164 protein-coding genes, 1 tRNA gene, 1 riboswitch and 1 other annotated feature (1 of these 167 only partly in view) are annotated in these 186,745 nt (G+C 56.9%); of the genes, 42 read left to right on the forward strand and 123 right to left on the reverse strand.

Annotation, left to right across the window (positions count from 1 at the left end):
• Positions 1-137 carry the final stretch of a winged helix-turn-helix domain-containing protein gene (locus ELR57_RS13120; protein ID WP_126959534.1) on the forward strand. It extends 2,440 nt beyond the left edge of the window, so the window shows 137 of its 2,577 coding nt (coding positions 2,441-2,577); its start codon lies off the left edge, out of view; the stop codon is at positions 135-137.
• Positions 138-229: 92 nt separating this feature from the next.
• Here the strand turns inward: ELR57_RS13120 and ELR57_RS13125 are convergent, their stop codons facing one another.
• Positions 230-1,153 carry a helix-turn-helix domain-containing protein gene (locus tag ELR57_RS13125; RefSeq protein WP_126959535.1) on the reverse strand — a complete coding sequence of 308 codons (924 nt, stop codon included), beginning with the start codon at positions 1,151-1,153 and terminating at the stop codon, positions 230-232.
• A 218-nt stretch (positions 1,154-1,371) separates the two neighbouring features.
• Between ELR57_RS13125 and arfA the strand changes: the two genes are divergently transcribed.
• Both arfA and ELR57_RS13135 read left to right on the forward strand, forming a co-directional pair.
• The gene (gene arfA, locus ELR57_RS13130) at positions 1,372-2,880 is read left to right on the forward strand and encodes an arabinosylfuranosidase ArfA (RefSeq protein ID WP_126959536.1); all 1,509 of its coding nucleotides are present in this window, start codon (positions 1,372-1,374) and stop codon (positions 2,878-2,880) included.
• A 617-nt stretch (positions 2,881-3,497) separates the two neighbouring features.
• On the forward strand, positions 3,498-3,677 hold the full coding sequence (locus tag ELR57_RS13135; RefSeq protein ID WP_126959537.1) for a hypothetical protein: 180 nt from the start codon (positions 3,498-3,500) through the stop codon (positions 3,675-3,677).
• Positions 3,678-3,765: 88 nt separating this feature from the next.
• Here ELR57_RS13135 and ELR57_RS13140 read toward each other — a convergent pair whose 3' ends face one another.
• Positions 3,766-4,296 carry a chromate transporter gene (locus tag ELR57_RS13140; protein ID WP_126959538.1) on the reverse strand — a complete coding sequence of 177 codons (531 nt, stop codon included), beginning with the start codon at positions 4,294-4,296 and terminating at the stop codon, positions 3,766-3,768.
• A 14-nt stretch (positions 4,297-4,310) separates the two neighbouring features.
• A complete protein-coding gene (locus ELR57_RS13145) occupies positions 4,311-4,949 on the reverse strand; it encodes a chromate transporter (protein ID WP_126959539.1) in 639 nt (212 codons plus the stop codon).
• A 278-nt stretch (positions 4,950-5,227) separates the two neighbouring features.
• On the opposite strand from ELR57_RS13145, the gene ELR57_RS13150 reads away from it, so the two are divergent.
• The gene (locus ELR57_RS13150; RefSeq protein WP_126959540.1) at positions 5,228-6,427 is read left to right on the forward strand and encodes an ROK family protein; all 1,200 of its coding nucleotides are present in this window, start codon (positions 5,228-5,230) and stop codon (positions 6,425-6,427) included.
• A gap of 67 nt (positions 6,428-6,494) precedes the next feature.
• Here the strand turns inward: ELR57_RS13150 and lspA are convergent, their stop codons facing one another.
• The 16 genes from lspA to ELR57_RS13230 form a co-directional block, all read right to left on the reverse strand.
• Positions 6,495-6,962, reverse strand: coding sequence for a signal peptidase II (lspA, locus tag ELR57_RS13155; RefSeq protein WP_126959541.1), 468 nt, complete (start codon positions 6,960-6,962; stop codon positions 6,495-6,497).
• 134 nt (positions 6,963-7,096) lie between these two features.
• Positions 7,097-7,423 carry a hypothetical protein gene (locus ELR57_RS13160; protein WP_126959542.1) on the reverse strand — a complete coding sequence of 109 codons (327 nt, stop codon included), beginning with the start codon at positions 7,421-7,423 and terminating at the stop codon, positions 7,097-7,099.
• A gap of 29 nt (positions 7,424-7,452) precedes the next feature.
• Complete coding sequence (locus tag ELR57_RS13165; protein WP_158630024.1) at positions 7,453-8,019, reverse strand: GNAT family N-acetyltransferase; 567 nt, start codon at positions 8,017-8,019, stop codon at positions 7,453-7,455.
• Between the two features lie 207 nt (positions 8,020-8,226).
• A complete protein-coding gene (locus tag ELR57_RS13170; RefSeq protein ID WP_126959544.1) occupies positions 8,227-9,300 on the reverse strand; it encodes an ABC transporter substrate-binding protein in 1,074 nt (357 codons plus the stop codon).
• Entirely contained in the window at positions 9,297-10,106 is an 810-nt protein-coding gene (locus ELR57_RS13175; RefSeq protein ID WP_126959545.1) for an ABC transporter permease, read from the reverse strand. The genes ELR57_RS13170 and ELR57_RS13175 overlap by 4 nt, the downstream gene beginning before the upstream one ends.
• Positions 10,103-10,906 carry an ABC transporter permease gene (locus ELR57_RS13180; protein WP_126959546.1) on the reverse strand — a complete coding sequence of 268 codons (804 nt, stop codon included), beginning with the start codon at positions 10,904-10,906 and terminating at the stop codon, positions 10,103-10,105. Before ELR57_RS13180 ends, ELR57_RS13175 begins: the two co-directional genes overlap by 4 nt.
• The gene (locus ELR57_RS13185) at positions 10,896-12,005 is read right to left on the reverse strand and encodes an ABC transporter ATP-binding protein (RefSeq protein ID WP_126959547.1); all 1,110 of its coding nucleotides are present in this window, start codon (positions 12,003-12,005) and stop codon (positions 10,896-10,898) included. Before ELR57_RS13185 ends, ELR57_RS13180 begins: the two co-directional genes overlap by 11 nt.
• Before the next feature lie 830 nt (positions 12,006-12,835).
• On the reverse strand, positions 12,836-13,714 hold the full coding sequence (locus ELR57_RS13190; protein WP_126959548.1) for an ROK family protein: 879 nt from the start codon (positions 13,712-13,714) through the stop codon (positions 12,836-12,838).
• A gap of 55 nt (positions 13,715-13,769) precedes the next feature.
• Positions 13,770-14,465 carry an LrgB family protein gene (locus ELR57_RS13195; RefSeq protein ID WP_126959549.1) on the reverse strand — a complete coding sequence of 232 codons (696 nt, stop codon included), beginning with the start codon at positions 14,463-14,465 and terminating at the stop codon, positions 13,770-13,772.
• Positions 14,458-14,817 (reverse strand): CidA/LrgA family protein, encoded by a 360-nt coding sequence (locus ELR57_RS13200; protein WP_126959550.1) that lies wholly within the window; start codon positions 14,815-14,817, stop codon positions 14,458-14,460. Before ELR57_RS13200 ends, ELR57_RS13195 begins: the two co-directional genes overlap by 8 nt.
• Positions 14,818-14,989: 172 nt before the next feature.
• Complete coding sequence (locus tag ELR57_RS13205) at positions 14,990-15,436, reverse strand: C40 family peptidase (protein WP_126959551.1); 447 nt, start codon at positions 15,434-15,436, stop codon at positions 14,990-14,992.
• A 238-nt stretch (positions 15,437-15,674) separates the two neighbouring features.
• Complete coding sequence (locus ELR57_RS13210) at positions 15,675-16,643, reverse strand: helix-turn-helix domain-containing protein (protein ID WP_238162515.1); 969 nt, start codon at positions 16,641-16,643, stop codon at positions 15,675-15,677.
• A gap of 48 nt (positions 16,644-16,691) precedes the next feature.
• Positions 16,692-17,801 (reverse strand): Gfo/Idh/MocA family protein, encoded by a 1,110-nt coding sequence (locus tag ELR57_RS13215; protein ID WP_126959552.1) that lies wholly within the window; start codon positions 17,799-17,801, stop codon positions 16,692-16,694.
• 22 nt (positions 17,802-17,823) lie between these two features.
• Positions 17,824-18,990: a Gfo/Idh/MocA family protein gene (locus ELR57_RS13220; protein ID WP_126959553.1), complete on the reverse strand. Its 1,167-nt coding sequence runs from the start codon at positions 18,988-18,990 to the stop codon at positions 17,824-17,826.
• A 759-nt stretch (positions 18,991-19,749) separates the two neighbouring features.
• Positions 19,750-21,249 carry a UxaA family hydrolase gene (locus ELR57_RS13225; protein ID WP_126959554.1) on the reverse strand — a complete coding sequence of 500 codons (1,500 nt, stop codon included), beginning with the start codon at positions 21,247-21,249 and terminating at the stop codon, positions 19,750-19,752.
• Positions 21,246-22,745 (reverse strand): tagaturonate reductase, encoded by a 1,500-nt coding sequence (locus tag ELR57_RS13230; protein WP_126959555.1) that lies wholly within the window; start codon positions 22,743-22,745, stop codon positions 21,246-21,248. The genes ELR57_RS13225 and ELR57_RS13230 overlap by 4 nt, the downstream gene beginning before the upstream one ends.
• Before the next feature lie 151 nt (positions 22,746-22,896).
• On the opposite strand from ELR57_RS13230, the gene ELR57_RS13235 reads away from it, so the two are divergent.
• Positions 22,897-23,769 carry a helix-turn-helix domain-containing protein gene (locus tag ELR57_RS13235; RefSeq protein ID WP_126959556.1) on the forward strand — a complete coding sequence of 291 codons (873 nt, stop codon included), beginning with the start codon at positions 22,897-22,899 and terminating at the stop codon, positions 23,767-23,769.
• 76 nt (positions 23,770-23,845) lie between these two features.
• On the opposite strand, the gene ELR57_RS13240 is transcribed toward ELR57_RS13235, so the two are convergent.
• Entirely contained in the window at positions 23,846-24,430 is a 585-nt protein-coding gene (locus ELR57_RS13240; protein ID WP_126959557.1) for a TetR/AcrR family transcriptional regulator, read from the reverse strand.
• A gap of 112 nt (positions 24,431-24,542) precedes the next feature.
• Between ELR57_RS13240 and ELR57_RS13245 the strand changes: the two genes are divergently transcribed.
• On the forward strand, positions 24,543-25,268 hold the full coding sequence (locus ELR57_RS13245) for an SDR family oxidoreductase (RefSeq protein WP_126959558.1): 726 nt from the start codon (positions 24,543-24,545) through the stop codon (positions 25,266-25,268).
• A 53-nt stretch (positions 25,269-25,321) separates the two neighbouring features.
• Here ELR57_RS13245 and ELR57_RS13250 read toward each other — a convergent pair whose 3' ends face one another.
• The 6 genes from ELR57_RS13250 to ELR57_RS28615 all read right to left on the reverse strand — a co-directional run bounded on the left by ELR57_RS13250 (position 25,322) and on the right by ELR57_RS28615 (position 29,892).
• Positions 25,322-25,825 carry an SRPBCC family protein gene (locus ELR57_RS13250; protein ID WP_126959559.1) on the reverse strand — a complete coding sequence of 168 codons (504 nt, stop codon included), beginning with the start codon at positions 25,823-25,825 and terminating at the stop codon, positions 25,322-25,324.
• A 236-nt stretch (positions 25,826-26,061) separates the two neighbouring features.
• The gene (locus ELR57_RS13255) at positions 26,062-26,655 is read right to left on the reverse strand and encodes a response regulator transcription factor (protein ID WP_126959560.1); all 594 of its coding nucleotides are present in this window, start codon (positions 26,653-26,655) and stop codon (positions 26,062-26,064) included.
• Positions 26,627-27,868: a sensor histidine kinase gene (locus ELR57_RS13260; RefSeq protein WP_126959561.1), complete on the reverse strand. Its 1,242-nt coding sequence runs from the start codon at positions 27,866-27,868 to the stop codon at positions 26,627-26,629. Before ELR57_RS13260 ends, ELR57_RS13255 begins: the two co-directional genes overlap by 29 nt.
• Before the next feature lie 102 nt (positions 27,869-27,970).
• Entirely contained in the window at positions 27,971-28,375 is a 405-nt protein-coding gene (locus ELR57_RS13265; RefSeq protein ID WP_126959562.1) for a VOC family protein, read from the reverse strand.
• An 87-nt stretch (positions 28,376-28,462) separates the two neighbouring features.
• Positions 28,463-29,410 (reverse strand): helix-turn-helix transcriptional regulator, encoded by a 948-nt coding sequence (locus ELR57_RS13270; RefSeq protein WP_126959563.1) that lies wholly within the window; start codon positions 29,408-29,410, stop codon positions 28,463-28,465.
• A 107-nt stretch (positions 29,411-29,517) separates the two neighbouring features.
• A complete protein-coding gene (locus tag ELR57_RS28615) occupies positions 29,518-29,892 on the reverse strand; it encodes a winged helix-turn-helix transcriptional regulator (RefSeq protein ID WP_370452268.1) in 375 nt (124 codons plus the stop codon).
• Between the two features lie 92 nt (positions 29,893-29,984).
• Between ELR57_RS28615 and ELR57_RS13280 the strand changes: the two genes are divergently transcribed.
• On the forward strand, positions 29,985-30,623 hold the full coding sequence (locus tag ELR57_RS13280) for an NADPH-dependent F420 reductase (RefSeq protein ID WP_158630025.1): 639 nt from the start codon (positions 29,985-29,987) through the stop codon (positions 30,621-30,623).
• Positions 30,624-30,625: 2 nt separating this feature from the next.
• On the opposite strand, the gene ELR57_RS13285 is transcribed toward ELR57_RS13280, so the two are convergent.
• The 20 genes from ELR57_RS13285 to ELR57_RS13380 form a co-directional block, all read right to left on the reverse strand.
• Entirely contained in the window at positions 30,626-30,865 is a 240-nt protein-coding gene (locus tag ELR57_RS13285) for a hypothetical protein (protein WP_126959566.1), read from the reverse strand.
• Between the two features lie 114 nt (positions 30,866-30,979).
• Positions 30,980-31,960 (reverse strand): Gfo/Idh/MocA family protein, encoded by a 981-nt coding sequence (locus ELR57_RS13290; protein ID WP_126959567.1) that lies wholly within the window; start codon positions 31,958-31,960, stop codon positions 30,980-30,982.
• Positions 31,961-32,080: 120 nt separating this feature from the next.
• Complete coding sequence (locus ELR57_RS13295; protein WP_126959568.1) at positions 32,081-33,010, reverse strand: 5,10-methylenetetrahydrofolate reductase; 930 nt, start codon at positions 33,008-33,010, stop codon at positions 32,081-32,083.
• A 164-nt stretch (positions 33,011-33,174) separates the two neighbouring features.
• Positions 33,175-34,077: a LysR family transcriptional regulator gene (locus ELR57_RS13300; RefSeq protein ID WP_126959569.1), complete on the reverse strand. Its 903-nt coding sequence runs from the start codon at positions 34,075-34,077 to the stop codon at positions 33,175-33,177.
• Between the two features lie 412 nt (positions 34,078-34,489).
• On the reverse strand, positions 34,490-35,911 hold the full coding sequence (locus ELR57_RS13305) for an MATE family efflux transporter (protein ID WP_126959570.1): 1,422 nt from the start codon (positions 35,909-35,911) through the stop codon (positions 34,490-34,492).
• Between the two features lie 6 nt (positions 35,912-35,917).
• Entirely contained in the window at positions 35,918-38,278 is a 2,361-nt protein-coding gene (locus ELR57_RS13310) for a beta-galactosidase (protein ID WP_126959571.1), read from the reverse strand.
• Between the two features lie 102 nt (positions 38,279-38,380).
• Positions 38,381-39,328, reverse strand: coding sequence for an LLM class flavin-dependent oxidoreductase (locus ELR57_RS13315; RefSeq protein ID WP_126959572.1), 948 nt, complete (start codon positions 39,326-39,328; stop codon positions 38,381-38,383).
• Positions 39,329-39,506: 178 nt separating this feature from the next.
• Positions 39,507-41,669: an alpha-L-rhamnosidase C-terminal domain-containing protein gene (locus ELR57_RS13320; RefSeq protein ID WP_126959573.1), complete on the reverse strand. Its 2,163-nt coding sequence runs from the start codon at positions 41,667-41,669 to the stop codon at positions 39,507-39,509.
• A 22-nt stretch (positions 41,670-41,691) separates the two neighbouring features.
• Positions 41,692-42,525 (reverse strand): carbohydrate ABC transporter permease, encoded by an 834-nt coding sequence (locus ELR57_RS13325; RefSeq protein ID WP_126959574.1) that lies wholly within the window; start codon positions 42,523-42,525, stop codon positions 41,692-41,694.
• Between the two features lie 12 nt (positions 42,526-42,537).
• On the reverse strand, positions 42,538-44,454 hold the full coding sequence (locus ELR57_RS13330) for an outer membrane protein assembly factor BamB family protein (protein ID WP_126959575.1): 1,917 nt from the start codon (positions 44,452-44,454) through the stop codon (positions 42,538-42,540).
• Between the two features lie 114 nt (positions 44,455-44,568).
• Positions 44,569-46,242 carry an ABC transporter substrate-binding protein gene (locus ELR57_RS13335; protein ID WP_126959576.1) on the reverse strand — a complete coding sequence of 558 codons (1,674 nt, stop codon included), beginning with the start codon at positions 46,240-46,242 and terminating at the stop codon, positions 44,569-44,571.
• Positions 46,243-46,476: 234 nt separating this feature from the next.
• Positions 46,477-47,601, reverse strand: a complete 1,125-nt coding sequence (locus tag ELR57_RS13340; RefSeq protein WP_126959577.1) for a GntR family transcriptional regulator — start codon at positions 47,599-47,601, stop codon at positions 46,477-46,479.
• Between the two features lie 113 nt (positions 47,602-47,714).
• Positions 47,715-50,108, reverse strand: coding sequence for an alpha-L-rhamnosidase-related protein (locus ELR57_RS13345; protein ID WP_126959578.1), 2,394 nt, complete (start codon positions 50,106-50,108; stop codon positions 47,715-47,717).
• A 27-nt stretch (positions 50,109-50,135) separates the two neighbouring features.
• Positions 50,136-51,869: a hypothetical protein gene (locus ELR57_RS13350; RefSeq protein WP_126959579.1), complete on the reverse strand. Its 1,734-nt coding sequence runs from the start codon at positions 51,867-51,869 to the stop codon at positions 50,136-50,138.
• Between the two features lie 118 nt (positions 51,870-51,987).
• Positions 51,988-53,706, reverse strand: a complete 1,719-nt coding sequence (locus ELR57_RS13355; RefSeq protein WP_126959580.1) for an ABC transporter ATP-binding protein — start codon at positions 53,704-53,706, stop codon at positions 51,988-51,990.
• Positions 53,703-55,502, reverse strand: coding sequence for an ABC transporter ATP-binding protein (locus ELR57_RS13360; protein ID WP_126959581.1), 1,800 nt, complete (start codon positions 55,500-55,502; stop codon positions 53,703-53,705). The genes ELR57_RS13355 and ELR57_RS13360 overlap by 4 nt, the downstream gene beginning before the upstream one ends.
• A gap of 110 nt (positions 55,503-55,612) precedes the next feature.
• Complete coding sequence (locus tag ELR57_RS13365; protein ID WP_126959582.1) at positions 55,613-59,590, reverse strand: DUF5722 domain-containing protein; 3,978 nt, start codon at positions 59,588-59,590, stop codon at positions 55,613-55,615.
• A gap of 303 nt (positions 59,591-59,893) precedes the next feature.
• The gene (locus tag ELR57_RS13370; RefSeq protein WP_126959583.1) at positions 59,894-60,718 is read right to left on the reverse strand and encodes a carbohydrate ABC transporter permease; all 825 of its coding nucleotides are present in this window, start codon (positions 60,716-60,718) and stop codon (positions 59,894-59,896) included.
• Positions 60,719-60,728: 10 nt separating this feature from the next.
• The gene (locus ELR57_RS13375) at positions 60,729-61,625 is read right to left on the reverse strand and encodes a carbohydrate ABC transporter permease (RefSeq protein WP_126959584.1); all 897 of its coding nucleotides are present in this window, start codon (positions 61,623-61,625) and stop codon (positions 60,729-60,731) included.
• A gap of 79 nt (positions 61,626-61,704) precedes the next feature.
• Complete coding sequence (locus ELR57_RS13380) at positions 61,705-63,114, reverse strand: ABC transporter substrate-binding protein (RefSeq protein ID WP_126959585.1); 1,410 nt, start codon at positions 63,112-63,114, stop codon at positions 61,705-61,707.
• Between the two features lie 218 nt (positions 63,115-63,332).
• Here ELR57_RS13380 and ELR57_RS13385 point away from each other — a divergent pair, with 218 nt between their 5' ends.
• Both ELR57_RS13385 and ELR57_RS13390 read left to right on the forward strand, forming a co-directional pair.
• Positions 63,333-64,991, forward strand: coding sequence for a response regulator (locus ELR57_RS13385; RefSeq protein WP_126959586.1), 1,659 nt, complete (start codon positions 63,333-63,335; stop codon positions 64,989-64,991).
• 4 nt (positions 64,992-64,995) lie between these two features.
• Entirely contained in the window at positions 64,996-66,801 is a 1,806-nt protein-coding gene (locus ELR57_RS13390; protein ID WP_126959587.1) for a cache domain-containing sensor histidine kinase, read from the forward strand.
• 73 nt (positions 66,802-66,874) lie between these two features.
• On the opposite strand, the gene ELR57_RS13395 is transcribed toward ELR57_RS13390, so the two are convergent.
• The 9 genes from ELR57_RS13395 to ELR57_RS13435 form a co-directional block, all read right to left on the reverse strand.
• The gene (locus tag ELR57_RS13395; protein WP_126959588.1) at positions 66,875-67,552 is read right to left on the reverse strand and encodes an N-acetylmannosamine-6-phosphate 2-epimerase; all 678 of its coding nucleotides are present in this window, start codon (positions 67,550-67,552) and stop codon (positions 66,875-66,877) included.
• 14 nt (positions 67,553-67,566) lie between these two features.
• Positions 67,567-68,487 (reverse strand): dihydrodipicolinate synthase family protein, encoded by a 921-nt coding sequence (locus ELR57_RS13400; protein WP_126959589.1) that lies wholly within the window; start codon positions 68,485-68,487, stop codon positions 67,567-67,569.
• Positions 68,468-69,385, reverse strand: a complete 918-nt coding sequence (locus tag ELR57_RS13405; protein ID WP_158630026.1) for an ROK family protein — start codon at positions 69,383-69,385, stop codon at positions 68,468-68,470. Before ELR57_RS13405 ends, ELR57_RS13400 begins: the two co-directional genes overlap by 20 nt.
• A 20-nt stretch (positions 69,386-69,405) precedes the next feature.
• Positions 69,406-70,248 (reverse strand): carbohydrate ABC transporter permease, encoded by an 843-nt coding sequence (locus ELR57_RS13410; protein ID WP_126959591.1) that lies wholly within the window; start codon positions 70,246-70,248, stop codon positions 69,406-69,408.
• 11 nt (positions 70,249-70,259) lie between these two features.
• Complete coding sequence (locus ELR57_RS13415) at positions 70,260-71,135, reverse strand: carbohydrate ABC transporter permease (protein WP_126959592.1); 876 nt, start codon at positions 71,133-71,135, stop codon at positions 70,260-70,262.
• Between the two features lie 95 nt (positions 71,136-71,230).
• A complete protein-coding gene (locus ELR57_RS13420) occupies positions 71,231-72,643 on the reverse strand; it encodes an ABC transporter substrate-binding protein (RefSeq protein ID WP_126959593.1) in 1,413 nt (470 codons plus the stop codon).
• A gap of 56 nt (positions 72,644-72,699) precedes the next feature.
• The gene (locus ELR57_RS13425; RefSeq protein ID WP_126959594.1) at positions 72,700-73,170 is read right to left on the reverse strand and encodes a NanQ anomerase/TabA/YiaL family protein; all 471 of its coding nucleotides are present in this window, start codon (positions 73,168-73,170) and stop codon (positions 72,700-72,702) included.
• Positions 73,171-73,302: 132 nt separating this feature from the next.
• Positions 73,303-74,541, reverse strand: coding sequence for a response regulator transcription factor (locus ELR57_RS13430; protein WP_126959595.1), 1,239 nt, complete (start codon positions 74,539-74,541; stop codon positions 73,303-73,305).
• Positions 74,516-76,327 (reverse strand): sensor histidine kinase, encoded by a 1,812-nt coding sequence (locus ELR57_RS13435; RefSeq protein ID WP_238162517.1) that lies wholly within the window; start codon positions 76,325-76,327, stop codon positions 74,516-74,518. The genes ELR57_RS13430 and ELR57_RS13435 overlap by 26 nt, the downstream gene beginning before the upstream one ends.
• 271 nt (positions 76,328-76,598) lie before the next feature.
• On the opposite strand from ELR57_RS13435, the gene ELR57_RS13440 reads away from it, so the two are divergent.
• Positions 76,599-77,261: an SGNH/GDSL hydrolase family protein gene (locus ELR57_RS13440; RefSeq protein ID WP_126959596.1), complete on the forward strand. Its 663-nt coding sequence runs from the start codon at positions 76,599-76,601 to the stop codon at positions 77,259-77,261.
• A 90-nt stretch (positions 77,262-77,351) separates the two neighbouring features.
• On the opposite strand, the gene ELR57_RS13445 is transcribed toward ELR57_RS13440, so the two are convergent.
• From ELR57_RS13445 to ELR57_RS13480, 8 genes are all read right to left on the reverse strand, one after another.
• Positions 77,352-79,184 (reverse strand): alpha-amylase family glycosyl hydrolase, encoded by a 1,833-nt coding sequence (locus ELR57_RS13445; RefSeq protein ID WP_126959597.1) that lies wholly within the window; start codon positions 79,182-79,184, stop codon positions 77,352-77,354.
• A gap of 22 nt (positions 79,185-79,206) precedes the next feature.
• On the reverse strand, positions 79,207-80,058 hold the full coding sequence (locus ELR57_RS13450) for a carbohydrate ABC transporter permease (RefSeq protein ID WP_126959598.1): 852 nt from the start codon (positions 80,056-80,058) through the stop codon (positions 79,207-79,209).
• A 28-nt stretch (positions 80,059-80,086) separates the two neighbouring features.
• Positions 80,087-80,989, reverse strand: a complete 903-nt coding sequence (locus ELR57_RS13455; protein WP_202866412.1) for a carbohydrate ABC transporter permease — start codon at positions 80,987-80,989, stop codon at positions 80,087-80,089.
• A 34-nt stretch (positions 80,990-81,023) separates the two neighbouring features.
• On the reverse strand, positions 81,024-82,280 hold the full coding sequence (locus ELR57_RS13460) for an extracellular solute-binding protein (protein WP_126959599.1): 1,257 nt from the start codon (positions 82,278-82,280) through the stop codon (positions 81,024-81,026).
• 5 nt (positions 82,281-82,285) lie between these two features.
• Positions 82,286-84,058, reverse strand: a complete 1,773-nt coding sequence (locus ELR57_RS13465; protein ID WP_126959600.1) for a glycoside hydrolase family 13 protein — start codon at positions 84,056-84,058, stop codon at positions 82,286-82,288.
• Between the two features lie 3 nt (positions 84,059-84,061).
• Complete coding sequence (locus tag ELR57_RS13470; RefSeq protein WP_126959601.1) at positions 84,062-85,084, reverse strand: LacI family DNA-binding transcriptional regulator; 1,023 nt, start codon at positions 85,082-85,084, stop codon at positions 84,062-84,064.
• A 262-nt stretch (positions 85,085-85,346) separates the two neighbouring features.
• A complete protein-coding gene (locus tag ELR57_RS13475; protein ID WP_126959602.1) occupies positions 85,347-86,630 on the reverse strand; it encodes an ABC transporter permease in 1,284 nt (427 codons plus the stop codon).
• A complete protein-coding gene (locus tag ELR57_RS13480) occupies positions 86,623-87,525 on the reverse strand; it encodes an ABC transporter ATP-binding protein (RefSeq protein WP_126959603.1) in 903 nt (300 codons plus the stop codon). The genes ELR57_RS13475 and ELR57_RS13480 overlap by 8 nt, the downstream gene beginning before the upstream one ends.
• Before the next feature lie 177 nt (positions 87,526-87,702).
• Here ELR57_RS13480 and ELR57_RS13485 point away from each other — a divergent pair, with 177 nt between their 5' ends.
• From ELR57_RS13485 to ELR57_RS13510, 6 genes are all read left to right on the forward strand, one after another.
• Positions 87,703-89,223, forward strand: a complete 1,521-nt coding sequence (locus ELR57_RS13485) for a spore germination protein (RefSeq protein WP_126959604.1) — start codon at positions 87,703-87,705, stop codon at positions 89,221-89,223.
• A gap of 6 nt (positions 89,224-89,229) precedes the next feature.
• Complete coding sequence (locus ELR57_RS13490) at positions 89,230-90,468, forward strand: Ger(x)C family spore germination protein (protein ID WP_126959605.1); 1,239 nt, start codon at positions 89,230-89,232, stop codon at positions 90,466-90,468.
• Between the two features lie 5 nt (positions 90,469-90,473).
• A complete protein-coding gene (locus ELR57_RS13495; RefSeq protein ID WP_126959606.1) occupies positions 90,474-90,716 on the forward strand; it encodes a hypothetical protein in 243 nt (80 codons plus the stop codon).
• Positions 90,713-91,825: a GerAB/ArcD/ProY family transporter gene (locus ELR57_RS13500; protein WP_158630027.1), complete on the forward strand. Its 1,113-nt coding sequence runs from the start codon at positions 90,713-90,715 to the stop codon at positions 91,823-91,825. Before ELR57_RS13495 ends, ELR57_RS13500 begins: the two co-directional genes overlap by 4 nt.
• Positions 91,826-91,923: 98 nt before the next feature.
• Complete coding sequence (locus tag ELR57_RS13505) at positions 91,924-92,868, forward strand: RluA family pseudouridine synthase (RefSeq protein WP_126959608.1); 945 nt, start codon at positions 91,924-91,926, stop codon at positions 92,866-92,868.
• 139 nt (positions 92,869-93,007) lie between these two features.
• Complete coding sequence (locus tag ELR57_RS13510; RefSeq protein WP_158630028.1) at positions 93,008-95,017, forward strand: putative bifunctional diguanylate cyclase/phosphodiesterase; 2,010 nt, start codon at positions 93,008-93,010, stop codon at positions 95,015-95,017.
• Between the two features lie 84 nt (positions 95,018-95,101).
• On the opposite strand, the gene ELR57_RS13515 is transcribed toward ELR57_RS13510, so the two are convergent.
• The 6 genes from ELR57_RS13515 to coxB all read right to left on the reverse strand — a co-directional run bounded on the left by ELR57_RS13515 (position 95,102) and on the right by coxB (position 100,515).
• Entirely contained in the window at positions 95,102-95,566 is a 465-nt protein-coding gene (locus ELR57_RS13515) for a DUF420 domain-containing protein (protein ID WP_126959610.1), read from the reverse strand.
• 89 nt (positions 95,567-95,655) lie between these two features.
• Positions 95,656-96,567 (reverse strand): cytochrome c oxidase assembly factor CtaG, encoded by a 912-nt coding sequence (ctaG, locus tag ELR57_RS13520; protein WP_126959611.1) that lies wholly within the window; start codon positions 96,565-96,567, stop codon positions 95,656-95,658.
• Positions 96,568-96,679: 112 nt separating this feature from the next.
• Positions 96,680-96,994: a cytochrome o ubiquinol oxidase subunit IV gene (locus tag ELR57_RS13525; RefSeq protein ID WP_126959612.1), complete on the reverse strand. Its 315-nt coding sequence runs from the start codon at positions 96,992-96,994 to the stop codon at positions 96,680-96,682.
• A gap of 3 nt (positions 96,995-96,997) precedes the next feature.
• Positions 96,998-97,612, reverse strand: coding sequence for a cytochrome (ubi)quinol oxidase subunit III (locus tag ELR57_RS13530; RefSeq protein WP_126959613.1), 615 nt, complete (start codon positions 97,610-97,612; stop codon positions 96,998-97,000).
• Positions 97,609-99,414 carry a cytochrome c oxidase subunit I gene (gene ctaD, locus ELR57_RS13535; protein WP_126959702.1) on the reverse strand — a complete coding sequence of 602 codons (1,806 nt, stop codon included), beginning with the start codon at positions 99,412-99,414 and terminating at the stop codon, positions 97,609-97,611. Before ctaD ends, ELR57_RS13530 begins: the two co-directional genes overlap by 4 nt.
• A gap of 87 nt (positions 99,415-99,501) precedes the next feature.
• Positions 99,502-100,515 (reverse strand): cytochrome c oxidase subunit II, encoded by a 1,014-nt coding sequence (gene coxB, locus ELR57_RS13540; RefSeq protein WP_126959614.1) that lies wholly within the window; start codon positions 100,513-100,515, stop codon positions 99,502-99,504.
• A 463-nt stretch (positions 100,516-100,978) separates the two neighbouring features.
• Between coxB and ELR57_RS13545 the strand changes: the two genes are divergently transcribed.
• Positions 100,979-101,704 carry a hypothetical protein gene (locus ELR57_RS13545; RefSeq protein ID WP_126959615.1) on the forward strand — a complete coding sequence of 242 codons (726 nt, stop codon included), beginning with the start codon at positions 100,979-100,981 and terminating at the stop codon, positions 101,702-101,704.
• A 70-nt stretch (positions 101,705-101,774) separates the two neighbouring features.
• Here the strand turns inward: ELR57_RS13545 and ELR57_RS13550 are convergent, their stop codons facing one another.
• The 5 genes from ELR57_RS13550 to ELR57_RS13570 form a co-directional block, all read right to left on the reverse strand.
• Positions 101,775-101,966, reverse strand: coding sequence for a hypothetical protein (locus tag ELR57_RS13550; RefSeq protein WP_126959616.1), 192 nt, complete (start codon positions 101,964-101,966; stop codon positions 101,775-101,777).
• 198 nt (positions 101,967-102,164) lie between these two features.
• Entirely contained in the window at positions 102,165-102,626 is a 462-nt protein-coding gene (locus ELR57_RS13555) for a hypothetical protein (protein WP_126959617.1), read from the reverse strand.
• A gap of 202 nt (positions 102,627-102,828) precedes the next feature.
• Entirely contained in the window at positions 102,829-104,343 is a 1,515-nt protein-coding gene (locus ELR57_RS13560) for an AMP-binding protein (protein ID WP_126959618.1), read from the reverse strand.
• Between the two features lie 109 nt (positions 104,344-104,452).
• Positions 104,453-105,658: a copper amine oxidase N-terminal domain-containing protein gene (locus ELR57_RS13565; RefSeq protein WP_126959619.1), complete on the reverse strand. Its 1,206-nt coding sequence runs from the start codon at positions 105,656-105,658 to the stop codon at positions 104,453-104,455.
• A 122-nt stretch (positions 105,659-105,780) separates the two neighbouring features.
• Positions 105,781-106,344, reverse strand: a complete 564-nt coding sequence (locus tag ELR57_RS13570) for a hypothetical protein (protein ID WP_126959620.1) — start codon at positions 106,342-106,344, stop codon at positions 105,781-105,783.
• Between the two features lie 75 nt (positions 106,345-106,419).
• Positions 106,420-106,680: a binding site (T-box leader), on the forward strand.
• Between the two features lie 65 nt (positions 106,681-106,745).
• Here ELR57_RS13570 and ilvA point away from each other — a divergent pair.
• From ilvA to ELR57_RS13590, 4 genes are all read left to right on the forward strand, one after another.
• Complete coding sequence (ilvA, locus tag ELR57_RS13575) at positions 106,746-108,008, forward strand: threonine ammonia-lyase IlvA (protein ID WP_126959621.1); 1,263 nt, start codon at positions 106,746-106,748, stop codon at positions 108,006-108,008.
• Positions 108,009-108,470: 462 nt separating this feature from the next.
• Positions 108,471-109,670, forward strand: a complete 1,200-nt coding sequence (locus tag ELR57_RS13580) for an MFS transporter (RefSeq protein ID WP_238162518.1) — start codon at positions 108,471-108,473, stop codon at positions 109,668-109,670.
• A gap of 3 nt (positions 109,671-109,673) precedes the next feature.
• Positions 109,674-110,303, forward strand: a complete 630-nt coding sequence (locus ELR57_RS13585; RefSeq protein ID WP_238162519.1) for a TVP38/TMEM64 family protein — start codon at positions 109,674-109,676, stop codon at positions 110,301-110,303.
• A gap of 370 nt (positions 110,304-110,673) precedes the next feature.
• On the forward strand, positions 110,674-110,955 hold the full coding sequence (locus ELR57_RS13590; RefSeq protein WP_126959623.1) for a transposase: 282 nt from the start codon (positions 110,674-110,676) through the stop codon (positions 110,953-110,955).
• 385 nt (positions 110,956-111,340) lie between these two features.
• Here the strand turns inward: ELR57_RS13590 and ELR57_RS13595 are convergent, their stop codons facing one another.
• Together ELR57_RS13595 and ELR57_RS13600 are read right to left on the reverse strand one after the other, a co-directional pair.
• Positions 111,341-112,408 carry an FUSC family protein gene (locus tag ELR57_RS13595; protein WP_126959624.1) on the reverse strand — a complete coding sequence of 356 codons (1,068 nt, stop codon included), beginning with the start codon at positions 112,406-112,408 and terminating at the stop codon, positions 111,341-111,343.
• Positions 112,405-113,508, reverse strand: coding sequence for a DNA alkylation repair protein (locus ELR57_RS13600; protein WP_126959625.1), 1,104 nt, complete (start codon positions 113,506-113,508; stop codon positions 112,405-112,407). The genes ELR57_RS13595 and ELR57_RS13600 overlap by 4 nt, the downstream gene beginning before the upstream one ends.
• A gap of 215 nt (positions 113,509-113,723) precedes the next feature.
• On the opposite strand from ELR57_RS13600, the gene ELR57_RS13605 reads away from it, so the two are divergent.
• A complete protein-coding gene (locus tag ELR57_RS13605) occupies positions 113,724-114,644 on the forward strand; it encodes a diacylglycerol/lipid kinase family protein (RefSeq protein WP_126959626.1) in 921 nt (306 codons plus the stop codon).
• Here ELR57_RS13605 and ELR57_RS13610 read toward each other — a convergent pair.
• Positions 114,608-116,365 carry an ATP-binding protein gene (locus ELR57_RS13610; RefSeq protein WP_126959627.1) on the reverse strand — a complete coding sequence of 586 codons (1,758 nt, stop codon included), beginning with the start codon at positions 116,363-116,365 and terminating at the stop codon, positions 114,608-114,610. The genes ELR57_RS13605 and ELR57_RS13610 overlap by 37 nt on opposite strands.
• Positions 116,366-116,471: 106 nt before the next feature.
• Between ELR57_RS13610 and mscL the strand changes: the two genes are divergently transcribed.
• Complete coding sequence (gene mscL / locus ELR57_RS13615; RefSeq protein WP_126959628.1) at positions 116,472-116,984, forward strand: large conductance mechanosensitive channel protein MscL; 513 nt, start codon at positions 116,472-116,474, stop codon at positions 116,982-116,984.
• Positions 116,985-116,997: 13 nt separating this feature from the next.
• On the forward strand, positions 116,998-117,672 hold the full coding sequence (locus tag ELR57_RS13620) for an NUDIX hydrolase (protein WP_126959629.1): 675 nt from the start codon (positions 116,998-117,000) through the stop codon (positions 117,670-117,672).
• On the opposite strand, the gene ELR57_RS13625 is transcribed toward ELR57_RS13620, so the two are convergent.
• From ELR57_RS13625 to ELR57_RS28620, 3 genes are all read right to left on the reverse strand, one after another.
• A complete protein-coding gene (locus ELR57_RS13625) occupies positions 117,615-118,472 on the reverse strand; it encodes a hypothetical protein (protein WP_126959630.1) in 858 nt (285 codons plus the stop codon). The two genes, ELR57_RS13620 and ELR57_RS13625, sit on opposite strands and share 58 nt — an antisense overlap.
• A gap of 108 nt (positions 118,473-118,580) precedes the next feature.
• Entirely contained in the window at positions 118,581-119,675 is a 1,095-nt protein-coding gene (locus ELR57_RS13630; protein ID WP_158630029.1) for an AI-2E family transporter, read from the reverse strand.
• Between the two features lie 95 nt (positions 119,676-119,770).
• A complete protein-coding gene (locus tag ELR57_RS28620; RefSeq protein ID WP_370452271.1) occupies positions 119,771-121,000 on the reverse strand; it encodes a glucosaminidase domain-containing protein in 1,230 nt (409 codons plus the stop codon).
• A 589-nt stretch (positions 121,001-121,589) separates the two neighbouring features.
• On the opposite strand from ELR57_RS28620, the gene ELR57_RS13645 reads away from it, so the two are divergent.
• Positions 121,590-122,276, forward strand: a complete 687-nt coding sequence (locus tag ELR57_RS13645) for a hypothetical protein (RefSeq protein ID WP_126959632.1) — start codon at positions 121,590-121,592, stop codon at positions 122,274-122,276.
• Positions 122,277-122,624: 348 nt separating this feature from the next.
• On the opposite strand, the gene ELR57_RS13650 is transcribed toward ELR57_RS13645, so the two are convergent.
• From ELR57_RS13650 to ELR57_RS13675, 6 genes are all read right to left on the reverse strand, one after another.
• Entirely contained in the window at positions 122,625-123,236 is a 612-nt protein-coding gene (locus ELR57_RS13650; RefSeq protein WP_126959633.1) for a hypothetical protein, read from the reverse strand.
• Positions 123,237-123,350: 114 nt separating this feature from the next.
• Positions 123,351-124,043 carry a putative periplasmic lipoprotein gene (locus ELR57_RS13655; RefSeq protein ID WP_126959634.1) on the reverse strand — a complete coding sequence of 231 codons (693 nt, stop codon included), beginning with the start codon at positions 124,041-124,043 and terminating at the stop codon, positions 123,351-123,353.
• 129 nt (positions 124,044-124,172) lie between these two features.
• Positions 124,173-124,415: a helix-turn-helix domain-containing protein gene (locus tag ELR57_RS13660; protein ID WP_126959635.1), complete on the reverse strand. Its 243-nt coding sequence runs from the start codon at positions 124,413-124,415 to the stop codon at positions 124,173-124,175.
• Positions 124,405-124,587, reverse strand: a complete 183-nt coding sequence (locus ELR57_RS13665) for a YvrJ family protein (RefSeq protein WP_126959636.1) — start codon at positions 124,585-124,587, stop codon at positions 124,405-124,407. Before ELR57_RS13665 ends, ELR57_RS13660 begins: the two co-directional genes overlap by 11 nt.
• A gap of 5 nt (positions 124,588-124,592) precedes the next feature.
• A complete protein-coding gene (locus tag ELR57_RS13670; RefSeq protein ID WP_126959637.1) occupies positions 124,593-125,198 on the reverse strand; it encodes a sigma-70 family RNA polymerase sigma factor in 606 nt (201 codons plus the stop codon).
• Positions 125,199-125,439: 241 nt separating this feature from the next.
• On the reverse strand, positions 125,440-126,258 hold the full coding sequence (locus ELR57_RS13675; protein WP_126959638.1) for a copper amine oxidase N-terminal domain-containing protein: 819 nt from the start codon (positions 126,256-126,258) through the stop codon (positions 125,440-125,442).
• Positions 126,259-126,400: 142 nt separating this feature from the next.
• Here ELR57_RS13675 and ELR57_RS13680 point away from each other — a divergent pair, with 142 nt between their 5' ends.
• The 3 genes from ELR57_RS13680 to ELR57_RS13690 all read left to right on the forward strand — a co-directional run bounded on the left by ELR57_RS13680 (position 126,401) and on the right by ELR57_RS13690 (position 128,380).
• Positions 126,401-126,793, forward strand: a complete 393-nt coding sequence (locus ELR57_RS13680) for a helix-turn-helix domain-containing protein (RefSeq protein ID WP_126959639.1) — start codon at positions 126,401-126,403, stop codon at positions 126,791-126,793.
• A gap of 103 nt (positions 126,794-126,896) precedes the next feature.
• Positions 126,897-127,487, forward strand: coding sequence for an ImmA/IrrE family metallo-endopeptidase (locus ELR57_RS13685; RefSeq protein WP_126959640.1), 591 nt, complete (start codon positions 126,897-126,899; stop codon positions 127,485-127,487).
• A gap of 80 nt (positions 127,488-127,567) precedes the next feature.
• A complete protein-coding gene (locus ELR57_RS13690; RefSeq protein ID WP_126959641.1) occupies positions 127,568-128,380 on the forward strand; it encodes a beta propeller repeat protein in 813 nt (270 codons plus the stop codon).
• A 62-nt stretch (positions 128,381-128,442) separates the two neighbouring features.
• Here the strand turns inward: ELR57_RS13690 and ELR57_RS13695 are convergent, their stop codons facing one another.
• Positions 128,443-128,976 carry a type 1 glutamine amidotransferase domain-containing protein gene (locus tag ELR57_RS13695; protein ID WP_126959642.1) on the reverse strand — a complete coding sequence of 178 codons (534 nt, stop codon included), beginning with the start codon at positions 128,974-128,976 and terminating at the stop codon, positions 128,443-128,445.
• 200 nt (positions 128,977-129,176) lie between these two features.
• Positions 129,177-129,252: transfer RNA gene (locus tag ELR57_RS13700), tRNA-Thr, on the reverse strand.
• 162 nt (positions 129,253-129,414) lie between these two features.
• On the opposite strand from ELR57_RS13700, the gene ELR57_RS13705 reads away from it, so the two are divergent.
• On the forward strand, positions 129,415-130,023 hold the full coding sequence (locus tag ELR57_RS13705) for a DUF3298 and DUF4163 domain-containing protein (protein WP_126959643.1): 609 nt from the start codon (positions 129,415-129,417) through the stop codon (positions 130,021-130,023).
• 331 nt (positions 130,024-130,354) lie between these two features.
• On the opposite strand, the gene ELR57_RS13710 is transcribed toward ELR57_RS13705, so the two are convergent.
• Together ELR57_RS13710 and ELR57_RS13715 are read right to left on the reverse strand one after the other, a co-directional pair.
• Positions 130,355-130,711, reverse strand: a complete 357-nt coding sequence (locus tag ELR57_RS13710) for a DUF3889 domain-containing protein (RefSeq protein ID WP_238162520.1) — start codon at positions 130,709-130,711, stop codon at positions 130,355-130,357.
• 137 nt (positions 130,712-130,848) lie between these two features.
• Complete coding sequence (locus ELR57_RS13715; protein WP_126959644.1) at positions 130,849-132,024, reverse strand: phosphodiester glycosidase family protein; 1,176 nt, start codon at positions 132,022-132,024, stop codon at positions 130,849-130,851.
• A gap of 209 nt (positions 132,025-132,233) precedes the next feature.
• Between ELR57_RS13715 and ELR57_RS13720 the strand changes: the two genes are divergently transcribed.
• The 4 genes from ELR57_RS13720 (at position 132,234) to ELR57_RS13735 (ending at position 134,610) form a co-directional block, all read left to right on the forward strand.
• Positions 132,234-133,112, forward strand: coding sequence for an aldose epimerase family protein (locus ELR57_RS13720; RefSeq protein ID WP_238162521.1), 879 nt, complete (start codon positions 132,234-132,236; stop codon positions 133,110-133,112).
• A gap of 179 nt (positions 133,113-133,291) precedes the next feature.
• Positions 133,292-133,735 carry an SRPBCC family protein gene (locus ELR57_RS13725; RefSeq protein WP_126959646.1) on the forward strand — a complete coding sequence of 148 codons (444 nt, stop codon included), beginning with the start codon at positions 133,292-133,294 and terminating at the stop codon, positions 133,733-133,735.
• Positions 133,725-134,198: an EVE domain-containing protein gene (locus ELR57_RS13730; protein ID WP_126959647.1), complete on the forward strand. Its 474-nt coding sequence runs from the start codon at positions 133,725-133,727 to the stop codon at positions 134,196-134,198. Before ELR57_RS13725 ends, ELR57_RS13730 begins: the two co-directional genes overlap by 11 nt.
• Positions 134,170-134,610 (forward strand): MarR family winged helix-turn-helix transcriptional regulator, encoded by a 441-nt coding sequence (locus ELR57_RS13735; RefSeq protein WP_126959648.1) that lies wholly within the window; start codon positions 134,170-134,172, stop codon positions 134,608-134,610. Before ELR57_RS13730 ends, ELR57_RS13735 begins: the two co-directional genes overlap by 29 nt.
• A gap of 114 nt (positions 134,611-134,724) precedes the next feature.
• Here ELR57_RS13735 and ELR57_RS13740 read toward each other — a convergent pair whose 3' ends face one another.
• The 5 genes from ELR57_RS13740 to ELR57_RS13760 form a co-directional block, all read right to left on the reverse strand.
• On the reverse strand, positions 134,725-135,627 hold the full coding sequence (locus ELR57_RS13740; protein ID WP_126959649.1) for a TetR/AcrR family transcriptional regulator: 903 nt from the start codon (positions 135,625-135,627) through the stop codon (positions 134,725-134,727).
• A gap of 41 nt (positions 135,628-135,668) precedes the next feature.
• Entirely contained in the window at positions 135,669-138,728 is a 3,060-nt protein-coding gene (locus tag ELR57_RS13745; RefSeq protein ID WP_126959650.1) for an efflux RND transporter permease subunit, read from the reverse strand.
• 301 nt (positions 138,729-139,029) lie between these two features.
• The gene (locus tag ELR57_RS13750) at positions 139,030-139,731 is read right to left on the reverse strand and encodes an SDR family NAD(P)-dependent oxidoreductase (protein ID WP_126959651.1); all 702 of its coding nucleotides are present in this window, start codon (positions 139,729-139,731) and stop codon (positions 139,030-139,032) included.
• A 12-nt stretch (positions 139,732-139,743) separates the two neighbouring features.
• Positions 139,744-140,784 carry a LacI family DNA-binding transcriptional regulator gene (locus tag ELR57_RS13755; protein WP_126959652.1) on the reverse strand — a complete coding sequence of 347 codons (1,041 nt, stop codon included), beginning with the start codon at positions 140,782-140,784 and terminating at the stop codon, positions 139,744-139,746.
• 227 nt (positions 140,785-141,011) lie between these two features.
• Positions 141,012-141,575, reverse strand: coding sequence for a DoxX family membrane protein (locus ELR57_RS13760; protein WP_192896571.1), 564 nt, complete (start codon positions 141,573-141,575; stop codon positions 141,012-141,014).
• Between the two features lie 215 nt (positions 141,576-141,790).
• Between ELR57_RS13760 and ELR57_RS13765 the strand changes: the two genes are divergently transcribed.
• From ELR57_RS13765 to ELR57_RS13775, 3 genes are read left to right on the forward strand one after another with little or no spacing between them, the layout of a single operon-like run.
• The gene (locus tag ELR57_RS13765) at positions 141,791-142,276 is read left to right on the forward strand and encodes a GAF domain-containing protein (RefSeq protein ID WP_158630030.1); all 486 of its coding nucleotides are present in this window, start codon (positions 141,791-141,793) and stop codon (positions 142,274-142,276) included.
• A gap of 47 nt (positions 142,277-142,323) precedes the next feature.
• Positions 142,324-142,980, forward strand: coding sequence for a response regulator transcription factor (locus tag ELR57_RS13770; RefSeq protein ID WP_126959654.1), 657 nt, complete (start codon positions 142,324-142,326; stop codon positions 142,978-142,980).
• 37 nt (positions 142,981-143,017) lie between these two features.
• The gene (locus ELR57_RS13775) at positions 143,018-144,079 is read left to right on the forward strand and encodes a PAS domain-containing sensor histidine kinase (RefSeq protein ID WP_370452273.1); all 1,062 of its coding nucleotides are present in this window, start codon (positions 143,018-143,020) and stop codon (positions 144,077-144,079) included.
• Between the two features lie 325 nt (positions 144,080-144,404).
• Here ELR57_RS13775 and ELR57_RS13780 read toward each other — a convergent pair whose 3' ends face one another.
• The gene (locus ELR57_RS13780) at positions 144,405-145,874 is read right to left on the reverse strand and encodes a DHA2 family efflux MFS transporter permease subunit (RefSeq protein ID WP_126959655.1); all 1,470 of its coding nucleotides are present in this window, start codon (positions 145,872-145,874) and stop codon (positions 144,405-144,407) included.
• 228 nt (positions 145,875-146,102) lie between these two features.
• Here ELR57_RS13780 and ELR57_RS13785 point away from each other — a divergent pair, with 228 nt between their 5' ends.
• Positions 146,103-146,690 (forward strand): TetR/AcrR family transcriptional regulator, encoded by a 588-nt coding sequence (locus ELR57_RS13785; protein ID WP_126959656.1) that lies wholly within the window; start codon positions 146,103-146,105, stop codon positions 146,688-146,690.
• A 423-nt stretch (positions 146,691-147,113) separates the two neighbouring features.
• On the opposite strand, the gene ELR57_RS13790 is transcribed toward ELR57_RS13785, so the two are convergent.
• Complete coding sequence (locus ELR57_RS13790; protein ID WP_126959657.1) at positions 147,114-148,982, reverse strand: LTA synthase family protein; 1,869 nt, start codon at positions 148,980-148,982, stop codon at positions 147,114-147,116.
• Between the two features lie 162 nt (positions 148,983-149,144).
• On the opposite strand from ELR57_RS13790, the gene ELR57_RS13795 reads away from it, so the two are divergent.
• Complete coding sequence (locus ELR57_RS13795) at positions 149,145-149,438, forward strand: hypothetical protein (protein WP_126959658.1); 294 nt, start codon at positions 149,145-149,147, stop codon at positions 149,436-149,438.
• Positions 149,439-149,448: 10 nt separating this feature from the next.
• On the opposite strand, the gene ELR57_RS13800 is transcribed toward ELR57_RS13795, so the two are convergent.
• From ELR57_RS13800 to ELR57_RS28300, 10 genes are all read right to left on the reverse strand, one after another.
• A complete protein-coding gene (locus ELR57_RS13800) occupies positions 149,449-149,700 on the reverse strand; it encodes a hypothetical protein (RefSeq protein ID WP_126959659.1) in 252 nt (83 codons plus the stop codon).
• A complete protein-coding gene (locus tag ELR57_RS13805) occupies positions 149,700-150,920 on the reverse strand; it encodes a Ger(x)C family spore germination protein (RefSeq protein ID WP_158630031.1) in 1,221 nt (406 codons plus the stop codon). Before ELR57_RS13805 ends, ELR57_RS13800 begins: the two co-directional genes overlap by 1 nt.
• Positions 150,917-152,026, reverse strand: a complete 1,110-nt coding sequence (locus ELR57_RS13810; protein ID WP_126959661.1) for a GerAB/ArcD/ProY family transporter — start codon at positions 152,024-152,026, stop codon at positions 150,917-150,919. The genes ELR57_RS13805 and ELR57_RS13810 overlap by 4 nt, the downstream gene beginning before the upstream one ends.
• Positions 152,023-153,657, reverse strand: a complete 1,635-nt coding sequence (locus ELR57_RS13815; protein WP_126959662.1) for a spore germination protein — start codon at positions 153,655-153,657, stop codon at positions 152,023-152,025. Before ELR57_RS13815 ends, ELR57_RS13810 begins: the two co-directional genes overlap by 4 nt.
• 4 nt (positions 153,658-153,661) lie before the next feature.
• Positions 153,662-154,756, reverse strand: coding sequence for a GerAB/ArcD/ProY family transporter (locus ELR57_RS13820; RefSeq protein WP_126959663.1), 1,095 nt, complete (start codon positions 154,754-154,756; stop codon positions 153,662-153,664).
• A 240-nt stretch (positions 154,757-154,996) separates the two neighbouring features.
• Positions 154,997-155,362 carry a response regulator gene (locus ELR57_RS13825; protein ID WP_126959664.1) on the reverse strand — a complete coding sequence of 122 codons (366 nt, stop codon included), beginning with the start codon at positions 155,360-155,362 and terminating at the stop codon, positions 154,997-154,999.
• Positions 155,347-155,787, reverse strand: a complete 441-nt coding sequence (locus ELR57_RS13830) for a chemotaxis protein CheW (RefSeq protein ID WP_126959665.1) — start codon at positions 155,785-155,787, stop codon at positions 155,347-155,349. Before ELR57_RS13830 ends, ELR57_RS13825 begins: the two co-directional genes overlap by 16 nt.
• A gap of 21 nt (positions 155,788-155,808) precedes the next feature.
• Positions 155,809-157,383: a methyl-accepting chemotaxis protein gene (locus ELR57_RS13835; RefSeq protein WP_126959666.1), complete on the reverse strand. Its 1,575-nt coding sequence runs from the start codon at positions 157,381-157,383 to the stop codon at positions 155,809-155,811.
• A 66-nt stretch (positions 157,384-157,449) separates the two neighbouring features.
• A complete protein-coding gene (locus tag ELR57_RS13840) occupies positions 157,450-160,014 on the reverse strand; it encodes a chemotaxis protein CheW (RefSeq protein ID WP_126959667.1) in 2,565 nt (854 codons plus the stop codon).
• Positions 160,015-160,311: 297 nt separating this feature from the next.
• On the reverse strand, positions 160,312-162,474 hold the full coding sequence (locus ELR57_RS28300) for a LuxR C-terminal-related transcriptional regulator (protein WP_126959668.1): 2,163 nt from the start codon (positions 162,472-162,474) through the stop codon (positions 160,312-160,314).
• 287 nt (positions 162,475-162,761) lie between these two features.
• On the opposite strand from ELR57_RS28300, the gene ELR57_RS13850 reads away from it, so the two are divergent.
• Entirely contained in the window at positions 162,762-166,025 is a 3,264-nt protein-coding gene (locus ELR57_RS13850; RefSeq protein ID WP_126959669.1) for a DEAD/DEAH box helicase, read from the forward strand.
• Between the two features lie 1,299 nt (positions 166,026-167,324).
• Here ELR57_RS13850 and ELR57_RS13855 read toward each other — a convergent pair.
• Positions 167,325-168,740 carry a WG repeat-containing protein gene (locus ELR57_RS13855; protein WP_126959670.1) on the reverse strand — a complete coding sequence of 472 codons (1,416 nt, stop codon included), beginning with the start codon at positions 168,738-168,740 and terminating at the stop codon, positions 167,325-167,327.
• 58 nt (positions 168,741-168,798) lie between these two features.
• On the reverse strand, positions 168,799-169,824 hold the full coding sequence (locus ELR57_RS13860) for a sulfate ABC transporter substrate-binding protein (RefSeq protein WP_126959671.1): 1,026 nt from the start codon (positions 169,822-169,824) through the stop codon (positions 168,799-168,801).
• Between the two features lie 310 nt (positions 169,825-170,134).
• Here ELR57_RS13860 and ELR57_RS13865 point away from each other — a divergent pair, with 310 nt between their 5' ends.
• A complete protein-coding gene (locus tag ELR57_RS13865; protein ID WP_126959672.1) occupies positions 170,135-171,253 on the forward strand; it encodes a sulfate ABC transporter substrate-binding protein in 1,119 nt (372 codons plus the stop codon).
• Between the two features lie 369 nt (positions 171,254-171,622).
• Positions 171,623-172,891 carry an S-layer homology domain-containing protein gene (locus ELR57_RS13870; protein WP_126959673.1) on the forward strand — a complete coding sequence of 423 codons (1,269 nt, stop codon included), beginning with the start codon at positions 171,623-171,625 and terminating at the stop codon, positions 172,889-172,891.
• A gap of 65 nt (positions 172,892-172,956) precedes the next feature.
• Here ELR57_RS13870 and ELR57_RS13875 read toward each other — a convergent pair whose 3' ends face one another.
• The 14 genes from ELR57_RS13875 to ELR57_RS13940 all read right to left on the reverse strand — a co-directional run bounded on the left by ELR57_RS13875 (position 172,957) and on the right by ELR57_RS13940 (position 186,306).
• The gene (locus ELR57_RS13875; protein ID WP_126959674.1) at positions 172,957-174,024 is read right to left on the reverse strand and encodes an acyl-CoA dehydrogenase family protein; all 1,068 of its coding nucleotides are present in this window, start codon (positions 174,022-174,024) and stop codon (positions 172,957-172,959) included.
• A gap of 88 nt (positions 174,025-174,112) precedes the next feature.
• Entirely contained in the window at positions 174,113-175,282 is a 1,170-nt protein-coding gene (locus tag ELR57_RS13880) for a mannitol-1-phosphate 5-dehydrogenase (protein WP_126959675.1), read from the reverse strand.
• A 183-nt stretch (positions 175,283-175,465) separates the two neighbouring features.
• Positions 175,466-176,131 carry an HAD family hydrolase gene (locus ELR57_RS13885; RefSeq protein ID WP_126959676.1) on the reverse strand — a complete coding sequence of 222 codons (666 nt, stop codon included), beginning with the start codon at positions 176,129-176,131 and terminating at the stop codon, positions 175,466-175,468.
• A 157-nt stretch (positions 176,132-176,288) separates the two neighbouring features.
• A riboswitch (cyclic di-AMP (ydaO/yuaA leader) is annotated at positions 176,289-176,441 on the reverse strand.
• A 108-nt stretch (positions 176,442-176,549) separates the two neighbouring features.
• Complete coding sequence (infC, locus tag ELR57_RS13890; protein ID WP_126959677.1) at positions 176,550-177,041, reverse strand: translation initiation factor IF-3; 492 nt, start codon at positions 177,039-177,041, stop codon at positions 176,550-176,552.
• Between the two features lie 116 nt (positions 177,042-177,157).
• Complete coding sequence (locus tag ELR57_RS13895) at positions 177,158-178,243, reverse strand: polysaccharide pyruvyl transferase family protein (RefSeq protein ID WP_126959678.1); 1,086 nt, start codon at positions 178,241-178,243, stop codon at positions 177,158-177,160.
• Positions 178,203-179,399 (reverse strand): glycosyltransferase, encoded by a 1,197-nt coding sequence (locus tag ELR57_RS13900; RefSeq protein ID WP_126959679.1) that lies wholly within the window; start codon positions 179,397-179,399, stop codon positions 178,203-178,205. The genes ELR57_RS13895 and ELR57_RS13900 overlap by 41 nt, the downstream gene beginning before the upstream one ends.
• Positions 179,396-180,109 carry a glycosyltransferase family 2 protein gene (locus tag ELR57_RS13905; protein WP_126959680.1) on the reverse strand — a complete coding sequence of 238 codons (714 nt, stop codon included), beginning with the start codon at positions 180,107-180,109 and terminating at the stop codon, positions 179,396-179,398. The genes ELR57_RS13900 and ELR57_RS13905 overlap by 4 nt, the downstream gene beginning before the upstream one ends.
• A gap of 18 nt (positions 180,110-180,127) precedes the next feature.
• On the reverse strand, positions 180,128-180,322 hold the full coding sequence (locus tag ELR57_RS13910) for a hypothetical protein (RefSeq protein WP_126959681.1): 195 nt from the start codon (positions 180,320-180,322) through the stop codon (positions 180,128-180,130).
• On the reverse strand, positions 180,319-180,717 hold the full coding sequence (locus tag ELR57_RS13915; RefSeq protein ID WP_126959682.1) for a hypothetical protein: 399 nt from the start codon (positions 180,715-180,717) through the stop codon (positions 180,319-180,321). The genes ELR57_RS13910 and ELR57_RS13915 overlap by 4 nt, the downstream gene beginning before the upstream one ends.
• A gap of 157 nt (positions 180,718-180,874) precedes the next feature.
• Entirely contained in the window at positions 180,875-182,122 is a 1,248-nt protein-coding gene (locus ELR57_RS13920) for a DUF445 domain-containing protein (RefSeq protein WP_126959683.1), read from the reverse strand.
• Between the two features lie 253 nt (positions 182,123-182,375).
• Positions 182,376-183,098, reverse strand: coding sequence for an amino acid ABC transporter ATP-binding protein (locus tag ELR57_RS13925; RefSeq protein WP_126959708.1), 723 nt, complete (start codon positions 183,096-183,098; stop codon positions 182,376-182,378).
• A gap of 16 nt (positions 183,099-183,114) precedes the next feature.
• A complete protein-coding gene (locus ELR57_RS13930) occupies positions 183,115-183,762 on the reverse strand; it encodes an amino acid ABC transporter permease (RefSeq protein ID WP_126959684.1) in 648 nt (215 codons plus the stop codon).
• 86 nt (positions 183,763-183,848) lie between these two features.
• Entirely contained in the window at positions 183,849-184,688 is an 840-nt protein-coding gene (locus tag ELR57_RS13935) for a basic amino acid ABC transporter substrate-binding protein (protein WP_126959685.1), read from the reverse strand.
• Positions 184,689-184,908: 220 nt separating this feature from the next.
• Positions 184,909-186,306, reverse strand: coding sequence for a hypothetical protein (locus ELR57_RS13940; protein WP_126959686.1), 1,398 nt, complete (start codon positions 186,304-186,306; stop codon positions 184,909-184,911).
• Between the two features lie 150 nt (positions 186,307-186,456).
• Between ELR57_RS13940 and ELR57_RS13945 the strand changes: the two genes are divergently transcribed.
• On the forward strand, positions 186,457-186,672 hold the full coding sequence (locus ELR57_RS13945; protein ID WP_126959687.1) for a hypothetical protein: 216 nt from the start codon (positions 186,457-186,459) through the stop codon (positions 186,670-186,672).
• The last annotated feature ends 73 nt before the right edge of the window (positions 186,673-186,745 follow it).

Raw genomic sequence — 186,745 nt, forward strand, 5'->3', positions numbered from 1 at the left:
ACCGGGAGATCGCCGATAGGCTGCATCTGACGGAAGGAACCGTCAAGGTTTACCTGAGCCGGATCTACGGGAAGCTCGGCGTGTCGTCCCGGATCCAGGCGCTTCGCAGGGCAGAAGAGCTGCAGTTGTTCGAATAAGGGCGCTCCGTAACCTGACTTTATCGGGTTGCGGCTCCATCACGAAAGGCGGCATCGGGAACATTCCCGAATGCCGCCTTATTGCGTTCTGATTACGCATAGACCCGGAACAAAATATCCTGGGCATAGTTGCCGAACGCTTCGCCGTAGATCGTCAAGCCGCCGACATGCTCGGCGGTGTCGGGCACCTCGAAGCGGATCGTCCAATCGTTCCGCGACATCGGCACGTCCGCGAGCGTCACCTCCGACAGCTTCTGCCCATCCACGTACGTTCCGTCCTCGCCGATCCGAATCATTTTGAGCCAGCCGTATTGGTTCAATTCGTTCTTCCACCATGCGGGCGTGAGCAGCCCGCGGCCGTCTCCGCTGTCGCCGGGACTCGTCCAGATGCCCAGGCATACCCCGTTAAGATAGAAATGGATATCCGACGGCCAATTCTTGTTGATCTGGGGAGCCTCCGAACCGATCTCCACCGAGAGCTCGATCTCCTTCGCTCCCTGCCCGGCCACCAGGTAATTCGGAATCTGGTACTCGACGAAGCCCTTGCCGAACCAGAGAATCTGCGCGTTCATCCGCTCCGGCTCCAGAAAGTAGCGAGGATCGTCGAACTGGCCGATCAGCTTGTCCCGCGAGGCTAGCCCGCAGGTCGGGTGTATCTCGTAGCGCGTGTAATGGCCGACGGGAATCGATACCTCTTGAATGATTCTCCGCTCCGCCGATACGGCGGGAAGAGGAAAAGTCACCTCTACTCCGTCCGTCGCCAGGGAACACATTTTGTGCGTTCCGCCTTCCTTGCGCACCATCTGCGTCCGGATCAGCCCGCCTTCCTCCAGCTTGCGGATGTGCATCGTCATGATCGGAGCGCTGAGCTTCATCGCTTGAGCCAGCTCCTTCACGTTCATCTCCCGGACGGCCAGCAGCTCGAGAACGCCCAAGCGGACCTCGCTGGCCAACGCTTCATATGTAGGAAGCCACTTGCGCTCCGTATTGGCTTGTAGAATCGCCGATCCCTCCATCTCGCATGCCCGCCGAATTATTGCACCCAGTACCACACTTCAGCTCGTTCCCCCGCTTCGGAGCCGAGCAGATGCTTTGCGTTGGTATCAGATGGGATGAGTCATTTCGGCAACCTTAAAAAAACGTTTACAGAATTGCGAGTAGCGTGTTATTAATATAATAGATAATATTTCTATAATCCGATTAATATTTATATTATTTCACAGAGGTGATTGTCGTGTCAAGCAACGCTAGAATCAAGGTGGAAAAGGAATTTCGTGTAGGCGAGGTCGATCCTCGACTGTACGGTTCGTTCATCGAGCATCTGGGCCGCGCGGTTTATGGGGGAATCTACGAGCCGGGGCATCCGTCCGCTGACGAGGAAGGCTTCCGGACCGACGTCCTCGAGCTCGTGCGAGGGCTGCAGGTTCCGATTGTCCGTTACCCGGGAGGCAACTTCGTATCGGGCTTCCGTTGGGAGGACAGCGTCGGTCCGGTCGCGGAGCGCAAGAAGCGCCTTGAGCTTGCTTGGCGTACGATCGAGCCGAATACGTTCGGCTTGAACGAGTTCATGTCCTGGTGCAAGAAGGCGAATACGACGGCGATGATGGCGGTCAATCTCGGCACGCGCGGACCGGATGAAGCCCGCGACCTGGTGGAGTATGCCAACCATCCGTCCGGTTCTTACCTGAGCGATCTGCGGATTCAGCACGGTTACCGCGAGCCCCACAATATCAAGACATGGTGCCTCGGCAACGAGATGGACGGCCCTTGGCAGATCGGCGGCAAGACGGCGGCCGAATACGGTCGCGTCGCTCTGGAGACCGCGAAGGTCATGAAGTGGGTCGACCCGACGATCGAGCTCGTCGCCTGCGGAAGCTCCGGCACGTTCATGCCGACGTATCCGGAATGGGAAGCGACCGTTCTCGACCACACCTACGAGCATGTCGAGTACATCTCCCTTCACCGCTATTACAACAATACGAAGAGAGACAGCGCCTCCTTCCTCGCGAACTCGCTCGACATGGACGACTTTATCAACACGGTCATCGCGACCTGCGATTATATCAAGGGCAAGAAGCGCAGCAAGAAGACGATCAACCTCAGCTTCGACGAGTGGAACGTCTGGTATCATTCCAACGAATCGGACAAGAAGCTGGAGCCTTGGCAGATCGCGCCTCCGCAGCTCGAGGACGTATACAATCACCAGGACGCTCTGGTCGTCGGCTGTATGCTCATCAGCATGCTTAAGCGCGCGGACCGGGTGAAGATGGCCTGCATGGCTCAGCTCGTCAACGTCATCGCTCCGATCATGACCGAGAACGGCGGACGCGCGTGGAAGCAGACGATCTACTACCCTTACATGCATGCAAGCGTGCTCGGGCGCGGAACCGTGCTTCAGCCTCTGGTCTCGTCGCCTAAGTACGATTGCGCGGACTTTACGGACGTGCCGTATGTCGAGACGGTCGCGGTTCACAACGAGGAAGCCGGCGAGCTCACCGTGTTCGCCGTGAACCGCCATCTTACCGATGCGCTGCCGTTCGACATCGACCTGCGCAGCTTCGGCTCCGCGAGCTTGATCGAGCATATCCTTATGGAATGCGACGACGTCTACGCCGCCAACACGGCGGAGCAGCCGGACCGCGTGGCGCCGCGCAACGGCGCGGGCACGGTCGCTTCGGAAGGCGCGGTGTTCACCGCGCAGCTGCCGAAGGCTTCTTGGAACGTGCTTCGCTTCAAGGTGTAAACGCGCAAGCAAGATCAGCCCTGGGATCGTCCGGAAGAGTCCGGACGTTTCCCGGGGTTTTTTCATCTTATAACCAGTCGCTGCTAGGCCTCGCTGTTCCATTGCTCCGAGATTTGACCGTGGATGTTGCTCTACATATCCAGCTTCAGCTCGAGATGCCGTACAGCACTATTGTCCTCTTCAGCCTGTAGAGAAACTGATAGTCTCGGATGAGACTATCTCGGCGGGTTGAACGGTGTTTGTTCCGGAGATAGTCTCGGATGAGACTATCTCGGCGGGTTGAACGGTGTTTGTTCCGGAGATAGTCTCGGATGAGACTATCTCGGCCGCCACAGTGCCAATTCCCTCGCCAGATGTTGCCGTACGACACTATCTCAACCGCAGCCAGTTAAGCTCCCAACTCTTATGCGAATTAAGGTCAACGACACGGGACATACTTCCCAAGGAAGCAATTGGTTATGGCTGCGATGCAGATGCTTACGGAAAGGAGCACATTCATGTCTCGCCAATCGAAGAAGAACAACAACGGAAGACGAACCCCCGGAAATAATCAGGACTCCGAAGTTGCGGGTTCCAACAAAAAATAAGCTCACGGAATTTTAGGGGAGGGAAACGCGATGTCATCAAGCCGGAATCACCAAGGCGCGTTGGGAAGCGGACAAATTGAAGAACAATTGCAAGAGCAGGCCGATGCGGCACAGGCCATCCAAGGCGGAAGCGAAGTAGACCGCGAAATCATGGAGGCCGCTAACCGCGATCCGCATACCTCGTTGGACGAGCTCGTGGAAAGCGAATAACGGGATAAGAATACAGGCTGCCGGATTATCGGCAGCCTGTATGGTTATTTTCATACCTTCGTTCCTGAACCGAACCCGAGGCCCTCCCTCAGAACAAAATAATCCCCGTCAGCCCGGAAGCGACGATAATGAGCACCGGATGCAGCTTGCTGCGCAGCATGGCGTAAACCGAACCTCCGATGATCAAGACGGTGGCGATCGCGGTCCAGTCGGTGATGGAAGCGGAGTTCACCCCGAGCAGCTTGATCGCCGCATATAGAATCAGCATCGTGATGATGGGACGAAGGCTGTACAGTACGTATCTCATCCACTTGCTCTCCCGCATCCGGTAGAAAAAAATCGCGATCAAGATGGTAATGGCGACCGAAGGCAGAATAATGCTGACCGTAGACAGGAGCGCCCCGGGAACCCCATCGATCCGGTAGCCGATCAAGGAGGCGATATTGGTCGCAATGGAACCGGGGGACATCGCGGCGATGGATACCGTGTGGGCGAGAGCCGATTCGTCGAGCCACCCATGGCCCTCCGCCTCCGAGTGAATAGCCGGGATAACCGCATACCCTCCGCCGAAAGAGAGCAGCCCGATTTTCAGAAAGGTTAGAATCAATGATTCCAGCATGCGCAACCGCTCCTCTAGATGTAATATTCCGGATAGTAGACCTCAGGCTTCCTCTTCGCCTTCCGTCGGCTCTCCGTCGCGATGCGGCGGCCCAGCTTCTCTTCGATGAAGAGGTAGGCCACTCCAATGACCGTTCCGCAGACGATGACCAGCAGGGGGTTCAGATGAAGGATCGTTAGGCCCAGCAGCGACACGCAAGCGAGACCGATCGTCATTTTATCGAAAATGGCCGTCTTGGACATGCGGTATGCGGTCGTCAGCATAAGGCCGATGACCGCCCCGTGAATGCCTTTGAGCGCGGCTTGCACCTTGACGTTGTCTTCCAGCAGCGAATAGAACACGTAGAACAGCAAGCCCATGATCAGCGTCGGAATCGTGATGCCGACCACGGCCGCTATCGCCCCGAGCACTCCCGCTCTCCGGTAGCCGACGAACGCCGCCGCGTTCACTCCGACTCCGCCTGGAGCGGAACTCGCGATGGAGAGCATGTCGTCCATCTCTTTGGCATCCAGCCACGCCCGCTTGGTCACGACCTCTTCGGTGATCAACGGAATCATGGCGAAGCCTCCCCCGAAGGTCATCGGGCCGATCCGGGCAAAGATAAGCAATAGCTCCGCCAACTCGCTCGTTTTTCCTCTGTTGTTCTTCAGCATAGCTATTTCCCCCCTAAAGCAAATCCTATCTCTACTATATCACCTTTATTCCATTTTGGAATTAAGTTGTGAGCAAAACGATCATAAGACTTTGTTATTCGAAGAAAATCTTTTGTTTATACCGGCGAATCCGAGCGGAATCATGCGGTATGGGGGGGGGAATGGGGTGGAACGGCGGCACCAAGAGGGGTGGACTAGCCATATGATGGCATGTCCTCTATAATAAGAATCGGCTGTTAAACCCTATCATTTTGATCGGCTTAAAGGAGGGAACACGCATGAGTCCTCTGTCCGTCACGCCTGCTCCTACTGCTAAGAAAAGAGTCTTCGATCGGGTTCTGGATAAGGGAATCGTCTCCAAAGGGGAGCTCATGGACGCGTTATCCCTCACGAGCACCAGCATGACCCGGCTGTTGGAGGAGATGATCTCGGAGAACGTGCTTCAGCTTAGCGGGCACGGCGACTCCACCGGAGGCCGGAGGCCGCTCCTGTATCGGTTGAATCCCGAATACGGTTACGCCGTCGGACTGGAGATCTCTCGGATCTTCTCCTCCATCGCCTTATTCGATATGAATATGAACAAGCTTGTTTCCGAACGCTGGAGAATGGACGACCGAATGACCCCTGAAGCGTTGATCGATCGGGTCGAAGCCTTCCTCGATCGCGCTCGTAAGGAACGGGCCATCCCACCGGAGAGGATCATCGGCATCGGAATCGGCGCCGTCGGCCCGCTACTTCCGGGCGAGGGCCTGATTCAAAAGCCGCTGTACTTCCCGTCGCCGGGTTGGACGAACGTGCCGATCACTCGTCTTCTTGAAGAACGGATCGGCATTCCGTGCACGCTGGAGAACGGCGCGAACATGGCTCTGCTCGGCGAACATTGGGCGATGCGGGACGAGAACATCCGGCATATGCTCTATGTCAGCGTCGGCTACGGCCTCCGCTCGGCGGTCATGTCCGGCGGCCAGATCGTCTACGGCGCCACCGATATGGAAGGCTCCATCGGCCAGATGATCATACAGGTCGACGGCCCAAGGCTTCAAGGCAGAGGCAATCCCGGGGCGTTGGAAGCCTTCGCTTCCATTCAAGCCCTGGAGACGCAGTCCCGGGCTCTATTGAAGAGCGGAAGTTCCTCTATTCTGAGCGAGCTCTCCAACCCGGAAGACCTCGATTTCGACGACCTGCTCGAAGCAATGGCGAAGGGGGATCCCCTCGTTCAAGAGCTGTTCGACCGCTCCGCCTCTTACCTGGGAGTCGGCCTTGCGAATCTGGTCAACGCTCTGCACCCGGAGAAGGTCATTCTTGGCGGCGCCTTATTGTCGGCTTATGAAGGTGCCTTCTCCATTGCCGCCGATGCCGCCTTGCGCAACGTGTACCACTCGGATGAATACCGGCCGGCATTCAGCAAGGGAGCCTTGCAGGAGGACGCCGTCGCCTTCGGCGCCGCGCTCCTGATCTACCGCCGGATGATCGTCTAAAGATTCAAACAAGAAGAGGCAGCTCCCAAGGGTCGATGACCCCGAGGCTGCCTCTTCGGGCTTCCGCTCATGGCAAATGCTTGGCTGGTGCGCGGTGTTTCTTCCGGCCGACGAACATCGCGATCAGAAGCACGATCAAGCCGATGTTGAGGCAGATGTCCGCGACGTTCATGACCCCGCCTTCGCCCTTCAGCTTGATGAAGTCCGTGACTCCGGAGTAAAGCACGCGATCGATCGCGTTGCCTACGGCCCCGGCGACGAACAATCCCGTTCCGACCTGCATCCACGTCGACTTCAATCTTCCCTGGTAACGGCTGTACAGCACGAACGCGAGGACGACCACGGCAACCGGGACGAACCACACTCCATAGCCCTGGAACGAGCTGCCCGCCGCTCCCGTGTTGTTCAGATGGACGAGATGAACCGTGCCGCCCCAGACCGTCGTCGCTTCGCCGGGATCCAGGTTCGACCTCACCCATATCTTGGACAGCTGATCGGCTGCCAGCATAACTGCCGCGATTAGATAGAATAGCACGTTTGAGAGCCCTCCCGACAAAAAGTTCCAGACTCTTGATTCTATATGATTTTATACGATTTCGCCGCGGATTACCAAGCGAATGATAGGGAATAAGGTCGTAAGCGTCGATCTAGCCTGGGCAAGCCCCTCCCTTACGATGTGACCACATAAACGAGAAGCGCGATTAACGGAAGCAGCCAGAGAAGCGGAATCTGGTTCACCCACACGGCCGCCTTGAATTTCTTAAGATGGTAAAGTGCCCAGCTTACCCCGCAAGCAACAAGAAGAGCGATCGGATAAAGCCAGTTGACGATATATAGCGACATAAACCAGAAATAAGAAGCCGATTCCGTATCGGGATTGTCGAAGCCCATCGTCGCCATGACGGCGACGAACAGCCAGGGAATTCCCATCAAGACATAAACGATCTGCGAGATCAATAGATAGGCATTCGCTTTGCCGTTCTTAACTCTGCTCATAAACGTCGGACTCCTCCGCAGCTTCAGCTCTAGCCTTTGTCGGTATACCCCCGATAGGCACGAGAGTGAAACTTCGATATGTGTTTAAACAGCTTTTTGCCGTCCGCGGGAAGAGGCTTCGCCGGATCGAACGACAAGATCATGGCCCGGTAAGGCTCCGGAACCCAGGTGTACGCATGAACGTACTCCGTCAGCTCGAAGCCGCAGCTTAACCAGAAGCGGATGCGGGCAAGATTATCCGGCGTCTCCTCGGCCTCTACCTCGATCAGCAGTCCGTCCAGCTTCCTCCGCCGCGCTTCTTCTTCGATCTCTTCCATCAGCTTACCGCCGAGTCCGCGCCTTCTCTCGGAAGCCCGGACGGCGATGTAGTCGATCAGCAGCACGTTCGCTTCGGGCAGCACGCCGGCGAATGCGAAAGCGGAGACGCCGCCGCTCTCTTCGGCTAACGCGAACAGCAATCCTTGTCCTTCGCCGAACATCCGCTCGATAACCCGGTCCGGCTTCCTTCCCTTCGGGTCGGGGAAAGCCTCATGGTAGATCTCCAAAGCCGCAGGCCACGCTGCGCGGTCCGGATGATCCAATGCTAGAAATCTCATGCTGTCGTTCGCCTCCCCTGATGCGTGCATCTTCCCATTGGAGCCTTTTCCCACTTAACGGAACCGATGTCCCGCCCCTTGCAACATTCATTCGCACATTCGCGCATTCGCACAATCGCTTTATTCGCGTTCTCGCTTCCTTCGCAGGAAGGCCGCCGTCCAACCTGCATGATCGGAAAGCGGCCCTGCCATCTGCGCCTATCGGTCTTACTTGCTGTGCATCTTGAATTCCAGGAAAAGCTCGTTGTAGTGAACGAGCATCTTCTTGCCGAGGTTGTCGTAAACTTCGAGCTTGCTTGTAAGCTCGTCGTTCGGGTAGAAGCGTTCGTCTTCCGAGATCTCGGCCGGAAGCAGCTTGAGCGCCTCCCGGTTAGGAGTCGAATAGCCGACATACTCCGCGTTCCGCTCCGCGACCTCCGGATCGAGCATGAAGTTGATGAACTGATGGGCAGCGTCCAGGTTCTTGGCCGTTTTCGGGATGACCATGTTGTCGAACCACAGGTTGGAGCCTTCCTTCGGCACGACGTAATCGAGCTTGTCGTTCTCGCTCAGAATCTCCGAAGCGTCGCCCGACCAGACAAGGCCGACCGCCGCTTCCTCGTTCGCGAGCAGCATCTTGATCTCGTCGCCGACAAGCGCCTTCACGTTGGGCGTCAGCGTCTTCAGCTTCTTGAGCGCTTCCTGGAGGTGATCCTCGTTCTTGTCGTTGAGCGAATAGCCCAGGCTGTTAAGCCCCATGCCCATCACCTCGCGAGCGCTGTCCACGAGAAGGATTTGATTGCGAAGCTCCGGACTCCATAGATCGTTCCAGCTGTCGAACGTCAGGTCTCCCACGAGCTCCGGATTATAGACGACGCCTACCGTGCCCCAGAAATAAGGGACGGAATACACGTTGCCCGGATCGAAGCTGAGGTCCATGAATCGCGGATCAATGTTCTTCAGGTTCGGAACCTTGGAATGATCGATCGGGAGCAGCAGGTTATCTTCCATCATCTTGCTGATCGCATAGTCGGACGGAACCGCGACGTCGAAGGTCGTGCCGCCTTGCTGGATCTTCGTCATCATGGCTTCGTTGGAATCGAAGGTCTGGTAGATGACCTTGACTCCCGTCTGTTCTTCGAATTCCGCGATCAGGTCGGGGTCGATATAGTCTCCCCAGTTATAGACGGTGAGCGTATTCCCGCCGGAATAGCCCTGCTCGGAATTCAGGTACTTGGTCAGGTACATCAAGGCGAAGGCGACGACCAGAATCCCGATGCCCAGCCTTACGAGCTGCTTCATAGACGCGCACCCGCTTCCTGAATGCGACCGCTGCGCCGGTTGATGAAGTAGTAGCCCACGACGAGCAGGATCGTGAACAGGAAGAGCAGCGTGGACAAGGCGTTGATGCTGAGCGCGACTCCTTGGCGGGCGCGGGAGTAGATCTCGACGGACAAGGTCGAGAATCCGTTGCCGGTCACGAAGAACGTCACGGCGAAGTCGTCAAGCGAATAGGTCAGCGCCATGAAGAAGCCCGCGAAGACCCCCGACTTGATGTACGGAAGGATGACCTTCGTCAGCACGTTCCAGCCGTTCGCTCCGAGGTCCCGGGCCGCGTCCACAAGGGAGGCGTTCATCTCCTGCAGCTTGGGCAGGATCATGATAACGACGATCGGAACGCTGAAGGCGATGTGCGAGATCAACACGGAACCGAAGCCAAGCTTCAAACCGATCATCGTAAAAAGAATAAGGAACGACGCGCCGATGACCACATCCGGATTCACGATAAGCACGTTGTTGAGGGACAGCAGCGCGTTCTTGGTCCGCTGCTTGCGCACCCGGTGAATCGCGATCGCTCCGATAATGCCCAGAATCGTCGAGATGAGCGAAGAGAACAACGCGATAACGAACGTGTTCAGCACGATGATCAGAAGCCGGGTATCGGAGAACACCTCTCCGTACCATTCCAACGTAAAGCCGTCATACCCGTGCATCGTTCCCCCGCTGTTGAAGGAGTAGGCGACCAGATAAAATATCGGAGCATACAGCACGACGAAGACGAGGATCAGGTACAGATGCGACCACTTCCAGCCTTGGCTGCTTTTCATCGCGTCCCCCTCCTTTTGCGGCCGGTAATGACCATGATGATCGCCATCACGATGACGAGGAACACCGCGATGGTTGCGCCCATGCCCCAGTCCTGCGTGACGAGGAAGTGCTGCTCGATCGCCGTGCCCAGCGTGATGACGCGGTTACCCGCGATCAGACGGGTGATCATGAAGAGCGACAGAGCCGGAATGAATACCGCTTGGCAGCCGGACTTCACGCCATCGATCGTCAGCGGAATAACGACTCTGCGAATGGTCGTCCAGGCGGACGCTCCCAGATCGCGCGCCGCGTGAATCAGCGACGGATTAAGCTCTTCCAGCGAGTTGTAGATCGGCAGCAGCATAAACGGGATAAAAATATAGACCGATACGAACACGAAGCTGAAGTCGGTGAACAGGATCTGTTGGCGCCCGATTCCGACCGCCTCGAGCAGCTCGTTCGTCAGCCCGTAGGTGCCGAACAGCCCGATGAAGGCATACGTCTTGAGCAGCAGGTTCACCCAGCTCGGCACGATGATCAGCAGGAGCCAGAGCTGCTTGTGCTTCGTCTTCGTTAATAAATAAGCGGTAGGATACGCGATAACGAGCGAGAAGAACGTGATCAGCAGCGCGTACCAGAACGAGCTGATCGTCATCTTCAGATAGACGGAGGTGAAGAAGTTGGCGTAGTTGCTCAGCGTCCAACCGCCTTCGACATCCTGGAATGAGTAATACACGATCAGCAGGATCGGAGCCGCCACGAACAGGATGATCCAGAGCAGATAAGGCGCCAGGTAATAGTTGCGCGACCTAGTCCTCATCGCCGCTCACCTCGGTGAATTCTTCGATCCGCCGGTCGAACTCTTCTTCCGTCTCGTTGAACCTCATGATATGTATCGCCTCGGGATCGAAGTCCAGCCCGATCTCTTCGCCGACGGCCGCTTTGCGCGTCGAATGGACCAGCCACCGGCTGCCCGATTCGTCGATGCCGACGATCTCGTAGTGAACGCCGCGGAACAGCTGCGAATCGACGCGGATCTTCAGCTTGCCTTTCTCGGGAGACGTGATCTCCAGGTCCTCCGGGCGAATTACGACCTCGACCGGCTCCCCGTCGTGGAAGCCGCCGTCCACGCAATCGAACGACTTGCCGGCGAATTGCACCAGGTAATCGCGAACCATCGTGCCGGGAAGAATGTTGGACTCCCCGATGAAGTCCGCGACGAAACGGTTGATCGGCTCGTCGTAAATATCCGTCGGCGTGCCGCTCTGCTGGATGGTTCCCTTGTTGAGCACGAAGATCTCGTCCGACATCGCGAGAGCTTCCTCTTGGTCATGCGTGACGAAAATAAACGTAATGCCGAGCCTCCGCTGCAGCTCGCGAAGCTCCGACTGCATCTCGGTACGCAGCTTCAGGTCAAGCGCCGACAGGGGCTCGTCCAGCAGCAGCACCGCCGGCTCGTTCACGATCGCCCGCGCGATGGCCACCCGCTGGCGCTGGCCGCCGGACATCTCGCCTATCTCCCTGCGCTCGTAGCCGGACAAGTTGACGAAGCGCAGCGCTTCCGTCACCTTCTTCTCGATCTCGGCTTGCTTCAGCTTCTTGATGCGAAGACCGAACGCCACGTTCTCGAACACGTTCAGATGAGGGAACAACGCGTAATCCTGGAACACCGTGTTCACCTGGCGCTTGTTCGCCGGAACGTCGTTGATCCGAACGCCGTTCAGGTAGATATCGCCCTCCGAAGGCGTGAGGAAGCCCGCGATCAGCCTTAGGATCGTCGTTTTGCCGCAGCCCGAAGGACCGAGGAGAGTGTAGAACTTCCCCGGCTCGAGCTCGAAGCTCACGTCTTTAAGGATCGCGTCGTCGCTGTCATACTTCATGGTCACGTTATTAAACTGAATAATGGTCTTGGTCGACATATCCGTCCTCCCTTGTCAAAAGCTTCCGTATCGCGTTATTCGTCTAGCTTGAATCCACTTCCGTTCTTCTATACCCCTAACCGTCCGAAACGAAGAAGTCGGTATTAGTTTAAACACGCTAACCCGAGCTTTCAACAGAAATTTGTTAATTTCCCTCGGTTTTTCGGCGGAAAATGATGATTTGCGGCGAAATGCGGCGTAAGAGTGCGATCAGGGGGGGCTATAGGCGTATAGGAGCTTTGGGCGAATAGTTGGGTCTATTGATCACATTGGCCATCCCTCGCGCACCGCACGCTGAACCCTCTCTCTCACCGAGTTATTGCCATTTGTTCAATAACTCCGCACGCTGATCCCTCTCTCTCACCGAGTTATTGCCATTTGTTCAACAACTCCGCACGCTGACCCCTCTCTCTCATCGAGTTATTGCCATTTGTTCAATAACTCCGCACGCTGATCCCTCTCTCTCACCGAGTTATTGCCATTTGTTCAATAACTCCGCACGCTGATCCCTCTCTCTCACCGAGTTATTGCCATTTGTTCAATAACTCCGCACTCGCGCAGCTTTACCTGCTTCCTCCGGCCAGTCTGTCACGCTCTGTTAGTCGATTTCTTCGACTATCTCGCTTCTCCGGCCCGGCTATCACGCTCCGTTAGTCGATTTCTTCGACTATCTCGCTTCCCCGGCCCGGCTATCACGCTCCGTTAGTCGATTTCTTCGACTATCTCGCTTCCCCAACTCTGTCTCGCTGCCCCGCTTCCCCAACGCCGCACTTTCCCCCGCAAAGCAAACAATCCGCCCCCGGCAAGAAGGGCGGATCTCCAACAAACGATTATTTGTTCTTCCAAGCCTGAAGCCCAAGGGCGATCGAGCCGCACAGGCCCGCGTTGTCGCCGAGTCCCGGCGGCACGATGTAGTCGGCGATGCCTTCCGCGATCGCCTTGGCGCTCACGTAGCCGTTCAGGTTCTTGCGAACCTCCGCGTGGATGAGCGGGAACAGCTGCATCTGGTGCATGACGCCTCCGCCGAGGATGATCTTCTTCGGAGAGAGCGTCAGGATGGCGTTGCCCAACGCTTGGCCGATATAGAACGCCTCCATCTCCCAAGCCGGATGGTCGACCGGCAGCTCGCTGCCCTTCACTTTCCAGCGGCGCTCGATGGCCGGACCCGCCGCGATGCCTTCCAAGCAGTCGCCGTGGTACGGGCAGAAGCCTTCATAGGTATCCTCCGGATGGCGCCGGGTAAGCACGTGCCCTCCTTCCGGATGCACGAGTCCGTGAACCATTTTCCCCTCGGCATAAACGCCGACGCCCACGCCCGTTCCGATCGTATAGTACAGGACGCTGTCGAGACCCTTCGCCGCGCCCCAAGTCGCTTCTCCGAAGGCAGCCGCGTTCACGTCTGTATCCCAGCCGAACGGCACGCCGAACTCCTTCTTGAGCGTGTCCAGGAACGGATAGTTCGCCCAGCCCGGCTTCGGAGTCGTCGTCACGTACCCGTAGGTCGGGCTCGACGGATCGATATCGATAGGACCGAAGGTTCCCACCCCGATCGCTTCTACCTGCTTATCTTTAAAGTACGAAATGACTTGTCCCAGCGTCTTCTCCGGCTGCTCCGTCGGGAAGCTGACCCGATCCAGTACCGTGCCGTTCTCGTCGCCGACGCCGCAGACGAACTTCGTTCCCCCGGCTTCAATCGCTCCAATCCTCATTGCCCTACCTCCACTTTCCATCATCTAGTCCACGTTCTATTGTACTGGCAATCGCTCACGATAACCAGATAGCGAGCGGAATCCCCAGGATGCTCATGATCATTCCCGCCAAGCTCATCGCGAACCCGCTTATGCCGGCTTGCGCTTCGGATTCCCTCGCCAGCCTTCCGGTGCCGATGCCATGCGCCGACGTGCCCACCGCCGCCCCGATCGCCAGATCGCTCCGAATGCGGAACAGCTTCAGCAGCGCGGGACCGAACATGCTTCCCAGCAGGCCGGTCAGCACGGTAAAGACGCCGGTAAGCTGCGGACTGCCTCCCAACTGCCTCGACAGCTCGATCGCGATCGGGGTCGTGACCGACTTCGGGAGCAGCGTGACGAGCAGCTCCTTCGAGCCTCCGAAAGCCATGACGATCAGCGAGGAGACGCACAGCCCGGCCACGGACCCGAGCGTCACCCCGATGGCGACCGCCTTCAGGTGCTTCCTCATCGACAGAAGCGACTTATAAAGCGGCACCGCCAAGGCCACCGTCGTCGGCCCGAGGAAGAAGGTGATCAGGTCCCCGCCTTCCGAGTAGCTCTCATAGGGAATATCCGCAGCCAGCAGCAGAACGATCAGAACCCCCGTGCAGGCAAAGAGAGGATGCAGCCACTTCCATCGCCGATTCAAGCGGAGAGCCAGCACGTACGCGCCTAGCGTGAGCGAGATTCCGAAGATCGGCTCGCCCGTCAGATCGCTCCAATTAGACATGTTCCGCCTCCTCCGCGTCGTCCCGTCGGGCCAGCTTCCCCGTCGCCCAGCCGGTAACGAGAAGCACCGAGGCCATGCTGACGATCAGATTGATCGCGAGGAGCGGCCAGCGCCCCCCGATCTCGGAGAAATAAGCGATAACCCCGACAATCGTCGGAGCAAAAAAGAGCATCATATGCTTAAGCAGGAACTGAGCGGATTCCTCCAGCCATCTCAGCTTTACCCAACCCAGCAGGAGCGATAGGGTCAGCAGCAGCATCCCGAGCACGTTGCCCGGAAGCGGAACATGCAGAAGCTCATGCAACGCCGTTCCGATCAAGTTATAAAGAAGTAAGATTGCGATCCCGGCCATTCCGATTCCCCCTAACAACGCTAACCCAAACATCATACCTCAAATCGGCCGTTTGCGGGCCGCTAATCTGAGGCAAAACGGGCAAACAAAAAAACGGATTCCCTCTCGGCAAGCTGCCTGGAGAATCCGCTTCTATTGCTTCGCGTTCGCTTTTGCGCCGAGCCCGGCTTCCTTACAGAATCCGCCTCGCCGTCACGTAGCTGTTTTTCCAATAGGTGCTGTTCAGGTTCGAGATCGTCACTCCCGAGCTGCTCGCCGCGTGGAGGATCTTGCCATCGCCTGCGTAGATCGCCACGTGAGAGATCCAACCGCCGCCCGTCCGGAAGAAGACGAGGTCGCCTACGCTCAGGTAAGCCTTCGAGACCGGCTCGCCCATGTAAGCCTGCTCGACCGAGGTTCTCGGGAGCGAGATGCCCAACTGGCGGAAAACGAATTGCGTGTAAGAGGAACAGTCGAACGAAGTGCCGTTAATGCCCGAAGCTCCGTAAACATAAGGGGTTCCTATGTAATCCTTGCCGAAGGAGAGCAGCTCCAGCGATTCGGCCGTAGCCGCGCTTGTCGTGGACGAGTGGCTGGCCGCCATTCCGAACCAACCGATCCCCGTCAATAGTCCAACCATAAGTAGCTTTTTCCTGATGCCGCCGAATTTCACTGTGTGCCCTCCCAACGTCCCTCTGCGATAGAGCGAACCGTGTCGTTGTCGTTGGGTAAACTATAGCACACCTGCAATGCCCTATTTTTTTCCAAGGTGAAGCGGAATCCCCATGACCCAACGGATCGAGACGCTTTCTTAGAAAAGAATGAGAAAATACTCATGTTTGCAACCTTGACTTCTCATAAATCGTTGCCTAGGTATTTTAGCGTTCATTTTGCTCCTCTTCCGCGGGCTTTTCTCCCGAATTCTCGCTCATTTGCCGTCTATATTGCTGCGGGCTCATCCCGACGGTCGCCTTGAAGAGTCGGCTGAAGTGCGCCAGATGGCCGAACCCGACTTCCCTGGAGACGGCCGAGACCGAGCGGAACGGCTCGAAGCGGAACAGGATCTTCGCTTGGTTGATTCGTCGATTGTACAGGTACTTGAACACGGTCGTCCCGGTCACCCTTCGGAACAGGTTGGACAGGTACGGCTTGGTCAGATGGAGCGCGTCGGCAATCCGATCCAGCGTCAGGTCTTCCTTATAATGCTCTTCCAAGTAAGAGATTACCCCTTGGACATGCTCCTCTTGCTGCGGACGCTGGCGGCTCTCTCCGGTCGGCTTGTCCAGCCACTTGCGAATAAGCACGAGAAGCTCCAGGAACACCACGTCCAGCCGGTCGATCGGGGAAGCCGCTCCTCCTTCCCGCTTCCTGGCGTCGAACAGCATGGCCAGCTCCTTGTACCGGCTGTCGATCTCCGCCTGCTCCTCGGGTCCGAGCGCCAGCCTGACGTTTCGCAATCGTTCGAAAGGCCTCAGCAGATTGGCGGCTGGCTCCGGCCGCAGCAGCTTATGCACGTATGCCGGGTCGAAATGCAGGATCGAACGCACATACGGGACATGCGGCGAGGGATTCGGGCAATGCAGCGTCATTCCGTGCATCAGGATGAGGTCGCCGGGCTGGAGCATCATCAGCTGGTCGCCGATCAGGTACGTGCACTCGCCCTCCTGAAAATAATAGATCTCATAGTAGGCATGCGAATGGAACGGCGCCCCGTGGATCGGGGAGTCGCTCCGGTAAATGCATTCGATCGGCTGTTCCATCTGCGAATATCGGGCGTGCGGCAAGGACGGGTTGGAAGGCATGGAAGGCTTGAAAGGCTTAATCGACATGGATGGCTTAGGCGGCAAGGTTCTCCCCTCCGGAGCGCTTGATAGGGACATTGTAGCACGCCTAACCTATCCGTTCACCCGCACCGCTTGCTCCTGGGCGATCAGGCACAGCTCCGCCGCCTTGAACGCATGCTCCTGGGTCATCGCATTCTCCGTCCGATGGATGCAGTCGAGGATCAATTCCCCGAAGAACGGATAACCGACCTGCCCGGCCACGGAGAAATGGTATTGTCCGCTCTGGTTCACCAGATAGACATGATCCCCCGTATTCTCGCGCCCGACGTCGATGTATTTGCGCAGCTCGATATAGCCTTCCGTCCCGAGGATCAGCGTGCGGCCGTCGCCCCAGGTCGCGAGACCGTCCGGCGTAAACCAATCCACGCGGAAGTAGTTCGTCGCCCCGTTGTCTCCGATCAGCGTCGCGTCCCCGAAATCTTCCAGCTCCGGCTTGTCGGGATTGGCGTAATTGGCCACTTTGCTGTGCTGGACCGTCGCGTCCTTGCACCCTGCGTAGTAGAGGAACTGCTCGATCTGATGGCTTCCGATATCGCAGAGAATGCCCCCGTAATACTCTTTGCGGAAAAACCAGTCCGGCCGAGCGTTCTTGTTCAAGCGGTGCGGACCCATGCCGATGACTTGAAGGACCCTGCCGATCGCTCCTTCGCGAATGAGCTGTCCGGCATAAACGGCGCTCTCGACGTGCAATCTCTCGCTGTAGTAAACCATGTATTTCCGCCCGGTGCGCGCGGCCGCCGCTTTGGCTTGTGCCAACTGCTCCAACGTCGTGAACGGGCTCTTGTCCGTGAAGTAGTCCTTGCCGCTCTCCATCGCGCGGATGCCGAGCGCTGCGCGCTCCGAAGGAATGGCGGCTCCCGCTACCAGCTTGACTTCGGGATCTTGGAGGATTTGCTCCAGGGAGGCCGCTGGCTGGGCTTGCGGATAAACGCGTTGGAAGGCTTCGACCTTGGCCGGGTCGGGATCGTACACCCACTTCAGCGTCGCTCCCGCTTCGAGCAGGCCGTTGGTCTGGCCGTATATATGGCCGTGATCGAGCGCCGCCGCGGCGAAGACGAATTCGCCCGGGGCGACGACCGGCTTCGGCTTGACCGCCGACACCGGAGCGTAGTTCATTCCGTCGGCGCGGTTCGTTTCGCTAGGAGGTTGATTGTTGGTCATCGAGTCTGATCTCCCTTGTCTATTAGAATGTCCGGCTGAGGTCGACCGGCGCCGAAGGAGCGACCGTCTCGTTCTTGCGGAAGGTTGAGGAGGAGATGCGCTTGTTCAGCTCCTCGTAATGCAGTTCCTCGTCGAACGGGAGCTCGACCCAGCCGTCCGTCCATGTCGACAGGTGGATCGCGTTGGAGATAATCAGGCCGTTGATGCCTTCTTCTCCCGGGGCGACAAGCTCGGCGCCGTTCAGGATGGCATCCGTGAAGTTCTGCATGATTCCCGCATGCTCGGGGCTTGGTCCCTGGTCCGGGATCTCCACCTTCCACGCTTCGGGCGTACCGAAAGGAGCCTTATTCGTCGCATTGAATTCCGACTCCGGCTGGCGCAGGCGCCAGAACGTCATTTTGCCGTCTTCGATGACGATTTTGCCGCGGTCGCCGGTCACCTCGAGGCGATTCGTGCCCGGGGCGTCCGACGTGGAGGTAATGAACACGCCGGTCGCCCCGTTCGCGTACTCGGCATAAGCGGTCACGTCGTTCTCCACCTCGATGTTCCGGTGCTTGCCGAACTGGCAGAACGCGCGGATGCGGACCGGCATCATGCCGATCGTCCACGGCCACAGGTCGAGCTGGTGCGGGCACTGGTTGATCAGGACGCCTCCGCCTTCGCCGGCCCAAGTCGCCCGCCACGAGCCCGAGTCGTAGTAGGCCTGAGACCGGTACCAGTTCGTGATGATCCAATTCGTGCGGCGGATCTCGCCGAGCTCGCCCGATCGGACCAGCTCGCGAAGCTTGCGGTAGAGCGGGTTCATTCTCTGGTTGTACATGATGCCGAACGTCTTGCCGCTCTTCGCGGCCGCTTCGTTCATCTCGCGAACCTGCTTCGCGTAGACGCCGGCGGGCTTCTCCACCAGCACGTGCACCCCGGCGGCGAACGCCTGGATCGCCTCGGCCGGATGGCTATAGTGGGGGCTCGCGATAATAACCGCGTCCACAAGCCCCGAAGCCAGCATCGCTTCCGAGCTGTCGAAGACGGCGACGCCCGGCCATTGCTCCCGCGCCCATTCGCGCTTGGCCGGCACCTCGTCGCACACGGCGGCCAGCTCCGCTCCCTTGATGCCGCCTTTATGGATGACGCCCGCGTGAGCGCTGCCCATGTTGCCTACCCCGACGATGCCGTATCTTACTTTGCTCATTCGTGTTCCCCCTGTTGGTCGGATAAGTTCGCAGCTTTGGCCCGTTTTACGCTTGCTCACACCGTCCGGGGCATGCTGCTTGAGAGTGCGATAAACTTGACTGAAATTAAGCTGGATTCGCCAAATTTGCAAGGTAATCAAGATAAAATCCGAAGGCAGGATCAAGGATAGATTCGTAGTATCGCGCCTATTGTAGCATAGGAATCTGGCGTTCAAGGCACTATTCTTGCCTTAGCATAATCACAGTCAAATGGATCCAGATAGTCCGAAACGCGAGTTAAAAGGGGAACGGACGGGAGGCGGGGCGACTTAGCCGAGAAGGCGGGTAACGGAAAGTTGAGTAACTGTTCCCCATTTGGTGTGAGGCTGCCGGTTTTGATGCGCGAGTCGAGTAGCTGTTACCCACTTGGAGTGGATCTGCCGAATTCGGTGCGTGAGTTGAGTAGCTGTTACGCATTTGGAGTGGGGCTGCCGGATTCAGTGCGCGAGTTGGGTAACTGTTACCCATTCGGCAACCCCTAGTTAAGACAAAGAGCCATCCATACCCATGGATGGCTCAACAATATTGGGGCAGCACTCGCTTCCTACAGCTCAAGAGTCGCCTTAATCACCTTGGACTCGGGCTTCAGCCAGCTGTCGAAGCGGTCGATCATTTCGGTGAACGGGGTTCGGCGGGTACATGCCGGGATTGAGATCGGTCGCATCCGCTCGGATCTCCGTTACCCGATCGCCTCCAGCACCCGAGCGGGGTCCTCCATCTCAGAGGATAACCCCGTCTTTGAAAATCGCGATCTCGCGGAAGCCGTTCGTCTCGTTATGAGTCCGGTTGTCGCCGGATGCGAGCCCGATGAGGTAGGCCCACAGCTCGTCCGTCAATTCGCCCATCGTCTTGCCTTCGAGCAGTTGTCCCGCGTTGTAGTCGATCCAGTTCTTCTTGCGGGCGGCCAACTCGGAGTTCGTGGACAGCTTCACCGTCGGCACCGGGCCGCCGAACGGCGTGCCGCGTCCCGTCGTAAACAGCACGATATGGGCGCCGCTTGCCGAGAGCGCGGTTACGGACACCAGGTCGTTGCCCGGCGCCTCGAGCAGATTGAGACCCGGCTTCGAGACTCTCTCGCCGTAAGGGAGCACGCCGGTGACGATGGCGTGGCCGCCCTTCTGCGTGCAGCCGAGAGACTTCTCCTCCAGCGTCGTGATGCCGCCCGCCTTGTTGCCCGGCGACGGGTTCTCGTAGATCTCCTGATCGTGCCGGAGGAAGTAGCGCTTGAAGTCGTTGATCAGGCTGACGATCTGCCCGAATACTTCCTCGTTCTCGGCTCGATTCATCAGAATCGTCTCGGCCCCGAACATCTCCGGCACCTCCGTCAGAACGGCGGTTCCGCCGTAACCGATCAGCCGGTCGGAGATCGAGCCGACGAGCGGATTCGCCGTGATGCCCGACAGCCCGTCGGAGCCGCCGCACTTCAGGCCGATGCGAAGCTTCGAGACGGGTACCGGCTCGCGCTTGAACGTCCCGGCATACTTGATCAGCTCTTCGATCAGCTCGAGCCCCCGCTCCAGCTCGTCGTCTTCCTCCTGCGACTTCATGAACTTCACGCGGCGCGGATCGAACTCTCCGATCGCTTCCTTAAACGAGTCGATCTGATTGTTCTCGCAGCCGAGTCCGACAACGAGCACGCCTGCCGCGTTCGGGTGGTTGACGAGCGAAGCAAGCAGCTTCTGCGTATGCCGCAGGTCGTCTCCCAACTGCGAGCAGCCGAACGGATGGGCGAAGTGATGAACGCCGTCTAACCGGTCGCCGGCCAACGCTTTGCCGCGATTCGCGAGAATCTCGCACGTCTTGTTGATGCAGCCGACCGTGTTGATGATCCAGATCTCGTTGCGAATGCCGACGTCCCCATTTTCCCGATAGTATCCTTGGAAAAACGGAACTTCCGACGAAGCGGCCGCTGCCTTCGCTTCGGCGGCCGTCGGCTCGTACTCGTAGTCGAGAATGCCGCTCAGCCCCGTGGACAGATTATGCGTGTGCACCCAAGCGCCCGGCTTGAGGTCCTCCTTCGCCTTGCCGATCGAATAGCCGAATTTGAACACGTCGGCTCCTTGCTCTACGGGGGCGGTCAGGATTTTGTGCCCCTTCGGGACGGCGTCGAGCAGAGCGACGGTCTCCCCGTTCTCCAGCGCTACAGATTCCCCCGCCTCATAGGGCCGAAGCGCGATAATGACCTGATCCTTCGGCGATAAACGAATCCAGTCGCTCATTGTTGTCCTGCCTCCTTGTTCTCCCAAGCTTGCAGCCATGCGCCGACCGAAGCCGCGAGTCCCGGCCATTCCGATAGATCGGCGCCCCAGATCGACGTCTGGGCCAGCAGCTTCCCGACGGTTCGTTCCGGCGATTCGCCGCTAAGCCGAGCGTCCTCCCAGATGCCGGCGATAAGCTCCAGCAAGGCCTGGTCGTCGCGAACAACGTAACGCTCGCCTGCCAGCGTCGTCCCCTCGAAGGAGCCGTCCGCGCTTCGGCGAATCCGATAATAGCGAAGCAAGCTCGCCAAGCCGAGAGCCAAGCGCTCCGGAGCCGCCTCTCCCTCGTCGGCGTAGACCCTAATGGTCGGGAGCAGCCGAGTCTTGAACTTGCTGAGGCTGTTCATCGCGATATCCGCCAGGCGATGGCGAATGTACGGATTGCCGAAACGCTCGAACACGGTATCCGCATAAGCTTTGAGCTCCTCCGCGGAATAAGGCAAGGAAGGCACGATGTCGGCGTACACCGTCTCGCGCACAAGCTTGCCCAGAACGTCGTGCTCCAGCAGCTCCCGCACATGCTCCACTCCATGGAGCAGGCCGAGCGGAGCCATCCAGGTATGCGCTCCGTTGAGGATGCGCACCTTGCGCGTCGAGAACGGCCTCAGGTCCGTCGTCCAATGGACGTTCAATCCCGCTTGCCGCAAAGGCAGCAGCTCATCCAGCTCCGGCTCGGCTTCGATCGCCCATAGATGATAAGGCTCGGCGGTCGTCAGCATCGGGTCGCGATAGCCCCACTCCTCGAACCAGGCCTCCGCTTGCTGATCACCCGGATAGCCGGTTACGATGCGGTCGACAAGCGAATTGAGAAAGCGATTGTGCTCAAGAACCCATCGTTTGAATGCTTCCGGGAAGCGCCAGTCCTCCGCATATCGAAGCACGACGTCGCGAAGAGCGTCCCCGTTGCGGTCGAGCAGCTCGCAGGGCAGAAAGATCAGTCCCTTGTCGGCTTCGCCCTCGTATTTGAGGTAACGCTGGTAGAGCAGGAAAGCCAGCTTGCCCGGGAACGACTGGATCGGGCCTTCGCTAAGCGGCTCCGGACGGTAAGCGATTCCCGCTTCCGTCGTATTGGAGACGACGAAGCGCAGCTCCGGACTCAGCGCCAGCTCCATCAGCCTCGTCCAATTCGAATACGGATCGAACGCTTCCGCGAAGACGGAGATTAACTCCTTGCGCTCAACCGCTTCGCCATTCTCAAGTCCTCGAATAACCAATGTATAAAGTCCGTCCTGGGCGGCCAATTCCTCGATTTTCGGCTTGCCGGCGGGACGCGGCTGGGTTACCGCGATGCTTCCGCGGAATAACCCTTGGTCCCGGCAGGTCTGAATCATCCAATCGAAGAACCCCCGCAGGAAGTTGCCTTCGCCGACTTGTAGAATCGTAATCGGAGCCGTCTTGGCCGCCGCGATTCGCTCCCTGTCCGTATCGTTCGCCCATTGTTGGTTTAATCGATTCATCGTTTATCAAGCTCCTTCGCATGGCCGCCTGTTAACCTTCCTATATTCATTTTACTAGCGCAAATATGTTTCTTTATAGTGCTTGAAATTGCAAGTTTGTAACTTTTTTTGATATCCTAATGAGGAAAACGGGACGAAGGAGAGATGCCGCATGAATCCGTATCGCAAGCCGTTCTTCGGGGACCCCCTCTTCCCCTTCGAATTGGTCTACCACGACAAAAAGAACCCCGCCGGGGAGCTTCCCGACCATCTGCATGACCGGTACGAGCTCGTCTACGTGCATAAGGGCTGCGGAACGTTCTTTATCGATAAAACCTTCTATGAGAAAAAACCAGGCGATCTGTTCATCATCCCAGGCAATACGATCCACCGTTCCGCTCCCGACGAAGCGAATCCTTACGTCACGAGCGCGGCGTTCTTCTCGCCGGCCTTCGCCAAGACGGAATCGCTGGACGATTCGTATTCGCCGCTGCGTTCCTTCGATTCCTCCCGGAAGCACAAGAGCTACAAGCTGGAGCTGCCCGAACCGCTTCAAGCTGAATTCGAGGAGCTTCTTAAGCGGATGGATCTGGAGCTGCGCGAGCGCCGGCTCGGCTACCGGGAGGCGGTTCGCCTGCAGCTCGGGGAGCTGCTTCTGCGCTTGAATCGATATGCCGCCACCCTATCTCCCGAGGATTCTTCCATCGATCACGGCGTCGGGCCGGCCTGGATGAAGGAAGCGCTGCGGGCGATCGATGAGCACCCTGAGCAGGATGCGAGCCTCGCGGAGATGTCGCGCCGGTCGGCGGTAACCCCGCCTCACTTCTCCCGGGTGTTCAAGCAGCTGACCGGCATGAACCTGACCGACTACGTCAACGCCAAGCGAATCATCCTCGCCAAGGAGCTGCTCGCGAACAGCGACGACAGCGTCGGGCTTATCGCCGAACGTTGCGGCTTCAACAGCCTGCCTCACTTCCACCGGGTGTTCAAAGCGTTCACCGGAATGTCACCCGCCGCGTACAAGAAGAGCTCGCATCTATCTTAAACAGCCGAAGCGGACGAGCCGTTCACTCGCTGCGCACGATGTCGGAAGCAGTCCCGCCAGACGATAGGCATATCCATCAGCATCGCCTAATAATATGAGCCGTAATGGCCTGCACGAACGGCTCGTCGAGTGACCCATGGCCGTTCAACAGCCGGTACCAGATCGGCCCGTAACAGAGGTCGGCAAGCAGCTCCAGATCGGCGTCCTTCGGCAGCTCGCCTCTTGCGGCTCCGCGCTGCAGAAGAGCGATGAGCATTGCCCTACGAGAGGAAATGAATGACTCGCGGAATATCTGAGCGAAGCCGTCGTCGAACTGGGCTTCCGCCATCAAACTGCGCATGATCCCACCCGCGCCCTGTGTCAACGAACGGCAAGTATCGCCGATGTAGAGGAGCAAGTCCGATTCAAGCGAGCCTGTATCCGGAACCCCAATGTCATGAAGGGCTTGCTGCTTCATCACGTCCATGACGATGGAGGCGATGTTTGGCCACCATCGGTACAAAGTGGGCTTGCCAACGCCCGCCGCCTTGGCGATGCCTTCCATTGTAAGCTCCTTGTAGGTCGACGTCTGCAACAGCTGGCGTACTGCCGTTAACACCGCCTCCATCGCCTGTTGGCTTCTTGGGCGGCCGGGTGCCGGTTTGACTTGATGTCTATCCATAAATAACTCCTCCAGGTAAATATTTCAAAATCCCTATTTACATTACGTTACGTTACGTATTATAATCCGAACAAGAAAACAAATCAATCGGTACGTATAGGAGGAACTGAACATGGGATTAGGAATTCAAGGGCAACGCATTATTATTATGGGCGGCACATCCGGTATGGGGCTCGCATCCGCACAGATGCTTTCGGCAGGAGGGGCCGAGGTCGTCATTACAGGGCGGGACAGCGCCAAGCTTGAAGAAGCACTTCGGCAGCTCGGTGGCAACGCTTCGGGCGAGCGTCTCGATGCGAGCTCCCCGGAAGCGGTCAAATCATTCTACGAACGCCAAGGCGCATTCGATCATCTCATTATATCCGTGTCCGGTGCCAAGGGAGCTGGGAATTTCCGCGAGCTCGCACTGGATGATCTGCGCGGCGGCTTCGAGGCCAAGTTCTGGCCGCAGCTCACGGCAGCCCAGCTGAGCTTGAACACGATCAGCGCGAACGGCTCCATCACGTTCATTACGGCCATCTCCGCCCGTCGCGTTTCTCCGGGGACTTCCGGCCTAGCCGCCATCAACGCAGCGCTGGAAGCGATGGTACCCAATCTTGCGCTCGAGCTTGCGCCGCTGCGTATCAATGCCGTTTCACCAGGTGTCGTCAACACAGCCTGGTGGAATTGGCTGCCGGCTGAGCAGCGCGAGGCAGCGTTTAGCAACTATGCCGAAAATACGCCGGTCGGTCGGGTAGGCGCACCCGATGATATTGCCAAGGCCATCGCCTATCTGGTCGACAATACCTTTGTCACCGGAACGGTTCTCGAAGTGGACGGCGGCTTGCGGCTGAAATAAATCGATTAGAGAAATCGAAAGGCACCCGCTTGGGTGCCTTTACCTTTAGAAATTTAATGATTCCGAATGCCATCGTGCCGGACCATAGCCTCGCGCCTTCGCATCAGTTCCTTCTCCAGACTCTCTCTCCCCTTAGTCATTGCCCAGTGATGGTTCGAGATGAAGAACGGCTTCAAGATCGGCGAGAACAGCTTGAGCAGGAGCTTCTCGGCGTTCACGTACCAATCGAATTGTACATTCACGTATTCCCCGTCCTGCTCGAACCGCCACGTTCCGTGACCGACCAAGTCCCCGGAGGACTTCAAGGAGATGGAATGCGGCGCTTGTTCGGCTGTCTTGCATGACCTCCAGCGAAGCTTGTACGGCAGCTTGCCCCTTGAAAGAATCTCATAGACTTCGTTGCCAGTCTCCTTGTCCGTGCCTCCGGTTTGAATCTTCAGGTACACTTCGGGCCACCAGCGTTGATAGTCTAAGAAGTCGGAGCATACTTCATAGATCTCCCAGATGTTTCCCTTCACCCGCCAATGGGTCGGCATATAATATTCGTTCGCAGCCATGGCTTATTTCATCCCCTTTAATAGCTGTTCGATTTCAGGACTTAACGATATCGCCCGCAAGAGGACGACCAAGCTGACGCTGAGCAGCATACAAGCGATTAGGAATGTCCAAATTCGACGCAAGGTTCGCATAATTCTCCTCCAAATAGCAAATGAATCATTGTCTATTAATGTAGAATATTTGGGTATAATAAAAAATCCCCCGAATGGGGGGGATTGGATAGAGAGCCTATCGGCTATTGAACGATCTTCAATTCCTTGGCGCGCTGCAGCGCCCTCACGCGATTATTGACGTCCAGCTTCCGGAAGACGTTCTTCAAATGAGACTTAACCGTTTCCGAAGTGATGTGCAAAGCCTCCGCGATTTGCCTATTGGATAACCCCTCGGCCATATATTGGACGATTCGGGTCTCCTGTCCGGTCAGCAAGCCGGTTGCTGCAGCCGGTTCCCCCTCGAAAGCGTAATCGCGATACTTCTCCTTGATCTTCGCCCACGTCCGGGCGAGCCGTTGTTCCTTCACCGGCTTCATTAAGTAGTCTAACGCGTTCACTTCGAACGCCTGTACCGCATAATCGTCAAAGCCCGTGACGAAAATGACGGATAGGAAAGGATCACGCTCTAGCAATAATCGGGACAACGACATCCCGTCAACCTCCGGCATGGAGATATCGAGGAACGCCACCTGAAAGGAATTGGCTCGCGCATACTCAAACGCCTCTCGCGGGGTCAGAAACGCGCCGCATACTTCGAGTTCCTCATATCCGGCAAGCAGATTCTTCAGCCGTCGCATCGACAAAGGTTCATCGTCCACGATAATAGCTCTTATCATCCAACTTCCTCCCGTCTGACGGATAGGGGAGCTCGAAAAGCACCTTCGTTCCGATTCCGACCGTACTTTTGACTTGCAGGCTTGCGTCGTATAACAGCTTGATCCGTCGCGCTATATTTCTCAGCCCTATTCCGCTGTGCTTCGAATCCGGACCAAAGACTTCTTGCCGCTTCGCCTCGCTCATTCCGCATCCGTTATCCTCGACGGCGAACCGAAGCTTCCCGTCCAGCTCCCGAATCGAGATTTTGACGGTACCGCCTCTTACGCTAGACATCAGACCGTGCTTGATCGCATTCTCGACCAATGGCTGCAAGATAAGCGGCGGAATCAGGCGATTCGGGTCGGCCTCGATGTCGTACTCGATGACTAACCGGTCGGCGAAGCGTACTTTTTCGATATTAAGGTAAGCTTGGATCAATTCCAATTCGTTCTCCAATGTCGTGAAGGTGGCCATTTGCTTGAAGTTGAGCCCGCTTCTGAGATATTGGGAGAGGTCCAGCGTAAGCTGTTCCGCCTGGCGGGGGTCCTCGGCGCAGAGGGCGGCTATCGAATTCAGAGCATTGTATAGAAAATGCGGTTGAATCTGCGAACGTAAAAAAGCGATCTCCGCATCTTTGGCTTCTGCCACTCGCTGCTGATTTTTCTCGAGCGTATCCTTAATGGTCTCATTCATCGCAACGAAGATCAGCACGACGGCCATCATCACCAAGGTGTACAGAAGAATAGCGCCCAAGAAAGTTCTGGACAAGCCGATAAAGATGGCCATAGACACAAAACTGCTAACGCAATAGCCAACCGTGAGACCTATCGCTATCCGCAGCCTTTGGTTCTTATTCCCTTGCAGGAATCGGGACTGGAAGAACATGAATATCGGGATGCACATGAACACCGCCAGCGTCGTCGCATAGAAACCTCCATCCATCCCAAGGTAGGAGCGGTAAAGCAGAATAAGCAAGGATAGAAAAAGCGTCGTCTCGAACCCGCCGTAGAAAGTTCCCAGAAGCATCGGAACGATGCGGATATCGACGCTTAATTGATCGGTAACATGGACGGGAAAGGTCATGCACAACACAAGTGCGACTCCGAATAGAACAGCCTGGGTCAGCCTGAAATACTTAAATCTCCCGAAGCCGATCGAATAAAACAATTGGAAAGCGAAAATCAACGTAACGACGAACGCCACTTGCAGCAATAATTCTTCGAGGATATTCATAATGACAGCCCTATATCCTTCCCACCCGTTCTATTATGAATATTGTAAATACTTTCTGGCTGTTTTGTCTAACGGGGATGTCGGGCCCTCATTGCGAAGAATTCAATGCCTACCTCTAAACCGTTTAATCGCCTCCTCGGTCACCGGCTCGAAGAGGTTAAGAAGGTTGCCGTCGGGATCGCGGAACAGCATGGAACGGTTCCCCCAGGGCATCGTGGTCGGTTCCATAACCCAATTATCGACATAAGGCTTCAAGCGTTCATATTCGGCCTCGACATCGTCCACGCGGAACTCCATCATGACAGTGCGATTACTGGCCGCCACTGCGGAATCGGCGCCGAATAGCTGCGTCGTCTGGGAGTGGCCGATTGCAAGGGTGAACGACGGCGCGACGAGTTCGGCAAATACCAGCGCGGGTCGTTCCGCCGAAACCCCCATGACTTTCTCATAGAACTCGACGAGACGATCCACGTCGTCCGTAATGATCCGTACAGAAGCGAAATTCACAAATATCATCCTTCCTGTCTTTTTTACTTCTCTATCGCCTTTACATTTACATATCCCATTATAAAAAACGCTACTGACAACGTTATGTCAGTAGCGTTTTAGAATTTTCTGGGCTTCCTCACGAACCCGATTCCGAAACGATTCGGGTTCCAACACGATTACGCCCGCTCCCCAGCCAAGCACCCATTGCAGCACTTCATCCGGCAAACGAACGCGTAAGACCACATCCAATCCATCTTGATGCTCTTTCATATCCTCTATGTAAGGATAGTTCGATTCCTTCACTTTATCTGCAATGTCATGGTTAAATCGAAGGCATACTCGCAAGCGGCGATCGTCTAAAGGGGTATACTCCTTTAAGTCAAAATGCGCCGGGAGTTCGAATGATTCGTCTAGTTCGATAAGTTCAGTCATTCGGGACAACCGGAAATGGCGGATGTCTTGGCGCAGATCGCACCGGGCCACAAGCATCCAAGACCCTTCAACGAGTACAAGGCCATATGGAGCGGCGGTACGTTCGCTATGGCGGCCCTCCGTGGAATCCGCAATTCTTTTGGAATAATGAAATCCGATCTTTCGCCCATCCAATAGAGCTCGGCGGATCTTATCGAGATTCTCCCTTTCGTTCGACTCAGCTGCCTGTTTGCCAGGAGCAAGCAATCGCAGCGACTTGCGTATACGGGAGGTCTCACGGCGGACCGTGTCTGATAGAGTGGCCTCGATTTTCCTCCTCGCAGCATTAGCTCTTTCCCGATAATCATCATCGAATCGTTGCTCGATAAAGTCCGTTCCGATAAGCAAGGTCACGGCTTCCTCTATCGTGAAACGAATCGGCGGCAGAAAATACCCCTCCATTAAGGAATACCCTTTGCCAGTAGTACCTGTAATCGGCACGCCCGCTTCGCTTAGAGCTTGAATGTCGCGATAGACGGTCCTCACACTGATTTCAAATCGTGCAGCCAAATCTTCGGCACGTACCGCATGCCTGCCTTGCAGCTCTAGCACGATGGCCAACAAACGATCGGTTTTGTTCATTGACTGCCCCCTTGAAACGTGATCCTGCTCGTCCCTTAATGCCAAAAGACACCGTCTATCGGCGAAATTTGAAAGGCACCCATTTGGGGGTGCCTCGATATATTTGATTATTGACGTATTTCCTTTATTTTTGGCAGGATATTCTTTTCGCCCCAATCGCTCATCTGATCAAGAAATACAATCATTGATCGTCCTGACAAAGTCAGTGTATATTCTACTCTTGGTCGAGGCTCCGGATAGGATTCCCTTTCAATAATTCCGTCACACTCAAGCTCGCGAAGCTGTTCTGTTAGCATTTTTTTCGAAATGGATGGAAGATGCCTAAGCAATTCGCTATAACGTATTGGCTTTTCATTATTATATAAATACCGATAAATGGGGATTTTCCATCTGCCGCTTAATATCGATAACACGATCTCTGCCGGACACTCATTTCGCTGGACAGGCATTCTCTCACCTCGCTTACAAACATTATATCCCATTGCATATAAAAACGGTTTGGATACTAAAAAGTGCCTAATTACTCACAAGACTTAATGTTCATATAATTGCCCGTAGAAGGGAGAGGATGAGCATGAACATTGGTATTCTCGGGGCGGGGAATGTAGGCAAAATTTTAGGCAAAGGATTAGTTACGGCAGGTTATCAAGTATTAATCAGCAGCCGTGAGCCCCACGATCCAAAGCATTTTACCTGGAAGCAAGAAGTAGGTAAATCAGGGGATATCGCATCATTTAATGAAGCCGCGCTGTTTGGTGAGATCATTATTGTGGCTCTTCCGTGGTCCTGCCTAAAAGAAGTGGTTGAAGCTATTGATCCTGTCTATTTGCAAAATAAGACGGTCATTGATGTAAGCAACGCCGTACATTTTGACAATGGGCCACGTTTACAGCTTGTCGATAGATCAGTTGCGGAAATTATCCAACAGTTGTTGCCAGAAAGCCATGTTGTTAAAACACTCAACACCGTCAGCGATAAGATCATGATTTATCCGAAATTCAGGGAAGGCTCACCTATCATGTTTATATCCGGAAACAATACTTCATCCAAGAATCAGGTCAATTCTCTGCTCAAGGACCTTGGTTGGCCCTTGATCGTTGACTTAGGCGACATTAGACAAAGCCGACTGCAAGAATCAATTATGCTCGCATGTGTGATTAGTGAAAATCAATTACAGTCGCCAGGATCCGCATTTGCCTTGCTAAGACATTAATATTATTCAATCACATCGAAAGATTGCTGCAGGTACGTTATTCGGCCAAATACCTCAATGGAGCTGCCGGCATCGTTCCGTGGTTTGACACCATTCGTGTCAAACTTTTCGCCATCACTTATGGTAAGGTTCAGGGCGAATAATCTTAAACTATACTTCTCGCTCTCCATAAGGAACTCAAAAGGTTTACCAGAGCCTAATAAAAAGAGAAGGCTGTCCCGCAGCCTGATCCATTGGATCACGGCGGACAGCCTTCCCATCTTGCTCACCCTGTTCACATGCTCAACCAGCACTGCTGCATCGCTGGAAAACTGCGTTAGAGCTAGCACTCAGCCGCCTTAGGCACTATGCCGCCCTCAGTAAGTCAACCCCCATTGCGCGCGGATCTCGTCCAGCGTCTCCATCAGCCCGACCGTCTCGTCAACCGGCATCTCCGCGCTCTCCTTGCGCCCTTCTCGCAGGCAGTCCATCGCTTCGATCGCCTGGAACGCGTGCCCGACGAACTCGCGGTCGTCCGTAACGACAACGGGCTCTTCTCCGTTCGCGTACAGGATCGCTTTCTTCGCGGCGAGGAAGTTCTCCACGTAGATTTTGCCCTTCGTGCCATAGATCCAGGCTTCGTTGTTCATGCCGAGACGAACCGCGCTGTGCAGGGCGGCGGTACGGCCTCCGTCATACTCGAACAGCAGCGAGAACCGCTCGTCCACGCCGGTCTCGCCGATGTGAACCGTGCTCTGAATTCGCCGCGGACGCTCCCCGTAGACGAACGACGCGAACGAGACCGGATAGATTCCGGCATCCAGCAGCGTGCCGCCGCCCTTCTCCTTGCTCAGCAGGCGGCCTTCCGGATCCCATCCGGCGTCGAAGCCGAATTCGGCCTTCAGCAGTTGAACCTCGCCGATCGTTCCATCGCGCAGCCACTGCTTGACCTGGCGGATGACCGGCAGATAGCGGGTCCACATCGCCTCCATTACGAAGAGGCCGCGCTCCTTCGCTACCTTCACGATCTCCTTGGCTTCCGCCGCATCCATCGTGAACGGCTTCTCGCACAGGATGGACTTGCCGCCGCGCAGCAGCGCGATCGCATTCTCCTTGTGAACCGGATGAAGCGTGCCGATGTAGACGATCTCGACATCCGGATCGGCGGCCAGCTCTTCGCAGCTTCCGTACGAACGAGGCACGCCATGCTTGGACGCGAACGCCTCCGCCTTCTCCTTCGATCTTCCCGCTACGGCGACGAGCTCCGCTCCCGGAGCGTGCTTGAGCTCGGAGGCGAAGTTCCCCGAGATGCCTCCCGGACCCATGATGCCCCACTTGACGATGCGCTTATCTGCCATGAATGATTGCCCCTTTCCGACTATTCTTTCTTTACGATACCGCGGCCAAGCCCCGAATGCAAAAGAAAGAAGCGGCCTGCAGCCGCTTCTCATCCATGTCCGCTCGATAAAATTCTCTTGTTATCCGTTCAGCCTGTTCTCCATGAACCGCTTGATGTCCTTCGCCAGCTCGACCGCCGCTTCGATCTCCACCTTGCGAGTCGAGACGCTCTCCACGCTGCACCCGATCGGAATGCCCTTGCGGATGCCGAAGTCGAACAACTGCTCGAACACCTCGCGCGAGGAACGCAGCGAATTTTCCAGAATGTCGTGGCTATGAAGAAGGTCGTTCTCCAGCCATCTCGGAATGCTGATCCCGAGCCACTTCATGAACTCCAACGTCTTCTGCGAGCCGCAAGGCGCCAGGTTAAACAGGATGGGAACCGGACGAAGGTCGTTCTCCTTGCAGTGATAATAATAGTCCGAGAGGAAATTCTTCGACGCTTCCACGTCATAGGTCGCCTGCGAGATGAAGAACGAGCATCCGCTCAGCTGCTTGCCCGCCACCCTCAGGTGCTCGTCCCCCTTGGCCTTATGCCGTTCGGGAATGACAACGCCGCCGAAGTGGAGGCGCGGATTGCGCTTCGCGCTAATCTCGTAAGCGTCCGGCAGCCTCATCGTCACCGCCTGCTTGCTCGAAGAGGACCCGACGAACACCGAGAAGCGATCCTCCGAAGAATTCGCTTCGATCCACTTGGCGAGCTCTTCCGGCGATTCCTTGCCTACTACCTTGTAGATTATCTTAGGCACGTCATAGGATTGCAGGTATTGCTTGCTGTATTCCGTCGGATCCATCGTGGACAGATAAGGAAAAGGCCGATCCTGGTCGTTGCGGTCCGCTTCGTCCTGCACGTCGTAAAGCACCAGGCCGTCGAGGCCGATATCCTGAATCCGTTCGATCTGCTTCCGGGCGATCTCGGCGATCTTGGCCGGCTCGTGGTTGGTCTTCGGAGGCGTCAGGCCGTAGGTCAGAATGCCCGCCTCTCTATTCTGAATTTTATGATTAAGCATGGTGCCAATCTCCCTTGTCGTTTCTTCTCCCAAGTTTAGCACCTCGTTAAGCGGTCTTGAAGCTCTTTTTTGTCCCTTGCGGGAATCCAATATCCTATAGCTGGATATAGCTTGAGACTATAACAAGATTCAAACCACGAAGAGAGAGAATCCTTGCCGCCGAATCACTCCTGAATCGCCGCCTTCAGCGCTTCGACGTAAGCCGCCCCCAGCTTGGTCAGAGAGGCGTTCTTATGCCCGATCCAGCCGACATGAATCGTCTCGTCGATGCTCAGCGGCACGGGGATGATGTCGTTGCCGTTCAGGTCCGCGCTCAGCACCCCGGTCGAGATCGTATACCCGTTCAAGCCGATCAGCAGGTTAAAAAGCGTGGCCCGATCGTTCACCCGAATGCTTTTCTTATGGGACAGCGTGCTGAGGATCTCCTCGGAGAAGTGGAACGAATTGTACTCCCCTTGGTCGAACGAGAGATAAGGGTAATCATCCAGTTGGTCGATGGTCACGCTCTTCTGCTTCGCGAGCGGATTGTGGACGCTGATAAAAATATGCGGCTTCGCGACGAACAAGCTGTTGAACTGGAGATTGGCCGACTTGAGCATCTTGTTGATGACCTTGGCATTGAACTCGTTAAGGTAGAGGATGCCGATCTCGCTTCTCATGTTCTTGACGTCCTCGATAATCTCGTAGGTCTTCGTCTCGCGCAGCGCCATCTCGTATTCCTCTAGGCCGTGCTCGCGCACGAGGCTGACGAAGGCATTCACCGCGAACGCATAGTGCTGGGTCGACACGGAGAAGTGCTGCGGCGACGGCTTGCCTCCCATGTAGCGGTTCTCCAGCAGGTCCGCCTGCTCCACGACCTGCCTGGCATAGGAGAGAAACTCGGTTCCTTCCTTGGTCAGCGTGATCCCCTTGTTCGTCCGCTCGAAGATCGTTACTCCGACTTCTTCTTCCAGCTCGCGGATAGCGTTGGACAAGCTCGGCTGAGAGATAAACAGGCGCTTCGCGGCCTCGTTCATCGACCCCCGGCTCGCCACCTCGATCACGTACTTCAACTGCTGCAGCGTCACTGGACACGTCCACTCCGTTCTATGATGGATGTTCCTATTATAGCTCATCCGGGCGGGCGGAATGGAATGATTGCGGAAAAAAGGGGGGCTCGGCGGGGGGCAGGGGGGGGGGCGAGGCGGGGATCCGTTTCTTAGACACAATAGGAAACGCTGCAACCCGACTTTATCGGGCTGCAGCGCCTCAGTCTGCTTGCTCGCATTCTCCAACTTGATTTCTACTCAGCTGAGTTCCTTCTCGCTCCTATCGCCGCTCCAGTTGAGTCGCGGTTGCTCACCTGCACCCGCCATCCGTCTGCGAACGCACCCACTTGAGTAATTTCTACTCAACTGAGGAGCCTGATGCGGCTAGCAGCAGGCTAGCGACAGTCAAGTGGACTAACATCGGCTTACGATATCTGAAGCCCGAACACGATCAACCGGATTGCGAAGCGTGATCCGCGTTCCCGCTGCTCGATACCCGAGCCTTGCCGTCCGGCTTAAACGCAATCCAACGCCAGGCGAAATAGCTTCCCCGCATCGCTTCATCGAGAATCGCCGCGACGTAGACGCCGATGACGCCCCAGCCGGCAAGCGCGCCGAAGGCGTAGGCTCCTCCCGTCGCGACCAGCCACATGCCGATGACCGACAGGACGGCGACCGCGCGCGCACCTCCCGTGATATTGAGCGAGTTGGACAAGCAGAAAGGCACGATCCGCATCGGCTGCCACAGGATGCAGATGGCCAGAAGCGGCAAGGCCGCGGAGACGACCTCCCGATCCTCCGTGAAGAGGCTCAGCAGCGGCTCGCCCGCCGCCCAGATGGCGGCGCTGGCCGTCAGCGCCAGGCTCACGCCGGCAACGATCGCCCGGATCGGCCCCCGGTAGACCTGCCCAAGGAACCCCGCTCCGAACCACTGCCCGATCTGGATTCCCAAGGCGCTGCCGATGGCGGACGCGATCATCCAAGGGAATTGCTGAATGGTTTGGACATAAGTATATGCAGCCAGAGGCTTCGGACCGAACGAAGAAATAATCGAGATCAGCACGATCTGCGAGAAGCCCCAGGACATCGCCGTCACCGATACCGGAATGCCGATTCCGACGATATCCTTGAGCAGGCCGCGATCCGTTCTCATCCAGTCGCCGAGCGTCATGCGCGGAACGAACATTCTCCACAGCAGCCAGAAGGACAGGGCAAGGCCGAACGAACGGCTGATTACCGTCGAGATGGCGGTTCCTTGGACTCCCAGCTCCGGGAACCAGCCGATGCCGAAGATCAGCAGGTAATTCAGAACCAAATGAAGCAGGTTCATGCCGAGCGTCGCGAGCATCGGCCCTTTGGTGTTGCCGATGTTCCGAATCAGCGCGTTGACCGCGAGGTGCAGCGTCATCACGCCGATTCCGCCGCCGACGATCGAGAGGTACTCGACTCCATACCCGCGAACCTGCGCCGGAACCCCCATCAGTCCGACGACCGCCCCGGACCCGAAAGCAAGAACCAAGCCTCCGGCAACCCCGAAGATCAGGTTGGCCTTGATCGCGATAGCAGCCGTCTGCCTTGCCTTCGCTTGCTCGCCCGCCCCCCACATTCGGGCGATGATCGCCCCGGCTCCCGCATTGATGACGGCGAACAGCGTCATCGCGGTCTGAATGACTTGATTGGACACGCCTACCGCCGATGCGGCATTGTCGCCGATCCGGCTCACCATGAGCGTATCGACCGTTCCCATGAGGAACTGCAGCAGCAGCTCCATGCCGATCGGCCAGCTCAGGCTCCAGAGGCCTAGGCGGCTCCGCTTCCGTTCCCCGGCGCGGGAAGGGCGATTGTCCCCGACCGGGGCCGTCTCCGACTTCATCGCAGCCTATCCCTTCTTCAGCACGAGCTCATAGACGGGTACGATCGAGACATTCGACAGCTCGGCGATGAGTTCCGCCGCGTTCGAGCTCCAGCCGGCCATGGTCGTGTTGCTGTTCACCATGCTTCCCTTGCGGATCGGCGAGACGTACAGGTACATCCCCTCCCGAACGAGCCTCTCCTCGAAGCGCTTCAGGCCGATCTCCCACGTCTTGCCGTTGCTGAAGTTGTCGTTGATCAGGTCCCCGTCAATGAACGCGTAGCCGATGTCGCCCGCGTAATCGACGCGAAGCAGCGCTTCCTTCACTCCGGCGAAGGAGCCGGCGGCAAACTCCAAGGCAGCCTTGTCTTCGCCGACCCGTTCCAGGCCGAACGCGATCTCCCGGCGAGGGATTCGGAACCGGTATGCCGAGAACAGACCTTCATCCGTGCGTTCCAGCAATTCGCCGCCGATCACCGAGCCAAGCTCTTCGAAGTCGGGGAACACCTTCAGCTCCACCTCATCGGCGTCCGTGGATTCCAGCTTCACCTCTCCGTCGCCGACCAGAAGGGTCGCGGAAGTCAGAAACACTCGCTCTTTCCCCCATACTTCCGCTTTCCAGAAGCCTAAGCTTTCCGCCTCTGTCAAAGTCCGGATCGAGACGATGGTTCCTCCGGGAGCCATCAGCACGATGGGCTCGGAGCTTCCTTCCGCGGGCCGTACGATCGTCCATTCTCCCGAGCGAGCCGTCTCGGCGGAGCCCGCTTCCAGCCGATGCAGCGCAGCCGTCTCGAACGCGTACTCCGTCGGCATGCCCGGCACCGCCGCGAAGAAGCAGAGCAGCTCGCCGTCGGTCTCCAGCGTCGTGATCGGCTGCGCCATCGCGTACTTCAGGCGAATGCCGCCCAAGTCGAGGTTATAAGGCAGCATGGCGTACCCGTCCTTGCCGAGCTGGAGAGCCCCTTCCGCCGGGAATCGGATCTCCTCGGAAGCCGTCTTGACCGTGACCCCTCCCGGTACGAACAAATCATGGGTCTCTACATGATCCTGATAATTGTTCAGGAACAGCAGGCCGGAGCCGTCGGCGGCGCGTACCGCATAACGCAGGGTATCGACGTCATAGGGGTCCATCGTCGACGTATCTCCGGGGAGAATCGTCTTCGTCCGGCACATCCATTCCTCGAACGTCCGGTAGAAATAGTGCTGCAGGCGCGTCCGGTGGTACGATTCCCTCACTTGCCCGAACTCTCCGATGCACGCGTTGAAGTCGTAGGAGATTTTCGGCGTGGCCATGTCGTTCAAGAACGGATCTCTCTGCCCGCTCGGGTTGGAGCCGCCGTGATACATGTAATACCCGATCAGGTTGCAGCCTTCCGCGACCTTCATCCCGGTCATCGCCGGTACGCTGATATACGGGAAGTCGAACCGGTACCGGTAGAACGGCGTCATTCCCCCGCCCATCTCGCAGCAGGCATAGGGATAATCCTCGGGGACGTACGTCGGCTCGAAGTTATAGCTGACGGGAAGGGAATTGTTGTGCTTGTCGCGGAAAATATACTCCGGCGTCGCGGGATGCTCCTTCATATCCCCGAAGCGGTCATGCTCGTAATAGATCCACGGCCAATGCGAATAGCCTCCCCAGAGGGGAAGCATCTCTTCGGCAGGGGTGGACGCTCCTCCCCAAGCCGTGCACGTATAGAACGGCGTATCGATGCCCGCTTCGATCGCCATCCGCTTAAGCCGCAGCATATGCTCTTCGCCGTCTTCGCCGCGGGTCATCCACTCGTTGCTGATGCCCGTCGTCAGCGCCCATTGCGCCGCGGAATGATTATGCTCGTTCTCGATCTGCGTTCCGATGATAGGACCGCCTTGCTTGTAGAGCAGCCCTTGAACCTGCAGGCTGATCTGCTCGTACAGCGGCTTTACGAAGGCCAGATAGCCTTCGTCGTTGGAACGGATCCGGATCGGCCGGCCGAACAGCCAATCGGGCAGGCCGCCGTTGCGGACCTCGCCATGGTCGAACGGGCCGATCCGAATGATGACATACAGATCATGCTTGGCGCACAGCTCGATGAAGCGGCGAAGATTCCGACGCCCGTCCCAGCGGAAGACGCCTCGGATCTCCTCATGGAAATTCCAGAAGATATAAGTCGAGACGATGTTGATTCCGCCCATCTTCATTTTCACGATCTCGTCTTCCCAGAGGCTCTCGTCGTAACGGGCGTAATGGAATTCGCCGCAGATTCCGAAGTAAGGCTTGCCGTTTCTCTCCATATAATAATTGCTGAAGCTCAGGCTCTCTCCCGAAGGGTGAATCCCCTTCATCTTGCTCGCGCCCGAGCGGATATTCTTGCGGTCGTCTCTTGCGTCGATCGCGTAATCGGTCAAAGTCATGCCCTCCCGTCGATGTTATCGCTTACATTCTAGCACGGGCGATTCTGCGGGCAAGGCCGTAAAGCTATGATTTCCTTCGAAAAGCTAAGGTGGCTCTTATCCGATCTCCCGAGCGAGAAGCTCATACGAACGCAAGCGCTTGGCATAGTCCGGAATCGACGTCACGATCATGAACTCGTCAACGCCGTAGACGATCGCCAGCTCCTCCAATTGGTGGGCGAGCTGCTTCGGCGTGCCGAACAGAAGCTTGCTGTTGCCTCCCGAACCTCCGGTCGCCTCTCCGCCGGGAACGGCTTGGCGGAACAGGATCGACGAGTCCGCGGCCAGGCGGACCGCCTCTTCTTCCGTTTCGGCGCAGACGACTCCTATCGTCACGATGGCCTTGGCTTCCTGATGCAGCGGCGAAGGAATGAACGCCTCCCGGTAAGACCTCAGGACGGCGGCGCCGTTCGTCTCGCTCATGAACTGACCGAACACGTATCCTATGCCGTATACCGCCGCGAATTCCGCGCTTTTCTTGTTCGTTCCCAGCATCCACGCCTCGGGCTGCTCGGGAGGCTGCGGGCGCGCCCCTACCTTCTCGCCATCATAGCGATAGGTATCCTGAAGAAGCGCGGACAGGTCCCGCAGCTTCTCCGGCACCTTGCTCACGTTCTCGATAAAGTTGCCGCTGAGCGCCATGCTCACGTGCGCATTGCCGCCCGGCGCCCGCCCCAAGCCGAGATCGATCCGGCCGGGATACAGGCTTGCCAGCATCCGGTAGGTCTCCGCTACCTTCAGAGGCGAATAGTGCGGGAGCAGCAGCGCTCCCGATCCGAGCCGAATCCGTTTCGTCCGCGCCCCGACATGCGCGAGGAGCACGTCCGGCGTCGGACAGGCCAGGTGCTTCATGTCATGATGCTCCGCTACCCAATAACGCTCATAGCCCCACCGCTCCGCCGCGACGGCTAGCTCCGCCGCTTGGCCTAGAGCGTAGGAGTCGTCTTTATTTTCCAATACCGGCACCAGGTCCAGTACGCTGAGTTTGATTCGTCCCGCCGACATTCTCGATCATCCTTGTGCCAGATAGGCATGGTTTCTTTTTACTATACTCATGAATGGTTTCATCTAGCAACGACTTCCTAACTTTATGTACTTTTTACCTATTTGCATGGAAACTAATGTTAAATTATCTGAGTCTAATTATTCATGGCAAAGGAAAAAGAAAGACACTGACGCAAGGTCAGTGTCTCGCTTCGATCCCTTTCGCCGCGATCCCATCCGGCAGACGAAGCACGAGCGTCTCCTCGTTCCCGCGGTCCCATCCGGCTGTAATCGCTCCGAACGGGGTCGGAATCGTGCCCACGCAGCTTTCGATACCGGAGATGAGCCGAGGGTTGAAGGCTATCGAACTGTATCCCGGCTCCAAAGGCTCCACGCCAAGAACGCGCGCGACGATCCAATGCACGGGAGTGCCCGCCCAGCTGTGGCAGAGGCTGATCCGATAGGAGTCGTACGCCGTGTAGGTCGTAAGCGCATCATGGAAGTCTCCGTCATGCTTCAGCTTCACGCTCTCCCAACAGGTCGTGGCTCCTTCCGCCAGCATTTTGCCCCAGACCTGCGATATGGCTTCCCATGCCTTCTCCTGCAGCCCGAGCATCGAGCAGCAATCCGCCAGCCAATACGCGGACAGCGGCGTGATCGGGTCTCGGACCTCGTAGCTTCGAAGAAACGCTTCGCCCTGCTCGTTGCCGACATAGCCGGACAGAATGCCGAGAAGCCGGGTGATGAGCTGCTCTCCCTCCAAGAACCGCTCGGGTTCGATCTCGGGATAGGACCAATCCGGCAATCCGTTCAGCTCCGGAATATACCCGCCGAGCCGGCGCAAACGGTCGCCCGTGAGACGAAGGAGAGCCTGCATGCCGAGCCGTCCTTCCTCCTCGCCCATCGGCACCCACTCGATCAAGGTCGGAGTGACGTTAATCAGCTCGTTCGTCGTCGGATCGATGTTCCGGCTCACTTGGTCGCAGTGTCTCGCTATCTCCTCTTCCAACGAAAGGACGAACTCCTTGTCTCCCGTATGCAAATAGTACTCCCAGATGTTGTTGAGCCACCACAGCGTGTATGCGGGAATCGCATTCATCCAGTAGCCGCCGGGCGTTCCTCGGCCTAACTCCTCGATCGACCTCTTAAGCACGGATAGATCGTCCCATAGGGCGTAGTCCGCTTTCGCCGCGAGGTAGAAATCGTAAGTCCAATTAAGCCGGTCCCTCTTGATGCCGTCCCACAGCCCGATCTGATGGCAGATCCGGTTCGTGTGGACGGAGATATCGTAAATATCCTTTAGCAGCTTCGAATCCGTCCGCAGCGTGCCCGCCTCCCTGATCGGAACGCCGACCTCCTCGGCCTGCCACTCCAATTCGAAGGGAATTCCGTCTTCCGCCATGACGTACAACCGGAAGTAACGAAGTCCTTGCGGAAGGGTGAATGGCGTCTCTCCCGCTTCCAGACGAACGACTTCCGTGATAAGCCCCTCGTAATTCGCCAGCTCCGGCAGCGATTCCGCCCCATTCCAGATGAGGGCGACCGAAGACGCCGAGACATTGCGAAGACGGAACCGGACGTTGTATTCCCGCCCCAGATCCAGCGTGCAGAAGGGCAGCGCCGCGGCGTTCGAATCCCGAAGCGCCTCGTTCCTCTCGCGCCACTCCGTCTGCTTGCGCACATGATAGAAGATGTGCAGATCGCGCCTCGACGGCTCCGGCAGCGTAACGAAGCCTTGCCCGCTCCCGCGAAGCAACGCCGACATCGACGTTGCGCTGACGTTTAGCCCCGAAGCCTCGAGAACCGAGAAGCCGACAAGCGGCCGAACCTCGATATCTCCGAAGCCTCCGGCGACGAACCATTCCGGCCCGTCCTCCAGGTCGCCGAACGGTTCTTCTCCGAGCAAGCAGACGACGGCCGCCGATTGCTCCCCGCCCGCGCTCCATTCGTCGTCCGTCGCAAGCCAGAACGACTCCCCGGACAGATAACCGATACATCCGACGCTCCGCTCATGCAGATGGATGTTGATCGGAACGATCGGCATGAACGCCTCGCACCGGACGCTCAGGCGAAGCTTATGGTTACCTGCCTCTAAGCGGGTCGGGAAGCCTTCGATCCGGCGGAAGGAGCACACGTTGGCCGCGCTCTCCTCCAGCCTTCCGACAGAAGAGCCGTCTAGCTCGACTTCGACGCCCCCGGTCAGGGCCACGCGAAGCTCTACCCCGTCGACCGCCTGGTCGAGAGAGAATTCCCTGATCAATTCGATCGCTTGCCGTTTCTCCCGCTCTTGGTGCCAGATCCACTTGGGGATCTCTCCGCGCGGGCTTCTTTTGCCACTTTGAATATCGATTTGGGCTGCCATTCGATCTACCGCCTTTGCTTGGTTACATCTTCAGCGCGCCTTGCGTCATGCCCTGGATGTAATATTTCATGCCGAAGGAGAAAATGAGCAGCAGCGGCACGGACGAGATCGCGTAAGCCGCGAACCGAGTTCCGAGATCGGTCACCCCGAACTGCTTCGTGAAGATCGTCAGGCCGACCGCGATGACTTGCAGATTGCTGTCCTGAATCGTGAGCAGCGGCCAGATGTAATCGTTGTAGACGCCGACCGACTGCATGATGAACAACGTTGCCAGAATCGGCAGCGAGAGCGGAATGACGATGCGGAAGAACACGCGCAGCTCCGCCGCACCGTCCATTCTTGCCGCTTCGAACAGTTCGCCCGGCAAGCCGGACATATACGTGCGGCATAGGAACGTTCCGAAGATCTGACCGCCAGCCGCGCTGGAGACGATGATGACCCAGGGAGTGTTCGTGAGCCCCATGTTCTCGTACAGCACGTAAGAAGGAATGAGCGTCAGAATGCCCGGAATCATCATGATCGCGAGCATCATCATGAAGAGGACTTCCTTGCCCGGGAACGATTTCTTGGCGAAAATGTACCCGGATACGGCCGACAGCAGCATGACGCAGACGCTTCCCGATACCGCGTAGCCGACCGTGTTGATGATATAGCGCCAGATGGCGTGCAAGGCTTCGGAATAATTGCCCCATCTCGCCGGAGCCGGAAGTCCCCAGAAGTTGCCGAGAATCTGCGCGTTGCTCTTGAGCGAGCTCACGAGCATGAACAGGATCGGCACTAGGGTGAGGAAGACCAGCAATGCCAGAATCGCGACGATGCCGATTTGCCTTGCGTTAAGATTCTCACGAATATTCATGGTCGCCCCTCCTTAATCGTCCGCCGACTTGATGAATTTCATATTAATGACGGTAATGACCAGAATGACCGCGAACATGCTGACGCCAAGCGCCGAGGCGTAACCGAGATCGCTGAATTTCGTCGCGGCGTAATACATCTGCAAGGCGGGCACGTAGGTCGAATCCATCGGACCGCCGCCGGTTACGATCATGATGCCGTTGAAATCCTGAATGATGCCGATGAGGCCGAGTATGATCAGGAACTTGAATTGGCCGGACAGCATCGGCAGGTGAATGGACCGGATAATTCTCCCCAGCCCCGCTCCGTCCATCTTCGCCGATTCGGTCAACTCTCCCGGGATGGCCAGCAAGCCCGCATACAGAACAAGCAGCTGCAGGATCCCGATGAACGGAAAGCCGATGAAGATGAGAGCCCAGAGCGCCGTCTTCGGATCGCCAAGCCAACCGTGCGCCCAGGAGCCGAGTCCGATCAATTGAAGGAAGTTGTTGAACAGACCCATGTTCGGATCATAGAAGTTCTGCCATATGAGCAACCCCGCCACCGCCGGAATGACCATTGAAGCCGTGAATGCCGTCCGGAAGCCGTACTGCAGCTTCTTGCTGCGCAGGTGGTAGATCAGTTCGGCGACGATAAGCGGAGGGATGATCGTCTTGATAAGTCCGGTCACGATGAGAATAAGCAGGTTGCCGAAGCCTTTCGTGACGTAAGGATCGTGGATCATGCGCTTGAAGTTGTCCAAGCCGATGAAGGTCGTCGTTCCGCCGGGCTGCCATTTGTACAAGGAATGGACCAGTCCCGAGAACGCAGGGTAGTACAAGAACACGAAGATGAGCAGGAAGCTCGGAGCGAGCCCGAGGTAAACCCATTTGGCCTTCCAGATCTCTCTGAAAATGCCCAGCTTGTTGCGTTTCTTCATATAAAGCAGGAGCAGCACGATGACCGCGACGGCTGCCGCCGCCAAGGCCGACCACAGGACCGTCTTCCACTTCGCCGCTTTCTCCGCGCTCTTCACGGCGCTGCCGATATCCAGCTTCAGAATACGCCCGTCATCCGTTCCCGCGTAGAGGGTTTTGCTGTCCGACGCGAATTCAACCGCGCGCCCCGCCTGTCCTTCCTTCTCTTCCCACAGCTTCTTGCCGCCCCGATCGAAGATATAGAAGTTCCCCGACAGATCCGCGACGCCCAGCAGCTTGCCGTCTGTCGAGAACGCGACGGCCGAGACGCTGTCCCGGGTGCCGTAGGCCGTGATCCTCTTGCCTTGGGAATCGAACAGTTCGACCTGATTGGCGTTCGTGCCGACGGCCGTTTCGCCGTCGTTCGTCACGGCGATCGAGGAGATTTGCCCCCTGGCTCCGAACTTATGAAGGACCTGGCCGTCTTTGCCGACCAGATGCAAGAACTGGTCCGCCGTCGCGGCGACGATCCATTCCCCGTTCCCGGATACCCGAACCGACTTCATCACCGTTCCGATGGATGCCGTTCCGGTCTGCTCCCCGGTCTGTCCGTTCACGAACAGGAGCTCGTTGCTCCGCTGAATGACGACCGCGATCGCCGAGCCGTCGTTCGAAGCGGACACGCTCTTGACCTGCCGCTTCATATCGGTGTCCCAGCGCGTGTTGCCCGCGGAGTCGTAAGCGTAGAGATGCCGGTCGTCCGAGGCGACGAGCATCGTCCCGTCATCCAGAAGCACGACGTCGGTAATGACGTTCTTCGCTTGCTTCTCGTACAGGAGCTGCCCTTCTTGATCGAAGACGACCGCCTTGGAGCCATGAGTTCCGACCGCAAGACGGGTGCCGTCCTCCGAAGCGTTGATGGAGGTAATGTCTCCGGCGCCTTCGATCGCCCACTCCTTGCTTGCCGAAGCGGCATTCGGTACGAGTCCCAGCAGGAGCAATAATGTTATCAGGATCCAAGGGGTTCTTCTCATCATGCTCCTCCTTGCTTTTGCTTGATCTTCCATATCCATGGTTGCCCGACTCCTTCGTTAAGCCTGAAGGCCGACTGCACAGGCCGCTCGAGCCTGTGCAGTCGGACAGCTTGCTTACTTGCGTTCCGGCGGTCTGCTCTCCGGCGTATCCAGGTCGGACAGCTCCTTCTTGCCTTGCTTGAGCATCGGCTCGAGATACTTGTCGACGTTGGCTTGAAGCTCGTTCAGATACTGCTCCGTCGTGATCTTGCCTGCGAAGAAGCGCTGTACGCTGCCTACCCAATCCTGAACGGACGGCTGATAATCATTCAGGCCGCGTGCCAGCTTGTTGCCTGCGCTCTCGTAGCCCTCCGTGTTGCCGATCGGCGTAAAGTCTGCGAATGCGGCCGTCATATCAGCCGGCAGGGTGATGTCCTTAAGCGCAGGCGCTCCCGACAGGGATGCATCCTTGCTGTTCTGAATCGCCTCGGCGTATACCTTATAGCCTTCCGGACTGGTCACATACATCATGAAGTTCATGGAAAGCGCGTTTTGCTCGGCGTTCTTGCTGACGATGCCATAGAAGCCGATCGGAATCTGGATCGTGCGTGCCGGAGCCTTCACTTCCGGTCCTTGCATCGAAGGCATGTTGAAGAATCCATATTCGAACGCCTTCACGCCTCCCTGAGCGCCCGTCTTGGTCTCATCGGCGAAGTCCTTCGGCAGCTGCCAGTACGAAGCCGGGGTGGAGACCATCGTCGCCGCCTTGCCCGTAAGGAACAGCTGGTAAGCTTGGTCGTCCTTCACTCCGAAGAATCCGTCCGGCGTATAAGAGAACAGCTTCTTCAGATTGTCCGCATAAGCGGCCCAAGCCGGGTTGCCCGCGATCTTGTAAGGACCTTCCTTGTCCCTAACGGCCTTCCATTGGCGAATCTCGTTCTTGGTGACGTTGCTGTTCGAGTCGTTGTACGGATCCGTCGGGTCGTACTTCCATATATCGTCGACGCCCGGCAGGAACGTATAATCCTGTTCTTGGGAACGAATGACATTAATATAATCGCGGAGGTATTGGTCGGCATAGATCCGCACCAGCCAGCCGGCTTGGTTGCTCCACATCGAGTTCGCGTCTCCGGCGAGCGCCAGCGGCGTGAAGCCGGCTGCCTTAATCTTGTCGAAGTCGGCGGTCAGTTCGTCAAATGTCTTAGGCGTCTCCGTGATGCCGACCTTATTGAAGATCTCCTTGTTGTACATCCAGACGATTTGAACGGATTCGAAATTCAGATTGTACAGGTGGTCTTCCGTGCCGACTCCGTCCAGGTTGATGCCCATCGCCGCCAGATCGAGCGAATCCTTCCACGGCTTGCCGGTGTACGGATTCACTTGGTCGAAATAAGGGTAGTAGTCGACGAACTTCTTATCCGACATCAGGTTCGCCACTTCGTTGTTGACGATCAGGTCGGCGTCAGGCGTTCCCGCCGCGAATTGAGCCGTCAGCCATTCCTTATAGCCTTCCAGCGGCTTATTGTCTACGTTGACCTTTACGCCGGGGTTCCTCTTCATGTACGCGTCCGCTACCGAATTCCAGACGGAAGACGAAGCGTTCGGCAACGAGATGTTGATGGTCCCCTTCAGTTCGGGCGCGGCCGATTCGGATGGGCTCGCGGAAGGGCTTGCGGATTCGCTCGGCGTGCCGGAAGCCGAATTCGAAGCGCTCGGCTCGGCCGTGTTATTGTTGTTGCTGCACGCCGCAAGTACGGACGTGGCCATCAGAGCGCTAAAGAGCAATGCCGATCTTTTTCTGATTGTCATGTCGATCTCCTCTCGTTCTTTAGGACATTTTTAAAGCGCTTACTTTCCCCCGCTAAAAAAAACCGCTTATTGCGCTACGGTAAAGTATGCTTCATATATATTCGTATACTTTACTGTTTAAAGTATACTGTATAGGCAACGATCACGCAATAGCTTTTTCCAATGTCGAGAAGAGACAAGAAAAGCTGTCGCCTTATTGCTCGACAGCCTTCTATCCGATTACGGGCTATTTAGTTATTTGCTGCCGCGCGGCGCCTTCTTCGGCGCCGGGCCGGTGCTGTCCCTCTGTACGAGAGTAGGAACGATCTCATCCTTGATCAGTTGGACCTGATCCCCCTTCATCTCGAACAAAAGAATCTCGGCAGCCCGCTGCCCCAGCTTCTTGGTATTCTGGTTTACCGTTGAAAGAGCAGGATAAGTATACTTGCTGACCTTAATATCGTCGTATCCCATGATACTGATCTCTTCCGGAACCTTCAGTCCCATCTCTCGGGCCGCTTCCATCGCGCCGAACGCCTTGTAGTCGCTGGTGGCGAAGATCGCGGTCGGCGGCTGTTCCAGCTTCATTAAACGTCCGAAGCCCTCGGCCCCCATCTCCAGCCGCTCCTTGCCGCCGCTCATGAACGCGACAAGCTCCGGATCGAACGCGATCTGGTGCTGCGACAAGGCCAAACGATACCCTTGCAGGCGGAGCGAGAACTCTTGGTTAACATCGAGAATGGAATCGCCGGTCAGGATGACCCCGATCCTCTTATGACCCAGAGAGAGCAGATGCTGGGTCGCCAAGTACCCTCCGGTCAGGTTGTCTACGATAACGTAAGGGATTCCGAGATGCGGGTAGTAGAAATGGACGGTCGCGATGCGCCGGTTCTCTTGCTGCCACGCGGTCAGGCGGGACAGATCGAAGTCATCCTTGGTCGTCAGCAGGATAATGCCCGCGTTCGGATCGTCCGGCAGCACGTAATCGCTCCCGATATTCCACAGATGGAATTCGACCCCGTTCTCTTCGCAAGTCTCCTTGATTCCTTCGAACATGTCGTTGAAGAAAGGATGGTCGAAGCTGTCGAGCTGATTCCGGTGGGCGAAATAAATCGTGCGGATCGGCTTGCTGCCGGCGCCGGCGGTCGGATTCTCCTGGATGAAGCTGCCTTTGCCGCGGATCCGGTAGACATAGCCTTCCTGCACCAGATCCGACAGCGCCCGCCGGGATGTAATCTCGCTCGTGTTGTATTCCTTGGCCAGGTCGATCTGGGTAGGCAGAGGATCGTGCGGCTTCAGCTCGCCGGATTCTATCTTCTGTTTAATATCGTTCATGATATATTGATACATCGGAGTCTTGTCCATTTTCTCCGTATCCATGCGAATCCACTCCTCCCGAGTTGGGTTAAGTATACTTTAGGTCGCAGATTTTCGCAAGACAAACAGGCAGCCTGAGCCCTTAGCCCCAAGCCGCCTATAAGAATAGAATAGATTCAAGAGTTGGGCAACGCGCACTCCGCTTCCGCCAGCATTCCGCTTCCGCCGCGTCTTGGAACCTTGCCCTCGACGCGGATAAACTCTCCGTTCTCCGAAGCGGTCGCCTCCTCTACACCAGGAGCCGACCAAGCCAGCTCTCTCGGAATGTCGGCCCGGTAGCGGACATCCTCTTCCGTCACCCGCTCCCATCGGACGCGAATCTCGCCAAGCTTCGTCGGGACGACGCCTTCCGCCCAGCCGATTCCTTCCACCGCAAGAGGCCGAAGGACGACATCCTCGACGCTCTCTTCCGACACTTGAACGCCGAGCAGCCCTCTGCTTAACAGATAAGTCGGGGATGCTCCCCAGCCATGCGACAGGCTGACCGGGATCGAGTCTTGCAGATAGGTCGGCGTATGGCCCAAGTACGGGCTCGGAATCGTCGGGAAAGGCAGCGAAGGATCGAACGTCTCCCACCAGGTCGTCGCCCCGCGATCCAGCATGGCTCCCCAATACTCCCGGATGATACGGACGGCATCCTCCGCGTAGCCGTGCCGGAATAACGTTTCAAGCACGATATGGTAGAAGAACGCGCCTCGAATCGGAGGCAAATTGCCCTTTAGGAACTCCCCTTCGACGAAGGAGGCAACCTCCGAGTCTTCCATGAGGCCCGACCAAGCCGCGGCGAAGTTCGTCTGCGCGGTCACGCTGGCGGACAGCCCTTCGCCGGTCAAGCAATCGGCGTAGATGGCCGTCCCCGGAATCCGGAGCAGGCTTCGAACGGAGCCGCGAACCTTCTCCGCTTTCGCGGACAGCTCTTCCGAGAACGACGTCTCTCCGACCTCCTCGGCCATTCGGGCGGCCGTCTCGAGGAACTTGTAATAGAAGCAGGAGATGGCGGTCACTCGATCCTTGCGTTCAATGTCGTCCGTCCAGTCGATGAAGCACCACCAGCCCTCGCGGTCCGCCTTCGCGAACAGGCCCGATTCATCCTCCTGATCCGCGAACCACTTCGCGAGCCGCGGAATCGTCGGCCATACTTCCTTAAGGAACGCCTCGTCCTTGCTGTACAAGTAATACTCCCACACGCCGAAGAGCCAGTGGGCGCAGAAATCCGGCAGCATAAACGTATTGCGAACGGGCCCGTTGCCCGGAATCGAGCCGTCCTCGTTCTGTATTCTCGCTCCTTGAAGAAGGGACTTGCGCACAAGGGCCGCATCGTCGGAGATTTGATAGACGACCTTGGCCATGACCACCGCATCGGCTACCCACAAGGCCGCTTCGCGATGAGGGCAGTCCTCGAAGTGGTTCTGGCTGTTCACGATCGTCGTGTAACGCCCCGTCTCCCAGATCCGGTTCAGCTTCTCGTCGCTGCAGCGGAACGCCCCTTCGCCGGTAAACGGATAATGAACGAATTCCACCTGCAGCCTCTCGATCCGAATCGGAGCCGGAGTAGCCATTGCCGCCAGCTTCAGATAGCGGAACGCGCGCCTTCCGAACGGCTCCAGCACGTTCTCCCCTTGGCGCAGAAGGAACGTATCCGTCAAAGACACCTCCAGCGATTCTCCATAGAAGAGCTGAAGAACGCCCCCCTCCTTCGCGTATACCTTAAGCTTCGGATAGCCGACGACCTCCGCGCCGAAGTCGTACGTAATCTGCGGCAGGCTTCCCGGTACCGACGCGTCCATTGTCAGCCCCGGCAAGCCCGATAATGCAGCTTCGGGCGATGAGATCGCGCCGCGGAACGGCTCCGCGGAGACGACCGTGACCGGGCGGACGAGCGTGCTCTTCAGGAACGGAATCTCGCGCGGCAGCAGCCGCGGCCATGGAGAATCCGCCTGCTCCGCCCGCGCGACGACCTCGGCGTTCGGCCAAGACGAATCGTCGTAGTCCGCTCGTTCCCAGCCGTCCTCCTTCGAGGCGTCGAAGATCTCCCGATAGCCTCCCCAATAGTGGAGCCGGCTCGTTCCTTGTTTCCAGCGCGGAGAGCGCCGGCACTTCCAGTTCGCGCCGCTCGCGATCGTCTGCAGCGGCGCGGCCGCTTCCTCCTCCGAGCCGTACAAGTCCAATTGGCAGATCAGGCCGCCCGGCCCTTGCAATTGCTTCGTCACGATCATCTCGTTGCCGAAGTTGTTCGCCACGATAGCCAAAGAGTTAACGCCGCCAACGAGACGGTCCGCAACCTCGTACGTATCGTAAGACATCCAGTCCAAGTCGGCAGGGGTCGGCCCTCTGCCCAGCTCTTCTCCGTTCAGGAAGAGCTTATAGGCTTGGTTCGCGGAGATGCGAATTCTCGCCCGCTTGATCCCCGCTTCCGGTTCGAAGACGGCCCTCGCCTCCGCGAAGACGTCGTTTAACCCTGCCGTCCCCGGAACCCATATCCACTTCGCCTTCCAACGTTCTGCTCCCATGTCCCTCTCCCCCACACTCTGCTTGGATCATTCTAATCTGTCGTCCGGGTTCTCTTCGTCCCGGATCGTATAAACATAGTTCAATCGCCCTTCCGGAGCGGTATCCCCGTATTGATAGAAATCCATGACGTCCCCTTCCGCCAGCAACTGATCCCCCCACTTGAATTCCAGCCTTTGCTCCCGCCCGGAAGCCTCCAGCCCCAGCAGTTTGCGAGGAATCGCCAGATGCAGCTCGTTCCCGGCGGCTGCGAAGCGAATCTCCCCGACGGGCGTCCAATTCCAGCCTCCTTCGCTTCTCTCCAACAGCGTCGACGAACCGTCCTTTACGATGCGGTTCACGATATAAGAGTAACCCTCCCAGCCTTCGTCCTGCCCTTCGGTTCGAAGGAGCAGCAGCATCCAGTTCGTGTCTGCGCTAGAGGTAAGCGGTTCACGGGTTCTTGCGTAGAAGAAGATGTCCTCGGCGGTATGCGCGACCTTGAAAAGCAGCAGTTCGTTGCGCCCGGTTTCGTTCTTATAATGCAGCTCGCCGTATCCCTTATGGTCCCGGGGAATCGTATCCCCGTCGCAGTCCCGATACTCCGCTCTTACCCGCTCCCAATCTCCGAATTCCGCTGCGATCGGGATGGGGCGCTCGAGATGATGGCCTTGGGCACCCGGATCGTCCATTCCTTTGAAGCGACGGATATACGAGATCAGCTGCATGTAATAGTTGTCGTTGTAGCCGCCCTTCATCGGCTCGATATCCCGGCTGAAGTTCAGCGTCGCCTGATCGACGAACAGCACCGGCCTCTCCGGCGGCCCCGACAGCCTCATGGCGATCCATTCGTTCCAGCCCGTCACGAACACGATTCGCGGATCCTCGGAGAGCGCGAACTCCCATTGCTCCGCCACGTTGGTCCCTCGGAGAATGTCCTCCGGCAAGTCCCCTCGCGCGTTCGCGGCGTCCGAGCGATAGCCGCGCCCCCAGTTATCGCCGTATCCATAGAACGGCGTATCGCTCATCGCGATGCTAGGGTGCTGGGCGACCGACACGCTGATAATCTCCTTCTCGCCCTCGTCGTTATAGAAGACGCGCTGCGGGCGCTGGAATTCGATCCAAGGGAACCCGTTCGTCTTGGCGGCTTCGTTAGGCCACTGATTGAGCCGGAACGTGAAGAATTCCCTCTGCTCCTCGGTGCATTCGGCCGGATCGCCGATGATGAGGGGCTTGCCGCGCCAACGGAACCAGAGATGCTCGTAACGCCCGGGCTTGTAAAGGTCTTCGTAGAGCTCGCCGATCGTCTTGCCGGATTCGGTATTGGTATAGAAGACGAATCGCGGAACGCGGAAGCCCTGCGCATCGATCTCGTCCATGATCGCGAACAGCTTGTCGTAGACATTCTTGTAAATAACGGCGTTGGTCGTATCGAACACGAGAAAGTCGACTCCGGCCGCGGTCAGAAGCCGAACGTGCCTGCGCAGCACCCACTCGTCGTCGTTCCGATAATAGCCATGCAGGGGCTCTCCCCAGAAATGAAAGGCTTCCGCCGGTCCCCACGCTTCATGCCCAGGGTCTAAAGCCGCTTCCGGCCAATTCGACAGGATCCGCGTATTGTCGTAAGGCCCGCCCGTTCCGTGCTGGCCTAGCCAAAGGAAATAGAAGAGTCCGACATGGCGATCCGGGCGAGCCGGCCCGGCTTCCTCTCTCGTCGGCAGCATTCGCCCAAGGCCATCCACGCCGCCATATGATTCATTCCGATATAGGCGTTCTTTCCGCATTGGCCTTCCCCTTTGGATAATGAATGATTGAAATCGAAACTAAAGTATTCTTTGATTAATTAAATAATATACTTAATTGACGAATAACACAACTAAATATACGCTGAAAATAAAAATACTAAGCAGATTCGACCTGCTGGAGCATCTCCTTATAAACCGTCGCGGAAGCCATCAGGCTGTCATGATCCCCTTGCTCCACCAAGCGGCCTTGCCGAAACACGCAGATCATATCCGAGTTGCGGATCGTGGATAAGCGGTGAGCGATCACGATGGTTGTCTTGCCCTTGCGAATCTCGTCGAAATGGCGCTGCACTCTGCGCTCCGTCTCCAGATCGAGAGCGGACGTCGCCTCGTCGAGAATGAGGAGTTCCGGATTGTCGAGCACGGCTCTCGCCAGCGCGATCCGTTGGCGTTGCCCGCCGGACAGGGCGATGCCCCGCTCGCCGATCTCCGTGTCATACCCTTTCTCAAGGGAGACGATGAAGTCGTGAATATCGGTGAGCCTGCAGGCGGCCTCGATCTCCTCTTGGGTCCGTTCCTCCGAGCCCAGATTCAGGTTGCTGCGGATCGTATCCGGGAACAGGAAGGGATTCTGGAAGACGATCGACAGCTTGCTCCCCCAATCCTCTCTCTTGTACTCTCGCAGATCCCTGCCGTTAACCGCGATTTGACCGGCATCCGGATCGTAGAATCGGACGAGCAGCTGGGCGATGGTCGATTTGCCGCTGCCGCTCGGTCCGACGAACGCGACTTTGCCTCCGATCGGAATGGTCATGCCGACGTCTCGCAGGATAGGCTCCGGCTGTCCCTTGTAGCGATAGGTTACGTTCGCCAGCTCCAGGGAGCGAATCGGTTCTCTCAGCTCCGTATCCCCGTCTTCGATCGTCTCCTGCTCCAGATAACCCCGAAGCGCTTCGATCTTGGCCATGTACATCGAGTAGCTAAGGGCGAATAAGTAGAGTTGCTCGTATTTGTCCATCAGTTGGCGGGAGAACTGGAAGACGACGACGAACGCCCCGAGCGTCAACGACCCTTGCAGCGCGCAATACCCTCCGTACAGCAGGATGAACAGGTTCATTCCCCACTTCAGCGGGTGGCTGACGACCATCTGGCGGTTGAGCAGTTGCCCTTCCTCCAGCACGTTGCGAAAATACTTATCGAACAGCGATCGGTACGTCGAGGTCTCGTAATCCAAGCGATGATAAGCGAGAACTTCCCGAGTGGAAGATACTCCCTCCTCGAGGAAGACGCCGACTTCCCGCCGGGTGTCGTTGACCCGGTGCGCGGCCCGCTTCAGCTTCTTGCCGTAGCGGTAGCCGAGGATCAGGTAGCAGCAGCTGAACAGGACGACGAAGAGCAGGATGACCGGGCTGTACCAGCCGACAACAGCCATCAGGGCAATCGCTGGAACGATCTGGAAGAAGCCGTTCGGCAGTTGAAGGCCGATGCCGATCGCGGACAGGAAGACGTAATCGTTCATCACGTCCACGTACTTGGACGTTCTCTCGTTCTGAATGGAGGAGGCGGGAATCCGCTGCAGGAACCGGGCGGCTCTCTCGAACAAGGAATAGCGAATCCGGAACAGGATCACGTGGAACAGATAGCCGATTCCGGTTAGCGTCGCGGATTGAAGCAGCGCCGCGGCGAGGAAGATAACGAGCAGCAGGGCAAGCCGACCTCCTTCCCCGTGGAGGAAGACGTTATCGATCAACCGCTGCTGCACGCCCGTGGAAACAAGCTGAGCGGCGAGCTGGACGATCAGCATCAGCAAGCAGACAAGATATAAGGCGTAATGAGGCCTCGCCACGCTGCGAATGAACTTGAAGTTGTCTCTCATCGGATAGCCTCCTCTCCGAGCGGGGGCTCGCCCATGGCTAACCGGTAGAAAAGCCCCTGCCGATTCATTAGCTCCTCATAGGTGCCCTCTTCCCGGATGCGCCCTTCATGAATGAATAGAATGCGATCGTAATTGCGGATCGTGGAGAGACGATGGGCGACCGTTACCGTCGTTCGTCCTTCCAGCAGGCGGTCGAGCGCCTCCTGCACCGCCCGTTCGCTGACGTTGTCGAGCGCCGAGGTCGCCTCGTCGAGAATGACGATCTTGGGGTCCCGCACGAACATTCGGGCGATGGAGAGCCGCTGCCGCTGCCCGCCGGACAGCTTCGCGCCCCGTTCCCCGACTACGGTGCCGTAGCCGTTCGGCAGATGCATGATAAATTCGTGAGCCATGGCCGCCCGCGCCGCCTCGAACACCTCCTCGTCCGTTGCCGAAGGGTTGCCGAAACGAATGTTGTCCATGACCGTCCCTCCGAACAAATACGTCTCCTGGAACACGATTCCGATGGCGCCGCGAATTTGTTCGAACGTCAGCTCCTTGAGGGACACCCCGTCAAGCAGCACCTCCCCGTCGTCCGGATCGTAGAACCTCGGGATCATTTTGAGCAGCGTCGTCTTGCCATTGCCGCTCTCGCCTACGAGAGCCACCTTCTCTCCCGGCCGAATGACGGTATCGATCCCGTTCAGAATAGGAGAGCCGCCGGGGTAACCGAACGTCAACCGGCGAAACGTCAGCTCTCCGCGAACTTCCGCCATCTCCCGAGGCGCGCTCGGCTCTTGGATGTCCGGCTGCTGAATGGCGAAGCCGTGCAGCCTGGAGGCATGCAGGAGCACGGTCTTCTGCTGCGCGAAGCTGGATAGCAGGTTCATATAATGGCCGACCGCCAGAAAGAAGTAGAAGTGGAAAGCGATGAACTCTCCGACGGTAAGCTCTCCGCCTCTCACGAGATGATAGCCGTAAAGAAACATGAGAGCGGCGCCGCCGAAGATGCAGAATAGTTGAAAAGCAAAAGCCAGGTACGCGAACAAGAGATGCCTTAAGTGAACGGCTTGAAGCTCTCCCAGCTCTCCCAGCAATCCCCGCAGCTTTCTCTCGGAGGTATTGCGCACGCGAAACTCCAGCGTTGCCGAGACAAAGTCATACGCCCTTCGCCCCACCTGCCCTTGCAGGCGGATCCATTCGCTGTCGAGCATCGAGCGCTTCGCATTGAGGAAAGGACCGAACAAGGTATACAGAAGCAAGGAAGGGACAAGCACCAGGCTAAGCTTCGGACTGGTGACGATAAGGAAGCATGCGGAGATAAGCATGATCAGGGAGCTCGTAAAGGCAAGGGGGAGAAATTCGCGGTAGAAGGTCTGCACGCGCTGCACGTCGTGATTGAGCAAAGTGACCGCATCTCCGGATGGAGACCGCTCGTAATAGGAGAAGCCCAACGTCCGCAGATGCCGGAAAACGGAGAACTGCATATCCGACGACGCCCTCTCGCCGATATATCGTTGGACATAGGTGACGACCCAGGAGGCTCCGACCAGCAGCGCGAGGACGATCAGCATCGTCATGGCGATATAAGCGAGCAAACCCGTCTCCTTGCGAGGATAAATGGTATCCGTGAAGTATTGAAAGGCTTGAGGAACGGCCATCTCGGATGCCGCGACTCCAAGGCCGCAGACGATCATAATCGCAAGCTTGGCTCCGTAGGGACGGAGAAAAGACAGCATCCACCTCACGATCCGAAGCTGGCCGCTTCGTCCTCGTCGTCTTCTCCTTTTGCTCGTTCGTTCATATGCGATTTCCACGACGCACCTTCTCTTCTCTGCTGGTTGTTTTCAATAGAAAGGCCGCCCCGCCCTGTCTGACGAGATCCACGGGGAAGGGCGGCCTTGCCTGCTTGCGCGATCGGCGATGGCTAATTCGTCAATCGAATGTTATCCACTTGGAAGTCAGGAGCCCAAGCCATCGCGTTGCCGACTGCCCGGAAGGAGATCTCGATGGACGTGACCGAAGTGCGGAACGCCCATGAAGAGATATCGGCGGAGATCGCGTTCCAACGATCCGGCGTCATTTTCGATGCATAGACGAAGCTCTCGCCGCCGCTGCGAAGCGTGACGCGCGTCTCGTAAGTTGCGTTCGGGACGCCCCCGTAAGAGTCGATGTCGTACGCAAGCTTGCTGCCGCCGCTCAAGTCGAGAGGCTTCGCAAGCGTCAGCTTCACCGTTCTCCAAGCATCGGCGGCCACGGCCGACGAATGCGCGGCCAGGGCATATTGCCCCTGGCTCGGCGTCGTCGGCCCGTTCGCGAACGAGGTGACCGATGCGACGCTGGCGGTGTTCTCGCCGGCGGTCCAGCCCTGAGTGTCGCCATTCTCGAAGGTGAACGGCAGGCTGACGGGAATGACCTTTGCCTTCAGAACGAACGAGAATTTCCGCTCCTCGTATGTCGCCTTCAGGACGGCGTCCGCATCTTCTTGAGGAACGTATCCCGCCACCTCGAGCGTGAAGGTCTGGCTCTCCTCCGTGCCGAGATTGTTCAGCTTGAGCTTCGCGGGCTTCACGCTAAGCCCTCCAACCGCCTCAATCTCAAGCTTCTTGCTCAGCTTATCCGAGCCATGGTTCGTTACGGTGAGGCTGATCTGCGATCCCGCTTCCAGCTCCTCGGAGAGCGCCTTGGCGTTCGCCTCCAGATTCGGAAGCTTCGAATCGGTCTTGACGTTCTTCTCGAACGCCGCCCCGTCGATCCGAAGCTCGCCCTTCCACGGCGCTCCTCCCTCGGAACGAACCCAGATTTTCACGCGATCGATCGCTCTTGCGCCATCCCATCCCTTGAGAGGAAGGGCAAGCTGCTGCCATCCTGCCGTCGGATCCAGCTTCGCGGTTCCTTCAACGCTGCCGGTTCCGCTGTAGGCGATGAACTTCGCGTAATAGGATAGCTTCGGATTGGCGTTCGGGATCTGAACGGCGGCCGTGAAGTAAGGCGCCTTATTCGCGTCCACGGGAGTCGCGAACGTCTTCTGCACGCCGGCCCAGTTCAAGCCGTAAGCGCTGTTCACCGTTGCGGACAGATAGCCGTTCCCTTCGAATGCGTCTCCCGCGACGGCTTTAACCGAGCTGACTTCATCGGAGGCCGCGAACCCGTCGACGCTGCCGTCTTCGAAGCTTCCGACCGCGATCGTTTTCTTATCGCTCTTATCCGACGCGACGAACTCCAGGCCGTTCATCTCCGGAAGGGACCGATCCGCGAGCTGCGACGGATCGAAGCCGGGAATCGCGTCCGCCCAATCCGAGATGCCGATAATGGCCTTAGCGAACTCTGTTGCTTCAAGCGACTTCTCCGTGTCGATGTACTTGAACACGTCGTAGATCGCCTTATGCTCGCCCGGCGTGACGACGGTTCCCGGCGCGTGCTTCCACAAGCCGAGGTTCAGGCCGCCTTCCTCCCCGTGATCGACGTGGCGGTGCAGAATGAACGCGTCGATGCCGTCCAAGAACCGAATCTTGTAGTAGGCATAAGCATAAGCGGCCGCTTGGATCTTCTGATCCTCCTCCGAGTTGCTCAAGCTGTGGAAGCCTTGCTCCGAGAGGATAATCCGGCGCATCGCCCCATCATAGAGGTAATTCGGCTGCTTCATATAATCCACGAGCACATCCAGGTTCTTGAACGTGATCCGCTTCGTCTGGAACGATTCCGTCGCCGTCTCGTCGTTCCAGAACTGAGGATCGAACAAGTCCTCCGGATAAGGATGGAACGCCAGGTTCCAGTTGAAGTCGCCTTCGGCCTTCGTCAGCTCGTTCAGACGGTCGACGATCGCCTTGTTGTCGTACTTCCAGAGCGAGTCGCCGTCCAAGTTCTCGTCCCAGAAGTGGTCCAGCGACACGTACGTTCTGGCGTTGGCGTATGCGGTCTTCACGATCGTGTCGATCAAGCGCAGTGTCTGGGCATACTCCTGCACGTATTCATCCAGCTTCTTCGGCCCCATGTTGTTCCAGACCATGTTCTGGCCGATCTCGTTGCCGACGATATAATTGACCGCCCGGCCATGCTCCTGGCTTGGCATCGAATAGCGCTCGGCCAGGAACTTGGTCGTCGCCTTCACGTACTCCACGCCGACCGCATTGGACGTGTTCAGCGCATAGACCGTGCCGCCCGGCCGGGAATCGGGATGGATCAGGTACTCGTTCGCCGAGTTGGAGTCCTTCGTGTTGTACATGATCAGGATCAGCGAGACGAGAATCCCGTTGTCGGACAAGCTCTTGACCTGGCGGTCGAGCGCTTCGATCCGATCCTTGCGCAGATAGTAGCTCTTGCCTTCGACGACGTACTCGATCGTGTTGGCCGGGTTGCTGTTCGTCTTGTACGTCAGCTCGTTATAGGCGACATTCAGCGCCGCATGGCTGATGCCGAGCTCCTGCGCGTCTCCCGTCATCTGAACCTGCAAGCCCTTGATGCTCTTGGCCGTCGGGAACGGCTCCCGGTTGCCGGAGATGGCCTCCGGGTTGGACACGTATTGCGGCGCGGCCACTAGCGCGTATTCTCCATCCTCCGATTTGGCCGCGACGGCAAACTTGGAGTACAACCGGCTTCTCGCCCCATCGTTCAGATCCGTCTCGAATCGGAATGCTTCCGAGAGCGCCGAGCTAGCCAGCGGCTCCTTCGAGGATAGGACCGTCTTCGCATCCTCGTAAGTCGCGAGCTCGAACAGATAGAGGTTCGCGTCCGGATTCGCGGCTACGAATGACGGCTTCACCGTGCCGGCGATCTCGATTCGGCCGGCGTCCGCGAGAAGGGCCTGTGCCGTTCCGTCATAAGGTTTCTCAAGCACAGGCAGCATTTTCGGACGGATCTGGTCGATACCGATCGTCCCTTCCTTTGCCGGAATAAGGAACCGGAACGCCGTCACCGTGCCGCTCCACTCCGAGCGGTCCGAGAAGTTGAAGTCCTGGGTGAACGTCCCCGATGAAGGGATGGCGAACGTCTTCGCCTGCTCCTCGTTCCAGTCGCCCCCTGCGTACTTCCATTGCATCGTCAGCTCGCTCGCCCCCGTCCCGTTCGTCATCGTTACCGACAGACCGTTGCGCTTCGAGGTGTCCAGCGTCAGGTCAGGCGACTCCAGTACGCCCTCGTCGCCGGCTATCGCGTAGCGGAGAATCCCTCCTGCCGACTCGACCGTTCCGTTCGGAGAGGCGAAGCCTTCCGTATCGCCCTCCGCGCTGAAGGTAAGGTCAAGTACGTTAGTCGCGCTTAAAGAGTCGATCTGGAACCGGCCGTCCCAATAATCGTAGCCCGGCGCCCCCGGAGCGACTCCGTCCAGATCGAAGTTCTGCATGAAGGAGATCTCGATCCGGGACACGGCGCCGCGCCCTTCCCAATCCCCAAGACGGATGAACACCCGGCTCCAGCTGTCATGCTCGATCTTGGCTATGCTCTCGTAGGTGTCGTCTCCGCTGTGCAGCGTTATTTTCATCATGTAATCGACCGCCTGCCATCCCCAGCTGTTCGCCGCGAAGGCGAGATAGCGGTAGTCGGACAGATCCAGCGGCTCGGAATAGTCCCGATAGATCGTCCTCCATTCGTATACCTTGACCGGCTTGGGCACCTGCTCCAGTACGCCGGCTCCCTCATAGGGGGAATTAGGCCCGTTCAGGATGCTTGTCTTGAATGCGACGCTTTGGGTGTTCGTTCCGGGCTTCCACTCCGCTACGCTCTCCGCGGTATTAAAGCCGTCGATCAGCTTGGCGGGAAGCAAATCCTGCCCGGTAAAGACATTAGAGGATGGCTTCAGCTCAGGATCGTAAGAGCCTGCCGATACGGCGGCGGCGAGCAGAAGCTGAAGCAGCAGAATAGCGGACAGGAAGGCGGAAACCTTGCTAAGCCTGTTTGGACGTGACATGAGTAACCTCCTTGAATGGTTGGAATTTAGAAGGCGGATTCTGGCACTTCGAATGGCAAAGCGAATCGATAAGGCCGGTTGGCAAGTTCTCGATCAAGTCACCTCCAATCGGACAAACGACAGGGGAAGCGCTTGCAAATTATACATTGATGATTATTAAGTATACTTTCAAGTGTAATATATACGTTGTGTTGAATATTTTCAAGTGGAGAATATAAAAAAAGACTTTGCCCCTCATAAGGAATAGGCAAAGTCTTCCGGCATAACGGTAGAGAGTATTCGATTCTTAGAGCCTCGCCAGGGTTATCCCTTGACCGCGCCCATCGTAATCCCTTGGGTGAACGCCTTCTGGAACAGCAGGAAGACGCAGATCATCGGAATCGACGCCATGAGAGCCCCGGCCATCAGCACTCCGTAAGGCGTCGTGTATTCCCCCTTCAACGTCGCGACCCCGAGCGGAAGCGTCATCATCGGAGTCGAACGAGTGATGATCAATTGGCTGAAATAATCGTTCCACGCATTGATGAACGTGAAGATGGCAAGCGCTCCGATCGCCGGCTTCAGTAGAGGCAGTATAATGCGGCTGAAAAGCCGAAGCTCCGAGCAGCCGTCCATCTTGGCGGCTTCGATCAGCTCGCTCGGGAGAGTCTGGGCGAATTGCTTCATGAGGAAGATGCCGAACGGCCACCCGATGGCGGGAAGGATCAGCCCCTTGTACGAATCGATCCAGCCGAAATCCGCGAGCATCGTAAACAGCGGAACGAGGATGACCTGCTTCGGCAACGCCATCGCCGTAACGAACGCGGTAAAGACGATCTTCCGGCCGGGGAACGATTTCTTCGCGAGAACGTACCCCGCCATGGAGGCGACGAGACAGACGCCGGCCATCTCCCCGCACGAGATGAAGAAGCTGTTGAAGGTCCAGCGCCAGACCGGATTCTTGAACAGGTCGACATAGTTCTGCACGGTTGGCTCGAGCGGGAACCACTCGGGCGGGATGGAGACCGCCACGGTCTGGATTTTGAAAGACCCCGTTAGGATCCAATAGAACGGGAAGGCGAACAGCAGAGCGGCGACGACAAGCAGCAGGTTGGACGCCGCGCTTCTGGATCGTTCGTAAATCGTCATGCCGTACCTCCTAGTACTCGACGTTGCTGCCTAAATATTTGAACTGCACGACGGAGATCAATCCGATGACGACGGCCAGAAGGACTCCCATCGCGGCGGCAACCCCGAAGCTTCCCAGCATGAAGGCTTGTTCGTAGACTCCGTACATTACGGTGGAAGTCGCATACATCGGGCCGCCGGAAGTTAGCAGCTGGATAATGGCGAACACCTGGAAGGTGCTGATCGTCGTCATGACGATCACATATAGATTCGTCGGCATCAGCATCGGCCAGATGATCCGGCGGAAGATCTGCCCGGAGGAGGCGCGGTCGATCTGGGCGGCTTCGATATAGGAGGCGGGAATATTGCCGAGGGAAGCGACGTACAGAATGATCGGCTGGCCGACGGATGTCGTGATGAGGACGAGCACGATGGCCAGAAGGGCCGTCCGGGTATCCCCGAGCCAAGCGATGGGCTCCAGACCGAACAGGCTGGTGACATAGTTCAATATTCCGAAGTTCGGATCGTAGATCATGGCCCAGACGACGGTAATGCTGACAACGGAAGAAACGACCGGCAGGTAGAAGATCCCCCGGAATAGGGAGCGCAGGAACTCCGGTTTCTTGTAGATGTTCATCGCGACGAAGATGGAGAATAGAATGACGAGAGGAACCGCGATGACGACGATCAACATGGTATTTCTCATCGAATGAAGGAAATTCTCGTCGTTCAGCAGGTAATCGTAATTCCGCAAACCGACGAATTCGAATTTGTTGAGCGTGTACGTGAAGAAGCTGATGTAGACTCCTTTGACCATCGGATAAGCTACGAACAGCAGAAAGAATCCAAGCGCGGGAAGCAGGAACAGGTAACTGGTCAACCAGTCGCGCTTGATATAAGGACTCGTCTTGCGCAAGGCTGCGAACATGCCGGAACTTCCCTTCTTATCCCGCGGCGAGGAACGGCGCGGCTAGCCGCGGGACCGTTCCTTGCGTTCGGGTCGGTCGTTATTTGGTTGCGGCTTTGGAGGCGTCCGCTTTGGCTCTGGCGATCGCTTCGTTCGCTTTGGACGCGAAGCTGTCCAGCGCTTCCTTGCCCGTTGCCGCTCCTAACAAAGCGCGCTGCAATTCGGGGAACCAGGAAGTGCGGATCTCCGCATAGCCGTCCGCGATCGTCGGCGCATCGGTAATGAATTGGCGCGCCAGCTCCGAATACGCATATTCCGGATCGTCGTACAGGCCGGTGATCGAATTGCGAACCGAGAGTCCCCCGGTCTGAAGCAGGTTCTTCTTCCCGTATTCCGGATCGTTGGCCATGAAGTCGATGAATGTCTTGGCCGCCTTGATCTTCGCCTCGTCTCCGTTATCGAAGATGGCCATGCCGCCCAGATACGGCTCCAGCTTCGGCTTGGAACCGTCCGGAGTCGGGAACGGAAGCAGAACTTCCTCGAACTCCGTCTTCTTGTTCGGCACGTTCTGCGCCTTGAGCACGGCGGAATAGTTGATGGTGAACGCCAGCTTGCCTTGCAGGAACAGATCGTTCACGTCGGCAGCGGCGAGCGAGGCCGAGCCCGGCACGACGAGCTTGTCCTTCTGCGCTTGCACGATCCAATCGAGCGCTTGGGCCGCGCCGTCCGTGTTGATCGCGACCGCGCTGTTGTCTTCATTGAGGAATCGGGTCGCGCCAAGGTTCGCGATATAGGCGCGGGTTCCCTGATCGCCCGCCTGGCTCTTCGCGTAGAACCCGGAAGGAATGACGTCAGGGGCTTTTTCTTTGACCGCCTGCAGGGCTTTCTTGTATTCGTCGACCGTCCAAGTCCGGTCCGGCCTGTCCAGCGGCAGCAGGTCCAATGTGCCTATTTTCTCGAATACCGTCTTGTTGACGGCCATCATGAAAGGAGCCGTATTGATCGGGTACATATACGTCTTATCCCCGACCATGGATTGCTTCCAGAACGCGTCCGGGATATCGCTTCGCGCCTCGGCCGTCACCATGTCGTCGAGCGGAGCGAGCAGGTCCTTCTTCGCCCAATCGATAATGCGGCCCGGCGCGTCGTAGATCACGTCGGGGGCCGAGTTCGTGGCGATCGCGACGTTCAGCTTCTCCGGTCCTCCGTCGAAGGTAATCATCTCTAGGTTCACTTTGATTTCGGGGTGTTTCTGGTTGAAAGCGGCGATGATTTGCTTCTCGTACTTCCCGACTTCCCCGTCAAGAGCTTGGAAGTTCGGGAAGTTCCACCAGGTAATCTCCACGGGCTTGGTAGCGGCCGCCGTCGATTCCGAGCCTGAAGGCGAGGCGGAAGGCGAGGCTGGCGTCGCGTTCTCCGCGTTATTGTTCGAGCTGCATGCCGTTAAGAGCGCGCCGGATAAGGCGACGACGATACCGGCGGTGAGCGTTTTGCGCAAGCTGCTAAACATGGATATCCCCCTTGTTCGTTGTTGGCAAGGACTTCCGGATTGCCCTTCCCGCTCTCAGCATAGGCTAACCGCCCTCGTGCCGAGAATCCCCTTCGTTTTACATTCATGGCTCATATTTGACCTCTTGTTTTTCCCAGCCGTTTTACATGGCTTTAACGCTTTGAGCGAAATCTATTTGTTGTATAATTAATGTTATATTAACTGACAAGGAGCACAACATGCACAAGCTTATGATCGTGGAGGATGAGCCTATCATTCGCGCAGGACTTAAGCATTACTTCCCCTGGCAGGAGTTAGGCGTGCATGAGATCGTGGATGCGGAGAACGGCCGCGAGGGTGTCGAAGTCGCTCTTCTTGCCCGCCCCGACCTGGTCATTACCGACATTCGGATGCCCGAGATGGACGGGCTGGAGATGATCGAACGGCTGCGCGGCGAGCTGCCGGACACCCTGTTTATCATTCTGACCGGACACGGCGACCTTCAATTCGCGCAGAAGGCCATTCGGCTGGGCGGCGTTCGAAATTATCTGCTTAAGCCGCTGGAATACGAAGAGAGCTATGCCACCGTCGTGGAATGCTTAAAGGAGATCGAGTCGCGCAAGCGGGAACGGGAAAGCCGGCGCAAGCTGGAGACGGAAGTCCGGGCATTCGGGAAGGTCAGGGACGACAGCCTGTTCAAGCTTCTTCTGGAGGAAGGGGACGCCTCGGACGGAGACCGTCAGGAGCGCCTGAGCCGGTGGGAGGAATCCGGAATGCTGTACTATCCCGCCGTATTGACGGCGATCCCCCGCCGCTATCCGATGGGCCGCGGCCGAGAAGCTTGGAAGCGCTTCGCAAAGGAACGAGTCAAGGAGCTCGCGGCCGAAGCTCTCGGGTTAGGCAAGGTCCATCGGCTCCTGTCTTACTCGTACCAGTCCAAATTATACCTGATCGCCGTATGCCCCGATCCCGGCGGAGAACGGCCCTCCGGACTCTATTTCCCTGCCGGCGGCCGAATGAACGAGATTCTCGCCTCGGACGGAGACCTGTCGGGACTCGCCGTATTCGCATCGGCGGGCCTGCCGGCGTCCAAGCTGTCCGAGGCGGGGTCTCGGCTTCGCCTTGCGGACAAGTCTCTCTATCGCCGATACTTCGAATCCTCCCGCTTCTTCTTCCCGCAATCGGATGCGGATGCGGCTGGCGCAAGCTCGGCCGCGCCGTCCCGCCTTCAGCTGGAGGCGGAGGACCGAGCCGAGATTCGATCCTGCCTGGAGAACGGCAGCGAAGCGGATACGAGACGATTGATGAACCGGTTCTCGGAGCGCGTTCAGTCCAAGGAAGCCCGCGCTTCCGTAGACTCGCTGCTTCTCTTCCTGCAAGAGCTGATCAACGCGACCCTTCGGTTCGCTCACAAGCACGGGATTCCGGTCGAGGAGATCTACAGCCATAAGCTGATCTCGTTGGCCTTCGCGGATGATTTCGAGAATTCGGACTCCCTCTTCGACTGGCTGGCGAACTGGGTGCTGGAGCTGAACTCCGCCTATCGGACTCGTTCCTCGAGACATCCGCTGCCGGACACGGCTATTTTCCAACAGATCGAGAGCTTTATCCTTCAGCACATGGAGCAGGACATCACGCTCCAGACGATTGCGGATCGCTTCTTCTATAACCCGTCCTATCTGAGTCGGCTGTTCAAGAGCAAGCTTAACAAGAACTACTTGAGCTTCGCGACCGAGATCCGCATCCGATACGCGCAGCAATGCCTAATGGATCCGAAGTACCTGGTGACGGACGTATGCGTGATGTGCGGCTACAAGAGCTACAAGCACTTCGTAAAGACCTTTCGAACGGTGACCGGCAAGACGCCGACCGAATATCGCAAACAGTTAGGATTGTGAAGCCATGAGCCGGTTGAAGAACCTGATGGGGCGGTTCCAGATCAAGCACGTCAACCGTCAAATTTTCGTCCTGTCCATCTTCGTCATCACGATTCCGCTGCTGGTCATGGCCGGCGTCGTCTACATCTTCATGATGAATACCGTTCGGAACGAGTATCAGGACAGCTCCAGCCTAATCTTGAATAATCTATCGTTCAATATCGATCAATATCTGCAGAGCATTGAGACCGGAACGCTGACCGCTCAATTGAACAGCCAACTGCAGAAAGCGCTGGACCAGTGGGCGAGCAATCCCGACGAAGGAGTCGACCAGACGATCCAATATCGCAGCGTCATCGAGAATTTCGTCAGCACCATCGAGATGACCGTCAAGAACACCGACAGCGTCCAGCTGTACTCCGGCAACCGCCTGTTCTACTCCGTCAACTTCAACCGCGCCGATTACAACGCGGGAGACTTCACGAAGGAGGGCTGGTACGCGCAAACCTTGAAAGGGAAGGGGAAAATCCAGCTGTTCGGGACCCACCTGCCCTTCCACCGAGTTGGCGCCAAGGACCCGGTTATCTCCATCGCCCGCGTCATCAACCGCAACGGCACCCGTTATCCGCTCGGGGTTCTGCTTGTCGATATCCGCCTGGATTCGCTGAAGGACATCCTCGACCTGTCCGAGAACCGGAACCGCAAGTTTCTCATCCTGGACGGATCGGGCAGTCCCATCTACTCCTCCGAAGGGAAGAACCGGACCGGCCTGCCCGTCAACGTTCTGGAGCCGTCCTCGCTCGGCCGCATTCTCGGCAGGGACTCGGACAGCTTCTATGCGTCCATCGAAGGCCGGCCCTCCTATCTGAACTTCGTCACCTCCGCCTACTCCGGGTGGAAGGTCGTTCAATACATCGAAGAAGGCGAGATGACCAAGGACGCGGTCCTGTTCCGCAAAGTCATCCTGAGCTTCGCGGCCGGCTCCGTCGGCGCCGCGCTGCTGTTCCAATTCATTCTGGCCCGCCGCGTGACGCGGCCGATCATCAACCTCAGCAAGCAAGTAAGGGCCGTCGGACTCGGCAAGTTCGACGTCGACTTCAACAGCGAGCGGCAGGATGAATTCGGGATTCTATACCGGGGCATCCGCAACATGGTCCAGGACCTGCAGGAGCATATCGAGCGGTCCTCCCATACGCTGGCCAAGCAGAAGCTTGCGCAATTCGGAGCGCTGAAGAGCCAGATCAACCCTCATTTTCTCGCCAATACGCTGGAATCGATCCAGATGAAGGCGGTTCTCGGGGGACAGCGGGAGCTGAGCGATATGGTCGGCCTGCTCGGCCGTCTCTTCCGGATCCATATCCAGAGCGGCAAGGAGATCGTGCCTCTTCGCGAGGAATTGATCCATACCCGGCTATATGTGAAAATCCAGCAGATGCGGTTCGGAGACAAATTCCGGTATGCCGAGCAGCTGACCGAAGGATGCGACGAGCGTCCGGTTCTCCACTTCATGCTGCAGCCCCTGATCGAGAACGCGATCGTCCACGGCTTGGAACGCAAGAGCGGACAAGGGCATCTGTCGATCGCAACCTCTTTGACGGCCGATTATTTCATTATCGCGATCGAGGATGACGGCGCGGGGATGGACGAAGAGAATCTTCGCCGGCTGAGGAGCGAGCTAAGGAGCATGGAGGACACGCTTCTTAGCGACCATATCGGCGTGAAGAACGTGCACGACCGCATTCGCTATTATTACGGGGAAGCTTACGGGCTTACGATCGACAGCGTTCTCGGCCAAGGCACCAAGGTTACCATCCGCCTTCCTTCTCAATGAGATGGAATGTTAAAGAAAAGCTGCCGTCCGACGATGCCGTCGGCGGCAGCTTTCTTGCTTGCATGCGATATTCTCAAGATAGAACGGCTACGAACCTCGAGGTGATCTCCTTAGGCCTCGTGATCGCTCCGCCCACGACCGTCGAGTGGACGCCCAGCTCCAGGCAGCGCTTGAACATCTCGGGCGTGATCACGTTCCCTTCCGCGATGACGGGGACCTCCGCTTCGCGCAAGACGTCCTTAAGGAATTGAAAGTCATTGTGATACAGCTTCGAGGCCGCCGTATACGGCGTATAGCCGTGCAGCGTCGTGCCGACGCAATCGAAGCCCAATCGCTCCGCGGCTATCGTTTCTTCCACGGTGGAGATATCGGCCATCAGCCGCACCGCCGGATTTCTCTCCCGGCAATACCGCACGAGCTCCTCCAGCGACTCGCCGCCGGGGCGCGCCCGGTTCGTCGCGTCCATCGCGATCATCTCGCAGCCGCTCTCCAGCAGCTCGTCGATCTCCCGCTTCGTCGCGGTGATGAATACCTCGCTGTCCGGATAATCCCTCTTCACGATTCCGATCACCGGAAGCGGCACCGCCTTCTTGATCTCGACGATGTCCTCCTTGGAATTGGCTCGAATGCCAACGGCTCCGCCCTCCAAGGCGGCTACCGCCATCCGGGACATGATATACGAGCTATGAAGCGGCTCGTGCTCCAGCGCCTGGCACGAGACGACCAGGCCCCCTTTGATCCGATCCAACATCTCGCTTCCTCCTCCTATCGTTTCGTATAGGCGGCGACGGTTCGCAGAATGTCGTCGTTCAGCTCGGCAAGCGAACCCTGATGCTCCTCGCCTACGGGGAGGAGCGGCAGGCGCGGCGATCCCGTCTCGACTCCGCGAAGGCTAAGGATGGATTTGCAAGCGCCGTAAAGCGACGGATACGCCAAGAGCCGCTTGATAATCCCGTTGATTCGGAACTGCAGCTCTCGCGCCGCTTCCATCTTCCCTTCCGCATACAGTCCGTCCAGCGCGACGAACAGCTCCGGCATGACGCCGTAGGTGCCGCCGATTCCTCCGTCCGCGCCGATGCTGCGGCCCGCCAGGTATTGCTCGTCCGGTCCGTTGAACACCAGGAAGTTGTCTCCTCCGGCCGCCTTGAACTGCTGCAGCTCGAACGTGCTCTCGCCCGACATCTTCACCCCGATGACCTTCTCTTGCTCCGCCATCCGGCTCAGAAGGCCCATGGACAGCTGGAAGCCCGTCGTCTGCGGGATGTTATAGATAATGAAAGGAAGGCTCGTGCTGTCGATCATCCGCTGCCAGTGCGTCTCGACCGCCTTCTCCGACAGCCGGTAGTAGATCGAAGGCACGGCGGAGATGACGTCCGCTCCGACGCTCTCGGCATGCCTCGCCAGCTCGACGCTCTCTCTCGTCGAGTTCGCCCCGACATGGACGAGAATGACGAGCTCGTCTCTGACTTCTTCCATGACCGCTTCGAGCACCTTCTTGCGTTCCTCGGCCGTCTGCAGGATGCCTTCCCCGGAGCTGCCTCCGACGTACAAGCCCTTGATCCCCTTGCCGACATAGTAGCGGGCAAGCTTCCGGACTCGGTCCGAATCGACTTCTCCCGCGTCGTTATAAGCCGAATACATCGCCACGTACACGCCCGCTAATTCCTTAACCCAATTGCGCTCCATCGTTCGATCTCTCCATCTCTCTTATAAAGTAAGGATAAATAACGCCGTATAAGGCCGCGCGGTTGCCCAGCTCCGCCGGCTTCAACGAGGTCCGGCAGAAGCCTTCCGGCAGGTAAGCCGACAGATGCCCGCGGATCGGCTCCAACAAGAGCTCCTTCTGCTCAGACACTCCGCCGCCGACGACGATGACCTCCGGATCGGCAAGCAGAACGATCTCCGCGAGCCCCCTGGCAATCTCTTCGGTCCAGCCGTCGAGCAGGCGCCGGCAAGCCGCGTCTCCCTCGCCCGCTCGCGCGAAGAGCTCGCGTCCCGAACCGGAGAAGCCCGGGAGCTCGTCCGCCGCGCGGCGGAGCAAGGCGGACATGGACGCCCTCTGCTCGTACGTCGTTCCCGAGCCCTTCTCGTACAGAGAATGGCCGATCTCGCCCGCGCGGAAGTGCGGCCCGAGCACCAGCTTGCCTTCGCTGAACAAGGCTCCTCCGATCCCCGTGCCGATCGTGACGCAGAAGAAGTGATCGACTCCCCGCGCCGCTCCCTTCCAGCGCTCCCCTTGAGCCGCCGCGTTCACGTCGTTCAGAACGTTGGCGGGCAAGCCGAAGCGATCTTCGACGACCCGCTTCAGGTTCGTTCCGCGGTACCCCGGGAGGGTCGGGCCGGAGAAGACGATCTCGCCGCTGTCCGGATGGACGACGCCGGCGGTGCTGATCCCGACCCCGGACGAATTCGGGTAACGGCCCAGCAGGCTTGCCAGAACCGCTTCGACGGCTTCCGGGATGCGGACTCCCGCATCCCCTTGAGGCGTCGGAACGGAACCGTGACGAACGATCTCCGCTTCCCGGTTGAAGACGGCGAACTTCATGTCCGTCCCGCCGATATCGATGCCAATCCAATTCTCCATGATTCCGTCCTCTCCGTTCGTCATTCCTTGACCGCGCCGCCCGCGAGGCCGCGGGTGAAATATCCTTGGAACAGAAGGAAGATGATCAGCATCGGGATAGCCGCCACCGTCGCGCCGGCCATCTTGTAAGCGAAGTTCGGATTCAGATCCTGCATGAGGGTCGCGATGCCGACCATCAGCGTCTTCATCTCCTTCTCCTGCCCGATGACCAGCTGCCACAGGTAGTCGTTCCATACCTGGACGAAGTTCAGGATGAACAGCGCCCCGATTCCGGGCTTGACGATCGGAATCATGATCTGCAGGAAGGTACGGACTTCGCCCGCTCCGTCGATGCGGGCCGCCTCTCTTAACGCGTCCGGGACGGAGTCGAAGAATCCCTTGAGCAGGAACACCCCGAAGGCGACGGCCACGTTCGGCCAGATCATCCCGTGCAGGTCGTTGACCAGCCCCAAGTCCTGGGCGATGCGGAAGAGCGGAACGATCATCACTTCCTTGGGAACCATGAGACTGGAGATGAAGATTACGAAGATGACCATTTTCCCTTTGAACCGAAGCTTCGAGAAGGCGTAGGCCGCCATCGAGCTGGTCACGACCAACAGGATCGTCGACAGGCCGGCCACGTACAAGCTGTTGAACGTCCAGCGCAGCGCCGGCTGGCTGTCGAACACTTCCGTGTAATTCGAGAACGTGAACGTCTTCGGCCACCAATCCGGCGGCATCTTGATGACGTCGGAGCTGTTCTTCAGCGAGCTGGTGAACAGCCAATAGATCGGAAACAAGTTACAGATCGCGAAGAAGACGATAACGATATTGGCAACGACGTCGTAGCTGTCCCTCTTCTTCTTGCCTTGCAGTTTCGCCATGACCGTATCCCTCACTTATCCTTGAACAGCGCTCGAAGTTGCGGCACCGACAGCAGCAGCGTAATGACGAACATGATGACCCCTACCGCGGAGGCAATGCCGAGCTGGTTGTACTTGAAGGCATTGTTGTACAGGTAATACATCAAGGTCACGGAAGCGTTGTTCGGTCCGCCGCCCGTCAGCATCTGAATGACGACGAAGATCTTGAGCACGGCGATGATGTTGATGATCGTAATGTAGATCGTGGTCGGCTTGACCAGCGGGATGAGAATCCGGAAGATCACCTTCAGGCGGCTTGCCCCGTCGACCTCCGCGGCTTCGAAGAGATCCTTGGGAACTCCGATCATGGATGCGATGTACAGGATGATCGCTTGCCCGACGTTCGTCGCGAAGGTCACGAAGATGACGACGGGAAGCACGAGCTTCTTATCCCCGAGCAGGTTGACGGTGCTGAGATCGAGCTGTCTGGCCGTGAACGAGATCAAGCCGTTGGCGGGATTCAGCAGGAAGCTCCATATCATGCTCATGACGACCATGGAGACCATGACGGGAATATAGTAGCTCCCCCGGATGAACGAGACGTACTTAGCGTTTTTATCAAAAACGGCCGAAGCGACGAACAAGGAGAAGATAACCGTCAGCAGGACGATAAAGACGACGAAGACGACCGTATTGCCGACTGCCTTGAAGAAGATCGGATCGCTGAACAGAGCCGAATAGTTGTCGAAGCCGACAAAGGTCTCCTTCTGGAACTGAACCTTGTAGAAGCTGAGCCGGATGCCTTCGATTATCGGATAGACGATAAACAGGAGAAACAACAGCGTCTGAGGCAGAATGAACAGATACCCGGTGAGATTCTCTTTGAGATAAGGATTGCGCAATTTCATAGGACTCCGTACCTTTCTTCCATGTCCCTCCGCGCGGATGATGACACCGCGCGGCCGGGTCCATGAAATGGTTAGTGAGAGGTGCTTCGTAGACGTTATTTATTCAGAACGGAGTTTTGTCTGGCCTTCTGGATAACCTCGTTGCCCTTCGCCTGGTAATCCTTGACCGCCTCGGCCGGCGTCTTCTCGCCGATATACATCGCTTGAAGCTCCGGATACAGAACCTGTCTCAGCTCGCTGTAGCCCGGAACGTTGCCGGTGAAGGAGAACAAGTGCGCCGAATTCTTGTCGTACGCCTCGAAGAGCGGGAATTGATCCTTGAACTCCGAGATGACGGAGCTGCGAACCGGAATGCTGTTCTTGGAGGCCTTGACCAGCTCGGGGTCGCTGGAGAAGAACTTGACGAAGTCCTTCGCCACTTCCGTTCTCTTGTCGTCGCCGGTCTTGAAGACGCTGGCGCCGACCACGTAAGTGAAGGTAAGCGGATCGCCGCTGACCGACGGAATGTTGGCCAGGCGAACGTCGAACTTAGGAGCCTTGCCCGCTGCCATGTCCGCTTTGGCGTTGTTGAATAGGACGGGGTTCGTGAAGCTGACGGCAAGCTGCTGGTTCAGGAACATCGCGTTGGCGTCGTTGGACGATACCGATTCGGCGCCCGGATTCGTGTAGCCCGACTTGTACAGGTTCCTTAGCCATTCGGCCGCCTTCACGCCGTTCTCGTCGTCGAGAACGATATTGCCTTGGTCGTCGAAGAACTTATTGCCGAACATTCTAAGATAAGCCAGGTTCCAGGTGTCGCCTTGGTTGTTGAGCGCGTAGAGGGCCATCGGGTAAGCGTTCGAGTACTTATCCTTCGGAAGCTTGGTCTTAAGCGCCTCGAGGATTTGATTGTACTCGTCGAGCGTCCAGGTCTTGATCTCGCTCTCTCCCCCGACGAAGCTGTCGAGCCCGGCGGCCCGGAACATATCGGCGTTGTAAGCCAGCGTGCCCGGATTGTTGGAGAACGGATAGAAGTAGATGTCGTTGCCGAAGGTCACGTTATCCCAATAGCCTTGGGCGATATCGCTCTTCGCCGCGTCGTCCACGATGTCGTTCAGCGGAACCAGTGCCCCGCGATGCGCATAATCGCCCATCGCGAATACGCTTTCAAAGAAGACATCCGGAGGAGTGCCGCCATTCAGGTTGACGTTGAGCAGCTCGTCGCGCTGATCGCCGGCGATGACTTGGACGTTGATCTTCGCGTCGTACTTGTCGTACTGCTTCACGAACTTGTCGGCCGCGTACTTGAAGAAGCTGTCATAGTCGGCGTCGCTCTCCGTCGAATCGAAGGCGCCCTTCCATTGCGGAGTCAGCCATACGGAGATCTCGACCTTGTCCTTGCCGGCTCCGGCGCTTGCGGAACCGGATGCCTCCTCGCCCGAATTGCCGTTATTGCCGGAGCATCCGGCAAGCAGGCCGACCGTCAAGGCAACTGCGGGAACTGCGGCGAACAAACGTTTTTTCAACATGGATCCGTACCCCCTGCGATTTTGTCTGGTTCGAAATTCGGCATTCCTGTTGCGGCTTACAGCAATTCCTTGTCCACTTTAACGACGACCTTGCGAATGACGGAGGCGCCTGTCTCGCTCAGGCCGGGCCGATGAATATCGTCCGGCAGCAGAACCATGTACATGCCCGGCTTCATCGCCTGCAGGCTCTCCTCGGACAAGGCTCCGTACAAGGCGTAATCCTGCTCCTCCTCGTAAGGACGGACGGGCTCCGCGCCGCACGCCAGCGACTGCCAGCCGATGGTCTCCTCTCCGTTCAACAAATAATGAATGTCGAGGAACCGTTCATGCTTCTCCGCGGACTGCTCCGCTCTCGGCTTGGCGTCGATCGTCATGATTCTTGCGTACATGTCGTCTCCCCAGATCGGGTATTTCCCGTCCTCAAGCAAGCTGAAATCCGTCTCGTCCAGGAAGTCGATCGCCCGGCGGATGACCGGATGCGCGTAGTTCCGTTCCTTCGTCCAATTCTCGATTTTGCCGATCAACATGTTGGCCGCTCCTCCTCTCCCCTAAGGTCTTCCAAGTCCTCCAGGCCCGCATTCCGCGGCCGGCTAGAAGCTTGTGAGAAAATTATATCGGCGGAAAATCGGCTTGAGCAGGAACTCGTTTGCGCGAAATATTCACAATATTTCGTTCCCGCCCTTTCGTTCTTGCAGCCTATCCCCCGTTCGCTTGCCCAGCGCTTGGTGCCTGGCGCGATACTTCTGAGGGCTGACGCCCTTGAGCTTCTTGAAGATCCGGCCGAAATAATTGATATTCTCGTAGCCGACCTGCTCCGCGATCAGGTAGCTGGGAAGATCCGTGTCCGTCAGAAGGTCCGCCGCTCTCTCGACCCTCTGCAGGTTGATCCAATCCGTGAATCCGGTCCCGGTCTCCCGCTTGAATAGCGTGCTCAGGTAGCTCTCGCTCATGTTGATCCTCTCCGCCGCTTCGCGCAGGGACAGATTCCGAGCCAGATGGGCCCGCAGGTAATCCAGCAGCTGCTTGATATCGCTGCGGGTCTCCGAATTCGCCCACTTCTCCTTGGCGAGAGCGTACCTCTTGGCGGCTTCGCGCCAGTCCTCGAGAGGACCCGAAGCCTCTCCCAGCAGGGAGATGCCCAGCAGCTGGCTGGAAGCGCCGGCCAGGTCGGATACGATTCTCTCGAGATCCGGACGCCTTCCGCCGTCTTCCTTCAAGAGAACGACGATATCCCGGTCCCCTGCGCTCTCCGGGCGGGTCGCCAGCAGCGGCCCCAGCTCGGACTCGGCCAGATGCTTCAACAGCTGCGCGGCCGATCGCTCCGGCACTCCGTCCCGTATCCGCCTCATATGCAAGGCCAGCAGATAATGATTGGCGGGAAGCGGCACCGCATCGGCGCCTTCGCGCTCCTCGTCCGCACGCTGCTCTAAGCAGTCCAGCAGCCGATCCGTCAGCTTGCGCAACGACGAATCCGGCTCCTCCGGAACCGGCGGCTGGCCCGCGCGACCCTCCCTTCGCTTAACGACCTTGTCGGAGGCTTCGATCAACAAGGCGAGCAATTCGGCGGGCTTCAGGGACGTCTTGAGCAGGTAATCCTCGACGCCGAGCTTCATGGCCCTGCGAACGTATTCGAATTCGTTGTGGCTGCTCAGCACGATGATCGCCATGTCCGGATACCGTTTCTTCACCCTCTCGATCAATTCGAGCCCGTTCATGTTCGGCATGACGATATCGGTGAGCAGAATGTCGGGCGCCTTCCGCTTCATCAATTCCAGCGCTTTCTCTCCGTCCGCGGCGTCTCCGATAAACTCGAACCCGTGCTTCTCCCAATCGATAAGCGACTTTACTCCCAGCCGAACGAGAAGCTCGTCGTCAACGAGCATGACTTGAAGGGCCATTCCCCATTCCTCCTCTCGCTTTCTTGGTCGGCAACCGGAACTCGGCGACCGTGCCGGTTCCGGGTTCGCTGAACAGATCGACCCCGTAAGGCTCTCCGTACTGAAGCCTCAGCCGATCGTGAACGTTCTTGATTCCGATTCTCTCCGGCGGCTCCCCCCCATCCGGGGAAGCTAACAGCTCGCGTACGGTCCGCAAGCGTTGCTCCGGCATTCCGACCCCGTTATCCCCAAGGGTGAGAACGAATCGATCCCCTTCGCTTCGGGCGCGGATCGTGATGATCCCCACCCCGTCCATCGGATCGATTCCGTGCTGCAGGCAGTTCTCGATGAAGGGCTGCAGCATGATCTGGATGACCTCCTGCTCCATCAGCTCCTCCGGAACGTCCATCTCGATCTTGAGGCGATCGGGGTATTTGATCTGCATCAGGCCGATATAGTTGTGGATGTAATCCAACTCCTGGCGAAGCGGAATCAAATTTCCGCCCCGGCCGATGCTGCCTTCCAGGATTCCTCCCAGATGCGAGAGCATGTCGCCGACGTCGTTGTCGCTGCGAATATAAGCCATCCACTTGATGTTGTTTATCGTATTAAGAAGAAAGTGCGGATTGATCTGCGCCTGAAGCGCGCGGAACCTCATGTCCTCCTTCTGCTGGTACTCCTCTTTGACCCGCTGCAGCAGGGTGCGGATCTCTTTGACCATCTTGTTGTAGGTGTCGTTAAGCGCGGCGATCTCCTTCGGGCCTCTGACCGAGATGGAGGAATTGAAGTCCTTGCCTTCGAGCTCCTCCATCCTCTTGCGGAGCAGCTTTAACGGCCTGGAGATTCCGTACGCGATGGAGAGCGTTATCAGGAAGAAGACGATAAAGATCAAAGCGAATATGATAATGTTCGTCCGCCGGATGTCGAAGATCTCGCGGAAGACCGTGTCGTAGGAGACAAGCTGCACGACCTTCCAGCCGTTCGCCCCGACCGAATGGTAATTGACGATCCACTTGCGCCCGTCCTTGACCAGGATCTCCTGCCCCTTGCCGCCGCCGGCATAGGACAAGTTCCCGACGACGTCCGACAGCTTCGTCCCGATCGCGTCCTTGGCCGAGCTGGAGACGACGGTCCCTTCTTGATCGACCAGATACAAACGTCCGTCCAAGCCGCTCAGATACTTGCGCAGATCTTCTTCGGCCACGCTGAAGAGGATCATTCCGACATTCCGGTTGCTCTGAGGATCCGTAACGGTTCGAACCAGCGTCACGAGCGGCTTGGAGTCCGCGTACCACGGATTGCGGCTGCTGAACATCCACTTGAGCTGATAGGGTCGGGTCATCATTCCTTTGTACCAGCCCGATTCCGTCAGCCGCGTCATGGAGGAATCCGACATATAGCTCGTGCTCAGCCGATGGCCGTAAAGGTCGATGAGCGTGGAGTACGTATTGGAGAAGTAAGAGCTGGTCTGCCGGTTCAGGATCTCGTCGTTCAACCGCAGCTTGCTGAACTCGCTGAACGCCTCCGGCTTCCGGAGCACGGATACGACCTCGGAGCGGCCGGAGATTTGCACGGACGCCTGCAGCATGTCTTGAAACAAGAGGTTCACGTTCAGGCCGACCAGGTACAGGGAATCCTGCGCGGACTTGCCCAGATTCCGTTCGATGACCTTCTCCAAGGGCTTGTCCATGAGATAGAAGGTCAAGAGAACCGGAATCATGAGATAAAGGACGATGGAGGAAACCAGCTTGAAGCCGATCGTATTCATTCGATCCGCTAAAGCGGAAGCGCCGGTAAATTTGTTCACTATTTTCACGTCCTTTACTGCGCGATCTGGCTGCTCGTCCCTAAGTGTAAAGGAATGATCAAGGCGCGATATCCCTTGGATTTTGCTTGTTTAAGGTCCATTTTTGACTTCTTGCCAGCAAAAGTTGGAATAGGGAGATTCACTAGGTTAAGGTGGGAGAAAAAGGGGGCAAGGAGCCGGAACGCGCCATCGAAAATTAACGATTGATTCGCCGGCCGGGCAGTGCTACCTTGGACGAGGAATCCATTCGAAACGTTAGGAGAGAATACGAATGACGACAAACACTTCGTTCACCGTCTTGTTCCAGGGAGATTCCATCACGGATGGAACCCGTTCGAGGGAAGGAGATCCCAGCCTCTGCCTCGGGCAAGGATACCCTTATTTGATCGCGGCCCGGCTGGGCGAGGAGCTGGCCGGCCGGCCGCTTCGGTTCGTCAACCGCGGGATCAGCGGGAACCGCGTATCGGATCTGTACGCCCGTTGGAACGAGGATACGATCTCGGTCAAGCCGGACGTCGTCAGCATTCTGATCGGCGTCAACGACGCGTGGAGAATCGTGGAAGAGCTGCCTACGGGAGCGACCGACCGCTTCGAGCGGGCTTATCGCCACTTGCTGGAGGAGACGAGAGAGGTGCTTCCGAACGCCGCCATCGTGCTTTGCGAGCCTTTTATTCTCAAGACCGGCGTTACGGAAGCGCGTTGGGAGCGGTGGCAGTCAAGAGTCGCCGCTTACGGGCGGACGACGAGGAAGCTGGCCGAGGAATACGGCACGCTGTTCGTGCCCTTGCAGGAAGCCTTCGATCGGGCGGCCGAGCGGGCCGAACCGGCTTATTGGATCTGGGACGGGGTTCATCCGACGGCGGCCGGTCATCAGATTATCGCCCGCGAGTGGCTGGCCGCGGTACAAAGCGCTACTCCCGCTCTGAGAGCATAATCCGAATAACAAAGAAGACACTGCTCCCCCGATGGCATAGAGGGACAGTGTCTTCTTTGTTAGCGGTCTCGCACGGCAAACATTCCTTGCTTAGAAGCTTGGATAGACATCCACGGTGGTTCCGCCGGTCACGGTGTAGTTCGACCCTGTGGACCAAGTGTCATTATTGATCATAGGCTTGAATTCTACCGTCGTTCCCGCGGGAATTCTCTCCATCTCGAACTCCCACACATCCGATGAGACGTTTCTCATCGCTCTGCCCTTGTCCCACCACAATGGATAATTGGAGCCTCTGAGATACATGCTGTTCCCATAACCGACATTATAGTGTACCCGGATCTTGGTGATGGTCGGCGTAGGAGGAGTATAGCTGGCAACCATACCCGCAGCCAGAATCATTCCTTGTTTGCCGTCAAGGGTCACCGTAATTTGCTTGCCGGTTACGCCGCCCGATGCCACCGTAACGGTCTGGCTCGTGTTCAGCAGGTTCGTCAGCACGGTTCCTACCGGAATCGTGCTCTCCGCTCTCAGCGGTATTGTTCGAGTAGAGCTGTCATATCCGTTGTTCAATACGGTGATGACTTCATGCGCGGTCGTATCGATTCTTCTTGAATACGAATAGACGAAGGAATCCGACCACATCTCCCTCTGCGTACCCGATCTCAATGCGTCGTAATCCTTGCGGATCTGAGCCAGCCTTTGGATGTATTTGAAGTTGATGTTCGTTTCATTGAACGAAGGCATGACTTCCCTGTTCTCCTTGTTCGCGATGCCGGTGTATTCCGTCGGCACTCCTCCGCCATAATTCGCCTGCTCGGTTCCGTAATAGACATCCGGTATGCCTCTGACCGTAAACAGGAACGTCATGGCCAACCGGAGCTTCTTGTAATTGTCGTTAGCCAGATTCAGGAATCTGTCTCTGTCGTGGTTGTCCATGAAGGTAACCAGATGGTTCGTATTTTGATACTTATAGTCTTGATCGAATATGGTTTTGAGGTTGTTCATGCTGGTATCGTTCGCGAAGACATCCCGGGAGGAGAAGAATAACGGGAAATCCAGTACCCCCCACTCGTAATTCTGGAAGTCGCTGACGAAATTAACGTCTCCGTTAAACACTTCCCCGAAAGTCGGAACGCCCGTCGCGGTTTGGAAATCCGTAATGAAACTCTTGGGCAAGGAGCTCGCCGCGTCGATACGGATTCCGTCAAAGCCGACATCGGCAACCCATGAGCTATAAGCGCTCAGGATCGCGGCTTTCGCGGATGGATTGGATTGATCCAGGTCGTCGAGCCCACCCATGTCGTTGTTAACGAGCTGGGTATAATTGTTGTAATCCAGAATATCTCCGTTATGGTGGTACCAGCTCGGATCGTTGAACGGAGCGGCCGGCGCATACGTGCTAGGCGAGTAAGAGGTGGCTGTGCCGTTCAGATAGTCCGCCGTATGGTTAGGAACGGCGTCGAGGATGACTTTGATCCCGTTCGCATGAGCCGTATTAACCAGCTCGATCAATTTGGCTTTGCTGCCGAAGTGAGGATCGGTAGAGTTATAATCGTGAGTGAAATACCCATGATAACCGGACTCGCTGCCATCCCGGCTGAGAAGCTCGTTCTGTTGCGGAGGAGAAATCCAGATCGCCGTAACCCCAAGATCTTTGATGTACGACATTTTATCGATAATTCCTTGCCAGTCTCCGCCTTGCGTATACTTCAGTTGACCCGGTCTGTACTCGTTGCCCAGGGTGCCGTTGTTGCTGGAATCCCCATCATAGAATCGGTCTGTCAGGATCATGTAGACGATATCGTCCTCGCTCAGCACGGATGTCGATGTCGTTGCGGCCGCTTTATTCATGGTCGTCGCTCCGGAGATAACGACGGACAACAGGATAAAGACGCTCAAGACGGCTTTGATAGACCTGCTCATGCGCAATCCATCCTTTCTTGAATTAGCCTTTGATAGAACCGCTGGATAATCCGGATATAAAGTACTTCTGCAAGGCCAAGTAGAATAGAACGACGGGCACCATCGATAAGCTAGTCATCGCGAACACGTAACCCCAGTCCGTTCGGTTGTGCGCTTGGAAGAACATCGTGATAGCGACCGGCAAGGTCCGGATTTCATCGGATTTCAATATCGTCTGGGACCAACCGAGCTCTTCGAACGGGAACAAGTAATTCAAGATGCTGATGGCCGCGATCGCGGGAGACGCCATGGGCATGATGACGAACAGATAAACGGAATAGATGCTGCCGCCATCCATGTAGATCGCTTCGTCCAATTCCCTTGGAATGTTGTCCTCGATATACCCCTTAAGCAAGAACGTAGAGAATGGGGTCACCCAAGCGGAATAGAACAAGATCACGCCCCACAGATGGTTCACCATGCCGAACCTCACGGCCATTTCGAACTGCGGAATGATCATCGCGAGTCCCGGAATCAGCATGACGGAGATAATCATTCCGTAAAACAAGGATTTGCCCGGAAACTTGAATCTCGCGAACGAATACGCCAGAACGGAGGAGATGACCGCGGATAGGAGGACCGTCATCAGCGCCGTGAAGAGCGTATTGCCCAAGTACTTGAGAAAGCTTACGTGCCGAAAAATATAAACGTAGTTCTCAAGCGTGATCTCGTGCGGATTCGGGAACAATTGGGGCGGGTAGGAAAAGGTCGACTTGTTGCTCTTGAGCGATGAGATCACCATGTAGAACATGGGAATCACCGTTACGACCAAGCCCAGGATCAGCAGCGCGTAACGAACAGCCATGAAGGGTTTGATTCTACGTCGGCGCCTCATCTACATCTCTCCTCGTTGATTCATCATATCATTCCCCCTTTCTCGCTAACGTTCGAAACAGGATAACCGTAATGGAGGTAATAATCAGGGTTATAATGATCGATAAAGCCGCCGAATACCCCATTTTGCCCGTCACGTTAAAGGTTTGAAAATACATCCACGTTAGGACCATCTCCGTCTGATGAGCGGGATTCCCGCCCGTCAGAACCGCAATCGGGGTATAAGTGTTGAACGCTCCGATACACAGCATGACCAATGCGAACAGCAAGGTGCCGCGGATGCTCGGCAGGGTGATCCGGAAAAATTGCTGCCTCCCGTTCAAGCCGTCGATAGAAGAAGCTTCGTAATATTCTTTGGGCACCGCCTGCAAGGCCGCAAGGAAGATGACCATATTCCACCCGATCCCCTTCCATATCCCTAGAAACATGGCGACGACAAGGGCTGGAACTCGGGAGCTCAGCCATCCGACCGGCTCCCCGACCACATGCAGCACATCGGCAAGGAAATAATTCAATAAGCCTTGATTACTGAAGATGTAGCGGAACAGCAAGGCCACGACGACCCAAGACGTGATGACCGGAAAATAGTAGGCTAGCCGGAAGGTGACGCTGAACTTGGTAATGCCGTTGATTAGCAGGGCGACTATCAATCCCAATGCCATCTGCAGCGGTACCGTCACAACGGCATACATCAAGGTGTTGACCAGAGCCCGAAGGGCGATCGGATCCGCGAGCACTTGGCTGTAATTCTCAAGACCGACGAACTCGGACGTTTGCCGATACCCGATTCTCCAATCGAAGAAGCTCATCGCGAGCATTTTGCCTATCGGGTAGAACGTGAATATCGCAACGAATATCAATCCCGGTAACAGCAGCGTGTATAAGCGCCAATCCGTTCTCCAAACGCTTCTTTTGCCCGCCATGTTGCTCATTTGTTGGTCACCACTCAAATTTTGACTTAGGCCGTTACTTCCCGGCGATGAGCTTGTCGATCTCGCTTGCCGCTTCATCCAGCGCGGTCTTTACCGCCTTCTGGCCGGTGATGGCTTCCGCGACCTTCGTGGCGATAATGTTCTCCATCTCGCCCCACTTGGCCGTTACGGGTCTCGACTTGGCCGTCTTCAGCGCTTCCGAGAAGACCGGAAGCAGAGGCATGGCTTCTATGGATTCCGGAGCGGACAGAGCTTCTTTGTTGACGGGCAGTTGGCCTACCTTGGCCATCTCCACTTGGGCGTGCTTGCTCGTCATGAATTTGATGAATGCCCATGCTGCCTTCTTGTGAGCGTCATCCGATGTTTTGAACATCATGAAGTCTTCGCCCCCGAGCACGCTAATGGAGCCTTTGCTGCCTGCGGGCAGCGGCGTGGCGCCATAATCGACTCCGGCTTCCTTGTTCGATTTCTCTCTCCAGGGTCCGTCGAGCTCCATCGCATACGCTCCTGCCGCCCATCCGTCGGTGTCGCCGATTGCGCCGGGATCCATCGAAGAGCCTGCAAGCGCTTTCTCTTTATACAAATCCGCTAGCTGTTGAATGACCTTGACGGCTATCGGGCCATTGATATAGCCTTGCGCCGTGCTGTTGTCCGGCGCCAAGACATCTCCGCCTTCGCTCCAGATATAAGGACCCACGTTCCATACTCCCGTCCACGGCTCCACCATTCCGATCGTTTTGCCGCCGCTCGCTTTCCGCGCCGTTGCCCATACGTCATCCAACGTCTTCGGAGCATCCGCATTGGCTTGTTGCAATAAGGTCTTGTTGTAGAACAGAATCTTCGTATTCGTATTCGCGGCGATGCCGTAGAATTTGTCTCCCATTCGGGCCGTGCTGTTCGCCGACTCCAGGACGCCGGCAGCCGCGTCTTTGTAGTCGCTTAGCGCGCTCATTTCTTCCAGCACGTTCAGGCTTTGGAATTGAGGAACGAATGCGATGTCTCCGCGGAGAACGTCAGGCAGCGTTCCCGTGCTGGCTCCGGAGACCACATTGTTCTTAAGAGCTTCCCATTCCAGATAGACTTGCTTTACCGTGACATTCTTGTTCTCCGCCTCGAACTCCTTGATTAATTTCTCCAGTACGTCGACTTGGCCGGATCCTGCGTCGTAATTATGCCAGAATTCGATGGTTACCGGTCCGTCCGAAGCGTCCTTATCCTTGCCGCCGCATGCTCCCAGCACGCCGGACACGAGCAGGAGCGTCGAGGCTCCCAGGACCATTCTTCTTCTCATATTCGTCAGCTCCTGTTTTTGAATTGTCGTTCGGGCTGCTCTTTAAGTTCGATTGCCATCCTTCTGACCGCGTGTCCCTCCCCCTCCCGGATCAGACTTAGGATCTCGTACGAGTTGGCCGGGATCTCTACGGTGTCGCTATCGGGAACGGAAACGGAAGCTCGCTCATTCAACCACTCGCCGGTGATTAGGCAATCTTCTTGGTCGTTATTCAGCAATACGATGATTGTCTCGTCTTCGTAAGTTCGGATGAAACCGTACAATTCGCTTGCCGTATCGATATGTTTGAAGTCTCCGTATCGCAATGCGTTGCTTCCGTGTCGGATTCGAATGATATTTTTGTAAAATTCTGAAATCATCGCGTTCGCCGAGTCCCAGGCCATCGCTTTTCGGCACAGCGGATCGGTCTCGCCCGTCATGCCGATCTCGTCGCCGTAATAGACGAACGGCATCCCTGGAAACGTCATTTGAAACACAATAGCAAGCTTGAACGTATCGATGTTCTCCTTGCAAACCGTAAGAAAACGCGCGGTATCATGGCTTCCCAACAAGTTGTATAAGACATTGCGGGAGGCCAGGGGATAATCGAATAGCATGCTTTCTATCCGCCGCGCAAAGGCCGCGCGGCCAATCGATTTATTCGCGAAAAAGTCGATTACGGCATCCCTGAAGCGATAATTCATGATGGTGTCCATCTGGTCTCCGCGGAGAAGATCGGCGCCGTTCTTCCATGTCTCTCCGATCAAGAGGAGATTCGAATCGATTCCCTTGATTCTTCGCCTGAACTCCTGCCAGAAAGTAAAGTCGACTTCGTCCGCAACGTCCAGGCGCCAGCCGTCGATTCCCGCTTCCCTGATCCAATGTTCTCCGACGCTCAGGAAGAATGTCCTGACGTCCGGGTTCGAGAAGTTCAGTCTGGGCATCCATTTGTAATAGCCCACGCATTCATAATTGACAGCTTTCGTATCCACCGTGTCCCCTTGAATGAAGAACCAGCTCCAATAGGGTGAATCTTTGCCGTTAAGAATAGCATCTTGGAACTGATACGAGTAATACCCGATGTGATGGAAGACACCGTCCAGGACGAGCTTTACGCCATGGCTATGGCACAGGGCAACGAGCTCCTTCAGGTCTTCCGTATCGCCGAACGAGGGATCGATCTTGAAATAGTCGGTCGTATCGTACTTATGGTTGGAAGGCGAGCAGAAGATCGGCGTTAGATAGATAATGTCGATTCCCAAGTCTCTAAGGTGGGAGAAGCGCTCAATGATCCCTCTCAGATCGCCGCCCATAAAATTGTCTCTTGTAGGCGGATCGTTCCACTTGGCCACGTTGGGAGGATCGTTGCCGGCATCTCCGTTGCCGAATCGCTCCGGAAAGATCTGATACCCGACGCTGCCCTCTGCCCAAGCCGGAACGGTAAAAACATCATCCACGTTCGTGCTCGGGTATTCGAAGTGCTTGGCGGGAAGTTGGTCGGCCAGCCCATACGGCGAATAATAAAACCGATCGTCGCCGTGCCTGATCACGAAGTAATAGCTCAAATACTTGGCCGGTTCGTCGAATGCCAGCGTCGTGCTGTAGAACTCGCTGGGTCCGCCGAGGCTCAGGCTTTCGAGTCGGCCTTCCTTGAACTCGTTCCTGAACTTGTTCCAGTAGACGATGGACACGGAACAATCGGCTGCTGCCGCGCATTTGACTTTGACATGCAAGGAGTTTCTATCGATAGGGGAGATATATTCTCTGGTGTCATAGTGCGTGATGAAGATACCGTCCATGATTCACCTCGGTTTGCCGGCGGCAGTCGTTTCTCTCTCTTCCACGTTGGTGGAGATCAGAAGGGTCTGCTCCCTTGCCCCCGGATTCTCGATCAATTCGAATAGCAGCTTGGCCGCTTGCAATCCTAATTCGTTCACGTCAACGTTGATGGTAGAGATGGTCGGATAAGAGAGTTCGGCAATCTGCGCGTTATCGAAGCTGATCAGCCCCATATCCTCCGGCGCGGACCGCCCAGACTCCTGAATGGCCCGTAACGCGCCTACGCTCAGCAAGGTGTCCGCGCAGATCACGGCATCCGGAACGTTGTTCTTCAATAATTCGTTCATCATCCGGTACCCTTCGTCCCTGGAATTCCCCCCTTCGATAACCAGCCCGGCATCGAACTCGATGCCTCCCTCTTGCAGCGCGTTCTTGTACCCTTGGAATCTTCTCCTGTTGAAAATTTTAGTTTCGTCGTAACCGATGTAAGCAATCTTCCTGCAGTGGCTGTCGATAAAATAACGAGTGGCCTGTTCTCCCGCTTTCAGGTTGTTGATATCGACCCAGTTCACCTCTTCCTTCAAGCTTACGGGTTCCCCGATGACGACGAAGGGAATTTCATTCTGCTTCAGTGTCTTGATTATCCTCGAATCCATGACGGTGGAGGGGAGGACGACGCCTTCCGTCCGTTTGCCTTTGATCAGCCAATCGATAACGCTTTCATTTCTCAAGGAAGTGTTCAGGTTGGCTACGTTCAGACAGTACTCTTTCTTGTAAACGATCTTCTCGATGCCGTGCATGACCTCATGGAAAAACGGATTGTAGAACGATTTCTCGTCCTCGATGTCCACGATCAACGTAATGGTGTAGGAGTTGTTGTTGGATAGAGCCTGCGCCATGCTGTTGGGAGAATAATTCAATTCCTTGATCGTCTTCAGGACCTTTTCTCTCGTTGCCGCCGAAATGGCGGGATTGTTGTTGATGATTCTGGAGACGGTCGATACGGATACGTTTGCGGCTTTGGCGACATCTCGAATACTGGCCATAGGTACCTCCGACTCGGATCGAATTCAAAGTTATGCATACGGTTTCATTAATCAATTAAAGAAAACATTGCATATACCGAACTAATTGAATAGCTAAGATAAGTAAATGCTCGAACATTGTGCAACCGGTTTCATTAACTAATTCCAGTATAATTAGGCTTCTAATTTCTGTCAATATAGAAAAAAGCCTTGATGGCGATCATCAAGGCTTTCCCATTATCGCTATTCCCCACAAGGGCTTGCTTGTTCATGCGCCGCTTCTTTAAACCTTATAAGCCTTCATCGCTCTCCTAAGCTCCGCGAGGGTCGGGCGCTTGCCGTACATAAGAATGCCGGTCCGGTAGATCTTCGCCGCGAGCCAGCCGATCGCGAGAATGCTTGCGAGCAGGATGGCAACGGATAAAGCGATCTCCCACCAGGCCGGTTCTGCCAGGCCGATCCGCAGGAAGAGCAGGAACGGCGAGAAGAACGGAACGTAGGAACAGATCGTAATGAAGCTGCTGTCCGGGCTGTTCAGTCCGAAGAACGAGATATAGAAGCCGGCCAGGGTAATCATCGTGACCGGCATCGCGGCTTGAGCGAGATCTTCCGTTCTGCTGACCAGGGAACCGATCGCCGCGAACAGCATCGCATAGAGAAAGAAGCCTGCCAGGTACAGCAAGACTGCAGATACGAGCATTATCGGGTCTATGCTGCCGAAGTCGATGCCGAGAGAAGCAAAGCTCACCTTGTTATGCGGGAGAGACAGATTCACAACGGATACCGCTACAAAGACAATGAGCTGCATGACCGCGACGATGAACGTGCCCAGCACTCTCCCGAACAATTGCTGAAGCGGAGCTACGCTGGTCACGAGAATCTCCATGACCCTGGAGCTCTTCTCCGCCGTGATCTCGGACGCGATCATCTGCCCGGAGAACATGACGGACATAAAGAGCAGGATGAGGACTACATAAGTGAGCAGCACGGCGGTATCCCTCTCTTGCTCGGTCTTGCCTGTGCCGTCCAATTCATCCAGTTGAAGCGCATCGAAGGAGACCGGGGCGGTCAAGCGAGCGAGCTGCTCCTGCGACAGCTTCGCGTCCTTGACGACCGCGTCGTTCTTGGCTGCCAGAAGCGCCGCTTGAAGCTGTTGGGAAGCATCTCCCGTAAACACTTTCTTCGATAAATAAGTCACGCTAGGGAAGACTCCGTCTTGCCCGGGCTTGAATTCCAGATAACCTTTGATCCGCTTATCCTCGATGGCTTGTCTCATCGCGGCCGAACGCTCGGCTGCCCCGGCCGGAGCTTCGATCGGAACCAATGCCACTTTCGGTTCCTCGATCGTTCCCAGATAGCGGTCGACCGCCGCCACGATCTCCGCTTGTTCCCCTTGAACGTAACCGACCTTGACCGCTCCTCCGCCCGAAGACCACTTATCGATGAGATAGGGAAGATTGGAGGCGACCATCAGAAGCACGGAGATCAGGATCGTCATCGTCAGGAACGACTTGCCGCGCAGCTTGGTCTTCATCGTGAAGGACATAACCGTCCACAGGTTATTCATGGCGATCACCTACCGTTCGGATAAAGATCTCGTTCAAGCTGGGCTCCTTCAGCTCGAAGCGGCGAACCGGGCCTTGCTTGAGCGCATGCTGCAGGATCGACTGGGCGGCTTCCGGATGGTCGACCTTCATCTCATAGCCTTGTTCGTTCCGAACGACCGCGGATACGCCCGGAAGCTTGTCCAACCCGTTCACGTCATGGTCCGCCGACAGAATTACCCGCTCCATCGGGAACTGCTTCTTGATCTCCTTCACGGCGCCTTGAAGAACGGGACGCGACCTGTGCATGATCGTGATATTCCGGCACAGCTCCTCCACATGCTCCATCCGATGGGTCGAGAAGAGGATGGTCGTTCCTTGATCCCGCAGCTCCTTCACCGTAGCCTTGAGCAGCTCGACGTTGACCGGGTCCAATCCGCTGAACGCCTCGTCCAACACAAGAATCTTCGGACGGTGCACGACGGCCGCGATGAACTGGATTTTCTGCTGGTTGCCCTTCGACAGTTCCTCCACTTTCTTGTCGTAGTGCTCGGGAATCTCGAAGCGGTCGAGCCAGCGCTTCAGGCTGCTGTCCGCTTCCTTGCGGGACATGCCGCGCAGCTGCCCCAGATAAACGACTTGGTCGCTCACTTTAATCTTCGGGTACATGCCCCGTTCCTCCGGCAGATAGCCCATGGTACGAAGCAGCTCCCGGCTATATGGCTTGCCGAAATACGTTACCTTTCCTTCATCCGGCATGATAAGCCCCAATACCATTCTCATCGTCGTCGTTTTGCCCGCTCCGTTGGCGCCGAGCAACCCGTAGATCTCCCCTTCGCCGACTTCGAGGCTCAGACCGCTCACCGCCGTACGATCGCCGTATCGCTTGACGATTTGTTGAACGACTAACCGATTCATGACTCTCCTCCTTAAGTCCGATGATGTTCCTCCCTCATCATAACGGATAACCCCTCCTATCGGTTCTAATTTTATGTAAAATGTCCCCACCTGTTCATAATTTCCCATCCCTTCGACCATATTAAGTATCGATTTCCATTCTTAGGTAGATCCCTTCCGCGAAGGAGTGAGCATCCCATGAGCGCCTCTTCCGGTGCTTCATCCTCGTTCGACGATTCCTTGCTTGAAGGACGGATGAAGCAGAACCTTGCCTACATAGGAGACTCTCTCGGGCATAGCCAGGACCTGGTCGCGCGGGAGTTGACCCTCCCGTTCGATATCCGTTGCGCCTTGGTCTACATAGACGGGATCACGGATCCCCAGCTTCTCCATCATGCCGTCATCGACTCGCTGCTTGGACTTGGCGGCAGCGAAGACGCCGTACAACTCTCCCGGCTCGACAAGTCGGAACGGCTTCGTTACCTCTCCGATCGCGTTCTCGCGGCCGGGGATATCCATCCCTTGAAGGACTGGAACTCTCTCTTCCAGGATCTGCTGTCCGGCGATGCGATCCTGTTCGCGGATGAATGCGGCGGCGCCCTTCGGATCGGAGTCGGCGGCTTAGAAGAACGAGCCGTCGGAGAGCCGGTCTCTCAGTCCGTCACCCGCGGCCCGATGGAGGCGTTCAACGAGAGCCTTCGGACCAACACGGCGCTGCTGCGCCGCAAGATCAAGGATACAAGGCTGCGGATGGACTCCCTTCGAATTGGACGGGTGACGAAGACGAATGTCACGGTGACTTATCTTCAAGGAATCGCGAAGGAAGAGATCGTCGCCGAGGTCCATCGGCGTCTCGGCAAGATCGATATCGACGGGGTCCTGGAAGGCGGGTATATCGAGGAGTTCATTCAAGACCAGACGCTTACGCCTTTCCCAACCGTGTACAACAGCGAGCGTCCGGATACGATCGCGGCGGGGCTTCTGGAGGGCAAAATCGCCATTCTCGTCGACGGCACTCCCTTCGTCCTTCTCGTGCCGGCGCTGTTCGTCGAATTTTTCCAAGCGTCCGAGGATTACGCGCAGCGCTTCGATATCAGCACCCTGATCCGGATCATCCGTTATATTTCTTTCTTCATCACGACGTTGGCTCCTGCCTTGTATGTGGCGATTACGACCTTCCATCAAGAGATGCTGCCGACCAACCTGCTGATCAATCTGGCTGCTCAACGCGAAGGCGTTCCCTTTCCCGCCGTTATCGAGGCGATCCTAATGGAGGTCACTTACGAGATCCTGCGGGAAGCCGGCATCCGGATGCCGAGAACGGTCGGACAGGCCGTCTCCATCGTCGGCACGCTCGTCATCGGCCAAGCGGCCGTCCAAGCCGGCATCGTCTCCGCCGCCATGGTCATCATCGTCTCTATTACCGCGATAGCCAGCTATGTCATTCCGTCGGGAAGCATGTCCATGTCCGCGAGAATGCTTCGGTTCCTCTTTATGGTCCTGGCTGCTTCCTTCGGCTTGTTCGGCGTCATCATCGGGCTGATCGGGCTCGTTCTGCATCTGAGCAGCCTGCGATCCTTCGGCGTCCCTTACATGGCGCCCATGTCGCCGATCATTATGTCGGATATCAAGGACAGCTTGTTCCGTTTCCCTTGGACAATGATGAAGAAACGCCCCTGGTCGACGGCCAGCCCGAACAACCGAAGAAGGGAGAATTAGCCTGCCGTGACGATTGCCAAGCCGCCGATCGCTTCGCTATCCTGCCGGATAAGAAAGCCGCTCCTGCTGCTTCTCTGCGCGGCGCTTCTGTTGCTGCTGACCGGCTGCTGGAATCGCCGGGAGCTGGATACCCTCGGCATTGCGCTGGGCTTCGGCATCGACAAGACGGAATCCGCATATCGCGTCTCCGTTCAGGTCGTCGATCCGGGACAGGTCTCCGTATCGCGCCCCGCTTCGCCCGGACACCCGCCGACGGTCCTTTTTCACAGCGAATCCCCTTCCCTCTACGAAGCCTTGCGCAAGATGACGGAAGTCAGCCCTCGCAAAATCTATCTATCCCATATCCGTGTCCTTATCTTAGGGGAGGAGATCGCCAGGGAAGGGGTGGGCAAGGTGCTCGATATGCTGTCGCGGGATGCCGAATTTCGGACCGACTTCTATCTATTCGTCGCGAAGCATACGACCGCGGAGAACGTCCTGAAGATCTTCACTCCCCTCTCCAACATCCCCGCTTACAAGATGTACGACGCTCTATTGACCTCCTCCCGCACCTGGGCTCCGTCCGCGACGGTAACGCTTGATCAATTCATGAGCAGGATCGTCGGACCGGGCCTCAATCCCGTGCTGACCGCCATCGAGGTAGCGGGAGACCAGAAGAAGGGAGAATTGCCTAGCAACGTAAGCCGAATATCCGCCAGCACGATGCTCCGTACGAAAGGACTCGCGATATTCGATAAGGATAAGCTCGTCGGTTGGTTCAACGAGGAAGAGAGCATCGGCTACAACTACATCATGAACCAGGTGAAGAGCACCATCACCAAGGTTCCTTGCGAATCAAACGGTCTTATCGCTTTGGAGAACATCCATTCCGTGACGAGATTGAAGTCCCGGGTTCGGAACGGTTCTCCCGTTATCAAGGTGAAGCTGAACAGCCAGGTCAACATCGGAGAAGTCCAATGCGACTTCAAGACGACCGAGCCGGAGAACATTCGCAAGCTTAAACATTCGTTGGAACAGAAACGAATCGAGATGATGGACTCCGCCGTCGAGAAAGCCAGAGAGCTGCACGTCGACGCCTTCGGCTTCGGCAACGCCTTCTACCGCAATCAGCCCGCTTACTGGCGCAAGGCCGAGAAGGATTGGGATGCTCTCTTCCAGTCCCTTCGAGTCGATTACGATGCCAACATCCAGATTCTGAAGGTCGGCACCGTCTTCGATCCATTTCATGCAAGCGTAAAGGAGTAACTGCCATGATCGGTCTCACCGTGATTCTCCTGTGCGTCGCCGCCCTCATCTGGAAGACGCTGCTTCCGATGCTGCGAAGAGGCGAATTTCGCGACGGCGTCGTCTTCTCCGTCATGCTCGCGGGAGGAGCGTTCTTCAGCTTCTTCGCCGCGAATCTGATCCCGTTCCCGGCACCTCTCCACCTTCTTGTAGCCGTATACAAGCCGTTCTCGCAATGGCTATTCTCTGCAATGGGGTGGAAGAGTTGAAGAACCTGCTTGAGAAAGGCCGAATCAGCACAAGGCAGCTTGCGATACTGATCGTGTTCATGACCGTGGGGGATTCCATTCTGATCCTTCCTTCGTTAACCGCGGAAGCGGCTGATCAGAACGCTTGGCTGTCCGTTATTCTCGGGGGCGCCTTGGCAATGCCCGTTCTTTGGATCTGGGGCGCTCTGGCCCGCTTCTATCCGCAAGCCAATCTGATCGAGATCGTTCAGAGCTTGCTGGGCAAGTGGCTTGGCGGAGCCGTTGCCCTCTACTATTCCGTCTATTTCTTCTTCGTCGCTGCCGGACTGATCCGCGAGCTGGGGGACTTTTTCACGATCCAGATTCTTGCGCAGACTCCGCTGCGGGCGATCCATCTCCTTCTTCTCTTCGTACTGGCATGGGGGCTTGCCAAAGGATTGGAGCCCATCGTTCGGACCGGGGAGCTGTTCTTCCCCTGGTTTCTATTGATGCTGACCGCGTTAATCGTCTGTTTGACCCCCAATCTGCGCCCGGTCAATCTGAAGCCGTTCCTCAGCGAAGGCATCTCTCCCGTCCTTCACGGTTCCCTGTACGTCTTGGTCTATCCGTTCGCGGAGCTGGTGGCCTTGCTGATGGTCCTGCCTTATGTGAACCGCAAAGCGAACACCAAGAGGGATTATTATCTAGCCGCGCTATTCGGAGGATTGATCATGCTGATCATCGTTCTGTTCTCTCTCTTGGTGCTAGGCCCCTTCTTGACCTCGAACCAAGTCTATCCTACCTACGCATTGGCGAAAAAAGTCAATATCGGCAACTTCCTGCAGCGAGTGGAGGCGGTCGTGGCGATTATCTGGGTGCTGTCCACTTTCTTCAAGACCGCCATTCACAGCTATGCCTTCCTGCTCGGAATGGCGGAAACTTTCAAGCTGCAGGGCTATCGCCGGCTGATCGGTCCCTACGTGCTGCTTCAATTCGGAATGGCCTATATCATCACGCCGAACTTCACCTTTTACACCGACGTGCTGTACAAGTATTGGCCTTTCTGGGACCTGACGAACGCTCTCCTGCTTCCTCTTATCCTGCTCGCGGCCCACGCGGCCGGCAGAAAGAGAACGGCCGTAAAGGCATAAAGCAGGGAAGGAGGAAAGGAGCATTTCCATTCTCTTAGCGCATGCCCTATAATCAGCATAACGATGCTTCATCGAATAGCAGGAGGCACAGACTTAACATGAACAAGAGAACGAAACGGCCGGAAACAGGCTCCGCCAAGCGCCCTTCCCCCCCGGCCAAATCCTATAAGGTCCAGGAAGCGGCCGAGTTGCTACCCTTCCTGATCTCCAATCTCAAGGGAGAGGGGCGGAACTCGATCAAGTCCATGCTTGCCCGCGGCCAGATCTCGGTCGATGGACAGGCTCAAACCGTCTATAACTATGCCCTTAAGCCCGGTCAGCAAGTGACGGTCAGCAAGGAGAAAATTCAAGCGCCTCCGCGGCTTGTCGGTTTATCCATCATTTATGAGGACGATCATCTTCTGGTCGTGAACAAGGAGCCCGGGCTTCTGTCGATCGCGACCGAGCAGGAGAAAGAGCTGACCGCTTACCGCCAGTTGATGGATCACGTCAAGCGGGAGAACCCTGCGAACCGGGTGTTTATCGTCCATCGGCTGGACCGCGACACTTCGGGCGTCATGATGTTCGCGAAGTCCGAGGCCGTGCAGCAGGAGCTTCAGAATCATTGGACGGAAGCCGTCAAGGAACGGAGCTATATCGCTCTTGTCGAAGGAGAGGTCAAGAAGGCGGAAGGAACGATCTCCTCCTGGCTGAAAGAGAGCAAGACGCTCAAGATGTACTCCAGCCCTTATCCGGGCGACGGCCAGCATGCCGTAACCCATTACAAGCGATTGCAGGCGAATCGTCACTTTACTCTGTTGGAGGTTCGGCTCGAAACGGGACGCAAGAATCAGATTCGCGTCCACATGCAGGATCTCGGGCATCCGATCGTCGGCGACAAGAAGTATCGGTCCAAATCGAAGGAGATCGGCCGTCTTGGCCTTCATGCCTTCGTTCTCTCGTTCGAGCACCCCGTTACCAGAGAAGTGCTTCGGTTCGAGAGCCCGATCCCGCGGGCTTTCCTGAATCCTTTCCGCAACGGAATGCAGGCGGGAGACGACTGATTGGACCTATTTTGCTAATATGCCTCAAATACCGGACTAATGGACTATGAAAATTTTCAAATTAAAGTTACAATATCAATACCGAATAATTTGTAGAATTTTGTAAATCCAACTCCGATATAGGTGACATATGGCTGAGATGGCTCTCTCGCATCCCGTTCTATACTACATGCTATCTTATTTGGCCGCGATCGCTTTCTCTTGTTATGCTTTCTGTCTGGCTGCCAGAATATCGGCATCGAGAGACAAGCTGCGGGCCTTGCCGTTAGCAGGCGCATCCGTCCTTCTTGGGATCGGACTCTGGCTTGCCTGTTTCTTCTGCCTGCAGGCGACGGGGCTGCGGATCTCCGCATCCGCCCGCGTTCCTGCGCTGGCTCTCTCCTTGGTCCTGGCGGTGCTGATCGGATGGGGGGCGCTTCTGTTCCTCTCCGAGAAGAGACGCAGCAGGAAGGCTCTCCTGTCCGGCGGCCCTCTTCTGGGGGCGGGATTCTTCCTTATGCCCTATACCCAGCTTTACGCTCTCTCAAAGGGCATACGTCTCGTCTTCGATGATGTTTCGCTGGCGTTATCCGCTATCCTCGCATGTCTATTATCTACAGCCGCCTTGTCTCTCATGGAATTCGACTCACACTATCCGCGTAGAAGAAGGAACTTGATCCTTTCCTCGCTATTCATCGGCGGGGCCGCTTTGAGCATGCCGATCGCGGGGCTGCTTCAATCCTCGTACTCGTTACCGTTAAACTCTCCCGAAGCGGCGGGACTGACCTCGGATCTTCCCATTTACGGCCTGGCCTTACCGCTCGGATTGTTCACGATGGTTGTCCTGATCAGCCTGATTCTGCTTCCCCACTCCGATCGCAAGCATGCCGAACAATACGATCCCCTTACCGGCCTGCCGAACCGGAGCTTATTCGCGAGAAGCCTCCAACAAGCCCTCTTGGCGGCGGAGAACGGCCGCGAACCGTTCGCCGTCCTGTTCCTGGATCTCGACCGGTTCAAGAACGTGAACGATTCTATCGGCCATCATGTCGGAGACCACCTGCTGCAGACGATGGCGAACCGCATCCGCGAATGCGTAGCCGACAAAGCGCTGATCGCCCGGCTTGGCGGCGACGAGTTCGCCCTGCTCTTCAAGCCCGGTTTCTCGCGGGACAGCTTGCTGCTCACGGCCGGCCATCTCCTGTCGGAGATCGCTCGTCCGCTCTTCTTCGGCGATGTCGAGATTCATGTGACGGCCAGTCTCGGAATCTCCATGTTCCCGATCGACGGGGAGACGGCGGTCAGCCTCATGAAGAATGCGGAGTCCGCTCTCTATTCCGCCAAAGACGAGGGCAAAAACACCATTCGCTTCTACGTCCCGAACATGAACGATACTCTTCGAGAATCCGTTCTGCTGGAGACGGACTTGCGCAAAGCGTTGGAGAGGAACGAATTCTATCTGGTTTATCAGCCGCAGATCAATGCCTCTACCGGCCAGGTGGTCGGCGTGGAGGCGCTCCTTCGCTGGAAGCACGGCAAGCGAGGGCTAATCTCGCCTTCGGACTTCATTCCGCTCGCCGAAGAGACCGGAGTGATCGTCCCGATCGGCAATTGGGTTCTTCGCACCGCATGCCGCCAGAGCAAGCAATGGCAGCAGCAGGGGCTTCCTCCCGTTCGCATCGCCGTGAACCTCTCCGGCCGTCAATTCTTGAACAAAGGGCTTGTCCCCTTCATTAAGCGCACGCTGGTCGAGACCGGAATGGATCCTTCGCTATTGGAATTGGAGATTACCGAATCGATGACTCTGGATATCGAGCGCTCCTTCTCCACCCTAAGAGAGTTGAAGCGGCTCGGCGTCAGCATCTCCATCGACGACTTCGGCACCGGCTACAGCTCTCTCAGCTACCTCAAGAGCTTCCCGGTCGACTGCTTGAAGATCGATCAATCGTTCGTCCGGGAGCTGCTCTCCGAGACCAACGACCGATCCATCGTCTCCACGATCATTACCCTTGCGCATAACCTGAATCTAAGGGTCGTCGCCGAGGGAGTGGAATCCGAGGAGCAGCTGACCTATCTGGCCACTTACGGCTGCGACGAGATTCAAGGCTTCTACATCAGCAAGCCGATCTCCGAGCAGGATGTCGCGCGGTTCCTGAGGAAGAGCTCCTAACGAACATCCGCGAGATAGACAAGAAAACCCGCCAAGCATGCTGTTCCTGAGGAACAAGCCTGCTGGCGGGTTCTGTTCGTTATCCTACGATCCGAAGATGGCGTCGATCACGGGCTTCGTATGTCCGCCCGGATACATGAGATACAGCAGCACGTAGACCGTCACTCCCGTAATCGCCGTGATGAACCAGACGACCGCGGTGAATCGTCCCCACTTCCGATGCTTCGCGAAGTTCTTCCGGAAGGCCAGGACGAGAGTCGTAATGCCGAATACGGCAGCCACCATCGCCAGGACGATATGGAAGATGAGGAAGACCCGGTAGAGCGTCTCCAGGCTGTCCGGACCGCCCCAGTTCGTGTTGCCGACGAAGATCGTCCGGGACGTATACATAAGGAAGAACAGGATGGCAGCGATCGAAGCGGCGATCATCGTCTTCTCGTGCGCTTCTCTCTTGCGGAGAATAATCAGTCGCCAGCCGATCGCTACTAGGATAGCGCTTAGGGCGATAAAGCTTGTACTGATTGTCGGGAAAATCTCGTACCAGGACATTTGCGATTCACCTGCTCCAATGAACAATGATTAAGTTGATAACATTGTAACTTGACGGACCGTTCACTTACAATTTTTTCTCTATGGTGTCACACATTGTTCAAACGAGGTTCCCCCACGGACTCGATCGGCAGCTCGTCATCCTCCCTGCGTTCTCTGCGGAACCATTGCATGAACACGATATAAAGCGCTCCGATGTTGATGAATTCCTGCACCAGCTTCATGATGATGCCGCCAAGCTGCTGATCCTCTTGCGCGCTGAGCGAGCCGAAGAAGGACGGGCCCTGGAACCTCGCGAGCAGCTCCGCCGAATTGCCGGATACGCAATACCGCATCGCCTGCGCCCATACGTTCGGATCGTTATAGACATCGAACAGCGGCGATCCCGCGAAGATGATCAAGACGCAGGCCGGGGTGAGAATCAAGCTATTCAGGAAAATATAGAGGAGACGCATGAGCGGGGACACGCGCGCCCACTCCGGCACGGGACATTGAATATGCCACCAGTTGAGCATAGCCGACAAGAGAAGAAGGACATAGAATACCGCATGGATGAAGTAATGCACCATGATCCAGTCATGGATGTTAGGCAGATGGTAGAACGAGAAGAGCAGATTGAACATGAACAGTCCGATAAGAGGCTGCCCCAAGAAGCGGAAGGGCTTCAAGAAAGGACGTCCCAGCATCGAACGCCACAGCCAAGCCGGAATTCCATAGAGCAGCAATGGCGGCACGACCATATAGGAGATCGCCATATCCGTCATATGATATGAGAACATGAGATGACCGAGCAGGCTTAGAGGTCCGCCATGAACGAGATAAATAAGAAGCAATGCCAGATAGAAGCTTGCTTGCCTTCCGAACGAGACTGCTTCCGCCCCCGAGAACTTCGTTCTCCATGGCCCTACGACGAACGAGTAAAGCGTAGCAACCGCAAGTATGAAGATAAGAAAATAGGGACTCCACACGTCTCCGAACGAGAAATACTTCAAGCTGTTCATTCTAGCTCACCCTTCTCACGCATTAATCTTACTTATTATACCGCAACAAGGTCTAACCACAAGAAAAGAGGCGGGAACAGCGCCCGCCTCTCTGTAGTTTATCCGGTATAGATTACCACCATACCCAGTATTCGGCCATAATGACCATCGTGAAGACGACGATGACGCCGAAGAGAATTCCCATGATCGGGAATAGATGCCCTCTGTCCTTCATGTGCATCCAGAAAGCCATCTGTACGAATACCTGGACTAACGCCATGCCGACAAGAATGATGTAAGTGAACGTCGTGTTGATCTCGCCGGAAGCCACGGCCGCGAAGGCAATGATCGTCAGCACGAGCGACAGAACGAACGCTACGATGTGCTTCTTAGGGCCTTCATGACGATGACGCGTTGTTTGTTCATGCGTAGAGTGGTTGCTCGACATCGGTTAGACCACCTTTCCCATCAGGTAAACGACGGTGAAGATGAATACCCACACGACGTCGATAAAGTGCCAATAGATCGCGGACACGTAGACCTTGGGAGCCGTGACGACGGTCAAGCCCTTCTTCAGGAGCTGAAGAATGATGAGCGTGATCCACAGGACGCCGAAGGCAACGTGGGCGCCGTGGAAGCCGACTAGCGTATAGAAGGATGAACTGAATGCGCTTGTCGGCATCTTGTGTCCTTCATCGATGTAGTTCAGGAATTCCACGACTTCAAGCGCAAGGAAGCCGAGACCGAGAACGATCGTCGCGATCAGCCAGCCGATCAGCGGCTTGACCTTCTTCTGGTGCAGCGCTTGGACCGCGAACACGCTCATCAAGCTCGAGGTGAGCAGGATCATCGTGGCCGCGAAGGTCATCGGCAGCTCGAACAGTTCGCTTGCAGGCGGACCGTCGCCGATGTTATGGCGAAGGGCCAGATAAGAGGAGAACAGAGTGCCGAAGAGAACCGTCTCCGCTCCCAGGAACAGCCAGAAGCCGAGAATCTTATTGCGGCCTTCAAGGGTCGCCTTCTCAGGCTCATGAGGCAATTCGCCGTTCAGTTCATGTGCGCTCATGCTTGCACCCCTTTCTCTTGTTCTTCTTCGCTGATGTGGAAGCCATGATCGTCGTAAACCGAGCGAAGCAGCATGCAGAGGAGGGTAAGTCCAATGCCGCCGATGGCCAGATACAGCTTGTCGTACATGAATCCGAAGCCGGCGATGAAGAGCCCGATGCTCATGATCAGCGGTTTAATCGATGGAGAAGGCATGTGAATCGGCCCTACAGGCTCGGACGGAGTCATCTCCTTCTTGCCTTCCATCTTCTCTTTCCACCAAGCGTCCGCGCTGCGAACAAGCGGGATCTGCTTGAAGTTGTACTCCGGAGGAGGAGAAGGAATGGACCATTCGAGCGAACGGCCGTCTTCCCAAGGATCGTTCGCCGCGTTCTTAGCCTTGAACGACGTGATAACGATGTTGATCAGAAGCATGATCGTACCGATTCCCATCAGGAACGCTCCGATCGTACTTACCAAGTTCATCGTGTCGAACCCTTGGTTCGGCAGGTAAGTCCATACCCGGCGCGGCATCCCGATCAGACCGAGGAAGTGCTGCACGAAGAAGGTCATATGGAAGCCGATGTAGAACGTCCAGAAGAACCACTTGCCGAGCGTCTCGTTCAAAGTGCGTCCGAACATCTTCGGCCACCAGTAGAACAGGCCGGCGAAGATCCCGTTGATGAGACCCCCTACGATAACGTAGTGGAAGTGGGCAACGACGAAGTAAGTATCGTGGTACTGGTAGTCGGCAGGAGCCGCCGCCAGCATGACCCCGGTTACGCCGCCCATCGTGAAGGTCGGAATGAATCCGATTCCGAAGAGCGAAGCGGTCGTAAACCGAATAGAGCCGCCCCACAGGGTGAACAGCCAGTTGAAGATCTTAACCCCGGTAGGAACCGCGATCAGCATCGTCGCGATGGAGAACAACCCGTTCGCAACCGGACCGAGGCCCGTCGTGAACATATGGTGAGCCCATACCATGAAGCCGAGGAACGCGATCAGGATAAGCGCGAAGACCATCGAGCTGTAACCGAACAGGCGCTTGCGCGAGAAGGTGCTGACGACTTCGGAGATAATCCCGAACGCCGGCATGATCAGAATGTAAACTTCAGGGTGTCCGAATACCCAGAAGACGTGTTCCCACAGCACCGTGCTGCCGCCGGTCGCCGTCTCGAAGAAGTTCGCCTGGAACAAGCGGTCGAACATCAGGGCGACGAGGCCTACGGTCAGTACCGGGAACGCGAACACGATCAGCATGGACGTAATGAAGATCGACCAGGTGAACATCGGCATTCTCATGAAGGACATGCCTGGCGCGCGCATGTTGATGATCGTCGCCATGAAGTTGATCCCGCCGAGCAGCGTACCGATACCGGCAATCTGCAAGCCCAGGACATAGTAGTCGACGCCATGTCCCGAGTTGTAAGTAGGTCCGGCGAGCGGAACGTAAGACGTCCAACCTGCGTCCGGCACATGGCCGGCGAACCAGCTGACGTTCAGCAGCACGCCGCCGAAGAAGAAGGTCCAGAAGCCAAGAGAGTTCAGGAACGGGAACGCGACGTCCCGCGCTCCGATCTGAAGCGGTATAACCGCGTTCATCAAAGCGAACAGCATAGGCATGGCCGCCAGGAAGATCATGGTCGTACCGTGCATGGTCAGCAATTCGTTAAACGTGTCGGCCCCGACGAAATCCTTCTGAGGCCCGATCAGCTGAATCCGGATCAGGATGGCTTCCAGGCCGCCGACCAGGAAGAACAAGCCTCCGGCGATTAAGTAAAGAATACCGATTTTCTTATGGTCGACGGTCGTCAACCAATCCATCAAGCCGCGATACCGCTTGACCGGATGCGCATGGGCATGTGCAGCATGTGCAGTCAAAGCAACGAACCCCCTTCAGTGCAAGCAGAATTAGTAGTCAAGCTTATAGCCCGCCAAGTACTTGGCGATTCCGTCGAGTTCTTCTTGCGTCACGCCGAGGTCATCGGCATTAGGCATCGTTGCTCCCGGCTTCACCGATTGAGGATCCTTGATCCATTCCTTCAAGTTCTCTTCGGCCGGATGATCGGAGTTGTACAGAATGCCGCCGACGGTCTCTCGTCCTCCGATTCCCGTCAGGTTAGGCGCTCCCGCGCCGGAATTCTGTTCGCCGATCGCATGGCAGCTCAGGCACTTGCTCTGGAAGGCTTCCTTGATGGAAGCGTCTTCCGGAAGCACTCCCGGTCCTTTCATCGCGGCTACCCAGCGGTCGAAGGAAGCTTGGTCAACCGCTTTGGCTTTGAAGTCCATCAAGCTGTGGGAAGGCCCGCAAAGCTCGGCGCACTTGCCTCGATACACGCCTTCCTTCGGGAATTCCAGGAACATCTTGTTGTCGACTCCGGTATTGGTATCCATCTTGCCCCCGATAGACGGGATCCAGAACGAGTGCTTAACGTCGGCGGAAGCAAGCTTAAATTGAATCTTCTTGCCCGTTGGAACAACCAGATCCTGCGCCGTCGTGATTCCGTATTGCGGATATTCGAACTCCCACCAGTACTGGTGCGAAGTGACGACGACCTGAACGGCGTTCTTATCGTGCGAATAGTCCTTCGCATAGCCGAAGACTTTGTCGATAGTCGGCACGCCAAGGATAATAAGGAGAACAATTGGAATAACCGTCCAAGTGATCTCGAGCTTGTGATTCCCTTCCACTTGCTTCGGAATCGCGTTATCGCCCTTGCGGCGACGGAATCTGATCAGCACGTAGAAACAAATCGCGAATACGACGACGACGACAAGCGCCATGATACTGATCGATAGCACCATTAAATCATATTGGCCTTGAGCTACCGGCCCTTGCGGCTTCAAAGTCGACAGATCCGATCTGCCTCCGCATGCCGACAACAGGAGCATCATTCCTGCCAGCACCGGCAGTAACCGCTTCATTACACGCCACCGATTCATTCAATTCAACCCCATCTCGACGTTTTCATAGATTGCTTCTTGTTGTGGCGAATGCAATCCATGTGGTGACTCAGGTGGTGACACCTGTACGAACTTCCAAATCACACCTAAACATACGTTCCTAATCAATAAATATAGAGTTAGCCCACACAGTTTGTCAATGTTCACAGAACAGTTCACAAATTGTTCTTATAACTGTCAAAATCCTTGCCGCTCAACGGTTTTAACATTCAAATTCCCTCTTGACGGGCCTTGAAATTCCGTTTTGCAAACGCACACATTCCCAGTCCAGCGCCCGTCTTTGGCTTTGCTGGCGGGCAATGGTGGCCTCTCCTCATCATCTTTTACCAAACGCCCCTTGTTTTATGTACGCCGTTTCAAGCATACGAATTTCCCTTCGGGTTATGCTACCTGTAACAAGCCCGCTAAGGAGGAATGAAACTGGATGACCCGTCACTTCCCGTTACGGAGGCTGCTCCTTCTGGGGTTGGGATTCGTCTTGGTCATGGGCCTTGCCGCATGCGGCAGCTACACGGCTAAGTTCCAGAAGAGCTCCAAGGATTACAGCAGCCGCGAACCGAACGATCCCAAGGTGGACCATGTCCAATCTTACGGCACCTTGACCGCCAAGACGCAACAGAGCAGCCATGATAATCGGTACTTCAAATACAGCTCCCAAACCTCGTATGACGTGCGCGGCTTGCCCGGCGTCAATTCCGCTATCGTCATGCTGACGGATAAGAACGCGTACGTAGGCATCATGACCGACTGGACCGCGACCGGCACGAAGTCGCACGGCGGCGCCTCCACCAGGGAGCAGGACAACAGCGGTACGACCGAAGGCGTCTACAACGTCGATACCGGCGGCAAGACCCCCGTTTACCGGGAGATGGTCACGCCTTACAATTCCTACTTCAGCCATAAAGACGTCTCGGACCTGTCCTCCGAGTTCAGGCAGAAGATCGGGGATACGGTCCGCAAGGATAACCCCGGGCTTAACGAGGTCTTCATCTCCGCCAACCGGGAATTCGTGAATCAGTTGCTCTTGTTCGCCCGGGCCTCTTGGAGCGGCCAACCGACGGAACCGTTGACCGGCGACTTCAACACCCTCGTGAAGTATATCTTCAGCCAAGGAGAAGCCATCCCTCTCCCGCTTCAAGATCGCAAATAGGTTGTCCGCGCAGACAAAAAAGATCGACATCCCTTCGCAGGGATCGTCGATCTTTATTCCATGCTCACGTTTAGGAAGCAGGGGAATTCAATTTAACCAACTCTCGTTCAACGAGCAGAGTCAACTCATCTTCATATCCGCCTGTGATTCTGTATTTGCGGATGTAATCCTTCACAAACTTGCGCGGATCCTTGGGCCGGAAAATTCTCGTCAGTTCTCTGAGACTTTCTTGGACTTCGTTGTGGCTTCGTTTGGCTGCCATGCGATTCCCTCCCAGCGGAATAAAACCCGCAAGTTTTGCTAAAGCAGTCACTCTCCAGTTGTCGACATTTTCAACCCTACTGTTCCCCATTATACCAGTTTTCGGCTGTGGTTAAAAGAAAAAACCATCTGTGATAGAGAACCGGGCTCCATCGAACCGGCGTAGAGACTTAAAAATGATGCAGCTGAATGATCTATCTTATGAGGATCGAGGCCCCTCTGATTCATCCCCGGACGGATTAAGGTTCGGCTGCCTCCAGGAGAACATCGCCGATCCCGCCTCTTCCTCCTCCGACTCCGCCCATTCTTCCGGCTCTTCCGCATGCCCCTTGGACTTAGCCGTCATCTGAAGAAACGCGATAACGGCTCCTACGGAAACCAATATTCCGATCCCCATGGCCGCGAGCAAAGGCAAGGTGCCGATTCCCGCCTTGGCGACCGATGAGGTTGACATTCTATCCGATGCTTGAACGGGCGCGACTCCGAATGCACTCCACAAAGAAGCTCCAACCGCCAAAGTACGTGCAACGGATCTGCCACTGCGCCAGCTTAGCTTTCCAGTCTTCTTGGTCGGTACCGGGATCGCCTTGCCGACCCCCGAATGATTCGTCGCCAACGTCCGCTCGCCGGATGCTTCATTCCGGGAAACGGGCGCGTTCATCAATTCAATCCCCCCTATATGCTTTATATCGGAACGACCAGGCAACGAATTCACCCCTCAGACGGATATGATTACTTTCTTTTATTAATGTAAACGCTTACTAACTTGTGTTTAAAAAAAGAAATCGATTTCCTAGATACGTTCTCAGTATACCGAAAAAGCGTTGCGCGCACAACGAACACATCCTTAATATTCCATTAAATCAAGCCCTGTTCTCCGGAGGCAGTTCTCGCTTCAACGCTTCCCCCCACAGCGTCTGAGGGAGCTCCCGCACGAACTCGAACCGCACCGGCGTCCCTCTCCGCCCGGCTCGGTTGCGGCACCACCGCTGCAGCTGCATGGGCGAAACGCGCCTCTCCGCGTTCAGAACGACATAAGCCAAGGCTTGTTCATTCCCGTCGTCGTCCTTCGTTCCGATCACGCAAGCCCGGCTTATCGCCGGGTGCCCCCGAAGGATAGTCTCCACCTCATTCGGCATGACCATTCCTTGCATCGTCTCGAACCGGTGCGACTTCCGCTCCGCGAAGATAAAACAGCCGTCCTCTTCCATTCGGGCCAGGTCTCCCGTCCGGATCCAGCCTTCCGACGACTGCCCCCCTTCGTCCCCCCAATAACCGCGCGCCAGCTGCTGTCCTCTTACCGCCAACTCCCCTACCATGCCCACAGGCCGTTCATCGAAGCTCCCGTCCCCGACGACTCTGGCTTCGATCCCGGGGAGCGGATAGCCTAACGCGCCCGCCTTGGCCCTCGCGTTGGGAGGAAGGGCAAGCGCAAGCGAAGCCGCCTCCGCAAGCCAATATCTCCCCGCTTGCCGCGTTAAACGCTTCTCAAAACGAAACCGGCTCTCCCGTTCGGGAAGCTCCAAGCAGCCGGAACGGTAAACGGAAGCATTCAAGCTCGCCAGACCTTCCGGATGCAGGAGCGGAGCGTTCAAGGTGCGCAAGCTTTCCTCCGCGTTCACGCCTTCGTGCCAGAAGGCATGCCGGGCCGCCCCAGCCTCTATCGCCGCATGAGTAAGGATGGCGCCTCTCGCCGGGCCGGTCGTTCCGTTGGTGTATTGGATCACCGCCAAGTCTTCCGGATGGGGGGCGATCTCCATGGATTGCGGCGCAGGGATACTAAGAAAGGCATTCCCGTTCAACACGGCGCGATCCTTCCTGGATAGTTTATCCAGAATAGAAGCCGGAACCCCTCTAAGAGCCTCTGCCCGGAGCCGCCTCGCCCGCGTTTCTTCTATTACTATGACTTTTGTCACGGACGTCTCTTCCGCAAGCCGCTCCGGCTCGCGTACGAGGTCTCCGGCCGTGACGATGGCAGCCGTTCCGGTCTCGATCGATCTTCTCCGAACCTCATCCAGCCCGCAGTTCTCATGAAGCGGAACCGCGACGGCTCTCGCGAGCAGTACGCCGTAATAAGCCATGATGGCTTCGGGGATAGACGGAAGGTAAATGGCGACCCGATCTCCCGGCTTGACTCCGCTTGCCCTTAGTCCGTTCGCGAAACGAAGGCTGCGCCGAAGCAGACCGGCATAGGAGCCCGTTCTGCCGTTGTACCGGTATGCCGGATCCTTCGGATGGAGCTCCGCCGAGCGGAGCAGCCCGCTGGCCGCGTGACCGGACGGCAGAGAGGACATGCCTTCCCTAAGCAACGGATAACGGCTCCACCAGCTCGGGCAGGGGCTCGATGCCGTTCCCGCTTCGACTGCTTGTTCAACCATCCTTCTCTCCCCTTCCCCTCCCGTTCCTATATGCCAAATGTATTCGGCGGCATAAACGGACAGAACCCCGTTCGGCTGCTTCCGAACGGGGTTCTATCCGTCTTATCGCTTATTCTTCAATCGTCTGGATATCGAAGATGTACTCCGAGCCGTCGAACAGCCACTTGCCGTCCTTCTTCACCAGATAGTTGCCTTCGTAGAAGCGCGTCTTGTAGCCGTCTTCCAAGTCTTCGACGATAATGGATCGAATCGCTACCGCTTTATCGGAACCGTTGTAGTAGACGATGCCCGTCTTCTCGTTCGCAAAGGATTGGTCGTAATCATCATAACCGGATTGGATCTCATCGAAGTAATCGTCCAAACCGTCCGTCGATGCGAAGGTTGCCTTATAGGCAGCCATATCTTCCTTGTTCAAGGCATCAAGCTGCTTGGCCAGCAGAGCGTCGATCGCCGTCTTGTCGGCGTCCGGAACCGCAACCGTCTTGTCGATCAGAGAACCGTCGGCCGTATACTCCGTGCTCAAGTATTCCATGTCGTAGAGCAGCCATTGGCCTTGGGCATTCGGATGCAGCGTGAACACGACCTCGGTCGACTCGTCGAAGAAGTAGTCATCGCCGCCAGTCTTGGCCGTGTCTTGCACGGCATACAGAACCGCTTCTGTCGAAGAATACTGTTCGATGCTCGCATCGTGATACGAAGTCTTCGTCTGAAGCGATTTGCTTTGCTCTTCCGCCAGGGATTTAACCAGCGCATCGCGCAGCGGGGAATCGCTCGTTACCAGCGCAAGTACGTCATCCGAAGTAGCCGTTGCCGAGTTGAAGACCTTCTCCGATCTGGACAGGAAGTCGAGAACCGCCGCCTTCTCGGCTGCCGTCGGTCCCTTGTCTGCGATAACAACCGTGCGGCTGGAGGAATCCCAGTTGACGGACTTGCCGGACAGGGTTGCGATGAAGCGAACGCCGACAAGCGTTCTTCCGTCCTTCGCCACCAGCTGGCCGTTCACCGGAACGGACTCTCCGTCGACGAACGCGACGTCCGCCCCGAGGGACATCTCGATCTCATGCTCGTCGGAAACGGCGTGGATCGTCTTGGTCTTCGCCGCGTAGTCGATCTCGTAGCCGAGCGCCGCGAAGAGCGAACGGAATTCGACGAAGGTCGTGCTGTTGATGCTCGTCGGTTGAACCTCGAATTTAAGAGCTTGTCCATTCAAGGTTACTTGAATAGGCTTGGGCGCGCTGGCTGCCATAGCTCCTCCCGCGGAAGACAGGAACAGGGCGGAAGCCAAGGCAATTACCGTGAATTGCTTCTTCATCATTTACCAACCTCTCTGATCTGATAGATAAATTGCTAGAATTGCTATAGTAAAATTTACAATAATCCGCAAGGGGTTGCAATAATTATACTGGATTGGTTGATTTTCGGTCATGAATTGGCTAATTATTGAAGAATTCTTCGCAGATCGGATAGGCTTGGTTTCTTGAATTCGATAATCATCTGCCCGTCTTCGATTCGAATTCCTTGTACCTTCAGTAGGTCAGGAAGCTCGCTGCCCAGAGGGATGACGACGTCGTTGAACGAATCCGCCGGCAGATCGATGTCCTTGAGCTTCGCCCTCGTTACCGTCGCTACCAGGTTGGGAGACATCCACTTCACCTCATAGGTCAGCTGCATCCCCACCGGAATCCGCTCCATCGCCTTCAGATTCACGTCCGCGATAAGCTGCCCGTCCGCCAGCTTGAACCGGACGCCCGTGATCTTGATGTTCTTCATATAGTTAGGATTATCCGCCAACTGCGCTTTAGCCAGATTGTTGACGTCCTTCTCCGTCAGAACGAGCTCCGGCGACAAGCGCTTCGCCATCTCGATGGCCCTGCTCTTGAGCGGAACCTCATCGTATCGAAGGTTCAGCTCCTCTTCGGGAGATACGTAGAAGAACGCCCCTATACCCGCTCCAGCCGCTAGAATTAGAAGGACAAAGAGGGCAATGAACCATTTTCTCATGTCGGATTTTTCCTCCTTCGCCAATCGTTTGATCTAAGCATTGACTTCCGCCTTAGGTAAGAGTATAACATTAGTTAAAATTCAATGACGGGAACACGTTCCCCGGTCCCCCGAAACCCAGAGAGTCGGCGATTGCTGAGAGCCGATATTCGAGCCCGGTTGAGTATCCTCCCCGAGAAGTCGCGCCGAACGGAGTAAGCGCGAACGATTCGCCCCCGTTAAGGGTTCGCGCCTGCGAAGGCGCGGCTGAAGCGCCGGAAGCGCCTGGCTGGATGAATCCGCCGATTACGCCTCCGGAACAAGGGTGGTACCACGGATCCGATATCCGTCCCTATACCTAGGGGCGGATTTTTTTATTTTCATTATCTTATTCGATTCAACCAGGAAGGGTAGGAAAGCCGATGTCCGCGAATACGCCGTCCGTCGTCCGTTTGGAAGACATTCTTCACGCCGATCAAGTTCTTCAGGAGGTCATCGTCCCGACGCCGCTGCAGCCGAACCGGGGCCTGTCCCGCAAGCATGACTGCCAGATCTTCTTGAAGAGAGAAGACCAACAGACCGTCCGCTCGTTCAAAATCCGGGGAGCCTTCAATCTGATCTCTTCGCTTCCCGAGGAGACGAGACGGGCGGGGGTCGTCTGCGCGAGCGCAGGCAATCACGCGCAGGGCGTGGCTTTCTCCTGCCATGCTCTCGACATCCCCGGCATCATCTTCATGCCGACGACCACTCCGCGCCAGAAGATCAACCAAGTCAAGCTGTTCGGCGGCGGCAACGTGGATATCCGGCTGGTCGGTGACACCTTCGACGACGCCTACAACGCGGCGATCAAGGTGAGCGCGGAGGAGAAGCTCCCCTTCGTTCACCCCTTCGACGATCCGAAGATCATCGCCGGCAACGCGACGGTCGGCAAGGAGATCATCGAATCCAGCAAGCAGCCGATCGACGTCGTATTGGTCACGATCGGAGGCGGCGGCCTTGCCGCGGGAGTGGCCTCGTACGTGAAGGCCGTCAGCCCGACGACGGTCGTTATCGGCATCGAGCCGGAAGGTGCGGCTTCCATGCAGGCGGCATTCGACCGCCAGCAGGTGGTTACTCTGGACGAGATCGATAAGTTCGTCGACGGCGCCGCCGTCAAACGGGTGGGCGACCTGACCTATTCCATGTGCCGGGAGCTGCTCGACGACGTGGTCTCCGTCCCGGAGGGCAAGGTGTGCACGGCGATTCTCGAGCTGTACAACGAGCACGCCATCGTCGCCGAGCCGGCGGGGGCGCTGCCGGTCGCCGCGCTATCCATTCTCGGCGATCGCCTGAAGGGCAAGAATGTCGTCTGCATCGTCAGCGGGGGCAACAACGACATCGACCGGATGCAGGAGATCAAGGAACGATCGATGATCTACGAAGGCCTGAAGCATTACTTCATGATCAACTTCCCGCAGCGCGCGGGCGCCCTTCGGGAATTCCTCGACGACGTGCTCGGCCCGAACGACGACATCGTGCAATTCGAATATACCAAGAAGCACAACAAGGACAACGGGCCGGCGCTGGTCGGCATCGAGCTCAAAAGCCGCGAGGATTACGAGCCTCTAGTCGATCGCATGAACCGCAAAGGCTTCGTCTATTCCGAGCTTAACAAAGACCCGCTGCTGTTTAATCTGCTGATCTGATCTTGAAACGACCGCTTATTCATAAGTCCCGAGGCATGAACATTTCGCGGAGGAAAGGTTCATGCCTTGGGCTCTTTTTTTTTGCGTTGCGGACGCTGCCCCATGCGAAAACGCGAAATAACCGAGATAAGACGGTGAATCCTTCCCGCTGCAGGTGGGTACCATGCTCATGAAGGGACTTTTCGGAATCGCGCTCATGAACGAAGCGGAAGGAAGTTTCCGTTTCTCAAGCAAATCGGGAACTTCCTGCCGCGCCTATCCGTAGAACAGATAGAGCTTGTTTCCGGCCGTTATCGGCAGCCATGACGCGGTGGACGCCTTGCGAGTATTGGACATCATGCGTGAATTATCTATAATCAAGTAGAATGCTGTTGCGCCGAACTTCCTTTTATTCCGTTATTTCCCGTGCGAATCGTCCTTCGAATCCTAGACCGCTAGATGCCAAAGGAGACGCTTAGCCTAGTGAGAAAAGCCGCCTTAAAGTCGTTGTTCGCCCCGGAAATGACCCTGCTCATCGCCGCTCTCTTCCTGGTCGAATTCGTCCGAGGCGCCGCCCTGATCAGCTTCCTTCCGATCTATGGCAAGAACGAACTTGGCTTGACGCTCGACGTCATCGGGATCGCGACGACGGCTCACTTCGTCACGGACGCGACCGTGAAGCTTTTTATCGGTTACTTGATGCACCGGTTCCATGTCCGAGCTCTAGTTAGCGGCGGCTTGCTCTTCTCGCTGGCCGGGATATTGATGCTGGGGTATGCGGACGTACCATGGCTGTTCATCGTCGCATGCGCCGTGTACGGCATCGGGATCTCCCCGATCTGGATCGTCTGCCTGACGAAAGTGGGCGACGAGAGCCGGGCGACGCAGATGGGAGCTCTGTACACCATCTGGCTCGTAGGGCTCGGCGTCGGTCCGGTCGTGACCAACTTCACCCTGGAAGTCAGCCATCAAGCGACCTATTGGCTTCTGGTCGCCGCCTCGGCAATCGCGTGGCTGCTGTCTCTGTTCATCCCGAAGGGCTCCCATGCGGAGATCGACTTCGTGCCCTTCAAGCGGCAGTTGGCGATGCTGGGCGACCGCCTCAAAGAAATGAAGGTGCTGCTTCCCGGCATGGTGCTGCAGACGCTTGGCGCCGGCATGCTTATGCCGATTCTGCCGAGCTTCGCGGGAGATCATCTGGGGCTGAGCCCTTCGCAATACAGCTTGCTGCTCTTCATCGGCGGCGGCTGCACGGCGGCGAGCTTGATTCCCATGGGAAAGTTCTCGGACCATCTCGGCAAGAAGTGGTTTCTCGTCATCGGATTCTGTTTGTTCGGAATCGCTCTTTTCGCCTTGACGCAAGCGCCCGGACTTGCCGCGTCGTTGTTCTGGGCTTGCCTGCTGGGACTCTCCTACGCGGCCGTGCTTCCGGCATGGAACGCCTTGCTCGCCGCCTACGTTCCTCCGGGGCAGAAAGGGCTGGGGTGGGGAGTGTTCTCTACCGTGGAGAGCGTCGGCAGCCTGTTCGGCCCGAGCCTCGGCGGCGTGCTGGCCACCTCCTTCGGTGAGCCGGCCGCCGTCGGCACGGCAGGAGCGATCTTCCTTGTCATAAGCGCATTTTATTTGTTATTCCCATTCCGTCTATTCCGCGGAGAGCTGTCTGCGGGAGATGCTGCGAGGTAAATTATGCATGATTTGATGGCCCTGTTCGGGGCGCAAACGTGGGAGAAAGTGACCGACTACTTCAAAACCTTCACCCTGGACGATATTCAATCCTTGCTGGATCAATATTCGGCGCTCGGTCCTCTGCCCGGAATTCTGCTTCCCTTGCTCGAGGCCTTTCTTCCGTTCCTCCCGCTTATCGTGTTCGTCGTCGCGAACTCCAACGCCTACGGGATCGGACTCGGGTTCCTCTACTCCTGGATCGGCGTCTCCGTGGGAGCCATTCTCGTGTTCCTTGTCGCCCGAATGTTCGGCAACAAATACGGGGACCGAATCCGGCGCAGGATGCCTAAGCTGGAGAGATTCTTCTCTTGGATCGAACGGAGAGGCTTCAGCCCGATCTTCGTTCTGTCGTGTTTCCCTTTTACCCCGTCGGTTATCGTCAATGTCTCTTCCGGGTTGTCCAAGATTCCTTTTCATACCTTTGTTATCGCCACCATCCTGGGCAAGGCCGTCATGATCTTCATTCTCTCGTTCCTCGGTCATGATATTCGCGCGCTTATCGAGCAGCCATGGCGCTTGATCGTGGCGGCTACGATCCTGTTGCTCCTCTGGTTGGTCGGCAAAAAGCTGGAGAAGCACTATCTGAAGTAACTTCGGAGAATGGCGGCCTACGGGGCTTGGTCGATCTTCGGCGGGCGGAATAACGCGCGATCCGGCGTGGAATTCTAACTCGGAATGGATCAAGCAACGGGAAGGAGGAGATCATCCTGTCAGGCGAATATCCATCCGAGAAGCAATTAGCCGCCAGCCGCGCGCAATCGAAGGCTGACCGCTCCGGCAAAGGCAAGGAGCAAGCCCGACGGCTGCAGTCCGAGGCCGATTCCGCCGGGTACCGCAAGCACGGGGACTGAACCCTGCGTCGATGCGATGAAGGATTCGAGCGTCGGCCTGACTCAATGCACGTTGTCCAATGCCATGCGGCCGTCGGCGTCCGATCATTCTCAGAAGAGGTGACACCCAGATGAGTGAACACTCACACTCCATGCCTCCCATCTCCGGAGAGCGCGTCGAAACGGACGGGGTCTACAAGAACGAGTGGGGACGCGAAGAGGAGCTCAATCGCGGGGAAGAGTTCCCGGCCGATCCGATTCTCGGCTCGACCGAATGGGAGCTCGCGGAGTTGAGTTTCGACAACCACCACGAAGGCGAAACGGACCCTCGGCTTGTCCCGAAGAAGGACGACATCGACAAGCGGGGCAAGATCGTCCACCCTCGCAGGCAGATGGACCGAGGGAAGAAATAAGGCAAAGGCGGCGCCAGGTGATCCTGACGCCGCCTTATTTGTGTTTGCGCAAGCGGGGAGGCGCTATCAAGGCTCCTCGCAATATACCTGCATATGAACCGTGATTATTGAACATCGTTCAACAATTCACCCTTTGCGGCGGACTCGACCCCTGAGTTATTGAACATCGTTCAACAATTCACCCTTTGCGGTGGGCTCGACCCCTGAGTTATTGAACATCGTTCAATAAATCACTCTTTACGGTGGGATCGACCCCTGAGTTATTGAACATCGTTCAATAATTGACTCTTTACGGTGGGCCTAGCCCCTGAGTTATTGAACATCGTTCAATAATTCACCCTTTACGGTGGGATCGACTGTAGAACCTCTTCTCCCGCAGCTTCCATCACTTCTCGGCCACTTCTTCTACCGATTCCGCTTCGTCATCCTCCGCTTCCTCCCGCTCGAGGTAGCGATCCATCAAGCGGTTCAGCCGGCGCAGGCGATCCTCGTACGCGAACATCGAAGACGTGATGACCAGCAGCCGGGATCGCGTTACCGCGTCCGCTTCGGCGGTGCCCCTGATTCTGTCGGTCAAGCTGACGACTTCATCGGGCGCGGGCGCCGCCGCGCAAGCTCCGGGCTTCAGCTTGCCCTCCCACTTCCAGATCAGCTGCTCGTGGTAGGCGCACAGCGCCTCCAGATGGTCGTCGGCATCCTTGTTCCAGGAAGACTCGCTCGATACGGCCCAATACTGCTCTTCGACCGCCTCGACCAGGCTCTCTCCCCGCTGAAGCGTAATGACCATCTCCTTGTACACGACAAGGAGACGCTTGCGCTTGGCGCGCGACTTGCGAAGCCAGACCCGTTCCTCCGCGAACATATGATAATACTCCTGAAGCTTCTTGATCTGCTCCTGAAGCTTCTCCTGCTCCTTGCGGAAGACGCTCTCCTTCAGCTCGTTCGAGACGGAGGTGCGAAGAAGCCGGGACAGCAGGCTCTGGGACTCTTGCACCTGAACCATGAAGCGGTTGCGGTGGCGCGGCGGCGCGATGGTCACGTTCACGACGAACGCCGAACCGATCCCCAATAGCAGGCCGCCAAGCCGATCCAGTGCCGTCGGCCAGCCTTGGCTGCGGGCTTCCATGATGACGACGACGGTGACCAGCGTCAAGCCGATCGTGTCCGCGATCTTCAGCTTCAAGCACAGCAGAATGACGACGATGCAGACAAGCCCGACGGTGATGGGCGAGCTGCCGAACATCCAATAGGCTCCAATGGCGATAATGACGCCGAGCACGTTGCTCTGGAGCTGATCGATGATCTGCATCCAGCTTCGATAGATCGAAGGCTGAATGGTGAAGATCGCCGTGATCGCCGCCAGAAGGGGAGAATCAAGGCCTAGCCAGTCCCCGAGCCAGAGTGCGACGGCAACCGCAAGTCCCGTCTTAAAAACGCGGGCGCCGATGGTCATGCTTCCGCCCCTCCCTCCAGCAGCTCGATCTCCGCGGCGGCAAGCTCATGCCCGTTCACGATCAGCGCGAGGCCGTGAATCCCCGGCTCATGCTTTCTCGTCGACAGGTCGCGGAAGATCAGCATGCGCGATCCCGCGAGCGAGCCTCCTCCTTCGACGCTCTTCTCGCTTAGCTTGAACAGCTTCCGGTATGTACGTCCGCCCTGCCTAGGGTAGCGGACCGCCAGCTCCAGCCGCAGCTTCACGGCCGGGCCGTTCGGAACTCGCACGGAGTAGCGTACCTCCGCCGACCCGCCGGCGGGGACTCGTCCGACCGACGGCTCCAGGGCCTCGACCGCGATGCCCTTCGGAGCGTGCAAGCCGAACAGCTCCAGCGCCTCCGGATTGGCGGACGCGCGAATCAGAGTGCGGCAAGCGTGCTTGAGCATCGAATCGGTAAGCGGGTCGTTCCCGCTCCAGCGCTTCGCGATGTCCAGCACGAGCTCCGGATGATCCTTGGAGATGTCGTTGAGGTTGTTCGCCACGCTGCGGCGCACGTACTCCGAAGAGTCAGCCTTCAGCAGCTCCAGGATCGGAAGGATCGGCGAGGGATCCTTCTTGAAGGCAGGCAGCGCGTCCGCCCAAGGCAGACGAGGACGGCAGCCTTCGCTCGCTAGGCGCCGAACATGCTCGTCGGGGTGCTTCGCCCACTCCAGCATCCGCTTCATCATCTTCTGAGGATCCTTCCGAATGAAGGGCCTCACCGCGAATTCCGAGCTGGAGAGAGAAGTGAAGCGCTCCAGCGCCCGTATCGATAGCTCCCAATGATCCAAGCCGAAGCGCTCCACGAAGTCGGGGAAAATCAAATAAGGGAACCCGCCGCACTCGGGCGACATCTCGTCGAGGATCGCAAGGGCCCGCTCGTATTCGGAGGGCAGCACGGCTCCGAGACTGACGGAGATTCTCCGGATTCGGCCTTTGAGCTCAAGCTCGTCCCAGCCTTCCGCGAAGACCAGCGCGACGAATCGCTCCGTATCGAACTCGCTCCATCTGCGGCGCGCCTTGTCCCCGAGCTGGCGGATAAAGGGCTCGTCATAGATTGCTTTTAGCGGCTCTGCCATAGGTTCCTCCTGATGCTCCAATACCTTTTTTTTCATCCATAATATAAGGTCAATGTGAATCCCGAACATCTGCTTAAGAAGCCGGGGATAGCTTATTATAGCATGAGTCATCGGCGCTTCGCCCGCTCGCCGAGAATGGACTTCCCCTCCTCCGCGAGGAACCCGTATAATAGGTCTACCGGCATCGTTCGGAAGAGAGGGAGGCTTCTGCATCTATGATAATGTTCGTCGTAAATCCTTCATCCGGCAACGGGCGGGGTCGAATCGTCTGGGAGAAAGTCGAGAGAAGACTGAAGAAGGATGGAGTCTCCTATCTCGCCGTATCCGAGGCGACCGAGCAGCGCTCCATCGAGCTCGCGGCGAAGGAATTGGAACAGGGTCTCGTGAAAGCGGTTGCAGTTATAGGCGGAGACGGAACCCTGCACAGCGTCCTCCCCCTGCTCGCGGGAACTTCGATCCCCCTCGGGCTGATCCCAGCGGGTTCGGGCAACGACACCGCGCGCGCCTTCGGCATTCCGAAACGCACGATGGCCGCTCTCGATATCATTCTCTCTCCCTCCATCGTTCAAGCCGATCTCTTGCGGGCGAAGCTCGCCACGGGAGAAGAGCTGCTGACGCTGACCGCGCTCGCGATCGGACTGGACGCGGCCGTCGCCGAAGACGTCAACGTCTCGGGCTACAAGAAGTGGTGCAACCGCTTCGGCATCGGCTCGCTCGCATACGTGATCGGCCTGCTGCGCGCCCTCTCCCGCTTCAAGCCGGGGGAAGCGGAGATTGTCATCGACGGCAAGCGGCATTCCTTCCGCCGCGTCTGGCTGTCCGCGGTGACGAATGCATCCAATTACGGCGGCGGGCTAACAATCTGCCCGGGCGCTCTTCCGACCGACAACAAGCTGCATGTCTGCGTCGTTCATGGCTGCACCAAAGGGCAGTTGCTGCGGTTGTTCCCTACCATTCTGAACGGCTCTCACGTTCGCACCCGCTTCGTCACGATCCTTAGCGGCACCGACATTCAAGTCTCCGCCGACCGGTCCCTGCTTGCGTTCGGGGACGGAGAGCCCGTCGGCCATACTCCGCTCCGTACGACGGTTCTTCCCGGTCAATTGCCGTTCATGACGGCCGGAGTCTCGGGATAGCGGAACGGGAAGCGAATCTCGAACGTCGTTCCGATTCCGAGACGGCTGCTGACATGGATATAGCCTTCGTGGTTGTCGACGATCTTGTAGCTCACCATAAGACCCAGCCCCGTTCCCTTCTCCTTCGTCGTGTAGAAAGGCTGGCCGATCTTGGCCAGTTGATCCTGCCCGATACCCGGCCCTTCGTCCGAGATCAGAATCCGCACCGAGTCGCTCTCCCGGCTAAGGTTCACATGAATGGCCCCTCCGTCGATCATCGCCTCGATCGCATTCTTGATCACGTTGATGAACACCTGCTTGATCTGGTTGGATACCCCGTATACCCACAGCGGATCCCTGCTGTATGTCGCCTCGATAGAGATGCTATGCAGAATCGCCTGCGTCTCCAGCAGCGTAATGGTGTCTCTCATCATCTCGCGAACGTCGTGATAGCTGAGCTCGTAGACTTGAGGCTTCGCGAGCATGAGCAACTCGCTGACGATCGATTCGATTCGGTCCAGCTCCGAATTCATGATTTTGTAATAGCTGGCTTCCTTGCGTCCGGAGGCGATGAGATGCAGAAAGCCCTTCAGGGAGGTTAGCGGATTGCGGATCTCATGCGCGATTCCCGCTGCCAACTGACCGGCCACGTACAGCTTCTCCGAATTGATCATCAGTTCTTCGTTCTTCTTCCTCTCCGAGATGTCGCGGATGATCACTTGCACCGCCGGCTCGTTGCACAGCGTCGTCATCGTCTCTACGATCTCGGTGTCCAGCAAGCGTCCGCTAAGAGAGTACCAGAGCTGCTGCATCGGCTTGTTGTCGCCTTTGAACTGCAGGTTCTTCATGCGCTCGCGAACCTTATCGACATCTTCGGCCGGCAGGAAAGAGAAGATCGGCTTGCCCAGCAGATCGCTTGGATGCACCGCGTCGAACATCCTTAGACCCGCCTGATTGACGAATACCCACTTCTCCTTTTTAAAGATCGCGATCGTATCCAGTGAATTCTCGACGAGCAGACGGTACCGTTCGTCCATCTGGTTCAATCGCTTGTCGATGTACCAAGTCGCCCAAGTCGATGCGAGAATCAGCACCCCCGCGATCCCGATGATGAGAATAAGAAAATTCACATCCGAGTTCAGCTTGTCCCAGTTGTAGTAGAATTGATATTGAAGGTCGATCGCGTTCGTGCCGATAATCTGGACGATCATCGCCGAGAGGCCCAAGGTCAAGCTGGCCAGGTTGCGGTTGCGTCCCCTTCCCAAATCGTGAAGTTTAAGCGAGGTATAGGTGCCCGCCAGAAGAATCAGGATCGAGATCGCGATCAGCGCCGGCTGCACGGTGATATGGGCAATCGGCTGCCCGAGAATCGTTAGGTAGTTTAAGAGTCCTACGCTGAATGCCAGCACGAACGTTCCGATCGCGATCCGGAATTTCGTGCCGCTCTGCGAGGTCAGGAAGACGAAGGCCATCATCGAGAAGAAAATCGTAAAGAAGAGGGCGATCGGCATGCTCCAGGTGAAGTAGACGACCTTCTCCAAGGCCATCGACGCAACGAGATGCTTCGCCCACAGCCCGATTCCGAAGACGAAGGAGCCCCCGGCGAGCCAGAAGAGACGGAATTCGTTGTTCTGCCGCTTAAGATTGCCAATGAAATTAAACATCGTATATGATGCAAATAGACTGATCAACAAGGCAAACAGAAGAAAAGCGATCGACCACGTCCCCACATGGCTGCTCATGCTTCACATCCTTTCTTCCGTCGTCAGGATTCGTGCTCGTTGATTATGTTTCGACGATGAGGTGAGAAATCCTCTCCATCATTAACCAAAATTGGAGGAAACGAAAATGATAGGAAATTGGGTAAAAGAATTCAAAACGTTCGCGATGCGCGGCAACGTCATCGACCTGGCGGTCGGCGTCATCATCGGCGGCGCGTTCGGGCAGATCGTCACCTCGCTGGTGAACGACATCGTCATGCCGCCAATCGGTCGCCTTCTCGGGGGCGCCGATTTTAAGGATTTGTTTGTTCGGATCGGGCCTATTCCGGATGATGTGACTGAGAAGATCAATACGCTAGCCAAAGCGAAGGAGCATGCCGTCCCCGTCATCGCCTACGGCCAATTCATCAACGTTCTCTTAAACTTCCTGATCGTGGCGGTCTGTATCTTCTTCATGATCAAGGTCATCAACACGCTCACCCGCAAGAACAAGAAAGAAGAAGAGAGCGCAGCCGCGGCAGCCGCCCCGACGACGAAGGACTGCCCTTATTGCCTGTCTTCCATTCCGGTCGCCGCTACTCGCTGCGGGCATTGCACGTCCATTCTTGCCGATGGACAAGCCGAAACCGCGAGAGGATAGGGGAAAATAAACCGTGGCTGAACACTTCGACATCTACGACGAACGAGGGTACGGGATCGGCAGCGCCGCGCGTTCCGACGTTCACGCGCTGGGCTTGTGGCATCATACGTTTCATTGCTGGCTTGTCCGCCGCGCGAACGCAGGGACCGCCCGCATCCTGTTCCAGAAGCGGAGCCCCGGGAAGGACACGAACCCCGGCCGCTTCGACACCACCGTCGCCGGCCATCTGTCCGCCGGGGAGACAGTCCGCGACGCGGCCCGCGAGATGGACGAGGAGATCGGCTGGAGCGTTCCCTTCGAAAGGCTCGCCTTCTGCGGAACCGTTCGGGAGGAGGGCGAAGGAGTCGTCCGCTCCGTGTCCTACCTAGACCGCGAGGTCAGCTATGTGTATGGCTGCGTAACGGACTTGCCTCTCAGCGCCTTCAAACTCCAGAAGGAAGAGGTCTCCGGGATCTACGAAGCGGATGCGGACGAGCTGATCGCTCTCATGCTCGGGGAACGAGACGCGGTCGACGCCATCGGAGTCCCTTGGCGGGAGCCGTCCGCGGAGTCGGCGTCCGCCGGGATGCGTGGGGATTCGGTAGTAGAGAAAGTAAGAGCGGAGGACTTCGTGCCCCGGGAGATCAGCTATTACCTGGACGCCTTCCGTTTCCTTAAGCGATTGGCCTTCAAGGAATCCTCTCTCTGAAGCGGTTCTCCCACCCGTTCGACCGCGATCCGGTTCCATTCCAGCCGCCCCGTGCGAACGGAGCCTTCCCACCATTCGCCGTTCTTCGGCTGATAGAACACGATCTCCAGACGGCCGTCTCCATCCGTGTCCCAGATGCGGAAGGGACGGCCGTCTTCTATCTTGCCGAAGGCGGAGCTGTCGCCGACGGCTCCCCATTCCAGGCTCCCCGCCCGATCCTTGCCGTCCGCTCTTCCGAGCCACCAATGGTTCCCCTGGCTGTCGTAACGAAGAACTTCGTTCTCCTCCGCGAAGAAGCGTCCGCTCCAGTAGGGCATTCCTTCCTCGAAGCGACCCAGTCCTTCCCAGTTGCGCCACCAGTTATTGATCATGCCGTGAATGTTGTAGAAGACGGTATTGCGCGGGGCTAGATCGAAGTCGTTGATCTCGTCGTCTCCATAAAGCGCGGCGGCCTCCTGGTGAATGCAGCCGTGTATGCCGGAGCCCTCGATGAAGCGGCCCAATTCGTCGCTCGACCGGAACGTCTCCGGCTGATTGAGAATTCTCCACTCGGCGTTCTGGTCGTAGCAGGAAGCCCGGCGGATGGGCTCCGGAACCGACGGCCAGGGCTCTACCAGCCGGGGGTCCAACCCTTGCTGCCGGTACCAATCCAGCACTTTGGCGACAAAATTCCGGTGGAACGTCAAAAAATCCTGTCCGTAGCCGGAAGGAGGGTTGTTCGTATCCACGGAATGGCGGGCATGATGCCATCTCTTATGCTCATCCAGCAGTTGTTCCGGGAAGTTCGGGATTACGGTCATGAGCGTTCGCACTCTCCCTCCGCCCGGGCGGAGGACCGCCTGGGCGAATGTCTTGTCGTGCTACTATATGCGGGAGAGCGCTGGCGCGTTCGGTCTCGAGGCTTGACCTTACGGGTCGATGATCTCGATCTTGCGCAGCTTATAGAGGCGATAAGCATGAGAGACGATAATCTTGAGCAAGGCGTAGCAGGGAACGGCCACGAACATGCCGGCAAGGCCGCCGATGCTGCCGACCGCGAGAAGCACGATGATCAGCGTGAGCGGATGGATCGACAGCTTCTTGCCCATGATCTGCGGCGAGAGCACCTTGTCTTCGATCTGTTGAACGATGAGGACGACGACGATCGTCCATACGACCTGCATCGGCGAATCGAGGAAGGCGACGATAACGGCCGGTACCATCCCGATGATGGCGCCGACATACGGGATGAAGTTCATCAGCGTAAGGACGACGGCAAGCAGCAACGAGTACTTGAGTCCGATAACCGAATAACCGACCCACGTCAGGATGCACAGACCGAAGCTCACAAGGATTTTCCCCTGAATGTAGGCGCTGAGAGCTCCGTCCATCTCCTTCATGATCGTAAGCGCACGGTCGTCGTGCTTGTCCGGAACCAGCTTCAGGAACAGGTCGGGGAACTGTTTGTCTCCCTTGAGCATGTAGTAGACAATGAACGGAACGGTCGACAGCAGCAGGACGAAGCTGGAGACGAAGCTCATGATTCCGTTGAAGGCGTCGCCCATGTTATTGACGACCCGGTTGATCAGCTCTTGGACCTTGGCCGAGAGATCGACCTGGTGCTCCTGCAGGTAGCTGGCGATCCGGTCGTTGTTCTGCAGGTTCGTTACTTGGTCCTGCCCCATCTTGATCAGCTCCGGCAGATTGTCGACCAAGCTGTTGACCTGATCCCCGATCACCGGTCCGACGAGGAGCGCGATCAGCACGAGCACCCCGGCGAGAATCAAGAACACCGTAGAGATTGCCAAGGTTCGGTTGCGAAGGTACTTCTCGAGCAGGTTGACCGGGGCACGGAGTAGATAGTAGAAGACAAGAGAGAGAAGCAGCGGCGTCATGAGCCCCTTGATCATCGTCCAGAACGGCTGGAAGAGGAAGTCTACCTTGGAAGCTAGCAGGACGATTAGTAGGACGACGATAATGCCGTACCCAATGCGAAAATACTTGCCCTGTGGAATAAGGATCACCCATTCTATGTATATTGATTGCTGTTATGTAAGGGGAAGCCGGCGTCATGCCGACGGCTTCCCCGCTTCATACTGCCGTTGTCATATATTGGTGATTATACCGGAATTCCGGCCGCTTTGCGAACCTCATTCGCCAGCCGATTGAACTCGTTCCTCGAGGCGTCGTCTGCCGCCGCGAACCAGGCGGCCGAGAGGAACCGGATGATTTTCTCCGCGTCGTCCTTGCTCATCGTGATCGCTCCTTCCTCCGTATTCCACCAGCCTTCGCCGCCGTAGGAGCGGTTCAGGTCCACCGAGACTCCTGCCACCGATGCGCCGTTCTTGTATTGATAGACGTTGGCGTGGCTGCTCTGCTTGCCTTGGCTCCAGGCATAGGTCTGCCAGAAGTGCTTGCAGGCGCCTCGTTTGTACATTTCTTCGATCACGGCATAAGAGGCGTACACGCCTGCTTCGTAGCCGGTAATCTGGGATGCCGCGGCCTTCAGGTACGCTTCGATCGCGTTGTAATCCGCCGGCTGGGCGTCATAGTCGACCGCGAAGTAGATCGCGCTGCCCGCGGTCTGGGCGATGGCCTGGGCTTCCTTCAGCGCGGCGGCTCCGTCCGCTTGGCCGCTGGCGGCTCCGCCCTTCGCGCGGTCCGCCGTCGTCTCGAAGACGGAGATGATCTGCATGCCCGCGGCAGTGATCCCCTGCGCTTCGGTCAGCGTCAGCCGCTTCCAGGTGTATGTGGCCGGGACGAGATAGCGGGCCGCGAACTTGTATCCGGCCGCCGCAATCTGCTTCGCCGCGGACGCAGTCAGCGGGGTGGCGCAATCGATGCCCGGGGTAGGTGTCGTTGCCATAGGGGGCGTCTCTCCTTCCGATGCCGGCTGGGGCTTCACGGCATCATATTGATTCAGCTTATAGGTGTCCATAAGCGCGATAAGCTTGTCGGCATAGGCCGGATCCGTCGCGTAGCCGGCGGCCGCCGCCGCCTTCGCGGCGGACTTGCCGTCGGTGTTGAGCGCCTTCTTGTAGCGGTTGCCGCTTAACAGTCTAGAGTGGTCGGCGATCGACTCCTCCCAGCTGTGGTAGGCTCGGAACGCCGCTTGCACTTGAGCCGTGCGTCCGTCCTCATACTCCGTCGTCGCCATCGTTACGCTCCCGGCCGGGCCGGTCCCTTTGATGCCGAACAGGTTGTTGGCCTTCCGCGTCAGCCCGCTCCGCCCCCAGTTCGACTCCAGCGCAGCCTGCGCGATCGTCAGCGACGCTGGAACGCCGGTGCTCTTCTGGTCGGCGAGCACGGACGGAAGGATTTTCGTTATGAAGTCGTCATAGATGGACATGGCGCGTATCCCTCCTTACTACGTCGGGAGTCGAGCGAGGTTGCTTGCTTCGGGGACGAGTTAGTGTATGTCCGCGAGCGGGGGAACGGAACGGCGGGTGAGGGCAGGGGCGAGCAAACAACAAAAAACTATTGAACACAGCAACTTCAAAGTTGTTTTTGATAGCCTATCTTACACTTTATTAGTAGAGCGGAAGAGATCTTTGCAAGAGGCACTGGATGACCTCTGGCAATGACATCCACTAGTCTAATGCTCTTTAAAACTGCTCAGGAAAGAGGGGGACTATGCCTTCGTCGTGGATAGGCCACAAGATAGAGGTGTTTACCGACGATCTTTCTTCTATCGCGTATCAAGCACTTGCTCTACTTAGAGAGTTCGATGTCCCTCACCTGGCTCGAAACGTAGTCCATGAGCCCGAAGCCCGGAAGGATTTCCAACTTCTAAGGCTGCGATTTGTCCCTTCCTTCATTATCGGGGGACACTGTTACGAGGGATATGACCCAAAGGAGCTCGGAATGCTCATTAAGAAGCACTTCGATATCGATATCCCGGAGGATCGCCTGTTTGTGGGAATTCAAGAGCACAAACCATGGCTATTCGAGTACTCAAAACCGTTTATCAGTATTTCAAAATAATAGGATCGGGAGGAATTACTATGGCCGTTGTATGTCCTAGCAGCAGCAGCTACCCAGCCAAACCAAGCTACAATGATTTCTGGAACTCTTATCACAGCCTTGCGGGCGATCTGGTTCCTTGGATCGGAACCTCTATTTCTTTCATCCTAGTACACTGGTTCTCGGAATGGGGCATTCCGATTAACAACCCGGCATTCCAGACCTCAACCGAAGGTTATGCAAGCTCGCAAGGCAAGTGCGGCAACTTCCCCATCTTCGATACGCTTCAAGACGGAGCTTATGCCTATAAGGAGCTCATGGAGCGGCGTTATGTATTGCCTGCAACGGCATACTCGAACATCTTTGGCGACAAGAACAACGTCAACGACGCATATATGAACGGGTTTGCCTCGGGTAAAACAGCAACAAACGTACTTACCGATAGCGGTACGTACAAGTCGTCCGTGTCGTCGGTGCAGTTCAAAGGACGTTTGGAATCGGGCGGCACAATTACTTCGGGTACCTACGCGGCGAACGAAGCACTTGGAGCATCCGCATGGAATGCCGGTCATTACATGCTGTCGACGGATACCTATCCGGGCGCTAAACTGAACCGTGTACTTGACTCTTCCGGTTGGGCTGCGAAGGAAGCAGCTTTGTAATAGACAAATAGGAGAAAGAGGAGAGATCATCTCCTCTTTCTCCCCTTATTTGAGGGTTTAAATCAGAAAGGACTCACAGAGGAGTGGACTCATGCCAAATGAAAATTCTTATGGAAATCGCCTATTGTTCCTGCACGGCGAGCTATGTCGCGTTTCCCGGATGGTCACATTCTGTCATCCGGAAGATCAGGATTTATTTACTCAGGTCGGGCAGTTATTTGCAACTAGGCTAAAGGAGCTTCACAATGGCCGTCAACAGTCGTACTTGGATCTGATTTGCAAACCTGTCGTTTCCCACCAATAGGGTAGATTACTTAGTGTCGTGAGAAGCGGAACCCGCTTCTCTTTTTAATTTTCTATATTTGGGTCAATTAAGAAGGTCGTTAGTTCCAAATCCGTGACTTTATCATCAGTCAGGTTTAATATGAGCGCCGGGTAGAAGTATCCTTCATTCTCAGATGTACCCGTAATCCACATCGTGTAGGCACCATTGTTCTGCGGTTGGCCTTGAACGGCATCCGGGTAGGCCTCGATCGCCTCATTCCTTGTACTTCCAACTCCAATATTATTTTGTGTTCTCATTTTAGAACCGGAACTCACTATTATGGAGTCTACCCCCCTTGCATCGTCACTTTCTCCGGAGCGGTAGAAACTAATAGACATATCCAACTCATCATAGATCCACCACATATCCGGGCTTCCCCCGCCTCCATTCTGAGTGCTTGAAGGATCGCCAAGAACGCGCTTGACCTCATCTTGCGTGTCTCCGATGTGTACTCCTGCTATCGATATGTTTTCTTTTGTTAAGGAACCTTGACCGGCTTCTTTTACGTTCTGTACGATTCTCTGATTGGCGCTTTCATTAGGACTTGCTTTATCTCCATCAGTCTCGCTACGGGTACATCCCGCAAGCAACAATCCAATTATGCTTGCCATAATAATCCCTTTTTTCAAATACAATCTATACCACCTCACAAATCTCAATATGTATATGGACTGCAGACGAATGGAAAAAGTTTCAAGCCATAAGTCATTTATTAAAGTGAGCGTCATTGATTAACTACGTTGTCTTTTCTAATTGACCTCTTGTAACGACAGTTCCCCCACCGTTAATGATTGATCTAACATTTGAAATTCGGCTTCTACAGTAGCCATGAAATTTCCAGGAGATACTTGGGCGGGCACTTCAGCTATCACTTGTTTATCCTCAATCCTATACCGGACAATATTGCCAAAGACAACGTCGTCAAACCATAAGCCCGCTTCCTTAACCCCGTATTCCTTAGTCAACGTTTTGCCTTTATAGGACAAGGAAAAACGATGTTTTCCATCGTTTATTTCGTGGCTCGACTTCACGCTGGAACGAACCGCTTGAACCGGGTCTTGTACGGAAAACTCATAGTAGTCGTTCTTTAGGGCATGAAGCTCTGTTTTTTGTACTCCGGTTCCGTATCCCGACGTAAGCACGATAATGATCTCATTCTCCGGGCCGTTATCCATGTTTTCAACGTATATCTCGGGACTATAGGTTGGGTTTGCGACATTCTTCCAAGGGAACTTCTTTTCTTGGTTTCTTATTTTCACGGTCAAGCCTGTGAACATCTCCCCCGTTGCCTTGGTATCGGCAAGGATCTGAACGGATTTATCCTGGCTTTCAGATATAACCTGCTGCGTTGCTTCTGAACTTATGGGTTCACTGGTTGCAGAGGAATTAGAACATCCCGCCATGAGAAAGCATAAACCGATCACGCTTAAATACTTCTTCATCTGTATCCCTCCTCATGTTCTCAAAAGTATCCATTATTAAGTAGACATCTTTATCCTTCCAAAAGTTTCAAATAAACATTCCCAAAAAGAAAAAACCGCTCACAAACGAGCGGGATTGGTACGATTCCGTTAGAAAGAGTCACTAAGATTGCGGCAGAAAGAGGTGAAGTCTGGATTCTTCGACATGTCGTAACCTTGTACTTTGTTGATAATCCTCTCGATAATAGATTGTTCAAGATCATCCTGCCGATCTTGTTTCATCTTGTATTTTGCGCTTCTAATAACCGGCATAAACATGGACAAGATGCTTTGCATGGCCTCTTTGTCACCGTCTTGCGCTTTTTGCACGAGCTCGTACAGGTCATTTTCCATGGCTATCCTCGCTTGAATTCTTTTTTATTACTTCCGTCAACCTGAGAATGCTCTCGGTCAGCGTTTCGAGTTTTTTCTCAAACCGGATAAGCAGGTATCCCGTTAAGACAATGGGAAACCCAACCTGACTGACCGCGGTAAGCAAATAGGTAAGGGTCTGGCTCTCTTCCAAACTCGTCACCCCCTCTCTATCAAGGCAAGTCGCAGTTTCTTCAAGGCTAAGTTCCTTGTTTTGCTCACGGCCTGCGGGGATACTCCAATCATTCGTGCGATTTCGTTATCCTGGTAACACAAGGAGTAATAGAGAGTGGCGATATGCTGTTGTTTAGGGGAGAGGATAGCGAAGGCACGTGAAAGGCTCTCGTTTGAGAAGGAGACTTTAAATTGATCGGGGTCTGCTAGAATGGCCTCCGACTCCGATTGAATTTGCTTGGATAATTGTCTTTCTCCCAGAGTCTCCCCGCCATCCCCCTCTGCTGAGGAGGGGCGATCGAAAATCAATGGATATCGATTATCATTCTTTCGATGTTGACGTTGCTGATCGATTGTACAGAATTTAATAGTGGAGACAAGATACTTGACGAATCGAATTCTAAAAAAGTGTTTGCGGAATCGGTCATCGAGTTCCTTTCTGCCTTCTTCTTCCCCATCGAGAGCTCTTAATAGAAGTACGACATGCCGATCCGTTAGAAAAAAATCTCGAATAACGCGATCCGAATATACAAGTCGGTTCTCTTCGCAGTGTCGTTGGAATCTTTCTCTCTGAACTGGAGTAAGTGCCATTTACATCCCCCCTTAGCCTCGTAGAATGCATCTATCCTAAAAGTGGAAATAAACTGCAATAAAACAACCAACTTTACCATTTTGGTAAAATAACTAAACGACTTCTCTCCCAATCGTTAAGATCCCCCAAATTTTTTCCAAGATCTCGCCATAATAGGATAGTATATTACCATTATGGCAAGTGTCAACCCGAATTAAGCTACATAAATCAGGTCGTTTGCCAAATCGGAAATCACCTAGACTATCCTTGCTGCCGCTCTGTTACATAGAAAGAAACGTTATCAACCTTCCAGTCGCGACCATCGAAAAGAAAAGTCACTTGCCGATGAAGGACTTTGCCCGGCTCGGTGTATTCGGGGTGGAGATCGCCTTCGGACGACTCCAGGTAGATTGCGGTTTTCTCATCCTTGTACGCGACGTTCCCTAGCCGAATGGAATTGACGATCCTCACGTTATACGCTAGTCCTTTGCTAGAAGACAACGACTGGATCATTTTATCCGTAAAATAAGAGCTGAAGGTGGTCTTAACGTTCTTTATGGACGCCAGATTGGTCGCTTCGTTCACTTTACTAATCATGTCGGTAAGCTGCTGTTCCGTGATTTTCTTGAGAATCTGCGGGGCTGGCTTCTCCGGGATGATTCGGATCTGCTTGCCGTCGAGAGAGACGGTAGCCGATTGGGCGGCCTGGCTCCATTCCACCTCCGCCCCCATTACCTGGCTGACGAATCGCAACGGCACGAAGGTCCGGCTATTCTCCAGGTACGCAGGCACGTCGATCTGAACCTCTTTTTGATTGACATAAACAATCTTCGAATCGACCTTGAGGACGATGACGACATCCCCTTTGATAATCGTGATGTCTTTGGACTTCGAATCCCATGCGACCTCGGCTCCCATCTTCTCCGATACGGAACGCAGGGGGATAAGCATCCGATTCTCCTTGAGCTTTCCTTCCACTGCAGGATCTGCCTCGTCCGCATAAGCGGAGGCAGATAATAAGGGCGCACTCCACAGCGCGGTGCCTAATAATAGGACAAGCATTCCGTTCGTTCGGATCATGCATAGACCTCCCTATTCCTTTTCAGAATAAGACTCCATTTATAGGAAAATGTTGCAACAGGGGATCTGAAACCATTTTACCAATATGGAAAACATGTGCTATACTGAATCCATCCAATTCCGGAGTAAAGGAAGATTCTCTATGACATTGGGCAAGAGATTAAGAGAACGGCGAGAACGCTTCGGCAAGACGCAGCTGGATGCCGCGAGAGAGCTGGGGATCAGCAACGTCCAGCTGTCCCGGTACGAATCGGACGACCGCAAGCCGGAGCCCGAGATGCTGAGCCGGTTCGCCGAATATTACCGGACGACGACCGACTACCTGCTGGGCCGGACGGAAGACACCACGCTGGGAAGCGGAAGCTCCGCCAACCTAGCCGAGTTCGAACGCTTCATCAATAACCCGGAGCACGGCGTTTTTTTCAAAGAATATCTGAATGCCCCCGAAGAGAGAAAAGAAGAGATGCTGAGATTCTGGGAGTTTATTCGAGAGAAAGAACGGAATCGCCGGCCTGGCGACCGCCAAGGAGAGTAAACAAATCGCCCGATCTGTATTATGATAAGTGGAGCACGCCCGAAGGGGCGTTCCTTTTTACCCATTAATGCGAACATACATTCCCGTAAAATGAGGTGCAGCTATGCTTCGATACGATATGACGACTCCGATGGAGCAGTGGATCGAGAACCTGTGGAGGAGAGCCGGAATCCTGTCGCCCGCCCAGCTTAACGTCGATGAGGTGGCGAACCGCCTCAATGTCTGGGTTCATTACCTGAACCAGTCCAGCAAGGCGCTGGAATGGATGGGGATGCGCTCGATCTTGCTGGACCGCAGGCTGAGCCGGGTCGAGCAATGGGAGGACTTCCTGCACGAGCTGTGCCACGTGCTGAGGCATGCGGGCAGCCAGACGCTGATGCCCCAGGCGTTCCTGGAGCATCAGGAGGCGGACGCGAACCGCTTCGTCCTGTACGCGGCCGTCCCTTCCTTCATGCTGCAGGGCGTTCGCCTGCCCGAGCGCCAGAGCGAAGCCGCCGATTGGATCGCTTCTCACTTCGGGGTGACCCATACGCTTGCCTATCAGCGGCTGGAGCAGATCCAACGCCGCACGTTCGAAGCCATTCTGTGGGAGGAACTGGAGAAGCTCGAAGGGAGCAGGGGCGGCCGACCGTCGCGGAGCCGGTCCGGCGGAGATGCGCTATCCGCGTCCTTGGCCGAAGTTTTCGCGCTTTAGGGCAAACGAGGTTGAACCCTTTTCTGATCGAAACAGTCTAATTCCTTGATCAGACTATATATCGATTAGAGGCGATTCGATTGAGAAACCAGACTTGGCAATGGCTCTCGTTGACTTCATTAGCACTCCTGTTGTTCGCTGCAGGGTGCCAAAGTTCTTCTTCCGATCAGAACTTACCCGCAGCTACCTCATCCGCATCTCCTTCTACCGTTCCTCTTGCAACGAGCACCGAATCGGCTAGCCCGGCTGCACCGAGCCCATCGGCAAGCTCGGACGAAGCGCTAGTAACGGAAGGAACGGTACCTTCGGGTGCCAAATGGGCGATTTATCGGGAGCACGCAGGGAAGGAGCTTACGTTCCACCTTGAGAAGGGGAATGGAGAACAGCAGGAGACGATCATTCCCGTTCAACAGGATTGGGAGCGGAACGTGCAGCGGGAAGGCGTCTTCCCTTCGATCGGCGGAAGCGGAGCGCAGACGGGCGATTGGCTGCTTCTTACTTCCGATCCCGGCTTGGGGCAGATGTCCAAGAGCCTATATCGATTGGACGGGAAGAAAGGGGCTTGGGCATTCGTTGCCGATCTTAGCACGGTGTTGGACGGTTATCCGACGGGAATGGCTTTCCGCGATTCGCTGCACGGTTGGATTGCGGCGACCTATCACGGCGCGAGCTCCGTTCCGTTGTTTCGCACCGAAGACGGAGGCAGCCATTGGGCGCTGCAGGAGATCTCGATCCCGGAAGGCTTTAAATACGGCAATGCATTCCCTCCGGAGTTCGACTCTTCCGATCCGCGCAACGGTACTCTTTCTATCCAATTCGTGAGCGATGATCAGCGTTTGACGGTTGTTTATACGACGTCCGACGGCGGCGATACCTGGGTCGCCAATCAATAAGAGCCGCGTGGGAGCCGGGCTTCGGCCCGCCTTCTCGCGGCTCTCATCCAAAAATTAAAGGCTTAATAAGCGGTTACGCCGATCTTGTTGATCGTCTCCTGAATGAAGGCCGGCTCGTCCTGCGGGCCGCGGGACGTGATCAGGTTGCCGTCCACGACGACCTCTTTGTCGACGAACGTACCGCCGGCTTGCTCGATCTCCGCTTGAATGCCGGAATATCCGGTCAGCGTTTTGCCCTGCAGCAATCCGGCGCTGGCCAGCACCTGCGGGCCGTGGCAGATGGCGGCGATCGGGATGCCTCGGCTGTTCGCCTGCTTCACGAATTCCTGCACGGCCCGGTCGCCGCGCAGCTTCTCCGGAGAGCTGCCTCCGGGAATGACGACCGCCTCGTAATCCGCCGCATTCGCTTCCGACGCGGCCAGGTGGGTCGTATAGGAGATCGTCCCTTGCTTGCCTTTCAGCTCTTCGCCGCCCTTAAGCCCGATAATCACGGCGTCGCTGCCGTTCTCCACCATCGCATCGTACGGATTTCTCATCTCCGAATCCTCATAGCCTTCGGCCAAGAGAAAAGCGACTTTCTTTGCACTCTGTTTCATGACGCATCGCTCCTATCCGAATGAACTTCTTCCCTTCCTGACAGGGATTAGATTACCCGGATAAGCTTGGAACCAAACGTCATTTCTTGCTTGCGCGAGCAAAGATCGAAGCTCCATTTTCGGCTCGGTTCGATGGATTGGTAAAAGGAGAATGCAAAAATGCGGCCCTCCGAGGAGGAACCGCATTGGGTTTGTTTAGGTGGTGCTGATGAAGGGATTCGAACCCCCGACCTACGCATTACGAATGCGTTGCTCTACCAGCTGAGCTACATCAGCGCGACGACTTCTATATATTATCGATTTTCTCCGGACAAGTCAACACTTTTGGCAAATGTATTTTTTTACAGTTTTTACCCCGTGTTTGAACGCTTATTTCACCCCCTCCGCGATCGCCGCATACGTTGTAAGGACGTTAGCCCAAGGCAAAGGGGAGCAGACATGAACGGTCAGACGTTAATGGTCCCGATCGAGGTCCATCAGATTACGGAACCGCACATCAAAGTGAGCGTTCCCGTCGTCACCGGCGGAACGAACGAAGCCGCAAGAAAGAAGATGAACGAGGAGATTCTGAAGGTTACCCATCAGCTGATGAAGGATCAGAGCTATCCCAGCCCCGATATTCAGGAGATGGACGGCACCTTCGAAGTGAAGAACAACCAGCGCGGGGTACTGAGCTTGTCTCTGCTGAACTACACATACACCGGGGGCGCTCATGGCAATACGCTTCAGAAGTCGCTCACCTTCGACGTGGAGAACGCCAAGAGCTACAAGCTGAGCGAGCTGTTCAAGCCGGACAGCAACTACAAGAAGCGGCTTAACGATATCATTCAGGCCCAGATCAAAGCGCGGAAGCTTCCTCTGCTCGGGGAATATCCCGGCATCACGGACGACCAGGACTTCTATATCGCCGACAAATCGCTGGTCATTTACTTTCCGCTGTACGCCATCGTGCCATACGCCTGGGGCTTTCCGTACTTCCCCATCTCGGTGTACGAGATCGAGGACATTATCGACGAGAACGGGCCGCTCGGCATGATGATGTACTGAAGAAAATAGGGCGTCATTGGGCAAAAGGGGCACGAAGGAAGATCCTCATTCGTCGCCTCTTTTCCTTATGCAGCGGTAGCGTGAACTTGGCATAGGCCGGGCGTTGTTGCGCTTTGTTCAATAACTCCGCTTCAACTCCACCTTTTCTGCAGCCGATGTTGCACTATGTTCAATAACTCTGCATCAACTGCACCTTTTCGCACGCCGTTGTTGCATTTTGTTCAATAACTCCGACTCAGTTCCCCCTCTGCGACTCCCGTTATTGCGATTTCGGAAATAACTCCTCGCCTACTTTTGTTCAATAACTCCGCTCCATCTCCCCCTAAACCCGCTATTTCGTCGTTCGGATGCTTATTCTCAACAGCCGGTCCGTCTGGGAATCGAATACGATCCGGACGTGAACTCCGAATTCCCGGCTCCCTTCCCTAAGCCACATTTTGAATGTCTCTTGTGCGGTTGTCTTCGTAAGCGCTTCTCGCCCTACGTGCGAATAGTCGACAATGGAGGCTCGCGGGTAGAGCTCCTTAATCTTGGCAATCGCAACCCGGCCCCACTTCGCGTAGTCGGGTTCAGGTTTGGAGAAGGGGTTCTCCGGGTTGTAGGCAAGCGCCGAGTTACCGCTAACGCTAGACGCGAAACCGACTGCCAAGCTGATCAAAGTCGCCGCCAAAAATTTATACAGATGCAACGCCCCCTAAGATCGTGTTGTCTCTTCGTTTGTACTTTCCCCAAAAAGCGCAAAAAAAACGGCTGATTGCTCAGCCGTTCTGTTGTTTTGCTATTCTGCTGTTCTGCTATTCGCATAAACCTTCTCTTAATCCCTATTCACCACTTCGCCGGGTCGATGTCCTTGGACGTCAAGCCGGACCAGATGTTGTTCGTCGTCACCGTCGAAGGATCCTCGAACACCAGCCAGGCGGTCGGCAGGTAACGCTCGCCGTGCGTAGAGGACGGCTTGTTGACGATCTCGCCGCCTTCCGTCACGAGCACCGTCGAGGAGCCGCCGTCCAGGTTGGCCGCGATGACCGCTCCGTGATCCAGCATGATCTGCTGGGCGTCGTACAGGTCCGCTCCCACGCTGTAGCCGAGCTGGCGGCCGTCGATCACCAGGAACAGGATGGAGCCGTCCTCCTTCTGGCCCATGACCGTACGCGGGGCGATTCCCCAGCCGTCCTTGTGGTTCTTGATCTGCCCTTTGCCGTTGACGATAATCCGCGGCGCGAAGCTGACCGCTTCCGAGATGCCGAGCTTCAGCAGCTCGTTGATCGTGTAACGGCCCGCGATCATCTTGCCGTCCTTGTCGATGCCGACGATCTGCGTGTTCTGGTCCATGCCGATATCCCGGTAGAAAACCTTGCCCTGGGAGATCACGAGTCCGATCGGCTGGAAGCCGTTGCCCTTCCAATTCGGGTCCGCGAAGCCGCCCGCGTTCACCCCGGCGATCGCCCCGGTCCTCTTGACCATGCTCGTGACCTTTTCTCCTTTGCCCTTGGTGCTGGTCACGCCCAGCCTAACTTTCTTCGGATCGCTTACGGTAAGCAGGTATCCGTGGTAGCCGTCACCGTCGACCGGCTCGATCTGCGTCAGCGGAACGGGCTCGTTGGCGTTATTCTCCTGTTCAGCCCCAGCAGGCACGGCGATCTCATGGGTATCGCGCTCTTCCCCCATCTCTTCGAATTGCTTGGCGTATTGCGCGACTCTTTCTTTGAGGCCATCTTCGCCGACCAGATACTTCGCCCACTCCCGATGCTGAGTCGTGATGATCGTATCGGCCATCCGGTAGCGCAGCGACTCCCCCGAAGGAGTTAAGAAGAACCAAGCCAGGAACAGGGCAAAAAGAAGAAGCATGACGACGAACAATCGCAGCAGAATCCCCCATACCGAGCGCTTGCGGCGCTTGCGGTTGGTGCGGGTTCGGCTGAGCGGCTCCGCTCCTTTGCCCGGGTGCCCCGAATTCGATGGAGGGTTGGAGGAGGGCGACGGGGTCGATAATGGAGGCATTGTGTAATCTCCTTCTTCGTTGACTTCTTTTCGATACTATCTATAACGACAGAGCGCCTCAACTTGTTTCTTCCGCTTCATGAAAACAGTTCTTAACTCCCACGCTTTCCGCAAGAGCTCCGCCCGTTCGACAGAAGCCGAGCTCCGCCTATCCTTCGCCTGATGAACTGATATAATAAGAACATATGAACCTACAGGAGGCATCCCCATTGAGCAGCGCAGCATCTCCCTATCGTATCTCAAGCTACGAAGATTCTTTTCGAATTTATGAACTGACCGACTCGTCCACGGAGTCGCGCGTTTTGGTCTGTCCCGAACGGGGCGGCATCGTGATCGGCTGCCAGCTCGGCGGCAAGGAGCTTCTCTATCTGGACCGGGCGACCTTCCTCGACCCGGCGGCGAACATTCGCGGCGGCATTCCGATCCTGTTCCCGATCTGCGGGCAGCTCGTCGGCGGGCAATACGAATGGGAAGGCGAGACGTATAAAATGCGGAATCACGGCGTGGCCCGAACCTCTGCATGGGAAGTCATCGAAGAGAGCGCCGAGGGCGGAGCGTCCCTGACGCTCGGCCTGAAGAGCAACGAAGAGACTCGAGCTTCCTATCCGTTCGACTTCGAGCTTCGGTTCACGTACCGTCTCACGGAAGGCAAGCTCTCCATCGAGCAATCTTATCGGAATCTCTCCGACCGCGGGATGCCCGTGCAGACCGGCTTCCATCCTTACTTCGCGACCGGAGAGAACAAGAAGCTTCGTTATTCCTCGGACGCGACGAAGTACCTCGATTACAACGACAACGCCGTCAAGCCGTTCCAAGGCGAGGTCGATCTCTCCGCACTCGTGGAATCGGTGGCGTTGCTCGATGCCCGTACCGCTTCCGTCTCCTTCCCGCTGGGGGAAGAAGGAACCGTTCGCCTCGACTACAGCCCGGAGTTCGACAAGGTCGTGCTGTGGAGCGTGCAGGGCAAGCCGTTCGTCTGCGTGGAGCCGTGGACGGCGCTTAACGAAGCGCTGAACCATAAGGAAGGGCTGCGGATCCTGAACCCTCAAGAAGAATGGAAGCTCGATTTCGCCATATCGTATTCTTAAGGAGCGGCGATCGTGATTAGATCGCGATTGGCGAATATCGGCTTCTGATCCGACATTGGATTGGTGCACGAAGATGATTCCTGTCCGGCACAGGAATCATCTTTTTTGCTTATTTCGTATTGACACATATCATATGTACTCATATTATATAAGCAAATACAAAAATGAGGTGATGGATCATGTGGCAATTCGAACACGCGATCGAGACGAAGGCAAAGGCGGAGGCCATCTGGAGGCTGTACACCGATCTGACGACTTGGACGTCTTGGCATAACGGCCACATCGCAGAGGCAACGCTGGAAGGGCCGTTCGCCGTCGGCTCGCGCGGCACGATGCAGCCGCAAGGGCAGGCGTTGCTGCCGTTCGAGCTGACGGAGGTCGAGCCGCTGGTCGGGTTCGCCGATGTGACGCTTATGCCCGGCATGGATGTGGAGATCCGCTTCTTCCATGATCTGACGCCGACGTCGAACGGCTTGAGCATCCGCCACAAGGTGGTGATCGCGGGTCCTGACGCGGATCGGATCGGGCCGAAGATGATCGAGCACTTCTCGCATGCGATCCCGCAGAATATGGAGACGCTGGCGGCGATGGCGGTAGAAGGGAACCTCGGCCATGAGGGCTGATGCTCCGGAAGAGGAGACGCGTTATTGGATCGGCGTCGTCTCGGCCGCTCACGTGAAGCTGGGCGTAAGCGGGGGCTACGCCCAACTGTGCCACGGCAAGTCGGCTCCGCTGCGGCGTATGCGGGCCGGGGATTGGCTTATCTACTACTCGCCGCGCTCCTCTTATCCGGACGGTGAACCGCTGAGAGCTTTTACCGCCATAGGCCAGGTCGTCGACGAGCGTGTCTACGAATACCGCATGTCCGAATCCTTTGTACCGTTCCGGCGAGATATTCGCTATACTCGGTGTAAGGAAGTACAGATCGGCGGCCTGCTCGACCGGCTATCCTTCACGCGAGGCCAGCGGAATTGGGGATACCCCTTCCGAACGGGGCACTTCGAGATCTCGCGCGAGGATTACCGAACGATAGCGGAGGCTATGCGGGGAGGACAACATGAGCTCGGAATATCGGGAATCGAATGAAAGTCCGGGATTTCTGCTGTGGCAGGTCACGAATAGCTGGCAGAGGGAGATTCGGCGAGCGCTCGAGCCGCTCGGGCTGACGCATCCTCAGTTCGTGCTGCTCTTCTCGTGCCAGTGGCTGAACGACCGGGAAGGCACTGGCGTGACGCAGATCCAACTGGCGCAGCACGCGAAGGTCGACGTCAACGTCACTTCGCAGGTCCTGCGGTCGCTTGAGCAGCGCGGCTACATCAAGCGGGCGCCCCATCCGTCGGACACGAGGGCGAAGATCATCACGACGACGGCATCGGGAAGCGAGCTCGCCTCCCGGGCCGTTCGGGCCGTCGAGGCGGCGGACCGGTCCTTCTTCTCCGGGCTTGGGGAAGAGACGGGCCAGTTGATTCGCCTTATGCGCCGCTTGAATCAGGAGTAATGGCTTTCGCTAGCATAATTAGCAAAAAAAAGACGGCAGCGCTCTCCCTCGCGGATGATGCGCTGCCGTCTTTTCCAATATAGGGTATGAAATCATCGACTTGCTGCGATTAGGTCAATAAGGCCCCCGCGTTCGACGCTCCAGCCGTTCCAGCAATCTCATTCGGGAAGGGCTTGCCCTCTCTTTGAGGAGGGAGACCATCCCGCGAACGATGACCCGATCCGGAACCGGCTTGCCGAGCTCCTCCTCCAGAAGCGTTAGAGCGGACACAAGATCCTCGTAAGACTCCGAGCCTTGCGCGTCTTTTCCCTCCGCTTCCGCTAGTCGCCAAAGCTCCCGCAGAATCGCGGACGGATGCTCCGAAGCGAGATCCTCCTCGCTGCCGCCGCACTCCTTCACGCCCATCAGATCCGCGAATCCCATGAGCGGAGTTCCCTTCTCGCGGATAAGTCCATGCATGAGATCGTCCAACCGGCTTACGAAGAAGCGGGAGAGCCGGGCTTCGTTGAAGGAAGGCTCCCCGACCAAGAGCACCCGGTAGTATTCCATCATCATGCCGTTCAGCAGCGCCGCTCCATCCCATACATAGGGGCCTGCCTCCGGCCCGTAGATCGTTTCGATATGATCGCGGCACCACCGGAGCGAACGGGAACGGATATCCGCCATGATTCTCTTGAGCTCCGGCTTCATCTCCATCAGCGGCTCGCGCATCAACAGAAGCGGGAACTGCCGATTCTGAATAATGGAGTCGAAGCTTCGCTCCAACTGCAGCCTGAGCCGTTCCCTCGGAGGAAGCTGCCTCTCGTGAGGCAGCTCGGACATGCCGAGGAGCATGCGTTCCGCGAAGTGCGCGAACACGGAGAGCAGCAGCTCTTCCTTGGACTTAAAGTAGAAGTACAGCGATCCCTTGGCCATGCCCAGCTCGTCGGCGATTTCCTGAATAGAGGTGGCCTGGAACCCTTTGCGGGAGAAGCAGCGCAGCGCCGCTTCGATAATCTGCTTCCTCTTGTCGTTCATGGATTCGTCCTCCGATCAGGCTGCGGCGCATAGCCGCGATGTTATTCGGCTGTTGCTTCGCCTGCTGCCTTAGCCGCCGCAGCCTTCTTGTTCCGGCGCTTCGTCAACAGCTCGTAGGCGATCGGAACGATAATCAGGGTCAGTAGCGTGGAGCTGACGAGACCGCCGATGACCGTTACCCCGAGACCGCGGGAGATGATGCCGGATCCGCCTTCGAAGCCGAGAACGAGCGGCAGCAGAGCGCCGATCGTCGCCAAGGCCGTCATCAGGATCGGACGAAGGCGAGTGCCGGCCGCTTCGAGAATAGCCTCGCGGGTGGACATGCCTTCCTTCTCCTTGTGGATGACGCGGTCGACGAGCACGATGGCGTTCGTGACGACGATACCTATCAGCATGAGCGCGCCCATGAGCGCCGATACGCTAAGCGTTTCTCCGGCGATCCAGAGAGCCACAAGGCCGCCGATGATCGTGAACGGCAGCGAGAACATGATGGCGAACGGAGCCAGCGCGCCGCCGAATGTCAGAACGAGCACCAGGTAGACGATAGCGATTGCCGCTACGATAGCGAGACCGAGCTGAGTGAACGTCTCGTTGATCTGCTCGGTAACGCCGCCGAAGCTGACCTCTACGTTATCCGGAATATCCATCTTGTCGATCTGATCCTGCAGCTCCGAGGAAGCCTTCGAGACGTCCTTGCCCGTCGCTTCCGCTTCGACAGTCACGACCATGCGGCCGTTCTCGCGGGCGATCGAGCTCTGCGACGTTCCTTCTTCGACGGTCGCCACTTCCTTGATCGGAACGGCCGTGCCCGTCGGAGATTGCAGCGTGACGTTCTCGATATCCTCGATCGAGTTATAGACCGCATCGTCCGTTTGAACGTAAACGTTGTACGCGTTGCCGCCTTCTTCGACCGTCGTCACGACAGGACGGTTATACGTAGGAGCCAGCGCCATGGCGAGCTGCCCCGCCGTCAATCCGTAGCTGCTCAGCTTCTGTTGATCCGCCACTAGCGTGTATTGGTCGTACGTCTTCGCGAGGCTCGTATCGACCTTCTCGAACGAATCGCTCTTCTCCATCAGGCCGGCGATCTGATCCACGACCGGCTGAATGTCCTTCAGGTTATCGCCGTATACGCTCAAGCTGAAGGTATTGCCGCCGATGCCGCCGGACATGTCGAGTTCTTTCCACTCGCCGACATTGATCTGGGAATGCAGATCGGCGAGGATCGCTTCCTTCTTATCCGCGAAGTCCTTGGTATCGTCCTTGAACAGAACGTAGAACAGCCCGCCCTTGTTCGAGCCTTGCGAGAGCGGATTGCCGCTTCCGCCGATGGAATATTGCAGCGTCGTAACGTCAGCTTGCGACAACAAATACTTCTCGGCGACGAGCGCGCGCTCTTGGACGTCCTCGACACGGTCTCCCGGAGCCGGGCTGTACGTGATCGCCATGTATTTGTCTTCCGTCGCCGGAAGGAAGCTGACGCCGATGACCGGCACAAGCATGAAGCTTGCCAGCAGGACAACGACCGCGATAATGGACGTTATCGCTTTATGGCGCAGGCAAGCCGCCAGGAAACGGCGATAACCGGAAGCCAGCTTGCCCGGCTTGTCTTCGTGATGAACGGCCTTGCCCGGCTTGATGCCCTTCTTGAAGAGAGAATGAGCCATCATCGGCACGATCGTGATCGCCACGAGCAGGGAAGCCAGCAACGCGAAGACGATGGTCAGAGCGAACGGCAGGAACAGCTGGCCGACCAGGCCGCTGACCGTCGCAAGCGGCAGGAATACGGCGATCGTCACGATGGTCGAGGACATGATCGGCAGGAACATCTCGCGCGTCGCTTCCAGCACGAGCTCCTTGCCCTTCAGCTTCTCGCCGGATAGGGACATCCTTCGATAGATATTCTCGATAACGACGATAGAGTCGTCCACGACGCGTCCGATCGCGACCGTCATCGCGCCCAGCGTCATGACGTTAAGCGTCACGTCGAACTGCTTCAGAACCAGAAGGCCGATGACGAGCGACAACGGGATCGACAGGATCGAGATCAGAGTCGAACGGATGTTGCGAAGGAACAGCAGAATGATAATGACCGCGAACAGCGCCCCGAAGATCGCCTTGTCCAGCATCGTGCTGACCGATTGCTCGATCGGCTTGCCTTGGTCCAGCAGCACTTCGACGTCGATGTTCGAATACTCTTTCTCCAGGTCTTTGCTGACATCCTTGACGGCGTTTACCACGTCGACCGTGTTGGCGTCGTTCGCCTTCACGACCTGAATGCCGATCGATTCCTGGCCGTTCGTCCGGGAGATCGATTCCGCGGAGCCGGTCAGCTCGACGTCGGCGACGTCGCTCAGCTTGAGTCCGCCCGGAAGCGGCAGGCTGCGCAGGTCGTCGACCGTCGCGACCCGACCGTCCACGACGATCGACTTCTCGGTCTTGCCCAGCTCGAAGATCCCAAGCGGAACCTTCACGGCCGCAGCCTTGATCAGTTGGGTAACCGTATCTTCGTTCATGCCCAGCGCCGCCAGCTTATCCTTCTTATAAGTAAGCTGAACTTCCTTGACGTACTGGCCGGAGATGGTGACCGACGCGACGCCCTCGGTTCCTTCCAGTTCCGGAGCGATCTTGTCCTCGACGATCTTCGTCAATTCCTCCAGGCTGCCTCCGCCGGCTACGCTAAGCGAGATAACCGGGAAGGAGTTGATGGAGAACTTGGCGACGGAGGGAGCTTCCACGCCTTCCGGGAGCTTCACCCCGTCGATCGCTTCCTTCACGTTATTGGTAGCCGTCGTCATATTCTGGCCGAAGTCGAATTCGATCATGATCGACGAGGCGTTCTCGAGCGAGGTCGAGGTGATGTTCTTCACGCCTTCGACGTTCTTAAGCTTCTGCTCCAACGGAGCCGTCACGTTCTCGACGACTCCTTCCGGAGCCGCGCCCGGATAAATCGTGGTGATGCTCAAATAAGGCAGGGACAGGTTAGGCATGCTCTCCTGCTTCATATTCATGCCGGAATACAAACCGGCGACGAGTACGATGACCGTGATCATCCATAAAGCGAATTTGTTATTTAACGAGAACTTGATAATGCTTCGCATGACTCCACTCCTTCAACATTGTGTCATTCTCTAGTGAACAGCTTGTCCATCTCTTGCTTGGGCATTCTCTCCAACAGCGCCAGCACGTGCAAAATGTTATCGAACAGCCGGTCGAATGTCAATCCCACCACCTTCAAACCTATTCCTGCAAAACTTCCTTACGTTAATACGTATCAACGGTTTGGACGTTTCAACCGTTTCGAACGGGCGGTCGAACGGACGGCTTATCCAATAGCTATCCAAACGCTAAACAGCCTCCAAAGCCGGGAGAACGGCCTTGGAGGCTATACACGAATCGTCTTTATAAAGGCATGGGACGTCCCAGGTAATCGACGAAGATCAGCTCGTCCGACAGCCGGATTCTCCCGGCGATGATGCCCAGCAGGCCGAGCGCGCTGTCTCCTGCCGACAGCGGAGCCGAGCTTCCGCCCATATCCGTTCGCATCCAGCCCGGATGAACGGCAATCGCCCGAAGCCCTCTCGGCTTCATCTCTTCGTTCAGCTGCTTCGTGAACATATTGAGAGCCAACTTCGAGATCGCGTAGGGATAATCGCCGCCGTAGGCCCCGGAGAAGCTTCCCGCTTCCGAGGAGACGTTCGCGATCACCCCTCCGTCGCTTGCTCTCATCAGAGGAATCATATGCTTCGACACCGCCATGGGACCGATGAGGTTCACCTCGAGCGTATCGCGCACATCCTCCAGACGCAGCGATTCGATTCCTTCCTCTCTGGCTTTCAGGATTCCGGCATTGTTCACGATAGCGTCCAGGAAGATTCCTTCCTCCCGCAGCTTGGCCGCTAGACGTTCCGCCCCCTCTTCTCCCGACAGGTTCAATGCCTCGATCCGCATGAGGTCGGGATACGCGTCGGCCAGCTTCTTCAAATCCGCGCTTGGCCGAGACGCATCGCGAATGCATGCGACCACCGAATGCCCTTCTCGAACCGCAGCTGCCGCCAGCTCAAATCCAAGTCCTCTTCCCGCTCCCGTAATCAATATTTTCATCGTTCCGCACCTCTATAGCTTTCGGCAAGAGTCGCGAGCGATCAGCTCGTACCCGGCCGTGAATTCGTAACTCTCCGTCTCTTCGTTCTCGATACGCTCCAAGACCGCCTCGGTCAATCGCTTCATCATGATTCCGAAATCCACCTTAAACGTCGTCAGCGGCGGCTCGAAGCTGGAACTGCGCTCATGGTCGTCGAAGCCGATGACCGAGAGATCTCCGGGGACTTCAAGCCCGCGCTCCCGGATCGCGCGAATCGCGCCGAAGGCGACGCTGTCGTTCGCCATGATAATGGCGGAAGGCAGGGGCTTCCCCGAGCGCAGAAACGCCTGCATGGCTTCGTATCCGTTCGATTCGTGGAAGCCGCCGGGGATCACCCATTCTTCGTTCACCGGCAGTCCGCTTTTCCTCATCGCCGCCAGGAAGCCTTCCTGCTTCGTCACACCCGAGAGACGATTCAGGTCTCCCGTCACCACGCCGATCTTCCTGTGGTTCAGGGAGAGGAGGTATTCCACCGCGAGCCTCATGCCCTCGTCGTTGTCGAAGTTGGCGACGATCCGGTTCGTTTCGCTCCGTCCGCGAAGCCGCTGGTCGAACAGGCCGACGATATAACCTTCGTCTATCAGCTGCTCAAGGAACGGTTCTTCTTTCGCCGAACCGATGAAGATCCCCCCGTCGATGCGGCGCTGGTAGAAAATATCCTTCACTCCGCGAACGCCGTCTTGATCCTCCGTATCCCGAATAATAGAGGTCAGGACGTAATACCCTCGCTGCGACGCGTTCTCGATGACGCTCGCGAGCATCATGTTGGTCAAGCTGTCCCCGCCTACCTTCTCCGGCTCTACCAAGAACAATCCAAGCGTTCGCGTCCGCTTGCCCGCCAGCACCTGCGCGGACATGTTCGGAACGTAATGATGCTCCTCGATGATCCTCATGACTTTCTCTCGGGTCTCGGGAGGGACATTGGAATAATTGTTGATCACGCGGCTGACCGTGCTTCTCGATACGCCAGCCAGCCGCGCGATCTCCTGCGAGCTAATCTCCGACTTTCTCACGGATGAGGCGACTCCTTTTTCGAGCGTGAACGCGCGTTTATACTCTCATCATAACAAGGCATAACCCAGGCGTCAACAGCTGGAGCAAGTGCACTCCCTCCCCTCCGCGCTCCCCGGTTCAAGCAACAGAAAGGCCGAAGAAGCCGAAGCCCGGAGGACCGGCATGACAAAAGACGGAGCGGCGAGATCCGCCGTCCGTCTTTGCCCTGTCTTATCGTTCAATCGCTTTAGCTGGCTGCGCCTTTGCGCCCGATAGGAGTTACCGGAGTTTGCGGCGTCTGCCCTTTATGCTTGCCGAACCTGCCGATCAGCTGGCGGAACGTCTTCTTCAGGAAAGGCAGCAGGTAGTAGTCGGCCCCGAATTTGCCAGCGTTCGCGCCGGCGATCAGGACGATTGCGCCGAACAGGATGAGCCAAGGGTTAGTCGATACGGTACCCGCCAGCAGGAACATGAAGTTCATCAGGATTCCGAAGAAGGCCGCCGCCGTCGTGAGCGCCCCCAGGATCAAGCCGAGGCCGACGAGGAATTCCCCCCACGGAACCAGGACGTCGAACAGCTTCACGTTCGGTACCGCGAAGTGCTTCAGGAAGTAGACGTAGTTCGGATAGAGCGCGTGATCCGTGCCCATCTCCAGCACGGGCTTATTGACCGCGTTGCCCAGGAAGCCGCCCGCATGGAAGCCGTCCGTAAGCTTGTGCCAGCCCCCGTCGATCCATTTCCAGCCTAGATAGAACCTCACCAACATGAGCAAGCCTGCCGCAAAGCGATTCGTTCTTAACCAGTTCATCATGGTTTCTCGCTCCCTTCTGTTTGATTCCATCATACTCCCGTCCCGCCTGGATCCACATCGGGAGGATTCCTGAAATCCGGAGGCGGAAATCCTTAATTTTACTATGGGGGAAATCCACTTCGGGCCTGAGAGGAAAATAAGGGTTTTCCCCGACTTACAGCAGGAATGGGAAGGATTAGAATGAAGAAAGGCATACCGTCTGCGGGGTGAATACATTGAAATGGGAAAAGGAGTCTGTCGAGAAGGAACTGTCCGTTCTGCGCGAACGGCTTCAATTAGACGTCGCTGCCGTATCCTGGCGGCGCGCCCGCGATTTACGATGGGAGTGGTGGGCCGCATCAGGCTGTCGGGACGAGAGATTCCGCTCCCTCTCCATTAGAGTCGGAAGAGGCATCGAAGGATCCGTCCCCCGGATCGGGAGAACGCTCGTCATCGACGGAGAGCACCCGGACAGCGACAGGCAGCGCGAGGATTCGGCTTTGATGCATGTCGAGCAACTGATCTCCGCGATCGCTTGTCCGATCGTGATCAAGGACATCCCTCAGGGAGTTCTGCTTGCCGGCTCACGCGAGGAACGGGTTTTCTCGAGAGAGCAGTTGAAGAGCGTCCAGCAATTCTCCGCCGCCCTCGGGCTGGCGATGCAGACAATGGCCCGGGAGGAGAAAATCCCTACGCTGGATAATCGTCAGAACGAAGGATAATTGGTATGATAGAGATATAGAAGGAACACCCAGGGAGGGAAACTCTATTGATTCGGATCCTGCTAGTGGACGATCATGCCGTCGTCCGATCCGGACTGAGAATGCTGCTGGACGCCAAGGGCCATCTGTCGGTCGTCGGAGATGCCGCCGACGGCGACGAAGCGATCCGGCTGGCGACCGAGCTTAAGCCCGACGTCATTCTCATGGACCTAAGCATGCCGCATGGCCGCGACGGGCTCAGCGCGACGGCGGAGCTCAAGAAGCTGCTGCCGAACGCCAGCGTTCTCGTGCTGTCCATGCATGATGACGACGAATATTTATTCCGAGCGATCCACGCCGGCGCATCCGGTTACGTGCTCAAGAGCGCTCCGCATGAGGAACTGCTGGCCGCCATCGAATCGGTCTATTCCGGCAATGCTTACCTATACCCCACCGCCACGAAGCGGCTGATGAACGAATATATGGACCGCATCAAGAACGGAGACCATTCGGATGCTTACGAGTCGCTCTCCGAACGGGAGAAGGAAGTGCTCGCCTGGATCGCGAGAGGCTATTCCAACAAAGACATCGCCGAGAACCTGATCATCAGCGTCAAGACCGTGGAGACCCACAAGGCCCATGTCATGGAGAAGCTCGGGCTGCGCACGCGCCCCGATCTCGTCAAATACGCGCTGAAGAAAGGACTGTTGAACTTTGACGCTTAATCCGATCGGACGCAAGGCGGGCGAGCTTCTCGCCCAGTTGAACGACCCCGCCGTAGATCTGGCAAGGGAAGACCTCCGGGAGATGCTCAAGCATCTGACCCGCCTGAAGCTGGCCTTGGACGAATCGTCCATCGTGGCCGTTACCGACCGGCGCGGCAAGATTCAATACGTGAACGACAAATTCTGCGAGATCTCGCAATACGGCCGCGATGAACTTATCGGGCGCGATCACCGGATCGTCAACTCCGGCTTTCACGGCAAGGCTTTTTTCCGCGAGCTCTGGGATACGATCCTCTCCGGCCAAGTATGGCGCGGAGAATTGCGCAACCAGGCGAAGGACGGCTCCTATTATTGGGTGTACACCACCATCGTTCCCTTCTTCGACGAGAACGGGGAGCCCAATCAATTCCTTGCCATTCGCAACGAGGTCACACCGCTCAAGAAAGCGGAGGCCGAGCTCCAGCGGATGATGACCCGCGTCATGCATATCCAGGAGGAAGAGCGCAAGCGCTTCTCCCGCGAGCTTCACGACGGGATCGGACAGAGCCTCTTCGGCTTGGCGATCCAGCTCGACCGGTTGATCGCGGAACCGGATCACGCTCCGGATCTGGAGAACCTGCGCGATGACGTCACGTCCCTCATGCAGGATGTGAGAAGCCTCGCCTGGGAGCTTCGCCCTTCCGTTCTCGACGACCTTGGCGTCGCTCCGGCGCTGCGAAGCTATGCCGAGCTGTTCACCCAGCACTATGGCATTCAGATTCGGCTCTCCTGCAAGCTGTCGATGCGCTTCGACCGCCGCGTCGAGACGGCCCTCTATCGCATCGTCCAAGAAGCCCTCACGAACGTCGGCAAGTACGCGAAGGTGCTGGAGGCGAAGGCGGACGTCTGGGAGACGGACACGGATATCCACGCCCGAATCGAGGATGAAGGCATCGGGTTCGAGCCGCTGCCGGAACGGCAAGGCGTCGGCTTGTTCAGCATGGAGGAGCGGGCCCGCGGCGTCGGCGGCAGCGCCCGAGTCGAATCGGTCCCGGGCCGCGGCACGGTTGTCACTGCGATTCTCCCCAAATCCCCGCCTTCACAACCGTTGACAATCTAACAATGAGCGAGTAAAATAATCATTTAGTTAAGTGTAACCCTCTGATGTTTCCTCTGATGGGGTGAATGAATTCCTCCCTTTCCCCACACAATCCTTTTTCCATACGGCTGCTGGAAGAGCACGAATTCTCACTGGAGCGGTCCAAGGAACCGCAAGAACGATCGAGAGGTAGGGCTATCGTTGTCTTCGTGTTGAGAACAGGAAGAATCGCGCGGTTGCGCTTAAACGCATAATAAGACCCCTGCAGGATTTTCCTGACAGGGGTCGACCAATTTTCAGAGCCCATTCGGGCTTTTTATATTTTCATCCGACCATCATCCGACCATCATCCGACCATCATATGAACCTCGTTCGACTTCTCGGCGTTCGGATCGACCTTCGGTCTCCGAAGAAGCATAGCGAGGATGCCGCCCGCGATTCCGATAAAGATCAGAATAAAGAACGTATAGCTGAACGCGGACGTCCAATCCTCCAAGTTCGGCGCCGATTGATGCGCCTCGGCGAGATCCTTCACCTTGTTGCCGGAGATCGTCGTCAAGGTAGCGACCGCGAGGGAAGAAACAACTTGCTGGAAGGCATTCGTCAACGAGGTTACGCGACCGACCAGATTTTGCGGCGCGGATTGGATCAGATGCGTATTAAGCGGCATCATGAACAATCCCATTCCCGCTCCGAGCAGAGCAAGCGGAACCATGACCGCCAGGTTGCCGTCGCCTGCTTCAATGCGCGACAGGAAGAACGCCGCGATGACGACCAGCGTCATGCCGGACAGGACAAGCGGACGCGCCCCGAAGCGATCGGACAGCCTGCCGCCGATCGGCATGAAGATGCCGGAGGCGATCGCTTGCGGCAACATGATCAGTCCGGTATCGAAGGCCGAATAGCCTTTGGCCGTCTGGAGGAAGATAGGAACGAGGAAGAACGTTCCGAACAAGGCAAATTGGGACACCCACTGAACGATAATCCCTCTAGAGAAGTTGCCGGAGGCGAATACCCTGAGTTCCAGCAACGGATTCCGGTGCCTAAGCTCGACAACGATGAAGGCGAGCAAGGCGGCGATCCCGACCGCGATTCCGACGAGCGTCTTGGTCGACGTCCAGCTTGTCGCTCCTTCGGTAACCCCATAAGACAAAGCCGCGAAAGCCAGGGGAGCCAACAGCATCCCGAATAGATCCAAAGAAGCAACCGACTGCCGATCGATGTTCGGCAAGCTGCGAATTCCGATCAGGACGGCAATCACGCCAATAGGCAGGTTAATCAGGAAAATCCAATTCCAAGCGGCATAATCGACTAACCAGCCTGCCAGTACAGGTCCGAGCGCCGGAGCCAGAAGAATCGGAATGCCCATCATTCCCATGACGGCGCCGACTTTATCCGGAGGGGCGAGACGATAGATGAACGCCATGGAGATCGGCATCACGACGCCGCCTCCGATCCCTTGCAGAACCCGGAACAGAATAAGAAGCTCCGCGGAATTGGCCAAGGCGCACAGCAAGGAGCCAATCGTGAACATGGCGACCGAGATAAGGAACACTCTCTTGGCGCCGAACCGGTCGGATAACCATCCCGCCAGAGGAATGATAGCCGCTTGCGCGAGCGCGTATCCGGTGACCGTCCATTGAACGAGCGACAGGGAACCGTTGAATTCATCTTGCAGTTTAGGAATGGCGACATTGACCGCCGTTCCGTCCAGTATGACCATGAACAATCCGACAATAATCGCGACCAATGGCCCGATGATGGAACGAATCGAACCGGATGGTCCCGAGCTTGCTTGCTTCGCTTGCGCTGACATGGTTTCTTACCACTCTCCCTTAAGGATCGCTTGCCCGCTCATGGCAGCCGCCTCTATCCATCGTTGACCGCCGCCTCGCGGCCGCGATAAAATAAGGACATACGGAGGCGCTGCATGAAGGCACGCTTCTATATGCGGACAATTGTCCGTTTAGATTCGATAGTAGCGGACAATTGTCCGCATGTCAATAATTAGTAACGTTAAATAAGATGCCAAGGAGGGAGACCCATGCGGGTATGCCGGGAACGATCCGATGCCGCCGACAATCGCAAGCTGATTCTGCAGACGGCGAAGAATTTGTTTAAAACGTACGGAGTAAGCGAAGTAAGCATGCACCAGATCGCCAAGACCGCAGGAATCGGCCAAGGCACCTTGTATCGCCGTTACGCTCATAAGGGAGAACTGTGCTCGGACTTGATGGAGGATACGAACCGCGCGCTCATGGAAGAGATCGAGGTTACCCTCGGCAAGCTTGCCGATGCCTCTCCCAGCGAGAGATTCGGAGCCGTCCTCGATCTTCTGGTGGACTTCATCGAAGAGAAGTCGCAGCTCCTGATCCCCCTGCACAATGTCTATCTCAGCGAGAAGGACAGCAGCGCGTTCTTCCGGTCGCCGATCTATCTACACCTGAAGGACACGATCTCCTCGTTGGCCGAGGCGACTTGCGGCCCGGAGGAACCCAACTGCCCGTCTTTCCTCTCGCACACCGTCCTATGCTCTTTGAGCCCCGTTGCCTACCTGCAGATGCGAGGCGATATGGGCTTCACCAAGGAGGAGGTCAAGCAGCATTACCGCAAGCTGTTCATTCGCGCTTGAGTCCCGCATCGCGGGAATTTCATATCGCGGTAGACCCGCCAGGAATAGATTATGTCGGACCGCTGCCGAATATCCTTGGATTTACGCGTTAGAATAGCCCCGAGGGCAGGGTAAACGCTAACGGAAATGAGAGACCTTTAGCGACACCAGAAACCAGACTTTAGGATTTAACGGAAATAAGAGACGCTTAAACGGAGATTCGTGGCCAAATCAAACTGTTCTCGTTAAAATAAGAGCCCCTGGTTCCGTTAGATTTGTAAAAGGCCGATTCCCGGGGAAATAAGGGCCCCTGGTTCCCTTAGAGCTTAGAGTGAGGGCTGTGCAGCTTACTGGCTTCCCCAAGAAAGCGGAAATGCGCCATAAATGACAAATAGCGGCACGGGGATCGCCCCCGATGCCGCTATTTTTGCTGCCTTCAACTATTTATTGATGCTTCGGAAGCGACCGAACATACGCGTCAGACATGCTGAGCAGCTCCAGCGCCCGCTCATATTGCTCCGATGTCGCTCCCTCCGCCTTCTCTCCCGCGAATGTGGAGAACGTGCCGTCTTCGAATTCCTTGCCCGGAATGAACACGCCCTCGTCATTAAGGAACGAGCCCGACGGCAGGTAGTACCTCTCGGGAATCACGTTGCTCGTCTCGTTCAGGATATCTTGCCCGAACAGAACGTGATCGTCAAGCGGGATGCCCGCCAGGTTCGCGATCGTCGGGAACAGATCGGATTGCGCTCCCACTTGCTCGAGCACCTTCGGCTCGACCGCCGGTTCGCCCGGGGCAGGAGCCGGGAGCTTGAGGATGAGCGGAATGTTCATCATGTCCTGAACCTGATAATCCCGGCCGTAAATCTCCTTCATCAGCTTCTTCTCGTCGGAGGTGAGCGAATAGATCGGCAGACCCATATGATCCCCGTAAATCACGACCAGGCTGTTGTCCCAGACTCCGTTCGCCTTGAGCTTGTCGATGAATTGCCCGAGCGCCCAGTCCGCATAGTTCTGAGCCTGAATGTAATGCCCGACCAGCGTGCCCTTGTAGCGGTCCGGCAGCTCCATCTTCGCTTTGCGCTGAGGCAGGTTGAACGGATGATGCCCGGACATGGAGATAACCTGCGTATAGAACGGCTTGCCGGTCGCCTGCATCTTCGCGAGCTCGTCAGCCGTCTTGGAATAGAGAACCTCATCGGACGCCGCGAACATAACCGTATCCTCGTCGCCGAAGAACTTCTTATCGTAATAGTGGCCCCAATCCAAAGCCTTGTACAGTTCTCCGCGATTCCAGAACTCCACGTCGTTCGTATGGAACGTGGCCGTGTCGTAACCATTCTCGCCGAACGTTCTCGGCATGCTCGGAAGCTCCTTGTCCGCATACTCCGAGGAAGCCGCCCCGTGCTGCGGAATCAGGAAGGAAGTGTTTACGACGAATTCGGCATCCGAGGTATTCCCTTGTCCGACCTGCTGGAAGAAGTGATTGAAGTACAGGCTCTCTCCCGCCAGCTTGTTCATGTTCGGGGTAATCTCCTGCCCGTCCAGCTTCATCCCGATCAGGAAGTTCTGGAACGCCTCGAGCTGAATGATGATGACATTCTTGCCTTCCGCCGCTCCCCAATAAGCCGGCGAAGCCGGTTCCTGCTCGCCTTTAAGCGCCGCAACAGAAGCCGGGGTAATCTCGCTGACATCGACCGGTTCGTCCTTCGAGGTTCCGAATGCCACATAGACTTCGTAATTCAGAATGCCCATGTTCCTGGCCTGGACCAGCTCGTTCATGCTGCTTCTATTCGGCAAGACGGTGCAAACGCAAGCTACGATGGCCAGGGCTCCGATCGCGATGAAGTACCCGCTCCGCTCCCGAACCGCCGCTTTGCGTCCCCAAGCCCGCATTTTTCTGCTGGATACCAACGCTATGAAAATAAGAACGATATCGACATAGACCAATAAGAAGTAAGGATGCAAGAGGGAGAATACGCTTCCCTTGACTTCGGTTACCTGATTCATCTGCTGAAGCGCATGATAGGTTACGATAACGCCGAAATACTTATAATACATAATGACCGCGAAGTAGACGCTGGTCATTAGCAGATTCGCTATCGTATAAGCGCCGAGCTTCTTTTTCGGGAAGAGGAGCTCCACCAGGCTAAACACGAACCAGACGGCAGGCAATCCGGTCACCAGCGGCATCCAAGCATTCTCGTTCTCGAAGATGACGTAGTGCGCCAGATAGATTTTGAGCATCATCAGAATGGTAAAGAAGACAAACGGCTTGGAGAAGAACATCCGCCATCGTTGTCCTGTCGTCATCATATCATCTCCTGGGATCGATCCGGTCTAGGTACTAGCAATTCACCTATTATAGCTGATTTGCCAACCATAAAAAAGAAGATCCCGATTTGACTTGCACGCGTTCACGTCTTAAAATCCGGCTAATAAGGTATAATGACACGATGAGAGGAAGTGTATGCCATGGCGATTCGATATTCCCGGCCATACGACGAGATTCTGGATGAGCTGTCGCGCGCTCTTGAGGATATTCCCGATTGCTACGAGACCTTCGAGATGACCCCGGAGGAATGGAACGAACTGGCGAAGCCGGAGCGGGACGTCTGCATCCGCACGCTGGCCGACGACATGTTCTACGTCCTCGGATCTTCTCCCCATGCGGAGGCGGGCTCCGGCAAGCTCGAATACGACAAAGCGCACGGAGTGATCAAGGTAATGGCTACTCCCCAGCTCGTTCATTTGGTTGCTCTGAAGTAGAAAAGGAGGCTCATTCGCTTCCCAATACCCACTCCAGCCATCGCCCGAGCGGAACGAACCCGGCGCGGAAGAACCGGACCGGAGTCCAGACGGGCCAGGATCGCATCCCGGCAATGGCGATATAGGCGCTGACGGCGATGATTGCCGTAAACAGCGCCTTCTCCATTCCCTTCTTCAGCCCTCCCTCGCCCGAATTCGCAATCTTCGCCCATCCCCGGAGGAGCACGATCGCGAAGCCGGCCAGCACCAGGATCAGCTTCATTACGAATCATCCCCCTCTTCGATCATTTTCTTGAACGACTTGCTCGTCAGGCCAAGACGCTTGAGCGTGAAGTCCACTTTGGTCTCCAGTTGGATCTGCGAATACCTTTCCGGCCAGTCCGCCTTCATTTTCTTCCATTGCTTCGGATGCTTGCGGTGGATGAGATCCGCGAAGCCGACGATATCGGCCTTAAGCTTCTGCGTCTCTTCGAATCCGTTCCGCACGACCTCGGAGATCTCTCCCTCTAATTGCTTCTCTATGCCCTTAATGGTATCGGGCTTATCCAGATCGGCTTTGCAATTCGTCTCGAGCAAGGTTCCTTCCGCCTTGATGTCCACTTTCATCCTAATCGGCTCGCCTTCGCCTTGCAGGACGGGCTTGACCCGGGTCGAGGCGTTGATAATCTTGATCGCGGATTCCTTGCTGCTCTCCCCCTTCCCGCATCCCAAGGACATTACCGTCGATTTCACCTGATTCCTCAGAAAGTTGGCGCCGAGAGCTTGTTTGATCTCCAGCCAGCCGGCCAGCCTCCCTTCCCTCAATACCGCCAGCCTGCCTAGCTTAAGCTTGGAGGTCATCGTGGTCTTGTTCATCTGGTCCGCAGAGGTCACCGGGGCGCCTCCGGAGATGTAGATCTCGGGGATGACGGCATTCTTCGCTTCCGAAGTCATCTCCATCGCCAGCTTATACATGTTGATAAATGGAAGCGCGGAGAAGTCCTTCCTCTCCGTCCTGATCGTCTCGCGGATGCCGTCTCCCGGAATGATCTGGATCTGCATAAGCTGCTCCAGGATTCGGCGGCCTTCCCCTTTGGTGATCAGCACGGCGACGGTCTCGCGGGAATCGGAGTTGCGGAAGTAGACATCGATCAACTCTTCCAATCCGCCGCTCTTGGCCAGCTCCTCCCCGATGATGACCACCCGGTTGTGAGAGAAGAAGAGAGTGCGCGGACTCTCCAGCGTGCTCTGGTAAATGGTCTCGCGAATCGTCGGTCCCTCTGTCGAATAGACCGTGATGGGAAGCTGGGCTCCCCCTTTCATCCCCATCGCTCCGGACACGACGGACGGGATCAGCACTTGGTAGGAGACGATCCATCGGTCGTCCTTCCGGTCTATCGCCGTTGCGGAAGTAATGGACAGCTCATTCAGCTCGGTGCGGTCCCAGCAGCCCGTCAGACTTAATAGCAGAAGCAGCGCCAGCAGCTTGACCCCTTGTTTCAAGCGTCGGACCCTCCTTTGGATGGTTTGGTTCCCCCTGCCAGCCAGTAGAGAGCGGCCAGTGCGATCGGCAGCGCGAGATTGAAGACCAGGAGCACGACCGTGTTGGTATTCGTGGTGAGATCCTGGTTCATGTCGTGGGGCCAGCTGAAGGCCGTGTCCAGCCACAGCAGCATTCCCATCGCGACCAGTAGCGGCGAGCGGGAGAAGGGCAGCTTGAGAGTCGTCTCGAGCAGATGGATCGCCCCGTAGAAGAACAAGCTAAGCTTGAGGAAGGCCGTCATCATCCAGAACGCGAAGAAGAAGGCTTCCACCCTCTCGATGAAGTTGCCCACTTCGATTAAGCCCACCAGCTCGAAGGACGAGTATTCCATGGATTGCACCAGATTCGGCCCGAAGACGAACAAAGCTTGAAGAACCGTCACGGTCAGCTCTATGCCTACCAAGGCAACTCCCCATACGGCGCTGCTCGTGACTTCCTTCGGCCGAAGCATGTGAGGAGCTAGCAGCAGCACGATCGCAACTTCCGAGAACCAGCCGAGAGGCGTTATTCCGCCAAGCAGAATTCGATTCCAGGCGTGATCGGCAATCGGCAGGATCTTATGCCAGTTCATGATGTTCAGCAGCAGCAGGGTCGACAGCAAGAACAGCGGACCCGAGGCCGCCAAGACCAAGAAGGAGATTCTGGCGATCGGAGCAATCCCCTTTGCCGCGGCATACATCAGAACGAGAACGGCCACTCCTTTGAGCACGATCTTGGGCGTCGTCCCCAGGACTTCCACAGAGATAAAAGTGGTGAACTCGTGAAGAGAGGTCGAGGCAACCGAATAGTAGTAAGCCGCGAGCAGAAGCCCTGCCACCGGCGAGAGATAACGGACCGACGATTCATTCAGCCACTTGGGAAAAGGAACCCCGCTCTTCGCTTCGGCGGCGAACCGCCCCAGCATCCAGGCAGCGATAAACGCGGCGCAGGCGGAGAGGATCAGCGAGATCCAGGCATCTTGAGCCACATAGCCCATCACTGTCTTCGGCACGATAAGCAGCGCCGTCGGCGAGATGACCATCACCACGAGCGCCGTGCACTGCGCTTTCGTTAGGCTGGGCGTCATCGGTCTCCCCCTTCCCGTTTGCGGTCCGAACCGGAAGGAACTCTCATCGAGTCGGCTTGCCTTGTCGCGTTATGCTGGCCGGATACCATCGGACGTTTCTTCATGATCGGCCACGGCACTCTTACGAGAACGTCTTTCATATTGTTCCAGATAAACGGCGCCAACGGGGTCATGTACGGAATGCCGAAGGACTTCAAGCTCACCAGATGGATGAGCAGCACCATAAGGCCGGACATGATCCCGAATAAGCCCAGCGTTCCTCCCAGGATCATCATGAAGAAGCGGATGAGCCGCGCCGCCGCCGACATGTTCGTCGTGGGGATAACGAAGTTCGCGATCGCCGTGAAGGAGACGACGATGATCATCGCCGCGGAGACAAGCCCGGCCTGTACGGCCGCCTGCCCCAGCACGAGGGCGCCGACGATCGAGATCGCGGGACCGACGACGCGGGGCATTCGGACCCCGGCTTCCCGGAGCACCTCGAAGGTAAGCTCCATGAGCAGAGCCTCGACAAGCGCCGGAAAAGGGACGCCTTCCCGCTGCGAGGCAAGGCTGATCAGCAGCGGAGTCGGCAGCATCTCCTGATGGAAGGTCGTTATGGCGATATAGAGCGACGGAAGCAGAATCGAGACGAGGAAGGAGATATATCGAATGATTCGCAGGAAGGAAGCGATATCGTACCTCGAATAGTAGTCTTCGCTCGATTGGAAGAACTTCACGAAGCTGGACGGAGCGAGCAGAGCGAAGGGACTTCCGTCTACGATAATCGCGGCCTGTCCTTCCAACAGCCCGGCCGCCACCGCATCCGGACGCTCCGTGTTCTGGATCGTAGGGAACAAGGTCCAGGTCTCCTCCTGGATGAATTCTTCGATGTACCCGCTGTCCAGGATGCTGTCGACGTCTATCTTGGCAAGCCTGTCCCGAATCTCCTTCACCGCCGCAGGCAGCGTTATTCCCTCGAGATACAGCAGATTCACGAAGGTCCCCGTCTTCCTTCCGATCGTGAAGCTCTCGACGCGAAGATCGGGCGATTTGATCCGGCGTCGCAGGAGCGTCATGTTCGTCAGGATGCTCTCCGTGAAGCTCTCCTTCGGCCCTCTCGTAACGGTCTGCGAGCTCGGCTCCTCCACCGACCTCCTCTCTCCGCCCGTCGTCGCCGCGGCGAACGTTGCGGCGACGCCGTCTGTCAGAATAATGGAGTACCCGTTCAGAAGATAAGTAACCAGGTCTCCCATCTTATTCAGCTCTTGCAGCCGGCCGACCGGCAGGTTCTCCCGCACATGGGCGATGCGGTCGCCGGTGAGCTTGCCGACCGTCCACTCCATCAGCGGCGTCATGACATACCGGTTGACCAGCTCGCTGTCGACGATGCTCTCCAGGTACAGAACGGCGGCTACGCTGTCTCCCTCGCTCCCTCCAATCTCCCTGACCGTCAGGTCGGCGCTGTCGCCAAGCAGCCTTCGTACATCTGCGAGATTCTTCTTCAAGCTTCGGGACAGCGCGGCATTCAGATCAGCGGATCGGGCAGGACCCTGCCCGGCTCCGGAGGACGAGTGTTGCGCCTTCCGCCGGCCTTGTTGGGAGCGGCCTGAGGAACGGAAGAAAGGAAGCAATTGCCCAAACCATCTCATACCATTAGTTCTCCGCTCTTCGGGATTTGAAGGATCGAATCAGGATAACGGCCAAGATCAGATAAGGAATGACGATCTGGAAGATCGGAAAGTGATAATTGAGGTTCAGCTTAAACCCGATCCTCACTTGTTCCATATAGCTGCGGAAAGCAAGCGCTCCGGCGAAAATAAGAATGCCGATCGGCGGGATGCACCTTCTCCACTTGCTTCCGGAGAGCTGGGACAAAGCAAGCACCGCTCCCAGGAAATAAGCCGTTTGCTTCAGATAAACCCCCGTGAACAACAAAAGAAGGATAATGGGATCCAGCCTCTCCACGATTCCTCCGACGTTAATGAGGTTTGTCATCTGCAGCAGGGGAATCACGGTAAAGAAAGACATCTTGCCCAGCACCGATAGGATCAGAGCATTGGCGATGACGAGAAACAGTCCCGCGAAGAGGAATGCCATAATCGTCGTGCGGAAGGTTCGGGATACCGAATCGGTCATTCGCCAGAACATGAGGAACAGCACCATCTCTCCGAAAGGGAAAGAGATAAGCTCCGGCAAGGCTGCGGCAACGACGGGCTTCAGTCCTCGCTCCAGCACCGGCTCCATGTTCTCAAGGTGAACCAGATTGGTTAACAGCACGAAACAGATAACCAACGCGTAGAAGAATACGATCCAAGGAAGGACCAGCTCCGTCAGCCTAAAAAAAACGTCCGCGCCATGATACACGGCGTAAGCCGAGAGAAGCACTACCATGAACAAAAGGAAGACAAGCGGCGTATTGGGCAGGAGGAATGCATTCAACAGATCGCCGAATTCCCTGACATTGCGCACGGATTTATAAGTGAAATAAAAAATGTAGGCGAGGGCGATCGCCGTTCCAAGCACGCGGCCGAAATACTTCGGCAGAAGCTCGATCAGCGACAGGTTCGGTTCTTTGCGGTAAATCTGCAGCGTCGCCGTTAGGAGAAGCACCGCCCCGGCCAGCATTCCGACGAACACCGCGATCCAAGCATCCCCCTTGGCCGGTCCGGCAAGAAGAAACAGCGGAGAGCTTCCCAACTGAAATAGAATGACCGCTGATGCAAGCTGCTGCTGGCTTGTGGCCTGCATGACGGCTCCCGCCTTTCTCTCAAGATAGGCACGCGCGGCGACGCGCGAGTTAATGATAATATGGAGGAAAAGGAAGGAAATTATTCCACGCAAGCAAAAACGCCTGCGGCGTCCTCCGGACGCTAAAGAAGCTTTGCGGAGGTTATTCCGAAATAGACGAGCGTGAAATTTATGGCATTCCGAATAACAAAAAAAGCAGCCGCCTGCCGCTGCTAGCGGCGTGGCTGCTGCCGTTGAATATTAAGAATGAGCAAGCGCCTTCGACACGACGTCCAACACCCGGCCTTCATAGAACGGCTTGGTGACGAAATCCCACGCGCCCGCGCGAATCGCTTCGGCAATCATCGACTGCTGCCCGAGAGCGGAGAAGATGATGATCTTCGCCTCCGGATTCACCTCTCGAATTTGCTTAATCGCGGTGATTCCGTCCATTACCGGCATGGAGATGTCCATCGTCAACAGTTCCGGCCGGTGCCGAACATAGAGCTCCACGGCCTGCAGGCCGTTGCCGGCCTCCGCGACGATCTCGTGACCGCCTCTGATCAAGAGGGACGAGAGCAGCTCTCTCATGACCGGCGCGTCGTCGGCGATCAGGATTCGAGCCATGCTTGTCCCTCCAATATGCGGGATAGACTCAGGATGCCGAGCAGGCCTTCTTCCGTGTGTCCGATTCCTTCGCAGTTGAAGCCGTCCCTCATCGCTTGCGCTCCCTCGGCGGGCTGCACCGAAGTCAATTGAACGACTTGCGACACTCCGTCCACCTTTACCCCTACTTGCTCTCCGCGGTGATCGACGACGATAATTCTTGCCATGGAAGTCATCTCCGTCTCCTCGATCCCCATCTGATACCTCAAGCTGACGATCGGCACCATGTTCCCCCGCACGTTGGTGACCCCCAGAATATGCGGTTTGCTTCCGGGAATCGCCGTAACATGCTGAGGCTTGATGATCTCGCCGATCTCTTCGATTCGAATCGCATACCGCTGGCCGGCGACCTCCAGCTTCACGTATTGATCGGTCGTTGCGCTCATCGCGTCTTCCTCGCCTTCCGCTTACAGCTTGAACGCCAGCGCGTTCTTCTGCAGTTCTTCCGCCAGGTGAGCCAGGGATACCGTCGAAGCCGAGGTTTGCTCCGAAGCGGCCGCTACTTGATCGCTGGCTGCCGAGATCGTCTCGATCGAATGCAGGACGTCTTCCGACTGGGCCGATTGCTCTTCGCTTGCCGCTGCGATCTCCGCCACCTGCTGCGCCGTCTCGTTGGCGCTGGCGATAATGCCGTCCAACGCTTCTCCGGTGCGGCGGGACAGCAGGACGGCCTTCTCTACCGCTTCCACGCTATGGATCGTGTTGCTCTGCATTCCCTTGATAATGGAGCCGATCTGCTTCGTGGCCGAAGAGCTTCTCTCCGCAAGCTTGCGAACCTCGTCCGCGACGACCGCGAATCCGCGGCCTTGCTCTCCCGCTCTAGCCGCTTCGATAGCCGCATTCAGGGCCAGCAGATTCGTCTGTTCGGCGATGTCCGCGATGACCTCGAGAATGTCGCCGATCTTGTCGGAATCCTCTCTCAGATGGGACATCGCATCCCCCACTTGGTCCATCGCTTGCAGGGATTCCCCGACGACCTTGCCGCCTTCGACCGCTCCTTGGCGGGTGCTGTCGGACAGAGAAGCCGCTTCCTCCGCGCTTCTTGCGACGGATTCGATAGCCCTGGACAACTCGCGAATGAGCTCGTTAATGCTCTGTACGTTTCTCGCTTGGTCCATCACGCTGCTGGCGATCTCTTGGGAGGAGCCGGAGATCTGCTCCGAAGCGGCCGCCACGTTGTGAGAAGAAGTAGAGAGGTTGCCGACGAGCATGCGAAGGTTGTCGATCATCTCATTGACGGAATCGGATACCTGCCCGATCTCGTCCTTCAGGCGGATCGTCGACTTCTCCGTCAGATCGCCCGTCGCCACCTTCTTCAGCAGCTCGGCGATCCTGCGCAGCGGCGCGGAGATAAGCTGCGAGATCCACAAGCCGAGAATCAGGGCGAGAGCGATCGCCACGGCGCTTAGAATCAGGACGATCAATCGGCTGGAATTGACCGCATCGACCGAATCGTTCGTGGCCGCCGTAGACTTGGTAATAGCGGTCGTGAGAAGTTGTCCGATCTGAGCCATGGCATTGGTGTAGTTGGATTGCGTCTGGGCCAGCAGATTAGTCACTTCGTCCGAGTTGTCGGACTTCATCGCCGCTTCGACGATAGCGGGAATGGACTCATTGTAAACGTCGTAGTCCTTGCTGAAGGAGCTGTAGACTTCCCTGGCTTCCGGGCTCTGTATCAGCGATTCCAGTTCCTTCCGCAAGCTCTGGATCCCCGTAAGCGTGGAATCGAGGGATTGCTTCAGAGTCGCCTTTTCTTCCGGATTCGTCTCCACGGCGATCTGTAGCACGATCCTGCGCGCCTCGATGACCGATGGAGTAAACTTGGACATGTTCGACATGACCGGCATCCATCTGTCCCGAACTTCCTTGGAATTGCTGCCGATATTGTTCATTTGCATGAGAGAAAGACCTGTAATTACGACCATCAGAGCCAATACGATAATAAAGCTTCCTAACAGTTTCTTGCGAATCGTCATCTTCATGGTGCGCACCCCTTCTGTGCCTGTAAGATTAGTTATCGGTTATAGCGAGATAAAGGCGGGTGTCCATCAGAAGGACAACAACGATTCTCTAATCGTGAGAGAACCATCCATGCCCGGCAGCCTTCTGTCGATTCCGAGCAGAATGATCATTTGCCCGCCATCGTGATAAACCCCTTCGATCCAGTCGGACTGCACGGTAGGCAGAACCTCTTGGGCCGGTTCGATCGCTTTCTTCCCGATTCGAAGAATCTCCCCGATCTCGTCCGTCCAGATGCCGAGCTCTTGCCCGTCCAGCTCCATCACGATGATTCTGGATGAATCCTGCCTCGACCGCGGGCCAAGACCCAAGCCGCGGCTCAGATCGATGACCGGCACGGTCCGGCCCCGCAGATGGATCATGCCCATGACGCCGTTCGGAGAAGCCGCGATCGTAGACAGCGAAGGCGCCGTGATGATCTCCCGAACCTTGCCGGCGCGTATGGCGTATTGCTCCCGCTCCATGCGGAAGGAGACATATTGCTCCTCGCTTCCCGCGATCGCCGCTTCGGCGTCCTGCAGTTCCTCTTCTTGCTGGAAGTCCAAGTGATCCTCGCGGCAGAACGACGCGGCGTCCAGAATCAAGCCGATTCGTCCGTCTCCGAGCAGGGTTGCCCCTGCCAGATAAGGCACTTGGCCCACGTAGCTGCCAAGCGACTTGATGACGATCTCTTGGTTACCGATGGTCCGATCCACCGCGAGACAGACCCGTTTCTCCGCTACGCCGATCATGACGACCAGCGGCCTTCCTTCGGAGACGGTATCCTTCCTTTTTCCAAGCCCAAGCTTGTCCGACAAGCGAATAAGCGGGAAGACGGAGCCCCGAATGACGCATACCTCTTGCCCTTGCAGATTCTGCAGCTGCTCCGGCTCCAGTCTCACGATCTCGACGACGTTGACGAGAGGCAGCGCGAACGAGTGCTCCTCGACTCCGACCAGCAAGGAACGAATGATCGCCAGGGTAAGCGGCAGCTTGATCGTGAACGTCGTTCCTCTGCCGACCTTCGTCTCGATGTCCACCAGACCGTTCAAGCGCTCGATATGCGCCCTTACGATATCCATGCCGACTCCGCGTCCCGACAGATCCGTGACCTGCTTCGCCGTCGATACGCCGGAACGGAAGATCAGCCGCACCGCTTCCTGATCCGACAGCTTATCGGCCTCCGCTTGCGTAATAAGCCCCTTGGCCACGGAAGCCGCCTTGATCTTCGCCGGATCGATGCCCTTGCCGTCGTCCGAGATGGAGATCACGATCTGATTGTCTTGATGGGCAGCCTTCAGAACGATCGTGCCTTGCCTAGGCTTGCCGAGAAGCTGGCGCTCCTCCGGCGGCTCGATCGCATGGTCCGCCGAATTGCGCAGAATATGGATAATCGGATCGCTGATCTCCTCGATGAGCGTCCGGTCCAGCTCCGTTTCTTTGCCTTCCATCACGAAGTTGAATTCCTTGCCGACCTGCTGGGCCACGTCCCGCATCATTCGCGGGAAACGGTTGAACAGCTGTTCGATCGGCAGCATCCGCGTCTTCATCATGCCGTCCTGCAGCTCGCCGATTACCTTATCGATCTGATGGGCGATATCGCCAAGGTCGTTGATGTCCGGCTGTTCGCCGTATTGCTCGTACAGCCTCTTGCGGACCTCATGCAGGCGCGTGTTGTCGATGAGCAGCTCTCCTACCAGGTTGAGCAGCTTCTCCAGCCGCTCGACGTCGACCCGCACCGTCTGCCCGCTTCTTGCCGCCTTCGACTCGGCAGCCGCCGCCCCCGGCGCGGATTCCGCTCCTCGCAGCTTGCGTTGCGCTTGGTCCGGGGCAAGCTCCGACCGTTCGATCGCTCTCACTTGAATCGGACCCATCTGCGAGATTTGGGACAGCTTCTGGCTGACGGCCTCCTCCTTCTCTTCCGTGAGCAGAAGGAATTCGACGTAGCCGAACTCGGCATTCGAATCCGCCAGCTCCTCGGACGTCGGATAGGTCGCGATGACTTCCCCCAGCTCATCCATCACGTTGTTCACGACCAACGCGCGGGCATAAGCGAACGCTTCGTCGGGCATGAACTCGGCGCGGATTCGCAAGGCTTGGAATTCCTTCTCCCACGCGTGGTAAATCGCCTTGCTATGGAAGCTGTCGATCGCGACGCCGGGACCCTCCAGCGTGTTGGCCTCCGCTTCGCTCGGCGCTGAGGCCTTCGCATTCGGTTCATCCGTCTCACCGGTCGCCGATGGATGCAGGAACGGTGCGAGCCTGCCCAACAAATCGCCGATATCCCGTTCGTTCTCCCCTTTGCCCGCTTGAATGTCCGTTTTCATCGCCTTGATCTCGTCCACGCATTCGAACAGAACATTCATCAGCGTCTGGCTGGCCTTCAACCGGTCGCCGCGCATCAGATCGAAGATGTTCTCCATCTGATGGGTCAATTCTTTGATCCGGATCAGCCCCATCGCCGCCGAGGAGCCCTTCAGCGTATGAGCCGCCCGGAAGATCGTTCCGATCGTATGCGGCTGAACGGAATCCCTCTCCAGCTCGAGCAGACGCTCATCCAGAATCTGAAGCTGCTCATCCAACTCATCCAGGAATAGTCCTAGATACTCAGACATGGCATCATGATGCACTTGCTGTCCACCTTCCTCTTCCACCGGTCCTAGTTCGGATGTCTGTTTTTTCCGTGCAAATCCCAAATCCTCTTAATTATGCTAATAAAGAGGCTCATCTTCCTATCCTCAGCCCTTCTTATTTGCCTTTATGGAGAACAGGAATATTTTCCAGTAGGAATAGGGCTTTCTTATCCCGCGTCGGGAAAAAAGAGAAACCGCCCCCATAGTCCATTCGGACTTATCGAGACGGTTTATGGGACTTTCTTATTAGAATTCCACGCCTCTTCAGGGTCGCGAAACTTAGGCCTTAAGAAGCTTAATCATGGCGGAAGTTCGATCGGCAACTCCAAGCTTCATGTAGATTTTGGTCAGATGATTCTTCACCGTATGGGAACTGATGTACATTTTCTCCGCGATGTCCTGGTTGGTGCATCCCTGAATCAGAAGCTCCAGAACCTCCCTCTCCCGCATCGTTAGAGAAGCGTAATCGAGCTCGTCTCCCTTGCACGCATCGGGATCGCGCCCGATGGCGACATGGCTCACGCTCGGAACCTGTTCCTCCAGCAGCTCTTCGAACACGAGCCGGATGCCGAGCGCGACCGATTGAACGGAGGGGTCCGCTGCCTCCTGCCCCGCGTCTTGGAGCGGATCCAGAACGAGAGCCAGAGCTTGGGCTTCCTGGCTGAAGCCGAACTCCAGGTAAGCATCCGCTTGGCCTCGATACTCCAGGATGCCCAGCGCTTCCTCCAGCAGCCCGATGGCGTCGGAATGCCAGGGGATCGTTTCCCAGAGGAAGGCGGGATCGTATCGGCTGATCTTGTAGGCTTGATCGATAAGATCGGAGGCAGCCGGCGAGAATCCCAGCTTGCCGCAGAGAGCGGACAGAAGCTCGCGCTTCCTAAGGAACGGCGAATAGCCTTCCGGGTCCCAATAGGAGAGGGAGTAACTGAGAATCTCGAGGTAGCTTCGATTCGCCCGGGCTTCCATCTGCTGCAGCTCGAACAGCCGCAGCTCCCCGATCATAGCCAGAGCGGACAAGAAGAACCGGTCGGACTCCTGGGCGTCCCTCTCCGACTTGCCGATGGATAGAACCCCCGTTATTTTCCTGCCGTAGCAGAAGGGAATCTCCATCACCGGCTCTCCCCAGCTTGTCTGGCGGAAGATCGGAGTTCGTCCCCTCTGTCCCAGCCATGCGTTCATTCGGTGATAACGCTCCGATGTCTCGGCGGCGTACCAAGCCGTCTGATCCGATCTTAGTCCCCTAGAGACGATCTGCGCTTCCGCCGTCTTCCCCGGTTCGTTGAAGAGAACGATGCTGCTGAACGCTCCTCCCGTCAGCTTGTGCATGGTCTCCACCATCACGGTAAGAATCCGTCTCAGGTCCGGAATCTCGGCTATGGAATAATGGACTTCATTCAGCATGGCCACGAGCAAGGCCTGCTTCTTCTGCGTTTCTTGCTGCTCGGCGCGATGGAGGCGATCTCCCCATTGATTCGCGATGAGCTGAAGCATCTCCAGAGCGGCCGGGGACGGCCGGCGAGCCGACCATTCGGCGCCGAACAACACCCCGCGAACCTCCTCCCGGACGATAATCGGATACCCGACGATCCATTGCGGCTCGGAGCCGGCCTTCGAGAACAGGCCTCCGTTCGATATGCCCGAGGTATGTTCCCATGCCGTTCTTCTCTGCATGAGAGCCGCATGGCCCAGGCAGCCTTCCCCCGAATGGAAAGACTGTCCGATCAGCGCCGCTCCGAGTTCGTCCCCGACGACCGATTCGATCTCGAAGCGTTCATGCTCCTTCTTTCTCGCGAAGCCCGATAGGCCCAGCCCCGCCGTCTGAAGCGCGAGCCGAAGAACCTCCTCTTCGTTCACGCCGGCTGCGGCAAAGGAAGGGGAAGTCCATCGGCCGACCGCCTGCAGATGCTCGAGCTCCTCCGAGGAGCAATGCTCCCTCTCTTCATTCGGCTGCAGGATTGCCGCAGCGGCCTCCGCCAGCTCCCCGATCTTCTCCATCATCCCCGCGGAGAAAGAGCTTTGCGCCGAAGGAATCGCCTCCAGCGTCTTCTCGATTCCTTCCGGCAGAGAGTAAAATTCGCTCTTGCGAAGGAGTCCCGATCCTCGCTGGCTGTCGTCGAGCCACGGTCCCGCCCAGATCGTGCCGTTCGAGCCGCCGGGAAGCTTAAGGGGAGCGACGATGTACTTCATGTTCAGGAAAGTCTCGTAGTCGTACCTCGTGACCGCTTGGATGTCTTTTACGTAAGGAGCCAGCCTCCTTAGAGCATCGCGAAGGTCATATTCCTCCGCGTGGGACATCAGGCGGGCCAGCGCCTCCCCGCTCTCGGACAGAGAAGGCTTCGTCAGAGGCGCGCCTTGCCCATCTACCGCTAATATGGACAACCGGTACGCCGCGCTGTAAGTGTCTTGCAGATTCTGCAGGATGCGAACCTTGGTTCTCTCCATTTCCGTTTTCCCCGCCTAGTCAGACATTTATTTCCATGATACAACAAGCCCTTCCTCCGATCGATAGCCCGAAAGGACCCGTTATGCGGTTTCCTGGACGGAATGGACTAGAAAACCGCGAACTTGAAAGATTCATCCGCGGTCCCTAAGAGGCTCCCTCAGCGGCGCCGTCTCCCCGGCCACGCCACCCCCTCCTCTCCCTTTCGTTTATCCCTACAACTCTGTGGTATAATGAAATATTAATAAACAATCGCTATTAAGTTAGCGGGCGAGGAAGGAACCTCCGCATGAGCCGTTCGTTATCGCTTCAGCAGATCAAGCTGCTGTGCGGCCAGATTGCTTATGAACGAGGACTCAAGTATTACGAAGCTCACCGCGTCATGGAGGTGAACTTCAACGAGGCCGACAGAAGATTCGATGCCTATGTATGGGGAAGCACGAGATACACGGTGCGGATCATCATGGACAATTCGGGGATCGAGGACGCGCGATGCGACTGCGAAGCGCGCCACTCCCAGTACTTCTGCAAGCATATCGCCGCCGTTCTGATCCATCTCTATAACGAGCAGAAGGCCCAAGAACCGCAAGAAGCCCAAGCTCCGGCCGTCCGGCCAGCCGAGCCCCCCGCGTTCAGCAGCCGCGACGTTCAATTCACGAAGAATATGATCTCGCTGTTCGACGCCCCTCTCGCCTCCCCGGGCGAGTCGGAAGAGCCTGCCGACCAAGCCGTCTATCTGGATACGGAATTCACCTGCCGAATCGTCTTGGAGAATACCCGTTCTCCGCTCTTCGCCATCGAGATGAAGGTCGGCCCCAAGCGGCTTTATATCGTGCAGAAGATCAAGGAATTCCTGGGGAAAATCGAGCAGCAGCTCCCTTACGCCTTCGCCAAGCTGTTTACCTACGATCCCTCCTTCCATCGCTTCCGTCCGGAGGATGAAGCGATCGTGCGCCAGCTGATCCGCATCGTACGCAGCGAGGCGGCCTACCGGGAAGCCTTCCGCAGCGCCGTCGGCGGCTTCTCCCTCCAACAGGATCGGGCCCTGATTCTGCCTCCGATGGCTTGGGAAGAGCTGCTTCCCTTGTTCCGCCATGCGAGGGTTCGGTTCGAACAAGGCATGCGCGAATCGGAGAGCATTCACGTCTCCGACGAACCGCTTCCGCTGGAGTTCCAGATCAATCCGTCGATGGGGGACGGCTATCAGCTCGATATCCATGGCCTGGACCACGTTCAGGTCATGGACACCTACGGCTATGTCGCCGCGGATGCCGTCCTGTATCCCATGGATGAAGCGACCATGCGCCGGCTCGACGAACTGAAGCGAATGTTCGCCTACAAGTCCTTGAAGCAGGTCCTGATTCCCCCCGCGCAGATCGAACCGTTCATGGATCGGGTCATCCCCGGCCTGAAGCGCATGGGGGAGGTCGTGATCGCGCAAGCCGTCTCCGACCGGATCATCAGCCCTCGCTTGCATGCGAAGCTTGATCTGGATTGGGTGAACAGCCGGCTGCTCGCCCGCCTCACGTACGAGTACGGCGATATCCGAATCGATCCGATGAAGCCGGAGCGAGGCCGGCGCACGAGCGAAGATCGGATTCTGCTCCGCGACGTCGAGACGGAGAGCCGAATCATGGCCCTGATCGAGATGGCGGACTTCAAGTACAACGGAAGCGAGCTGTATCTCGACGACGAAGACGAGATCTACCGGTTCCAATTCCGTCTGCTCCCTCAGTTAGAGAAGCTGATGGAGGTCGCTTCTACATCGGTGATGAGAGAGGCGCTGCAGCAGCCGCTTGCTCCTCCGAGACTTACTCTCGACGTCGACCCGATGACCCAATGGCTGGAAGTGCGCTTCGATATGGAAGGCATCGACGAGGAAGAGATCCAGTCCATTCTGAGGAACCTCGTCGAGAAAAAATCCTATTACCGCCTGGCCAGCGGAGGCTTCCTCTCCCTGGAGGACGAGAGCTTCCGGGAGATCGCGAGCCTCATGGACGAGATGGAGCTTCGGAGTTCCGAGATCAAGGGCTCCCGGCTCGACCTCTCCGTCGTCCGCGGCCTCTCCCTGATGGACTCGAAGCCGCGGGGGAATTACGTGAAGTTCGGGCGCTCCCTTCGCTTGCTCCTGGAGAACATGCGCAATCCGGACAATCTGGATTTTGCCGTCCCCGAGGAGCTTGACCCGATCCTCCGCGAATATCAGAAGTTCGGCTTCCAATGGATGAAGACGCTCGGCCATTACCGTTTCGGCGGCATTCTCGCCGACGATATGGGGCTGGGCAAGACGCTTCAGGGCATCGCCTTCATCGAGTCGGAGCGGGAGAACATCCGCGAGAGCGGCCTGCCGGTCCTGATCGTCTCGCCGGCTTCGCTTATTTATAACTGGAAGAACGAGATCGCGAAGTTCGCCCCCGACCTCAATGCCGTTATCGCCGCGGGAGCGAAGCAGGAGAGAAGCGGCATTCTGGACGATCTGGGGCAGGTGGACGTGCTGATCACCTCGTATCCGCTGCTTCGCCGGGATATGGAGCTGTACGCCAAGCAGCACTTCCATTCCCTCGTTCTCGACGAGGCTCAGGCGATCAAGAACCATGCGACACAGACGGCCCAAGCCGTCAAGCTGCTAAGGGCGAAATACCACTTCGCGCTGACGGGAACCCCGATTGAGAACTCGCTCGACGAGCTGTGGTCGCTGTTCGATGCCGTGTTCCCGGAGCTGTTCGGGAGCCGGAGGGCGTTCTCCGAGCTGTCGCGCGAAGCGATCGCGAAGCGCGTCCGGCCTTTTATTCTCCGCCGGATGAAGTCCGATGTGCTGAAGGAGCTGCCGGACAAGATCGAGACGTTGCAGATGTCGGAGCTTACCGAGGAGCAGAAGAAGCTCTACGTCGCCTATCTGGCGCGCATTCAAGCCGAGACTTTGATGCAGTTGCAGACCGAAGGCTTCCAGAAGAGCCGGATGAAGATTCTTGCCGGACTCACCCGGCTTCGCCAGCTGTGCTGCCACCCTGCCTTGTTCCTGGAGAATTACGAGGGGGATTCCGGCAAGCTCGAACAATTGCTCGAGATCGTGGAGGAAGCTCTAGGCTCCGGGAAAAGAATGCTGATCTTCTCGCAGTTCACCTCGATGCTGAACATCATCCGCGAGGAACTCGCCTTGCGCGGCCTGAGCTGCTTCTATCTGGACGGATCGACCCCTTCGCAGGAGAGAGTCGAGCTGTGCGAACGCTACAATTCGGGGGAGCAGGACATCTTCCTGATCTCGCTTCGCGCGGGCGGAACCGGCCTCAACCTGACCGGAGCGGACACCGTCATTCTCTACGACCTCTGGTGGAACCCGGCCGTCGAACAGCAAGCCGCGGACCGGGCGCACCGGATCGGGCAGAAGAACGTCGTGCAGGTCATCCGGCTGGTCACCCAAGGTACGATCGAGGAGAAAATGGTCGAGCTGCAGAAGCGCAAAACGGACCTCATCGCCGAGGTCATCCAGCCTGGCGAAGAGGGACTGTCCGCCATCACCGAGCAGGAGATTCGCGAGCTTCTAATGATTTGATTGCTAAGGCTGAGCCGGGTCTTACGACCTTGGCTCAGCCTGTTTTGTCGTTGGCGACTTGCCTTGGCGAGGCTGTCTCCCCTAATTGCGACTGCAATGCTGTCGGCGAAGCCTCCTGCCTCACGCATAATCTCCCAATGCCGCTCCGGTTGAGTCGAGGTTACTCATCTGTACCCGCCATGCAGTCGTGTGGGCACTCGCTTGAGTAATTTCTACTCACCTAACCTCCTCCTCGCCCCTGTCGGCGCTTCAGTTGAGTCGTTGTTACTCATCTGTACCCGCCATGCAGTCGCGTGGGCACTCACTTGAGTAATTTCTACTCACCTAACCTCCTCCTCGCCCCTGTCGGCGCTTCAGTTGAGTCGTTGTTACTCATCTGTACCCGCCATGCAGTCGTGTGGGCACTCACTTGAGTAATTTCTACTCACCTAACCTCCTCCTCGCCCCTATCGGCGCTCCGGTTGAGTCGTGGTTACTCACCTGTACCCGCCATGCAGTCGTGTGGGCACTCACTTGAGTAATTTCTACTCACCTAGCCCCCTCCTCGCTCCTATCGGCGCTTCAGTTGAGTCGTTGTTACTCACCTGTACCCGCCATGCAGTCGTGTGGGCACTCGCTTGAGTAATTTCTACTCACCTAACCTCCTCCTCGCCCCTGTCGGCGCTTCAGTTGAGTCGTTGTTACTCACCTGTACCCGCCATGCAGTCGTGTGGGCACCCACTTGTGTAATGTCTACTCACCTAGCCTCCTCCTCGCCCCTATCGGCGCTTCAGTTGAGTCGTGGTTACTCATCTGTACCCGCCATGCAGCCACGTGGGCACCCACTTGTGTAATGTCTACTCACCTTGCCCCCTCCTCGCCCCTATCGGCGCTTCAGTTGAGTCGTTGTTACTCACCTGTACCCGCCATGCGTACTCGAATCCCGCCCATGTGCGCAGTCTGGTTACCTTCTTCCGCCTACCGCCGCGCATTCCCACCTATGTGCGTATTCTGGTTACCTTCTTCCGCCTACCGCCGCGCATTCCCACCAATGTGCGTAGCCTGATTGCCTTCTTCCGCCTACTGCCGAGCATTCCCACCTATGTGCGTATTCTGGTTACCTTCTTCCGCCTACCGCCGCGCATTCCCACCTATGTGCGTATTCTGGTTACCCTCTTCCGCCTCCGCCGGGCATCCCTGCCCATGTGCGCAGTCTGGTTACCTTCTTCCGCCTACCGCTCTGCACTCCTCAAGAACAAGGAAGAACCCCCACCCTCGCACGAACACGAGAGATGGGGGTTCTTCCTTTGACACGCTCGATTATGCCGAAGCCTTATCGTCCTCGACCGGGGCCACGTACTTCCACTTCGCGACGAAATCGCCGCGGGTGTTGATGTAGCCCTCCTCATCGCCGGAGATGACATGCGCGAGGCCGCCGGAGAAGTCATCCGCAACGTCGAAGCCCGCTTTGATCACGACATCGCCCTTCTTGTTGAAGTAACCGTATTTGCCGTCTTCGCCGAAGGAAGCCAAGCCCTCGCTGAAGTTGCCGGCATCCGAGTATTCCGTCTGCAGAACGACCGCCCCGGTCTTGTCGAGGTACCGGATCGCGCCCTCTACCTCCACGGCGGCGAGACCGTTGCTGAACGGGAACGCCTTCGCGTACTCGGCAGGGATCTTGAACACGCCGTTCGGGCTCAGGTAGCCGAAGATTCCCTCGGATTCGTCCACGACCTCGCCCGGCGTCGTCTCCAGCTTCTGCACCAGAGCGAGGCCTCCCTTGAAGTCCGAGACATTGTGATAGATCGGCTGGATCACCAGCGCTCCCTGCTTGTTGATGTAGCCGTAGCTTCCGTCCACCTGGACCGCCGCCAAGCCCTCGGAGAAGTAGAAGCCGTCCTCGTACTTGGCCGGGATCACCAGCTTGCCGGTCTTGTCGATGTACCCGAAGCTGTCTCCGGAGCGAACGAGAGCAAGCCCCTCCGAGAAATCGTACAGCTCGTCGAATTTCGGCGTCAGCGCGACCGCGCCGGTCCGATCGATATAAGAGGAGACGCCATCCTTCACGACCAGGGCAAGACCGTCCGAGAAGTCATAAGCTTCGGAGAACTGAGGCTCGATGGCGAGCTTGCCGCTCTTGTCGAGATAACCGTAGAGATCCCCTTGCTTGACTAAGGCGAACCCTTCGCTGAAGTCGCTTGCCTCTCCTTTGACGGAGAACAGCGTCTCGCCGTAAGTGTTGATGAACGAAGTGTAGCCATCCCGGTCGATCGCGTGCAGCTGAGTGTTCCACTCAAAGCTCGAAGAGCCGGCGTTCCAATCCAGCTTGCCGCCGAGAGCTTCCACGACGAAGCGGGCGGGAACGTAAACGGCGTTCTCGATGAGGACGGGTGCGCCAGACAAGACCGTCTTCACTCCGTTCACCTTGGCCGTCTTCGAGCCGATCTGCAGGATGATCAGTCTCGGGCCTTGCTTGATCGAGATCGTCTGATTCGTCTCGCTGTATTTAGCCGTCGCCTGGAATGCCGAAGGAATCGCGGTCAGCGGAAGGAGCGCGACTCCGTTCCGGACGAGGAGAGAGCTTCCGTCGACGACGGATCCGTCCACCGTGAGCGAGATCGGCTTAACGGCTGCGGACGCCGACGGCGCCGCCCCGAGCAAGAGGGTCTGGAATCCCAGAGCCGCCGCCAGGGCGAGGGCTGCCAAACGAGGAATGGATGTGCGAATGGAGGACATATCGGATACCACCTTTAATGGATTATAGGGATCGATCGCTTGCGCTTCGCTTCTGGCGTTACTTCTTCAGATAGATCTGGTCGAAGGTGCCTCCGTCCGCGAAGTGGGTCGCTTGCGCTTTATCCCAGCCGCCGAAGTCCTTGATCGTGACCAGATTCAGCTTAGGGAATTGCTTCTCGTAATCCTTCGCGACCTTCTGGTTGATCGGACGATAGAAGTTCTTCGCGATAATCCGCTGTCCTTCTTCGGTATAGAGGTAGTCCAGATAAGCCGTCGCGACTTCGCGGGTGTCATGCTTCTGGACGTTCTTCGTCACGACCGCTACCGTCGGCTCCGCCAGAATGCTGAGCGAAGGAGTCACGATCTCGAACTTGTCTCCGTATTCCTTCTTGGCGAGGTACGCTTCGTTCTCCCATGCCAGCAGCACGTCGCCGATTCCCTTCTCGACGAACGTTGTCGTCGAACCGCGCGCTCCCGTATCCAGAACCGGAACGTTCTCGTACAGCTTCTTAACGAATTCCTTCGCTTTGTCCTCGCTGTTCTTGTTCTGCTTCAGAGCATAGGCCCATGCGGCCAGGTAGTTCCAGCGAGCTCCGCCCGAAGTCTTCGGGTTCGGCGTAATGACCGAGACGTCCGGCTTGATAAGATCGTTCCAGTCCTTGATCTTCTTCGGATTGCCCTTACGCACGAGGAATACGATAGTGGACTTATAAGGAGCGCTGTTATTGGCGAGGCGCTTCTGCCAGCCCTTGTCGATCAGCCCCTTCTTCTCGATAGCCGTCACGTCATATTCGAGAGCGAGCGTAACGACGTCCGCTTGCAGGCCGTCGATGACCGCGCGAGCTTGAGCCCCCGAGCCTCCGTGGGATTGCTTGACGGTAACCGTCTGGCCCGTCTTCTTCTTCCAGTACTTCGCGAAGGCGGCGTTGTAATCGACGTACAGCTCGCGAGTCGGGTCGTAGGACACGTTCAGCAGGCTTACGCTTTTCTTCTCCTGCTTCTTGGACACCGCGGCGAAAGCGCTGGTTGTCGTCATGGCGAAAGCTAGGACAATCAGGATTAACAGGCGAATCGATCTCTTCATACCGGTGATCTCCCTCTTCAATTGAGATTTGGGCAGCCGAGGAATGACAAAGAGGCCGCGATCAGAGAAGCCCGGGAGCGGGCTGTGCTAATCGTGGCCTCCGGCGATCCGGTCGGCTGCTATGGCATTCGTAACTCGTGTGCCCATCATATATCACATTATTCATACCCGTCAACTATGTTTTAACATTTATTTTACCTTTTATTTTACACTTTCCAATTGACATCCTCCTCGCCCGATTGCTACAATCTCACCAAATTATAGAAATCCAATCGGATTTAAAAGAATTCATACAAAGGGGAGCTTCCTTATGCTTTATTCACCTCTGTCTTACCGCAAGAACCGCACAACAAACCGGCACCCGGGCCGCCGCGCCGCCGCATTCCTTCTTATCGCCCTATCCATCGCCTTGTCCGGCTGCTCCTCCTCCGCCAACGGAGATAAAGGGGGGAATGCAGCGCCATCCGAAGCGATTCCCTCCTCCGATTACAGCAAGCCCGCCAAGCTGCTGATCGCCTCCACGGACGGTACGGACGATCTGTATAAAGATCTGAACGCGGATTTCACTTCCTATTGGAAAGAAAACACCGGACAAGACGTCAGCATCGAGCAGTCGGCCGCCCCTTCCTCCAAACAGCTCGAGGCCATCAATAACGGCCAGCTTAAAGCCGACCTGGCCGTTCTCGGCGTCGGCACCGATCTCGATGCGATCCAGGCGAAGGGGCTCATCGGCGAAGGCTGGCAGCAGCGGTACGACTACATCAGTTCGCCGTACTACACGACGGTCGCTTTCGCGGTTCGAAGCGGCAATCCGCTCGGCATCAAGGAGTGGGAGGATCTGGCCAAGCCGGGGATCAAGCTCGTGGCGACCGATCCGAAGAGCTATACCGATGCCCGCTGGAGCTATGCCGGCGCATGGGCGTATGCGCTCAACAAGGACGGAGACGAGGAAGCGGCGAAGAAGCTCGTCCATTCGATTTATGCGAATGCAGCGGAGCTGGACGCCGATCTGGCGGCCTCGGAAGCGAAGTTCCTGGAGCAGGGAACCGGAGACGTTCTTCTGACGACGGAAGCCGAAGCCCTTCGCCTCGCGAACACGACCGCCCAAGGCAAGATCGAAGTGATCGTGCCGTCCGTCACCTTGACGGTGGAGCCGGTCGTCTCCACGGTCGACCGCGTCGCCGACGAGCACGGAGTCCGCGAGGCGGCTGCCGGATACGCCGATTACTTGTTCACGGAGCGGGCGCAGACCATCGCTTCCCGACACTACTACCGTTCCCGCTTCGCCTCCGTCAACGAGCAGTTCGCCAACCTTTTCCCGGAGAGGACCCTGCTCACCGTAGACGACAACCTGACGGGCTGGGAGGATCTGAACAGCCAGCACTTCGCCGATGGAGGCTTGTTCGAGCAGCTAGCCGGCAAACAATAGGCAATCAATAAGTAATTCAATAAGCAATTCAATAAGCAACTCAATAAGAGATACAATAGGCATTCGAATAGGCCGCCCAATAGGATTTTCAATAGGCCATCCAATAGGCTGACTAGTCTATACGTGCAATCCCGGCAAACTAGGCAATAAGGCCGAACCCCTTGGCTCGCGCGGATTGCAGGCCATTAGGCCTATGCGAATCAAGACTTCCGGAGTCTGCCAGTTTAGGCGTCCCGCCCGTTGTTCACCCCGTTCCAAGTATGATTAGCTTGTATCTGTCGGCTTTTCTCGACGCCTTAAGCGCTTTCTTGCCAAGGTTCGAGCAAGGCCATCAGGCGGAATCATGATTGTGAACACGGGAGGATACACATGCGAAGATGGACGGCGGCAATCCTGGTATGGACAGTGATCGGAGGCGGACTATCGGCTTACGGGCTCGTCCCGAATTCGGGAACGGCGGAAGCCGCGCAAGCGACCGTCGCCGCAGCGACGACCTTCAAGGATATCCATGGCCATTGGGCCGAGAAGACCATTAACGAGATGATGAAGAAGGGCATTCTGGACGGGTATCCGGACGGGACGTTCCGGCCCGACGCTCCGGTGCAGGTCGATCAGTTCATCAAGATGCTGATCGTCTCCGAATCCGATCTTTACAGCAACGGAGAACGCAACTGGAGCCAGAAATTCCTGAGCTCGCTCAGCACCGAGAACCAGACGATCCTGAAGCAGGACTATCGTTATTTCGACTTCAAATCCAGCACGACCGGTTACTGGGCGAAGCCGTTCATCGATGTCGCCAGCGACCTGAACTTCCTGAACAAGAGCCGTTATTCCGATTTCCAGACGGATATGACCCGGCAGAACGTCGCGGAAGTGATCTATTATACGCTCAAGGAGACCGAGTATCTGGAGGATGAGCAATTCGGGCAGAAGCTCGCCTCCGCCTACGGGGATATCCGCAGCGCTAGCGACCGGGAGCAGAAGTTCATCGGCGAAGCGCTGGCCAAGGGAATCATCCAAGGCTACCCGAACGGCTACTTCGGAGTCGGCGACGTCGTCACCAGGGCCCAGGCGCTCGTCATTCTGGACCGGCTAACCCATCCGGCCAACCGGATCGCGGTCCCCGTATCGGCCGACAACCTGGAGCGGGCCGTGCCGACCTCGGGCGGGGGAAGCAAGGTCGTCGTCTTCCCGGACCAACGGATGTACAAGGCCTACGACATCCTGGCTCAAGCCGGCGCCCTGCGCGGAACGAACCACGACCTGTTCGAGACGACGCTGCGCCTGTTCAAGGACGGGGACGAGAAGGCCGGCGTGCTGAACCGGGCGGCGAGCGCGAAGGAACCGACGGAAGAGACCACGCTCTGGCTGGACCCGCAGTACAACACGTACGGCATTACGATCCGCTTGAGAGAAGGCACGTTCGCTCGCAACCAGGAAGCGGTGCAGCTGTTCGGCAACTACCTGTTCGGCTATAACGCTTCGACGTTCAACCAGCTGTTCTCGGACATCTGCACGAAGGTCGCGGCGGGCAAGACGATCGAATCGAGGAAAACGGTGATCGGAGACGACAACGTGGACGTTCAGATCGACAACGCGAACAAAACGGTCATTTTCTCCATCGCCAAGAAGAAATAAGCAGGCTCGGGAATAGAAGAAGGGAAGCGCACGGCGGCCAAGCCGCTTGCGCTTCCCTTCTGTCGTTATTCCGGCAGCGGCAGCAGCACCGAGTGCTGCGTCACCGTATGCAAATCCCGCCACGTGCGGTTGAGCGGATGATCGTGCTGAAGAGCGGTCATTCCGAGCAGAGGGAAGATCGCCTCCGAGCCGGCTCTTGCGATCGCGGCCGCCTCTTGGCTCACCCGGCTGATCTCCTTCCAGCTCTCCTCCGGGAGCTCCCGGGACGCCTCGAATTCCGCCCAGGTTGCTTCCACCGTCCGATAGAACGCCTCCGACGCCTCCTCCCGGCGCCGTTCCTGCTCTCCGAGGCAATCCTCCAGGGCTTTTAAGCGCGCCGGATTTTTCTCCCGCCAGATCCCGCTCTTCTGCTCCAAGAACAATCGGCACTCCTCCAGAAAATGCCGCGACATTCCCAAGGAAGCGGACGCGAAGCTCACCTGCGCGAAGGGGAGGAACGGATAGCGGTAGATCGCGTCCTCGAATCGGGGCTCGGACACGATGTCGAACGTCATCTCCGCCGGGACGAAGGCATCCGCGACGGAGATCGAATGGCTCGCGGTCGCGCGCAAGCCGAAGGAGTTCCAATCTCGGATGATCTCAACCTGCTCCGGCCGGAAAGCGAACGAGCGCATCTCGTCCGGCTGTCCCTCCCGCTCGATTAAGCAATTCGCGGTGAAGAAGCTGGCGAAGGTCGAGCCGCTGCAGAACTGCCAGCGTCCGTTCACCCGGTAGCCTCCTTCGACCGGGATCGCCTTCCCGGTAGGGAGCCCGCTGCCCGCCAGCACCGCTTCGCGTCCGGAGAACAGCGCTCTCGCTTCTCTCTCGGGAATCGTCGCCGCGAAGAAGCCGCCGCCCGAGCCGATCGTTACTAGCCAGCCCAGGGCTCCGTCCGCCCAGGCCGCTCGCTCGAACAGCTTCAGCGCTTCCGGCAGAGGGGTCATTCTTCCGTTATATTCATTCGGGACGAACAGCTTGAACAGTCTCTCATCATAAACTTGCTCTAGCAGCCAATCGTCGATCCGACCCGCCGCTTCCATCTTCGGCGAGAGCTCCCGAATCCGTCTTATCGCTTCGTTATCATATAAGAACATTCGCCTCAGCTCCGATCTTGTCTCGAACCACTATAACACGACAGCGGCGCCGGGAGCCACCGAGCTCCCGCGCCGCTGCCGCCTATCGTTATCGGTCCGCCGCCTTGCGTTTCAGCCGTTCATATTGTTCCGCGATCCGGAAGTGAAGAGGCTGATTCTCGCGAATGCCCATATGGTTGCGGATGACGTCCCGCACCCCGTTCTCGCGAATGCGCCGTTGAAGCTGCATCGCCTCTGGATCGTTCTCGTCATCGAACAAGAGCGCCGCCGAGATCAGCTGCGTCAGAAGCGGTGCCTGCATGCCGAGTCCCTCCGCCTGGATCGCCGGACGTACGAGCCGGTCTCCCGGCGCCGTCTTGCGCAACGGCGAACGACCGACCCGCGTCACTTTGTCGATGAGGTTCGGATTCGCGAAACGCTGCATCGACTTGCGAATGTACCGACGATGCTCCTCGGCATTCCAATTGTACTTGTGCACGAGAAGCCTTCCCGTCTCTTCCAGAACGCCCTCCACCTTCTGACGCAGCGAGGTGTCCTCCAGGGCTTCCCCAATCGTCTGGTACCCGGCCAGGTAGCCGAAGTAGGCGGCCCCGCAGTGGCCGACGTTCACGGTATAGAGCTTCCTCTCCGCATAAGGCTCCAGCGAATCGACGTAACGGACGCCGCGAATTTCCTCCGCCCCTGCACTAAGGGGGTCCCTCTCCAGCACCCACTCGCAGAAGGGCTCTACCCGAACGCCCAACGAGTCGCTCCCGCTCTGCGGAGGAACAATCCGATCCACGATTGCGTTCGGGAAGGAGACTCGCTGGTTGGCGAGCTCCCGCTCCTCTTCCTTAAGATGCGAGTAAACCCACTTTTTGAGCTTCGAGCTGCCCTTCACCGCATTCTCGCAGGCGATCACCTGAAGCGGCCGTTCATTCTCCCGGAGCCGCACGGCTATTCCTTCGGCGATCGCTTTCGCGATATGGGGCAAGCCCGACTCCCCGACCGCCGTCGTGATCAGGTCCGTCTCCGCAATCCTTCGCTTGACTGCCTCTCCGTTTCTCAGATGGACCGCCGTTACATTTTCCACCTGCTCGACCCGCTCTGCCTCCCCGGCAAGCGTCACCTGATAGCTCCTGTTCTGCTTCAACAGCGCCACCTGCTTCTCGTTGCGGGCCACGAAGCATACTTCATACCCCGAACGGGATAGCATCATGCCAATGAAGCCTCTCCCGATGTTCCCCGCTCCGAAATGCACGGCCTTCTTCGCCAGCATGGCCAATTCTCCTCTCCGGTTATTCTCTCTCCCGTCCTTGTGCGACGAGCCGCCGAATGAATCCGGAGGAACGGATCGATGTAGCGCCTGCTTTATCGAAACTCTAATGGGTTCTCGTTAACGATCTCGCTCCTTCTTACGGTCTCGCCGACCTATCTCTGTTTATCGAATTGCTCGTAAATTTTAGATGACTCCACTTGGAGAAGCGATCAATCGCCCGAAGTCCAGCTCCTCGAGAGAATCCACCCGATGTCCGACTTGGGGAAAATCAAGAAGGCGAGTCGTCTCGTTCGGAGCCAAGACGCAGTGCATGCCTGCCGCCAGCGCCGCTCTCACCCCATTGGGCGAGTCTTCGAAAGCGATGGCTTCATGGGACTCGACACCTAAGGCGTCTAGTGCCCGAAGGTACAGCTCCGGGTTCGGCTTCACGTTCTTCACGTCGTCTGCCGTCCGAATGCATTGGAAATAATCGGCCAGGCCAAGCCGCTCCAGATAGGTATCCACCCATTCTCTCGAAGAGCTGGACGCAACCGCCAACTGCATGCCTCTGGCTCTGGCTTCCTCCAGGAAAGCTTCGACTCCGGGGCGTACGGCTTCATGCTTCATCAGCTCCGAATGCCGGCTGCGAACCGACTCTCGGAACTCAACTCGATCGATGGGAAGTCCATGGTGAGTAATTAAGTGTTCATAGGGATTGAATAAACCGAGGCTGGTGCCGATGCACTGGGAATAGGTCTCGAGGGTAAGATCCACATCGTGCCGCCGGTAGGCTTCTCGAAAAGCAACATACCATGCGGTCTCCGTGTCAATAATGGTTCCATCAAAGTCAAATACAAGGGCTCTGATCATCTCTCTCTACTCCTTCTCCGTTGGATTTGGTTACTCCGCCTTACGGCCGGGGACAGGGGGACGATTACGACGCAGCGCCGGATGGAGAGCAGGCAAAAGGACAAAAAGGGACCCTAATTAGGGTCCCTGGCTTTACTGCAATTAAATTAAAATGCGCCTGACCCATCTCCTGCTGACGAGGTTAGCTGACGGACTCGGGTAGATGGTACCCTACGACCGGCCATCTTCATCGATAGACCGGTGATTCGCCCCAAATGACTGGTTCCCCCGCTTCCCAACGCGGCCGTTGGAAATTAAGCGTAAATCAAGCATAGCGTATCTCTGCCGATACGTCAAAGGAATAAGCGCCTATTTTGTTAGATAAGCTGACAATACTCGTACATGAAATAGGCTCGATATGGCTTCGACCGCATACGGCTTAGACCGGATCCAGCTGAACGGCCGCTTGCTTGCCGCTTACCTGAATGCCCGTCTTGCGGCGTCCGTTCGCGGCAAGATCCTTGGCGAACCGTTCGAGCAGCTCCTTGGCCGCCGCTCCCTCCTTGGCGTTCGTCAGCTTTACCACGAACTGCACGGCATTGCCGGAAGCGAGCAGCTTCTCCGCCTGCCTGCGCTTGGTGTCGTAGTCATGCTCTTCGATATGCGGGGTGAGACGCAGCTCCTTCACCTTGGGAGCTTGTCCGGCGGATCGATCCGCCTTGGACGCTTCGTTCTTCTGCTGTTTCGCCGCCCCCCGGGCGACGAGCCTGCATGGCGGGGGACTGCTGAATAAGGACTCGCACACCAGATCCACCTTCAGCTTGCGGGCCGTCTCCAATGCTTCATCTCGCGTCACGACTCCCAGGTCCTCGCCGTTCACCCCGGTGAGCCGAACCTCGGACGCTTTGATTTTCTCGTTCATGAGCAGCATCTATGTAAACCTCCGGACTCTTCGATTAGCCGGCGTTTAGGCCGGGAACGAAGGGCCCGGAACGCGCGGCAACCCCATTATACCACGCGATATCGGCAGCCGTCCGGGGCGGGACGTTAGAACAGCCCCCGTTCGAACGGCTCCCGGAGAAGCGTCTCGGCCCGGCCCTTGGCCTCCGCGAAGCTCGCGGCGAGCTCCCGCTTCCGGCTTAAGCCCGCATCGATCGCCCGGAGAATCGCCGTCTCCGCGTCCGCCTCGTCGGTCGGCACGATCATCTCCTCCGCTCCTAGCGACGAGGCGAAGTCGAAGCACTTGAAGCGATAGCCCAGGCTGACGAACGGAACCCCGACCGCCGCGGATAGAACGCAGGCGTGAAGCTTCAGGTTAACCGTCAGCTCAAGCCTCTCCATCATTCGGATATATTCCGGATATTCGTGGACATCCGGATCGTACACGACTTTCTCGCTGCTTATCTTGCCGAACAGGCGGCGGCTCGCCTCGCGGTCCGGCCCCCATACGACGTACAGATACAGCTTGAACCCGCGTGCGATCAGCGTACGGCACACGGAAGCCAGCGAATCCTCCAGAGCGGCCTCGTCCGCTCCGTAGATCCGGTTGTAGACCGTCCCCCAGTTGATGCCGATCCAGCGATCTTGCGTTGCCTCAAGCGATCCTTCTCCGCCCGCGGAATCGACCGACGACGCCTTCTCCGGCGCCGCAACCAGCAGACCGGGATCGCCGCTCACTCGAATCCGGTCTAGCGGAACTCCTTGCTCCCGAAGATACGCGAGAGTCCAAGGCCCTCGAACCCCGAAGAAGGAAGCATGCCCGGCGATATCCGCCAGCTTGCTCCGATACCCGTCGCTCTCGCGGACCGATTCGGGGCGAACGACTCCCCGGCGTTCCGCCTTCGAGAGGTGGATGCAATCGTACCCGCTGCCCCAGACGATCAGCCGCTTGCCTTCCTTCGCCGCTTGATGGGCGAGATCCGCGTACCCTCCGATCAGCAGAGATCCTCCGCCCAACACGACGGTGTCGTAGCCGGACAGATCCTTCACGTCGACTCCCGGAACGCTCGGTATGATCTCGTAGCGGTCGGAAGGAAGATACCGATCCGCCAATTCCCGGAACAGCGTCCACATGAATTCGTCTCCGAAATTCTTAAATCCGATCCATCCGAGATAGAGCACCTTCCTTTTCATTCGCGCTTCCCCTTCCTTCCCGGGCGGCCTCGGCCGCCCGCCCGTAGATTCGCCGGAGCGACTCGCCGATCCGGTCGATGCCGAAGCGCTCCGATGCCCACTTTCTCGCCGAATTCCCCATCCATCGCAATCGATCGGGAGCTTCCAGCTCCAGCGCCAGGCGATCCGCGATAACCTCCTCCGTCGGCCGCCTCTCCGAAGCGTGATCGCCGAAGTACATCTCCCACGCCCGATCATAGACCTGCGGCTCCACCATGCCGAAGTAACCGTGGTTGCCGATCGCGAGCACCGGCTTCGCGCAATGCATCGCCTCTAGGGCGACTCTGCCGGTTCCGACGACCAGATCGCCCAAAGCGAGATAGTCGCGAATTCTCGTCTGGCTGCCCACCAGGTGGATGAACCTTCGCCCCGTCTCCTTCTGAGTTTGCTGCGCGATCCTCTTGATCTCTTCATATTGATTGCCATCCCCCACGACAACCAGATGGAGAGAAGCGCCCCGACCGTCCTTTATCCTTGCCGCGGCGCGGATCAGCATCGAGCATACCGCCGCCTTGTCCCAGGCTAGCCGGCTGGCATAGACGACGACGGGAGCGGCGTCCGGTATGCCGAGCGATTCCCGAAGCCCCGATGGAGCGGGCCCCGGGTAGAATTCCAAAGGGTCGACCGCGTTCGGCACAAGCTCCGACTCGATCCCCAGCCCGTTCAGATAGGCTTGCACCGGCAGACTTACGCTGATGAATAGGCAGCCGAGCTCCTTCATCTCCCGAAGCTGCTCATGCGAATAATACGCGCCGTGGACGGTGAATACGACCGGAATCCCGAGCTCCCGCGCCGCGATTGCGGCGTATACGCCCGACGGCGTCTGATGCACATGGACGATCCGGACGGCTTTGAACCGCATGATCCGGCGCAGCTCGCCCACCACCGCCTCTCCGGCGGACGGATTCAGGAGCCGCCCCGGGGTAAGATCGATCTTGTACATCGGACACCCGGCCCGCGCGTAAGCCTCGTACATCCTCCCTCCCGCTCCCGCATAATAGGGCTGGATTCCGACGCGGCCCAGAGCTTTCACGAGACTGAGCACGTGCGTCTCCGTTCCCCCGACCGCCAAGCTGTCCATCACCATCAGGACTTTGCTCCGCTCGGGCCCGATCATTCTCGTCCGCCTCGATTCTTGCCGTAGTACAAACGGGAGCGCTGCCCCGGGTACTGCCGGTAGTAATACAGAACCTCCGGCAGGTTCTCCGCGTTGTCGGCCTTGGGATTCAGACGCTTGGCGATGAACTCGTAATCCTCCGCGCCGGGTAGGGCGCGGGTGTAGCCCCCCGTCCGATCGAATAGGCTCCCCCTGATCAGCAGGGTTCCATGGCAGATGCAATGCCCGCCGCTCCGATAAACCTTCCCGATCTGCTCCCCGTACCGGATCCAGCCCGCTTTGCCCCCCTTCCGCCCATTCTCGTCGATGACGGCGTAATTCGTGCCCAGCAGCTCAATCGCAGGGTGCGATTCCAGGAACGCGACTTGCTTCGCCAGCCGCTCCGGATCCGAGAGATCATCGGAATCGTGCGCCGCGACGTATTCTCCTCTAGCGAGGTACAGCCCTGCCGTGCTTGCGCCGGAATAGCCGACATTGCGCGGAAGCCGCAGCAGCACGCATTCCCTTCCCGCAAGAGCCCCTTCCCTCTCCCGTTCTATCCATTCTTCCGCTATTCTCGCGGACTCGTCCGTCGACGCGTCGTCCACGACGATCAGCTCCCAGTCCGGGTAACTCTGGCGAGCGATGCCGTCTAAGCACTCTATCAAAAAAGCCCCTTTGTTGTAATTCGTAACCACGACGCTAACTCTTCCCTTTATTCGATCCGGCATGTCTCCAAGCTCCTTCCCTTATGCTATCAATCGAACGTAACAGATTGACGCTAGAGGAAGCACCGCATGCCTTCCGTTGCCGTAGCCGGAGACGCCCGACGTTCTCACGACCAGCCGCCCCTCGTCCGCGGACACGAGCACGCCCGCCACCACCTCGCTTGCGGTAGCGGCTTGTACTTCCCGCCCTATCCAACCTTGCAATCGGTCCGTCATTCTCCCGACACCTCCACGTATATCGCTTGATCCAGATTGGCGATCACGATCAGCTCCTCCGATTCCCGCACGACGGCGAAACCGTCTCCCACCTCGGCCAGTACGCCTTGAATCGAACCGCCTACGGTAGACAGCTCGACCTTCCGGCCCAAGGCCGACTCGAGCGAGCTCTGAATCGGCGCGCTCGCCCGGGATGCCCGAGCCCGAGGCATAGCATCCCCGTCGTCTCGCTCGCCTTCTTGCCCCGACTCCTGCCGAACGGAGGACGCCGCCTTCCCGCCCTTATCTTCCATGCCGTCTAGCGTTGAATCCCTGCCGACGGAGATCTGATCGATAAGCTGCCGAAGCCCGTCCAGCCACAGCCGAATCTCCTTCTCGCTTGCCCATATCCACATTTTCCTCACCTGCCTGACGATTTGATGTCGCTAATAGAACAAGCTATACAAAACAAAAGGACTGTGACACAACGCATCACAGTCCTTGCCTCAATATATGTCCTTGCTCCCCGTACAGCCATCGCCGCCAGGCCGGTAACCCCGAGACATTCCCCCGTCAGAAGATCAGGTTGACTCCTTCCAGCAGCAGCCCGATCAGGAAGCCGCACACCGCTCCGTTCACCCGGATCCATTGCAGGTCCGAACCGACCTTGTCCTCGATCATCTCGATCAGCGTCTTGTTGTCCAGCTTGTCCAGATTCTCCCGAACCAGCGCGCCGATGCGCGAATGGTTCTCGTCGACAAGGCCGGAGATGCGATCCTCGACCCAGCCGAGGATGCCGTCCAGCCGTTCCGGCTCCTCTCGGAAGCGAGCCAGGAAGCCGTTCACCGCCGGAGCGACGATCTCGGTCGCGTAGCGTTCCTCTTGAACGAAGGCGATCGCCCTCTCCCGCAGCTCGCCGAGCCACTTCCTCAAGTAACCCTCCAGATCCCAGCCGTTCAGCATGCTAAGCTTCGCGGCATCCAGCCCTTCCGCGACTCCCGCTTGGTTCGGCAGTTCGATCAGAATACGGCGAATCTCGTCCAATAGCAGCATTCGAAGCGGATGGTTCTCATACTGCCTCATCTCTCTCAAGCTGGAGAGAATCGCATTCTGGAGCAGCACGCCGAGCTTGTCCTCGCTCATGAAGCCCGCGAACGCGTTCACCGCGAAGCCCATCAGCCCGCCGGCCTTGATTCCGGACAGCGCGTTCGCCGCCATCGCTCCGAGTTGATCCCTCGCGGCGTCCCGGACCAGGATGCCCTCCGCTTTGCGCAGCAGGAAGTGAAGGGCTTGCTCCTCGTAGCCTCGCTCCAGCACCTCGTCTCGCAGCACGGTAAGGACGGCGGAGGAATCCAGATCCTTCGCCTTGAGCTTCAACTGCTCCGCCAGAATCGGCACGATCCGATCGATCGGCAGATGACGAGCGGCATACTCGCTGACGGAGACGATCGCCCGGACCGCATCGTCGGCATGACGCTCGGCCAACGAGAGCAGCTTGTCTCCCGCGAGGAAAGCTCCGACCTTCGATTTGATGCTCTCCTTCGTGAGGAATTCGTTCTCGATCACGTTCACGAGAGAACGAATGACCTTGTCCCGGTTCCGGGGCAGCAGAGCCGTATGGGGAATCTTGATCCCCAGCGGATGCCGGAACAGCGCCGTCACGGCGAACCAGTCGGCCAGACCGCCCACCAATCCCGCTTCGAAGCCTCCATGCAGAAGCGCCCCGGCTCCGTAGCCGAGCAGCGGAAAAGTACCGATAAAGCCGGCACCCATAATCCCGAGGGAGATGGCGGCCGAATGTCTAGCTTGATTGCGTGGCATATGCAGGCTTCCTTCCGAATAAGGCTGATGTCTTGCTCTCTATGCCTCTTATTCTACCCTCTGGACGGCGATGGAACAAATGTCCAACGCTCCATTGCGCCGATCTCCGCAGCCTCCACCCTTACGTTTTCCGCCGGTAGTCGTTTTTTTCCACTATCTCCCGCCCGTTTGCCCTTCGGAGCTCGGAGGACGTCTGCGAACAGCAAAGTGCCGAAGCTGCTCCCGCACGGAGCTTCTTCGGCACCTTTTCTGCTTACAACACCTTCGATAAGAAAGCTTGAGTCCGCTCCTGCCGAGGGTTCTCGAACAGCTCCGCCGGAGTGCCTCTCTCCACGATTCTCCCTTGCTCCATGAAGAGCACGCGGTCGCCGACCTCGCGGGCGAAGCCCATCTCGTGCGTCACGACGACCATCGTCATCCCTTCGGACGCCAGCTCCTTCATGACGCTCAGCACCTCGCCGACCATCTCGGGATCCAGCGCCGAGGTCGGCTCGTCGAACAGCATGATCTTCGGCTCCATCGCTAGAGCCCGCGCGATAGCCACCCGCTGCGCTTGACCTCCGGACAAGGAATCCGGATGGGCCTGCGCTTTCTCCTCCAACCCGACCTTCCTCAGAAGCTCCATTGCTTTCGCTTCGGCTTTCTCGGCCGGCCAACCCCTGACGCGAATCGGAGCCAGCGTGATATTGTCCAGCACGTTCATATTGGGAAACAGATTGAAGCGCTGGAACACCATCCCGACTTCCTCGCGGACCTCCGTTATCTTCGTCCTCGCGTCCATGAGCGACTTGCCCTCGATGAATACGTCTCCGGAATTGGGCTTCTCCAGCAGGTTCAGGCAGCGCAGCATGGTGGACTTGCCGGAGCCGGACGGTCCGATGACGACGACCACCTCTTGTCTCGCCACTTCGAGATCGATATCGTAGAGCACCTGGTTAGCGCCGAAGGACTTGTTCAGGCCGGATACCCGAATGATCGGATCGCTCATGCCGTTACACCTTCCTCCCGATGAACTGAAGCAGCTTGCTTAGCAGATAGGTGAGAACAAAATAGATCAAGGCTGCCGTGAAGTAGGGCTCCCAGACCCGCATGTACTGGCCTTTCATCGCGTTGCCCCAATACATGATCTCGGGTACGGCTATGTACGCAACCAAGGAAGAGTCCTTCACCAGCACGATGAATTCGTTGCCGAACGCGGGAATCATCCGCTTCACCGCCTGCGGAAGAATGACGTGCCGCATCGCCTGAAAGGGGGTCAACCCCAGCGAATAGGCGGCTTCGCGCTGCCCCGGGTCGATCGATTGGATGCCGGCCCGGTAGATCTCCGCCGTGTAAGCCGCCGAATTGAGCGACAACGCGGTGACCGCGGCGGCGAGGGCATTCGTCTTGCCGAGGATATTCGGAATGAGAATGAAATGAGTCATTAGAATTTGCAAGAGAAGCGGAGTGCCTCTGAAGAAGTTGATGTACATGCTGGCCGGCCATCGGAAGTACCAGCCGGAGGCCATCTTGCCGAACCCGATCAAGAGCCCCAGCAGCGCGCCCAGAAGAATGGATAGCAAGGAGATTCCTACCGTATAGCCGGCCCCTCTCATAAACAGAGGGAAGTAATCCCGGATGATGTCGAATTTGAAGTCCACCGGAAGCGCTCCTCTCGCGTGGGTACATATCGTAAAAAAGCATGCGTAACGTCTCCATTACGCATGCGATGGCTCCCGCTAGGGACTTACTTCGTCTTCAGCAAATCCGCCGTATCCGGCTCGACGCCGATCCACTTCTTGTACATCGCCTTGTACTCGTCGCTTGCGCGAACCTTCTCGACCGCCGCGTCGAGCTTCGACTTCAGATCGGCGCTGCCCTTCTGAAGCATGATTCCGTAATACTCGGGCGCGAAGTTATTCTTGTCGTAGATCGCTTTGTACTTCTTGTCCGGATGCTCTTGAACGTACGCCTGCACGACCCCGAAGTCGGCCACGACCGCGTCGACCCCGCCGTTGTCCAGCTCCAGCAGCGCCAGCGTATTGCTGTCGAAGCGCTTCAAGTTGGTGTTGCTGTCGCCCATAATGCCCTTCATCAGTTCATCCGCCGTTGTCGCGCCTTGCACGGCCACCTTCTTGTCCTTCAATTCCAGCGCGTTCGCAACCGTCGACCCTTCCTTGGTCAGAATCATGTTGACCGACTCGAAATAAGGAATCGTAAAATCGGAAGATTGCTTGCGGTCGTCCGTAATGGTAATCGCCGAGATAGCCGCCTTGTAGCTGCTCTTGTCGCCTTGGGTCATCTCCGCGAGCAGCGCGTCCCAGCCGACATTCTCCAGCTTATAGGAAAGTCCCGCTTCCTTCATGACCGCATCCAGGAAGTCCGCGTCGAAGCCGACGATCTTGTCCTTGTCCATGCTCTCGAAAGGCGCATAGCTGGCGTCGGTGGCCACCTTGAGAACAACCTGCTCCGGGCTGCCGCCGGAGCTTGCTTCACTGCCGCTGGCCGGCTTGTCGTTCTTGGAGCCGCACGCCGTTAAAGACAGAGCCAACACTGCCGTCATTGCCACGATTGACCATTTCCCCATACCGCATCCCCCTATTTGATGTCACTAAAATTAACACAATTTTAGCAGTAGTTTGCCATATTTTCAATTTTTATTTATGATAATCGGATAAATAACTAACATTCATTCAAGTTAATGCCTATTTATTAATTCATTTGTAATATATAGTTACACGTAAACCTGAATATAAAAACAGGCTAAGCCCCCAGAAGAAGCTTAGCCCGATCTCCAAACCCTTTTTCTATACGAGGAACATCGCAACGATCGTCGTCACCCCAAGGCCGATCAGAACCGGCTTCAGATTCCGCCTCGCGAGCTCGAACGGGCTGACGCCGCAGATCGCCGCCGCCGGGATAAGCGCCCACGGGATGAGCGTTCCCCCGCCGACCCAGATCGCCGCCACTTGCCCCAGCGCCGTAAGCGTCGCCGCTCCGGAGCCGATGGCCGTGGCGAACATGCTCGCAACCGAGCCCGCCAGCGAGATGCCGGAGAAGCCCGAACCGTCCAGTCCGGTGATCGCTCCCGTTACCGTTAACGTAATCGAGCCTACGACTCCGTTCACCGGAACCGCGTTCGCCAGAGCGACCCCGAGATCGTTCACGATTCCGTGCGAGCCGGCCGGCAGATTGTCGCCAAGAAGCTGCGTGAAGGCGGAATCTCCCAGATAGAAGAACGCCGCAATCGGAATGACGGGACCGAAAATCTTGAACCCGAACTGGAATCCTTCCACCAGATACGAGGTCATCTCCTCCAGTCCTTGGTTCCGATGCGCCAGAAGGGCCAGCACGACGAGGATTAGCACCGCCGTGCCGCCGATGAGCGCGGTCGCGTCTCCCCCTTGCAGATCGTAGGCGAACATGGCGACGACATCGAGCAGGAACAGAATCGGAATGACGATCGCCGCCCATTGCTTCACCCGCAGCGGCAGCGAGATCGAACCGGCATCCGCGGACAGCGCCGATTGGCCGCCCTCCACGAGCCCGTCTTTCCACGTTCCCTTTCTCCGATCGCGATGCATGAACCAGAACGCCAGAACCGTCGTTACCGCCCCCATCACGATAACAAGAGGCACGCTCGCCTCCATCACCTCGGACACCGGAAGCCCCGCCGCGTCGGCCGTCAGCTTGGGAGCCCCCTGAATAATGTAATCCCCCGACAGCGCGATCCCGTGACCGAACAGGTTCATCGCCATAGCGGCGCCGAGGGCCGGCAGCCCGACCCGCACCGCGGCCGGCAGGAGCACCGCTCCGATCAAAGCGACTCCGGGGGAAGGCCAGAAGAACCAGGAGGCTACCATCATGATGATGCCGATTCCCCAGAAGGCAAGTGCCGGGGTCCTCATGAAGCCGGTCAGCGGCCGAACCATGATCTCGTTGATTCCGGTGCGAATCATGACCCGGCTCATCGAGACGATAATGGAGATAATGAAGATCGTTCCGATCAATTCCTTGGTCGCGTAGGTAAAGCTGTTGAAGATGCCGGAGACGGAGTCATTCAGGCTCTCGGTCGCGATCAGCGCCAGCGCGAGAATGCCGGCGACGCAGATCATCGTGGTGTCCCTTCTCTTGATCAATAGCGCCAGAATGAATACAATGAACGCCAGGTACACCCAATGCAGGGAAGACAGTTCCACGTCCATTCTTCGCATCCCACCCTACTCTATTGGAAGTGGTACATTGTATGAGGGGGACGGAGACTCCATGCCAAGATTTCGGACAACGTGACCGTTCGTGTCGGATAGGCTTGTCTTTATGCGATTTTATGGAAAATAAGAGAGAGGGGATGCCCCATGGCTATCCAGCGCAGACTCACGACAGATGCGGATTTCGAGGAAGCGATGACGCGACAGCTCGGAATCCGAGTGTTCCGCGACGATCAGATCGTCGATTCCGGAGGCGTGATCATCCGATTCGACGAGAACACGATCATCATTCAATCCGGCGTAGGGGATTTCGCCTATCACCCGCGCGCGCTTTGCGAGTTTTTCGAACTGAAGAAGAGATGATGGAAGCAAGAGGGCAATAGGGGGTCCCGTAAGCAAAGCTTAGGAATGGGGGCGAGGTCGGGGTTTCGGGGTC

This window comes from Cohnella sp. AR92 (assembly GCF_003990975.1).
In the GTDB taxonomy this organism is placed as follows: Bacteria; Bacillota; Bacilli; order Paenibacillales; family Paenibacillaceae; genus Cohnella.

Bases quoted from the DNA above. Each gene is read 5' to 3' on its own strand.
- ELR57_RS13125 (WP_126959535.1), bottom strand. From the start codon at position 1,153: ATGGAGGGATCGGCGATTCTACAAGCCAATACGGAGCGCAAGTGGCTT.
- ELR57_RS13135 (WP_126959537.1), top strand. From the start codon at position 3,498: ATGTCATCAAGCCGGAATCACCAAGGCGCGTTGGGAAGCGGACAAATT.
- ELR57_RS13140 (WP_126959538.1), bottom strand. From the start codon at position 4,296: ATGCTGGAATCATTGATTCTAACCTTTCTGAAAATCGGGCTGCTCTCT.
- ELR57_RS13145 (WP_126959539.1), bottom strand. From the start codon at position 4,949: ATGCTGAAGAACAACAGAGGAAAAACGAGCGAGTTGGCGGAGCTATTG.
- ELR57_RS13150 (WP_126959540.1), top strand. From the start codon at position 5,228: ATGAGTCCTCTGTCCGTCACGCCTGCTCCTACTGCTAAGAAAAGAGTC.
- ELR57_RS13160 (WP_126959542.1), bottom strand. From the start codon at position 7,423: ATGAGCAGAGTTAAGAACGGCAAAGCGAATGCCTATCTATTGATCTCG.
- ELR57_RS13165 (WP_158630024.1), bottom strand. From the start codon at position 8,019: ATGAGATTTCTAGCATTGGATCATCCGGACCGCGCAGCGTGGCCTGCG.
- ELR57_RS13170 (WP_126959544.1), bottom strand. From the start codon at position 9,300: ATGAAGCAGCTCGTAAGGCTGGGCATCGGGATTCTGGTCGTCGCCTTC.
- ELR57_RS13175 (WP_126959545.1), bottom strand. From the start codon at position 10,106: ATGAAAAGCAGCCAAGGCTGGAAGTGGTCGCATCTGTACCTGATCCTC.
- ELR57_RS13180 (WP_126959546.1), bottom strand. From the start codon at position 10,906: ATGAGGACTAGGTCGCGCAACTATTACCTGGCGCCTTATCTGCTCTGG.
- ELR57_RS13185 (WP_126959547.1), bottom strand. From the start codon at position 12,005: ATGTCGACCAAGACCATTATTCAGTTTAATAACGTGACCATGAAGTAT.
- ELR57_RS13190 (WP_126959548.1), bottom strand. From the start codon at position 13,714: ATGAGGATTGGAGCGATTGAAGCCGGGGGAACGAAGTTCGTCTGCGGC.
- ELR57_RS13195 (WP_126959549.1), bottom strand. From the start codon at position 14,465: ATGTCTAATTGGAGCGATCTGACGGGCGAGCCGATCTTCGGAATCTCG.
- ELR57_RS13200 (WP_126959550.1), bottom strand. From the start codon at position 14,817: ATGGCCGGGATCGCAATCTTACTTCTTTATAACTTGATCGGAACGGCG.
- ELR57_RS13205 (WP_126959551.1), bottom strand. From the start codon at position 15,436: ATGGTTGGACTATTGACGGGGATCGGTTGGTTCGGAATGGCGGCCAGC.
- ELR57_RS13215 (WP_126959552.1), bottom strand. From the start codon at position 17,801: ATGACCAACAATCAACCTCCTAGCGAAACGAACCGCGCCGACGGAATG.
- ELR57_RS13220 (WP_126959553.1), bottom strand. From the start codon at position 18,990: ATGAGCAAAGTAAGATACGGCATCGTCGGGGTAGGCAACATGGGCAGC.
- ELR57_RS13225 (WP_126959554.1), bottom strand. From the start codon at position 21,249: ATGAGCGACTGGATTCGTTTATCGCCGAAGGATCAGGTCATTATCGCG.
- ELR57_RS13230 (WP_126959555.1), bottom strand. From the start codon at position 22,745: ATGAATCGATTAAACCAACAATGGGCGAACGATACGGACAGGGAGCGA.
- ELR57_RS13235 (WP_126959556.1), top strand. From the start codon at position 22,897: ATGAATCCGTATCGCAAGCCGTTCTTCGGGGACCCCCTCTTCCCCTTC.
- ELR57_RS13240 (WP_126959557.1), bottom strand. From the start codon at position 24,430: ATGGATAGACATCAAGTCAAACCGGCACCCGGCCGCCCAAGAAGCCAA.
- ELR57_RS13245 (WP_126959558.1), top strand. From the start codon at position 24,543: ATGGGATTAGGAATTCAAGGGCAACGCATTATTATTATGGGCGGCACA.
- ELR57_RS13250 (WP_126959559.1), bottom strand. From the start codon at position 25,825: ATGGCTGCGAACGAATATTATATGCCGACCCATTGGCGGGTGAAGGGA.
- ELR57_RS13255 (WP_126959560.1), bottom strand. From the start codon at position 26,655: ATGATAAGAGCTATTATCGTGGACGATGAACCTTTGTCGATGCGACGG.
- ELR57_RS13260 (WP_126959561.1), bottom strand. From the start codon at position 27,868: ATGAATATCCTCGAAGAATTATTGCTGCAAGTGGCGTTCGTCGTTACG.
- ELR57_RS13270 (WP_126959563.1), bottom strand. From the start codon at position 29,410: ATGAACAAAACCGATCGTTTGTTGGCCATCGTGCTAGAGCTGCAAGGC.
- ELR57_RS28615 (WP_370452268.1), bottom strand. From the start codon at position 29,892: ATGGGATATAATGTTTGTAAGCGAGGTGAGAGAATGCCTGTCCAGCGA.
- ELR57_RS13280 (WP_158630025.1), top strand. From the start codon at position 29,985: ATGAACATTGGTATTCTCGGGGCGGGGAATGTAGGCAAAATTTTAGGC.
- ELR57_RS13290 (WP_126959567.1), bottom strand. From the start codon at position 31,960: ATGGCAGATAAGCGCATCGTCAAGTGGGGCATCATGGGTCCGGGAGGC.
- ELR57_RS13295 (WP_126959568.1), bottom strand. From the start codon at position 33,010: ATGCTTAATCATAAAATTCAGAATAGAGAGGCGGGCATTCTGACCTAC.
- ELR57_RS13305 (WP_126959570.1), bottom strand. From the start codon at position 35,911: ATGAAGTCGGAGACGGCCCCGGTCGGGGACAATCGCCCTTCCCGCGCC.
- ELR57_RS13315 (WP_126959572.1), bottom strand. From the start codon at position 39,328: ATGTCGGCGGGACGAATCAAACTCAGCGTACTGGACCTGGTGCCGGTA.
- ELR57_RS13320 (WP_126959573.1), bottom strand. From the start codon at position 41,669: ATGGCAGCCCAAATCGATATTCAAAGTGGCAAAAGAAGCCCGCGCGGA.
- ELR57_RS13325 (WP_126959574.1), bottom strand. From the start codon at position 42,525: ATGAATATTCGTGAGAATCTTAACGCAAGGCAAATCGGCATCGTCGCG.
- ELR57_RS13330 (WP_126959575.1), bottom strand. From the start codon at position 44,454: ATGAGAAGAACCCCTTGGATCCTGATAACATTATTGCTCCTGCTGGGA.
- ELR57_RS13335 (WP_126959576.1), bottom strand. From the start codon at position 46,242: ATGACAATCAGAAAAAGATCGGCATTGCTCTTTAGCGCTCTGATGGCC.
- ELR57_RS13340 (WP_126959577.1), bottom strand. From the start codon at position 47,601: ATGGATACGGAGAAAATGGACAAGACTCCGATGTATCAATATATCATG.
- ELR57_RS13345 (WP_126959578.1), bottom strand. From the start codon at position 50,108: ATGGGAGCAGAACGTTGGAAGGCGAAGTGGATATGGGTTCCGGGGACG.
- ELR57_RS13350 (WP_126959579.1), bottom strand. From the start codon at position 51,869: ATGCGGAAAGAACGCCTATATCGGAATGAATCATATGGCGGCGTGGAT.
- ELR57_RS13355 (WP_126959580.1), bottom strand. From the start codon at position 53,706: ATGAGAGACAACTTCAAGTTCATTCGCAGCGTGGCGAGGCCTCATTAC.
- ELR57_RS13365 (WP_126959582.1), bottom strand. From the start codon at position 59,590: ATGTCACGTCCAAACAGGCTTAGCAAGGTTTCCGCCTTCCTGTCCGCT.
- ELR57_RS13370 (WP_126959583.1), bottom strand. From the start codon at position 60,718: ATGACGATTTACGAACGATCCAGAAGCGCGGCGTCCAACCTGCTGCTT.
- ELR57_RS13375 (WP_126959584.1), bottom strand. From the start codon at position 61,625: ATGTTCGCAGCCTTGCGCAAGACGAGTCCTTATATCAAGCGCGACTGG.
- ELR57_RS13380 (WP_126959585.1), bottom strand. From the start codon at position 63,114: ATGTTTAGCAGCTTGCGCAAAACGCTCACCGCCGGTATCGTCGTCGCC.
- ELR57_RS13385 (WP_126959586.1), top strand. From the start codon at position 63,333: ATGCACAAGCTTATGATCGTGGAGGATGAGCCTATCATTCGCGCAGGA.
- ELR57_RS13390 (WP_126959587.1), top strand. From the start codon at position 64,996: ATGAGCCGGTTGAAGAACCTGATGGGGCGGTTCCAGATCAAGCACGTC.
- ELR57_RS13395 (WP_126959588.1), bottom strand. From the start codon at position 67,552: ATGTTGGATCGGATCAAAGGGGGCCTGGTCGTCTCGTGCCAGGCGCTG.
- ELR57_RS13400 (WP_126959589.1), bottom strand. From the start codon at position 68,487: ATGGAGCGCAATTGGGTTAAGGAATTAGCGGGCGTGTACGTGGCGATG.
- ELR57_RS13405 (WP_158630026.1), bottom strand. From the start codon at position 69,385: ATGGAGAATTGGATTGGCATCGATATCGGCGGGACGGACATGAAGTTC.
- ELR57_RS13410 (WP_126959591.1), bottom strand. From the start codon at position 70,248: ATGGCGAAACTGCAAGGCAAGAAGAAGAGGGACAGCTACGACGTCGTT.
- ELR57_RS13415 (WP_126959592.1), bottom strand. From the start codon at position 71,135: ATGAAATTGCGCAATCCTTATCTCAAAGAGAATCTCACCGGGTATCTG.
- ELR57_RS13420 (WP_126959593.1), bottom strand. From the start codon at position 72,643: ATGTTGAAAAAACGTTTGTTCGCCGCAGTTCCCGCAGTTGCCTTGACG.
- ELR57_RS13425 (WP_126959594.1), bottom strand. From the start codon at position 73,170: ATGTTGATCGGCAAAATCGAGAATTGGACGAAGGAACGGAACTACGCG.
- ELR57_RS13430 (WP_126959595.1), bottom strand. From the start codon at position 74,541: ATGGCCCTTCAAGTCATGCTCGTTGACGACGAGCTTCTCGTTCGGCTG.
- ELR57_RS13440 (WP_126959596.1), top strand. From the start codon at position 76,599: ATGACGACAAACACTTCGTTCACCGTCTTGTTCCAGGGAGATTCCATC.
- ELR57_RS13445 (WP_126959597.1), bottom strand. From the start codon at position 79,184: ATGAGCAGGTCTATCAAAGCCGTCTTGAGCGTCTTTATCCTGTTGTCC.
- ELR57_RS13450 (WP_126959598.1), bottom strand. From the start codon at position 80,058: ATGAGGCGCCGACGTAGAATCAAACCCTTCATGGCTGTTCGTTACGCG.
- ELR57_RS13455 (WP_202866412.1), bottom strand. From the start codon at position 80,989: ATGAGCAACATGGCGGGCAAAAGAAGCGTTTGGAGAACGGATTGGCGC.
- ELR57_RS13460 (WP_126959599.1), bottom strand. From the start codon at position 82,280: ATGAGAAGAAGAATGGTCCTGGGAGCCTCGACGCTCCTGCTCGTGTCC.
- ELR57_RS13465 (WP_126959600.1), bottom strand. From the start codon at position 84,058: ATGGACGGTATCTTCATCACGCACTATGACACCAGAGAATATATCTCC.
- ELR57_RS13470 (WP_126959601.1), bottom strand. From the start codon at position 85,084: ATGGCCAGTATTCGAGATGTCGCCAAAGCCGCAAACGTATCCGTATCG.
- ELR57_RS13475 (WP_126959602.1), bottom strand. From the start codon at position 86,630: ATGAATAACCTGTGGACGGTTATGTCCTTCACGATGAAGACCAAGCTG.
- ELR57_RS13480 (WP_126959603.1), bottom strand. From the start codon at position 87,525: ATGAATCGGTTAGTCGTTCAACAAATCGTCAAGCGATACGGCGATCGT.
- ELR57_RS13485 (WP_126959604.1), top strand. From the start codon at position 87,703: ATGAGCGCCTCTTCCGGTGCTTCATCCTCGTTCGACGATTCCTTGCTT.
- ELR57_RS13495 (WP_126959606.1), top strand. From the start codon at position 90,474: ATGATCGGTCTCACCGTGATTCTCCTGTGCGTCGCCGCCCTCATCTGG.
- ELR57_RS13505 (WP_126959608.1), top strand. From the start codon at position 91,924: ATGAACAAGAGAACGAAACGGCCGGAAACAGGCTCCGCCAAGCGCCCT.
- ELR57_RS13510 (WP_158630028.1), top strand. From the start codon at position 93,008: ATGGCTCTCTCGCATCCCGTTCTATACTACATGCTATCTTATTTGGCC.
- ELR57_RS13515 (WP_126959610.1), bottom strand. From the start codon at position 95,566: ATGTCCTGGTACGAGATTTTCCCGACAATCAGTACAAGCTTTATCGCC.
- ctaG (WP_126959611.1), bottom strand. From the start codon at position 96,567: ATGAACAGCTTGAAGTATTTCTCGTTCGGAGACGTGTGGAGTCCCTAT.
- ELR57_RS13525 (WP_126959612.1), bottom strand. From the start codon at position 96,994: ATGTCGAGCAACCACTCTACGCATGAACAAACAACGCGTCATCGTCAT.
- ELR57_RS13530 (WP_126959613.1), bottom strand. From the start codon at position 97,612: ATGAGCGCACATGAACTGAACGGCGAATTGCCTCATGAGCCTGAGAAG.
- ctaD (WP_126959702.1), bottom strand. From the start codon at position 99,414: ATGGATTGGTTGACGACCGTCGACCATAAGAAAATCGGTATTCTTTAC.
- coxB (WP_126959614.1), bottom strand. From the start codon at position 100,515: ATGAAGCGGTTACTGCCGGTGCTGGCAGGAATGATGCTCCTGTTGTCG.
- ELR57_RS13545 (WP_126959615.1), top strand. From the start codon at position 100,979: ATGACCCGTCACTTCCCGTTACGGAGGCTGCTCCTTCTGGGGTTGGGA.
- ELR57_RS13550 (WP_126959616.1), bottom strand. From the start codon at position 101,966: ATGGCAGCCAAACGAAGCCACAACGAAGTCCAAGAAAGTCTCAGAGAA.
- ELR57_RS13555 (WP_126959617.1), bottom strand. From the start codon at position 102,626: ATGAACGCGCCCGTTTCCCGGAATGAAGCATCCGGCGAGCGGACGTTG.
- ELR57_RS13560 (WP_126959618.1), bottom strand. From the start codon at position 104,343: ATGGTTGAACAAGCAGTCGAAGCGGGAACGGCATCGAGCCCCTGCCCG.
- ELR57_RS13565 (WP_126959619.1), bottom strand. From the start codon at position 105,658: ATGATGAAGAAGCAATTCACGGTAATTGCCTTGGCTTCCGCCCTGTTC.
- ELR57_RS13570 (WP_126959620.1), bottom strand. From the start codon at position 106,344: ATGAGAAAATGGTTCATTGCCCTCTTTGTCCTTCTAATTCTAGCGGCT.
- ilvA (WP_126959621.1), top strand. From the start codon at position 106,746: ATGTCCGCGAATACGCCGTCCGTCGTCCGTTTGGAAGACATTCTTCAC.
- ELR57_RS13585 (WP_238162519.1), top strand. From the start codon at position 109,674: ATGCATGATTTGATGGCCCTGTTCGGGGCGCAAACGTGGGAGAAAGTG.
- ELR57_RS13590 (WP_126959623.1), top strand. From the start codon at position 110,674: ATGAGTGAACACTCACACTCCATGCCTCCCATCTCCGGAGAGCGCGTC.
- ELR57_RS13595 (WP_126959624.1), bottom strand. From the start codon at position 112,408: ATGACCATCGGCGCCCGCGTTTTTAAGACGGGACTTGCGGTTGCCGTC.
- ELR57_RS13600 (WP_126959625.1), bottom strand. From the start codon at position 113,508: ATGGCAGAGCCGCTAAAAGCAATCTATGACGAGCCCTTTATCCGCCAG.
- ELR57_RS13605 (WP_126959626.1), top strand. From the start codon at position 113,724: ATGATAATGTTCGTCGTAAATCCTTCATCCGGCAACGGGCGGGGTCGA.
- ELR57_RS13610 (WP_126959627.1), bottom strand. From the start codon at position 116,365: ATGAGCAGCCATGTGGGGACGTGGTCGATCGCTTTTCTTCTGTTTGCC.
- mscL (WP_126959628.1), top strand. From the start codon at position 116,472: ATGATAGGAAATTGGGTAAAAGAATTCAAAACGTTCGCGATGCGCGGC.
- ELR57_RS13625 (WP_126959630.1), bottom strand. From the start codon at position 118,472: ATGACCGTAATCCCGAACTTCCCGGAACAACTGCTGGATGAGCATAAG.
- ELR57_RS28620 (WP_370452271.1), bottom strand. From the start codon at position 121,000: ATGTCCATCTATGACGACTTCATAACGAAAATCCTTCCGTCCGTGCTC.
- ELR57_RS13645 (WP_126959632.1), top strand. From the start codon at position 121,590: ATGGCTATTCGAGTACTCAAAACCGTTTATCAGTATTTCAAAATAATA.
- ELR57_RS13655 (WP_126959634.1), bottom strand. From the start codon at position 124,043: ATGAAGAAGTATTTAAGCGTGATCGGTTTATGCTTTCTCATGGCGGGA.
- ELR57_RS13660 (WP_126959635.1), bottom strand. From the start codon at position 124,415: ATGGAAAATGACCTGTACGAGCTCGTGCAAAAAGCGCAAGACGGTGAC.
- ELR57_RS13670 (WP_126959637.1), bottom strand. From the start codon at position 125,198: ATGGCACTTACTCCAGTTCAGAGAGAAAGATTCCAACGACACTGCGAA.
- ELR57_RS13675 (WP_126959638.1), bottom strand. From the start codon at position 126,258: ATGATCCGAACGAACGGAATGCTTGTCCTATTATTAGGCACCGCGCTG.
- ELR57_RS13680 (WP_126959639.1), top strand. From the start codon at position 126,401: ATGACATTGGGCAAGAGATTAAGAGAACGGCGAGAACGCTTCGGCAAG.
- ELR57_RS13685 (WP_126959640.1), top strand. From the start codon at position 126,897: ATGCTTCGATACGATATGACGACTCCGATGGAGCAGTGGATCGAGAAC.
- ELR57_RS13695 (WP_126959642.1), bottom strand. From the start codon at position 128,976: ATGAAACAGAGTGCAAAGAAAGTCGCTTTTCTCTTGGCCGAAGGCTAT.
- ELR57_RS13705 (WP_126959643.1), top strand. From the start codon at position 129,415: ATGAACGGTCAGACGTTAATGGTCCCGATCGAGGTCCATCAGATTACG.
- ELR57_RS13715 (WP_126959644.1), bottom strand. From the start codon at position 132,024: ATGCCTCCATTATCGACCCCGTCGCCCTCCTCCAACCCTCCATCGAAT.
- ELR57_RS13725 (WP_126959646.1), top strand. From the start codon at position 133,292: ATGTGGCAATTCGAACACGCGATCGAGACGAAGGCAAAGGCGGAGGCC.
- ELR57_RS13730 (WP_126959647.1), top strand. From the start codon at position 133,725: ATGAGGGCTGATGCTCCGGAAGAGGAGACGCGTTATTGGATCGGCGTC.
- ELR57_RS13735 (WP_126959648.1), top strand. From the start codon at position 134,170: ATGAGCTCGGAATATCGGGAATCGAATGAAAGTCCGGGATTTCTGCTG.
- ELR57_RS13740 (WP_126959649.1), bottom strand. From the start codon at position 135,627: ATGAACGACAAGAGGAAGCAGATTATCGAAGCGGCGCTGCGCTGCTTC.
- ELR57_RS13745 (WP_126959650.1), bottom strand. From the start codon at position 138,728: ATGCGAAGCATTATCAAGTTCTCGTTAAATAACAAATTCGCTTTATGG.
- ELR57_RS13750 (WP_126959651.1), bottom strand. From the start codon at position 139,731: ATGAAAATATTGATTACGGGAGCGGGAAGAGGACTTGGATTTGAGCTG.
- ELR57_RS13760 (WP_192896571.1), bottom strand. From the start codon at position 141,575: ATGATGAACTGGTTAAGAACGAATCGCTTTGCGGCAGGCTTGCTCATG.
- ELR57_RS13780 (WP_126959655.1), bottom strand. From the start codon at position 145,874: ATGTCAGCGCAAGCGAAGCAAGCAAGCTCGGGACCATCCGGTTCGATT.
- ELR57_RS13785 (WP_126959656.1), top strand. From the start codon at position 146,103: ATGCGGGTATGCCGGGAACGATCCGATGCCGCCGACAATCGCAAGCTG.
- ELR57_RS13790 (WP_126959657.1), bottom strand. From the start codon at position 148,982: ATGACGACAGGACAACGATGGCGGATGTTCTTCTCCAAGCCGTTTGTC.
- ELR57_RS13795 (WP_126959658.1), top strand. From the start codon at position 149,145: ATGGCGATTCGATATTCCCGGCCATACGACGAGATTCTGGATGAGCTG.
- ELR57_RS13800 (WP_126959659.1), bottom strand. From the start codon at position 149,700: ATGAAGCTGATCCTGGTGCTGGCCGGCTTCGCGATCGTGCTCCTCCGG.
- ELR57_RS13810 (WP_126959661.1), bottom strand. From the start codon at position 152,026: ATGACGCCCAGCCTAACGAAAGCGCAGTGCACGGCGCTCGTGGTGATG.
- ELR57_RS13815 (WP_126959662.1), bottom strand. From the start codon at position 153,657: ATGAGATGGTTTGGGCAATTGCTTCCTTTCTTCCGTTCCTCAGGCCGC.
- ELR57_RS13820 (WP_126959663.1), bottom strand. From the start codon at position 154,756: ATGCAGGCCACAAGCCAGCAGCAGCTTGCATCAGCGGTCATTCTATTT.
- ELR57_RS13825 (WP_126959664.1), bottom strand. From the start codon at position 155,362: ATGGCTCGAATCCTGATCGCCGACGACGCGCCGGTCATGAGAGAGCTG.
- ELR57_RS13830 (WP_126959665.1), bottom strand. From the start codon at position 155,787: ATGAGCGCAACGACCGATCAATACGTGAAGCTGGAGGTCGCCGGCCAG.
- ELR57_RS13835 (WP_126959666.1), bottom strand. From the start codon at position 157,383: ATGAAGATGACGATTCGCAAGAAACTGTTAGGAAGCTTTATTATCGTA.
- ELR57_RS13840 (WP_126959667.1), bottom strand. From the start codon at position 160,014: ATGTCTGAGTATCTAGGACTATTCCTGGATGAGTTGGATGAGCAGCTT.
- ELR57_RS28300 (WP_126959668.1), bottom strand. From the start codon at position 162,474: ATGGAGAGAACCAAGGTTCGCATCCTGCAGAATCTGCAAGACACTTAC.
- ELR57_RS13850 (WP_126959669.1), top strand. From the start codon at position 162,762: ATGAGCCGTTCGTTATCGCTTCAGCAGATCAAGCTGCTGTGCGGCCAG.
- ELR57_RS13855 (WP_126959670.1), bottom strand. From the start codon at position 168,740: ATGTCCTCCATTCGCACATCCATTCCTCGTTTGGCAGCCCTCGCCCTG.
- ELR57_RS13860 (WP_126959671.1), bottom strand. From the start codon at position 169,824: ATGAAGAGATCGATTCGCCTGTTAATCCTGATTGTCCTAGCTTTCGCC.
- ELR57_RS13865 (WP_126959672.1), top strand. From the start codon at position 170,135: ATGCTTTATTCACCTCTGTCTTACCGCAAGAACCGCACAACAAACCGG.
- ELR57_RS13870 (WP_126959673.1), top strand. From the start codon at position 171,623: ATGCGAAGATGGACGGCGGCAATCCTGGTATGGACAGTGATCGGAGGC.
- ELR57_RS13875 (WP_126959674.1), bottom strand. From the start codon at position 174,024: ATGTTCTTATATGATAACGAAGCGATAAGACGGATTCGGGAGCTCTCG.
- ELR57_RS13880 (WP_126959675.1), bottom strand. From the start codon at position 175,282: ATGCTGGCGAAGAAGGCCGTGCATTTCGGAGCGGGGAACATCGGGAGA.
- ELR57_RS13885 (WP_126959676.1), bottom strand. From the start codon at position 176,131: ATGATCAGAGCCCTTGTATTTGACTTTGATGGAACCATTATTGACACG.
- infC (WP_126959677.1), bottom strand. From the start codon at position 177,041: ATGCTGCTCATGAACGAGAAAATCAAAGCGTCCGAGGTTCGGCTCACC.
- ELR57_RS13895 (WP_126959678.1), bottom strand. From the start codon at position 178,243: ATGAAAAGGAAGGTGCTCTATCTCGGATGGATCGGATTTAAGAATTTC.
- ELR57_RS13900 (WP_126959679.1), bottom strand. From the start codon at position 179,399: ATGATCGGGCCCGAGCGGAGCAAAGTCCTGATGGTGATGGACAGCTTG.
- ELR57_RS13905 (WP_126959680.1), bottom strand. From the start codon at position 180,109: ATGCCGGATCGAATAAAGGGAAGAGTTAGCGTCGTGGTTACGAATTAC.
- ELR57_RS13910 (WP_126959681.1), bottom strand. From the start codon at position 180,322: ATGACGGACCGATTGCAAGGTTGGATAGGGCGGGAAGTACAAGCCGCT.
- ELR57_RS13915 (WP_126959682.1), bottom strand. From the start codon at position 180,717: ATGTGGATATGGGCAAGCGAGAAGGAGATTCGGCTGTGGCTGGACGGG.
- ELR57_RS13920 (WP_126959683.1), bottom strand. From the start codon at position 182,122: ATGCCACGCAATCAAGCTAGACATTCGGCCGCCATCTCCCTCGGGATT.
- ELR57_RS13935 (WP_126959685.1), bottom strand. From the start codon at position 184,688: ATGGGGAAATGGTCAATCGTGGCAATGACGGCAGTGTTGGCTCTGTCT.
- ELR57_RS13940 (WP_126959686.1), bottom strand. From the start codon at position 186,306: ATGGACGTGGAACTGTCTTCCCTGCATTGGGTGTACCTGGCGTTCATT.
- ELR57_RS13945 (WP_126959687.1), top strand. From the start codon at position 186,457: ATGGCTATCCAGCGCAGACTCACGACAGATGCGGATTTCGAGGAAGCG.